Annotated in this window: 246 protein-coding genes, 10 tRNA genes and 2 riboswitches (2 of these 258 only partly in view); of the genes, 102 read left to right on the top strand and 154 right to left on the bottom strand. The window is 61.4% G+C overall.

Going from position 1 to position 221736, the window contains the following annotated elements; genetic code table 11:
• The 3 genes in view from prfA to abc-f are tightly spaced (at most 12 nt apart) and all read right to left on the bottom strand, a layout consistent with a single transcriptional unit that may run on beyond the window.
• On the bottom strand, positions 1 to 505 hold the 5' end (the start) of the coding sequence (gene prfA, locus J9789_RS04800) for a peptide chain release factor 1 (protein ID WP_209342961.1). Its footprint begins 560 nt before the window's first position; 505 of the gene's 1065 nt are visible here — the first part of the coding sequence; the start codon lies at positions 503 to 505; its stop codon lies off the left edge, out of view.
• 12 nt (positions 506 to 517) lie between these two features.
• Positions 518 to 1156: a YdcF family protein gene (locus J9789_RS04795; RefSeq protein ID WP_209342959.1), complete on the bottom strand. Its 639-nt coding sequence runs from the start codon at positions 1154 to 1156 to the stop codon at positions 518 to 520.
• Positions 1153 to 3054: a ribosomal protection-like ABC-F family protein gene (gene abc-f / locus J9789_RS04790; protein ID WP_209342957.1), complete on the bottom strand. Its 1902-nt coding sequence runs from the start codon at positions 3052 to 3054 to the stop codon at positions 1153 to 1155. Before abc-f ends, J9789_RS04795 begins: the two co-directional genes overlap by 4 nt.
• Before the next feature lie 88 nt (positions 3055 to 3142).
• Between abc-f and mtnA the strand changes: the two genes are divergently transcribed.
• Positions 3143 to 4132, top strand: coding sequence for an S-methyl-5-thioribose-1-phosphate isomerase (gene mtnA, locus J9789_RS04785; RefSeq protein WP_209342955.1), 990 nt, complete (start codon positions 3143 to 3145; stop codon positions 4130 to 4132).
• A gap of 44 nt (positions 4133 to 4176) precedes the next feature.
• Here mtnA and murF read toward each other — a convergent pair whose 3' ends face one another.
• Both murF and J9789_RS04775 read right to left on the bottom strand, forming a co-directional pair.
• Positions 4177 to 5568 (bottom strand): UDP-N-acetylmuramoyl-tripeptide--D-alanyl-D-alanine ligase, encoded by a 1392-nt coding sequence (murF, locus tag J9789_RS04780; RefSeq protein ID WP_209342946.1) that lies wholly within the window; start codon positions 5566 to 5568, stop codon positions 4177 to 4179.
• Positions 5569 to 5610: 42 nt separating this feature from the next.
• Positions 5611 to 6660, bottom strand: coding sequence for a D-alanine--D-alanine ligase (locus J9789_RS04775; RefSeq protein WP_209342944.1), 1050 nt, complete (start codon positions 6658 to 6660; stop codon positions 5611 to 5613).
• A gap of 296 nt (positions 6661 to 6956) precedes the next feature.
• Between J9789_RS04775 and J9789_RS04770 the strand changes: the two genes are divergently transcribed.
• On the top strand, positions 6957 to 8099 hold the full coding sequence (locus J9789_RS04770) for an MFS transporter (protein WP_209342942.1): 1143 nt from the start codon (positions 6957 to 6959) through the stop codon (positions 8097 to 8099).
• A gap of 37 nt (positions 8100 to 8136) precedes the next feature.
• Here J9789_RS04770 and J9789_RS04765 read toward each other — a convergent pair whose 3' ends face one another.
• Positions 8137 to 9399 (bottom strand): Ig-like domain-containing protein, encoded by a 1263-nt coding sequence (locus J9789_RS04765; RefSeq protein WP_348633630.1) that lies wholly within the window; start codon positions 9397 to 9399, stop codon positions 8137 to 8139.
• A gap of 168 nt (positions 9400 to 9567) precedes the next feature.
• Here J9789_RS04765 and J9789_RS04760 point away from each other — a divergent pair, with 168 nt between their 5' ends.
• The 10 genes from J9789_RS04760 (at position 9568) to J9789_RS04715 (ending at position 17020) form a co-directional block, all read left to right on the top strand.
• Positions 9568 to 10332, top strand: a complete 765-nt coding sequence (locus tag J9789_RS04760) for a formate/nitrite transporter family protein (protein ID WP_209342938.1) — start codon at positions 9568 to 9570, stop codon at positions 10330 to 10332.
• A 111-nt stretch (positions 10333 to 10443) separates the two neighbouring features.
• The gene (gene ylxM / locus J9789_RS04755; RefSeq protein ID WP_087338355.1) at positions 10444 to 10812 is read left to right on the top strand and encodes a YlxM family DNA-binding protein; all 369 of its coding nucleotides are present in this window, start codon (positions 10444 to 10446) and stop codon (positions 10810 to 10812) included.
• A 3-nt stretch (positions 10813 to 10815) separates the two neighbouring features.
• Positions 10816 to 12174 (top strand): signal recognition particle protein, encoded by a 1359-nt coding sequence (gene ffh, locus J9789_RS04750; protein WP_209342936.1) that lies wholly within the window; start codon positions 10816 to 10818, stop codon positions 12172 to 12174.
• Positions 12175 to 12243: 69 nt separating this feature from the next.
• Positions 12244 to 12483, top strand: coding sequence for a 30S ribosomal protein S16 (gene rpsP / locus J9789_RS04745; protein WP_007489428.1), 240 nt, complete (start codon positions 12244 to 12246; stop codon positions 12481 to 12483).
• Between the two features lie 18 nt (positions 12484 to 12501).
• Positions 12502 to 12732, top strand: coding sequence for a KH domain-containing protein (locus tag J9789_RS04740; RefSeq protein ID WP_087338349.1), 231 nt, complete (start codon positions 12502 to 12504; stop codon positions 12730 to 12732).
• A 101-nt stretch (positions 12733 to 12833) separates the two neighbouring features.
• The gene (rimM, locus tag J9789_RS04735; RefSeq protein ID WP_209342934.1) at positions 12834 to 13334 is read left to right on the top strand and encodes a ribosome maturation factor RimM; all 501 of its coding nucleotides are present in this window, start codon (positions 12834 to 12836) and stop codon (positions 13332 to 13334) included.
• Positions 13327 to 14067, top strand: a complete 741-nt coding sequence (gene trmD, locus J9789_RS04730) for a tRNA (guanosine(37)-N1)-methyltransferase TrmD (RefSeq protein WP_209342925.1) — start codon at positions 13327 to 13329, stop codon at positions 14065 to 14067. The genes rimM and trmD overlap by 8 nt, the downstream gene beginning before the upstream one ends.
• A 32-nt stretch (positions 14068 to 14099) precedes the next feature.
• Positions 14100 to 15458: an alpha-amylase family glycosyl hydrolase gene (locus J9789_RS04725; protein WP_209342924.1), complete on the top strand. Its 1359-nt coding sequence runs from the start codon at positions 14100 to 14102 to the stop codon at positions 15456 to 15458.
• 126 nt (positions 15459 to 15584) lie between these two features.
• Positions 15585 to 16421, top strand: coding sequence for a DegV family protein (locus tag J9789_RS04720; RefSeq protein ID WP_209342922.1), 837 nt, complete (start codon positions 15585 to 15587; stop codon positions 16419 to 16421).
• 95 nt (positions 16422 to 16516) lie between these two features.
• The gene (locus J9789_RS04715; RefSeq protein ID WP_209342920.1) at positions 16517 to 17020 is read left to right on the top strand and encodes a GNAT family N-acetyltransferase; all 504 of its coding nucleotides are present in this window, start codon (positions 16517 to 16519) and stop codon (positions 17018 to 17020) included.
• Between the two features lie 47 nt (positions 17021 to 17067).
• Here J9789_RS04715 and rbr read toward each other — a convergent pair whose 3' ends face one another.
• The 7 genes from rbr to J9789_RS04680 form a co-directional block, all read right to left on the bottom strand.
• Entirely contained in the window at positions 17068 to 17601 is a 534-nt protein-coding gene (gene rbr, locus J9789_RS04710; RefSeq protein ID WP_087187094.1) for a rubrerythrin, read from the bottom strand.
• A 42-nt stretch (positions 17602 to 17643) separates the two neighbouring features.
• Positions 17644 to 18030, bottom strand: coding sequence for a desulfoferrodoxin family protein (locus tag J9789_RS04705; protein WP_209342918.1), 387 nt, complete (start codon positions 18028 to 18030; stop codon positions 17644 to 17646).
• A 73-nt stretch (positions 18031 to 18103) separates the two neighbouring features.
• On the bottom strand, positions 18104 to 18487 hold the full coding sequence (locus tag J9789_RS04700; protein WP_209342917.1) for a transcriptional repressor: 384 nt from the start codon (positions 18485 to 18487) through the stop codon (positions 18104 to 18106).
• Between the two features lie 152 nt (positions 18488 to 18639).
• Entirely contained in the window at positions 18640 to 19878 is a 1239-nt protein-coding gene (locus J9789_RS04695; protein WP_209342914.1) for a PepSY domain-containing protein, read from the bottom strand.
• The gene (locus J9789_RS04690) at positions 19875 to 20456 is read right to left on the bottom strand and encodes an RNA polymerase sigma factor (protein WP_209342905.1); all 582 of its coding nucleotides are present in this window, start codon (positions 20454 to 20456) and stop codon (positions 19875 to 19877) included. Before J9789_RS04690 ends, J9789_RS04695 begins: the two co-directional genes overlap by 4 nt.
• Positions 20457 to 20567: 111 nt before the next feature.
• Positions 20568 to 21263 (bottom strand): RNA polymerase sporulation sigma factor SigK, encoded by a 696-nt coding sequence (gene sigK / locus J9789_RS04685; RefSeq protein WP_209342902.1) that lies wholly within the window; start codon positions 21261 to 21263, stop codon positions 20568 to 20570.
• 45 nt (positions 21264 to 21308) lie between these two features.
• On the bottom strand, positions 21309 to 22118 hold the full coding sequence (locus J9789_RS04680; RefSeq protein WP_209342896.1) for a MerR family transcriptional regulator: 810 nt from the start codon (positions 22116 to 22118) through the stop codon (positions 21309 to 21311).
• Between the two features lie 75 nt (positions 22119 to 22193).
• Here J9789_RS04680 and J9789_RS04675 point away from each other — a divergent pair, with 75 nt between their 5' ends.
• Entirely contained in the window at positions 22194 to 23525 is a 1332-nt protein-coding gene (locus tag J9789_RS04675) for an MATE family efflux transporter (protein ID WP_348633629.1), read from the top strand.
• A 35-nt stretch (positions 23526 to 23560) separates the two neighbouring features.
• Here the strand turns inward: J9789_RS04675 and J9789_RS04670 are convergent, their stop codons facing one another.
• The 16 genes from J9789_RS04670 to J9789_RS04595 form a co-directional block, all read right to left on the bottom strand.
• On the bottom strand, positions 23561 to 24388 hold the full coding sequence (locus tag J9789_RS04670; protein ID WP_209342884.1) for a Cof-type HAD-IIB family hydrolase: 828 nt from the start codon (positions 24386 to 24388) through the stop codon (positions 23561 to 23563).
• Positions 24385 to 25332: a transketolase family protein gene (locus J9789_RS04665; RefSeq protein ID WP_209342882.1), complete on the bottom strand. Its 948-nt coding sequence runs from the start codon at positions 25330 to 25332 to the stop codon at positions 24385 to 24387. The genes J9789_RS04670 and J9789_RS04665 overlap by 4 nt, the downstream gene beginning before the upstream one ends.
• A gap of 3 nt (positions 25333 to 25335) precedes the next feature.
• A complete protein-coding gene (locus tag J9789_RS04660) occupies positions 25336 to 26181 on the bottom strand; it encodes a transketolase (RefSeq protein ID WP_209342880.1) in 846 nt (281 codons plus the stop codon).
• 129 nt (positions 26182 to 26310) lie between these two features.
• On the bottom strand, positions 26311 to 27648 hold the full coding sequence (locus J9789_RS04655; protein ID WP_209342875.1) for an MATE family efflux transporter: 1338 nt from the start codon (positions 27646 to 27648) through the stop codon (positions 26311 to 26313).
• Positions 27649 to 27802: 154 nt separating this feature from the next.
• Positions 27803 to 29200, bottom strand: a complete 1398-nt coding sequence (gltA, locus tag J9789_RS04650; protein WP_209342873.1) for an NADPH-dependent glutamate synthase — start codon at positions 29198 to 29200, stop codon at positions 27803 to 27805.
• Between the two features lie 14 nt (positions 29201 to 29214).
• Positions 29215 to 30072, bottom strand: a complete 858-nt coding sequence (locus J9789_RS04645) for a sulfide/dihydroorotate dehydrogenase-like FAD/NAD-binding protein (protein WP_209342871.1) — start codon at positions 30070 to 30072, stop codon at positions 29215 to 29217.
• A 211-nt stretch (positions 30073 to 30283) separates the two neighbouring features.
• A complete protein-coding gene (locus J9789_RS04640) occupies positions 30284 to 31186 on the bottom strand; it encodes a HAMP domain-containing sensor histidine kinase (RefSeq protein WP_245185071.1) in 903 nt (300 codons plus the stop codon).
• A 64-nt stretch (positions 31187 to 31250) separates the two neighbouring features.
• On the bottom strand, positions 31251 to 31994 hold the full coding sequence (locus J9789_RS04635) for a hypothetical protein (RefSeq protein ID WP_209342870.1): 744 nt from the start codon (positions 31992 to 31994) through the stop codon (positions 31251 to 31253).
• A 23-nt stretch (positions 31995 to 32017) separates the two neighbouring features.
• Positions 32018 to 32773 carry an ABC transporter permease gene (locus J9789_RS04630; RefSeq protein ID WP_209342868.1) on the bottom strand — a complete coding sequence of 252 codons (756 nt, stop codon included), beginning with the start codon at positions 32771 to 32773 and terminating at the stop codon, positions 32018 to 32020.
• Complete coding sequence (locus J9789_RS04625) at positions 32766 to 33686, bottom strand: ABC transporter ATP-binding protein (protein ID WP_209342866.1); 921 nt, start codon at positions 33684 to 33686, stop codon at positions 32766 to 32768. Before J9789_RS04625 ends, J9789_RS04630 begins: the two co-directional genes overlap by 8 nt.
• 82 nt (positions 33687 to 33768) lie before the next feature.
• On the bottom strand, positions 33769 to 34458 hold the full coding sequence (locus tag J9789_RS04620) for a response regulator transcription factor (RefSeq protein WP_209342864.1): 690 nt from the start codon (positions 34456 to 34458) through the stop codon (positions 33769 to 33771).
• Between the two features lie 23 nt (positions 34459 to 34481).
• Positions 34482 to 36206 carry an NFACT RNA binding domain-containing protein gene (locus tag J9789_RS04615; RefSeq protein WP_209342863.1) on the bottom strand — a complete coding sequence of 575 codons (1725 nt, stop codon included), beginning with the start codon at positions 36204 to 36206 and terminating at the stop codon, positions 34482 to 34484.
• Entirely contained in the window at positions 36197 to 36610 is a 414-nt protein-coding gene (locus J9789_RS04610; RefSeq protein ID WP_209342862.1) for a ribonuclease III domain-containing protein, read from the bottom strand. Before J9789_RS04610 ends, J9789_RS04615 begins: the two co-directional genes overlap by 10 nt.
• A gap of 61 nt (positions 36611 to 36671) precedes the next feature.
• Positions 36672 to 37214: a hypothetical protein gene (locus tag J9789_RS04605; protein WP_209342861.1), complete on the bottom strand. Its 543-nt coding sequence runs from the start codon at positions 37212 to 37214 to the stop codon at positions 36672 to 36674.
• 90 nt (positions 37215 to 37304) lie between these two features.
• The gene (locus J9789_RS04600) at positions 37305 to 38009 is read right to left on the bottom strand and encodes a DUF6320 domain-containing protein (RefSeq protein ID WP_209342859.1); all 705 of its coding nucleotides are present in this window, start codon (positions 38007 to 38009) and stop codon (positions 37305 to 37307) included.
• Positions 38010 to 38024: 15 nt separating this feature from the next.
• Entirely contained in the window at positions 38025 to 39317 is a 1293-nt protein-coding gene (locus tag J9789_RS04595) for a hypothetical protein (RefSeq protein WP_209342857.1), read from the bottom strand.
• A gap of 142 nt (positions 39318 to 39459) precedes the next feature.
• On the opposite strand from J9789_RS04595, the gene J9789_RS04590 reads away from it, so the two are divergent.
• On the top strand, positions 39460 to 40404 hold the full coding sequence (locus J9789_RS04590; protein ID WP_209342855.1) for an alpha/beta hydrolase: 945 nt from the start codon (positions 39460 to 39462) through the stop codon (positions 40402 to 40404).
• A gap of 48 nt (positions 40405 to 40452) precedes the next feature.
• On the opposite strand, the gene J9789_RS04585 is transcribed toward J9789_RS04590, so the two are convergent.
• From J9789_RS04585 to glgB, 12 genes are all read right to left on the bottom strand, one after another.
• Positions 40453 to 41301 carry a bifunctional 5,10-methylenetetrahydrofolate dehydrogenase/5,10-methenyltetrahydrofolate cyclohydrolase gene (locus J9789_RS04585; protein ID WP_209342847.1) on the bottom strand — a complete coding sequence of 283 codons (849 nt, stop codon included), beginning with the start codon at positions 41299 to 41301 and terminating at the stop codon, positions 40453 to 40455.
• Positions 41301 to 41918 (bottom strand): cyclodeaminase/cyclohydrolase family protein, encoded by a 618-nt coding sequence (locus J9789_RS04580; RefSeq protein WP_209342834.1) that lies wholly within the window; start codon positions 41916 to 41918, stop codon positions 41301 to 41303. Before J9789_RS04580 ends, J9789_RS04585 begins: the two co-directional genes overlap by 1 nt.
• Before the next feature lie 94 nt (positions 41919 to 42012).
• Positions 42013 to 43683 (bottom strand): formate--tetrahydrofolate ligase, encoded by a 1671-nt coding sequence (locus J9789_RS04575; RefSeq protein WP_209342832.1) that lies wholly within the window; start codon positions 43681 to 43683, stop codon positions 42013 to 42015.
• Positions 43684 to 43881: 198 nt separating this feature from the next.
• Positions 43882 to 44094 (bottom strand): cold-shock protein, encoded by a 213-nt coding sequence (locus J9789_RS04570; protein ID WP_009259878.1) that lies wholly within the window; start codon positions 44092 to 44094, stop codon positions 43882 to 43884.
• Positions 44095 to 44320: 226 nt separating this feature from the next.
• On the bottom strand, positions 44321 to 45241 hold the full coding sequence (gene argF, locus J9789_RS04565) for an ornithine carbamoyltransferase (RefSeq protein ID WP_209342830.1): 921 nt from the start codon (positions 45239 to 45241) through the stop codon (positions 44321 to 44323).
• A 27-nt stretch (positions 45242 to 45268) separates the two neighbouring features.
• Positions 45269 to 46447, bottom strand: coding sequence for an aspartate aminotransferase family protein (locus J9789_RS04560; RefSeq protein ID WP_209343722.1), 1179 nt, complete (start codon positions 46445 to 46447; stop codon positions 45269 to 45271).
• Between the two features lie 9 nt (positions 46448 to 46456).
• Positions 46457 to 47311, bottom strand: coding sequence for an acetylglutamate kinase (gene argB / locus J9789_RS04555; RefSeq protein WP_209342828.1), 855 nt, complete (start codon positions 47309 to 47311; stop codon positions 46457 to 46459).
• A gap of 38 nt (positions 47312 to 47349) precedes the next feature.
• A complete protein-coding gene (gene argJ / locus J9789_RS04550) occupies positions 47350 to 48612 on the bottom strand; it encodes a bifunctional glutamate N-acetyltransferase/amino-acid acetyltransferase ArgJ (RefSeq protein WP_209342826.1) in 1263 nt (420 codons plus the stop codon).
• Positions 48613 to 48631: 19 nt separating this feature from the next.
• Positions 48632 to 49573 carry an N-acetyl-gamma-glutamyl-phosphate reductase gene (argC, locus tag J9789_RS04545; RefSeq protein WP_209342823.1) on the bottom strand — a complete coding sequence of 314 codons (942 nt, stop codon included), beginning with the start codon at positions 49571 to 49573 and terminating at the stop codon, positions 48632 to 48634.
• Positions 49566 to 50951 carry an argininosuccinate lyase gene (gene argH / locus J9789_RS04540; RefSeq protein WP_209342822.1) on the bottom strand — a complete coding sequence of 462 codons (1386 nt, stop codon included), beginning with the start codon at positions 50949 to 50951 and terminating at the stop codon, positions 49566 to 49568. The genes argC and argH overlap by 8 nt, the downstream gene beginning before the upstream one ends.
• Positions 50952 to 51044: 93 nt before the next feature.
• Positions 51045 to 52265 carry an argininosuccinate synthase gene (locus J9789_RS04535; protein ID WP_209342820.1) on the bottom strand — a complete coding sequence of 407 codons (1221 nt, stop codon included), beginning with the start codon at positions 52263 to 52265 and terminating at the stop codon, positions 51045 to 51047.
• A 156-nt stretch (positions 52266 to 52421) separates the two neighbouring features.
• Entirely contained in the window at positions 52422 to 54182 is a 1761-nt protein-coding gene (glgB, locus tag J9789_RS04530; RefSeq protein WP_209342819.1) for a 1,4-alpha-glucan branching protein GlgB, read from the bottom strand.
• A 175-nt stretch (positions 54183 to 54357) separates the two neighbouring features.
• Here glgB and J9789_RS04525 point away from each other — a divergent pair, with 175 nt between their 5' ends.
• The 6 genes from J9789_RS04525 (at position 54358) to J9789_RS04500 (ending at position 59240) form a co-directional block, all read left to right on the top strand.
• Entirely contained in the window at positions 54358 to 55254 is an 897-nt protein-coding gene (locus J9789_RS04525) for a metal ABC transporter substrate-binding protein (protein WP_209342818.1), read from the top strand.
• Positions 55251 to 56021 (top strand): metal ABC transporter ATP-binding protein, encoded by a 771-nt coding sequence (locus J9789_RS04520; protein WP_209342812.1) that lies wholly within the window; start codon positions 55251 to 55253, stop codon positions 56019 to 56021. The genes J9789_RS04525 and J9789_RS04520 overlap by 4 nt, the downstream gene beginning before the upstream one ends.
• The gene (locus J9789_RS04515; protein ID WP_209342810.1) at positions 56021 to 56869 is read left to right on the top strand and encodes a metal ABC transporter permease; all 849 of its coding nucleotides are present in this window, start codon (positions 56021 to 56023) and stop codon (positions 56867 to 56869) included. Before J9789_RS04520 ends, J9789_RS04515 begins: the two co-directional genes overlap by 1 nt.
• A gap of 385 nt (positions 56870 to 57254) precedes the next feature.
• Complete coding sequence (locus J9789_RS04510; protein WP_245185070.1) at positions 57255 to 57935, top strand: VTT domain-containing protein; 681 nt, start codon at positions 57255 to 57257, stop codon at positions 57933 to 57935.
• Positions 57932 to 58582: a lysoplasmalogenase family protein gene (locus tag J9789_RS04505; RefSeq protein WP_209342807.1), complete on the top strand. Its 651-nt coding sequence runs from the start codon at positions 57932 to 57934 to the stop codon at positions 58580 to 58582. Before J9789_RS04510 ends, J9789_RS04505 begins: the two co-directional genes overlap by 4 nt.
• A 4-nt stretch (positions 58583 to 58586) precedes the next feature.
• Positions 58587 to 59240, top strand: a complete 654-nt coding sequence (locus J9789_RS04500; protein WP_209342805.1) for a TIGR01906 family membrane protein — start codon at positions 58587 to 58589, stop codon at positions 59238 to 59240.
• Positions 59241 to 59505: 265 nt separating this feature from the next.
• Here J9789_RS04500 and J9789_RS04495 read toward each other — a convergent pair whose 3' ends face one another.
• The 38 genes from J9789_RS04495 to J9789_RS04310 form a co-directional block, all read right to left on the bottom strand.
• Positions 59506 to 59946: a selenium binding protein gene (locus J9789_RS04495; protein WP_209342799.1), complete on the bottom strand. Its 441-nt coding sequence runs from the start codon at positions 59944 to 59946 to the stop codon at positions 59506 to 59508.
• 184 nt (positions 59947 to 60130) lie between these two features.
• Complete coding sequence (locus tag J9789_RS04490; RefSeq protein WP_209342796.1) at positions 60131 to 60601, bottom strand: phage holin family protein; 471 nt, start codon at positions 60599 to 60601, stop codon at positions 60131 to 60133.
• A 1-nt stretch (position 60602) separates the two neighbouring features.
• The gene (locus J9789_RS04485; protein ID WP_209342794.1) at positions 60603 to 61343 is read right to left on the bottom strand and encodes a peptidoglycan recognition family protein; all 741 of its coding nucleotides are present in this window, start codon (positions 61341 to 61343) and stop codon (positions 60603 to 60605) included.
• Positions 61336 to 61797: a hypothetical protein gene (locus J9789_RS04480; RefSeq protein WP_209342792.1), complete on the bottom strand. Its 462-nt coding sequence runs from the start codon at positions 61795 to 61797 to the stop codon at positions 61336 to 61338. Before J9789_RS04480 ends, J9789_RS04485 begins: the two co-directional genes overlap by 8 nt.
• 24 nt (positions 61798 to 61821) lie before the next feature.
• Positions 61822 to 61965 (bottom strand): XkdX family protein, encoded by a 144-nt coding sequence (locus tag J9789_RS04475; RefSeq protein ID WP_209342790.1) that lies wholly within the window; start codon positions 61963 to 61965, stop codon positions 61822 to 61824.
• Positions 61962 to 62258 (bottom strand): toxin-antitoxin system toxin subunit, encoded by a 297-nt coding sequence (locus J9789_RS04470; RefSeq protein WP_245185069.1) that lies wholly within the window; start codon positions 62256 to 62258, stop codon positions 61962 to 61964. Before J9789_RS04470 ends, J9789_RS04475 begins: the two co-directional genes overlap by 4 nt.
• Complete coding sequence (locus tag J9789_RS04465) at positions 62242 to 63336, bottom strand: sigma factor-like helix-turn-helix DNA-binding protein (RefSeq protein WP_209342789.1); 1095 nt, start codon at positions 63334 to 63336, stop codon at positions 62242 to 62244. The genes J9789_RS04470 and J9789_RS04465 overlap by 17 nt, the downstream gene beginning before the upstream one ends.
• Positions 63333 to 63587, bottom strand: a complete 255-nt coding sequence (locus tag J9789_RS04460; RefSeq protein WP_209342787.1) for a hypothetical protein — start codon at positions 63585 to 63587, stop codon at positions 63333 to 63335. The genes J9789_RS04465 and J9789_RS04460 overlap by 4 nt, the downstream gene beginning before the upstream one ends.
• Before the next feature lie 4 nt (positions 63588 to 63591).
• A complete protein-coding gene (locus J9789_RS04455; RefSeq protein ID WP_209342786.1) occupies positions 63592 to 64239 on the bottom strand; it encodes a hypothetical protein in 648 nt (215 codons plus the stop codon).
• The gene (locus J9789_RS04450; RefSeq protein WP_209342784.1) at positions 64236 to 64544 is read right to left on the bottom strand and encodes a hypothetical protein; all 309 of its coding nucleotides are present in this window, start codon (positions 64542 to 64544) and stop codon (positions 64236 to 64238) included. Before J9789_RS04450 ends, J9789_RS04455 begins: the two co-directional genes overlap by 4 nt.
• A gap of 10 nt (positions 64545 to 64554) precedes the next feature.
• Positions 64555 to 64821 (bottom strand): hypothetical protein, encoded by a 267-nt coding sequence (locus J9789_RS04445; protein WP_209342783.1) that lies wholly within the window; start codon positions 64819 to 64821, stop codon positions 64555 to 64557.
• Between the two features lie 6 nt (positions 64822 to 64827).
• Positions 64828 to 65193, bottom strand: a complete 366-nt coding sequence (locus tag J9789_RS04440; RefSeq protein WP_209342781.1) for a PF13754 domain-containing protein — start codon at positions 65191 to 65193, stop codon at positions 64828 to 64830.
• Positions 65186 to 66070, bottom strand: coding sequence for an Ig-like domain-containing protein (locus J9789_RS04435; RefSeq protein WP_209342777.1), 885 nt, complete (start codon positions 66068 to 66070; stop codon positions 65186 to 65188). The genes J9789_RS04440 and J9789_RS04435 overlap by 8 nt, the downstream gene beginning before the upstream one ends.
• 18 nt (positions 66071 to 66088) lie before the next feature.
• Positions 66089 to 66664, bottom strand: coding sequence for a putative phage tail protein (locus J9789_RS04430; RefSeq protein WP_209342775.1), 576 nt, complete (start codon positions 66662 to 66664; stop codon positions 66089 to 66091).
• A gap of 10 nt (positions 66665 to 66674) precedes the next feature.
• Entirely contained in the window at positions 66675 to 67757 is a 1083-nt protein-coding gene (locus J9789_RS04425) for a baseplate J/gp47 family protein (RefSeq protein WP_209342773.1), read from the bottom strand.
• On the bottom strand, positions 67744 to 68172 hold the full coding sequence (locus tag J9789_RS04420; protein WP_209342771.1) for a DUF2634 domain-containing protein: 429 nt from the start codon (positions 68170 to 68172) through the stop codon (positions 67744 to 67746). Before J9789_RS04420 ends, J9789_RS04425 begins: the two co-directional genes overlap by 14 nt.
• Positions 68169 to 68654 (bottom strand): DUF2577 family protein, encoded by a 486-nt coding sequence (locus J9789_RS04415; protein ID WP_209342769.1) that lies wholly within the window; start codon positions 68652 to 68654, stop codon positions 68169 to 68171. The genes J9789_RS04420 and J9789_RS04415 overlap by 4 nt, the downstream gene beginning before the upstream one ends.
• A complete protein-coding gene (locus J9789_RS04410) occupies positions 68651 to 69637 on the bottom strand; it encodes a hypothetical protein (protein ID WP_209342767.1) in 987 nt (328 codons plus the stop codon). Before J9789_RS04410 ends, J9789_RS04415 begins: the two co-directional genes overlap by 4 nt.
• The gene (locus J9789_RS04405) at positions 69634 to 70278 is read right to left on the bottom strand and encodes a LysM peptidoglycan-binding domain-containing protein (RefSeq protein WP_209342765.1); all 645 of its coding nucleotides are present in this window, start codon (positions 70276 to 70278) and stop codon (positions 69634 to 69636) included. Before J9789_RS04405 ends, J9789_RS04410 begins: the two co-directional genes overlap by 4 nt.
• Positions 70279 to 70288: 10 nt before the next feature.
• Positions 70289 to 72385 carry a tape measure protein gene (locus tag J9789_RS04400; RefSeq protein ID WP_209342763.1) on the bottom strand — a complete coding sequence of 699 codons (2097 nt, stop codon included), beginning with the start codon at positions 72383 to 72385 and terminating at the stop codon, positions 70289 to 70291.
• A gap of 33 nt (positions 72386 to 72418) precedes the next feature.
• Complete coding sequence (locus J9789_RS17250; RefSeq protein ID WP_280842589.1) at positions 72419 to 72550, bottom strand: hypothetical protein; 132 nt, start codon at positions 72548 to 72550, stop codon at positions 72419 to 72421.
• A 29-nt stretch (positions 72551 to 72579) separates the two neighbouring features.
• Positions 72580 to 72999: a hypothetical protein gene (locus J9789_RS04395; protein WP_209342761.1), complete on the bottom strand. Its 420-nt coding sequence runs from the start codon at positions 72997 to 72999 to the stop codon at positions 72580 to 72582.
• Between the two features lie 12 nt (positions 73000 to 73011).
• Positions 73012 to 73440, bottom strand: a complete 429-nt coding sequence (locus tag J9789_RS04390) for a phage tail tube protein (protein WP_245185068.1) — start codon at positions 73438 to 73440, stop codon at positions 73012 to 73014.
• Positions 73437 to 74519: a phage tail sheath C-terminal domain-containing protein gene (locus tag J9789_RS04385; RefSeq protein ID WP_209342759.1), complete on the bottom strand. Its 1083-nt coding sequence runs from the start codon at positions 74517 to 74519 to the stop codon at positions 73437 to 73439. The genes J9789_RS04390 and J9789_RS04385 overlap by 4 nt, the downstream gene beginning before the upstream one ends.
• The gene (locus tag J9789_RS04380) at positions 74520 to 74978 is read right to left on the bottom strand and encodes a DUF6838 family protein (RefSeq protein WP_209342758.1); all 459 of its coding nucleotides are present in this window, start codon (positions 74976 to 74978) and stop codon (positions 74520 to 74522) included.
• Between the two features lie 4 nt (positions 74979 to 74982).
• Positions 74983 to 75429 (bottom strand): hypothetical protein, encoded by a 447-nt coding sequence (locus J9789_RS04375; protein WP_209342757.1) that lies wholly within the window; start codon positions 75427 to 75429, stop codon positions 74983 to 74985.
• The gene (locus J9789_RS04370) at positions 75429 to 75992 is read right to left on the bottom strand and encodes a hypothetical protein (protein WP_209342756.1); all 564 of its coding nucleotides are present in this window, start codon (positions 75990 to 75992) and stop codon (positions 75429 to 75431) included. The genes J9789_RS04375 and J9789_RS04370 overlap by 1 nt, the downstream gene beginning before the upstream one ends.
• A gap of 3 nt (positions 75993 to 75995) precedes the next feature.
• Complete coding sequence (locus J9789_RS04365) at positions 75996 to 76304, bottom strand: head-tail connector protein (protein WP_209342754.1); 309 nt, start codon at positions 76302 to 76304, stop codon at positions 75996 to 75998.
• A 2-nt stretch (positions 76305 to 76306) separates the two neighbouring features.
• Positions 76307 to 77500, bottom strand: coding sequence for a phage major capsid protein (locus J9789_RS04360; protein WP_209342752.1), 1194 nt, complete (start codon positions 77498 to 77500; stop codon positions 76307 to 76309).
• 16 nt (positions 77501 to 77516) lie between these two features.
• Positions 77517 to 78206 carry a head maturation protease, ClpP-related gene (locus J9789_RS04355; protein WP_209342750.1) on the bottom strand — a complete coding sequence of 230 codons (690 nt, stop codon included), beginning with the start codon at positions 78204 to 78206 and terminating at the stop codon, positions 77517 to 77519.
• Positions 78203 to 79483: a phage portal protein gene (locus J9789_RS04350; protein WP_209342747.1), complete on the bottom strand. Its 1281-nt coding sequence runs from the start codon at positions 79481 to 79483 to the stop codon at positions 78203 to 78205. Before J9789_RS04350 ends, J9789_RS04355 begins: the two co-directional genes overlap by 4 nt.
• Positions 79480 to 79647, bottom strand: a complete 168-nt coding sequence (locus tag J9789_RS04345; protein ID WP_209342745.1) for a hypothetical protein — start codon at positions 79645 to 79647, stop codon at positions 79480 to 79482. The genes J9789_RS04350 and J9789_RS04345 overlap by 4 nt, the downstream gene beginning before the upstream one ends.
• Before the next feature lie 9 nt (positions 79648 to 79656).
• Positions 79657 to 81402 (bottom strand): terminase TerL endonuclease subunit, encoded by a 1746-nt coding sequence (locus J9789_RS04340; RefSeq protein WP_209342743.1) that lies wholly within the window; start codon positions 81400 to 81402, stop codon positions 79657 to 79659.
• Positions 81395 to 81880 carry a phage terminase small subunit P27 family gene (locus tag J9789_RS04335; RefSeq protein WP_209342741.1) on the bottom strand — a complete coding sequence of 162 codons (486 nt, stop codon included), beginning with the start codon at positions 81878 to 81880 and terminating at the stop codon, positions 81395 to 81397. Before J9789_RS04335 ends, J9789_RS04340 begins: the two co-directional genes overlap by 8 nt.
• Positions 81881 to 82085: 205 nt before the next feature.
• On the bottom strand, positions 82086 to 82451 hold the full coding sequence (locus J9789_RS04330; protein WP_245185105.1) for an HNH endonuclease signature motif containing protein: 366 nt from the start codon (positions 82449 to 82451) through the stop codon (positions 82086 to 82088).
• Between the two features lie 320 nt (positions 82452 to 82771).
• Entirely contained in the window at positions 82772 to 83593 is an 822-nt protein-coding gene (locus tag J9789_RS04320) for a hypothetical protein (protein WP_209342736.1), read from the bottom strand.
• Positions 83593 to 83793, bottom strand: a complete 201-nt coding sequence (locus J9789_RS04315; RefSeq protein WP_209342730.1) for a hypothetical protein — start codon at positions 83791 to 83793, stop codon at positions 83593 to 83595. The genes J9789_RS04320 and J9789_RS04315 overlap by 1 nt, the downstream gene beginning before the upstream one ends.
• Positions 83790 to 84014: a hypothetical protein gene (locus J9789_RS04310; protein WP_209342728.1), complete on the bottom strand. Its 225-nt coding sequence runs from the start codon at positions 84012 to 84014 to the stop codon at positions 83790 to 83792. The genes J9789_RS04315 and J9789_RS04310 overlap by 4 nt, the downstream gene beginning before the upstream one ends.
• A 67-nt stretch (positions 84015 to 84081) precedes the next feature.
• On the opposite strand from J9789_RS04310, the gene J9789_RS04305 reads away from it, so the two are divergent.
• Positions 84082 to 84255, top strand: coding sequence for a hypothetical protein (locus tag J9789_RS04305; RefSeq protein ID WP_209342726.1), 174 nt, complete (start codon positions 84082 to 84084; stop codon positions 84253 to 84255).
• 18 nt (positions 84256 to 84273) lie between these two features.
• Positions 84274 to 84468, top strand: coding sequence for a hypothetical protein (locus tag J9789_RS04300; RefSeq protein WP_245185067.1), 195 nt, complete (start codon positions 84274 to 84276; stop codon positions 84466 to 84468).
• A gap of 198 nt (positions 84469 to 84666) precedes the next feature.
• Here J9789_RS04300 and J9789_RS04295 read toward each other — a convergent pair whose 3' ends face one another.
• The 10 genes from J9789_RS04295 to J9789_RS04255 form a co-directional block, all read right to left on the bottom strand.
• Positions 84667 to 84819, bottom strand: a complete 153-nt coding sequence (locus J9789_RS04295; protein WP_209342724.1) for a hypothetical protein — start codon at positions 84817 to 84819, stop codon at positions 84667 to 84669.
• 7 nt (positions 84820 to 84826) lie between these two features.
• Positions 84827 to 85033, bottom strand: coding sequence for a hypothetical protein (locus tag J9789_RS16970; RefSeq protein ID WP_245185066.1), 207 nt, complete (start codon positions 85031 to 85033; stop codon positions 84827 to 84829).
• An 84-nt stretch (positions 85034 to 85117) separates the two neighbouring features.
• Positions 85118 to 85243, bottom strand: coding sequence for a hypothetical protein (locus tag J9789_RS17245; protein ID WP_280842586.1), 126 nt, complete (start codon positions 85241 to 85243; stop codon positions 85118 to 85120).
• The gene (locus tag J9789_RS04285; protein WP_209342721.1) at positions 85240 to 86214 is read right to left on the bottom strand and encodes a DUF3102 domain-containing protein; all 975 of its coding nucleotides are present in this window, start codon (positions 86212 to 86214) and stop codon (positions 85240 to 85242) included. The genes J9789_RS17245 and J9789_RS04285 overlap by 4 nt, the downstream gene beginning before the upstream one ends.
• Positions 86201 to 86986 carry a ParA family protein gene (locus J9789_RS04280; protein ID WP_209342719.1) on the bottom strand — a complete coding sequence of 262 codons (786 nt, stop codon included), beginning with the start codon at positions 86984 to 86986 and terminating at the stop codon, positions 86201 to 86203. Before J9789_RS04280 ends, J9789_RS04285 begins: the two co-directional genes overlap by 14 nt.
• A 13-nt stretch (positions 86987 to 86999) precedes the next feature.
• Positions 87000 to 87200, bottom strand: a complete 201-nt coding sequence (locus J9789_RS04275) for a hypothetical protein (protein ID WP_209342718.1) — start codon at positions 87198 to 87200, stop codon at positions 87000 to 87002.
• Positions 87197 to 88678, bottom strand: coding sequence for a DnaB-like helicase C-terminal domain-containing protein (locus J9789_RS04270; protein WP_209342717.1), 1482 nt, complete (start codon positions 88676 to 88678; stop codon positions 87197 to 87199). The genes J9789_RS04275 and J9789_RS04270 overlap by 4 nt, the downstream gene beginning before the upstream one ends.
• Positions 88672 to 88902, bottom strand: a complete 231-nt coding sequence (locus J9789_RS16965) for a hypothetical protein (protein ID WP_245185064.1) — start codon at positions 88900 to 88902, stop codon at positions 88672 to 88674. The genes J9789_RS04270 and J9789_RS16965 overlap by 7 nt, the downstream gene beginning before the upstream one ends.
• Before the next feature lie 544 nt (positions 88903 to 89446).
• Positions 89447 to 89758 carry a hypothetical protein gene (locus J9789_RS04260; RefSeq protein WP_209342714.1) on the bottom strand — a complete coding sequence of 104 codons (312 nt, stop codon included), beginning with the start codon at positions 89756 to 89758 and terminating at the stop codon, positions 89447 to 89449.
• On the bottom strand, positions 89755 to 90015 hold the full coding sequence (locus tag J9789_RS04255) for a hypothetical protein (RefSeq protein ID WP_209342712.1): 261 nt from the start codon (positions 90013 to 90015) through the stop codon (positions 89755 to 89757). The genes J9789_RS04260 and J9789_RS04255 overlap by 4 nt, the downstream gene beginning before the upstream one ends.
• 99 nt (positions 90016 to 90114) lie before the next feature.
• Between J9789_RS04255 and J9789_RS04250 the strand changes: the two genes are divergently transcribed.
• On the top strand, positions 90115 to 90390 hold the full coding sequence (locus J9789_RS04250) for a helix-turn-helix transcriptional regulator (RefSeq protein WP_209342710.1): 276 nt from the start codon (positions 90115 to 90117) through the stop codon (positions 90388 to 90390).
• Positions 90391 to 90649: 259 nt separating this feature from the next.
• Here the strand turns inward: J9789_RS04250 and J9789_RS04240 are convergent, their stop codons facing one another.
• From J9789_RS04240 to J9789_RS04225, 4 genes are all read right to left on the bottom strand, one after another.
• Entirely contained in the window at positions 90650 to 90958 is a 309-nt protein-coding gene (locus J9789_RS04240; protein ID WP_209342706.1) for a hypothetical protein, read from the bottom strand.
• Between the two features lie 44 nt (positions 90959 to 91002).
• Entirely contained in the window at positions 91003 to 91452 is a 450-nt protein-coding gene (locus tag J9789_RS04235; RefSeq protein ID WP_209342694.1) for a helix-turn-helix transcriptional regulator, read from the bottom strand.
• A 39-nt stretch (positions 91453 to 91491) separates the two neighbouring features.
• A complete protein-coding gene (locus tag J9789_RS04230) occupies positions 91492 to 91707 on the bottom strand; it encodes a helix-turn-helix transcriptional regulator (RefSeq protein WP_209342692.1) in 216 nt (71 codons plus the stop codon).
• A gap of 314 nt (positions 91708 to 92021) precedes the next feature.
• Positions 92022 to 92444, bottom strand: a complete 423-nt coding sequence (locus tag J9789_RS04225; RefSeq protein WP_209342691.1) for a hypothetical protein — start codon at positions 92442 to 92444, stop codon at positions 92022 to 92024.
• A 131-nt stretch (positions 92445 to 92575) separates the two neighbouring features.
• On the opposite strand from J9789_RS04225, the gene J9789_RS04220 reads away from it, so the two are divergent.
• The 5 genes from J9789_RS04220 (at position 92576) to J9789_RS04200 (ending at position 97303) form a co-directional block, all read left to right on the top strand.
• Positions 92576 to 92908 carry a helix-turn-helix transcriptional regulator gene (locus J9789_RS04220; RefSeq protein WP_209342689.1) on the top strand — a complete coding sequence of 111 codons (333 nt, stop codon included), beginning with the start codon at positions 92576 to 92578 and terminating at the stop codon, positions 92906 to 92908.
• 358 nt (positions 92909 to 93266) lie between these two features.
• Positions 93267 to 94256, top strand: coding sequence for a DUF4236 domain-containing protein (locus J9789_RS16960; RefSeq protein WP_245185063.1), 990 nt, complete (start codon positions 93267 to 93269; stop codon positions 94254 to 94256).
• Positions 94257 to 94372: 116 nt separating this feature from the next.
• On the top strand, positions 94373 to 94945 hold the full coding sequence (locus J9789_RS04210) for a Uma2 family endonuclease (protein ID WP_209342687.1): 573 nt from the start codon (positions 94373 to 94375) through the stop codon (positions 94943 to 94945).
• Positions 94946 to 95025: 80 nt separating this feature from the next.
• Entirely contained in the window at positions 95026 to 96510 is a 1485-nt protein-coding gene (locus J9789_RS04205; RefSeq protein ID WP_209342685.1) for a recombinase family protein, read from the top strand.
• A gap of 172 nt (positions 96511 to 96682) precedes the next feature.
• On the top strand, positions 96683 to 97303 hold the full coding sequence (locus tag J9789_RS04200; protein WP_297232647.1) for a hypothetical protein: 621 nt from the start codon (positions 96683 to 96685) through the stop codon (positions 97301 to 97303).
• Between the two features lie 50 nt (positions 97304 to 97353).
• Here the strand turns inward: J9789_RS04200 and J9789_RS04195 are convergent, their stop codons facing one another.
• From J9789_RS04195 to J9789_RS04185, 3 genes are all read right to left on the bottom strand, one after another.
• Entirely contained in the window at positions 97354 to 98586 is a 1233-nt protein-coding gene (locus tag J9789_RS04195; protein WP_209342683.1) for an MFS transporter, read from the bottom strand.
• On the bottom strand, positions 98573 to 99052 hold the full coding sequence (locus J9789_RS04190; RefSeq protein WP_209342681.1) for a helix-turn-helix domain-containing protein: 480 nt from the start codon (positions 99050 to 99052) through the stop codon (positions 98573 to 98575). The genes J9789_RS04195 and J9789_RS04190 overlap by 14 nt, the downstream gene beginning before the upstream one ends.
• A gap of 192 nt (positions 99053 to 99244) precedes the next feature.
• Positions 99245 to 99332, bottom strand: a tRNA-Leu gene (locus J9789_RS04185).
• A 169-nt stretch (positions 99333 to 99501) separates the two neighbouring features.
• On the opposite strand from J9789_RS04185, the gene J9789_RS04180 reads away from it, so the two are divergent.
• From J9789_RS04180 to J9789_RS04155, 6 genes are read left to right on the top strand one after another with little or no spacing between them, the layout of a single operon-like run.
• Positions 99502 to 99825 carry a PadR family transcriptional regulator gene (locus J9789_RS04180; protein WP_209342679.1) on the top strand — a complete coding sequence of 108 codons (324 nt, stop codon included), beginning with the start codon at positions 99502 to 99504 and terminating at the stop codon, positions 99823 to 99825.
• Complete coding sequence (locus tag J9789_RS04175) at positions 99822 to 101078, top strand: DUF2812 domain-containing protein (protein WP_209342677.1); 1257 nt, start codon at positions 99822 to 99824, stop codon at positions 101076 to 101078. Before J9789_RS04180 ends, J9789_RS04175 begins: the two co-directional genes overlap by 4 nt.
• Before the next feature lie 27 nt (positions 101079 to 101105).
• Positions 101106 to 102410, top strand: a complete 1305-nt coding sequence (locus tag J9789_RS04170) for a DUF2812 domain-containing protein (protein WP_209342675.1) — start codon at positions 101106 to 101108, stop codon at positions 102408 to 102410.
• Positions 102407 to 103534 (top strand): DUF2812 domain-containing protein, encoded by a 1128-nt coding sequence (locus J9789_RS04165; protein ID WP_209342667.1) that lies wholly within the window; start codon positions 102407 to 102409, stop codon positions 103532 to 103534. Before J9789_RS04170 ends, J9789_RS04165 begins: the two co-directional genes overlap by 4 nt.
• 31 nt (positions 103535 to 103565) lie before the next feature.
• Positions 103566 to 104171, top strand: coding sequence for an NAD(P)H-dependent oxidoreductase (locus tag J9789_RS04160; RefSeq protein WP_209342664.1), 606 nt, complete (start codon positions 103566 to 103568; stop codon positions 104169 to 104171).
• Positions 104172 to 105167 carry an asparaginase gene (locus tag J9789_RS04155; protein ID WP_209342658.1) on the top strand — a complete coding sequence of 332 codons (996 nt, stop codon included), beginning with the start codon at positions 104172 to 104174 and terminating at the stop codon, positions 105165 to 105167. It abuts the gene before it with no gap.
• 50 nt (positions 105168 to 105217) lie between these two features.
• Here the strand turns inward: J9789_RS04155 and J9789_RS04150 are convergent, their stop codons facing one another.
• Both J9789_RS04150 and J9789_RS04145 read right to left on the bottom strand, forming a co-directional pair.
• Entirely contained in the window at positions 105218 to 105643 is a 426-nt protein-coding gene (locus tag J9789_RS04150; RefSeq protein ID WP_209342657.1) for a flavodoxin, read from the bottom strand.
• Positions 105644 to 105690: 47 nt separating this feature from the next.
• Positions 105691 to 106254: a DUF3793 family protein gene (locus J9789_RS04145; RefSeq protein WP_209342656.1), complete on the bottom strand. Its 564-nt coding sequence runs from the start codon at positions 106252 to 106254 to the stop codon at positions 105691 to 105693.
• 193 nt (positions 106255 to 106447) lie between these two features.
• Between J9789_RS04145 and J9789_RS04140 the strand changes: the two genes are divergently transcribed.
• Positions 106448 to 107401 carry a tRNA-dihydrouridine synthase family protein gene (locus J9789_RS04140; protein ID WP_245185102.1) on the top strand — a complete coding sequence of 318 codons (954 nt, stop codon included), beginning with the start codon at positions 106448 to 106450 and terminating at the stop codon, positions 107399 to 107401.
• Positions 107402 to 107405: 4 nt separating this feature from the next.
• The gene (proC, locus tag J9789_RS04135; protein WP_209342655.1) at positions 107406 to 108476 is read left to right on the top strand and encodes a pyrroline-5-carboxylate reductase; all 1071 of its coding nucleotides are present in this window, start codon (positions 107406 to 107408) and stop codon (positions 108474 to 108476) included.
• A gap of 195 nt (positions 108477 to 108671) precedes the next feature.
• Here proC and J9789_RS04130 read toward each other — a convergent pair.
• A tRNA-Gly gene (locus J9789_RS04130) sits at positions 108672 to 108745 on the bottom strand.
• 192 nt (positions 108746 to 108937) lie between these two features.
• Between J9789_RS04130 and J9789_RS04125 the strand changes: the two genes are divergently transcribed.
• Positions 108938 to 109573, top strand: coding sequence for a TetR/AcrR family transcriptional regulator (locus J9789_RS04125; RefSeq protein WP_209342654.1), 636 nt, complete (start codon positions 108938 to 108940; stop codon positions 109571 to 109573).
• 60 nt (positions 109574 to 109633) lie between these two features.
• On the opposite strand, the gene J9789_RS04120 is transcribed toward J9789_RS04125, so the two are convergent.
• Entirely contained in the window at positions 109634 to 110137 is a 504-nt protein-coding gene (locus tag J9789_RS04120) for a GreA/GreB family elongation factor (RefSeq protein WP_209343715.1), read from the bottom strand.
• A gap of 1 nt (position 110138) precedes the next feature.
• Positions 110139 to 110537, bottom strand: coding sequence for a DUF3783 domain-containing protein (locus J9789_RS04115; protein ID WP_209342653.1), 399 nt, complete (start codon positions 110535 to 110537; stop codon positions 110139 to 110141).
• Between the two features lie 92 nt (positions 110538 to 110629).
• Here J9789_RS04115 and J9789_RS04110 point away from each other — a divergent pair, with 92 nt between their 5' ends.
• The 3 genes from J9789_RS04110 to ppk1 are packed head-to-tail and all read left to right on the top strand — an operon-like array spanning position 110630 to position 113976.
• Positions 110630 to 110854, top strand: coding sequence for a DUF6774 domain-containing protein (locus J9789_RS04110; protein ID WP_209342652.1), 225 nt, complete (start codon positions 110630 to 110632; stop codon positions 110852 to 110854).
• Positions 110855 to 110891: 37 nt separating this feature from the next.
• Positions 110892 to 111845 carry a phosphatase gene (locus tag J9789_RS04105; protein ID WP_209342651.1) on the top strand — a complete coding sequence of 318 codons (954 nt, stop codon included), beginning with the start codon at positions 110892 to 110894 and terminating at the stop codon, positions 111843 to 111845.
• A complete protein-coding gene (ppk1, locus tag J9789_RS04100) occupies positions 111835 to 113976 on the top strand; it encodes a polyphosphate kinase 1 (protein WP_245185061.1) in 2142 nt (713 codons plus the stop codon). The genes J9789_RS04105 and ppk1 overlap by 11 nt, the downstream gene beginning before the upstream one ends.
• 54 nt (positions 113977 to 114030) lie before the next feature.
• On the opposite strand, the gene J9789_RS04095 is transcribed toward ppk1, so the two are convergent.
• Entirely contained in the window at positions 114031 to 115305 is a 1275-nt protein-coding gene (locus J9789_RS04095; RefSeq protein WP_209342649.1) for an adenylosuccinate synthase, read from the bottom strand.
• A gap of 293 nt (positions 115306 to 115598) precedes the next feature.
• On the opposite strand from J9789_RS04095, the gene J9789_RS04090 reads away from it, so the two are divergent.
• From J9789_RS04090 to J9789_RS04055, 8 genes are all read left to right on the top strand, one after another.
• Positions 115599 to 115907: a YerC/YecD family TrpR-related protein gene (locus J9789_RS04090; protein WP_209342647.1), complete on the top strand. Its 309-nt coding sequence runs from the start codon at positions 115599 to 115601 to the stop codon at positions 115905 to 115907.
• Entirely contained in the window at positions 115897 to 116643 is a 747-nt protein-coding gene (locus tag J9789_RS04085) for a class I SAM-dependent methyltransferase (RefSeq protein ID WP_209342645.1), read from the top strand. The genes J9789_RS04090 and J9789_RS04085 overlap by 11 nt, the downstream gene beginning before the upstream one ends.
• A gap of 4 nt (positions 116644 to 116647) precedes the next feature.
• The gene (hslO, locus tag J9789_RS04080; protein ID WP_209342643.1) at positions 116648 to 117526 is read left to right on the top strand and encodes an Hsp33 family molecular chaperone HslO; all 879 of its coding nucleotides are present in this window, start codon (positions 116648 to 116650) and stop codon (positions 117524 to 117526) included.
• Positions 117527 to 117633: 107 nt separating this feature from the next.
• Positions 117634 to 117709, top strand: a tRNA-Val gene (locus J9789_RS04075).
• Positions 117710 to 117745: 36 nt separating this feature from the next.
• A tRNA-Asp gene (locus J9789_RS04070) sits at positions 117746 to 117822 on the top strand.
• 3 nt (positions 117823 to 117825) lie between these two features.
• Positions 117826 to 117901 (top strand) — tRNA-Phe (locus J9789_RS04065).
• Positions 117902 to 117995: 94 nt separating this feature from the next.
• Positions 117996 to 118071, top strand: a tRNA-Gly gene (locus tag J9789_RS04060).
• Positions 118072 to 118113: 42 nt separating this feature from the next.
• Positions 118114 to 118187, top strand: a tRNA-Cys gene (locus J9789_RS04055).
• Positions 118188 to 118467: 280 nt separating this feature from the next.
• On the opposite strand, the gene J9789_RS04050 is transcribed toward J9789_RS04055, so the two are convergent.
• Positions 118468 to 118671 (bottom strand): hypothetical protein, encoded by a 204-nt coding sequence (locus tag J9789_RS04050; RefSeq protein WP_209342641.1) that lies wholly within the window; start codon positions 118669 to 118671, stop codon positions 118468 to 118470.
• A gap of 568 nt (positions 118672 to 119239) precedes the next feature.
• Here J9789_RS04050 and J9789_RS04045 point away from each other — a divergent pair.
• Together J9789_RS04045 and J9789_RS04040 are read left to right on the top strand one after the other, a co-directional pair.
• Complete coding sequence (locus tag J9789_RS04045) at positions 119240 to 119785, top strand: RNA polymerase sigma factor (protein ID WP_209342639.1); 546 nt, start codon at positions 119240 to 119242, stop codon at positions 119783 to 119785.
• A complete protein-coding gene (locus J9789_RS04040) occupies positions 119782 to 120999 on the top strand; it encodes a hypothetical protein (protein WP_209342637.1) in 1218 nt (405 codons plus the stop codon). The genes J9789_RS04045 and J9789_RS04040 overlap by 4 nt, the downstream gene beginning before the upstream one ends.
• 73 nt (positions 121000 to 121072) lie before the next feature.
• On the opposite strand, the gene J9789_RS04035 is transcribed toward J9789_RS04040, so the two are convergent.
• The gene (locus J9789_RS04035; RefSeq protein ID WP_209342635.1) at positions 121073 to 121222 is read right to left on the bottom strand and encodes a hypothetical protein; all 150 of its coding nucleotides are present in this window, start codon (positions 121220 to 121222) and stop codon (positions 121073 to 121075) included.
• Between the two features lie 121 nt (positions 121223 to 121343).
• Between J9789_RS04035 and J9789_RS04030 the strand changes: the two genes are divergently transcribed.
• Both J9789_RS04030 and J9789_RS04025 read left to right on the top strand, forming a co-directional pair.
• Positions 121344 to 122219, top strand: coding sequence for a LysR family transcriptional regulator (locus tag J9789_RS04030; protein ID WP_245185060.1), 876 nt, complete (start codon positions 121344 to 121346; stop codon positions 122217 to 122219).
• Positions 122220 to 122321: 102 nt separating this feature from the next.
• On the top strand, positions 122322 to 123515 hold the full coding sequence (locus J9789_RS04025; RefSeq protein WP_087333382.1) for a coenzyme F420-0:L-glutamate ligase: 1194 nt from the start codon (positions 122322 to 122324) through the stop codon (positions 123513 to 123515).
• A 46-nt stretch (positions 123516 to 123561) separates the two neighbouring features.
• Here the strand turns inward: J9789_RS04025 and J9789_RS04020 are convergent, their stop codons facing one another.
• The 3 genes from J9789_RS04020 to J9789_RS04010 form a co-directional block, all read right to left on the bottom strand.
• Positions 123562 to 124107, bottom strand: coding sequence for a GNAT family N-acetyltransferase (locus J9789_RS04020; RefSeq protein ID WP_209342632.1), 546 nt, complete (start codon positions 124105 to 124107; stop codon positions 123562 to 123564).
• A gap of 1 nt (position 124108) precedes the next feature.
• The gene (locus J9789_RS04015; RefSeq protein WP_209342631.1) at positions 124109 to 124663 is read right to left on the bottom strand and encodes a phosphatase PAP2 family protein; all 555 of its coding nucleotides are present in this window, start codon (positions 124661 to 124663) and stop codon (positions 124109 to 124111) included.
• Positions 124664 to 124738: 75 nt separating this feature from the next.
• Positions 124739 to 125257, bottom strand: a complete 519-nt coding sequence (locus J9789_RS04010) for a DUF4330 domain-containing protein (protein WP_209342630.1) — start codon at positions 125255 to 125257, stop codon at positions 124739 to 124741.
• A 115-nt stretch (positions 125258 to 125372) separates the two neighbouring features.
• On the opposite strand from J9789_RS04010, the gene csaB reads away from it, so the two are divergent.
• The 6 genes from csaB to rpoD all read left to right on the top strand — a co-directional run bounded on the left by csaB (position 125373) and on the right by rpoD (position 133827).
• A complete protein-coding gene (gene csaB, locus J9789_RS04005; protein ID WP_209342629.1) occupies positions 125373 to 127595 on the top strand; it encodes a polysaccharide pyruvyl transferase CsaB in 2223 nt (740 codons plus the stop codon).
• 5 nt (positions 127596 to 127600) lie between these two features.
• Positions 127601 to 128677: a glycosyltransferase gene (locus J9789_RS04000; RefSeq protein ID WP_245185059.1), complete on the top strand. Its 1077-nt coding sequence runs from the start codon at positions 127601 to 127603 to the stop codon at positions 128675 to 128677.
• A gap of 65 nt (positions 128678 to 128742) precedes the next feature.
• The gene (locus J9789_RS03995) at positions 128743 to 129405 is read left to right on the top strand and encodes an HAD-IA family hydrolase (RefSeq protein WP_209342627.1); all 663 of its coding nucleotides are present in this window, start codon (positions 128743 to 128745) and stop codon (positions 129403 to 129405) included.
• 130 nt (positions 129406 to 129535) lie between these two features.
• A complete protein-coding gene (locus tag J9789_RS03990; RefSeq protein WP_209342625.1) occupies positions 129536 to 130540 on the top strand; it encodes a deoxyguanosinetriphosphate triphosphohydrolase in 1005 nt (334 codons plus the stop codon).
• A 157-nt stretch (positions 130541 to 130697) separates the two neighbouring features.
• Positions 130698 to 132488 (top strand): DNA primase, encoded by a 1791-nt coding sequence (dnaG, locus tag J9789_RS03985; RefSeq protein ID WP_209342623.1) that lies wholly within the window; start codon positions 130698 to 130700, stop codon positions 132486 to 132488.
• On the top strand, positions 132481 to 133827 hold the full coding sequence (gene rpoD / locus J9789_RS03980; RefSeq protein WP_245185058.1) for an RNA polymerase sigma factor RpoD: 1347 nt from the start codon (positions 132481 to 132483) through the stop codon (positions 133825 to 133827). The genes dnaG and rpoD overlap by 8 nt, the downstream gene beginning before the upstream one ends.
• A gap of 47 nt (positions 133828 to 133874) precedes the next feature.
• Here the strand turns inward: rpoD and J9789_RS03975 are convergent, their stop codons facing one another.
• Positions 133875 to 134588, bottom strand: a complete 714-nt coding sequence (locus J9789_RS03975; protein WP_245185057.1) for a Crp/Fnr family transcriptional regulator — start codon at positions 134586 to 134588, stop codon at positions 133875 to 133877.
• Between the two features lie 108 nt (positions 134589 to 134696).
• On the opposite strand from J9789_RS03975, the gene J9789_RS03970 reads away from it, so the two are divergent.
• From J9789_RS03970 to ptsP, 6 genes are all read left to right on the top strand, one after another.
• Complete coding sequence (locus J9789_RS03970) at positions 134697 to 134879, top strand: hypothetical protein (protein WP_209342619.1); 183 nt, start codon at positions 134697 to 134699, stop codon at positions 134877 to 134879.
• Between the two features lie 253 nt (positions 134880 to 135132).
• Positions 135133 to 135876, top strand: a complete 744-nt coding sequence (locus J9789_RS03965) for a DeoR/GlpR family DNA-binding transcription regulator (RefSeq protein ID WP_209342613.1) — start codon at positions 135133 to 135135, stop codon at positions 135874 to 135876.
• Positions 135877 to 135879: 3 nt separating this feature from the next.
• A complete protein-coding gene (gene pfkB, locus J9789_RS03960) occupies positions 135880 to 136782 on the top strand; it encodes a 1-phosphofructokinase (RefSeq protein WP_209342611.1) in 903 nt (300 codons plus the stop codon).
• 42 nt (positions 136783 to 136824) lie between these two features.
• On the top strand, positions 136825 to 138726 hold the full coding sequence (locus J9789_RS03955) for a fructose-specific PTS transporter subunit EIIC (protein ID WP_209342608.1): 1902 nt from the start codon (positions 136825 to 136827) through the stop codon (positions 138724 to 138726).
• Between the two features lie 42 nt (positions 138727 to 138768).
• The gene (locus J9789_RS03950; RefSeq protein WP_209342606.1) at positions 138769 to 139032 is read left to right on the top strand and encodes an HPr family phosphocarrier protein; all 264 of its coding nucleotides are present in this window, start codon (positions 138769 to 138771) and stop codon (positions 139030 to 139032) included.
• Between the two features lie 33 nt (positions 139033 to 139065).
• A complete protein-coding gene (gene ptsP, locus J9789_RS03945) occupies positions 139066 to 140778 on the top strand; it encodes a phosphoenolpyruvate--protein phosphotransferase (protein ID WP_209342604.1) in 1713 nt (570 codons plus the stop codon).
• Between the two features lie 105 nt (positions 140779 to 140883).
• Here the strand turns inward: ptsP and deoC are convergent, their stop codons facing one another.
• Together deoC and J9789_RS03935 are read right to left on the bottom strand one after the other, a co-directional pair.
• Positions 140884 to 141549, bottom strand: a complete 666-nt coding sequence (gene deoC / locus J9789_RS03940; RefSeq protein WP_209342603.1) for a deoxyribose-phosphate aldolase — start codon at positions 141547 to 141549, stop codon at positions 140884 to 140886.
• A 24-nt stretch (positions 141550 to 141573) separates the two neighbouring features.
• Entirely contained in the window at positions 141574 to 142701 is a 1128-nt protein-coding gene (locus tag J9789_RS03935) for a DUF362 domain-containing protein (RefSeq protein WP_209342595.1), read from the bottom strand.
• Between the two features lie 630 nt (positions 142702 to 143331).
• On the opposite strand from J9789_RS03935, the gene J9789_RS03930 reads away from it, so the two are divergent.
• A tRNA-Thr gene (locus tag J9789_RS03930) sits at positions 143332 to 143406 on the top strand.
• Positions 143407 to 143460: 54 nt separating this feature from the next.
• On the opposite strand, the gene J9789_RS16950 is transcribed toward J9789_RS03930, so the two are convergent.
• The 10 genes from J9789_RS16950 to J9789_RS03880 all read right to left on the bottom strand — a co-directional run bounded on the left by J9789_RS16950 (position 143461) and on the right by J9789_RS03880 (position 154210).
• Complete coding sequence (locus tag J9789_RS16950) at positions 143461 to 143856, bottom strand: hypothetical protein (protein ID WP_245185056.1); 396 nt, start codon at positions 143854 to 143856, stop codon at positions 143461 to 143463.
• A gap of 698 nt (positions 143857 to 144554) precedes the next feature.
• Positions 144555 to 145676, bottom strand: a complete 1122-nt coding sequence (ugpC, locus tag J9789_RS03920) for a sn-glycerol-3-phosphate ABC transporter ATP-binding protein UgpC (protein ID WP_209342591.1) — start codon at positions 145674 to 145676, stop codon at positions 144555 to 144557.
• A gap of 192 nt (positions 145677 to 145868) precedes the next feature.
• Positions 145869 to 146990: an N-acetylglucosamine-6-phosphate deacetylase gene (nagA, locus tag J9789_RS03915; RefSeq protein WP_209342589.1), complete on the bottom strand. Its 1122-nt coding sequence runs from the start codon at positions 146988 to 146990 to the stop codon at positions 145869 to 145871.
• Positions 146981 to 147733 carry a glucosamine-6-phosphate deaminase gene (gene nagB, locus J9789_RS03910; protein ID WP_209342583.1) on the bottom strand — a complete coding sequence of 251 codons (753 nt, stop codon included), beginning with the start codon at positions 147731 to 147733 and terminating at the stop codon, positions 146981 to 146983. The genes nagA and nagB overlap by 10 nt, the downstream gene beginning before the upstream one ends.
• Positions 147734 to 147805: 72 nt before the next feature.
• Positions 147806 to 148711, bottom strand: a complete 906-nt coding sequence (locus J9789_RS03905; protein WP_209342581.1) for a dihydrodipicolinate synthase family protein — start codon at positions 148709 to 148711, stop codon at positions 147806 to 147808.
• 63 nt (positions 148712 to 148774) lie between these two features.
• Complete coding sequence (locus J9789_RS03900) at positions 148775 to 149656, bottom strand: carbohydrate ABC transporter permease (protein ID WP_209342579.1); 882 nt, start codon at positions 149654 to 149656, stop codon at positions 148775 to 148777.
• A gap of 13 nt (positions 149657 to 149669) precedes the next feature.
• Positions 149670 to 150584, bottom strand: coding sequence for a sugar ABC transporter permease (locus tag J9789_RS03895; protein WP_209342576.1), 915 nt, complete (start codon positions 150582 to 150584; stop codon positions 149670 to 149672).
• Positions 150585 to 150670: 86 nt separating this feature from the next.
• Complete coding sequence (locus tag J9789_RS03890) at positions 150671 to 151975, bottom strand: ABC transporter substrate-binding protein (RefSeq protein WP_209342574.1); 1305 nt, start codon at positions 151973 to 151975, stop codon at positions 150671 to 150673.
• Between the two features lie 158 nt (positions 151976 to 152133).
• Positions 152134 to 152988 carry a MurR/RpiR family transcriptional regulator gene (locus J9789_RS03885; protein ID WP_209342573.1) on the bottom strand — a complete coding sequence of 285 codons (855 nt, stop codon included), beginning with the start codon at positions 152986 to 152988 and terminating at the stop codon, positions 152134 to 152136.
• 10 nt (positions 152989 to 152998) lie between these two features.
• A complete protein-coding gene (locus J9789_RS03880) occupies positions 152999 to 154210 on the bottom strand; it encodes an AGE family epimerase/isomerase (RefSeq protein WP_209342572.1) in 1212 nt (403 codons plus the stop codon).
• A gap of 194 nt (positions 154211 to 154404) precedes the next feature.
• Here J9789_RS03880 and J9789_RS03875 point away from each other — a divergent pair, with 194 nt between their 5' ends.
• Together J9789_RS03875 and J9789_RS03870 are read left to right on the top strand one after the other, a co-directional pair.
• The gene (locus tag J9789_RS03875; protein ID WP_209342571.1) at positions 154405 to 155784 is read left to right on the top strand and encodes an ROK family protein; all 1380 of its coding nucleotides are present in this window, start codon (positions 154405 to 154407) and stop codon (positions 155782 to 155784) included.
• Positions 155785 to 156447: a GDSL-type esterase/lipase family protein gene (locus J9789_RS03870; protein ID WP_209342569.1), complete on the top strand. Its 663-nt coding sequence runs from the start codon at positions 155785 to 155787 to the stop codon at positions 156445 to 156447.
• Between the two features lie 47 nt (positions 156448 to 156494).
• Here the strand turns inward: J9789_RS03870 and J9789_RS03865 are convergent, their stop codons facing one another.
• The 3 genes from J9789_RS03865 to alr form a co-directional block, all read right to left on the bottom strand.
• Entirely contained in the window at positions 156495 to 157040 is a 546-nt protein-coding gene (locus J9789_RS03865; protein WP_209342567.1) for a hypothetical protein, read from the bottom strand.
• A gap of 53 nt (positions 157041 to 157093) precedes the next feature.
• On the bottom strand, positions 157094 to 157459 hold the full coding sequence (locus J9789_RS03860; RefSeq protein WP_209342561.1) for a type II toxin-antitoxin system PemK/MazF family toxin: 366 nt from the start codon (positions 157457 to 157459) through the stop codon (positions 157094 to 157096).
• Between the two features lie 200 nt (positions 157460 to 157659).
• Positions 157660 to 158787: an alanine racemase gene (gene alr / locus J9789_RS03855; protein ID WP_209342560.1), complete on the bottom strand. Its 1128-nt coding sequence runs from the start codon at positions 158785 to 158787 to the stop codon at positions 157660 to 157662.
• A 269-nt stretch (positions 158788 to 159056) separates the two neighbouring features.
• Here alr and J9789_RS03850 point away from each other — a divergent pair, with 269 nt between their 5' ends.
• Entirely contained in the window at positions 159057 to 159398 is a 342-nt protein-coding gene (locus J9789_RS03850) for a hypothetical protein (protein WP_209342559.1), read from the top strand.
• A gap of 37 nt (positions 159399 to 159435) precedes the next feature.
• Here the strand turns inward: J9789_RS03850 and J9789_RS03845 are convergent, their stop codons facing one another.
• Together J9789_RS03845 and J9789_RS03840 are read right to left on the bottom strand one after the other, a co-directional pair.
• Positions 159436 to 160038, bottom strand: a complete 603-nt coding sequence (locus J9789_RS03845; RefSeq protein WP_348633628.1) for a hypothetical protein — start codon at positions 160036 to 160038, stop codon at positions 159436 to 159438.
• A gap of 13 nt (positions 160039 to 160051) precedes the next feature.
• Positions 160052 to 161581 carry an NAD(P)H-hydrate dehydratase gene (locus J9789_RS03840; protein ID WP_209342557.1) on the bottom strand — a complete coding sequence of 510 codons (1530 nt, stop codon included), beginning with the start codon at positions 161579 to 161581 and terminating at the stop codon, positions 160052 to 160054.
• Positions 161582 to 161990: 409 nt separating this feature from the next.
• Here J9789_RS03840 and pheS point away from each other — a divergent pair, with 409 nt between their 5' ends.
• Together pheS and pheT are read left to right on the top strand one after the other, a co-directional pair.
• Positions 161991 to 163016, top strand: a complete 1026-nt coding sequence (pheS, locus tag J9789_RS03835) for a phenylalanine--tRNA ligase subunit alpha (protein ID WP_209342555.1) — start codon at positions 161991 to 161993, stop codon at positions 163014 to 163016.
• A gap of 18 nt (positions 163017 to 163034) precedes the next feature.
• A complete protein-coding gene (gene pheT, locus J9789_RS03830) occupies positions 163035 to 165728 on the top strand; it encodes a phenylalanine--tRNA ligase subunit beta (protein ID WP_209342553.1) in 2694 nt (897 codons plus the stop codon).
• 61 nt (positions 165729 to 165789) lie between these two features.
• On the opposite strand, the gene J9789_RS03825 is transcribed toward pheT, so the two are convergent.
• The 5 genes from J9789_RS03825 to J9789_RS03805 form a co-directional block, all read right to left on the bottom strand.
• The gene (locus tag J9789_RS03825) at positions 165790 to 166422 is read right to left on the bottom strand and encodes a DUF624 domain-containing protein (RefSeq protein WP_209342551.1); all 633 of its coding nucleotides are present in this window, start codon (positions 166420 to 166422) and stop codon (positions 165790 to 165792) included.
• Between the two features lie 80 nt (positions 166423 to 166502).
• A complete protein-coding gene (locus J9789_RS03820; protein WP_209342549.1) occupies positions 166503 to 167636 on the bottom strand; it encodes a DUF4317 domain-containing protein in 1134 nt (377 codons plus the stop codon).
• 227 nt (positions 167637 to 167863) lie between these two features.
• A tRNA-Leu gene (locus J9789_RS03815) sits at positions 167864 to 167951 on the bottom strand.
• A gap of 3 nt (positions 167952 to 167954) precedes the next feature.
• Positions 167955 to 168040 (bottom strand) — tRNA-Leu (locus tag J9789_RS03810).
• Between the two features lie 89 nt (positions 168041 to 168129).
• Positions 168130 to 168663, bottom strand: coding sequence for a DUF4364 family protein (locus J9789_RS03805; RefSeq protein WP_209342547.1), 534 nt, complete (start codon positions 168661 to 168663; stop codon positions 168130 to 168132).
• A gap of 178 nt (positions 168664 to 168841) precedes the next feature.
• Between J9789_RS03805 and J9789_RS03800 the strand changes: the two genes are divergently transcribed.
• A complete protein-coding gene (locus J9789_RS03800) occupies positions 168842 to 169927 on the top strand; it encodes a DUF3048 domain-containing protein (RefSeq protein WP_209342545.1) in 1086 nt (361 codons plus the stop codon).
• Positions 169928 to 169987: 60 nt separating this feature from the next.
• Here J9789_RS03800 and J9789_RS03795 read toward each other — a convergent pair whose 3' ends face one another.
• On the bottom strand, positions 169988 to 170620 hold the full coding sequence (locus J9789_RS03795) for a hypothetical protein (RefSeq protein WP_209342543.1): 633 nt from the start codon (positions 170618 to 170620) through the stop codon (positions 169988 to 169990).
• Between the two features lie 16 nt (positions 170621 to 170636).
• Positions 170637 to 171581, bottom strand: a complete 945-nt coding sequence (gene gluQRS, locus J9789_RS03790) for a tRNA glutamyl-Q(34) synthetase GluQRS (protein ID WP_209342541.1) — start codon at positions 171579 to 171581, stop codon at positions 170637 to 170639.
• A 102-nt stretch (positions 171582 to 171683) separates the two neighbouring features.
• A riboswitch (molybdenum cofactor riboswitch) is annotated at positions 171684 to 171799 on the top strand.
• A 69-nt stretch (positions 171800 to 171868) separates the two neighbouring features.
• Here gluQRS and J9789_RS03785 point away from each other — a divergent pair.
• The 10 genes from J9789_RS03785 to J9789_RS03740 all read left to right on the top strand — a co-directional run bounded on the left by J9789_RS03785 (position 171869) and on the right by J9789_RS03740 (position 179783).
• The gene (locus J9789_RS03785) at positions 171869 to 172894 is read left to right on the top strand and encodes a molybdopterin-binding protein (protein ID WP_209342540.1); all 1026 of its coding nucleotides are present in this window, start codon (positions 171869 to 171871) and stop codon (positions 172892 to 172894) included.
• 2 nt (positions 172895 to 172896) lie between these two features.
• On the top strand, positions 172897 to 174093 hold the full coding sequence (gene glp, locus J9789_RS03780) for a gephyrin-like molybdotransferase Glp (RefSeq protein WP_209342538.1): 1197 nt from the start codon (positions 172897 to 172899) through the stop codon (positions 174091 to 174093).
• A 30-nt stretch (positions 174094 to 174123) separates the two neighbouring features.
• Complete coding sequence (moaC, locus tag J9789_RS03775; protein WP_209342537.1) at positions 174124 to 174603, top strand: cyclic pyranopterin monophosphate synthase MoaC; 480 nt, start codon at positions 174124 to 174126, stop codon at positions 174601 to 174603.
• Positions 174596 to 175099 (top strand): molybdopterin-guanine dinucleotide biosynthesis protein B, encoded by a 504-nt coding sequence (gene mobB, locus J9789_RS03770; protein ID WP_209342536.1) that lies wholly within the window; start codon positions 174596 to 174598, stop codon positions 175097 to 175099. Before moaC ends, mobB begins: the two co-directional genes overlap by 8 nt.
• A complete protein-coding gene (gene moaA, locus J9789_RS03765; RefSeq protein WP_209342533.1) occupies positions 175092 to 176066 on the top strand; it encodes a GTP 3',8-cyclase MoaA in 975 nt (324 codons plus the stop codon). The genes mobB and moaA overlap by 8 nt, the downstream gene beginning before the upstream one ends.
• Before the next feature lie 4 nt (positions 176067 to 176070).
• Complete coding sequence (locus J9789_RS03760; protein ID WP_209342530.1) at positions 176071 to 176508, top strand: MOSC domain-containing protein; 438 nt, start codon at positions 176071 to 176073, stop codon at positions 176506 to 176508.
• 2 nt (positions 176509 to 176510) lie between these two features.
• Positions 176511 to 176996 carry a MogA/MoaB family molybdenum cofactor biosynthesis protein gene (locus J9789_RS03755; RefSeq protein ID WP_209342528.1) on the top strand — a complete coding sequence of 162 codons (486 nt, stop codon included), beginning with the start codon at positions 176511 to 176513 and terminating at the stop codon, positions 176994 to 176996.
• A 3-nt stretch (positions 176997 to 176999) separates the two neighbouring features.
• Positions 177000 to 177117, top strand: a riboswitch (molybdenum cofactor riboswitch).
• A complete protein-coding gene (modA, locus tag J9789_RS03750; RefSeq protein WP_209342526.1) occupies positions 177110 to 177973 on the top strand; it encodes a molybdate ABC transporter substrate-binding protein in 864 nt (287 codons plus the stop codon). It overlaps the preceding riboswitch by 8 nt.
• 56 nt (positions 177974 to 178029) lie before the next feature.
• Complete coding sequence (modB, locus tag J9789_RS03745) at positions 178030 to 178728, top strand: molybdate ABC transporter permease subunit (RefSeq protein ID WP_209343706.1); 699 nt, start codon at positions 178030 to 178032, stop codon at positions 178726 to 178728.
• Positions 178728 to 179783: a sulfate/molybdate ABC transporter ATP-binding protein gene (locus J9789_RS03740; RefSeq protein ID WP_209342524.1), complete on the top strand. Its 1056-nt coding sequence runs from the start codon at positions 178728 to 178730 to the stop codon at positions 179781 to 179783. The genes modB and J9789_RS03740 overlap by 1 nt, the downstream gene beginning before the upstream one ends.
• 40 nt (positions 179784 to 179823) lie before the next feature.
• Here the strand turns inward: J9789_RS03740 and J9789_RS03735 are convergent, their stop codons facing one another.
• The 8 genes from J9789_RS03735 to J9789_RS03700 form a co-directional block, all read right to left on the bottom strand.
• Complete coding sequence (locus J9789_RS03735; protein WP_209342522.1) at positions 179824 to 180453, bottom strand: YigZ family protein; 630 nt, start codon at positions 180451 to 180453, stop codon at positions 179824 to 179826.
• Entirely contained in the window at positions 180450 to 180983 is a 534-nt protein-coding gene (locus tag J9789_RS03730) for a GNAT family N-acetyltransferase (RefSeq protein ID WP_209342520.1), read from the bottom strand. Before J9789_RS03730 ends, J9789_RS03735 begins: the two co-directional genes overlap by 4 nt.
• Positions 180984 to 180996: 13 nt before the next feature.
• Entirely contained in the window at positions 180997 to 182289 is a 1293-nt protein-coding gene (hflX, locus tag J9789_RS03725) for a GTPase HflX (RefSeq protein ID WP_209342518.1), read from the bottom strand.
• Between the two features lie 34 nt (positions 182290 to 182323).
• A complete protein-coding gene (locus tag J9789_RS03720) occupies positions 182324 to 182827 on the bottom strand; it encodes a flavin reductase family protein (RefSeq protein WP_209342506.1) in 504 nt (167 codons plus the stop codon).
• 116 nt (positions 182828 to 182943) lie between these two features.
• On the bottom strand, positions 182944 to 183147 hold the full coding sequence (rpmE, locus tag J9789_RS03715) for a 50S ribosomal protein L31 (protein WP_087328273.1): 204 nt from the start codon (positions 183145 to 183147) through the stop codon (positions 182944 to 182946).
• Positions 183148 to 183275: 128 nt separating this feature from the next.
• On the bottom strand, positions 183276 to 186842 hold the full coding sequence (gene addA, locus J9789_RS03710) for a helicase-exonuclease AddAB subunit AddA (protein WP_209342504.1): 3567 nt from the start codon (positions 186840 to 186842) through the stop codon (positions 183276 to 183278).
• Between the two features lie 31 nt (positions 186843 to 186873).
• The gene (locus J9789_RS03705) at positions 186874 to 188313 is read right to left on the bottom strand and encodes an alanine/glycine:cation symporter family protein (protein ID WP_209342502.1); all 1440 of its coding nucleotides are present in this window, start codon (positions 188311 to 188313) and stop codon (positions 186874 to 186876) included.
• Between the two features lie 75 nt (positions 188314 to 188388).
• Positions 188389 to 191712: a PD-(D/E)XK nuclease family protein gene (locus J9789_RS03700; RefSeq protein ID WP_209342500.1), complete on the bottom strand. Its 3324-nt coding sequence runs from the start codon at positions 191710 to 191712 to the stop codon at positions 188389 to 188391.
• Positions 191713 to 191855: 143 nt separating this feature from the next.
• On the opposite strand from J9789_RS03700, the gene J9789_RS03695 reads away from it, so the two are divergent.
• Positions 191856 to 192116: a glutaredoxin gene (locus J9789_RS03695; protein ID WP_348633627.1), complete on the top strand. Its 261-nt coding sequence runs from the start codon at positions 191856 to 191858 to the stop codon at positions 192114 to 192116.
• A 51-nt stretch (positions 192117 to 192167) separates the two neighbouring features.
• Here J9789_RS03695 and J9789_RS03690 read toward each other — a convergent pair whose 3' ends face one another.
• The 8 genes from J9789_RS03690 to spoVAC all read right to left on the bottom strand — a co-directional run bounded on the left by J9789_RS03690 (position 192168) and on the right by spoVAC (position 196827).
• Positions 192168 to 192620 carry a phage holin family protein gene (locus J9789_RS03690; protein ID WP_209342499.1) on the bottom strand — a complete coding sequence of 151 codons (453 nt, stop codon included), beginning with the start codon at positions 192618 to 192620 and terminating at the stop codon, positions 192168 to 192170.
• Between the two features lies 1 nt (position 192621).
• Complete coding sequence (locus tag J9789_RS03685) at positions 192622 to 193362, bottom strand: peptidoglycan recognition family protein (RefSeq protein WP_209342498.1); 741 nt, start codon at positions 193360 to 193362, stop codon at positions 192622 to 192624.
• A complete protein-coding gene (locus J9789_RS03680) occupies positions 193355 to 193795 on the bottom strand; it encodes a hypothetical protein (RefSeq protein WP_209342497.1) in 441 nt (146 codons plus the stop codon). Before J9789_RS03680 ends, J9789_RS03685 begins: the two co-directional genes overlap by 8 nt.
• Before the next feature lie 33 nt (positions 193796 to 193828).
• Positions 193829 to 193963, bottom strand: coding sequence for an XkdX family protein (locus tag J9789_RS03675; protein WP_209342496.1), 135 nt, complete (start codon positions 193961 to 193963; stop codon positions 193829 to 193831).
• Complete coding sequence (locus tag J9789_RS03670) at positions 193960 to 194256, bottom strand: toxin-antitoxin system toxin subunit (protein ID WP_245185054.1); 297 nt, start codon at positions 194254 to 194256, stop codon at positions 193960 to 193962. Before J9789_RS03670 ends, J9789_RS03675 begins: the two co-directional genes overlap by 4 nt.
• Positions 194240 to 195334, bottom strand: coding sequence for a sigma factor-like helix-turn-helix DNA-binding protein (locus J9789_RS03665; RefSeq protein ID WP_209342494.1), 1095 nt, complete (start codon positions 195332 to 195334; stop codon positions 194240 to 194242). The genes J9789_RS03670 and J9789_RS03665 overlap by 17 nt, the downstream gene beginning before the upstream one ends.
• A complete protein-coding gene (locus tag J9789_RS03660) occupies positions 195331 to 195585 on the bottom strand; it encodes a hypothetical protein (RefSeq protein ID WP_209342492.1) in 255 nt (84 codons plus the stop codon). The genes J9789_RS03665 and J9789_RS03660 overlap by 4 nt, the downstream gene beginning before the upstream one ends.
• 798 nt (positions 195586 to 196383) lie before the next feature.
• Positions 196384 to 196827 (bottom strand): stage V sporulation protein AC, encoded by a 444-nt coding sequence (gene spoVAC, locus J9789_RS03655; RefSeq protein WP_209342491.1) that lies wholly within the window; start codon positions 196825 to 196827, stop codon positions 196384 to 196386.
• Positions 196828 to 196948: 121 nt separating this feature from the next.
• Here spoVAC and J9789_RS03650 point away from each other — a divergent pair, with 121 nt between their 5' ends.
• The 9 genes from J9789_RS03650 to J9789_RS03610 all read left to right on the top strand — a co-directional run bounded on the left by J9789_RS03650 (position 196949) and on the right by J9789_RS03610 (position 204877).
• Positions 196949 to 197599, top strand: coding sequence for a MerR family transcriptional regulator (locus J9789_RS03650; protein ID WP_209342489.1), 651 nt, complete (start codon positions 196949 to 196951; stop codon positions 197597 to 197599).
• Positions 197580 to 197897 (top strand): YbjQ family protein, encoded by a 318-nt coding sequence (locus J9789_RS03645; protein ID WP_087338966.1) that lies wholly within the window; start codon positions 197580 to 197582, stop codon positions 197895 to 197897. The genes J9789_RS03650 and J9789_RS03645 overlap by 20 nt, the downstream gene beginning before the upstream one ends.
• 3 nt (positions 197898 to 197900) lie before the next feature.
• Positions 197901 to 198620 carry an ABC transporter ATP-binding protein gene (locus tag J9789_RS03640; RefSeq protein ID WP_209342487.1) on the top strand — a complete coding sequence of 240 codons (720 nt, stop codon included), beginning with the start codon at positions 197901 to 197903 and terminating at the stop codon, positions 198618 to 198620.
• Positions 198613 to 200199, top strand: coding sequence for a hypothetical protein (locus J9789_RS03635; RefSeq protein WP_209342478.1), 1587 nt, complete (start codon positions 198613 to 198615; stop codon positions 200197 to 200199). Before J9789_RS03640 ends, J9789_RS03635 begins: the two co-directional genes overlap by 8 nt.
• A 91-nt stretch (positions 200200 to 200290) precedes the next feature.
• Positions 200291 to 202180: a S41 family peptidase gene (locus J9789_RS03630; protein ID WP_209342477.1), complete on the top strand. Its 1890-nt coding sequence runs from the start codon at positions 200291 to 200293 to the stop codon at positions 202178 to 202180.
• A gap of 163 nt (positions 202181 to 202343) precedes the next feature.
• Positions 202344 to 203066, top strand: coding sequence for a WecB/TagA/CpsF family glycosyltransferase (locus J9789_RS03625; RefSeq protein WP_209342472.1), 723 nt, complete (start codon positions 202344 to 202346; stop codon positions 203064 to 203066).
• Between the two features lies 1 nt (position 203067).
• Complete coding sequence (locus J9789_RS03620) at positions 203068 to 203739, top strand: deoxynucleoside kinase (protein WP_209342470.1); 672 nt, start codon at positions 203068 to 203070, stop codon at positions 203737 to 203739.
• A gap of 12 nt (positions 203740 to 203751) precedes the next feature.
• Positions 203752 to 204297, top strand: a complete 546-nt coding sequence (locus J9789_RS03615; RefSeq protein ID WP_209342461.1) for a DJ-1 family glyoxalase III — start codon at positions 203752 to 203754, stop codon at positions 204295 to 204297.
• Positions 204287 to 204877 carry a 5-formyltetrahydrofolate cyclo-ligase gene (locus tag J9789_RS03610; RefSeq protein WP_209343702.1) on the top strand — a complete coding sequence of 197 codons (591 nt, stop codon included), beginning with the start codon at positions 204287 to 204289 and terminating at the stop codon, positions 204875 to 204877. Before J9789_RS03615 ends, J9789_RS03610 begins: the two co-directional genes overlap by 11 nt.
• A gap of 27 nt (positions 204878 to 204904) precedes the next feature.
• Here J9789_RS03610 and J9789_RS03605 read toward each other — a convergent pair whose 3' ends face one another.
• Positions 204905 to 205057 carry a hypothetical protein gene (locus tag J9789_RS03605; protein ID WP_209342459.1) on the bottom strand — a complete coding sequence of 51 codons (153 nt, stop codon included), beginning with the start codon at positions 205055 to 205057 and terminating at the stop codon, positions 204905 to 204907.
• Between the two features lie 102 nt (positions 205058 to 205159).
• Here J9789_RS03605 and mltG point away from each other — a divergent pair, with 102 nt between their 5' ends.
• The 6 genes from mltG (at position 205160) to J9789_RS03575 (ending at position 211690) form a co-directional block, all read left to right on the top strand.
• Positions 205160 to 206380 (top strand): endolytic transglycosylase MltG, encoded by a 1221-nt coding sequence (gene mltG / locus J9789_RS03600; protein WP_209342457.1) that lies wholly within the window; start codon positions 205160 to 205162, stop codon positions 206378 to 206380.
• The gene (locus J9789_RS03595) at positions 206373 to 207587 is read left to right on the top strand and encodes a U32 family peptidase (protein ID WP_209342455.1); all 1215 of its coding nucleotides are present in this window, start codon (positions 206373 to 206375) and stop codon (positions 207585 to 207587) included. The genes mltG and J9789_RS03595 overlap by 8 nt, the downstream gene beginning before the upstream one ends.
• Before the next feature lie 87 nt (positions 207588 to 207674).
• Positions 207675 to 208166 carry an RNA polymerase sigma factor gene (locus tag J9789_RS03590; RefSeq protein ID WP_209342453.1) on the top strand — a complete coding sequence of 164 codons (492 nt, stop codon included), beginning with the start codon at positions 207675 to 207677 and terminating at the stop codon, positions 208164 to 208166.
• Positions 208163 to 209572: a hypothetical protein gene (locus J9789_RS03585; protein WP_209342452.1), complete on the top strand. Its 1410-nt coding sequence runs from the start codon at positions 208163 to 208165 to the stop codon at positions 209570 to 209572. The genes J9789_RS03590 and J9789_RS03585 overlap by 4 nt, the downstream gene beginning before the upstream one ends.
• A gap of 305 nt (positions 209573 to 209877) precedes the next feature.
• Positions 209878 to 211035 (top strand): iron-containing alcohol dehydrogenase, encoded by a 1158-nt coding sequence (locus J9789_RS03580; RefSeq protein ID WP_209342451.1) that lies wholly within the window; start codon positions 209878 to 209880, stop codon positions 211033 to 211035.
• 130 nt (positions 211036 to 211165) lie between these two features.
• A complete protein-coding gene (locus J9789_RS03575; protein ID WP_209342450.1) occupies positions 211166 to 211690 on the top strand; it encodes a hypothetical protein in 525 nt (174 codons plus the stop codon).
• A 52-nt stretch (positions 211691 to 211742) separates the two neighbouring features.
• Here J9789_RS03575 and J9789_RS03570 read toward each other — a convergent pair whose 3' ends face one another.
• Positions 211743 to 212264: a hypothetical protein gene (locus J9789_RS03570; RefSeq protein WP_209342449.1), complete on the bottom strand. Its 522-nt coding sequence runs from the start codon at positions 212262 to 212264 to the stop codon at positions 211743 to 211745.
• A 479-nt stretch (positions 212265 to 212743) separates the two neighbouring features.
• Here J9789_RS03570 and alaS point away from each other — a divergent pair, with 479 nt between their 5' ends.
• Positions 212744 to 215416 (top strand): alanine--tRNA ligase, encoded by a 2673-nt coding sequence (alaS, locus tag J9789_RS03565; RefSeq protein WP_209342448.1) that lies wholly within the window; start codon positions 212744 to 212746, stop codon positions 215414 to 215416.
• Between the two features lie 48 nt (positions 215417 to 215464).
• Positions 215465 to 215644, top strand: coding sequence for a DUF4250 domain-containing protein (locus J9789_RS03560; RefSeq protein WP_209342446.1), 180 nt, complete (start codon positions 215465 to 215467; stop codon positions 215642 to 215644).
• A gap of 106 nt (positions 215645 to 215750) precedes the next feature.
• Here J9789_RS03560 and J9789_RS03555 read toward each other — a convergent pair whose 3' ends face one another.
• From J9789_RS03555 to J9789_RS03540, 4 genes are read right to left on the bottom strand one after another with little or no spacing between them, the layout of a single operon-like run.
• Entirely contained in the window at positions 215751 to 216008 is a 258-nt protein-coding gene (locus tag J9789_RS03555; protein ID WP_209342444.1) for a hypothetical protein, read from the bottom strand.
• Between the two features lie 3 nt (positions 216009 to 216011).
• Positions 216012 to 217487 (bottom strand): IMP dehydrogenase, encoded by a 1476-nt coding sequence (gene guaB, locus J9789_RS03550; RefSeq protein WP_209342443.1) that lies wholly within the window; start codon positions 217485 to 217487, stop codon positions 216012 to 216014.
• A gap of 44 nt (positions 217488 to 217531) precedes the next feature.
• On the bottom strand, positions 217532 to 218284 hold the full coding sequence (locus J9789_RS03545; protein WP_209342433.1) for an acyl-ACP thioesterase domain-containing protein: 753 nt from the start codon (positions 218282 to 218284) through the stop codon (positions 217532 to 217534).
• A gap of 3 nt (positions 218285 to 218287) precedes the next feature.
• A complete protein-coding gene (locus tag J9789_RS03540; RefSeq protein WP_209342432.1) occupies positions 218288 to 218905 on the bottom strand; it encodes a hypothetical protein in 618 nt (205 codons plus the stop codon).
• Between the two features lie 197 nt (positions 218906 to 219102).
• On the opposite strand from J9789_RS03540, the gene spoVAD reads away from it, so the two are divergent.
• The 3 genes from spoVAD to J9789_RS03525 all read left to right on the top strand — a co-directional run.
• Positions 219103 to 220116 (top strand): stage V sporulation protein AD, encoded by a 1014-nt coding sequence (gene spoVAD, locus J9789_RS03535; protein ID WP_209342430.1) that lies wholly within the window; start codon positions 219103 to 219105, stop codon positions 220114 to 220116.
• Between the two features lie 10 nt (positions 220117 to 220126).
• Positions 220127 to 220495, top strand: coding sequence for a stage V sporulation protein AE (gene spoVAE, locus J9789_RS03530; RefSeq protein WP_209342428.1), 369 nt, complete (start codon positions 220127 to 220129; stop codon positions 220493 to 220495).
• A 144-nt stretch (positions 220496 to 220639) separates the two neighbouring features.
• Positions 220640 to 221736, top strand: partial view of a CTP synthase gene (locus J9789_RS03525; RefSeq protein ID WP_209342423.1) — the 5' portion only. Its footprint extends 511 nt past the window's final position; 1097 of the gene's 1608 nt are visible here — the first part of the coding sequence; its start codon is at positions 220640 to 220642; its stop codon lies off the right edge, out of view.

Raw genomic sequence — 221736 nt, 5'->3', positions numbered from 1 at the left:
AGTAGGCCCCGTCTCCTTCAATGGTAAAGCAGATCTCCTTCACGCCGCCCAACTCGGTCTCGCTGATGGAGTCCACCTCCACCTTCCAGCGGCGGCTGTCGGCGTACATGGAGTACATGCGGTACAGGGAGTGGGCAAACAGGGCCGCCTCCTCCCCGCCTACGCCCGCCCGGATCTCTACGATGACATTTTTGTCGTCGTTGGGGTCCCGGGGCAGCAGCAGAATACGGATCTCGTCCTCCAGCCGGGCGATGTCCTCCTTGGCCTGCTGGTACTCCTCCTGGGCCAGCTCCTTCATGTCGGGGTCGCCCATCAGCTCCTCCGCGTCCTTCAGGTCCTGCTGACGGCGGGTATAGGCCCGGTAGGCGGTGACCAGCGGCTCCAGCTCCCGCTGCTCCTTGTTCAGCTTGGCCACCAGGGCCGGGTCGTTGTAGGTCTCCCCCGCCCCCAGCTGGGCCTCGATGCTGGCAAAGCGCAGGTCCAGGGCGTTCAGTTTTTGCAGCATATCCAAATTATATCACCTGTCAAAGAAATAGGACTTGACCAGCGCCAGAGGCTCCCGGATGTACATCTTCAGGCGGGAAGGCACATGGGAGCTGGGGGCCGCCAGGGTGGATAGATTATAGTCTCCCCCGCATACCCGGCTCCACAGCATCCGCACCCGGGTCAGGTGGAAGCCGTTGGACACCACCACCATATCGGCGGTGGTATCGTACCCCTCTTCCGCCAGCAAGTCCACGGTATAGCGCAGGTTTTGTACGGTATTGTGGGACTGGTCCTCCAGCAGGATCTGGTCGCCGTCCACCCCGTGGTCCGTCAGATAGTCGTACATGCACTGGGCCTCGCTGATGTGCTCGTCGGGCCCCTGGCCGCCGGACACCACGATGGTCAGGTCCGGGTGGTCCTCCAGATAATCCAGGGCCTTGTCCAGTCGGTCCTGGAGCAAAACGGACGGTCCCCAGGACTCCACCTTGCAGCCCAGAATGACCATGACCTTGGGCTCCCCGGTAATGCTGTCCCGGGCGCCGGTGAGCACCAGGCCCAACAGCACCACAAAGCCCAGGGCCAGCACCAGGATCGCGGCCAGCAGGGCCAGCAGCCACGCCGGCTTTCTGCGCCCCTCGTAAGGGCGGTAATACTGTTTCTTTCGTCTCATCCCTTGGCCTCTTCCAGCTCGGCCGCCAAGGTCTCCCACTTGGTGTACAGGGCGGCGATCTCGTCCTCCAGAGCCTTCTGCTCCTCGTAGACCTTCTGGAGCTCCAGATAGTTGGAGGCCACTTCCTCGGCTTTCAGGGACAGCTCATACTGCCGCTCCTCCGCCTTGGCTACCGCCCGCTCCGCCGCGGCCACCTGCTTCTCCAGCTCCTTGGTGCCGCCGGGGCGCTTGGGCTTCTCCTTTTTGGGCTTCTCCGGCTCCACCTTCACCGGGGCGGCGGCCTGGTTCTTGGCTCGCTCCCGGGCGGCCCGGAACTCCTCAAAGGTGCCCCGGAAGTCGGTGATGTGGCCGTCCTCCAGCATCCAGATGCGGGTGGCAAACTGCTTGATAAAGTAGCGGTCATGGGACACGAAGAGCAGGTTGCCCTCGTAGTCGGCCACCGCGTCCTCGATCCACTCCCGGCTGGCAATGTCCAGGTGGTTGGTGGGCTCGTCCAGGATGAGCAGGTTGATCTTCTCATCCATCAGCATGCACAGCCGCAGACGGCTCTGCTCGCCGCCGGACAGAGCGGACACCGGCTTGAATACGTCCTCTCCCCGGAAGTTGAAGGCGGCCAGCCGGTTACGGGCGGTCTGGGTGGAACAGTCCTGATCGTAGATCATGGTGTCCACCAGGTTGCGCTCCGGGTGGGAGAAGTGGATGATCTGAGGCAGGTAACCCACCTTTACAGTGGGCCCCATCTTTAGCTTTCCGGAGTCGGGCTCCTCCTCCTTCAGCAGAATCTTCAGCAGGGTGGATTTGCCGGTGCCGTTGTCGCCCAGCAGGGCGATGCGCTCCCCTCCCACCACCTCCAGATTGACGTGGTCAAAGAGGGTGCGCCCGTCAAAGGACTTCTTCAGCTCCTTGATGGTGAGCACCTCGTCCCCCCGGAACTCCCGCTCCCCGAACTTGATGTCCAGGCGGCGCTCCTTGGTGGGCTTGTCGGTGGTACGCAGGCGCTCGATGCGCTTCTCCATGGACTGGGCCCGCTTGAAGGTCTTGTCGTTACCCGAATAGGCCCACACCCGCAGCTGCTCGGCAGCCTTCTCCAGCTGCTCGATCTTGGCCTGCTCCTTCTCGTACTGCTTCAGCTTCTCCTGATAGCGGTGCTCCTTCTCCACCACGTAGAAGGAGTAGTTGCCCTCGTAGAACTCCGCCTTGCCGTCCTGGATCTCGATGACCCGCTTGACCACCCGGTCCAGAAACCAGCGGTCATGGGAGATGGCAAGGACGGTTCCTTTATAGCGGTCCAGGTACTCCTCCAGCCATTCGGTGGCGTGGAGGTCCAGGTGGTTGGTGGGCTCGTCCAGCAGGAGGACGTCGGTGTCCTCCAGGATGAGCCGGGCCAGGTTGACCCGGGTCTTCTCGCCGCCGGACAGGGAGGAAAAGAGCTGTTTGCGCATGTCCTGGGAAATTTCCAGGCCGTTGCACACCTTGTTCAGGGGGGTGACGGTGTCGTAGCCGCCCCCCGCCTCAAAGGCGGCGGTGAGGGCATCGTACCGCCGCAGCAGGGCCGGGTCACTGTCCTGACCCATGCGGACGGTCAGCTCCTCCATCTCCTTCTCCATGTCGTGGAGCCGCTGGAAGGCGGTCTGGAGCACGTCCTCCACCGTGTACTCCGGCGGATAGACGGGGATCTGGGAGATGAGTCCCACCCCCTTGCCGGGGGCGATGTGAACCTCACCGTCGTCCCAGTCCAGCTCGCCGGTGAGGATCTTGAACAGGGTGGTCTTGCCGGCGCCGTTCTTGCCCAGCAGGCCCACCCGCTCCCCCTGGTCGATCTGGAAGGTGAGGCCGTCCAATATTTTTTTGCCTACCTCGAACTCTTTGCTCAGGTTCGAGACGGAGATATCGATCATTGCTTGCCTCCAAATGGTGTGTGTGATACAATCGGTTGGAACAAAGCGCCCCGGTCTGCCGGGGCCGCATCACAAGGAGGAGTTCTCTATGGACGCGATCCGCTGGGAAGGAAATACCCTTTACCTGCTTGACCAGACAAAGCTTCCGGTAGAGGAGACCTGGATCCCCTATACCGATTATCGCCCGGTGGCCGATGCCATCCGCACCATGGTGGTGCGGGGCGCACCCGCCATCGGCGTCACCGCCGCCTATGCCTATTGCCTGGCCGCTCTGGCCGGGGACAACCTGGATGAGGCCAAGGCCGTCCTGGCCGCCAGCCGCCCCACGGCGGTCAATCTGTTCTGGGCCCTGGACCGGATGGCCAGAAAGGCCGCCGATTGCGGCGGAGACCCGGAAACCCTGATTGCCGAGGCGGTGGTCATCCATCAGGAGGATGTGTCCATGTGTAAGGCTATGGGCCTTTACGGCGCTGCCGTGGTGCCCGATCACGCCCACATCCTCACCCACTGCAACGCGGGTGCCCTGGCCACCGGCGGCTACGGTACCGCCCTGGGAGTCATTCGGGCTGCCCACGAACAGGGTAAAGTGGATATGGTTTACGCTGATGAGACCCGTCCCCTGCTCCAGGGCGCCCGGCTCACCGCCTACGAGCTGGTCACCGACCACATTCCCGCCACCCTCATTGCCGACAACATGGCCGCCAGCCTGATGGCCAAGGGCAAGATCGACATGGTGGTGGTGGGCTGCGACCGGATGGCGGCCAACGGAGACTTCGCCAACAAGATCGGCACCTATTCGGTGGCGGTAAATGCCCACCACCACGGGGTACCCTTCTATGTGGCTCTCCCCTGCTCCACCATCGACCTGACCATTCCCGACGGCAGCGGCATCCCCATCGAGGAGCGGGACATGAACGAGGTGCGCACCCTGTACGGGGTCCAGACCGCGCCGGCCACGGTGGAGGTGTACAACCCCGCCTTTGACGTGACCCCTCACAGTCTGGTCACCGGCATCATCACCGAGAAGGGTGTCATCTATCCGCCCTTCAAAGAGAATTTACAGAAGCTGTTTGGATAACAGAGGGCCAAACGGGCCGCCGGACAGATGTCCGGCGGCCTCTTTTATGCTTCTTTGGTGATGGAGATCAGATACTCCACCAGCTCCTCCATGGCCATGCCCCGGGAGGCCTTTACCAGAATAGTGGCATGGGGCCGCACCACGCTATCCAGCACCGGCTTGGCCTCCTCCTTGGTGGCGCAGTGCCAGCACACCGACACCCCCGCCGCCTTGGCGGCGTCATAGATATGCTGGGACAGCTCACCCACCGCCACCAGGCAGTGGATGCCCGCCTTGCCCAGGTACTCGCCGATACCGGCGTGGAGGGCGGGGGCCAGGGGGCCCAGCTCAAACATGTCGCCCAGCACCGCCACCTTGTACTCCCCCTTGGCGTTGGAGAGCACCTGCACCGCCGCCCGCATGGACTGGGGGTTGGCGTTGTAGGTGTCGTTGAGGATGGTGATGTCGTCGGCCCGGGACAGGATGTTCATCCGCATCTTGGTGGGGGCAAAATGGAGCACGCCGTCGGCGATCTCCTGCTCGGTGAGGCCGAAATGCCGGCCCACCGCCGTGGCCATCAGGGTGGGATAGATCATGTGGTCGCCCAGGGCGGGGATCTCCACCTGGAAATCACCGTCAGGCGTTTCCACCTTACAGGTAATGCGGCTCTTGCCGTCGCTGGCCAGGTCCACCGCCCGGTAGTCCAGGCCCTCGGCGGAGCCCACCCGGATGAAGGGGTGATCCAGCTTGCCGGGCAGGGTATTGAGCAGCGGGTCGTCGCCGTTGATGATGGCGGGAGCGCCCGGTTTGGCGTAGTGGAAGATCTCGCTCTTGGCCTCCAGGATCTTCTCCCGGGAGCCGAAGTGCTCGATATGGGAGTCGCCGATGTTGGTCATCAGGATCATATCGGGCTCCACAATGGCGGAGAGGTAGTCGATCTCCCCGGCGTGGTTCATACCCAGCTCCAGCACGGCGATCTGGTGCTCCGGCTTGAGCCGCAGCAGGGTCAGGGGCACGCCAATGTCGTTGTTCAGGTTGCCCTCGGTCTTGAGGACGTTGAACTTCTCCCCCAGCACCGCCGCCACCATGTCCTTGGTAGTGGTCTTGCCCACCGAGCCGGTGATAGCTACCACGGGGACGGCAAACTTCTGCTTGTAGTACTTGGCCAGATCCCGCAGGGCCCGATGGGTGGACTTCACCTTAATATAGAACTTGCCGGGCAGGTAGCTGTCCCGCTCCCGCTGGGTAAAGCAGCCCGCCGCGCCCCCCTCCAGGGCGGCGTTGATGTAGGCGTGGCCGTCAAAGCGCTCCCCCACCAGGGGGATAAACAGAGAACCGGGGTGGATCGTACGGCTGTCGGTCTCCACCCGGCCCACCGTACGGTTCAGATCCCCGAAGTCTCCCAGCAGGCTGCCGCCTACCGCTTCCATGATCTCTCGTATGGTCATCGGCTCCATGATGCTTTCTCCTTTGATCTCTCTCGTTCCAGATCCGCCGGATTAGCGGCCCTGTTTTCTGGCCTCCAGAGAGGCGTTGACAATGCGGTGACACAGCTCGTTGTAGTTGATGCCCACCGCGGCGGCCTCCTGGGGCAGCAGGCTGGTGGGGGTCATGCCGGGCAGGGTGTTGATCTCCAGGAACCAGGGCTCCCCGTCGGAGGTGACAATGAAGTCAGCCCGGGAATAGACGGACAGGCCCAGGGTCTCATACACCCGCAGGGCGGAAGCGCGGAGCTTCTCCTCCCACTCCGCCGGGATCTCGGAGGGGCACACCTCCAGAGCCGCGCCGGGCTGATACTTGTTGGCGTAGTCGTAGAAGCCCTCCTTGGGGATGATCTCGATGGAGGGCAGGGCCTTCCCTTCCAGGATGCCCACCTGGATCTCGCGGCCCTTGATGTACTCCTCCAGCACGGTACGGCCACCCAGCTCCAGCCCGTCGGTGAGGGCCTTGCGCAGCTCGTCGGCGGTGTGGGCGATAGACACGCCGATGGAGGAGCCGCTGGCCACCGGCTTCACCACCAGGGGCAGCCGGGCATGCTCCACCAGGCCGTCGATGTCCTCGGCCTTATACTCCACGGTCTTCCAGCCGGGGGTGTTCACCACGTCGGCCACCATCCGCTTGGTCAGGTCCTTATCCATGGCGATGGCGCTGGACAGGTAGCCCGCACCGGTGTAGGGGATGCCCATCAGGTCAAAGGCAGCCTGCACCTTGCCGTCCTCGCCGCAGGTGCCGTGGAGGGCCAGGAACACCATGTCGGCCATCTGGCACAGCTCCAGCACGCCGGGGCCGAACACACTCTTGCTGTCGCCGGGACGGCTGGCCCGGACCTGCTCCAGGTCGGGAGCCTCACGGCTGATCTTTTTAAAGGAATCGGGCACCGGCGCGTCAAAAAAAGACTCGTCCGCCCGGCCCTGCTCCAGGCCGAAAAACATATCAATGAGTCCCGCCCGATGGCCCAGGGCCCGCAGGGCTTCGGTCACCATGGTGCCGGTGGAAAGGGACACGTTCCGCTCCGGGGAGAGACCCCCGGCCAAAACTACGATCTTCATAACACACCTCAGTTGCCAGTTTGATACAGTATGATACGCGCTAGTGGTATATTATAGCACGCTTTACCGCTATACTCAACCATCTTTCCGCCATAGGATGACGAAATCTTCCCTTTTTCCAGGCGCTCTCCCGGCTTTCTTGACAGGAGCCCTCCTGTCTGATACAGTAGTCCTATCCTGAAAGACAGGAGTTTTTGTGATGCGGTACGATCCCACCTGAGGTGCACAGTCATAATCCGGTGCTGCGCAGCAGCGCCTTGTTGTTGTGCATTTAAACAGGAAGGATCGGATTTTTTATGTCCAAACGCAACTTGCGATGCATGTATGCCATCGCCCTGCTCCAGGGCATGGTCTTTTACGGCCCCATCGCCACCCTCTATCGGGAGGCACAGGGGGTATCCATCGCCCAGATCACCTTGATTGAGAGCATTTCCCTGGCCCTGTGCATCCTGCTGGAGGTACCCTGGGGGATTCTGGCCGACAAGCTGGGCTACAAAAACACCATGGTGGCCTGCTGCTTTCTCTATTTTGTCTCCAAGCTGGTGTTCTGGCAGGCCACCGGTTTCGGCGGCTTCCTGCTGGAGCGCATCCTGCTCAGCGTGGTGACCGCCGGTCTGTCCGGCGTAGATACCAGCATTTTGTATCTCTCCTGCGGCGGGCAGGACAGCCAGAAGGTCTTTGGGCGGTACAATAGCCTCCAGACCGCCGGATTGCTGGCGGCCGCCCTCATTTTCTCCCTCTTTGTGGGGGACAACTACGCTCTGGCCGGTCTGCTGACCGTATTCAGCTACGGCGCTGCCGCCCTGTGTGCCCTGGGGCTTACCGAGGTGAAGGCCCCCGCCCCCTTCTCCGCCAGGCTGACCCTGGATGTGCTGCGCCAGACCCTGTGCGACCGACGGCTGCTGCTCTTCCTCTTGGCCGGCGTGCTGCTCACCGAGGCCCACCAGACCATCACCACCTTTTTGAATCAGCTGCAATATGCCCGGTGCGGTCTGTCCGATGAGGCCATCGGCCTGCTCTACATCGCCGCCACGGTGGCGGGCATGGCGGGGATCTGGTCCGCCCGGCTCACCCGCCGGATGGGAAAGCGCGGGGCTGCCCTTCTGTTCTACGGCGGCGGAATGCTGGCCTGTGTGGTACTGGCCCTCACCATTTCCCCCCTGCCCTCCGTCTGCGCCATTCTGGGCCTGCGGCTGTGCAATACCCTGTTCCAGCCCTTTTTCATGGAGCTGCAGAACCAGCAGGTCACCACCCCACACCGGGCCACCGCCCTCAGCGTCCACGCCATGCTGATGGATGGAGTGGGTGTAGGCACCAACCTGGCCTTCGGCGCTCTGGCGGAAATCAATTTGGCCTATGCCTTTTGGCTGGGCGGCGGGCTCTGCCTGGCCGGTCTGGTTCTCTTTTTCAAATGGTATGCATCCCGTCCCCGGGTTTAAACGGAAAACGGCCGCTTTTCAGCGGCCGTTTCCTGTTTTAAAACCAGCCCGTGTCCCGGCTGTCCATCAGATCCAGGGCGGCACACAGCAGCTCCGCCGCCTCTCCCCGGGTCAGAGTCTCGCTGAGACCGGCATCCGCCGGCAGCACCCCACAGGTGGACAGGTTGGCCGCCGACTGGGCCGCCCAGGCGGGGGCGTCAGCTGCAAAGGTCTGGGCGTCCACGTCGGTAACCGAGAGCACCCGGTCCAGCAGCACCGCCGCCTCGGCGGTGGTGATGGAGTCATCGGCTCGGAACACCACCCGGCCCTCCTCGTCGGTGGTGCCCTGAACCAGGCCACACTTCAGGGCGGAGGACACATAGGGCTTGGCCCAGGTGGGGATGCTCTCGTCATCGGCAAAGCCGGTGCGGGACACCCCCTCCAGAGACTCCACCCCGGCGGCGTTCATGGCCATGGCCACAAACTCGCTGCGGGTGACGGCGGCATCAGGCTGGAAGAAGTAGGCTCCTCCCATGCACTCCCCCACAAAGACCCCCTCCTCCGCCAGGCGGATGGCCGCCTTATGGGCGGGGTGGCCGTCCAGGTCGGCATAGGTCACCTTGGTGTCCGGCTTTTCGATCTTCACCTTGACGGTGGCCGGATCGGAGGCGTTGCCCACCGTGTCCATGGCGATATAGGTGAAGGAATCCTTGCCGGTCTTGTTTTCATAGGGGGTGTAGACGAAGTGTCCGTCCTCCCCGATGGTCACCGACCCTCGGGCGGGTTTTTTCACCAGCCGGTAGGTGAGCAGGTCGCCCTCCGGGTCCACAGCGGAGAAGCGGTCGGTAACCGCTACATCCTTATAAGTGGTAAGCTCCAGATTTTCGGCCACCGGGGCCCCGTTGGCCTCATGCAGCAGGTGGAGTTCCACACCGGCCTCCTCCCCCTGTCCCCCGTCGGCAAACAGGGGCTGGAACCGGAACCCGGCTTCGGTGGCCTCCGACCCGGAGGCAGGGGTAAAGCGCAGGCCGTTCACCGCGCTCATGGCGATCACGTCCCCCTCACCCACCATCTGGCCGCCTACGGTGAGCACCCCTTCTTCGGACAGCTGGGTGATTACAATGGCGTCCAGGGCGCCCTCCCCCTCCACCACAAAGTCAGAGGACTGAAAGTCGATGCTCTGGGCCGCCATGCCGTTTTTGACCACGTCCAGCACCGCCGGATTGCTCTCCTCCCGGTCGGAAACCAACGCCGAGGCGGACACAGCGGCGGTCAGAGCTGCCGCCGCCAGGGCCGCGGCGATCAGGATACGGATTCTCACTGGTATGACCTCCTTGTCTGATGTACCTATAGTCTTTGCCAGTCCGGGGGAAATATGCAAATCCGCACCTGCCTCTTGTGCGGCGGGACGATCTCCGTTACAATAACCCTGTAGCATTTATACCCGCCGGTTTGGCTGCGCCGCCGGCAAACTGGAGGAATGAAACCCATGAACCGAACCGTTGTGGAACAGATCGCCCGGGCGGGAGCCGACAAGCTGACCCTGGCCCGCTCCGCCCCCCTGCGCTACCTGACCCGGGCCGCCCTGGCGGGTGCCTTCATCTTTGTGGGGGCGCTGCTGTCCTCCCTGTGTGCCGCCTGGTTTTACACTGACGCCCTGCCTGTGGCCAAGCTGCTTGGGGCCATTACCTTCTCCGCTGCCCTCACCTTAATTGTTCTGCTGGGGGGTGAGCTCTTCACCGGCTGCAACCTGGTGATGGGGGTCTCTTTATATGAAGGAAGTGTCTCCCTTCCCGGCGCGCTGAAGATCTGGGTGCTGTCCTACCTGGGCAATCTGGTGGGTATCGTCCTGCTCTGTCTGGTGCTGGTGGGCTCCGGAGCCAGCGCTGACCTGCTGGGGGCCTATCTGGCCGTCATTGTGCCCGGCAAGCTGTCCCTGCCCTGGTACGTATTGCTGCTGCGGGGCGTGCTGTGCAACTTCCTGGTATGCATCGGGGTGTTTGCCGGCTTCCGCCTTCACAGCGAGACCGGTAAGGCCCTGGTCATTGCCCTGGCCATCACCACCTTTGTGCTCACCGGCCTGGAGCATTCCATCGCCAACATGGCCTATTTTGCCCTGTACGCGCTGTATACCCATACCGCCGACTGGGCCATGGGCTGGAACCTGCTGTGGGTCACCCTGGGCAACCTGTTGGGCGGCGCGGTAGTGCTGGGCTATCCCCTGTGGTACGCCGCCGAAGAAAAAGAAAAATAAAGCGTCGTTTCCCCCTTGACAAACGGAGGAAAATCGTGTATCATCACCTCTGTTGTAAAGCTTTGAAACTTTACTTCCTTTACAGAACGACTTCCTGAAGGAGGGTGTACCATGAAGAACCAGGCCTACCGCATGGCTCTGCTCTATGATTTCTATGGAGACATGCTCACCGACCGTCAGAAGGAATTCTATGACCTCTACTACAATGAGGACCTCTCTCTGGCTGAGATTGCCGAAAACTACGGCATCACCCGCCAGGGCGTCCGGGACGTGATCGTCCGGGCCGAGGCCATCCTCACCGAGCTGGAGGACAAGACCGGCATCATCAAGCGCTTCCACAAGATGCAGCAGCAGTTCCTGGAGGTGGAAGAAGCGGTGAATGCCATCGCCCAGCGCAACGAGCAGCGCTGGCAGGACGACGAGGTTGAGATCCAGTGCGGCCGCATCCGCGGCATTCTGGATCAGCTGAAACAGGAGTAACCCATGGCATTTGAAGGACTGACCGAAAAGCTGTCCGCCGCCTTCAAGCGGCTGCGGGGCAAGGGCCGTCTCACCGAGGCCGACGTCAAGGAGGCCATGAAGGAGATCCGGATGGCCCTGCTGGAGGCCGACGTAAACTTCAAGGTGGTCAAGCAGTTTGTGGCCTCTGTCACCGAGCGGGCTGTGGGCTCCGACGTACTGGAGAGCCTGACCCCCGCTCAGATGATCGTCAAGATCGTCAACGAAGAGCTGACCAATCTGATGGGCGGCGAGAGCACCAAGCTGACCATCTCCCCCAAGCCCCCCACGGTTGTCATGCTGTGCGGCCTCAACGGCGCCGGCAAGACCACCAACGGCGCCAAGCTGGCGGGCTTTCTGAAAAAACAGGGCAAGCGGCCCCTCCTGGTGGCCTGCGACACCTTCCGCCCCGCCGCCATCACCCAGTTGGAGGTGGTTGGCTCCCAGGTGGATGTGCCCGTGTTCCAGATGGGCCAGATCGATCCCATCGACATTGCCAAGGCGGGCATCGAGCACGCCAAGAAACACGGCAATGACATCGTATTCATTGATACTGCCGGCCGTCTCCACGTGGACGAGGAGCTGATGGAACAGCTCAAGGACATGAAGGCGGCCATCAATCCCACCGAGATCCTGCTCATCGTGGACGCCATGATCGGTCAGGACGCGGTAAACGCCGCCAAGGCCTTTGATGAGGCTCTGGATATCACCGGCGTCATGCTCACCAAGCTGGACGGCGACGCCCGAGGCGGCGCGGCCCTCTCCATCAAGGCGGTCACCGGCAAGCCCATCAAGTTCGTGGGCCAGGGCGAGAAGCTGGACCAGGTGGACGTGTTCTACCCCGACCGTATGGCCTCCCGTATCCTGGGCATGGGCGATGTGCTCACCCTGATCGAGAAGGCCCAGCAGACCTTCGACGCCAAGAAGGCCGCCGAGCTGGAGCAGAAGCTGCGCAAGAACAAGTTCACCCTCTCTGATTTCTATGACCAGCTGGTGCAGCTCAAGAGCATGGGCTCCCTCTCCGACATCGCCGGGATGCTTCCCGGACTCAACGGCAAGGCCCTGGAGGGCGCTGCTGTGGATGAGGGCGCGCTGGCCCGCACCGAGGCCATTATCCTGTCCATGACCCCTGCCGAGCGGGAAGATCCTTCCCTGCTGAACAACAGCCGGAAAAAGCGCATTGCCGCCGGCTCCGGCACCCAGGTGGTGGACATCAACCGTCTGCTCAAGCAGTTCGACATGATGCAGCAGATGAGCAAGCAGTTCTCCGGCAAACAGATGAAGCGTCTGGGCAAGCTGGGGAAAATGGGCAAGTTCGGCAAGATGTCCGGCCTGCCCTTCTAACTTGGTGGTAAACGCGCCACGCCGCGTTTCCATAGATATGCTTTACGATTACATGGAGGTGAAGATACAATGGTTAAGATCAGACTGCGTCGTATGGGCGCCAAGAAGGCTCCCTTCTACCGCATCGTGGTGGCTGACTCCCGCTATCCCCGTGACGGCCGTTTCATCGAGGAGATCGGCACTTACAATCCTCTGACCCAGCCCGCCGAGATCAAGGTGGACGCCGAGCGCGCCCAGGCCTGGATCAAGACCGGCGCTCAGCCCACTGAGACCGTGAAGGCTCTGCTGAAAAAAGCTGGCGCCATCTGATAGGAGGGCACAGCTGGCATGAAGGAATTGCTCACCTATATCGCCCGCAACCTGGTGGACCACCCCGATTCCGTGGAGGTCACCGAGCACGCGGGTGAGAGCGAGACCGTCCTGGAGCTTCGGGTCGCCCCCGAGGACATGGGCAAGGTGATCGGCCGCCAGGGCCGCATTGCCAAGGAGATCCGCACCCTGATGCGCTCCGTTGCTCAGCGCCAGGGCACCAAGGTTTCCGTCGAGATCGTCGACTAACTCCGGGGGCCACTCCCCCGGATATGAAAAAGCCGACCGACCCTGTGGTCGGTCGGCTTTTTCATATCCTGCAGATTTTATATGATTCAGGGTGATAACCGATGAAAAATCAATTTTTAGAGGCCGGGCAGATTGTCAATACTCATGGCATCCAGGGTGAGGTCAAGATTGTCCCCTGGTGCGATTCCCCGGAATTTCTGTGCCAGTTTGATGTGTTGTATGTGGACGGCAAGCCCGTCAAGGTCCGCTCCACCCGCATCCACAAGGGCAACGTGCTGGCCTTCCTGGAGGGCGTGGACAACGTGAACGCCGCCATGGCCATGAAGGGCAAAACGGTGTTCATCGACCGCACCGGCGTGGAGCTGCCCGACGGCCGCCACTTCATCGCCGACCTGATGGGTCTGGAGGTCATGGACGCCGCCACCGGTGAGAAGCTGGGCGTGGTGGCCGACGTGCTCACGCCCCCCGCCCACGAGGTCTACGTGGTCAAGGGCGAGCATGAGTATATGATCCCCGCCGTGGACGAGTTCCTGGTGGAGACCAATGTGGAGGGCGGCTACATCAAGGTCCGCCTCATTGAGGGGATGCGCACCGATGTATAGCATTGACATTATGACCCTCTTCGATCTGACCGTGGGTGACATGATGAACGAGTCCATCCTGGGCCGGGCCCAGGAGCGGGACATCATCCGCATTGAGGCCCACCAGATCCGGGATTACACCCTCAACAAGCAGAAGCAGGTAGACGACTACCCCTACGGCGGCGGCCGGGGGGCGGTGATGCAGGCCGATCCCCTCTATCAGTGCTGGAAGCATATCGTGGATACCTACGGCCCCGGCCACACCATCTATATGTCCCCCTGCGGCAAGACCTTTACCGAGTCCGACGCCCGCCGCCTGCGGGACGACTACGACCACCTGATCCTGGTGTGCGGCCACTACGAGGGCATCGACCAGCGCTTCATCGACGAGTGCGTGGACGAGGAGATCTCCATCGGCGACTTCGTGCTCACCGGCGGCGAGCTGGCTGCCATGGTGGTGGCCGATGCGGTGGCCCGGCTGGTACCCGGCGTGCTGGCCGACCCCGAGTGCTTTGAAAACGAGAGCCACTGGAACGGAATGCTGGAATATCCCCAGTACTCCCGTCCGGAGGAGTGGCACGGCCGCAAGGTCCCCCCGATCCTCCGCTCCGGCGATCATAAGAAGATCGCCCAGTGGCGGCGTAAGCAGTCCATTCTCCGCACCCGCCAGCGGCGGCCCGACCTGTATGAAAAGCTGGACCTGTCCTCCAAGGAGGACCAGAAGCTGCTGCGGGAGCTGGAAGAAGAGGCATAATTGAATTTCATTTGAGACTGGAGGAGTCAGCCATGAGTCATTGGGTCAATCAGTCCGTGTTCTACCACATCTACCCTCTGGGGTTCTGCGGCGCGCCGGAGTACAATCCCGGCGGTGCCCCCGTGCCCCGGCTGGACAAGCTGAAGGACTGGATCCCCCACCTGAAGGAGCTGGGGATCAGCGCCCTCTACCTGGGTCCCGTGTTTCAGTCGGTGAAGCACGGTTACGACACCACCGACTACTTCCAGATCGACTGCCGCCTGGGAGACAACGACTCCTTCGCCGCTCTGTGTGACGCCCTCCACGAAAACGGCATCAAGGTGGTGCTGGACGGCGTCTTCAACCACGTGGGCCGGGGCTTCTGGGCCTTCCGGGACGTGCAGGAGCACGGCCAGGGCTCTCCCTACTGCGGCTGGTTCCACGACCTGAACTTCGGTGGCCCCTCCCCCATGGGCGATCCCTTCTGGTACACCGCTTGGCAGGGCCACTATGAGCTGGTGAAGCTCAACCTGCGCAACCCTGACGTGGTGCGCCACCTGCTGGACGCGGTGGCCATGTGGATGGACAAATTCCACATCGACGGCCTGCGGCTGGACGCCGCCGACTGCGTGGATTTTGACTTCTTCCGCACCCTCAAGGGCTTTGTGAAGGAGAAAAATCCGGACTTCTGGCTGATGGGCGAGATCATCCACGGGGACTACGCCCGCTGGGCCAATCCCGATATGCTGGATTCCGTCACCAACTACGAATGCTGGAAGGGCCTGTGGTCCTCCCACAACGACAAGAACTATTTTGAGATCGCCCACTCCCTCCACCGCCAGTGCGGCCCCGGCGGCATTTACCGCAACATCACCCTGTACAACTTCGCCGACAACCACGACGTGGACCGGCTGGCCTCCAAGCTACGAGACCCAGCCCACATCAACAACCTGTACACCCTGCTGTACACCATGCCCGGCGTACCCTCCATCTATTACGGCAGCGAGTGGGCCATCAAAGGAGAGCGCACCAAGTTCTCCGACGCCCCCCTGCGCCCCTGCCTGGACCTGAAGGACATGATGGAGCTGGATCAGAGCCTGTGCGCTCACCTGGCCAAGCTGGCCAAGATCCGCGCCGCCTTCCCTGCCATTCAGGAGGGCCAGTACGAGAACGTGGTCATCAAAAACCAGCAGCTGGTCTTCCGCCGGGCCACCGACAGCCAGCGGGTGTATGTGGTACTCAACCTGGAGCCCCAGGAGGTCCACGTGGAGTTTCCCCATCAGGAGCCGGTGCTTCAGGACGTGCTCAACGACAACGCCATCTTCAACAATGACGGCGGCCGCACCTGGCTGCCCGTACCTCCCTGCTCCGCCCGTATCCTGGTGGGCGCCCCCGACCGTTTTGCCTGGTAAGGTTGCGGATTTCTCCCACCGGTTCCAGATTATTCACACTTTCTCCCTTTACTTTTTTTCCAAATGGTGTTACAATAGCGCCAATAAGCAATATCATCTTTGAAATTATATTCGAGGGTTTTTGTTATGAGTTTTAAGATCATTGTTGACAGCTGTTGTGACCTCACCTCCGCTCAGCTGCGGGAGGACTGCTTCCTCAAGGTCCCCCTGACCATCCGGGTGGGGAGCGATACCATCGTAGACGATGAGACCTTTGACCAGGGTGCTCTGCTTCAGAAGATGCGGGACTGCCCCACCGCGCCCCAGTCCTCCTGCCCCTCCCCCGCTCAGTATCTGGATGCCTTTGACTGCGGCGCGGACGACATCTATGTGGTCACCCTATCCGCCCTGCTGTCCGGCTCCCACAATGCGGCCGCCCAGGCCCGCAATCTGTGGCTGGAGGACCACCCCGGCACCAATATCCACATCTTCAACTCCTGCTCCGCCTCCGCCGGTGAAGTGCTGGTGGCCCTGAAAATCCAGGAGCTGGCGGAAGCCGGCCTGGACTTCACCACCGTGGTCAGCCGTGCCTCCACCTATATCGGTGAGATGAATACCCTGTTCGTCCTGGAGACCCTGGACAACCTGCGGAAAAACGGACGGCTTACCCGCACCCAGGCCCTGGTGACCAGCACCCTGCACATCAAGCTGCTGATGGGCTCCACACCTGAGGGCGAGATCTGCAAGAAGGGCCAGGCCCTGTCCATCAAGCAGGCCCTGTCCAAGATGGCAGGCATGATGGCCGCTGACCCCAACCACACCGGACGGCGGCTGTGCATCGTCCACTGCAACTGTCTGGACCGTGCCTTCCATCTGAAGGAGCTGGTACAGAAGCAGTGCAAGTTCTCCGAGGTTATTATCGGCGAGACCGGCGGCATCTCTACGGTGTACGCCAACGACGGCGGCGTCATTGCCGCATACTGAGCCAAAAAACTGCAACCGCCTGGGCGCTGCCCGGGCGGTTGCTTTTTTCTCTTAAACGTGCTAATATAATCCAAATTTCTTTGGGAGGCGATTTTGTGAAGTATACCATCCGACCCACCGAGCCGGGAGACGCTGCCGGCACCGCCGCCCTGCGCCGGATGCCCGGAGTCTTTGAGACCACCCTGGGGCTCCCCTCCTATCGCAGCGCTGACAGTGTACCTTTCCTGTCCAATCTGGGGCCTAACGACCACCACTTCGTAGCGGTGCTGGAGGACGGTACGGTCATCGGCGCGGCCACCCTCCAGGTCCTCGGCAATCCCCGCATGCGCCACGTGGGTGATGTAGCCCTGATGGTCCATGCCGACTATCAGAATGCGGGTGTGGGGACCGCCCTTTTAAAGACGCTGCTGAATCTGGCGGACAACTGGCTCATGCTGGTGCGGGTGGAGCTCACCGTCTTTGCGGACAACGAGCGAGCTATTCACCTCTATGAGAAATTGGGCTTTGAAAAAGAGGGTCTGAAGCGCATGACCACCGTCCGGGACGGTAAGTATGCAGATGAGTACATGATGGCCCGGCTCCGCCCCGGGCTGGCGTAAAAAAAGAGACCGCAGAATCTTCGGATCCTGCGGTCTCTTTTCGATTCTTAGTAATTGACGGCGCGGATTTCGAAGTAAGCCTGGGGATGAGCGCACACGGGGCACACCTGGGGAGCCTCTTTGCCGAAGTGGATATGGCCGCAGTTACGGCACTTCCACATATACTCGTCGCCGCGCTTGAAGACCACGCCCTCCTCCAGGTTCTTCAGGAGGGTCAAGTAGCGCTCCTCGTGCTCCTTCTCGATCTTGAGGACGCCCTCGAACAGGAAGGCCAGCTTCTCAAAGCCCTCCTCGCGAGCGGTCTCGGCCATCTCCTTGTACATCTCGGTCCACTCTTCGTGCTCACCAGCGGCGGCGGACTTCAGGTTGGCCATGGTGTCGCCGATGCCGCCCAGCTCCTTGAACCACAGCTTGGCGTGCTCCTTCTCGTTGCCGGCGGTCTCCTCAAAGATGGCTGCGATCTGCTCATAGCCTTCCTTCTTGGCCTTGCTGGCAAAATAGGTGTACTTATTGCGAGCCATGCTCTCTCCGGCAAACGCTTTCCACAGATTAGCTTCGGTCTTGCTACCCTTCAGTTCCATTACAGTCATCCTTTCTAATTTTTAAATATATGAAGTATGAAATCAGCCTTCGCCCTTCCAGAAGCCGTGGAGATTGCAGATCTCATAGGCCTCCACCTTGTCGCTCCGGCAGAAGGTCTTCAGCTCGGGAGCGTCGCCGGGCTTGGGGAACTTCATGATCACGGTGTCGCCGTCCACAACAGCGATCAGGGAGATATAGTGCTCCGGCAGCATGGGATGCTCCACGCCGCCCACCTTGACGGTCACGGAGTTTCCGCTGCCGTGAGGGGTCTTCTCCACCACAGGCACGTGCTTCTCCTGAGCGGCGTCGGTGGTGTTGGGCACGATCTCTTCCATCTTCTGGCCGCAGCACATCACGGGAACACCCTTGTCAACAACCTTGAAAACGACATTACCGCAGTGCGCGCAGCGATACAGCTTGAACTCCATGTCAATACATCCTTTCTAAGATCAGTATAGGCACTTTCGTGCAAATTAAACTTACCATATCCGTGTTAAAAACTCAATGCTTAGGCTTGCAGTTGACGCAGATTCCATGAAACAGCAGTTCATGGCTCTTGATATCGTGGCCGCTGGCCATCAGCGCCTGCTCATCCAACTGCTTGTCATAGGGCAGATCCAGGTCAAACACCCCGCCGCAGACCTCACAGCGGAAGTGGGAATGGGGTTCGACGTTGGCGTCATACCGTTCCACCGGGAAGGCCATCCTCACCGCGGCGCCCTCATCCACCAGCACGTTCAGGTTGCGGTATACTGTCCCCAGACTCAGGTTGGGGTTGGTCGGCTTCAGCCACTGATACACCATCTCAGCGGTGGGATGCTGGTCGGTGTTCATCAGCGCCTGATAAATCAGTTCCCGCTGACGGGAGTACCGTTTTCCGTTCATAGGTCACCTCGCTCTCGCAGAGTGTAAACAGTAACTATTACTGTTATTGATATAATAGCAGAACTTTCCCGTTTGCGCAAGTCCTTTTTTCAAATTTTCTCATTTTTACAAAGAACGAGCGGACAGCCTGTGTGGCTGTCCGCTCATTTGGCTCAGTCGTCCCGCTCCGCGGTGAGAATCGACCCATCCGCGGCGCTGATTTCATATTCATATTCGTAACGGCCCGCCTTGAACTCCACCTGGTAGCAGCCGTCGTCCAGCTCTACCTCCAGTTCCCTCACCTGATCCTGGGTCACACCGGCGTGCGCCAGCGCGATATCACGGGCGGCCTGGCCGTTGATGCTGGTACCGGAGCTTCCTGCCGACGTCTGTCCCTGCTGCCAGCTCTCCTCCCCGTCCCGCTCGTACTTGAGGATGTCTCCTGTGGCGGCGTCAATGTCATACTCATACTCCACGCCACCGACGGCAAACTCCACCTCATACACCATCCGGCCATCCTCATAGTCGTAGTCGGCCTCCAGATAATCCAGCTGGTCCTGGGTGACTCCGGCGTGGCTTAGGGCGGCCTGCTTGGCGGTCTCCACTCCGATGTAGCCGTCCTGGCTGGCGGTACCGGTGGAGCGGATGCCGTCGGTCTCCACGCTCTGGTCCGTCCGGTCTGTAGCAGCCTCCGAGTTGGCCAGCAGATTCAGCTCGTTGATGGACAGCCCCGTCAGAGACTCAAAGGTCAGGTGGGTGCTGCTGTCCACCAGAGTCTGGATCAGCGTCGCCTTACCCAGGGAGATACCGTACTCCTCCGCCTTCTGCTGCAAGGCTTCATCCCCGGTGAAGGTCTGGGACAAGATGGCCCCGTTGATGGAGGCCGACTCCAGCACCTGGGAGATCTCCCCGGTCAGCTTTTCCTCCAGGGCGGCGCCCCGGGTCAGATCATCGTCCTCCACCGACACCAGCACGGAGTTGGCCAACTCGTCCACGTATCCATGCTTCAGCAGAGAACCGATGATGGCGTTGACCGCCACATCCAGATCGGTACCGGTCAGGTCCATGCCGTCCAGGATCTGGTTTGCATCGTCATTGAGCGGCGTGGCGGAGAGCACCTTCTCCGCCCGGTTGACCTCCAGCCGCACACTGGGGTTCACGTCCAGCGACACCACCGAGGCTACCGCATTGGTCTGCTGATAGCGCACGCCCAGCGTGCCTCCGCCGATGGCCAGCACCAGGCAGGCGGCGGCCAGCCAGGGCACGATGCGTTTTTTCCGCTTCTTGGCAGCGGTGATGGGCACGATCTTGTCATTCTGGGGCCCGCAGCGGGAGAGGATGGCGTCGATGTCATTGGGCGCGGCATGCTCCAGCGCCTGGCGGAGTTTCTGTTCCAGTTCTCGGTCGTTCACGGCTTCTCCCCTCCTTCCAGAATGTCACGCAGCTTTTGCAGGGCCCTGCGGTACTTGGACAGCACCGTGGACAGCGGCAGGTCCAGCAGGGCCGCGATCTCCTTGTGCTTCCAGCCGGTGACGGCGTGGAGCGTCACTACCTGCCGCTCCTCATCGCTCAGCCCCGCCAAGGCGGCCTGGAGCACCTGCCGGTCCTCCGCCGTCACCAGCGGGCTGTCGGCGGCCAGACGCTCCCACGCCTCCGGCTCCATGTCCTCGGTCTTGCCCCGGTCCCGCAGATTCATCAGAGACAGGTTGCGGGCAATGGTCAGCACCCAGGCCAGGGGTGTGCCCCTGGCCTGATACTGGTGGACATTTTCCCACACCCGAACAAAGGTGTCCTGGGTCACGTCCTCCGCGTCATGGGTGTGCTTGAGGTAGGAGAGCGCAAGGCCGTATACCGCGGTTCTGGCCCGATGATAGAGCTCCGCCAGAGCCTCCTGTTCCCCGGCCTGCATGCGGACCAGCAGCGGTTCCAGGATGCCCGGGGCAGTCGCCTGGCGGCTCTCCTCCGCCATGGTCTCCAGCAGGATCAGCATCGTATTCTCTCTCCCCTCATGGATGTAATGCACAGCACCGGCCTTTTATTGCATCCCATCCGCAATTTTGTTTTTGTTATTATACCTCATATCCCGGCACAGCGTAAAGCCCTATGTCCGCCCCTCCATGGCGGCCTCCAGCTTTTTCAGGGCCTTTTTTTCGATTCTGGAAATGTAGGACCGGCTGATGCCGCACTTGGCCGCCACCTCCCGCTGGGTCAGGGGCTGGCACTCGTTGAGTCCATACCGCAGGGTAATGATCATGGCTTCCCGGGGGTCCAGGCACTGCTTGACGCACTGGCGCACCCGGACACAGGCGTCCCTGGCGTCCAGTTCCTCCAGCATATTATCATCCACGCTGATGGTATCCATCAGGGAGAGGGCGTTGCCGTCCCCATCGCCGTCAATGGCGTCAGACAGGGAGACCTCCCCCTGGGTTTTGCGCTGGGCCCGGAAGTGCATTAGAATCTCATTTTCGATGCACCGGGAGGCATAGGTGGCCAGCCGCACCTTTTTATCCGGCTTGAAGGTACTGATCCCCTTGATCAGTCCAATGGTGCCGATGGAAATCAAATCGTCCTGGTCTCCGTTGGGGGTATAGTACTTTTTAACGATATGTGCCACCAGGCGCAGGTTGTGCTCAATCAGCTTGTTGCGGGCCTCCAGGTCGCCCTGGGCGGCCAGCTCCAGGCATTGCCGCTCCTCCTCCGCCTTCAGGGGCCTGGGAAATGAGCCGTTTCCCCCGCCGGACAGGCGCAGCGTAAAGAAAAACTGGTTGAGCAGCAGCAGGATCCATGCAGGAATCATTTGTCACACCTCCATGGTCCCACTGTATTCCGACAATGTTTGTCCCTATACGGCGGGGACCACCTTCACCTGCAGCTCCGTGACATACTCCTCGGAACGGTTGGTATCGTGGGCGTCGATGCGGTAGAGTTCCAGAGGCGCTCCCTCCGGTACACGTCCTGCCGCCCGAATACCGGCCAGCAGCGTGCCCATATGCTCCTCCATCCGGTCATACTCCCCCCGGTAGTACAGCCGGGCATACTCACCTCCGGGCAGCACATCGTCGTAGGGCAGGCCGGGACTGGTCAGGAAAAACACCCGGGAGAAGTGGTTGAAGATGCCCTTTTTCAGGCTCTCCTCATCCACCTGGGCCCCCATGCACTGGCTGCCGATGACCTGGATGTAGTCCTGGTGGCGCTGCTCCAGCCGCTTGAGCTGGAAGTCCACCTCTTTCTCCAGAATAAAGTCCTTTTCCAGAAATACATAGGGCCGCTCCGGCTCCTGGATCAGCTCCACCTGTCCGGCCTCCACCTCCCGGTACTGCCCCAGCCGCCGGCGGCGGTCCTCCGCCTCCTTGCGGGCGGCCTCCAGCTCGGCCATCCGGCGCTTCAGCAGCTCCTCCTCCCGGGCCAGCAGCTCCAGAGTCTCCCCCACCGACCGGCGCTCCAGATAGGCTCCGATCTCTTTGGTGGGCAGGTCCAGCTCCCGTAGGGCACGGATGATATTCAGGGTACACACATCCTGGATGCCGTACAGCCGGTACCGATTCTCCCCCCGCACCGGGTGAAGGAGGCCCTTTTCCTCATAATACCGCAGGGTATCCGGACATAAGTCAAACAATTTGGCCAATTCATGGATCTGATAAAACTCTTTCAACTTTTTTGCCTCCCGCTCTTGACTCTCGGATGGTACGAGGGTTTATCATATTCCCAACAAGAGGAGGTTTTACCCGTGAATCTGGTCTCGAAATTTTTCAAATTCACCATTCCGTCCATCGTCTCCATGTGGATCTTCTCCCTGTACACCATGGTGGACGGCATCTTCGTGGCACACGGCGTGGGCAGCCACGCCCTGGGGGCGGTCAATCTGTCCATGCCCTTCGTGTCCCTCATCTTCACCATCGGCATCCTGCTGGCCACCGGTACCTCCACCGTCCTCTCCCTGGCTCTGGGACAGGGGGATGAGGACCGGGCCCGCAACTACTTCAATCAGAATCTGGCGGTGGTCATCGTCCTCTCCCTGGCGCTGACAGCGGCGGTGCTCCTGAATCTGGACCGGGTGGCCATTTTCCTGGGAGCCACCGGGGACCTGCTGCCCCTGGTGAAAGAGTACGTAGCCATCATCGCCTGCTTCTCCGTCTTCTTCACCGTGTCCTACAACTTGGAGGTCCAGGTAAAGGCGGACGGCGCACCCCATGTCAGCACCATTGGCGTGCTCTCCTGCGCCATCATGAACGTGGTGCTGGACTATGTGTTCGTCATGCACTTCCACTGGGGCGTGTGGGGCGCGGCCCTGGCCACCGGCCTGGCCCAGGTCACCTCCACGGTGGTCTTTGTGATCTACTTCATTCGCCATCCCGCTCCCCTGCGTTTCGGGAAGTTCAAGCCGGACTTTGGCGCCTACCGGCGGATCATCCCCCTGGGCACCTCCGACGGCCTCAGCGAGTTCTCCAACGGTCTGGTTATTTTCCTGTTTAACCACACCATTCTCCAGGTGGTGGGCAACGACGCCCTTACCTCCTACACCATCATCAGTTATGTCAACACTCTGGTGCTCATGACCATGATCGGCACGGCCCACGGCATCCAGCCTCTGTCCAGCTTCCATCTGGGGGCGGGCGAGCGGCACCTGTGCCACAAGTTCCTGTCCTACGGCGTCAAGCTGGTGGCGGCGGCCGGTGTGTTCTTCTTCGCGGTGTGCCAGCTGTTTGCCGGGCCCATCGTGGGGCTGTTCCTGGAAGCCGGCGACCCTCTCTTCGCTTACACCGTTACCGCCCTGCGGCTCTACTCCACCTGCTTCCTGCTGATGGGCTTCAATGTGGTGATCTCCGGCTTCTTCACTGCCATGGAGCACCCCTTCCCCGCCCTCACCATCTCCTTTGGCCGGGGCCTGGTGCTCATCTCCGGCTGTCTGATGGTGCTGTCCGTGGTGCTGGGAGATGTGGGCATCTGGCTCTCTCCCCTGGTCTCCGAGGGCATCTGTCTGGTCATCACCCTGTTTTTCCTGCTGCGGTACTTCCAGAAGCTGCGGCGGGGCAAGCAGGAACAGCCCGCAGAGGTTTAAAAAACGGCGCATGACAAAGGTCATGCGCCGTTTAATTATGCGTTCAGCAGATATTGTTCCACCGCCATGCCTACGCCGCCCTCCCGGTTGGTTCCAGTCAGGTAGCGTGCGGCGGCCTTGGCCTCGTCGCTGGCGTTACCCATGGCGAAGGACCAGCCCGCCCAGCGCAGCAGCTCCAGGTCGTTGCCCGCGTCGCCGAAGGCCATGACCTGCTCGGGAGCCAGACCCAGCTTGGCGCACAGAGCCTGCACCGCTGAACCCTTGTTGACGCCGGGAGCGGTGAGCTCCATGTTCTCCCCGAAAGAGGTGGTCACCGCCAGAGGGCCGCAGGCCTCCACCGCGTCCAGCAGCTCCTGCCGACGCTCGGGAGGCACATGGAAGATGTGGATCTTCTCCACGTCCTTCCCCTCCAGTGCGGCGTTCAGGTCCTCCGGGAAGTGGGAGCAGGTCCGCAGCACCTGGGCAAACTCCGGGGACAGGGCGCTGCCCACTACCTGCTCGGTCCGGTCAAGCTGGATATAGTTCTCCCCCTCACAGTAGACCTCAAAGGGCAGGCCCCAGTCCAGCAGCAGAGTGAGGATGGTACGGCGGGCAGCCGGGTCCATGGGGCGGCGGTAGATCCACTCCCCCGTGGCCACGTCCAGCACCGCCGCACCGTTGGAGAGCACGGCATACCGGGTAACTCCGATCTGGGCGTGTACCCCCTGGAGAAGGGACCAGGCCCGGCCGCTGGCGATGGCCACCGCCGCACCCCGCTCCGACGCCGCCCGCAGGGCGGTCACATTGCGGGTCGGTACGGTGACATGGTCGTCGTCCAGCAGGGTGCCGTCCATGTCCAGACAGATCAGACGGATATCACTCATTTCTTCAGCTTCAGCGCCTGGCGCACCTTCTCGATGATGCCCTCGGTGGTGAGGCCGTAGGCCTCCAGCACCGCCTTGGCAGCGCCGGAACGGCCGAACTCGTCATTGACGCCGTGGCGCACCACGGGCACGGGGCAGTGCTCAGCCACAAACTCAGCCACAGCGGAGCCCAGGCCGTTGATGACGCTGTGCTCCTCGGAGGTGACGATGCAGCGGGTCTCCAGGGCGGCCTTCAGCACGATCTCGCCGTCCAGGGGCTTGATGGTGTGCATGTCAATAACACGGACGGAGATGCCCTCCTCCGCCAGCTTCTGGGCGGCGGCGTAGGCCATCTGGACCATCATGCCGGTGGCGATGACGGTGACGTCGGTACCATCCCGCAGCAGGGAGCCCTTGCCCAGTTGGAAGGTGTAGCCGGGCACCTCGTCGGTGATGCTGTCCACAGCCAGGCGGCCCAGACGCATGTAGGCGGGGCCGTCATACTCCAGCAGAGCCTTCACCGCCAGACGCATCTCGGGGCCGTCGCAGGGAGAAACCACCATCATGTTGGGGATGGTGCGCATGAGGGCGTAGTCCTCGATGCACTGGTGGGTGGCGCCGTCCTCACCCACGGACAGGCCGCCGTGGGAACCCACGATCTTCACGTTGAGACGGGGATAAGCCACGGAGTTGCGCACCTGCTCATAGGCACGGCCGGTGGCGAACATAGCAAAGGTATTGGTGAAGGGCTTCTTGCCGCAGGTGGCCAGACCGGCGGCCACGCCGGTCATGTTGGCCTCGGCAATGCCCATATTGTAAAAGCGCTCAGGGAAGGCCTTGGCAAAAAACGCGCTCTGGGTGGAGCCGGACAGGTCGGCGTCCAGCACAACCAGGTCGGGATACTGCTCGCCCAGCTCGGCCAGGGCCTTTCCGTATGCCACGCGGGTGGCGATCTTCTCACTCATGGCTTACTTTCCCTCCAGTTCCGCCAGCATCGCGGCCAGCTCCGCATGGGCCTTTTCATACTGCTCATCGTTGGGGGCCTTGCCGTGCCAGCCGTAGTCGCCCTCCATGAAGGAGACGCCCTTGCCCTTGACGGTCTTGGCCAGCAGCACGGTGGGCTTGTCCTTGCAGGCGGCGGCCGCCTGGAAGGCCTGATCCAGAGCCTCAAAGTCGTGGCCATCCACGTGGATCACATTCCAGTTGAAGGCCTCAAACTTCTTGTCCAGGGGCTCGGAGGGCATAACGTCGGCGGTGGCGCCGTCGATCTGGAGGCCGTTGACGTCCACAATGGCGCACAGGTTATCCAGGTGGTACTTGGCGGCAGCCATAGCGGCCTCCCACACCTGGCCCTCTTCGATCTCGCCGTCGCCCAGCAGGACGTACACGCGGTAGTCCTTCTGGTCGGCCTTGCCCGCCAGGGCCATGCCCACGGCGGCGGAGATGCCCTGGCCCAGGGAGCCGGTGGACATGTCCACGCCCTTGACGTGGCGCATCTCAGCGTGGCCGGACATCTCGCCCTTGATGGAGCGGAAGAGCTTCAGGTCCTCCACAGGGAAATAGCCCTTCAAAGCCAGATTGGGGTAGAGCGCGGGGGTACAGTGTCCCTTGGACAGCACGAAGCGGTCCCGGTCAGGGTCCTGGGGATTGGCGGGGTTTACCCGCATCACATGACCGTACAGGGTGGTAATGATGTCCATGGAGGACAGGGAGCCGCCGATGTGGCCGGAAGCCGCATCGTGGACCATGTCTATCGCCAGCAGGCGGGCACGAGCGGCTGTGACAGCCAGTGCGTGGACCTTTGACTGTTCCATTCGATTCACCTTTCCATTCTGTGGGCCCGGAGGGCCAATATTCTCTGACTCTTAGTATACCTTAGAAAACTGCACGTTTCAACCATCGGCTTACAAAAAAACGCGGGTTTTCCACCCGCGTTTTTTGTCTTACTGAACATGCTTGGGCTTCATCCAGCGCTTGGAGCGGTAGAACCACCAGCCCACCGGCACCGAGCTGGACACGGCAATGCCGCAGGCCAGGTAGACGCCGTAGATGCCGATGAAGTGCTCCAGCACCACCGCCAGCACCAGCCGCACCACGATGCAGTTAAGGAAGGAGTTCCACATGATGAACACCGTGTGGCCCGAGCCGGTGGCCAGGGTGTTGTAGGTGAACATACCGGCGTAGAACAGCTGGCAGATGATCTCAATGCGCAGGTTGATGACCGCCCAGTGCTGCACCTCCGGATCGGGGGTGAAGATCATCACCAGCCAGGGAGCCAGCAGCTCGGCCAGCAGGATGATGACGGCCGCCATGCCCAGGGACAGCTTCATGCAGGTCTTCATCACCTGCTCGGCCCGGTCATACAGCTTGGCGCCCAGGCACTGAGCGCACATGGTACCAGCGCCGGTGGTGAGGGCGGACAGGAAGAGCTGACAAAAATCACGGATCTTGTTGGAGGCGCCGTTGGCGGCGGACACCACAACACCATACTTGTTCACCAGAGTGAGCACCACCAGCCAGGAGATGCTGGCGATGGTCCACTGGAGAGCCACCGGCAGGCCCAGCTTCAGGGTGGCACTGACCACCTGGCGTTCCGGCTTCAGGTAGCGCAGCTGCAGGCCCAGGCTCTCCCGGTGGAGCAGGCTGAACACCAGGGCGGTGGCAAAGGACACCGCCTGTCCGATGATGGTGGCCAGGGCGGCACCCGCCACGCCCATCCGCCACACCGCTACGAAGAGGATGTCCAGGATCACGTTCAGGCTCACCGACGCGATGATGCAGTACAGGGGGATGCGGGAGTTGCCCACGCCCCGCAGGATAGCCGACAATGCGTTATAGCCGAAGATAAAGAGCAGACCGATGCCGCAGATCCCCAGATAGGCCACCGATTCCTCCATGGCCGGGGCCTTCAGCAGCACCAGGAAGGGCCGGGCCAGCAGCAGGACCAGGGCGGTGAACAGGATACCGGCAATGACGCCCACCGTCAGGGTGTTGCCCGCCGCCTTCTTCCGCTCCTCCTCCGCACCGCTGCCAAAGTAGCGGCCCACCAGGATGTTGCCGCCTACCGTCAGGCCAATGGCCAACTGGGTGAGCATATTCATGATGACGCTGGAGGTGTTGATGGCCGAGATGCCGGTATCACCGATAAAGTGACCGGCGATGATGATGTCCGTAATGCTGTAAATGGCCTGCAGCAAGCTGGAGGCCACCAGAGGCATGGCGTACCGGATCAGCTTCCGGCTGACGCTGCCCTGGGTCAGGTCGTTTTGAAGGGCGGGCATTCCACTCTCTCCTTTTCTCTGTCTTATACAGAGTATAGTGTACCTCTCCCCTGCCCGGCCCGCAACCCCCACCTTTTGCACAGCAGCTTCCCTTTTGGTAACTATTTTGCACATAAAAAGGGACCTGCCGCTGTGCGGCAGGTCCCTAAAAACCTTACTTGCTGTGCTTTTTGGTCAGGTACTCATGCATGGAGGCGGCAGCCTTCTTGCCGGCGCCCATGGCCAGGATAACGGTGGCAGCACCGGTAACGGCGTCGCCGCCGGCGTATACGCCCTCGCGGCTGGTAGCCATGGTCTCCTCGTCCACCTGCAGGCAGCCCTTCTTGTTGGTCTCCAGGCCGGGAGTGGTGGAACGGATCAGGGGGTTGGGGCTGGTGCCCAGGCTCATGACCACGGTGTCCACTTCCAGGTTGAAGTTGGAGCCCTCCACCACCTTGGGGGCACGGCGGCCGCTCTCGTCAGGAGCGGTCAGGCGCATCTTCACGCACTCCAGGCCACCCACCTTGCCGGTGCCGTCGTCCAGCACCCGCACGGGGTTGGTGAGGAGCATGAACTCAATGCCCTCCTCCTTGGCGTGGTGGACCTCCTCCTTACGGGCGGGCATCTCCTCCTCGTCACGGCGATAGAGGACATACACGTGCTTGGCACCCATGCGCTTGGCGCAGCGGGCGGCGTCCATGGCCACGTTGCCGCCGCCGATGATGGCAGCGGAGCCGGAGATCTTCAGGGGGGTGTCATAGCCCTCCCGGTAGGCCTTCATCAGGTTGATACGGGTCAGGTACTCGTTGGCGGAGTACACGCCCGCAAGGGTCTCGCCCTCGATGCCCATGAACATGGGCAGACCGGCACCGGAGCCGATGAATACGGCCTCGTAGCCCTCCTCGAACATCTCGTCGATGTCGAAGGTCTTGCCGATGACCATGTCGGTCTCCAGGTCCACGCCCAGAGCGGTCAGCTTGTCGACCTCGTTCTGCACGATGGACTTGGGCAGACGGAACTCGGGGATGCCGTACACCAGCACGCCGCCGGCGGTATGGAAGGCTTCGAAAATAGTGACCTCATAGCCGTGCTTGGCCAGGTCGCTGGCGCAGGTCAGGCTGGCAGGGCCGGAGCCCACCACCGCCACCTTGATGCCGTTGGTCTGGGGCTTCTCAGGCATGGCGTTGATGTTCTCACGGTACCAGTCGGCCACAAAGCGCTCCAGACGGCCGATGGCCACAGGCTCGCCCTTGATGGCACGGACACAGCGGGCCTCGCACTGGCTCTCCTGGGGGCACACGCGGCCGCTGACGCTGGGCAGGGCGTTGGTGTCGGAGATGATCTCATAGGCAGCCTTGAAGTCGCCCTCGGCCACCTTGGCGATAAACTCGGGGATGCGGATGTTCACCGGACAGCCGCCCACGCAGGGCTTATGCTTACAGTTGAGGCAGCGGGTAGCCTCCTCCATGGCCATCTCGGCGGTGTAACCCAGGGAAACCTCCTGGAAGTTGTGGTTGCGTACATTGGGGTCCTGCTCCGGCATGGGGACCTTCTTCAGACTCATATTCGGCATGCTTTCAGTCCTCCTTACTGGATCATTTCCTTGGCAAGCTGGTCCATACGGCAGGCGTGGCGCTCTTTCTCCTCCGCCTCCTGGGCACGGTACACAGCGTTGCGGTTCATCAGCTCATCAAAGTCCACCTCGTGGCCGTCAAAGTCGGGGCCGTCCACGCAGGCAAACTTCATCTTGCCGCCCACGGTGACGCGGCAGCCGCCGCACATGCCGGTGCCGTCGATCATGATGGGGTTCAGGGACACGATGGTCTTGATGCCATAGGGCTCGGTGGTCTTGGACACGAACTTCATCATGGGGATGGGGCCGATGGCGATGACGGCGTCATAGTGGACGCCGGAATCGATGAGCTCCTTCAGCTTCACGGTGACGAAGCCCTGCTCGCCGTAGGAACCGTCGTCGGTCATGATATAGCAGTGGTCGCTCACCGCCTTGAACTCGTCCTCCAGGATCACGATGTCCTTGGAGCGGAAGCCGGCGATGACGTCCACCTCCAGGCCCTCGCCGTGGCAGGTCTTGGCCTGGGGATAGGCGATGGCGCAGCCCACGCCGCCGCCAACCACGCACACGCGCTTGGCGCCCTCGGGCAGCTCGGTGGGCAGGCCCAGGGGGCCCACGAAGTCCTGAATGTGGTCGCCCTCGTTCAGGTCGGCCAGCAGCTCGGTGGTCAGGCCCGCCTTCTGGAAGATAATAGTAATGGTGCCCTTCTCCCGGTCATAGTCGGCGATGGTCAGGGGGATACGCTCACCCTGCTCATCCAGGCGCAGGATGATGAACTGCCCGGCCCGGGCCTTCTTGGCAATGAGAGGGGCCTCTACCTCCAGCAGGGTGACGCTGGGGTTGAGCACCTTTTTCCGTACGATCTTTACCATGTTGATTCAACCTCTTCTTCTCTGCGGTCTGTAGTGCGGCCCTTCCTGGGACGCCGCTTCCAGCCATTCCATTTCTGACTGACCAGTTTAAAATCCTACAGCCCCAACGGTTTGCGGCTTTCCAGTCATACGGATAAACGATATCAGCTTTCCCTTACTTTGTCAAGCGGCAATCACAGGCTTTGGAGGTTATGACAAACAAACCCACCCCTTACAGAGGCCAGGTCACCCGGATGGCAAACATGCCGTCCTCCAGGGTCGCAGTCACCCCGCAGCCCATCTGCTGGGTCAGGGTCCGGACGATAGCAAGGCCCAGACCGGTGTTGCGGCCGGTGCGCATTTTATCCGAGGTAAAGAACCGATCGAACACCCGGGGCAGGTCCTCCTCGGTCAGCTCGTCGGTCTCGTTGGCGAAGAGGGTCACCACCTGCTCCCCCTCCCGGTAGAGTTTGATGGTCATGCGTCCCTTGCCGTGGTCCAAGGCGTTGCGGATCAGGTTGGTGAACACCCGCAGCACCCCGCCGCTGTCGGCCAGCACCGGGGGCAGGTTCTCCTCCAGCTCCACCGTCATGTCAAAGCCCCGGTCGGTGAAGTCGTTGTAGAAGGCGGCCAGCAGGCCAGACAGGCTGGTGTAGAGATTCACCGGCTCCCGCTCCAGGGGATATTCGCCCCCCTCCAGTCGGGACAGGTCATAAAAGCCGGCGATGAGGCTCTGCAATGCCTTGGCCCGGCTCTCCACCACCGCCAGATACTCCCGCCGCTCCTCCTCCGGCAGGTTCTCCCCCTCCATCAGCTGGAGGTAGCCCAGAATGGAGGTCAGAGGGGTACGCAGATCGTGGGACACGTTGGCGATCTGCTGGCGGAGGGAGCGCTCCCGCTCCAGCCAGAGGGACTGGTCCTCCCGCCGCTGCTCCAGCAGGCGGTTGACCTGCTCCAGCAGCTCCTCCGCCGCCCGGTTGGGCACCACCATCCGCAGACGGGTGGTACTGTCCCCCCGGACCAACTCCTCCAGCTGCTCCGCCGCCCCCTTTAGGGCCCGGTGCTGGGTCCACACCCACAGGCTCAGGCCGGCGCAGACCACCGCCAGCAGGATGCATAACAGGATGATCGCCATGGTCCCCTCTCCTTTCCAGCTCAAGCGGGCGTGCCGCGGTGGCGGCACGCCCGTTGGTTTCTTCTTATTTGATTTCCCTTTTCTCCAAGCAGAACAGGCCCAACGCCGTGGTGCCCACCAGCCATCCCAAGCCGATGGCCCAGCACCACACCTGATACTCCCAGGTGATCCAGCCTGATAGGTAGTTGGGCATGAGCAGCGAAAAGGGCATCAGGATGGCCTGAAGCAAGCTGCTCATCCCGCCGTTGGTGAAGGTGGCGATGAGGGACACCAGAATGGGCTGGCCAAAAAAGGTGAACACATAGTAGATGGACAGCCACCCTGCCGTACTGGGGATGAGCATGGCCATCATATGGCACAGGCTGTACACCCCACACCAGATGGGGATGGCTCCCAGCACGGTGAAGCCCACCACACCCATGGCAGTCAGGTCCTCCTCCGGACTGTGTGGCAGCACCAGCCAGCCCGTCAGCAGATAACCCCCCAACAGGAGCAGACTCAGCCCAAGCCCCAGCAGCAGGCCGGCCATCAGCTTGCCCAGGTAGATCCGCCTCCGGTCCACGCCGAAGGAGACCTCGTTCTTCAGGGTACTCAGGGACCCGCCGTCCACCAGTTGGGTGAGCAGCGGAGCCACCAGCAGGCCCAGCAGCATAGTGGTGGTCGCGGCAGAAGCCATCTGGTAAAAAGTCGTTGCCGGCAGCATCATTGCCGTGAATAGGCCGGTGAGGATCACCAGAGTGAGGACCAACACATAGGTCCCCTTGTGCCGGAAGGCCTTCCACAGCTCGGCCTTGATATAATTGAGCACGGTCTTCCCTCCCGGCTCCGCCCTCAGCGGATCTCTTTTTTCTGGAACACGATCATGCCTACCGCGGTGGAGCCCACCAGCAGCACCAGACCCACGATCCAGCACTGGCCCACATAATCCCACTGGAAGGCGTAATTGCGCAGAGACTCCAGCATCACGGCGGGCATGAACTGCCGGATGGTCTCAAAGACGGGATTGATGAGCAGGCCGCACAGCTGAAGGACGGGCGGCAGCACACCCAGCAGGGCCACCGCCACAAAGGCGGCCAGCGTGGTGTTGCGCACCAGGAAGTAGCAGGCCAGCACCAGACCCTGGGCACCCAGCCACAGGGGCAGAGACCCGGCCAGGGTGTAGCCGATGGCATTCAGAGCCTCCCCATCGCTCTCGCTGTGAGGCAGCAGCAGCCAGCAGCCGCCGATGTAAAACACCGCCATCACCACGGCAGCCACCAGAGCCACCAGGGTGGCCACCGCCAGCTTGCCCAGGTAGATGCGCCATCGGGGCACCCCGTAGGCCACCTCATTTTTCATGGTGTTGTACTTGTACTGCTCGGAAAACACCATATCGCCGGTGATAATGGTGGCATACAGGCCGATACTCATCAGCATGACCATGGTAACGGCAGCGGAGTAGAAATCCATAGTGGTATTGCCGTTGGACCAGGTAAACCAGCAGCCCCACACAATGAGCCCCTCCAGGGCCAGCACCACCAGCATGGCCAGGTAAAAATACTTTCTGTGAAAAACCTTATAGCATTCAGCAGCCAGATAGTTACGCATGGCGGACACCTCCGATCATGGACAGGAAGTAGTCCTCCAGGTTGGCTCCCCGGCTCTCGATGGAGAGCAGGGCCGCGCCCCCCTCCACCAGCACACGGGACACCGTCTGGGGCTGATCCAGGAAGCTGTACAGCCGCAGGATATTGCCGGGCAGCACCTCGTAGTCCCGGGTGCCCAGCTTCTGCTCCAGCACCAGGGCGGCAGAAGCGGCGTCCTCCACCTGGACCTCGATGCAGGCCCGGCACTTCTCCTGAAGGTCCCGGGCGGAGATCTGCTCCAGCATGACGCCCTTGTCGATGAAGCCGTAGCAGGTAGCCAGATTGGCCAGCTCGGGCAGGATGTGGCTGGAGATGAGGATGGTGGTCTGCCGCTCCTGATTGAGCTTGAGCAGCAGGTTACGGAACTCCACGATGCCCTCCGGGTCCAGGCCGTTGATGGGCTCGTCCAGCAGCAGGAAGTCGGGCCGGTTCATCAGGGCCAAGGCCAGACCCAGCCGCTGCTTCATGCCCAGAGAGAAGTTCTTAAAGACCTTCTTCCCGGTGTCCGCCAGGTCGGTCTCCTCCAGCACCTGGTCCACGGTCCCCTTGCCGGGGATGCCCCGCTGAATGCGGTAGTACTCCAGGTTCTGCCGGGCGGTGAGGTAGGGATAGAAGCTGGGGGTCTCCACCATGACGCCGGTCCGGGCCCGCAGCTTCAGCAGGTCCTTTCCCGTGGCCCCGAAGAGGGAGATCTCCCCCGCCGTGGGCGTGGTCTGTCCGGTGATCATGCGGATAATGGTGGTCTTGCCTGCGCCGTTGCGGCCCACCAGGCCGTAGATCTGGCCCTTCTCCACTTGCAGCTCCGCCCGGTCTACCGCCAGGTGGGAGCCGTATCGTTTGGTCAGGCCTTTGGTGGCCAATACGGTATCTGTCATTGGGCATCAGCCTTTCTCTTGGTTTGTGATGCCAGTATACAGGCAAGTCAATAATCCGTCTTTAAGCAAAGGTGAAGAATGTTTAAAGATCACTCAGCTTGAAGCCGATGCCCCACACCGTCTTGATGTACTCGGTGGGGCTGGCCTTGGCCAGCTTGGAGCGCAGGTTGGAGATGTGGACGTTCACCGTGTTGTCGTCCCCCATATATTCCCCGCCCCACACCTGCTGGTAGAGCTTCTCCCGGGTGAACACCTTCTTGGGGTGCTCCATCAGCAGGGCCAGGATGCGGAACTCCCGGGCGGTGACGGCTACCGGCTTGCCGCCGGCAGTCACCGTTACCCCCTCCTTGTCCAGAGTCAGGTCCCCGTGGGTGAGCACCGCGCCGCCGGTCCCCCGGTCGAACTGCTTGTACCGGCGCAGCTGGGCCTCCACCCGGGCCAGCACCTCCATATTATCAAAGGGCTTGGGGATGAAGTCGTCCGCTCCCAGCTTGAGCACGTTGACCCGGTCCTCCAGCCCTGCCTTGGCAGAGAGGACGATAATGGGCATGGTCTTGCGCTGGCGGAGCTTGGCAATGAACTCCTCCCCGGTGAGGCCGGGGAGCATCAGGTCCAGCAGCACCAGGTCATAGTCGTACTGCTCCGCCCACAGGGCGGCCTCACTGCCCGAGTAGGCGGGGCGGCAGTCGTAGCCCGCCCCGGTCAAGATCTTGCACAGCAGGTTGTTGATGTCCTGGTCGTCTTCCACCACCAGGATGTGACAGGTATCCATATATGATTCCTCCTGGTCCCCGGTTATTTGACCCGCAGGCGCTTGGCCAGCTCGTGGTCCGGGTCCACCACGGCAGTCTGATAGGTGGTATACACCACCATGCCCGGCCGGGCTCCGGCGGGCTTCTTCACATATTTCACCGGGGTGTAGTCCACCGGCACCCGGGTGCTGTCTCCCGCCTGGGAGAAGGTGGCCGCCAGAATGGCCGCCTCAGTGAGGCTCTGGGCGTCGGCCTCTCCCCCCTCCAGCCACAGGATCACGTGGGAGCCGTGAATCTTCTGAGTGTGGAGCCAGATGTCGCTCTTGTAGGCCAGCTTGGTGGTGAGCTGATCGTTCTGGCTATTGTTCTTGCCCACAGTGATGCGCAGGCCGGTGGTGGAGCGGAACTCCATGGGTTTGCCCGTCACCCGCTTCTCCCGCTTGGCAGCGGTCTTGGCACGGCGGAGATAGCCGGTGTCGGTGAGCTCCTGCCGGATCTCGCCCAAATCCCGTTCACCTTCGGCAAGGTGGATGTTCTCCAGCACGCTGTTCAGATACTCCAGCTCCTTCTCACCCTTCTCGATCTGGATGGTGAGCATCTCCTCCGCCTTCTTGGCCTTGTTGTAGTCCTTATAATATTTGGCGGCATTCTGCTGGGGGGTGAGCAGGGGATCCAGCTTGATGTCGATCTCACCGTAATCCGGGTCATAGAAGTTCTGGGCGTGGAGCACCGCCATTCCCTTCTCCATCCGATGGAGATTGGAGGTGATGATGTCCCCCTGCTCCCGCAGCTTCTCCCGGTCAAAGGTGGCGTTCAATTCCTTCTCCTGGTTAGCCAGCTTACGGGCGGTGCGGTCCCGGGCATTGGTCACCGCCTTCACCAGATCCTGGCCCCGCTGCTTGACCCGCTCCGCCGCCTCCCGGCGCTCATAGAAGCCGTCCAGCAGGGCGGAAAAGCTGTCCTGACGGACGCTCTCGGTCTCCGGGCCATACTGAAGGATGGGCAGGAAGGAGAAATCCACCGGCTTACCCTCCCGGGCCAGCAGATAAGCTGTAACGTTATTTTGCTGTACAGTGTTTTGCAGCTTGAGCAGCTCCCGGACCAGGCCCTCCTCTCCACCGGCCCGGAAGACCATTTCCCGGGCAATCAGGGGCGAAAAGCCAGTAAAGGTGTCCATTAGCAGCTTTTCCGGCTCTTTGTTCATAGGGTTGTCCAGGGCAGTCTTCAGCTCGTCCTCATCCAGCGTAAAGGTATTTAGCTTGTCAGGAGCAGCAGGAGGACGGTAGAACAAACCGGGCAGCACCTGCCGCTGTCCCCGGGACAGATCTCCGTCGATGCGGCGGATGCAGTCGATGATGCGCCCCTCCCCGTCCAGCAGGATCAGGTTGGCGGAGCGGCCCATGGCCTCCAGCACCAGGCGGCGCTCCACCCGGTCCCCCAGCTCGTCGATGGTCTCCAGCTTGAAGTCCAGGATACGCTCCAGCGGGGGCTGGTTCAGCTCCAGGATGCGGCCGCCCAGCAGGTGCTTGCGCAGCAGCATACAGAACATGGGGGGCTTGTCCGGGTTCTCCCGATTCAGGGTGGTGAGGTGAGCCCGGGGGTGGCCGGGATTGGCAGAGAGCAGCAGCTTCAGATTCTCTCCCTGGCCCCGGAGGAAGAGCACGATCTCATCCCGGGTGGGCTGGTAGATCTTGTCGATCTTACCCCCCACCACGGACCGGCGGAGCTCCTCCGCCACGGCGGTCAGGCACAGTGCGTCTAACGGCATTCCTCTTCCTCCATCATCACGGCAAACAGTTCATTGAGCCGATCGGTGCGGCCCTGGAGCCACAGCCAGCCGAACAGGGCCTCCAGGCCGGTGGCGGCCTGATAGTCCGCCCGGCTGGCGTTCTGGGGCACGCTGTGGGGGCTGGTGTTGCGGCCCCGGCGGAACACGTCGTGCTCCTCCTCCTCCAGCAGGGGGAGGATCTTCTCCACCGCCCTGGCCTGAGCGGGGGCAGCCACATAGCGGACGGTGGCCCGGTGGAGGCCCTTGGAGGTGGCCTTGCCGTGGAGACACAGCCAGGAGCGCACCATCAGCTCAAAGACGCCGTCCCCCAGATGGGCCAGGCCCAGGCTGCTGATCCCCCGGATCAGTTCCGGTTCCGCATTCAGATGAAAATAGTCGGTCATAGTCCATTCCTCATTTGTATATGGGATTTCATTGTGCCAGTATACCGCAAATAAAGGGAAATTACAACTGATCTTCCAGCCGGGGACACCCGCCGGGCTTGAAAGGAAAGCGCAGATAGGGCCTTCCCTCCAGCTCCTCCAGCCGGGCAAAGCAGAACAGAGGCGTCAGCGGGAAGGGCCGGTCGGGCCGGTAGGGGTAGGCCAGGGAGAATCCCTCCGCCTCCCGCCGCAGCAGGGCAGGCCCTCCGGCAGCCTGGGCCAGCAGAGGCTCCCCCAGCAACTGGCCGGGTGCGTTCTCCCGCATCCATCCCCGGGGCGGCGGTTGCTCTCTTCCGAAGGAGAAGGCCAGCACCGCCTGCCCCCCTTCCGGCGGCCAGGCCCCCTGCCGTTTCAGTTCATCCACAGACAGAGTGCGCTCCAATCCAAGTCCATTCCCCTGGGGCACAAAGGTGCCCAGCAGAGCCATCCCGCCGGAGCCGGTGAGCCAGCACTTGTACAGTCCCTTGCCGTCGTTGGGCAGCTGAGCCGTACACTTGACCCGTCCCTTCTCCTCCCGGACGGCAAGCCAGCCCCGTCCCTCCGCCAGCGGAAACCGCCCCTCCATATGCTCTCCCCCCTTTCTGCCATTGTATGCGCCGCCGTTGGGAAGCAGAAGAAAAGGGCGGCGCATAAGCGCCGCCCTTACAGAGCCGTTTCAGGTGTGGAACCGGCGGCGTACCTCCTCCCGGAAGGCCGGGATATGCCGGATGACCACCAGAGGAATGACGGTACACACGCAGATGGTGAGCACCACCAGGGACCAGGACAGGTCCACCTTACCGGTGAGCCATCGGTCGATGAAAAACTCTACCCCCACCAGGAACACGCCCAGACTGCCGATGATAATGGCGGCGGCGCTGATCACCGAGCGGCGGTACACCCGCAGCATCAGGGCCAGCAGCAGCCACAGAGCTCCGCCCCACAGGATAATGGGTACCGCCAGTCCGATGTACCAATTCCAGCCGTTGAGCTCCACCGACATGAGGTAGACGTACAGGACCACCGCCGCCACGTTGATGACGCTGCGCAGCAGCAGCGGGATTTTCCGGAACAGCAGGGGGAGCACGATCCACAGCCACAGCATGATGGTGGCTCCGATGACATAGAGGGACCAGGCCCGTCCCGGCTTGAGAAAGAGGTTCAGCAGACCGCAGCCCACTGCCACACAGGCCAGCATGGCGGTGATCACCGCCGCCACAGCCCCCTTGGGGATGGGGGGCACCTCTCCCCGCTCGGTGGGAAAGGGCTTGGGAGACTCGGTGTCGACCGGCCGTCCCGGGTCCATCACCTTGGTATGGCACAGGGGGCAAAATGCGGCGGTGGCATCCAGCTCCACTCCGCAGTGAACACAATATGACATTGCAGCGTTCCCTCCTTACTGGGCGCGGTTGCTCTCCACTTTTACGTGGATGCCGTCCCGCACCAGAAAGCGGAAAAACTCCCGCTCGGTATCCGATTCCTTCTGGGTCCCGGCAAAGGTGATCTCCATCAAATCCCCATAGCTGATGGAGGCGCAGTGGACCCGGGGCATGGTGGCCTGGCCCAGGATGACCTCCATCCGCTGGATATGGGGGCGCATCTCCTCCGGCACCTGGAAGGGGCCTGGATTGGTATAGGTTCCGGAGAAGGGCCGCACGCCCGCCATCCAGTAGCCGAAGGCCACCAGGGGGTTTTTCAAAACCACCGGAAAAACCTGAATCAGCTTGTTGCGGGCAAATTTCACGTTGCCCGCCAGCTCCGCCTGCATCTGCTGCCGGTTGATGTTCAGGCGCAGATAGTGGTGGACCTGACTGATGATCTCGTCAAAGGTGTACTCCCCCAGACTTGGGTCGATGCTGGGCCGCACCGTAAGAATGAAATTGCGCAGGCTCTCGCTGGGGAACCAGGAGCGCAGATTGATGGGGATGGCCAGGGCCACCGGCAGTTCCTTCTTGGGCCGCTCCCGGTGCTGCTTGTCGATCAGTACCTTCAGCAGCACCGCCGTCAGATATTCGGTGATGGAGGCCCCGTGCTCCTTGGCCCTCTCCTTCAGCTGCAGCACCGAGCAGAAGCCCATAGTCACATTCAGCGTATAGAAGGGCTCCGCCGTACCCTTGTTCTGATAGGCCTTCTTCAAAGTTGTAAAGCGCCGTGCCTTGACCGTCGCATACCGGGCGTAGGCGTCCTCCAGCTCTCCCGGCTTGGGGGGCTGGTCCACATCCAGCACACCGCAGGTATTGGGAATCTGGTAGCCCAGCTCCCGCAGGTAGACCGCCAGCAGGGTACGCAGCAGATAGACCGCGCCGCCGCCGTCGCTGATGGCGTGGAAGACCTCCATGGAGATCCGCCGGTCATAGTAATAAAAGCGCACAAGCCAGCCGTCGTCCTGATCGAAGCGCACCGGCTGGCAGGGGTTGGCGATGTCCTTCTTCACAAAGGGACCAGGGGCATCGTTGAACTCCGAATAGTACCAGAACAAGCCCTGCTTGATGCGCACCCGGAAGCCCGGGAACCGGGGCATGGTTTTGTCCACCGCCCGCTGGAGGGCCTCCGGGTCCACCGGCTGGTCCATCACGGCGGAAAAGCGATATACCGCCGAGTAGTTTTCCTTCTGGATGGCGGCATACACCACGGCTGCATTGTCCAGACGGTACCATTCCTTATGTTTCTTCTCCCGTTTCTGGGCCATGGCGCTCCCCCCTTTCCTGTAAAAAAGGATACCACATTCCGCTGTCGCCCACAAGAGAAAGAGGGAATCCGCAACTCTGCTTTTCTTTTTCTCCTGGCTATGCTATAATGGGGCCAATATACCTCAAAAAAGGAGTGGCCCCATGAAACATCACAGCAGACGAGAGGAACTGGCCGGACAGCGGGCGGAAAAACAGCGCCTGGCCCCCTTTATGCGGGCACTGAAGGCCATCCACAGCGCCGCCACTCCCGAGGTCATGAACGTGGAGGACCTGGAGAAGCAGCGGAAGAATCAGGAGCTGCTGGGGCGGCTGGTGGCCCCCATGAGCGGTATGAGCTGGGAGACCTTCTCTCTGGACGGGATGGACTGCGCCTGGATTCGGCCTCAGCGTGGGTACGACCACCGGAAGGCCATCCTCTACTGCCACGGCGGCGGCTACACCAGCGGCACCCTGGGCTACTCCCGCATCCTGGGGTCCAAGCTGGCCATGGTCACCGGACTGCAGGTCATGAGCTTTGAATATCGCCTGGCCCCTGAGTCCCCCTACCCCGCTGCGGTGGAGGATGCCCTGCGGGCCTGGGATCATTTGATGCATCTGGGCCTGGGCGCCCGGGACGTGGTGGTGGCCGGCGACTCCGCCGGGGGCAATCTGGCCCTGGTGCTCACCCACAAGCTGAAGGAGGCCGGGCGGCTGCTGCCCCGGAACCTGCTTCTCTTCTCCCCTTGGACCGACATGACGGCCAGTGGTCGCTCCTACCAGGAGCGGGAGGCCATCGACCCGGTGCTCACTCTCAACTATATCTACGCCACCCGGGACGCCTACGCTCGGGGACAGGACCTGTCCGATCCCTGCCTGTCCCCTCTCTTTGCCGACCTCACCGGCTTCCCCCCCACCCTGATCCAGGCGGGCACCAACGAGCTGCTGCTCTCCGACTCGGTGCGCCTGCGCAACCGGATGCTCAAGGCCTCGGTGCCCTGCAAGCTGGAGGTGTGGGACAAGATGTGGCATGTCTTCCAGACCTTCCCCATGAAGAAGGCTAACGAGGCCATGGAGCACGTAGCATCCTTCCTCATGGGCACCATGTAAGTTGATATGAAAAAGGCGCTGCCGCTGGCAGCGCCTTTTTTCTGTTCTTTAACCGATCTGTTCCGCAGCCTGAAGCACATGGGCCGCCAGCACCGAGGTGGTCACGGCTCCTACTCCGCCGGGGACCGGGGTCACTGCTCCGGCGATCTCGTCGGCGGCGGTAAAGTCCACGTCGCCCACCAGATTGCCGTCCTGGTCCACATTGATGCCCACGTCCAGCACCAGCTGGCCGGGGGTCAGGTGGTCCCGGCCAATCATGTTGGCCACACCGGCGGCGGCAATGAGCACCTCCGCCCGGCGGCACTCGGCGGGCAGGTCGGCGGTACGGGTGTGGCACACGGTGACAGTGGCGTTCTTCCGCAGCAGCAGCATGGCCAGCGGCCGCCCCACCACCAGGCTGCGGCCCACCACCACCGCCCGCTTGCCGGTGAGGTCGCAGCCGTAGTGCTCTAAAATCTCCATGCAGGCCTGGGCCGTACAGGGCGGATAGCCTGCGCCGCTGCCGGTGAACACCGATGCCAGGGAACCGGCGGTAATACCGTCCACATCCTTGGCCGGGTCCAGGGCAGCACAGATGGCATCCTCGTCCATGTGGGCGGGCAGGGGTCGGAAGAGCAGGCAGCCGTGGATCTCCCGGTCGACATTGATCTGCTGGATGACCTCCATCAGGTCTCCATGGCTGGCTTCCTTTGTTAAGGTAAACTGCTTAACACGGATACCCACCTTCTCACACCGCTTCAGAGCGCCCCGCTCATAGGACAGGTCCTCGGGCCGCTCCCCCACCCTCACAATGGCCAGGGTGGGGACGATGCCCTGTACCTTCAGCTGGTTGGCCTTGACGATCAGCCGCTCCGTCAGGGCCTGGGCCACCGGGGCCCCTTTCCAATGCTCCGCCATCAGGCAAACCTCCCCAATACCGATTCATAAACACGTTCCGCGATCTTCCAGTACCGCTCCACCAGGGTGTCCGCCTCGTCGTTCATGGCCTTGGCATAAGCCCGGTCGGCCATGCTCTTGGTGTTGACCTTCACGTTGAGGGCGGCGCCGTACAGGGCGCTCCAGCAGAAGATCACCCCGGTGCCCACGTCGGAGAGCATCATGACGCTCCCCTTCTCCAGCATCTCACTGTGAAGGTTAATCGCTTCACAGCTCAACCGCAGGATCTCCATGGGAGTAGCGGCGGCATCCCGCAGGCAGGCCTCCATTACCTCCGCCCGGCTGGGGTCGTCCTTGGGAATGGCGTAGGCCTTGGACAGGGGCTCAAAGGCGGCGGCGTCGGCATCCACCAGGGCCAGCAGGCGGGCACGCAGGTCCTCCGCTTTGGCCATCAGATTCTTGACGTCCTCCTCTACCTCGGCGTACTTCTTCTTGCCCACAGTGTAGTTGCCCACCATGGTACACAGGGCGGCACCCAGGGCGCCCACCAGAGCGGAGGCACCGCCGCCGCCGGGGACCGGGGCCTTGGAGGCCAGGGCGTCCAGGAAGCCGCCGCAGGTCTGCTGTGCGGTATGCATTGAGATCACTCCTTATTGAAAGGGGCGGCCACAGACCGCCCCTACCCACGTTGCGCAGGGGCGGCCTGCGGTCGCCCGATTTAAAATTGATGGCTTAGAACAGGCCGGAAATCTTGCCGTTCTCGTCCACGTCCACCTTCTCGGCGGCGGGAACCTTGGGCAGACCAGGCATGGTCATGATATCGCCGGTGAGGGCCACCAGGAAGCCGGCGCCGGCGGACACCTTGATGTTGCGCACCGTGACGGTGAAGCCGTCGGGGGCGCCCAGCAGGTTCTGGTCGTCGGAGAAGGAATACTGGGTCTTGGCCATGCAGATGGGCAGGCCGCCGAAGCCCAGGGCGGTGAGCTCCGCCGCCTGCTTCTTGGCGGCGGGGGTGAGCACCACACCGTCGCCGTGGTACACCTTCTTCACGATGTCGGCCAGCTTGGCCTCGATGGGCTGGTCCAGCTCATAGGCGAAGGAGAAGTGGTTGGGCTCCTCGCACAGGCGGATGACCTCCTTGGCCAGGGCGATGCCGCCCTCGCCGCCCTTGGCCCACACCTCGCTGAGGGCCACATTGACACCCAGGGCCTTGCACTTGTCCTCCACCAGCTTGAGCTCGGCCTCGGTATCGCTGGGGAACCGGTTGATGGCCACCACACAGGGCAGACCGTACACGGTGGTGATGTTCTCCACGTGGCGGAGCAGGTTGGGCAGGCCCTTCTCCAGGGCCTCCAGGTTTTCGTTGTTCAGGTCGGCCTTGGCCACGCCGCCGTGATGCTTCAGAGCGCGGACGGTGGCCACCACCACCACGGCGGAGGGCTTCAGCCCCGCCAGGCGGCACTTGATGTCCAGGAACTTCTCCGCGCCCAGGTCGGCACCGAAGCCGGCCTCAGTGATGGCGTAGTCGCCCATCTTCATGGCCACTCGGGTAGCCATGACGGAGTTGCAGCCGTGGGCGATGTTGGCGAAGGGACCGCCGTGGATGAAGGCGGGGGTGCCCTCCAGGGTCTGGACCAGGTTGGGCTTGATGGCATCCTTCAGCAGGGCGGCCATGGCGCCCTCGGCCTTCAGGTCGTGGGCGGTGATGGGAGCGCCGGCGCGGGAATAGGCCACCACCATGCGGCCCAGGCGGGCCTTCAGGTCGGACAGTCCGGTGGCCAGGCAGAGCACCGCCATGATCTCGGAGGCCACGGTGATATCGAAGCCGTCCTCACGGGGCACGCCCTGCATCCGGCCGCCCAGGCCGCACACGATGTTGCGCAGCTGGCGGTCGTTCATGTCCACACAGCGCTTCCAGGTGATGTGCTTGACGTCGATGTCCAGCGCATTGCCCTGCTGGATGTGGTTGTCCAGCATCGCAGCCAGCAGGTTGTTGGCCGCGCCGATGGCGTGGAAATCGCCGGTGAAATGGAGGTTGATGTCCTCCATGGGCACCACCTGGGCGTAGCCGCCGCCGGCAGCGCCGCCTTTGACGCCGAACACGGGGCCCAGAGAGGGCTCCCGCAGGGCCACCACGGTGTTCTTGCCCAGCCGCCGCATGCCGTCGGCCAGACCCACGGTGGTGGTGGTTTTACCCTCGCCCGCGGGGGTGGGGTTGATGGCGGTGACCAGCACCAGCTTGCCGTCGGGCCTGCCTTCCCGGTCGGCCAGCAGCTTCAGGTCGATCTTGGCCTTGTACTTGCCGTAGTACTCCAGGTAGTCCTCGTCCACCCCGGCCAGGGCGGCGATGTCCCGGATGTGCTTCATTTCACAGGCCTGAGCGATCTCGATATCCGTTTTCATCGTCCTTCACTCCTTCATCCTTCCGCTTAGCAACGAAAACGCGCCGGCTCGGCCATGCTGGCAAACCGGCGTTTTAGTTCATTTCCGCTGTTTCATCTTTTAAAATGTACCATTCTTTCCCTCGCTTGTCAACGGAAATGAAAAAAGCAGACCGACAGGTTTTGTCGGTCTGCTCTGTGTGGCTTTATATCTTTACGATCAAGCGGCCACCACGTTGACAGCGCGCAGCTTGTCAGCGTTCTTGGGATCGGGCTCCACGTCGTAGGTCACCTTCTGACCCTCCTGAAGGGTCTTGAAGCCGTCGCACACGATGGCGGAGAAGTGCACGAACACGTCGTCGCCGCCCTCGTCGTTGGAGATGAAGCCGAAGCCCTTGGTCTCGTTGAACCACTTGACAGTACCGTGATACATAATGATGGTACCTCCTGCAAAAAATTTCGCGCTAAATGACAAGAAAACCCACATTTTAGGACACCGTCTGAAGAAGCGACGATGACTACAAAAATGTGAGTTCAGGCCGTACATTTAGACTACCCGAATACTATAACACCGAACTGTGCTCCCGTCAAGAAAAACATACTGATGCGTAAAAAAACAGAAACCGGCCCCTGTCGCAGGGCCGGTCTGCTCAGACATTTTAGTCTTCGCCCTTCATCAGCAGGTACATGACCGCCTTCTGCGCGTGGAGGCGGTTCTCCGCCTCGTCAAAGATCTCACCGGCGTGGGCCTCAAAGACCTCAGCGGTGATCTCCTCGCCCCGGTGGGCGGGCAGGCAGTGCTGCACCATAGCGCCGGGATTGGCCACGGCCATCAGCTCGTCGTTGATCTGATAGACGCCCTCAAAGACGGCGCGGCGCTTCTGGGCCTCGCCCTCCTGGCCCATGGAGGCCCACACGTCGGTGAACAAGGCGTCGGCACCGGCGGCAGCCTCCTTAGGATCGCGGCACAGGGCGAACTTGTCCCCGTAGGTCTTGGCAAACTCCAGCACCTGAGGATCGGGATCATAGCCCTCGGGGCAGGCTACGGACACCTTCATGCCCACCTTCAGGCCGCCCACGATGAGGGAGTTGGCCATGTTGTTGCCGTCGCCGATGTAGCACATCTTCAGGCCGTCCAGCCGAGACTTGTGCTCCCGGATGGTCATGAGGTCGGCCAGCACCTGGCAGGGGTGGGCAAAGTCAGTGAGGCCGTTGATGACAGGGATGTCGGCGTACTTGGCCAGGGTCTCCACCTCAGCCTGGCCGAAGGTGCGGATCATGATACCGTCGCAGTAGCGGCTGAGCACCCGGGCGGTGTCCTCGATGGGCTCGCCCCGGCCGATCTGGCTCTCCTTGCCGGAGAGGAAGAGGGCGTGGCCGCCCAGCTGGAACATACCGGTCTCAAAGGAGACGCGGGTACGGGTGGAATTCTTCTCAAAGATCATGGCCAGGGTCTTGCCCTCCAGATAGTGGTGGGTCAGGCCATGCTTCTGATTATACTTCATCTGGTCGGCGGTATCCAGGATCTTGATGATGTCCGCGCCGGTCAGATCCAGCAGCTTGAGCAGATCTTTTTTCATTGTATTCACCTCATTGTTGGGTTTCAGTTACAGCAGGGTCTCCTGCATGATGGCAAGGCCCTTGTCGATCTCCTGCATGGAGATAGTCAGCGGGGGCAGCAGACGCAGGGCGGAGCCGGCGGTGAGCACCAGCAGACCGTTCTGGATCAGCCGGGCGGCCAGCACCTTGTTGCTCTCCTCCCCCTTTACCTCCACGCCGATCATCATGCCCAGGCCACGGGTCTCTCCCAGGCTGGACAGGCCCATGTTCTCGATGCGGGTGCGGATGTAGTTGCCCTTTTCGGTCACCTTGGCCAGGGCATCCTCGTCCAGGGTATCCAGCACCACCTGAGCTGCGGCAGCACAGATGGGGTTGCCGCCGAAGGTGGAGGCGTGGGTGCCGGGGCCCAGCACGTCCCGGCAGCGCTCATTGGCCAGCACGCCGCCCATGGGCAGACCGCCGGCGATGCCCTTGGCAAAGGACACCGCATCGGGGATGATGCCGTACTGCTGGAAGGCAAACAGGGTGCCGGTGCGGCCCACGCCGGTCTGCACCTCGTCCACCAGCAGCAGCCAGTCCCGCTCGGCACACAGCACCGCCAGGTCGTGGACGTACTCCGGGTCCATGGGGAGCACGCCGCCTTCGCCCTGCACCAGCTCCAGCATAACGGCACACACGTCGTGGCCCGCCACTTCCTGAATGGAGTCGATGCTGCCCGCCTGGGCATACCGGAAGCCTTCGGTGAAGGGGAAGAAATACTGGTGGAACACATCCTGGCCGGTGGCGTTCAGGGTGGTGATGGTACGGCCGTGGAAGGAGTTCTTCAGGGTGATGATGGTGCCCCGTCCCTTGCCGTACTTATCAAAGGAATATTTCCGGGCCAGCTTGATCATGCCCTCGTTGGCCTCGGCGCCCGAGTTGCCGAAGAAGGCGGCCGCCATGCCGGAGCGCTCACACAGCTTTTGCGCCAGCTTGGCGTAGGGCTGGGAGTAGAACAGGTTGGAGATGTGGCCCAGCTTCATAGCCTGGCCGGTGATGGCTTCCACCCATTTGGGGTTGGCGTAGCCAATGGAGTTGACGCCGATGCCGGAGGAGAAGTCGATGTACTCCTTCCCTGCCAGATCGTACAGGGTAGCCCCCTGGCCGTGGTCGATATCCACGTCGAACCGGCCATAGGTCTGCATCATATACTGGTGGTCCAGTTCCACCAATTCTTTATGGTCCATCATATCACCTCACATCAGCATGGTGCCGATGCCCTCATCGGACAGCAGCTCGATCAGAATGGAATGGGGGATGCGGCCATCCAGGATGATGGCGTTCTCCACGCCGGAGCGCACCGCCTCCACGCAGCACTCTACCTTGGGGATCATGCCCCCCTTGATGACCCCGTCCTGTACCAGACCGGGCACCTGGGACAGCTTGACCACCGGCAGCAGGGTGTTGTCGTTCTTGGGGTCCATCATCAGGCCCCGCACGTCGGTGAGCAGGATCAGTTTCTCCGCCTTCAGGGCGGTAGCCAGCTTGGCGGCGGCGGTGTCGGCGTTGATGTTGTAAGAGTTCTCGCCGTCAATGCCCTGGGCCACGGTGGACACCACCGGGATGTAGCCGTCCTTCAGGGCGTCCTCCACCATCTGAGGCTCCACAGCGGTGATCTCGCCCACCAGGCCGTACTTCTCGTCCAGCTTCTTGGCCTGGAACATCCCGGCGTCCATACCGCACAGGCCCACGGCCTTGCCGCCCATCCGGTTCAGGGTGGCCACCAGGTTCTTGTTCACCTTGCCGCACAGCACCTGCTGGACCACGTCCATGGTCTCCTCATCGGTGTAGCGCAGGCCGTCCACAAACTTGGACTCTTTGCCGATCTTGTTCAGCATCTCGGTGATCTCCGGCCCGCCGCCGTGGACCACCACCACCCGGATGCCCACCAGATGGAGCAGGATGATGTCGGATATGACGGCCTGACGCAGCTCGTCGGAGATCATGGCGTTGCCACCGTATTTCACCACCACGGTTTTGCCGTAGTACTTCTGAATGTAGGGCAGGGCTTCGGCCAGTACCTTGGCCCGGTCCACCTCGCTGAATGACATTGGGAATCCCCCCAGATAAAATCAAAGATATGGTCTGATCAGGTGCGATAGTCGCCGTTGATCTTCACGTAGTCGTAGGTCAGGTCGCAGCCCCAGCAGGTGGCCTCGTGCTCGCCCTCGTGGAGGTCCACGTGGATGATCACCTCGTCCTGGGACAGGATGCTCTTGGCGGAGTCCTCATCGAAGTCCACCCCGGCGCCCTGGTGGCACACCAGGATCTCGCCCACGGCGGAGGAGAACTTCACGTCCACGTACTCGGGACGGAAAGGAGCCTTGGAGTAGCCCATGGCGCACAGCACCCGGCCCCAGTTGGCATCGGAGCCAAACATGGCGGCCTTCACCAGGGAGGAGCCAACCACCGCCTTGGCCAGGCGCTCGGCGCTCTCCTCGCTGCGGGCGTTGGCGACGGTGCAGGTGATGAGCTTGCTGGCGCCCTCGCCATCGGCGGCGATGGAGCGGGCCAGCTGCTCAAAGACGTAGTAGAGGGTCTTGTAGAAGACGGTGTAGTTGTCGTCCTTCCACTCCACCAGCTCGTTGCCCGCCATACCATTGGCCAGCACCACGCACATATCGTTGGTGGAGGTGTCGCCGTCCACCGTCACCCGGTTGAAGGTGCGGGGCACGATCTCGTGGAGGGCATCGGTGAGCATCTCGTGGGTGATGGCGCAGTCGGTGGTAACGAAGCACAGCATGGTGCCCATGTTGGGATGGATCATGCCGGAGCCCTTGGCGATGGCGCCGATGGTCACCGTCTTGCCGCCCACGGAGCAGGTCACCGACAGCTCCTTCTTCACGGTGTCGGTGGTCATGATGGCGTTGGCCGCGGCGTCGGAGCCGTCCTTGGACAGGGCGGCGGCAGCGGCGGGCATACCCTTGGCAATGGCGTCAATGTTCAGCTCCTGGCCAATGACGCCGGTGGAGGCCACCACAAAGTCGGAGGCCTTCAGGCCGGTGGCCTGGGCGGCCAGCTGGCACATGGTCTCGGCGTGCTCGTGGCTGTTGGGGGCGCAGGCGTTGGCGTTGCCCGAGTTGGCCACGATGGCCTGGGCCTCGCCGTTCTCCAGGTGGTCCATGGTGACGTACAGAGGCGCCGCCTTCACCCGATTCATGGTGTACACGGCCGCCGCCACGCAGGGCTGCTCGGACACGATAAGGGCCAGGTCCTTCTTGCCCTCCAGCACCTCTGGCATCTTGCTCATGGGGGGCTGATTGCCGTCCCCCTTACCCTTCTTCACGCCGCAGTGGACGCCGGACGCGGTAAAACCCTTAGGGGCGGTCACGCCGCCGGGGATCTGTTTCATATCGTTCACTCCTCTTTGCTTACAGCGCCAGGCCGCAGGTCATATCAAAGCCCAGCATCAGATTCATGTTCTGCACCGCCGCACCGGAAGCGCCCTTGCCCAGGTTGTCAAACCGGGCGGTAACGATGGACTGGCCCTCGTGACCGCTGACGGTAAGCTCCAGCTTATCGGTGCCCGCCAGAGCGTTGGCTGCCAGATAGGCGGGCTCCTCGGAATAGGGGGCCACCGTCACCAGAGGCTGGCCGGCATAGTAGGCCATCAGAATCAGGCTCAGCTCCTTGGCGGTGGGCTGACCCACCAGGTAGCGGTTGTGGAGGAAGATGGTGGTGGCCATCCCCTTGTAGTAGTCGTCCACCACAGGGGTAAACACCGGCGGGGTATCCAGGCCGGAGATTTTCTGCATTTCGGGCAGGTGCTTGTGCCGGAGGGTGGTTCCGTACACTCTTGGGCTGTAAAGCTCCTTCCCTTTCCCCTCTTCCTCATACTGAGCGATCATCTTCTTGCCGCCGCCGGAGTAGCCAGTGAGGGAGAAGCAGGTCAGAGGGTAATCCTTGGGCAGGATGCGCATGGACACCAGGGGTGCCGCCGCGGACAGGAAACCAGTGGCGTGGCAGCCGGGATTGGCCACAAACCGGGCCTTTCCAATCACCTCCCGGGGATTTTTGTACAGCTCCGGGAAGCCGTACACCCAGCCGGGAGCGGTGCGGTGGGCGGTGGATGCGTCGATGACCCGGGTGCGGGAGTTCTCGATGAGGCTAACCGCCTCCACCGCCGCCGCATCGGGCAGACAGAGGAACACCAGGTCCGCCTCGTTGATGAGGCGCTTTCTCTCTGTCAAGTCTTTTCGCTTGTCAGCATCAATCACCAACAATTCGATGTCGTCCCGGTCCGCCAGCCGCTGATGGATCTGGAGACCGGTGGTGCCCTCCTGGCCGTCGATAAATACCTTGGGCTTACTCATGCACTCTCTCCTCCACAAAGGCCTTGATGTTGGAGATCTGCTGCTCCACGGCCTCCTTGGCGGGGCCGCCGTAGACCTTTCGGCCGTTGACGCAGGTCTTGAGCTCCAGGGCCTGGTACACGTCGGCTTCAAACAGGTTGGAGATGGAGCGGAAGTCCTTCAGGGGCAGAGTGTCCAGCGTCTCGCCGGCCTTGATGCACAGGTTGACCAGCCGACCCACGATCATGTAGGCCTCCCGGAAGGGCATGCCCTTCTTGGTCAGGTAGTCGGCGCAGTCGGTGGCGTTGATGAAGCCGCCGGAGGCCGCCTTTCTCATGTTCTTGGGCAGAACGGTGAGGGTATCCAGCATGGAGGTAAAGACAGGCAGGCACATCTCCACGGTGTCGATGGCGTCAAACACCGGCTCCTTGTCCTCCTGCATGTCCTTATTGTAAGCCAGGGGCAGGCCCTTCATGACAGTAAGCAGGGTGATGAGGGAGCCGTACACACGGCCGGTCTTGCCCCGGACCAGCTCGGCCACGTCGGGGTTCTTCTTCTGGGGCATGATGGAGGAGCCGGTGGAGTAGGCGTCATCCAGCTCCACATATTTGAACTCCCAGGAGCACCACAGAATAATCTCCTCGGAGAACCGGGACAGGTGCATCATCATGATGGAGCAGGCGGACAGGAACTCAATGGCAAAATCCCGGTCGGACACGGAATCCATGGAGTTGTCGGTAGGCTTTTTGAAGCCCAGAGCGGCAGCGGTCTGGAACCGGTCCACGGGGTAGGTGGAGGTGGCCAGGGCGCCGGCGCCCAGGGGGCACTCGTCCATCCGCTCCAGGCAGTCCTCCAGCCGGGTCACGTCCCGGCGGAGCATATTGGCGTAGGCCATCATGTAGTGGGCGAAGGTGGTGGGCTGGGCACGCTGCAGGTGAGTGTAGCCCGGCATGACGGTCTCCAGGTTGGCCTCCGCCTTTTTGATGAGAACCTTCTCCAGGTCCAGCACCATGTTGATGATCTTGGGGATCTCCTGCTTGACATACAGCCGGAAGTCCACCGCCACCTGGTCGTTACGGGACCGGCCGGTGTGGAGCCGCTTGCCGGTGTCCCCGATGCGCTGGGTGAGCATGGTCTCGATGTTCATGTGGATGTCCTCGTTCTCCAGCGAGAACTCCACCTGCCCGGCGTCGATGTCCGCCAGGATGACCTTCAGGCCCTCGATGATCTTTTCCGCCTCGTGCTCCTCGATGATGCCCTGCTTGCCCAGCATGGTGGCGTGGGCAATGGAGCCGGCGATATCCTCTTTGTACATCCGGGCGTCAAAGGCGATGGAAGAGTTAAAATCGTTGACCAGTGTATCGGTCTCTTTCTGGAACCGTCCGGCCCATAATTTCATAATTGATCGCTCCCTATCTGGATTGCGGGCGACCACAGGTCGCCCCTACGGAATGGTAGGAACGGCCTGCGGCCGCCCGCAGAAAATGTCGAATTACTTATTCAGCTTACCCTGGTCCCGCAGCGCCAGCACGGTGTCAGGCAGGCCCCACAGGTTGATGAAGCCGGTGGCGTCGTTCTGGTTGTAGTCGCTCTCCTGGAAGGTGACGATGTCCTCGGAGTAGAGGGTCTCGGGAGAGGTGACGCCGGAGGTGATGATGTTGCCCTTGTACAGCTTCAGCTTCACCTGGCCGGTGACGTGCTTCTGGGTCTCGGTGGCAAAGGCGGACAGAGCCTCCCGCAGGGGGGTGAACCACTTGCCGTTGTACACCAGGTCGGCGAAGTCCACCGCCAGCTTGCTCTTCATGTGGGCGGTATCCTTGTCGATGGTGATCATCTCCAGCACCTCGTGGGCCCGGTACAGGATAGCGCCGCCGGGGGTCTCGTACACGCCGCGGTCCTTCATGCCGGTCATCCGGTTCTCCACGATGTCCAGCAGGCCGATGCCGTTCTCGCCGCCCAGCTTGTTCAGTTTGCGGATGATGTCGGAGGCCTTCATCTTCTCGCCGTCCACAGCCACGGGCCAGCCCTTCTCAAAGTCGATGGTCACATAGGTGGGGGCGTCGGGAGCCATAGCGGGAGACACGCCCATCTCCAGGAAGCCGGGCTTGTCGTACTGAGGCTCGCTGGCGGGATCCTCCAGATCCAGGCCCTCGTGGGACAGGTGCCACAGGTTCTTATCCTTGGAGTAGCTGGTCTCACGGTTGATCTTCAGAGGCACGTTGTGGGCCTCGGCGTAGTCGATCTCCTCGTTCCGGCTCTTGATGTCCCACTCACGCCAGGGGGCGATGATCTTCATCTCAGGAGCGAAGCGCTTGATGGCCAGCTCGAAGCGGATCTGGTCGTTGCCCTTGCCGGTGCAGCCGTGGGCAATGGCGTCGGCCCCTTCCTTCTTGGCGATGTCCACCAGGCCCTTGGCAATGACGGGACGGGCAAAGGCGGTGCCCAGCAGATAGTCCTCATACTTGGCGCCCATCTGCATGGAGGGGATGATGACGTCGTCCACCATCTCGTCCACCAGGTCCATGACGTACAGCTTGGAGGCGCCGGTCTTGATGGCCTTCTCCTCCAGACCCTCCAGCTCGTCGTTCTGTCCCACGTCGCCGGCCACAGCGATGATCTCGGGGTTGTTGTAGTTCTCCTTCAGCCAGGGGATGATGATGGATGTATCCAGACCGCCGGAATAGGCGAGTACCACTTTTTTAATGTCAGCCATGGTAAAAACCTCCGTTTGTTTTTGTTGGAGCTAGTGTACCACAGCCTGCTGGAAAATGCAAGGGTAATATCGCATAATTATGCGTATTTTTCGCCGGCTCCTCCGGCGTAATTTTGGGTATTCTGTATAATATGCATTTTACTATGAATATTCATCTCATTTCATGCGGTACAGCTGGCCGGAATAGGGCGGCAGGCACACCGTCAGAATGCCCCCGGCAGGCTGCGGGCACTCCTCTTCCGGGGTACGTCCGCCGAAGCGCTGCCAGTCGGTGTGGAGGAGCAGCTCCACACCCTCTGTGGCGGGCAGCTCGTATTGCCGGGCCTGGTCGCTGAGATTGAGGAGGGCCACCAGCCGCTCCCCGCCTCCCTGCCGCTGGATGACGTAGACGCAGGCCTCCTCCCGGCGGCAGTCCAGCCAGGCAAAGCCCTCCGGCCGGTAGTCCCACTGGGACAGGGCGGGATGATTGAGATAGATGTGATTCAGCTCTGCCATGTAGTGATAAAAGGCGTCGTGGATGGGAAAGTCCCGCAGCAACCAGTCCTGCTCCCGCTTCTCGTCCCACTCCCGGAAGTGGCCGATCTCATTGCCCATGAAGTTGAGCTTTTTGCCCGGGTGGACCATCATATAGAGGTAGAGACTGCGGGCCTGGGGGAACTTCCCGTCGTAGTCCCCGTGCATCTTCTGCAAAATGGTGGCCTTGCCGTGGACCACCTCATCGTGGGACAGGGGCAGCAGGTAGCGCTCCTGGTGGAAGTAGTGCATGGAGAAGGTGAGCTGATGATACCGCTGGGGCCGCTCCTCCGGGGGTGTCTGGAAGTAGGACAGGGTGTCGTGCATCCAACCCATGTCCCACTTGTAGTCAAAGCCCAGTCCCCCCTGCTCCGCCGGGGCTGTGACCTTGGGGAAGTTGGTGGAATCCTCTGCCGCCAGGATGCAGCCGGGGCACAGGCTCTTGAGCCCCCGGTTCATGGTGCGCAGGAAGGCCGCGCCGTCCCCGTTGACTCCCCGTGCCTCATCCCCCTGCCAGTAGAGGATGCGGCTGATGGCGTCCATCCGCAGACCGTCGAAGTGGAACACCTCCAGCCAGTACCGGGCGCAGGACTGGAGGAAGGAGCGCACCTCCCCCCGAGAGTGCATGAAGTTGTGGCTCCCCCACTCGCTGACCTCCACGTCCCGATGGGGGTACTCGTAGAGGGCGGTGCCGTCGTATCGGGCCAGGCCGTAGTCGTCTACGGCAAAGTGGGCGGGCACGAAGTCCAGAATCACCCCGATCCCCGCCTGGTGGAGCCGGTCAATGAGCATCATCAATTCCTTGGCCGTGCCGTACCGGCTGGTGGGGGCGTAAAAGCCGGTGATCTGGTAGCCCCAGCTCTCATCGCAGGGGTGCTCGCTGAGGGGGAGAAACTCCACATAGTTGTAGCCGCTCTCCTTTATATAGGTAATGAGCGGTTGGGCCAGCTCGTCATAGCGGTACCAGCCGCCATCCGGCTTTCGCCGCCAGGAGCCCAGGTGGAGCTCATAGATGTTCAGCGGCTCCTCCCTACGGTCGCTCCGTCCCGCCATCCAGGCCTCGTCCTGGAAGGTGTGCTCCCCCAGGTCCCGCACCACCGAGCAGTGGCCGGGCCGCAGTTCCATGCCGAAGCCGTAGGGGTCGCAGTGGTCGGTATAGCCCCCGTCCCGGCGGTAGATCCGGTACTGGTAGCAGTCCCCCGGCTTGACGCCGTCGGTCCGTATCTCGTAAAAATTGCCGTCGTGGATCCGCTCCATGGGCAGCTCCCGGCCCCCGTGAAGGAGCACCACCCCCGCCGCTCCCGGCGCGAAGGTGCGGAAGACCCACGCTTCCCCCTCTCGATGGGCCCCCAGCCAGGTGTATGCGTCAAAGCACTGCCCGGTATAAAATGCGTAGTAGTCCATAGCTTGGCTCCTTTTCTCTCTGATGCTTCGGCCAACATTACTTAACACTGTAATTTTATCATTTTTTTGTGGCTTAATCCAGTGCGCCGGTCAAATATTTTGTTTTACAGCGGGCGAAAAAAGCGTTATAATATAAAGTTGTCATCGATTCATTTTTTCTGATAAGGGGAACCATATGAAAAAGCTCTTTGCGCCCCTGTGCGCCCTTGTCCTGCTGCTCTCCGCCTGCGGACAGCCTGCCGCTTCCCAGCCCCAGGGCGAAGATACTCTCCATATCGTGGCCACCACCTATCCGGTCTACCTCTTCACCACCGCGGTGACCGAGGGTGCGGAAGGTGTGGAGGTGAGCCTGCTGGTAAATCAGCAGACCTCCTGTCTCCACGACTACACCCTCACTGTTAGCGACATGAAGGCCATCGAGGGGGCTGATGTGATCGTCATGAACGGCGCCGGGCTGGAGGAGTTCATGGACGATGCTCTGTCCGCCTCGGACGCTCAGGTCATCGACTGCTCTGAGGGCATTGATCTGCTGCCCGCCCAGGGCCACGAGGGCCACGACCACGACGCCGAGTACGATCCCCACATCTGGATGGACCCCGCCAACGCTCAGGTCATGCTGGGCACCATTGCCGATCAGCTGGGCCAGATCACCGGCCAGGATCTCCAGGCCCGCTGTACCGAGGTACAGCAGCAGGTGGAGCAGGCCAACCAGCAGTGGAAGGAGCAGGTGTCTACCCTGTCCGCTCCCAAGCTGATCACCTTCCACGACGGCTTCCAGTACTTCTCCCGCACTTTTGGCCTGGAACTGCTGAAGGCCATTGAGGAGGAAGAGGGCAGCGAGGCCAGCGCCCAGGAGATCAAGGAAATCGTCTCCCTGGTGGAGCAGTATCAGCTGCCCGCTATCTTTACCGAGGTCAACGGTTCTGAGTCCACCGCTCAGGCCATCTCCCGAGAGAGCGGCTGCGGTGTGTATCAGCTGAACATGATTATGAGCGGCGACGGCACGGGCATCCAGCCCTACCTGGATGCCATGCAGAACAACATTGACACGATTGTGGAGGCGTTTGGATGAGCGTACACAAACACGGCGATTCCGGTCCTGGCTGCGCCAGTTCCTGCTGCCTGAAGGTGGCGGACCTGGGGGTCAACTTCGGCAATGAAGAGGTCCTCCACGACGTATCCTTCCACCTCCACTGCGGGGAGATCGTGGCCCTTATCGGCCCCAACGGAGCGGGCAAAAGCTCCCTCTTCCGCACCATTCTGGGTCAGGTCCCCCACACCGGAGTGATTGAATTCCAGCGTGCGGGGGGCGACAAGACTCGACCCCTCATCGGCTATGTGCCCCAGTCCCCCAGCTTCGACCGGGGGGACCCGGTGAGCGTATTCGACTTTTTCTCCGCCGCCATCTCCAAATGGCCGGTGTTTCTCCCCTCCCCTAAGAAGCTGCGGGCCCGGGTAGCCGACTGTCTGGCCCGGGTCCACGGGGAGAACCTGATGGACAAGCGGATGGGCGCCCTATCCGGCGGCGAGCTCCAGCGGGTGCTGCTGGCCCTGGCTCTGGAGCCCCTGCCCCACATCCTGATTCTGGACGAGCCTCTGTCCGGCGTGGACATTGACGGCGAGAAGCAGCTGCTGGACATGCTGGATGAGATCCGTACCCGGTTTGACCTGTCCATCCTGCTGTCCACCCACGACTTTGCCACCCTGGACCAGTACGCCGACAAGGTGATCCTGCTGAAGAGCCAGGTGCTCAAGGTGGGACCGCCTCAGGAGGTCCTGTCCTCCCCCGAATTTCAGGAGGTCTTTCACCTGGCCCTGGGGAAAGGAGGGCAGAAGTAATGGAACTGTGGTATTCCCTGGTGGAGCTGCTTCCCTTTGAATGGGCAGCTCCCGGCACCATGTACTTCATGAAAAACGCCCTGCTGGCGGTGCTGGTCATCTCCCCCCTGTTCGGTATTCTGTCTACCATGGTGGTCACCAACCGGATGAGCTTCTTCTCCGATGCTCTGGGCCACTCCGCCTTTACCGGCATTGCCATTGGCACCCTGTGCGGCATGGCCGACCCCATGTGGGCCGCCATCCTGCTGGCCGCCGCTTTTGCCTTGCTCTTTACCTACGTCCAGCGCCGGTCCAACATGGCCAGCGACACGGTGATCGGCGTATTTTCCTCCACCGCTGTGGCTCTGGGCATCTTCATCGCCACCTTTGACAGCGGCAGCTTCACCAAGTTCAACAGCCTGCTCATCGGCGATATCCTCAGCGTGGAGCCCGGTAAGATCGCCCTGCTGGCCGTCATCCTGCTGGTGGTAGTGATCCTGTGGCTGTGCTCCTTCAACGGGCTGATGCTCTCCTCCGTCCATCCTGCTCTGGCCGACAGCCGGGGCATCCAGGTGTTCTGGCAGGAGGCCGTCTTCTCCATGGCCATCGCCGTGGTGGTCACTGTGTCCATGACCTGGGTTGGCCTTATGGTGATCAACTCCCTGCTGGTCCTCCCTGCCGCCGCTGCCCGCAACCTGGCTCGCAATATGCGTCAGTTCCATCTGATCTCCATTGTGGCCGCTGTGGTGGCCGGTATCGCCGGACTGATGACCTCCTACGAGTTGGGGTCCTCCGCCGGTGCCTCCATTACCCTCTATCTGGCGCTGTGGTTCGCCATCACCTTCCTGCTGCGGAAAAAGCGCATGTAATCATTGGAAAAGCCGTTCGGGTCCTTTGCAGGCCCGAACGGCTTTTTGACCATTCATAAGTGCAAACTTTATGTGAACTTTACCAAAGTCCTCTTGTTCTTTACCTGGTTCCGGCGTATACTTGCTACAGTCGAACAAGACAGGAGGTGATTGCAACATGATGGAATACAACTACAACGCCAAGGACGTGGACGAGCTGATCTTTGACGGCGACCAGCAGGTGGTCTCCAGCGAGCGCTGAGTCCCTCTCATTTACGGACAAGAAGCCACACCTTCGGGTGTGGATTTTTGCGTTTTACGGCAAAATTTAAGAAATTTTAATGGCAGTTTGCCCTGACATATGGTAGCCTATAGAGCAGAACACAGAAAGGCGAGGCGACTCAGCTTGAAAAAACAGCACAACTGGCTTCCGGCGCTGCTGCTGGCTCTCCTGTTGGTGGGTGGCAGCGGACTGTTGCTGTGGAGGACCGGCTTCTTTTCCTCCCTGGGCTCTTTGGAGGATATGCGGGCCTATATTGCCCGCTTTGCCCCCTTCTCCCACCTCTTTTACTTCTTGATCCAGCTGCTGGGTGTGGTGGTGGCACCTATCCCCAGCAACGTTACCGCTCTGGCCGGAGCCCTGCTCTTTGGCACCTGGCCCGCCTTTCTCCTTACTTGGGCTGCGGTAGTGGTCGGCTCAATTCTGGTCTTTGGGCTGGCCCGGGTGCTGGGCCAGCAGTTTGTGGATCGGCTGGTCAGCCAGAAGGTGTCGGAAAAATATCTGGACATCATCCGCCGCAAGCGGGATGTCTTTCTCTTTCTGGCGCTTCTCTTTCCCTTCTTCCCTGATGATCTGCTGTGTATCCTGGCCGGTCTCACCGACATCCCGCTGAAGCGTTTCTGCGTGCTGGTCTTGGTGGCCCGCCCCTGGGGCCTGCTGGTGTCCTGCCTGGTGGGCGGCTCGGTGCTGAACATTCCCTACTGGGCCATGGGCCTGCTTGGGGCGGCGGGGCTGGCCGTCTTCCTGGTGTGCATGAAGTACGGCGACCGCTGGGAGCAGAAGCTGCTGGAGCACTTCAAGAAATGAAGCGTGTTCTGTGGTTTCCCGCTCTGGAGGCCTGCCTCTACCTCGCCTTTCTGGCTTTAGACCTGTTCTGGCCGGGCAGCCGCTGGGATATCCCCCTGAAATATCTCTCCATCCTGCTGTGCTTTCTCTTTGTCCTGTGGGCGGGACGGGACCGGGATGGCCGCCTGATGAAAATAGCTTTGGGTTTTACCCTGCTGGCCGACCTGTTCCTGCTGGTGCTGGACCGATGGTACCTGGCGGGGGTAGCCTGCTTCTGCGTGGTGCAGCTGCTCTACCTCACCCGCATTGCCAGCATGCGCCGGGAGCACCTCCTCCTCCGGCTGGCCCTGCGGGGGCTGCTGGTACTGCTGGCTCTGGCCGTGGCGGGTAAACTGGGCGTGCTGGACCCCCTCACCGGCCTGTCCCTCTTCTATTTCTCCCAGCTGGTGGTCAATGTCCTGGAGAGCTTTGCCCTGGGTCTCCCCTATGGGACCTTTGGGGTGGGTCTGCTCCTCTTTCTGTGCTGTGATCTGTGTGTGGGCCTACAAAATCTGTCCGCCTGGTTTCCGGCGGCGGGCGGCCCGCTTTTGGAATTTGCCCGGGTGGGCATGTGGCTGTTTTATCTGCCCTCCCAGGTGCTGATCTCTCTGTCTGTCAAAAGGAAGTGATCCCATGCGACTGCCCAAAGCAGCCTCTGTCCTGTGCGCCGTTATTCTGGCTCTGCTGGTACTCAGTTTCTCCATTGCCGTACCCATCCTGTTCCGCCCCTTCTACTATCTTCAGATCAAAACCTTGAATTTACCGGAACGGACCGGCTGGTCGGAGGAGGTCATCCGGGAGGCCTATGATGAAGTACTGGACTACTGCGTGCTGGGCAAGCCCTTCGGCACCGGCCAGCTGGCCTGGTCGGAGTCGGGCTACAGCCACTTCGCCGACGTGCGGGGGCTCTTTCTGGTGGATTTCTGGGTGCTGGGCATCACCGCCGCCCTGTGCGCCGTCATGCTGGTCCTGCGGCTGTGGAAGAAGTGGGTCTTCCGTCCCCTGCTGGGCCACGGCCCCGGCTTCTGGGCCGGGGTGTGCGCCGGCGGGCTGATTCTGGTAGTGGCCGGGCTGGCGGCGCTGGACTTTAACCGGGCCTTTGTGATTTTCCACGCCATCTTCTTCCCCGGCAAGGACAACTGGCTCTTTGATCCCAACACCGACCAGATCATTCAGGTGATGCCGGAGGAATTCTTCTGCAACTGTGCCATTCTCATCGGTGTGGTGCTGCTCACCTGCTGCACCGTGCTCATCCTCACCGACCTGCTCCGCCGGAAAAAAGCATAGCCTGTCAATAAGGCCCGCCGCGTCTGTCCGCGGCGGGCCTCTTTCTGTCCGCACCAAACCGCCGGGCACACATAGAATGGAGCGGAAGGGAACGCCCCTTCAATATCTGCTAGGAGGTATTGCAATGCCCGACAAGATGATGCCCGGTCCGGTCCAGGATGCGGCCTGCATCCGGGAGGCCGTATGCATACACACGAAAAAGATCTACGATTCCTGTAAGGAGAAAGATATAGCGTCTTATAATAATCAAAATAGACCTATAGATTTAATACCCTCGCACACCATGCAGCATATTTGATAGCGTATCATTCATGCGGATAAAACCAAGTAAAAAATCCTCCGATATCTCAAACTGTCGATTACCCTTTTCGCTTTGAGCTCTATTTTTGGTTCTGAGAACTTGCTCTCCCCCTTGGTTTGTAACTGGGAAACTATGTACAATTCGATTTCTTTTTTCGATTATGTCATCAAATAGCAAAAATATTTCTTTTCCCAATTTCTCTTCAATTATATGTTTTGCTCTTTCCTTTACCTTTCCAGCCTGCCAGTCGGTCAGCATATACCAATCAAAGTCACCTGCTTCATCGCATCTTAATACATTCTCGATTATAAAAGAATTGTTAGAATTGAATACATATATTGCGGTTCCTAATAACTCACGATAGTTTTTTGATGGTAGCGCTTGTTTAGAATATTTTTCATACATTATCTTTTACCTATCCTCTCTAAAACCAAATAATTGGATGTTTTATTTTAGTATAATATATATTTTCACTCGGTACAGCAAATTTTTAAAAAAATCAATTTAACCACCCAGATAAAATACATTAGAAAATTTACGCACTAAAAAGGCACAGCCAACGCTGTGCCTTTTGTCGTTCCTACATATTCTATTGACCCGGTCCATCCAACTGCTCCCCAGCCTGATCCACCTTGGCCCCCAAGGCCGCGATCATCTTTGTCAGCCAGGCCGGAATAGGCGCCCCCAGGGCGCCGGCGTTCTCGATAATGCTGCCGGCTTCGGTGAGGATGTACCAGATGACCACCAGGGGGCAGAGGAGCACCGTGTAGGTGAAGGGCAGATCCACCCCAGGCACATTACCCAGCAGATGGCCGATGACCGTGTCCAGAATGGCCGCCACAATGACGGCCACCACGCTGCCCAGCTTGTGCCAGATCCCGTCCCGGGCCGATTTGCTGGACCACTCCCCTGCCCGCAGAGCTGCGGCGGAGCCGGTAGCGTAGTCGATGATCATAAAGCCGATCCAGGCCACCACCACCCAGCCAAACCAGCCCCACAGGGCAGTGAGGGCGGCACACACGGCGGCCACCGCTGCCTTGAAAGTATTGATGTGCTCCATGTCAGCCTCCCTCCGGCAGCAGACCCAGCCGGTCCAGCACCAGGGAGGCCTGCTCCCGGGACAGCGGGGCCTGGGGCGCACTACCGTCAAATACTCCGGCGGTCTCCGCCTTTTTCCAGGCCTCTTTGGACCAGGTGCTGGTCTCCTTCTCCCGCTGCTGGGTGAGGTAGACCTCCATCATGGCATTGAACTGCTCCTGTGTCACTTCTTTCCCCTCCTCCAATCGCTTGTTGACCGCTGACGCGATGTCCCCCTCCAGGGCATACAGATAATCCCCGGGGCAGGCCTTGGCGGCAAAGTCCCGGTGACAGGTCATGTTGCACCCGCCACGGTGCTTGACCCGGTCCTTTTTGTTGTTGCTCCAAACCAGCTTTTTAATCCCGTTGCGCTGGCAGATGTCCACCAGCAGGTCGATGAGGACGGCCAGGGCTTTTTCGGTCACCTTATAGGGGCTTACGCTATCGCTAGCGACCTCTATAGTCACTGCCCTGTGATCGTTGTCTGGATTCGAGCTGGCCCATGATCGATCGCCCTCGTCCACATACAGAGCCACCCGGCCATCACTGTCGATACCGTAATTGGAAGAGGCCCCCGTGGAGGCCCGGGCGAACATAGCGCCACAGGCCTCCACGGAGAGGTTACCTGCCATGCAATGGATGGTTACGGTATCAATGATGTGATTCCTGGGGCTGTTACGGTTTGGCGACCGCATGGTGTATGACACCAGCGGGCTATTACTCATCTCCGCTGGCCTCTTCACCCTCATCGGGGGCATCGGGGTCAACCCAGCCCTCCTCGCTCTTGGCAGGCCGCACGCCGTCCCAGTCGTCAGGCCACTTCTTCAGAGCCGCATCGGTGGGGGGATTGTCCATGATCTTCACCATCTCGTCAAACTTCTTCAGCTGGAACAGCTGATAGAGAGGCTCCCACAGCTTGCGGCGCAGCTCGTTCATCTCGGCCCATTCCTTCCAGAACACGTCAGCGCCCACCTGGTTCAGGGCGGCGTTCCAGTCGCGGTAGTTGGGCACATACTCCAGCGGGATGCCGCCTACGGGGTTCAGAGGCAGGGCCTGGACGATGTTGTTCTTGATCTTGGAAGCCGCCACGCTCAGATCCGAGGTGCCAGTCTCCTCCCGGTCCATGGCAGCCCGGGCATAGATGGGTACGACCAGATGATTCATGGTTTCAACAGACATAGTTCATTCTCCTTTTTTATGTATTTACCACGCCGATTCGGCGTTGGTCTCCTGAGTGATCTCCCTGGCCTGGTCCTCCGTCAGCTTGCCGGCGGCCGCCAGGACCTGGATGCGCTCCTTGTCCCACAGCTTGGGGTAATACTTCTTGGCCAGCTCGTATGCGTTCACAGTTCCACCCCCGTCATAATGGCCAGATAGTCCACATCCGCCCGCAGCCGTTCCGCCTCCGTGGGCTCCGGCTCCGGGGCAGGCTCCGGCTCAGGGATCTGACCGGGGGTCAGGTCCACCAGTACGCCGTCCTTGATGGTCAGATCACAGTAGCCGCAGCAGTCCCAGGCAGCCTTCTCCAGCTGGGGCGGCACCACGATCCACCCCTCCAGCCAGCACTCGGTCCGGTGGCTCTGGCTCTGCAGGCCGTGGCCGCCGTCCTCTCTGGCCGCGATCTCAATGATGGTCAACATCCAAATCCCTCCTGATCCATGCAAATAAGTGATACAACAGCCTGCGGATCCAGGACGCCCGCTTCCGGCGGCCTCCCCCCTGCCCCTCCAGCCAGGCCAGCAGCTTCCCGGAACTCCAGCCCTCCGGCTGCACCTGCAACTCCGGCCCACCGGCCCCAACCGTCCGCACCTGGCCGCCCCGCACGAAGCGCAGCAGCAGGTCTTTCAGATGGATGGGCACAGGCTTGGGGGTGGGGTTGCTCCGTTTTTGGTAGGTCCGCTTCTCCCGGGGCTCTTCTTCCGGGGGCAGGTCGTTGAAGTGGGCCATAAGCCGCTCCTCCAGCTGGTCCAGGCCCCGCACCTCCACCTGTTCCCCCAGGGCCAGGCTCTCCAGCCGCTTCAGGCCACACCGGATGGAACGGAGCACCGAGGCGTGATCCACACCCAGCAGGGTACCGATCTCCCGCAGGGAGAGCCACTCGCCATAGTAGAGATACAGATAGGTCTGCTGGCGGGGGGTGAGCCGGTCTAAGACGGCTTTCAGCACTTCCGGCTCCCCCAGGTCCACCACCAGGGGGCCGCCCTCCTGGCTGCCCAGCAGCTGATAGAGGACTCTGGCGTCCGCCTCGATGCGGCGCTGCCCCCGCTGGAGGGTACGGCACACGGTGGAACGGTTTCTCCCAGCAGCCCGGGCCACCTGGGCAGGACGGACGCCCCCATCGGTGCCGGCCAGGTAGGTTTCCTGGGTGGGGCTGATGCCCATCCGGGCCGCCCGAACCGCCAGGCGCATCTTGTCCTGCTCCGTGTTCACCTCCGGAGGATCCTCAGCACCCTCCAGCTCTACCCAGGTCTGGTACTGTAGTTTATCCCACTGCCAGCCCTCCAGACCGGACCAGGTCCTGCCCCGGCTGATTTTGTGCCGGGGCATCAACTCCCGCAACTGCCGGGAACAGTCCACCAGATCCTCCCCGATCCGGGCCAGTTCCAGGCGAATCGCCCGTGCCTCCCGCCCCTGCACCCCCTCCAGTTTAGCTTGAAGAGCGGCCCGCTCCTCCCGCAGTGCCTTGGCTCTTGCTTTTACCTGCTGGGCCTCATTCATCCCTTTTCCCCATTCCTGCGGGGCGCCGTCAACCCTGCGGTGGTATAAAGGCGGCTCCGGGGTTTGGAGTAATAGCACTCCGTCAGCCGCCGCAGGTCCCGCATTTCCGCCAACATCTGCCGCAGGAGCTGGAGATCCCGGATGGCACCGGAGTCTCCTTGCGCTGCTCTCTCTTGCCGGTCCTCAATGGCCAGCCGCAGCCGCACAGCGGCCTCCCGATATTCCTCTGCCAAATCTGTCAGCTTGGCCATCGTCTCACCCCGCGTCCGGTTTTCCGATATGTTCGATCTCGTACCAGGTCTTTCCGTCCAGGCCGCCCCAGGTATAGCCCATTGCCTCCAGCACGTCCCAGGTCGCTCCATACTTGAACACCAGGTCGGTAGTGCCGGTGGCCGACAGGGTCAGCCCCTCCTCTCCCACGGCGATCACCCGGATGGTGGCGGTAACCGATGTAGCCCCGTCTCCGTGGATGCGGATGCCGTCCAGGGCATCCTGGCCGTCAAAGCGGGTCATACCTCCGGCAGGCTGATAGACCGCAGTCACCCCGGCATCTTTCTGCACCGTCCATCCGGGAGCCTCCACGGTCAGTGTGGCAGCCCCCTCCCCGGTGATCTCCACACGCAGCGCCCGGATCCTGCACAGGGCTGTGATGCTGCACATACCGGTAAACTCGGCCACCTCACCGGCCCCAAAGAAGCCATAGGAGACGTCAAATTCCGGTGTTAGAGCCGCCTGGAAGACCTGCAGGGATGTGTCGCCCTGGGCGATGCGCAGCACTTTTGGTATCAGCGTCTGGAGGGATTCATCGGCGGTGGCCGGTACTCCCATCCGGGTCAGATTCTCGGCCAGGTCATCCCGGAGCCCGCACAGCAACGAGATATACGGCGTCAGGTTCGCACTCACGACGGCACCCCCACCACCTGCTCCAGCAGCTCAGCCAGGCCATCCAGGGCCTCGACGCAGCTGGCCGCATTGGCCACAGCCTCGTCCAGCTCAGCCCCCGTACAGGTCAGCTCATATTCGGTTGCCATACTATCCCTCCTCACCGCCAGGCGTTTTCCATCCCGCAGCCGGGCAAAGGTGCCGCCCGGCAGGATCACCCTGGCGCTGTCCGTTGCCTGGACACGCACCGCGATCCGACCACCCACTTCCACCGGGTTGGGCAGAATGGAGACCGCCAGGATCACCGGGGGAAACCTGTCCGCCATACCGCTCACCTCACTTGCCTACCTGGATGGAGACCCGCTTTTTGATGACCTCGGTACCCACCGAGAAGGTCACTGTCAGCTGATACAGGCCGGTGGTTTTGGGCTCCACCTCCACCCGGAGGTCGTGATCCACGATCTCCGCCACACCCTCCTCCGAGGTGCCGCCGCCTTCCAGGCGCCAGGTCCCATCCCGGATGGTAAAGGCGTCACTGTCCCGGATGGTAACCTGCAGCGTCAGCCGCCGGCGTTCCCCCAGCAGCATCCTGATCTCCTGCACCGAAACTCACCTCCCACACAGCTGGCAGCGGATCAGCTCCACCGCGATCTCATGGAGATCCACCGTGATCCCCACCGGATCCGGCAGCAGCCGGGCGGAGATCTCACGCCGGGACAGCACTGCCGCCACCTGGTCCGTGGACCAGTCCGCGCCCACCTCCAACAGCTGCACCCTGCAGCACAGCTGGGTGATGTCGTAGGTCATGAGGATGGAACAGAAATAGCTGCGGTTGCCCGCGTCATCCTCTGCCCACAGGGCTACGGTGTATTCCCCGGTTGGCCTGGAGGGCACTGTGGTTTCCCACAGACCCTCCTGACCCTGCCGGAGCAGGATCTCCGCGCCGTCACAGCTGCCCCAGATCCGCTTAATCATCGGTAGCCTTGACCCGCAGGACGAAGGTGGCGCCGCAGTCCACGGGGTTGGGCGTCATGGATACGCTGACGAACACAGGGGCATTGGTATCCAGATAGACGGTGCGGGTGACGACGGTCTGCTTGCCCGCCGCATCGGTGGCCTTGATGGTGATCTGATTCTCGCCCTCGGTCAGAGTGACCTCTGTGGAGAAGGTACCGCCCTCGTCCACTACCACCGGGCTGTCGTTGACCGTAAGGGTAACAGGGCCAGATGTAATGTCGTTGGTCTCGCCACTTACCACCAGTTTGCTGCTGTTGGTCTTGAAGCCCTCCACAGGCGCGGTGACATTCAGGGTCGGCGGCACAGTATCCGTGGTGAAGGTGACGGAAGCCTGCTGGGCCGCGTTGCCGTCGTGGTCTGTAGCGTCCACCGTAATGGTGTGGGGGCCGTCCTCCAGACCGGATGCCACAGCGGTGAACAGATACCCGCCGTCTGTGGCCTCGCTGGAGATCTGATCCAGGGGCTTGCCGTCCACTTTGACCACTACCGTGGCGGTATCCACGCCGGAGTCGTTGTCCGTCACCTTGAAGGTGATCGTGGGGGCCGCCGTTCCCAGGTAGGCGTCCGCGGTGGGCGAGGTGATGGCAATGACTGGGGCTACCCGCTCCTTGGCCTGCAGGCGCAGCTGCGTGCCAAACGTCGAATGGTCATCGTCGATGGTGGTGGCATTTCCACCCTCGTCAGTAGCCGTAATCTCAACGGGATAATAGTGCCCCTCCTGGTTATAGCTGGACAGCAGCGGAGCCTGGATCTGTACCACCCAGTCGCCGCTGCCCTCTTCCTGGGTCAGCTGATAGGTCTGGCCATTGATCCTGGCCGTCATGGTTTTGATCATGTGTTTCCCTCCCAAATATCAGGTTGTTTTCGGGTGACAGTAGAAAAGCAATTCAAAATGCCCCCAGGTGGGGAACTGCTCCTCCATCCCGGCCCAGGTTAGCTCCGCTTCCTCCAGGTCCCCCCAGGTGATGGGGCTGATGATAAATTCCAGGTGGGCGGGCTTCACCAGCTCCACCGAATCCCGGAGCAGTTTGGCATCGATGCGGATAAATCCCCCCTCATCCCCATAAAAGGCCAGAGAAAAGGTGTATTCAGAGAAATGTTCTGTGACCTTTACGTCGTACCCCGTCAAAGCCTTGGCCATGGACTCGATGAGGGCCGCATTGGCGGTACCGCCGGCGCACAGCTGGGCCACTACCGCCTGCCGCCGCTCCTCCAGGGTGGCACCCGGGGCGGGGGTGCGGCCGGTGAGCCGTTCCCACTCCGTCAGCCCGGCCTCATTGGCCGTGTGGGCGTAGAACTCCAGATAGAGCTGCCTGGCCCCCTCCAGCAGTTCCTGGGACAGGTCCGCCATGGGGTCGGACACCCCGGCGGTATAGGGGCTGTCCAGCAGCCGCTTGGGCAGCCGCTCCAGCTTGTCGCGCGGTTCCATGGGATCCCTCCTAACCCTGGGTGATGGTCACAGTATGGAGCACCGGTACCTGCTCCACCGTCTTGGACAGGTTTGACGCCTGCCCATTGAGCTGCAGATTGGTATAGTCCACCACGCCGTCACAGGACAACAGCCGCAGCGCCACCTGGTTGAACCGGACGGGATCATCCGTGCCGAACTCCATGGCCTCAAACATCTCCCGCAGCAAGCCGGACAGCTGGGTCTCCACCGCGTCCGCCTGGACGCCGCCGTCCAGCGTGCAGGTGGCGGTGACCGTGATCTCCAGAGCTTGGGCGGAGACCGCCGTCACATCCGCCCCGATGACCCGCCCCTCGTCCAGGATCTGCTGAGCCTGGGTGACGATAAGCTCGTCCACCGGCTGCTTGTCCGCGCTGGCCAGCACCACCTTGACCGTACCAGGACCATCCCATAGGGGGATTGTCTTGGCTTGGCCCACACCAGGGGTCTGACGGGCCAGCTGTTCGTAGTAGTACACGTTGCCGCTGGCCACCGGTTTGGACAGCCGGGTAAAGATCCGCTCATAGAACGAGGAATCACTCTCGGCGTCGGCTCCTCCCTCGCCTGGGCCGGCATTGGTGACACCCTCCACCCCCGGAATGGTCACCAGAAAGCGGGTCACACTGCCGGCGTCCACGTTGTACACCTCACCGGCAGCCTCTGCCGTGGCTGATACTGTCGCGGTACCGTCCGCTATCGTGGCCTCCAGATCAGTGCTGAAGCGCAGGCCGGAGGCGGTGAGGCACACCGTCCCCGCCGGGATGACCGCCCCGTCCTGGCCGGTAAAGGTGAGTGTCACATGGGCGGTGGAGGCGGGGGTACGCTCCATGCCATACTGCCCGGCAAACAGGTCCAGATAGGGCCCGGAGTCCGGCCCAGGGACCGCGGCCGCCAGCAGCACCCGGAATTGCTGCCAGGCCTTGTAGATCTGATAAGCCGCCTCTGAATAGATGAGATCGGTATAGGAACCCTCCCGGGTGTCAATGTCGAGCCCAGCAGCCGTCAGGCGGTTCACCAGCTCGGCCTTAATGGTCTCCGGCGTGACTTCTGTATGAAAGACGCTAAAGTCCAACATCCACGCTCACCTCCCCATAAATGGTGCTGACGACACACCGTAGACTGAGGGTAGAGCCGGAGAAGCTCACCTGGATCTGCTGCACGTCGTTGATGTAGGGATTGACCGTCAGGCACTCCCGCACATAGCGCACCGCCTCCGCCTCCTTGACCTCGGCAGTGTATGGCCGTCCGGTCAGCTCCTGGAGCTCGCAGCCGTAGTCCCTGGTGAAGAGCACCAGGTGGCCCCGGACGGCGTGGAGGGCGTTCCACGCCCAGGTGGCCACCGCCTGGGCCCCGGTGACCCACACCGGATTCCCGCCCCGCCAGCGGGGCCTGTCCGTCTCAAAATCCCAGGCGATCTCCCGGTACAGGGGCAGCACGCCCGTCCCCTGCCCCGCCTGATCGGGGGCGCTGATCAATGGAAAGAGTGTCACGGGCTCACCACCTTGAAGAGTACATAGTAGGTCTGGCCATCGGCGTCGGGCAGCAGCAGCACCTGGTCTCCCACCGCCAGCCGCTCGCTCTCCAGGGTCACCGTTCCGGTGACGGTGCCGGTCAGGGTGCCGGGCAGCTCCCACAGGGGGATGGAGGTGATGATGGTATCCCCCGTGTTGATGTAGGTGCGCACATCCTTGCCGCCCACATCCAGGGTGACGGAGGACTGGAGGACCTCCTCCCCCTCCTTCTGCTCTCCGGGTACCTGGATGGTGATGCGGAAGGGCACCTCCTTCCTGGCCAGCAGGTGGGCATCCACCATCAGATCCTGCTCATCCAGTGTCATACCGCCGGCGCGGATCACCAGTCTCCCCTCACCTACATCCAGGACGGTACCCAGGAGCATACCGGGAGGCTGCTGACTTTGGGCCCGCTTGTCCACCTCCAGCAGCAGGCCGGTATAGGGATCTTCTGGACTCATTTCACTTCACCTCCCGATTCTGTGGTATACATCACATTGCGCAGATTGAGGGTCAGCTGCACGGTGTAGCCGTTCTCGTCCCAGATGTGCTTGTCGGCATCGATCCACATCACTCCGGACAGGCCGGTGGTGGGCTGCCGCACGATCACGGTCCGTCCGGTGGTGAGCCGGATATCCCCCAGACAGGTCACCGTCACCTTTTGATCCAGGCCGTTGTCCTCCAGCAGCTGCTTGGCCTCAGCCTGGGCATCCTCCCCCTCCCGCTGGGTAATATGCCGCTCCAGCAGGCCGTACAGATCTACCGCTGACTGATCCCGCACCGTGGTCAGCCTCACCCCGTCCGAGTTGTAGACGCCCACGCTGTTGACCATGTCCTCAATGGACTCGGTGGTGGTGGAGGTCAGCAGATTGGACTTGGGGCGGATCACCAGGCTCTCCCCCGTCTCGCTGCGCTCCCGGACGGTGAGCTTGTCCCACTCGAACCGGGCCAGATACTGCTTCCCCGTCTGCCGGGAGGCCAGGGTATACAGGGTAATGATGATGCGCCATAAATCGGTACCGGAGAATTTACGGCTCACCGCCACCCCGGTGGCCGCCAGCTCCCCTACCGGGATGCCGTAGCTCTGGCACAGTCGGCGCACCGCGGACTCCGGCGTCTCCCCACGCACCTGCAGGGTGCCCTGGTTGCCCGCCAGATACAGGCCCCGATCCATGGCGGTGACCGCCACGGTGGGCTTGGTGTCGCTGAGGGTACGGGTCACCACGATCCCCTGGAAGAGCTGGGCCCCGCTGTCGTCCCAGAAGCCCGCCATGGCCCCTACCGGACACTCCACCGCCGGCAAATTGGGATCTGCCTGGCTCACCGCCAGATCAAAGCTGAGGGTGCGGGCGGCCCGCTGCTTGTCGCCGCTCCACTCCACTCCGTTTACCAGGCGCCAGGCATTTTCCACCGTTCTGCCGCCGGAGGTGAACTTCAAGATCATCCGCTCACCTCCAGTTGGCTGGCAGGAGGCAGAGTGAGCACCTGACCCGGGAAGATCAGATGTGGGTTCTTGATGCCGTTGTAGGCTGCCAGGGCGTTGTAATACTTGGCGGTACCGTTGCCGTAGAACCGGCGGCAGATCACCGACAGACAATCCCCGGCCACCACCGTATAGGTCTGGCTCTGCCCGGTCTGCTCCGCCTCGCTGCGGCTGCCCGAGCTGCCGGACTCGGAGGTCACCGCCTCCAGAGCCTGAGAATCCTTCAGGTAGATCTTTGCATACACATCCCCGGTGCCGTCCCGTTCCTCATAGGAGATCTCCTCGATGAGGACCCGGGTGTTGATGACGCCTGGCACCACATAACGCACAGTCTTTTTTCCCCGCGCCCAGGCTATGAACTTGTTGACGTAGTGATAGGGGTCGGCCACTGCGCCTGGGGCGCTGTAGGGCCGCTCCCCCGCCGGGAAGAGACACTCCAGGGCCCCGCTGTAGGCAGATGGATCACCGGGCAGATAGACGGTACCTGTACCGTTGACGGTAAGCTCCCGTACATTCTGGCCGGCGTTCCACCCAAAGGGCAGGGGCGGAACTGGGAGCCGGAGCTCCTCACCGTCCGCCAAAAAAGAAAAGGTCAGTGACATGGTCTTCCCCCTATCCATAGGCTCCGGCCAGGCTGGCCTGCCTGAGCTTGGTCAGCAGGTTGGTGGCGATGGCGTCAATGTCCGACTCCTGCCGCACCACAAAGGTGTTGCCGGAGATTACAAACCCTCCCGAGCCGCCGTTTTTGTTGTAGGTTCGGGCCTCCGTCGCAGTCAGAACCCGCTCTCCCTCATGGAGCAGGGCAGGAAAATCGTTGTAAGGCACCCGACCAAGGCCGGTGGCATAGCGATGCGCATTGATTTTCCGGATCTTGTTTTCTTCGCCGTCTGATCCAAAAGCTGACAAAACAGCTCCCGCAAGTCCTTTGGTAAAGGCCTGCTGCAGATCGTACTCCGCCCGCCACCCATCGAAGGACGCCGCCAGCTCCCGGATTGAGTCAATCAGATCCAGCTCACTCTCGTGGACCATCAGATAGGCATCACTGGACTCATAGGCCGCTGTACCCAGCGCCTCAGCCTGCTGGCGAAGGTTATCCATCGTGATGCCTGCCTCATAGCTGCCGTTTTCATAGTCGGCCGAAGCCTGGACAAATTCCCCCCGCATATCCTGGAGGGCCTGGACTTGGTCGTCGGTAAAGAGTCCTCTGGAGGTGTCCTCCCCCAGCAGCACCGCCGACAGGGCTTCTCGCGTATACTGTTCGGAGAGGTTTTCCATGTAGGCCGCATTATTTCCGGAGATGCGATTCAACTCGGCCACGGCATCTCCCAAGGCCCCGTCGTAAGCCTTCTGTTCCGCCTGAATACCGTATTTTCGGGTCTCGTTATAGCCGTTGCCTCGGGCGGCATCGATCTCGGTCATGGTATCCTCCAGGGTAGAGGTCAGGCCCTCGAAGGTCTGGGCCATGGTCTCCATGGCGCCGCCGTACATGGACTCCATGCCTGCCTGGATGATGTTTACCGCGTCTCCGCCTTTGATCTTCCCCTTGGAGATCATGTCGTAGATCTCACTCTGGGTCTTGCCGTAAGCGTCCGCAAGCATTCCGATGACATTGACGCCCCGCTCCTGGAGGATATTCAGGTACTCCAGGCTGGCCTTTCCGGAGCCCTGCATACGGCTCATGGCCTGGGCCATCATGGTCATATCCTGGGCAGTGACACCCACGGCGCTGCCGGCGTCTCCGATGGCCTCCATCAGTTCCAGCATCCGCTCCGGGCTGTCGCCGAAACCGGTGGCCAGGGCCCGGCTCATGCCGGTCAGGTCGCTGTATTCCATGGGGGTAGAGGCCGCCATCACTCGCAGGTCAGACAGATACTGACTACCCGTACCTTCCCCCAGCAGGCGGTTGAAGGCGATCCTGTCCAGCTCCCGCTGAGACGCAGTGGACGAACCGTTGGTCAAGCTCTCCTCTGCGGCCTGCTCGCCCTTCTCATAGAGCTCCTGGTAATACGCTTTAAAGGCATCATCCTGCTGCTCGTAGATCTGTGTGCCTCCGCCGATCAGTCCCACCAGACCACCCAGAGCTGCTCCAACAGCGGTACCAATGCCCGGGGCGATCATGGTCCCGATGGCGGCGCCGCTGCCGGCGCCGCCCAGAGCACTGGAGAACAGGCTGCCCGCGTCACTGCCAAAGGCAGAGCCCACCAGTGTATTAGCCAACTGGCTGGCCACATCCCCCAGCATGCTCCAGGCGCCCGCCTGTCCCAAGGCCCTCAGAATACCGCCGGATGACCCTCCTGCGGCACCTGTATTGAGGCTGCCTGAGTCCTGACGCGCCAGCCGGTCAGCCTGATTCTCCAGCTCTCGCATTGCGTTCTGGGTATCTCGGGATGCCTCTGTGGTCTCCCGCAGCACTGTACGGAGTGATTCATAGCGTTCCGTCGCTCTGGACAGCGCTTCCGCATCTGCCGCAGATCCGGTATCCCGATAGGCCTTTTCGGCCTCCTTCAGTGCTCTTTTCGCGTCAGCCAGCTCAACCTGGAGCCGCCCCTGCTGTTGAATCAGCCCGGACAGCCGAGTCTCATAGGCTTGGGCTCTCTGCCGCAGCGTCTCAAACTCCCGCCCAAGGTCGGCATTTGCGCTGCGCAGCTGCTGCAGCCGCGGGCTGTACTGGTCCCGTAAGGTTAACAGGATACTGGCTTCTCTGGACATTGGGCCCTCCTTCGTTCTTCCCCTGGGCGTGGGTCACTGGCGTACCGCTTCCATACGCTGCCGTATCTCACGGGACAGAAAGGCCCGCACCAGTGCCTTCTCCCCAGCGGACAGGGACCAGTACTGTCCGGGAGACCAATTTTTCTCCCGGAACAGCAGGTACATCACCGCCAGATCCCGGTCCCCGCCCTCGGTTAGTTTTTTTCCAATTCCTCCGCCACGGCACTTTCGGCGTCCGTGACCTCACCCTTACCCCAGGGCAATACCACCGTTTTGCGGTAGCCGCTGAGCCGTTCCACCTCGATGGATACCGCCCGGATCTCACCGGGCAGCAGCAGGGACTTGACCGCCTCTGCTGGGGTGGGGCCGTGGGCCGCCAGCAGCTCCGGTGACTTCCAGATACCGGCGGCATCCCCCGCCAGTACCGTCTGAAGCTCAGCATCCGCCATGTCCTTCAGTTCCAGGGCCTTACCATAGGGCAGGCCCTTCAGCTCCAGCACAAAGGGCTCACCATAGAGCTGGCTCAGCCGCAGCACCTCATAATTGCTCCGGGGCAGATCCTTCTGCACATCCGGCGTCTCCGGCCGAAGCAGCAGGTCCAAAATCTTACTCATCTCAGATCCTCCTTACGCAGATTCCAGGTATTTGTGGCTGGTGAAGGTGAAGGGCACCTCATCCTTCTGGACGGTCTTGCGCTCCCAGTTCACAATGGGCACCTCATCCAGACTGACCCCGTAGAGGGCCACCCGCTCGGCGCCATAGGCATCCGGGTCGTCCAGCTTGCTCACCACGGTCACCCGCTCATCCTTGCCATCCCGGATCGCGTCGGCCATCTCCCGGAACCGGCTGTACACCTTGTACAGGCCCATGGAGCCGGTGCCCTTAGAGCCCATGACCTTGCTGTCCTCCACCATCTGCCGGGGCAGATTGATGGCCTCCTTGCTGTTGGTATACTTGGCGGTGAACTTGTAGCACTCGGCCACCAGGTCGCCGTCCCACCAGAGCTCACCGAAGGTACCGGACATCACTCTCTTGGCGCTGTCGATGGTGCTCATACACCCTCACCTCCCATGTAGTAGTCCAGATCGAAGTCCTCCATGGCGTCCAGCACCACGCCGCCCATTTTGATGAAGACCCAGGAGCCGGTGTCGGCCTTCAGGATCTCCTGGTCGGTCATGCCGGAGACATCCACGCCGTTGTCCTTCAGCCACTGCTTCTGCTTGTCCAGGTTGAGCTCCACATAGCTGGAGCCGGCCTGGATGACCCCCTCCCCCTCCAGGGTCTGGAGGAAGGCGTGGATCTCACTGACCAGCAGCATCTTGTTGTCGTAGCTGTTGGCCATGCGGATGTACTTGTCCTCAATGACCGTGCGGCACTGGCTTCGGATCAGATCCAGGGCCTCCACGATCTTGATCTTCTTCAGGCTCTCGCTCATGTCTCCCGACACGGTAGTCAGGGAGTTCACCGCCCGGCCCAGCTTCACCTTCCGGCCGTCATGGATCAGGATGAGCTGGCCGCTGTCGGCGGCGGTGTCCGGATCGGCGATCTCGTCCACTGCGGTGACTTCTGCCAGAGGAGTGGAGGTGGCGGAGGACTCGATGGGGGTACCCGCCAGCACGCCGGCAATTCGGCTGCAGTAGTCTCCGCCGGTATAGCTCTTCTCTCCCACCTTGATGCCGGTAGCCACAAAGTTGACCACCGCCATGTTGTCCGCCTTGTGGTTGGGCAGCACCAGCTTGCCGATGCAATACTTCTTCCGGGCGCCATCCAGCCAGGTGACGACGGCGGTCATCTGCTCGGCCTCTACATCTGCCGGACAAGCCAGATAGTCAAAGTCACTGGAGGCCAGGGCGGCACACCCCACCTCCACCAGGTCGTCCTCGGCGCCGATCACCGACAGCAGCACCTTCTGGGGCTTGCCGTCGCCCCCCAGAAAGGCCCGGGTGATGTAGGCCTGCACCTCTGCTCCCAGGCCGCTGGGCATGTCCTCCGGGTCGGCCAGGGAATACAATCCCGCCTCCGCCCCCGTATCCCGCACGATGGCGGCCACGATGCCGTTTTTCAGCCGGTTTACTACCTCTTCCGCCGCCTTGTGGAAGGCGATGGTCAGGTTAGGCTGTCCCATACCAGCCATTTATGTCTCCTCCTTTGCTCTGATTTCAAAATCAAACTTGGCCATCAGGGCCCCCTCCGTCTCTGACAGATCCCGGTCATCATGCCAGGACAGCGTGAAGGTCAGCTCGGCGTAGTCGTTAAATACCTCGCCGGCGGCGGCGGAGATATCCAAAAACCGGTCCTCCACCTGGATAGCTCCACCGCTGTACAGCACCATGGCTTTGGTCAGCAAGTCGCTGAGCACCTCGATCTGACTGTCGTGGTAGTCGTCCACCGTCTCGAAAAAGGTCACCTTCACCTGGGCGGTGCGTTCCACGATGCGCCGGGTGGCATCCTCCATGGTCTGCTTGCCAACCTCCACCAGGAAAGAGGGCCGCTCAAAATTCTTGTGTACCAGGTTGCGGTAGCCCTTCAGCTTGGGGAAGGTCTCCCCTGTCAGCGCCTCCACCGCGTCCAGAATGGCATTGATTCTCAGCATGGTCTTATCCCTCCAGATTCTGTGCCAGCCGGAGGGCCAGATTGGCCGCCGCCTGGTCCACCACCGCTCCCATATCCGTGCCGGCATACATCCGCTTGGCGGGGACCTTGGACTTGTGGATACGAGGTGTATACCGCTTTGCTCTTCCACTGGGCGGTCTGATCTTGTGGCCCGATTCAATGGCGTTGGTAATTGCCCCAACCGCCCGACCGTGTTCATCCGCCATGTTTTCCGCCGCGTGGACCGCCACATAACCACCGCCGGATCCAAGATGGACGTGCTGCCACCGCTGCACCTTACCGGTGCCGCCGATCCTGCTCTTTACCCCTGCCAGCAGCTGTTGGCCCAGCTCAGCCAGGGCCTCCCGCTTGATCTCAGGCGTCTGGTTCATCGCCTGGGCCAGTTCCTGATCCAGCTGCTCCAGTTCTCTGATATCGATCTGCAGCGCCATCACAGATCCTCCGTCCGCACGATCTCATATTCGTTCTTGTACCGGTCCAGGGTGTGGGCCACCTGCACCTCGTAGTTGACGCCATCTACCGCCACCAGGCCGCCCCGCTGGAGCACGATCCCCTTTGGAGTCACCAGCACATAAGTCAGATGGTTGACGGAGTAGGGCTCCGGCTGGTCCCATTTGGCATACTTCTCGGTGAGCACGCCGGGGAACCTCACCCCGTCCTCTCCCTCGTCGGCATCCGCTCGGCACTCCACCAGCTCCACCAGGGCCGCCGCCACATCCAGGTGGTTGCGGTCCCGGCTGGTGATGGCGGTGAGGAACAGGTGCTGTCCCTTCCAGCGCAGGGCGTTGTGGAGGGTGAGACGCTGCCGCCGGAGCACGATGGCGGTATCCCTGGCCCCCACGCCCACCTTGCTGAAGAGGTTGGTCTTGGCGGTCTGCTCCACCTGGCCCCAGGCCCGACGGATGGCGGACCACTCCCACACTCCAGCGGAAGTCTCCCGCAGCTCCAACACCTCCAGGGGCTGGTCCAGCTTGCCTGCTCCGATGTAGGCCATGGGTCAGGCCTCCTCTCTCGGCTCGGTCAGCTTGAGCTGGGTGATAAGCCGCCGGAAAGCGGGGTTGTCCTGGATGGTCCCCGTTACCTCGGCGTCCCGCAGGTCGAAGTCCCGCAGCACCATGAAGTTGACCGCCAGATCGTACTGAGCGGCCCTGGGGGTACCCGGGGCCGGCTGGGAGATCCCAGCGCCCTCCAGGTAACCCACAGCGGCATCATACAGGGTCTCCAGGGTGAGCAGCTCCTCGGTGGTGGGCTCTTCAATGCGGCAATAGGCCAACAGCCCGGCCCGCCGCTCCTCCGTCATGGCCATAATCAGCCACCGATGGTGCCCACCACGAAGCCCTTGTCCACCACCAGGTTGCCGCCCACAAAGGCGTCACCCAGAATGGCATACATCCGCTCCACCGCCTTGACGGATTCATCCACCCGGATGGTGTAGTCACCGAACAGGCCCACCTCAAAGTTCATGGGGTCGCCATAAAGCAGCTTGGTATCCCCCACCGCCTTCACCAGGTCATAGGGCAGCACCAGGCCGCCGTCCACGATGGTACCGGAATTGGGATTGGTGGGATCGGGCGTGATCGTCAGCAGCCGACGCTTCTCGTTGGTACCCCGGAGCTGGCCCAGGGCCTTCAGGCTGGTTTTGGTCAGCAGCAGCCGGGCACCCGCACCCATGGCCTCGTCGGAGCCGTAGGCAAAATACAGGGTGTCCAGGGTATTCACATCGATAGCCGACCCCAGAGCGGCCTCAGCAAAAATATTGGACGCAGCCTTGTTCTTGGCGTTGGTAATACCGAAGAAAGTGGGGGTGCTGGGATCGTCGCCGTTGACGATGAGGTCGGCCAGCTTGCGCCGCAGCGCACGCATGGCCATGCCGAAGATCTTGTTGTAGTAGTTGGCAGGAGACAGGCGGGCGATGTTCCGGTCCACATAGCTGGTGACGCTCAGCTCATAGGGCTTGATCTCAGCCACACCGAAGGTGGGGTCGGTGGAGGTTGCCCGGGCAGTCCCGGCAGTTTCATCTACCTTTCCGCCCTTGGCGTCCAGCTCAGTGATCACATAGGGCTCCATGAAGCTGCCCATCCCGGTCATATCCACCACACGAACCCGGTCCACGATGGAGGGAACCACGTTGCCCACGGGGTCCCGGATCTCCGCCCCGGCGCCGGTGGGCTGGACGATGGTGCCGGTGGCCAGGGTGGTCTGATTGTTCAGGGCGCGGCGCACCTCATTGGCGGTGAAAGTCACATCGTCACCCCGCTGGAGTGCGGCGGCCCTCTCCTGGATCATGTCCATGGCCTCGCTGCCAGTGGGCGCGGGCGCGGTCAGCATCTGCCGGTCCTGCTCTGCCACCAGATCCTGCACCTGCTGGATCTCACTGTTTAGGTTGGTGATCTGCTCCATCAGAGACTGGTACTCGGTCTTGTTGTCCGCCTTCAGGGCGTCCTCAGCCTGCTGGAGCAGGCCGGCTCTTTTGTTGATGAGGTCGTAGAGCTTCTGCTTCATTATTCTGATCCTCCAATCAAATTCTGTGTTTTTCCAGCTCCAGACGGGCGGACAGCCGCCAATCCGGTTCAGGACGATTCTGAGACTGCTGTGCCTGCTGATAGGCCGCCCGAAGGGCATCGATGTCAGGCAGGCCAAATGCGTTGACCAAGCTACCGGGACTCATGCCCTGGGTATCCTGGCCCATGATCTCGTCCACCAACCCCCGGTCCAGGGCCTCCTGGGCGGTGAGCCAGGTCTCCGCGCTCATCATCCGCCTCAGCTGGGCCCGGTCGCTCTTACCTCCGGCCTTCAGCTCGTAGGCATTGAGGATAGCCTCCCGGGTGCTGTCCAGCATATTGAGGGAGCGCTGGTGGGCCACCCGGTCCCCGTCCGTACTGGTGCTGGGCAGATGGATCATCATCTGGGCCACCGGCGAGATGGCCACCGTGCCGCAGCCCAGGCACAGATAACTGGCCGCGCTGGCCGCCAGGCTCTGAATCTCTGCACGGGTGGGCAGGCTGCAGGCCTTCAGCACGGAATACATCTCGCTGCCGGCAAAGACCGAGCCGCCGGGGCTGTTGATCTCCAGCACCAGTTCCTCCCCATCCGGATTGTTAGCGATGGCGTCCCGCACCTGCTGGGGGGAGAATGCGGAATAGCCAAACCACTCATAGATCCACTTGTCCTCGTCTGCCGACACGATCCCGTTTAATGTCACTCTCATTGGGTCTCACCTCCTGCATTTGCGGAATTTCGGTTGACGCTGAGCTCCACCCACTTGGACAGCGGCACATAGTTGAGGGAAGCCATCCGCTCCTCTCCGCCCTCCACATCCGGCATATCTTCCAGTGCCATGATGTCGTTGACGGAAAAGGCGCCGATCTCCCGCATGGTCTTATACCAGGTGCCGCGGGCGGCATTGTCGCCCCGCAGCTCGGCCATCATGTTGATGCGCAGTTCCAGGCCTTGGCTCACCTGGGATGGAAAGAGCAACTTATAGGTCTGCTCTTCCTCATACTGGGTCACAATGGGATGGAGGGTACCTACCACATACTCGATGCCGTTCTGCTCATTGGAGTTATAGGACTGCTTACCCTCCTGGAGCTTATAAAGGGGCACACCGAAATACCTGGCAATGTCCCGGATCGCCACCTCCTGGCTCTCAATAAACTGAGCATCCCTGTTGGTCACCGAGATGGCCTTGTAGTCCAAGCCGTAGTCCAGAATGGCCAGCCGGTTGGCGTTGGTGGGGCCGGAGTGAACCCGCTCCCACTCTCGGCGCAGCAAGTCCTTCTTGCTGATCTTCTGATCCGGGTTCTTTGGGTCTTTCACCAGGCCACCCAGATCGGTATCGGTGCGCAGCACACCGGAGGGCTGCCCGCCGTTTTCGTAGTAGCTCAGATCGTGCTGCTGCCGAGCTCTGGCTGCGGCGATCACCTCTGCTGCCCGCTGAAGCACCGAGATTCCGTGAATTCCATCCCTGGATGCACCTTTGTACTGGGCCACATCGGCGTGGGATAGCGTAAACATACTGCCGGAGGCCGGATCCTGGACATTGTGCCACACATGGCCGTCAGTATCCCGCCAGGTGTAGACCAGCTCTCCCGGCAGGGGGATCAACTCGATGATCTCAGCCGTGTAGGGGTTCCGCCGGATCCAATCGTAACTGTTGCCCCGGGCCAGACGGCTGGACTCCAGCAGCTTTTTCCGCACGGATGGCGCCATGGCCTCGTTAGGCCTCACATTCAGCAGCCGCAGCAGCGGCAAGTCCACCCGCTTGCGGCTCACCCGGTCCACACAGTAGGTGGGCAGCTTGGCCATGGAATCGCTGAGTATCTCAATACACCGGTCCACGGCGGATAGTTTACGGGCATAGGTCTCGCTGGTCTCCCCTCCGCCGGACGGGTATCCGGCGGCTGTCAGAGTATCTACCGTTACCGCACCCCGCACCTGGCGGGAAGGTGACCGCGCCACGGCCCGGATGCCTTTGACAATGCTCATCCATCCTCACCTCCTCCCAGGATATCCAGCACACCGGCCGCCAGGAAGAACGCACCAGCGGCAATGCAGCCAGCAGGCAGATAGATAAGCCCCGCTCCCAGCGACACCAGCACGCCGCCCGCAGCCAAGCAGGCCCGTCCAAAACAATTCTTGATGTGTTTCAAATTTGCCTCCTACAAAGTAAAATCTGGCGATTCCAGCGCCTGGGCCAGATTCGGCTTGGTCGCTTCCCGCACCATTGCCGTGGCCATGGCGATGATCCAAGCTACCGTCATATCAATGCGGCCAATGCTGCGGTTTTTCATGGGCTTCAGATTCTCGTTGCCATCCACATGGCATCGCACATTGCCGAAGCACCACCGGGCGGCCGTGTTATGCTCATGGAACAGCTCACGGGAGCGCAGCAGCCGCTCCACCTCCTTCATGGCCGGAGACAGCTCCTTGATGGTCTGGGGGATCTCCACTACATTGACGCCCCGGTCCATGAGCCGCTGGGTGAGCGTGCGGCTGAGATAGGGGTCCACCCCCAGAGTGTCCAGGTCAAACACGCTGGCGCACCAGGCCACCGTCTCCTCGATCATAGAGAAGTCCACCATATCCCCGGGGCACAGGGTGAGAAACTCCGCCCTGGCCCAGTCTCGGTATGGTACATGGTCCCGCTGCTCGGCCTCCACAGCCCCGTCCTCCGGCCGCCAGGCCCAGAACAGAGTCACCCAGGCATCCAGCCCCTCCTGGGGCGGGAACAGCAGGGTAAGCGCCGTCAGGTCGGTTGTGGTAGACAGGTCCAGCCCGCCGAAGCACCGCTTGCCCATGAGACAGTCCCGGACGGCCTGCCGCCGATCCGTGACCTTCAGGCCCTGCCACTCCTCCCGGTTCCACTGGGTCTTGTCGTACAGTCCCAGAGGCAGCCAGCCCACTGTATGGGTGGCGATCCACTGGTTGAGCCGCAGCCACCGGAAGAGCCGCTCGGCGCTCTCACTCTGTTTGGCCGCTCTGGCTTCCCGCCGGAAGTCCCGCAGCTTCAGATTGTGCCCAAGGCCCGGGTTGCAGGCGTACCACACCGCCTCATCGTAGATGTCCAGTTCCGCGATCTTGTCCGGATCGTCACCGGTGAGGACGGAGATGCCGTACATGATGGGGCACCAGGCCGGGTCGTCGGTATCCAGCTCCCGCTCGGGCTCTCCCCGCCTCCAGGCCAGGATCCGCCGGCATTTCTCATGGATCTCCCAGCCGATGCTCTTCCGGTCCGGGTCATCGCCGGCGGTGGTGAGGACGATAACCGCCTGCTGCCGCCGGGCGGCATTGGAGCCTGCGGTGAGCACGTCCCACAGCCGTCGGTTGGGCTGGGCATGCAGCTCATCAAAGATGATGGCGCTGAAGGAGTAGCCGTGCTTGGTCTCGGCGTCGGAGGAGTACACCTTCAGTACGCCTCCATATTTGGTGTGGATCTCCCGCTTGGAGTCCACCGCCCAGGCGATGGGGTCGTGCTCCGGCTGACCCAGACAGGTGTGCTCCACCATGTACTTGGCGGCGTCATAAACCTGGGCGGCATTATCCTTGTCGGAGGAGAAGATGCCCACCTTGGGCCGCTTCTCCCCGTCCCACAGCAGGTGGTACAGCCCCAGGCCGGCGGAAAACTCCGTCTTGCCGTTTTTCTTGGGCAGCTCATCATAGAGGAAACGCCGGTACCGGCTCCAGCTGCCGTCCTCGTCCTGCTCCTGGACACCATAAAAGCTCCGAATGGCGTCCAGCTCCCAGTCCAGCAGTTGGAAGGGCTCCCCCGCCCACTCATTGGAGCCGAAGCAAAGCAGGGAGAAGAAGTCCAGCACATCCTGCACCGCCTGCTCGCTGTACCGCAGCACAGCGCCGTCGTCTGGAACGCACACCGTCACCGGCCCCAGTTGGAGCAGCTCAGGCACGGCGCATCCGCTCCTCCATCATCTGCTCAAAGGGGTTTTTCTCCTTTTTCTTGGCCCCCTCAGGCAGCACCAAACGGCACCGGCTGGTAATGGTCATGCCCATATCGTTGGCGCAGGCCCTGGCCTGCTTGAAGCAGGTGTTCTGGATCTTGGTCCACTTCTCCGCCAGGGCAGCATTCTCGGCCGCCAAGGCCTCCCCCGCCATCTTGCAGGCCTGGGCATACTGGGCCTGAGCCACTACATAGCGGCCCAGAGTATCCCGGTCCAGCTGGGCCGCCCCCATATCGGCGGCCAACAGCTCCTTGGCCAAGGCCCGGAACTCCTTCCGGTGTTCCTCCGGCAGCCACTTGGGCACCCGTATGGTCTTGGGCTTGGGCAGGTTGACTTCCTGGTCTGCCCGCCGGGCTTTTTCGTTTTTGCTCAGGTGCTTCCGGCCGTTTCCCTCCAGCACGCTCAGTTTTTGCCTGGGTCCCGGCATCTGACCGCCTCCTTTCCTCCACCGCCGGCCTAATTTCCCCGTGGGGAGAAAATCCCACACGAAGGGGGCCACACGGTCTTGCACACTTGGCCTCAAAACTTTTCCAGGGCGGGGGCGGGTCCTGGCAAGCCAGAGGCTTGCCGCGGGCGCGGGCAGGCATGACAGGCCCGCGGGCGGGCGCCCAAGTCTGCCCACTGTCTCGAGCTCAGCGCCCGGCCTTTCCCCGTCGTTTCCCCGCCTGTTCCTGGGCTGTTTTTCGATCGTGGCAGCGCTTGCACAGGCTCTGGAGATTGGCCCGGTCGATGAACCTGGCCCAGTCCCCCCGGTGGGGCTCCACATGGTCCACCACCGTGGCCCGGGTGCGGATGCCACGCTTGGCACACTCCCGGCACCATGGCTCCCGCATGAGCTGGGCGGGCCGCAGATCGTCGGTCCAGACGGACAAGCTGTACCAGCCGTGCCACTCCTCCGACGCCTTTCTGGCCGCCGGCTTGGGCTTATGCCTGTCACAGTACCCCTCCCGGGTGAGGGCGGAGCACCCAGGGTGCCTGCATGGTCGGAGCGGCTTCATGGCCACGGGCTATCACCTCCGGGCAAAACAAAAGCGCCCAAGCCACGACCCCCATATGGGCGATCATAGGCTCAGGCGCTGGTCTCTGTGGACGCTGGCTCAGGCGCTTCGATATTCACGATACTCTCCTGCCGGCAGTGCTTACACCAGATGGGCCAGTTCCTTGCCTGGCTGTCCGGCCGCACGCGGTACTGGGTTGGCCTGCCGCAGACGGGGCAGATAATACGTCTGTCCTTGTTGATCAGTTTACTCGTTTCCGGGATCCTTTTCAAGATACCTTCCTCCTTTTCTACGGCTCTGTCCGATTATTAACACTGGTTTCAAGGTTGAAAATGACTAAGCGGCGGCCGTTGCCTTCCCGCGGTATAAGACAGGCCTGGATCCGCTTCCTGATATAAGAGGTAACGAGCACCCACGAACATGGCGTACCCATATGGATTGGATTCCCCAAAGGATTCGTAGTCGACCGCACCAAATGGCGGGGCAAGAGTCATAGAGTCAGACGGGATATCCGTATATTCTACCTCATAGCTTTTGATGTTCCTGGATGCACGCCATGTGCGTTCCCCTACTTTCGGTTTGCCGAACTCTCTGGCCTCCTTGGTCATGTACTTGGCCAGTTCCCGATAATAGTGGACATCCAGCGGCTCGATACGGATATAGCCTCCTCCGTGCCAGAGGGATCTCAACTCGTCATAATCACCTGGCCCCGTCCAGTTGATCACCGCATGATGATGTAGGCGACGATCCTCCAGGTGACCATCTTCTATCAGAAAAGGGTATGCTGCCTTGCTATGAAATCCTTCGGTGACATACACATATCGCAGGTCATCAAGCCGCCTTCGCCGTACCCCGCGAAACCTGCGGATAAACTTCTGGAACTCTTTCCCCGCTGCATCCTTGTCTGCGGGCAAATGTTCGTCATCATAGGTAAAGGTAACCACGTGATCCTTTGTGCCAAAGTTGGCAGCCAGCTTGAGTTCCAACTCTCTCCAGCTGTTCTTGAGGTTCATAAATTGCTGAGCCGCGGTGGAGGCAGCCCGTTTAGCTGCCCTCACCCGCGGGCTGTCTCCTTTGGCCGGCATCGCAACCAGATAATCATAATGCACCAGCCCGGCCCGGATATGTTTCAGCCGCTTCATCAGCGCACCTCTTGGAACCGTCCCATATAGTGAGCCTTCCAGATGGACTCAGGCTGGCGAAGTGAGAGCATCTTTTCCCGCACCAGCTTGTCCATCACCCGGCCGATGCTGGGCTGGCCGTCCATCTGTGCCAGCTTCTCCAGGTTGGCAGCAGTCTGGGCCGTTACCAGTACTGATATCCGCCGCAAATTTTTTTTCATTTTCCTTCTCCCTCCTGCGTGTCCCGCTGATCAAGCAGGGCATTCAAATGATCGATGTTTGCCAGGGCCGCCTCCATATGCTCTGATGCATTGCGCAGGATGGCACAGCCATGCACGGAGCAGTTATGTTCAAATCCACAGCCCAGGCAGACCATAGATCCTGTTTCCACCTTCATGCGCTTTACCGCCCTGAGCGTTGTCAAATAGTCCATCGTGGTCAATCTTTCCACCCCCTTTTCTGCGGATATCCACATGGTCTTGGGTAAGCTATCGTTGGAGGTGATTCGTATGGAATCCACTTACAGCGATCGATACGCCAACCTGATGGAGGACCCGGCCATGGAGGCCTATTTCGTCCAACTGCCCGGCTATATCCAGGCTCAGATACGGGCCCGCAAGCATCAGCCTGCCACTCTGGAAGACCTGAAACGCATGGCCGAAGAGGTCAAGCAGCTCTTTTAACACAAAGATTGAGGTGATATGATGGCCAAGCAAGGCATGGCACGTCCTGATGTGACCCACACCCAGCCCCGCAATACGGAACCTCCCGTGCCCGAGATCCAAGGCAAAGCCAAGCACGGGAAGGAACATGCAAAGCCAATCATCCCCGGTACCTCCGGCCCCAACCTGAAGGTGTACCACCAGAAACCCTCTGCCGACCAGGAAGATCTGTAATACTGTGTGTCAAAGTACCGCCCACAACGGGGCGGTACTTTGACGCTCCGGCTCTCTGCCGGGCGCCCCACTTCTCCTACCAATACCCCGCGCAGGAACGCAGGCCTTCGGATCAGTAGGGTCCCCGGCTCACGGATGTGAAACAGAGAGAGGTCCGGGTGAGGAGCGCTCCCACCCGGCAGAGAGCCGGAGCAAATGTTACATACGGTCCAGAATCTTCATTGCCTCCTGCAGACCGCACAATATGCAATAGGCATCCCGAGCATCATCATTGGAAAAGTCATCGTCTTGGGATGCTTCCGCATCCTGATATTCGGCAATCGCCTCATCGATGCGCTCTTGCAGTTTCACCCGATATTCACTTAATCTGTCCAAGTGTAGCCCCCGCTTCCCGTCTCATTTCTGCCAGTATGCCCAGCTGGTCCTCCAGGTAATGGACCTCCATACCGGTCACCTTGGATGCCTTCTGTCGGAGCTTCTCAAAGGCGTACTCCTCATCCACCTCGGTGCGCATCTGCTCCAGCTCGTCGGTGTTCTCCTGAAGCGCCGCAAAAAACTTCTGCATCCCCTTCGGTCCGTATCCATAGGCATCCGCGATGGAGCACACCATCAGCCACATGGCCCGCTGGGTGTGGGCGTCAGCCTCGGCCTACACGGTGGCATCCCGGGCAGCCTTTTCGATCCCGGCCCGGATGGCCGCCTGCCGTGCCAGCACCTGGGCGTAGTTCATGCCCTGGGGCTTGCCCGGACGGCCTCGCTTCCCCTTTCCACTCATTCAGCGCACCTCCCGATGGCCTCAGCCAGGGCCCGCATGTCATTCTCAACGCCCTTGGCGGCAGTCTGATCGCTCCGGCCCCTCAGCTTCAACAGAATTCCTCGCATCTTGTTCGCATTTTCTTGAGCCTGCTGAAATAGAACCTTGAACAAGGCTATATCCTCATCCGAAGAAAGCACCGCATTTTTCCGTGCCCGCTCCGAATCCCGGAGCTGTTCCTGAACCGTTGCCAGCATCGCCTGTGCGCTCTTCCATTCATTGTCTGCCCGGGCCTTGGCCTCCAGAGCCTTATCCAGCTTCTCCTGCATCTCGGCGATGGCATCGGCCCGGGCCTTGTCAATGGCGGCCTGATCGACCACGGTCTCCACCGCCACATCCACCGGGCGGGCCTTCAGTTCAGCCAATTCGCTTTCCAAGCGGGCAACATCCTGCATGGCCTGCTCCCGATCTTCCTTGGCTCCAGCCAAACGGACATTGAGAAACTTCATGTCCTCCGCCATCTTATCCCGGGCCTGCTCCGCTGCCCGCTGCTCCACCGCGGCCTGTTCGGCAGACGCTTTGGCCTCATCCCGCTCCTTGATGGCCTGCTCCAGTTGGCGGGCGCTCATGTCGATGACCTTGTGGTCCTCCATGAACTGCTCCCGCTCCTCCGGCGGCAATGCCAGGAGCGCCAAGGCTTTGGAGGCTCCCAAATCCGCAAGCGTCTGCGTATTTGACCACTCTCGGGCCAGGCGCATGAAGTTCTGGGCAGTACGAGGGGAGAATTCCACCTGCTCCGTCAGCCAGGGCAACCACTCCCCATGGGACAGCATGTCCTTTGCTTCGATGAGACACCGGCCGATGGTTAGGATCGCCTCTCCTCCAGCCCGCTTGGCATCCAGAATCTCTCCGGTGATGACCTCGATGGTCCTGTCCTCGGCAGGCGGGGCCATAGTCCGCGCAATGAGAGTCCCCAGGTCAGGCTTGCCCATACTGAATGCCCTCCTTTGCTGCCAGCTCCGCCACCCAGGCCCGGTAGTCCCGTGCCGCCGAGCAGAAGGGGCTCCACTGCTGCACCGCCATCCGGGCCCAGCTGGACTCGGGCACCTTGTCGGTGCGGCGGATCACCGTGTCGTACACCGGCACCATACCCTCCTCCCGGAGGTAGTCTACCGAGTCCTCCACCACCGGGGAGCGGTGCCACTGGTTGACCAGCACCCCGGCCACCCGAATCTCCTGTCTGATGTACCGCAGGCTGTCGATCTGCTCCACCAGGTCGGCCACGCCGGTGGAGGAGCAGGCATCGGACAGCACCGGGATGATAACGGCGTCGCTGGCCAGGATGGCCGACACACAGGCGGCCGACAGATTGGGCGGGCAGTCAATGACCATCACATCATAGGCCTCATCCTCCTCCAGAGCCTCTCGCATGTCCCGCAGCGCCCGGTAGCTCCGGCCCCGGTCTCCGCCGGCGGCCTCCAGATCCAATGCCCACAGATCTTCCGCCGCCGGCAGCACATCCAGGCCGGGCACGTCGGTCTGCTCCACCAGCTCGTCGTAGCAGATGCTCAGCCCTCGCAGCAGGGCGCCCAGGCCAGCATACTCACCGGGCGGCAGCAGGGTCTGAGTGGCGTTTGCCTGCCCATCGGCATCCACCAACAGCACCCGCAGCCGGCAGCTGGTTGCCAGCACATAAGCCAGATTGACGGCGGTGGTGGTCTTCCCTACCCCGCCCTTTCGATTGACAATAGCGAAGGTTTTCATGCACAAAACACTCCTATCTTTCGTTGATCGGGAAACACTCCCGGATGGTCTCATTGCCCACTTTGGCTTCCGCCATGTAATACCGCCGGGCCGGATGGATGTAGACGATCCGTCCGGTGACCGATCGCAGCTTGCGCTGCCTGTTGGCCCGCTCCCCACTGAGCTCATGCTCAAAGGCCGACGGGGTCCAGGTGATCTTCTGGCCTTTTCTCATGCTGTTCCTCCTCCAGAGCCTGGACCGCCAGAGTCAGCGCCTGGGCCACCTGCAGGTGATCCACCGGGAAGCTGCTGGCCCGTGCCAGGGCCTCCCGGCGCAGGATCTCCAGCCGCAGCAGCTCGGCCGCTCTGGGCTTGTCCATGCTGGTCTCCTTTCTCTGCAAATGGATCGTCCGGATCCTCCAGGATCTCTGTGAACTGTACCTGCCTGTACTCCGGCTCCCGCCGTTTCCTGGGGGCTGGAGCGTCCACCACCGACTCATACAGCCGCTGATGGGCGCCGTCAAAGGCCAGATAGATCTTGCCGGTCTCGCCCTCCTTGTTCTTGGCGATGTGCAGGATCCGTCGGCTGTTGGGGGTATCCTCCTCCTTGTAGAGCAGCATGGCCACATCAGCGTCCTGCTCGATCTGCCCGGACTCCCGCAGGGAGGCCAGTGTGGGGGCCTTCACCCCGTCCCCGCCTTTCTCCGGCCGGGACAGCTGGGACAGGGCCACCACCGTGATACCGGTGCTCTGGGACAGCTGGTGCAGCCCGATGCTGATCCCAGCCACCTCTTCGGTCCGGCTGCGCCGCTTGTCCCCCTGGATGAGCTGTAAGTAGTCGATGAAAATGGCGTCATACCCCCGGCTGAGGGCGGAGGAGCGGATCTCGTCCACCGTCATGCCGCTGGCCGGCACCCACTCCAGGGCGGGCTGGATGAGCCGCTTGGAGGCCATCGCCAGGGCCTTGTAGTCCTCCTCGGTCAGCTCGGAGCGCTTGATCCTGCCGAAGTCCAGCCGCATGTTGTATGCGATGAGGCGGTCCTCCAGCTTGGCCTCGCCGGTCTCCAGGCTATAGAAGCCCACTTTCTTCCCAAGCCTGGCCCAGTGCCAGGCGAACTGGATGGCCAGCAGGGTCTTGCCTGCGGAGGCGTACCCGCCCAGCACCACCATGTCCCCGCGGTCCACAAAGAGCCGGTCGTTGAGCTTGTCCAGCCCCCAGGTGAGGTACTCCTTCCTGGTCTTGTGCCGGTCGTAGAAGTCCAGCAGGGCCTGCTCCATGGTGACGTAGCGCAGCCCCGGCTTGTCCACCATCAGGGCGTTACCGTCAGCCAGGCATTTGGCTGCGTCCTCCAGGCTGCCCGCCTGGGCCAGCCGCTCCCCTAGCATGCACAGCTGATAGAGCCGAGCCTGTTCCTTGAGTACGGCCACATATTCCCAGATGTTGGACGCCGTCGGGGTCTTGTCCATCAGGTTGATGAGGTACTCCCGCCAGGGCTGCTGCTCTGACGCTCCCAGCAGGGGGAGCAGCAGGATAGGGTCTACCGTCTGCCCCGTCACAAACAACTGGCGGATGGCCTGGTAGGTCATGCGGTGCCTGGGGTTAACGAAGTCCCGGTCCTGTACCTGGGCCAGCACCTCCCCCACCAGCTCCGGCGAGATGAGCAGGGAGCCAAGCACCGCCTCCTGGGCGGCCTCCATGTCCTGGATCACCATACCGGCACACCGTCCCTCTCAACCACTCGCTGGGGCGGCGTCTGCGCCTGAGGCTGAGCCGGTACGTCCTCCCACCGGCGCTTGCGCAGCCACCGGCAGGCATAGGGGATCCCGATGCCCCGCTGCCACTCCTCGCTGGCCTTCTGCCGGGCCAGCGCCCTGGCCATCCGGTCGATGAGGGTGTCATCCGGCTGGAGCTTGTCCCACTCTTCCACGGCCCCCATCCGGTCCTCTCCTCTGGGGTAGTAGTCCCAGAAGGCCTCAAACCGCTCCGGCTTCCAGGTGGGGACCGACTTGGACCTCCGCTGCCGCTTTTGCCGCGGGGGCTTGTCCCCCTCTGGGGGACTATAGGGGGTATTTATATTTATTATTTCTTCTTTATATTTCTCCTCCTCATTTTCGGGGATACCCTCACCGCACTCTTGGGGGGAGGTATCCTTATTTTTGGGGATACCCCTCCCGCTTTTAACAATAGGGTATATGTACCGCCGGATGATTTGTCCCGTCTCCGGATCACAGACAATCTCAACTTCAATGTGGCCCTGGGACTCCAGTAGTGACAGCAGGCTTGAAATGCGTTTGGGGGATAATCCGAGATCCTCTCCTAACGCCCGGTTTGTAGGCCAGCATCTTGACTCAGCATTGCACCGCCATGTGATAATCCCATACAACATCCTGGCTGACATAGAAAGCGCACTGTCACGCATAACTACAGCTGGAATTACCGCAAACATACCGCCATCCGCTTTGGATGCACCAGCGATTTCCTCACGTGTCATATCCAACTCCCCTTCGGATGGCATACCACCCTCTTCTACGTCGCTCATCCCCATCATAATGACGTTGGATGACTATTCCCTTAAACATACAGTTTTTCACAATGCGGTCAACCTGACGTGCTGTCCAGAACGGGAATTTCCCCTCCCATTCATGAATGGCACACGGGTACCACCACATACCATCCTCACAAATGCACAAATCCCGGCTTTCTTTGATTAGTTCCACCAATACTGCTACAAAAATAGCCTCATTCACCCCATACTTTTCTGCAATATCCTGCCGAAATAAAAATGTCCTCATGTGTATTCTCCTTTTCCTGACCTATACTCTTTCGTGACCGCAGCTTTCAGCTCATCTGTGATACGGTCCAGCTCCCGAACAATGATGGAGAACCCACAGCACCGTTCCAAGATCCACTCTGGGATAGGACGAAAGTCATTTCTCTGAGCCGCCAACATTTCGCACTCCAGCGCCTCCGTCATGATTCGGAGAGTCTTTACTGCATCATCTAAGTACACCGTCGCACCATCCATTTCAAACTTAAGATCTACACTCATACCTTCCCCTCCAATTACGCCAATAATTGGCGTTTAATTTGTCCATAATATACGCCATTATTAGGCGTATGTCAAGAGCGTTTTAGAGGAGGATCACTCATGCTCAACGATAGACTTCGCTCAGCCAGGATATTTCGTGGCTACACACTTCAAAAAACGGCAGACACGCTCAATATTTCTTTACGGGCCCTTCAAAAGTATGAAAGCGGAGATGTAGATCCAAGTTATGACCTTTTGGTACAAATTGCAGATCTTTTTGATGTCCCTACAGATTTTCTTTTGGGCCGGGATGACTACTTGAGATCTCTCGGAGTATCCGTTGATGTACCCCCAGAAGGTCCTCCAAGGCATCCCAGACCTCAAAAGCGCCGTTGATGTCTGCGTATTCGATTTTCTGGTAATGCCGTAGGGTGAGTCCCAACTTGTCCGCAATCGCTTGTTGAGTCAGACCGACAGCTTTCCTAGCAGTTTGGAGATTATTTCGGAGCACCTACTCCCCACCCCCCTTGTAAGATTCGGCTATTTGTGGTATCATAATAGTGGTTTTCATGCACGAAACCATTGTTTGGCCTCTCTGTCTGCGCCCACAGACAGGGGGGCCTTTCTTTATGTCTTTTCACGGGACTCCCCTCCCCTACCAGATTCCCATGTCGATCATCACTTTGGTGGCCACCTGCTTGATCCGCTCCCGGTTGGCCGCCCGCTCCTCCTCGCTGACCTCCACGTCGCTGTGGGGTGTGAAGCACAACGTAGTCCCCAGTTTGGGCCCTGAGTCCATGGTGGCGCTCTCGTCCACCAGCACCCGCGTCCCCGACATGTCGGTAAGCCAGTGCAGACCCTTCCGGCGGGTCATAAGGGTATCCACCTCATACCTGCCGATCTTCTCATGGATGACCTTGGTGGTGACCACCAGCTCCTCCAGGGGCTCAATGTTGAGATCCATATGTAAACACCTCCTCTTCCCTCTTATGCTGCCGCCGGGTTGTCCTATGAGGACTCCCGGGCGCACCGCAGCTCCAGCGCAGCCTCCACGATCTCCTGCAGATCCTCCATGATGGCGTTGAACTCGGGGCGCTCCCCTTCATCGATGACGTTGTCCTCCGCGATGCGCAGCAGCCGCCGGTCGGCGTGGGACTCCGCAAAGCTGAAGATCCGGTTGGTCAGTTTGGCGCTGGCCTCCAGGACGGACTTGGGCCGGACCTCCGGCACTACGCTGCTGTACAGGGCGTTGGTCTCCCGCAGATGCTGGTAGGCCAGGTGCTGGGCGTTGTACAGGATCACCATCAGCTCTACCACCTCGTTGGGTGGGATCCTCTGGCCGGTCTCGTAGGCCCGCAGGCTCTCCACGCTGATGCCCAGCCGCTCCGCTGCCGCTTCCTGGGTCAACCCGGCAGACTTGCGGCAAATTTTGTAGATATTCCGGCAATCGCCCGGCATGGTTATCTCCTCCTCTTCGGGGTAAAATGGATGTGGGGATCAGCTGGCCTCCCGATCTGGCTTTCCGGGTCCAGCCCGGCCAAACAGCTCGTCGATGGTGCAGTGCAGCACATCAGCCAGAATCCTCAGCCGCCCGGTAACAGGTACGGATTCGCCAGTCTCCCAACGGGAAACCGTGGCAACTGAGACGCCCATCTTCTCAGCCAACTCATACATGGACATCCCCAGGCGCTCTCGCAGTTGACGAATTGGCATACTTATCCCCCCTTTAAATATTTTCTTGATTGCGTATAACGTAAATGGTATGATAGGTAAAACATGGTTTATCCCGTCCTTGAAAGGATTCAAAAATGTTTTCACCAGAACAAATTGCCCTTATGACTTGGCTGATACAGCAGCCGGAATCCGTGTCCAAAGCGCAGATGGAAGAGGTTAACGCTCCCGGTTACACAAGCAGCCGAGTGGAAGAAATGCGTACAGATGGGTGGCTCAAGCGAACCCTGGATGTGGATATTCACGGGGACATTATCGGGAGATACGAGGTCAGTGACAAAGGGAAAGCTGCTTTATTAGAGCTTGAGCAGAAACGAAACCAGCAGGCCCAGGAGGAACGGCGCTATGAGGTTCAGCACCAGCAGACCGAAACTCAGATTAGGCTTTCTCGACAGCAGACCCGGCTTACGCTGATCCAGACGATTATCGCTCTTATTTCGTTCATCACCGGTCTCGTCGTGGAGCATTATGTCGGCCTGTTTAGTCTCCTGACTGGATTGTTCGACGGATGATTTCTTTTTCCGGGCAATCTCGAGATCTCCCCAGGCTTCTTCTTCCGGGCTCACATATCGGTTTATGACCACGCAAGGGATTCCAGTGCGCTTTGTCAGTTCGGCTTCTAGAATCTGGGTGCAAATCTCTGCTGCATGGTCATCTGCAAAAGGCAGGATAAACACCAGCAGTTGGGTATCCTTTGGAACAGCAAACATCTTTTTCACGCCCCTTGCTCTGCCTATGATTTACTCCGTAGGTAAATCATAAATCCTTAATCAAGGATTGTCAATTACATAATTCCTTGTTTAAGCACTTTTTACATACTGTACAATTCTTAATTAAGGAGTGATGCCGCTTGGATGCCCAAGTTTTTGTGCAAAACATCAAATATTACTGCAATCTAAAAGGGATTAAACCCACAGTCGCATGTCGAGAAAGCGGTGTCGGGAGTAGTTTTATCAATAACCTTGAACGTGGCCAAACTCCTTCCGTAGCCAAAGTTCAGATGCTGGCCGACTACCTTGGGGTGACTACCAGCGAACTGCTGGGCGAGAAAAAAAAGCCCACCGCACAAGACGATGGGCTCTCTGAGGGGGAGCTGGCGCTTATCACTCTGTTCCGGCAGCTGACGCCGGATCAGCAGGAGATGGTGATCCGCATGGTTCAGGCTGCTGCAGACAAGCTGTGACCGCCTCCATGGCGGCGGCCAGTACAGCCGCCGGGTCTTTGCTCTCCCGGATGATTGACAATAGCCTGAGTTCATTCTCGCTCATAGGCACCGACCCCTTTTCGCCATTATAGAACATATGTTTCATTATAGCAATACACCGAAGGAATTTTCTTAAATTCGTCTGTATTGCCCTTCATATATCCTTATATGTATTGAATCGACATTTTTCAACAAGCATCCAGTGGCAAAATATAAGTGCCCTTCACTTACGAGTGAAACAGGCATACTTGTTGCATGTTTTTGTACACCGAACAGAGAAATTTACCAAAACAAAAATTATGTGACAGCTAACTACATCAAGGAAGAAGGAAAAGCTATGGGTTTCCGTTTTCGTAAAAGCGTAAACTTTGGCCCGCTGCGCGTGAATTTCAGTAAATCTGGAGTTGGGTACAGCGTAGGCGGAAAGGGTTTCCGGGTTACCAAGAAAGCCAACGGAGGTACTCGAATGACCGCTTCTATCCCGGGCACCGGGATCAGCTATGTAGAGGACTTCTCCTCTTCCAGCAAGAAAAAGACGTCTGGGTCAACCCCGCCCCCCTCTGGAGCATCCCAGCCGACCCCGCCCACATCCGGCGGAAAGAAACGTCGAAAATGGCCCTATATTGTAGGCGCCATTTTGTTTGCCGGTGTGATGGGCTCCTGTATGCAGAATGGAGGGGTCGATCAAGTTCCAGGCGGTGAGGTTACCCCACCGGTCGCCTCTATGTCGCCTGCCGCTGTCTCTGAGACGGAAACCCCCGCGATTACCTCTCTCTCCTTGGACTATGATCAGGCGGATCTGGAGCTGGACATCAAGGACACCATCTCTATCCCTGTGGAGGTGCTGGAGGAGGGCGCGGATACCGCGGACGTGAAGTTCAGCACCACCGACCCGGCCGTGCTCACCTTTGCGCCTCAGGAGGACAGTGATACCCTGGTGGGGGTGGTAACCCCCAAGGCCGAGGGCACCGCAGAGATCTCGGTTTTTACCGACCAGGTCCAGAGCCAGGTCATCACAGTCACCGTAATTGACTCTGAGCGCATCGCCGCCGAAGAGGCCGCAGCCCAAAAAGCAGCGGAGGAGGAAGCTGCCCGTAAGGCTGCTGAGGAAGCCGCGGCACAGAAAGCCGCGGAAGAGGCTGCAGCTCAGCAGGCGGCACAACAGCAGCAACAGAGCCAGACAAATAGTCGCACCGTGTACATCACCCCCACTGGCAAGCGGTATCACTACAATGGCAACTGCAACGGCGGCACTTACATTCGCTCCACTCTGTCTGAGGCCCAGGCTATGGGCCTTACTCCCTGCAAGAAGTGCGCCGGGGGCTAATAGACTATAGATGCGGCTATCATAAAAGAGACGGTTGATAGGATTTACAACTTCATGTACACTATAGAATAAGCTCTCGACCCCTGATCCTGTACTACCTACGAAAGGAGCCTGTTATGCCGCTTCCCAAAGAAAACCGCTACACCCTGGCCGATGCGCTGACCTGGGACGAACAGGAGCACATCGAGCTGATCGAAGGGACTCCTGTAATGATGGCTCCCCCCTCCCGGATCCATCAGGAGGTGGCCGCTGAACTCACCCGCCAGATCGGGAACTACCTGGACGGAAAGAAGTGCAGGGTCTACCCCGCCCCCTTCGCCGTCCGGCTCTTTGAGAAGGCCGAGGACCGGCCGGAGGATGTGGACACCCTGGTAGAGCCCGACCTCTCCGTGGTCTGCGATCCCGGCAAGCTGGACGATATGGGCTGTAGGGGTGCCCCCGATCTGGTGATCGAGATCCTCTCCCCCTCCACACAGCGGCACGACCGGCTCACCAAGTACAACCTGTATGAGCGGGCAGGCGTGGCCGAGTACTGGATCGTAAGCCCGGAGGAGCGCACCGTCCAGGTGAGCCTGCTCTCCGGCGGCCGCTACCGCATGGCGGAGCTTTACACCGCCCAGGACATTGCCAAGGTCCATGTGCTGGAGGGCTGTTTTGTGGAGCTGTCCAAGGTATTCCCATCTGAATAACAAAAAGAGCCGGGGCTCACGCCCCGGCCTCTTAAAACGCCAAGAATCGAACATTTGTGCCACGAAAGCAGGTGAATCTGATGGACGCAGCCCAATATCTCCGCAAGTCCCGCATGGAGGAAGGCATGGACACCGAGGAGGTGCTGGCCAAGCATCGCAAGGCTCTGGCCGACTTTGCCGCCTCTCACGACATCTACATCATCGAGACTTACTATGAGGTGGTCAGCGGCGAGAGCCTGTACGCCCGCCCGGAGATGCTCCGGCTGCTGGAGGACGTGGAGGAGGGCCGCTACGACGCCGTGCTGGTGATGGATCTGGACCGGCTATCCCGCGGCCGCATGAAGGACCAGGGCATCATTCTGGACGCATTCCGGGACTCCGGCACCCTCATCGTCACCCCGGAAAAGACCTATGACCTATCCGACGATCTGGACGATGAGATGGCGGAGTTCAAGACCTTCATGAGCCGCCGGGAGTACAAGATCATCAACAAGCGGCTGCGGCGGGGTCTGAAGCAGACCATCCGGGACGGCTGTTATGTGGCCAATGCCCCCTACGGCTACCGGAAGGTCACGGTGGACCGGAAGCCCACCCTGGAGATCTACGAGCCGGAGGCCAAGTTCGTGCGCATGATGTACGACCTCTACCTCCAGGGCTACGGCTGCGTCTCCATCGCCCGGTATATCAATTCCCTTGGCGCCAAGCCCCACCGTTCAGCGGAGTTCACCCGCAACAGCGTGGCCCATATCCTGCGCAACCCCACCTTTGCCGGCAAGATTGTTTGGGACCAGAAGACCCACATCCGCAAGGGAGCCAAGGGCAACCCCAAGCACATCACCATCTACAATCCCCGGGACCAGTGGACCATCGTGGACGGAATGCACCCGGCTATCGTCTCTCAAGAGACTTACGACCAGGTCCAAGCCGTCCTGGCCGGCCGGTATATTCCCTCCAAGCGGGACGGCACGGTGCGCAGCTCCCTGGCCGGGCTGGTGAAGTGCGCCAACTGCGGCCAGAATATGCAGCGCATGACCATGAAGAACCAGCCCTATCTGCTCTGCACCCGGGCCGGCTGCTGTGCCAGCACCAAGTTCGAGCTGGTGGAGGAGCGGGTGCTGGCCTACCTGGAGGAGACGCTGACCCGCCTGGAGCTTCAGCAGCAGGCTGGTGTCAGCCGGGACACCTCCGTGCAGGAGGCAGCGCTGGAGGCCGTCAAGAAGGAGCTGGCCGCCGCCCAGCGGCAGAAGAGCCGTCTGTATGAGCTGCTGGAGATGGAGGAGTATGACCTGCCCACCTTCCGGGAGCGGATGGCTGCGGTGAAGGAGAAGATCTCCGGTCTGGAGCGCCGCCAGCGGGAGGCCCAGCAGGCCATTGAGGTCGCCAGGACAGCGGATCCCGCTTCCCTGGCCAAGAAGATCCGGGCCGTCCTGGATGCCTATGACGCCGCCGATCCCGCCGGCCGCAACGCCATGCTGAAGGGCGTCATCTCCAGCATCCGGTACCAAAAAGAGAAGAAAACCAGGCCCACAGAGTTCCAACTGGCTTTTGAACTGAAACCCTTCTGATTGCAACCCCTTGGGGCGCAATGGTTTCAGCGGTATATAAGACGCTATATCTTCCGATAAGGATTGTATCGAAGATCTGCGCTTCTATCCCACCCAGAGTTCCCAGGCGGCCATCGAGCGGGCCGTCAGCATCAAGGCCGGCAAGGCCGAGCTGCTGTATGTCTACATCGACGTGGAGCCAGTCGGCTTCAACCGCGGTTTCTATACCGTTGACGTGCGCTACTTCTATCGGGTCACCGCCGACGCCTTTGTGGGCGCCGCCCGGCCCGTGGAAGTCAGCGGCCTGTGCGTCTTTGACAAGCGAGTGATCCTGTTCGGCAGCGAGGGCACCGCCAAGATCTTCTCCTCCCAGACCTCTCTGGATGGTCTGGATGAGCAGCACATCCGCCAGAGCAACCTGCCCACCGCTGTGGTGGAGGTGGTGGACCCCATCGTCCTGAACATGAAGCTGGTGGATGTGTGCGAGTGCCACCACTGCGACTGCGAGCTGTCCGACATTCCGCCCTGCATCTGCGGCTGCTTCAACAGCGAGCTGTGCTGCGGCAGCGAGAGCAAGCGGATCTACGTTACTCTGGGCCAGTTCTCCATCATCCGGCTGGAGCGGGACTCCCAGTTGCTCATGCCGGTGTACGACTACTGTATGCCCGAGAAGGAGTGCGCCTGCGGCAACTGCGAGGAGGACCCCTGTGAGATCTTCCGCCATGTGAAGTTCCCCGTTAACGAGTTCTTCCCCCCCAGCGCCCCCTCCGCCGGCCCTGACTGTCATCCCCAGCTGAAGGGCTGCTGCTCCTGAATCACCCATAAAAAAAGACCGGCGCGGCATTTCTGCCGCGCCGGTCCTTTTTATCCCATACGCTTTGCCGCTCCGATATACAGCGGGATCGCCGCAAGCTGCGCCGCCACAGAGACAGCAATCATAGCCGGAATGCTGATATCGTACAACACACCCAAAAGCCAACTGCCCAAAAACCAGAACACGCCAAAGGCGCATTCAAAGATGCCGTACCCGGTGGCACGGCTGGTCTTGGGGACCATGCTGGTAACGGCCGCCTTCAAAATAGATTCCTGGGCTCCCATCCCAACGCCCCACAGCGCAATTCCCAAAAGCAGCATAGGTACGCTGTGGGTACCAAAGACAAAAACAGCAAAGGGCGCTGAGAGCAGCGTAGACCAGACCAGCGCCCGAATCCCCTTTTTGTCAAAAAGCATCCCGAAGAAAAGGGCAGAAACTGCATCCACCAGCATGGCGCCGGCATACAGAAGCGGCAAAGTACCGCTGTTGACCAGCGCGGAGGTCTCCGCAAGTCCGGCTGCAATCCCCGTGTAGGTGCGAGAAACGTGCATGAGCACGATGGAATAATCAATAAACCCAAAGGCAAACAAGCTGATTCCCCCGATATACAGGAGAAACTCTTTTTTCATCCGAAACGGTACATATTCCTTGGGTGTCGGCTCAAACTGCTCCGGATTGGGAAACTTCCGCCTGGTAAGGAGCAGAAGCAGAATCGTAATCCCTCCCGGGATCGCCAGGACCGCAAAGCATGCGGCATAGGTTTCAAACACAGTTCCTTCCGTCCGAAACAGCATTACCAGATACAAAAGCACCGGTCCCAAGAAGGCGCCAATCTGGTCCAGTACCTCCTGGATCCCAAAGCTCTTTCCAACCCCCTCCTGCGAGGCGGCAAAGGACATGATGGTATCCTTGGCGGGCTTTTTGATGGCCTTTCCCATGCGCTGGATTACCAGCAGAATACACGCCGCGATCCAGCCATGCTCTCCCACAAGGGCAAGGGCGGGGACCGCCAGCACATCCAGAATATATCCCACCACGGTCATGGGCCAGTATTGCTTTGTCTTATCCGCCCATCTGCCAAACACATAGCGCATGGAGTAGCCAATCAGCTCACCCAACCCGGAAATAAAGCCGATGGCGCCTGCCGACGCCCCCAGCAAATCCAAATAGGCCCCCCGGATGCTGGATGCGCCCTCATGGGTCATATCGGAAAACAAACTGACAACGCCAAACATCAAAATAAACAGCATGGCCTGAGAGAGTCTCTTGTTACGCGTCTTCATCTTCCCTCTCCTCCGCCATCTTCTGCTTCATCTCCGGAAACCCTGCTTTGCTTTCCGCTTTGCACCGCTGATAGATCAGATCCAGCAGACGGGCAAACTCCTGCCGGTCCTCCTCCGTCAGCGGCTCCAAAAGCCACTCATAAAAGGCCGCTTCAATCCGTGCCTTTGAATTCTTCAGGTTGTCCGCTTTGGCGGTTGCAAAGAGAAGCTGGCTGCGCCCATCCGCCGGATTTTCCGTCCTCTGTAAATATCCCTTGGCCTCCAGATTCACCGTCTGTCTGGCCGCAGCCCCCTTATCAATCCCTAAGATCCGGTAGACACCGGCCTGCGTAATACCGGGATTTTTGCGGATCACATGCAGAACGTCAAATTCTCCGGTGCCGATTCCATCCTTCCGCATGGTACGCACCGTAAATTTGCTGACCTCCCGCGCAATCTTTGTGATCTTCCTCCTTGTGATATCCATAGCCGCCCTTCCTTCCGTCCAGAAAGATGTAGCATCAACTTTTTAGATGATACTACATCCTTTTTTCTTTGTCAAGAAAGCTGCCGGGGATCAGGCAGGGAGAGCCGCACTCTTCAAAAAAAGAACCCCCCGGCTGAGCCGGGGGGTTGATAGATAGAAAAAGCCGGAGCAAAGCGAACTTTGCTCCGGCTTTGGTGCGCGAGGCGGGACTTGAACCCGCACGTGCGTAATGCACACTAGAACCTGAATCTAGCGAGTCTTCCAATTCCACCACTCGCGCATTTGGCGTTGCGCTGTCGTTCAGCGCGAGATATATATTACCACGTCGAATCCAGGTTGTCAACACTCTTTTTCACTTTTTTTACATTTCTTTTTTATATCGATTATCGCTATTGACTTTGTATCGATTATCGTTATAGAATGGGCTTACAGAAAGGGGGCGGTATGAATTGGCTCGCAAGAAGCTGGAGACGCTGACGGAGCAGATGTTCTATGTTCTGCTGGCACTGCGGCAGGAGCGGCACGGCTACGGCATCATGCAGACCATCACCGCCCTCACCAACGGGCGGGTGAACGTGGGAGCCGGTACCCTGTATGCCCTGCTGGAGCGGTTTGAAAAGGACGGACTGATCCAGTTGACCCGGATGGAACTCAACCGGAAATACTATCAGCTTACCCCTCAGGGAGACAAAGTACTCCAGGACGAATATCAACGCATCCGCCAGCAGGCGGCAGACATGGAACAGGTATTGCGCGAGGAGGGAGACGCATGAAGCGGAAGTGGAGTCTGTTTACCTATCCCGTCATGGATATCAAGGCAGCGGAGGACGCGCTCAACCGCCGGGCAGCGGAAGGCTGGCGGCTGGAGAAGATTCATCTGGGCGCATTCGCCTCTTTCCTTCCGGCGGAAAAACCGGTCTGCTACTGCATCGACTGGTACGACCCCAACCAGGAGGACGGGCTGGATTACCGCCGTCTGCTGGCCGACGCGGGCTGGCGGCAGGTGGGGCAGCTCAGCTACTGGAACCTCTATGAGGCCCCGGCGGGCACCCCGCCCATCCAGACCGATGGGGAGCTGGAATATCAGCGGTTCCGAAAAAAGGCCCTGCGGCGGATGGTCATCGGCTGGGGTTTTTTCCTGGCCATGCTGCTCCTGCTGGCCGTTCTCGCCCCTGTGATGGCATGGCTCGGGCTGGGCTCGGTATGGCAATATTGGCTGGAACTGCCGGCCAAATACAACACCGCTGCCCTGCTCTTCCTGTTCCTTCCCTTCCTGCTCTTCGGCGGTCTGGTCTGGTCGGTACGGCTGCTGATCCGGCTTGGCCAATGGAAGGCACAGGGCGAGCCCTTCCCTGTCCCTGGCCGGGGCAGCGCTCTGGCCGCCCGCCTTTTGGTCCTTGCAGAAGATATCCTGCTGGTGCTTTGCCTACCCTGCTTCGTGCTGGATGCCATAACAGGCGGACTAGGCCGCCCCTGGATGATCGGCACCATCATCGGTGCGTTGATCGTGCTCGGAACCAAGGAAGGAATCGAATACCAGCGTGTTCGTCGCTATAAAGCGGGTATGGTCATTGGAGCAGCGATCCTTCTGATCATCAGTTTTCTGCCTCTGTCCTGGTTCACTGGCCGGCTGCAGGTACCTTCTCCCCTCACCGGCTCCAACCTGTTCCCGGCGGCTGAGGTGGAAAAGCGGGAAGACACCGCCACCTTCCTGGCTGCTTATACCAAATGGACAGAATGGTGGTATCCCAAAAACTTGCCGGAAAAACTCTATACCGTAACAGCCCAGGCCGAGTGCTGGGTACTGCCTTGGTCCTGGCTGGCCGACTGGGTGACCGAACAGTATCTGACCGATATGGGCACCCCCCGCCCGGAAGAACTGTCTGGCTACGATGACGTGTGGACTTCCGGGGATCTCTGCCTCATCCGCCGGGGAAACACCGTTTTCTGGATGGATGGCGACATGAGTACACTGGACACTCAGTGGCTGGACGGTATTCTGGCTCGCCTGGAAGAACAATCATAAAAGGTCAACGGAAACGGAGGTATCGTTATGAAAACGCGATGGAATCTGTTTACATACCCCTTGATGGATGGAAAGGCTGCTGAGGCCATGCTCAACCGCCAGGCGGCCCAGGGCTGGCAGCTGAAAAAGATCTGGTTCCGGCTGCTGGCCTGCTTTGAACCGGCCCGGACGCCGGTCACCTACTTTATCGACTGGGCCGACCCCATCGGCGATGAGTACGAGGATTACGTGGACCTGTGCGCCCAGGCGGGCTGGACCCTGAAGCAGCAGGCCGACCACTGGAACATCTACGAGGCTCCGACGGGCACCCCGCCCATCCAGACCGACAGCCAGTTGGAATATCAGCGCTTCCAGGACAAAGTGATGCGCTGGCTGAAGCTGAGCGCCGGTGCGGAGCTCATCGCGCTGGTCCTGCTGGGCATCATCTGCCTGGGGCAGCCGGAGGGGATGGCCTTCCCCCTGACCATCATCAGCAGCTCCACCACCCTGGGTATGCTGCTCTTCGTCTTCCCGCTGTTTCTCATCGGCGACCTGCTGTGGATGGGCCGTCTGGTGCTGCGGCTGCTCCAGTGGCGTGCCGCCGCTCAGGAGGGCTCCCCTATGCCCACGCCGGGACCGGTCAGCGCCAATATCGCCAAACTGCTCTGCCTGCTGCCGCCCATCTGGTGCGTCCTGGCGGAGCTCTTTATGGCTGTGGACTGTATGGATGGGCGAAAGATCCCTGCTCAGTTGGCCATTTCCGTTCTGGGTGCGGCGCTGATCCTGCTCTTCTACAAGCGGGCGCTGGGACAGAGGAAGCGAGTCCGTTTGGCCTGCTTCCTGATGCTGATCGTCATGGCGTTCGCCTTTGTGATACAAGCGGTCTGGGGCCCGGTTACGGCTCCCCTGATGATAACGCCGCCTCTGTCCGAAGCCGAGGTACTGCCCATGTCCGAAAGCAGCGTGGAGGAAACCGACGGCCTGGCAGAGATGATCCGATCCGAGTCGGTGGTATACCGCTCCGCCAACCGCTCCTTCTTCCTGGGCCATACCGGCTGGAAGGAGGAGGAGTTTGACTCGGCGGACCTGATCCCTCAGATGGCCCCCCAAACGCCGGAGGTCTATCAGCGGTGGGACGCCTGGACCGCCCGGTGGAACTGGCTGGCTGATGGCGCCCAGCGGCTCCTTACCCAGGCGGACATGGCCCCCCTGCCCGGCTATGACGGCGTCTGGGTCTCCGAAGATCTCTATCTGATCCGTCGGGACAACACCATCCTGCGGGTGGAAACCCATATGCCGGCGGAACAATGGCTGGACCACACCCTGGAACAACTGGAGGCTGAACATTCATGAAGGACAAAGACACCCGCCTGCGGTGGTTCCGCTACACCGCCGAGGACGCCAAGGCCGCCCAGGCGGAGTTGGATGAGCTGGCGGACCAGGGGTGGGAGCTGGCGGAGCTGGGCATCTTCACCGCCACCTTCCGCCGGTCGGAGCAGCCCCGCCGCTGCTGGGTGGAACCTGCCCGGTGGAAAAGCATCCGCCGAAAGGACGAGCAGGCCAGAACGGACTATCTGGAGCTGTGCAGCGACGCGGGATGGGACCTGCTGGATGAAGAGGCCGGTCTGTTCTACTTCCAGGCCCAGCCCGGTACCCAGCCCGTTCCCATCCAGACCGACGGCAGCATGGAATGGGAAGAGATTCTGAAAAAGAGTCTGTGGAATCAGGCCTACACCTTTTTCTATCTGGTGATCTACTGGGTCGCCTGGACGGCAGGCCGTTATTTCTGGGATCAGCCACGGGTATGGGAGCTGTTTTTCTCCAACGGAGCTATGACGGCCCAGCTGCTGCTCCTGATATGGGTGGTACTGGAGCTCTTTCTGGGGCTGCGGGTGGTGCGCTATCGTCGCAAGTGCCGGAAGGCGGCAGAAAGCGGTGCTCCCATACCGGTCCCCAGCCGCAGATCCGCCCGGTTCCGGGGCGCGGCTCCCCTGTGCTATGTGGTTCTGGCTCTGGGCGTGGGTCTCAGCCTTTTGATGAGCTTTTCCGACAGCCATACCTCCGTTGAGGGTAACGTCATAGTGACCGCCGGTGGCTCCGTACTGGGACAGACGGCGGAATACCGCCGGTTCTCCCAGGAAGAGGGGGATCTGTGGATAGAATCCTACGACTGCAACACCGGCTGGCTGGCCGGTATCGTCTGCCATGACCTGCGGGCCACCGAGGAGGACGAGGGCCGTCTGGAACGCTATTTGCATCGGCACAACCCTGTGGAGCTGACCCAGGCGGAGCTGGGCTACGACCAGGCCTGGGCCTACCGCTGGAATGACGGCAGCGGCCTCATCTTCCGGCAGGGGGACCGGGTGGTCCGCATCGAGTCTGCGGCGCTGGACCTCACCGACCGGAGCGCGGTGTCCGCCCTGCTGACCGATTTGGACGGGGCCGCTTGCGCCCTTCGGGGATCTGTGATAGCATAGACGGGAAAACAGACGCGGGAGCGTGAATCAAATGGAAGAACTTCTCTTTATCAATGCCTGCGTGCGGGGAGACCGGTCCCGCTCGCTGAAGCTGGCCCGCCGGTTCCTGGAGGGCTGGCAGAAGGCCCATGGGGACGGCGTGATCACCGAGGTGGACCTGTGCAAGGACCGTCTGGTCCCTCAGTACCCTGAGGTACTGGCGGAGCGGGACGCGCTGTGGAGCGCGGGCAAGCTGGACGATCCCATGTTTGCCCCGGCCCGGCAGTTTGCCGCCGCCGACAAGATCGTCATGGCCGCCCCCTTCTGGGAGCTGTCCTTCCCCGCTATCCTGAAAATCTATCTGGAGCGGATCACCGTCACCAACATCACCTTCGGCTATGACGCCGACGGCAAGAGCGTGGGCCTGTGCAAGGCCAAGAAGCTGCTGCTGGTCACCACCCGGGGCGGGGATTTCTCCAAGCCGGAGACCGCCTGGATGGAGATGGGCGCCCGGCAGCTGGAGGCCCTGTGCGCCATGTACGGCATCCCCCAGTTCCAGTGCCTGGCCGCCGAGGGTCTGGACGACGTGACCCGGGACAAGGAGGCCATTCTGGCCGAGGCCACGGGCCGGGCGGACGCCCTGGCGGAGGTGTTTTAAGTGAAGAGCCGTATCCTGCTCCTCACCACCGGCGGCACCATCGCCTCCCTGCCCACCGATGAAGGTCTGGCCCCCGGCCTGGACGGGGAGGATCTGGCGGAACTGCTCCCCCGTGGCGTCACCGACTCCTACGACATCACCATCCGGGACATCCTCCATCTGGACTCCTCCAACATCCAGCCAGAGGAGTGGCAGACCATTGCCCGCCGGGTCTTTGAACAGCGGAACGCTTATGACGGCATCGTCATCACCCATGGCACCGACACCATGGCCTACACCGCCTCCATCCTGTCCTTCATGCTGCGGGGCATTTCCATTCCGGTGGTGCTCACCGGGGCTCAGCTGCCCATGACCCACCCCCTCAGCGACGGCATGGAGAATCTGCGCACCGCCCTGGCCATGGCGGCCTCCGGCGTGGCGGGGGTCTTCCTGGCCTTTGACCGGAAGGTGATTTTAGGCTGCCGGGCCGTGAAAACCCGCACCACCGACTTTGACGCCTTCGAGAGCGTCAACTGGCCTCTGGCCGCCTCGGTGGACGGCAAGGGTCTTCAGATCCACCGGGAGGCCATCCCCACCACCGCCGGAGCCTGCGCCCTGCGGGACCGGTTGTGCGACAAGGTCTTCCTCATCAAGCTGACCCCCGGCCTGGACCCGGAGATTTTTGATATGCTGCTACAGATGCACTACCGTGGCATCGTCATTGAAGCCTTCGGGGCGGGCGGACTTCACTTTGTCCGCCGGGATCTGATCGCCAAGCTGCAAACCGCCGCCCAGGCGGGCATGACTGTGGTGGTATGCAGTCAGTGTCTCTACGAGCCCAGTGACTTCTCCGTCTACGAGGTGGGACAGAAGGTGCTGGCCCAGGGGGTCATCCAGGGCCGGGACATGACCACCGAGGCGGCTGTCACCAAGCTGATGTGGGTGCTGGGCCAGACTGACGACCCGGAGATCATCCGGGACTACATGGAGCGCTCCCTGGCGGGCGAAATGGCATAAACAAAAAAAGAGCGTGCTGCCCAACGGCAGCACGCTCTTCTGCTTTTTACTCAACTCACCAGGGCCTTGCCCAGCGCCAGGCAGGCGTCGGCGGCATCGGCATCAGGGACCTCATGGGCAATGACCGGCTCATCGGCCAGCTTGCAGCCTAGGTCCTCGCACTCCTCCGCCCAGGTGCGCATCCACTCGCCGTCACCCCAGCCGTAGGAACCGAAGAGGCCGATGGTCTTGCCGCTTAGGCTCCCCTTCACGGCGTCAAACATGGGCTGGAACTCCCCTTCCTCCAACTGCTCGGCGCCCATGGAGGGGCAGCCAAAGGCAATGGCGTCGTAGCTGCTCACCAGGTCGGGGGTGAAGATGGTAGGAGGCAGCAGGTCGGCCTGGCCGCCGGCGGCCACAATGCCCTCCTCTACCAGCTTGGCCATAGCTTCCGTGTTACCGGTGCCGCTCCAATAAACTACTGCGATCTTGCTCATGTAGGATCATCCTTTCATAGTCTATATAAATAATAGAAATGTACCAATCAGGCCGCCACCGTCAGCTGCTTCAAGGTGGCCCCGCCGGCAAAGCGGCGGCGGTAGTCGCTGGTGCAGTCTTTGAATCGCCGGAACTGCCGGGCCGCCTCCCGGGGATCTCCGTAGCACTTCCAGCAGCCGCAGAGGGTGAAGTTCTTGCCCTTGTGGCGGATAAAGCCCTTCACGTCCGCCAGCGGATAGCCCAGAAACACACCGATCTCATGGGGAAACTCCCCCTCCAGGCACAGCCGGGCAGCCAGCTGCCGCAGACAGCCCCGACTGTCCTCCCATGGCTCATAGCCCATTTCCCGGAGAAAGTCGGCGTGCTCCGCCTGGCCCAGCAGGGCTTCCAGCTCCGCCTTCCGATAGAGGTAAACCAGATAGGCCCCTGTCTTCCGACAGCCCTTCAGCAGGGTGAGCACCAGCCCATGTCCCTCCAGCTCCTGCCGGCAGGCCTGAAACTGGTCCACAAAGTCAGCCTCATCCTCGGGCTGGATGCGGAACAGACTGGCAGGCTTCAGTCCCGTCAAGGTGGGGGAACCATGCTCGATCAAGGCGGCTTGCAGGGACATAGTTGGTGCTCCTTTCATTGTTAGCTATAACTAACCAACTCGCATTTTATATGGTTAGCTATCGCTAACCTCGTCATTAAAATAGCATACATCCCCTCCTCTGTCAACCCCTTTTTTGCCTATTGGGCCGCTTGACGGCGGCGGCCCGCCCTGCTACAATTTTCTACAGCAAGTTAAAGGAGCGAGTTGTTTGATGGTATCCCTTGCCCCCATGGAGGGGCTGACTACCGTGTACTACCGGCGGGCTCTGGCCCGCTGGTTTGGCGGGGTGGACCGGTATTTCACCCCCTTTCTCACCCCCACCCAGGACCACCGCTTTACCAAGCGGGAGCTGCGGGAGGTCCTGCCGGAGCAGAATGGGGACCTGCCCACCGTGCCTCAGCTGCTCACCCGCAGCGCCGACGACTTTCTCTGGGCGGCGGGAGAGCTGGCCGCCATGGGCTATCCGGAGGTCAACCTGAATCTGGGCTGTCCCTCGGGGACCGTGGTGGCCAAGGGGAAGGGCTCCGGCTTTCTGGCACACCCGGAGGAGCTGGATTCCTTTCTGGATAAGATTTTTTCCAATGCCCCCTGTGCCATCTCGGTAAAAACCCGGATCGGCCTGAAGGACCCGGCGGAGTTCCCCGCCCTGCTGGCCATGTTCCGCAAGTACCCCCTGGCGGAGCTCATCGTCCATCCCCGGGTGCGCACCGACATGTACAAAAACACCCCCAGATGGGACTGCTTCGGGGCCGCACTGGAGGGCTCCCCTTTCCCGGTGTGCTACAACGGAGACATCTACACCCCCGATGACGCCGCCCGGCTCCAGGCTACCTTTCCGGCGGCGGAGCGGCTCATGCTGGGCCGTGGTCTGGCAGGAGATCCCGCTCTGGCCCGTCGGCTCAAGGGCGGCCCTTCCGCCAATAAAGAGGAACTGGCCGGGTTTGTGGACCAGGTGTATGAGAGCTACGCCGAGGCCTTCGGTAGCCGCCGCAACGCCATGCTGCGGATGAAGGAGGTCTGGTTCTACCTGATCCGCCTGTTCCTGGACGGGGATAAGCTGTCCAAGGCCATTAAGAAGGCCCGGGACCCCCTGGACTATGAGAGTGCGGTGCGGTCGGTGTTTGCCGACCTGGAGCTCTCCCCCGTCCTCCGGCCGGACTGGTAAGGCCATGGCGTACTGGGTCTATATCCTGCGGTGCGCCGACGGCACCCTGTACACCGGCACCGCCGCCGACATTGACAAGCGGGCGGCGGTCCACAACCGCGGCAAGGGGGCCAAGTATACCCGCTCCCGCCTGCCGGTGGAGGTGGTCTACCGGGAGGCCTGCCCCGACAAGGGAGCAGCCCTGCGGCGGGAGTATGCCATCAAACAACTGAGCCGGCGGGACAAGCTGGCGCTCATTGCATCTTATGAAGGAAAGCTGGGATCTCATATGAAAAAATCGGCATTCATCGGCACCGGCAATATGGGCGGCGCCCTCATTCAGGCGGCCTGTCAGGCCATCGGAGCCGATCAGGTCATCATCACCAACCGCTCCACTGCCAAGGCCCAGGCCCTGGCAGATTCCTGCGGCTGCACCGTGGCAGCGGACAATATTGCCGCCGTCCAGGAGGCAAAGTACGTCTTCCTGTGCGTCAAGCCCCAGGTGATGGAGGGCGTGGTGAAGGAACTGGCCCCCGTGCTGCAGGGCAAGCCGGACACCGTGCTGGTCTCTATCGCCGCCGGTCTTCAGATTGCCACCCTGCGTCAGTGGCTGGGCCTGCCCAACCCCATCCTGCGGGTGATGCCCAACACCCCCGCCTCCATCGGCATGGGCATGCTGGCCCTCACCGGTGAGGCGGATACCAAAGAGGAGCACTATCAGGCGGTGGAGACCATCCTGTCCAAGGCGGGCCGGGTGGATCGGATCACCGAAAACCAGATGGACGCCTTCTCCGCCGTGGCAGGCTGCGGCCCCGCCTTTGTCTATCCCTTCATTGAAGCTCTGGCCGACGGCGGCGTAAAGGTGGGCCTGCCCCGCAAGCAGGCTATGGCCTATGCCGCTCAGATGGTGCTGGGCTCCGCTGCTCTGGTGCTGGAGAGCGGCAAGCATCCCGGCCAACTGAAGGACGAGGTATGTTCCCCCGGCGGCTCCACCATCGCCGGTGTGGCTGCCCTGGAGGCCCATGCCTTCCGCTCCGCCGCCATCGAGGCGGTAGAAGCTGCCTACCACCGGAACGTAGAGCTGGGCAAGGTTTGATTGGAGTAAAAAAGAAGGACATCCTTTCGGATGTCCTTCTTCTCTATCGGCCTTCCGGCCGACGGCGCTTTTGCGCCGTACGAGCGTTTTGCCTTCGGCAAAACCTCGGCGCAGGGGCAATTCATTTGCCCCGAGCATTTTAATTTCCCACGGTATCCATAAAAATAACCACACCTTTCGGTGTGGCTATTTTTATGGAGCAGGTAAAGGGAATCGAACCCTCATATTCAGCTTGGGAAGCTGACGTTCTGCCACTGAACTATACCTGCAATTCAATTGACTTTGGTATTATAGCATGCACTCCCAGGTTTGGCAAGGTCTTTTTTGTCGACCCCTTCAAAACCATTCGCCTTCTTCCCCAAAAATTCACGAAAAACCTTGCAATCGTTTTCAAAGCATGATATCATTTCTTAAACCACAAGTATAATTACTGAAAGGGTAATGGAAAGGTTGGAAGTACGATGAGCAAAAAACAGGCGCTGACTGAATTCCATCGGGGCTCCATCCTGGCCGCCGCCGAGCGGCTTTTCGCGGAGAAGGGCACCGAAAAGACCACCATGGACGACATCGCCCGGGAAGCGGAGTACAGCAAGGCTACGCTGTATGTCTACTTCCAGAGCAAGGAGGAGATCATCAACGCCATCCTCCTCAGCGGCATGGTGCTCCTGAAGAAGAAGCTGCACGAGGCCATTGAGAGTCACACCGACTGGTTCCAGGCCTACGACGCGGTATGCCAGGCCATTGTCCGCTTCTATGACGAAAATCCCACCGCCTATGATGCGGCTACCGGTGCCATTCCCCTGTCTCAGGGCGGCGAAACGGTTCAGAAGGGAATGGCGGACATTCTGCGGGTCAGCGATGAGATCGAGCAGGAGCTGGCCGATTTCCTGGTCCGCGGCGCGGCGGACGGCGCGGTCCGTTCCCAGCTGCCCCCTATGGAGACCGTGCTGCTCTTCTGGTCCGCTCTGTCCGGCATGGTCCACACCGCCGAGAAGCGGGAAGCCTACATCCAGCGCACCCTGGGCCTGACCCGGGAGGAGTACCTGCAGCACGGCGCCCGCCTGCTGCTTGCCTCTCTCACCAAGGCCAACATGTAAATAATGGCTCCAAAAACGCCGTCCCCTGCCTATGCAGGGGGCGGCGTTTTGCATGTTCCGTTAAAATCCGGTCAGCGGGGCGGAGCCGTCGTCCTCCCCCTTTTCAATGGCCAGCACCTTGGCGTCATAGCCGTAGTTGTCTTTGACCTGAATGTGGAAGGTCTCCCCCACCTTGCGGCCCAGCAGGGCCTTGCCCATAGGGGACTCCTTGCTGATCAGGCCGTGGAGGGCGTCCTGCCGCATGGTGGTGACGATCTGATAGGTCTCGGTATCCCCCTCGTCCTCCAGAAAGACGGTCACCTTATCATAGAGGCCCACACCGTCGGTCACCGGTTCGTCGGGCAGCACCTTGGCGGTGCGGATCATGTTCTCCAGATAACGGATTCGGCCCTCATTGCGGTTTTTCTCCTGCTTGGCGGCCTTATACTCAAAGTTCTCGCTCAGGTCGCCGAAGGCCCGGGCCTCCTTGACGGCCTCCAGCAGCTGGGGACGCAGCTGGATCCGGCGGTAGTCCAGCTCCTCCCGCATCATTTGGATGTCCTTTTTGGTCAGTTCATTGTGCACGTCAGTTTCCCTCTTTTCCAGCATGGGCGGCCTGGCCCTCCTGAATGGCCTGCCGCTCCCGCAGCAGCTCACCATGCAGGGCGGCGGAATCCCAGGTCCGGTTGGTGGGGGTCAGCACCGCCTTGAGGGCCACCGGCGGGATCTTATTGCGGCGGAAGCCCTGGAGGAACCGGTCCAGCAGCGGCCCGGTGCAGTTGACCAGCACCAGCATCTCATCGGAAAAAGGCTCCCCGGTCCAGGGCGTCTCGGGGACAGTCCCCTCCACCAGCTCGCCCAGCGGCAGGCCGTACTCCTCCGGCTTCACCAGCCGGGTACGCAGCCCCAGCGGCAGGCACATCCGCCGGATCTTCGCGCCCTTGGGGGTATCCAGATTATAAAGTAAAATCAGAGGCATATTCATGGTGTTCTTCCCCTTTCGTCTCTCCATTGTACCCACATCGGCCGCCGCCGTCAACCCGCATCTCCTGCCGCCATACATTGGAAGGAAGGGAGATGAGGCCTGTGTACACGCCGCCCTCCGGCGAAACCCTGCTAGCCGCCGCCGCCCTGGCCGGGGCACAGCTGGCCAAAAACCGCTCCGCCGAGGAGCTCGCCGTCTTATCCGCCTTTTTCTGCACCCTGGGAGACGGGCTTGCCCTCATCGCCGCCCGGCGGACTATGGATGAGGCATGTAAAGCTTCTGTAAATCCCATTGATAATGGGCCAGAAATCGCGTAAACTTAAAAGAAGAGTCTAAAGAGAGGTGCATCCGACCATGAAATGCGGAATCGTGGATGTTGGCTCCAACACCATCCGTCTGTCCCTCTACCAGTGGGAGGGCAGAACGTTCAAACTGTTAATGAATAAAAAAGAAATGGCCGGCCTGGCCGGTTATATCAAAAACGGAGTACTGTCCGACAGCGGCATCCTGGTGGCCTGCCGGGTGCTGGCCGGCTTCAAGGAGCTGCTGCACAACTTTGATATTGCCGATCTGTATGTGTTCGGCACCGCGTCCCTGCGCAACATCGTCAACACCGAGGAGGCCCTGGAGACCATCCAGGCAGTCACCGGCATTAAGGTAGAGGTACTCTCCGGCGCCGATGAGGCTGCCTTCTCCTTCCTGGGGGCCACGGTGGGCGGCGGCGCCCCGGGCACCGGCCTGCTGGCCGACGTGGGCGGCGGCGCCCCGGGCACCGGCCTGCTGGCCGACGTGGGCGGCGGCTCCACCGAGCTGGTGGCCTATCAGAACGGGGCCATCACCTCGGGCTGTTCCCTGCCCATGGGCTCCCTGTCCCTCTTCACCAAGTATGTCTCCGGCCTCTTCCCCACCCGGGAGGAGCGCAAGGCCATCCGGGCCGAGGTAAGCACCGAGCTGGAAAAGGCCCGCAACGCCGGTCTGCAGTGTGACCACCTCACCGGCGTGGGCGGCACCTTCCGGGCCGCCGCCAAGCTGTGCAACGACCTGTCCGGCGCCGACCCGGACAACAAGGTCATTCCGGCGGAAGAGATCCGCTCCCTTTATAAAGGGCTGAAAAAGGGGGACCAGGACACTCTGAAGCAGATCCTCCGCTCGGTGCCCGACCGGGTCCACACCATTCTGCCCGGTTTGGCCATTCTCAAATCCATTCTGGACGCCTATCAGGTATCCACCGTCACCGTCAGCACCTGCGGCGTGCGGGAGGGTTACCTGCTTCATCGCGTTATGGGGGTAACCAGTCATGATGCATAAAGAGATCGACACCCGCTACACCCAGGAGCGGGAACTGTCCTGGCTGCGCTTCAACGAGCGGGTGCTGGAGGAGGCCCGGGACGAGCACGTCCCCCTGTTTGAGCGGCTGAAGTTTGCCGCCATTTTCACCAGCAACCTGGACGAGTTCTTCATGATCCGGGTGGGGTCCATCTACGACATGACTCTGTCCAAGCAGACCCATGTTGATAGCAAGAGCGGCCTGACCCCCACCGAGCAGCTCCAGGCCATCTTCAAAGCGGTGCCCGCCCTCTACAAGCAGCGAGACAAGATCATCTCCCAGCTGGAAAAGCGCCTGCGCACCTGCAACATCTGCAACCTGACCCCGGCGGAGCTGGACGGCAAGGAGCGCAAGCAGACGGAGCGGTGGTTCAAGGACTATGTCCTGCCCATCCTGTCCCCTATCGTGGTGGACAGCCACCACCCCTTCCCTCACCTTCCCTCCAACAGTCTGACCATCGCCCTCACCCTGCGGCTGGGCGGCGAGCGCTGCTTCGGCCTAGTGCCCATCCCCAAGGCGCTGCCCCTCTACTACCAGCTGGAGGAGCAGGGTCTGCGCTACCTGCTCACCGAGCAGATCGTGCTCCACTACGCCGACCAGCTCTTTGAGACCTACCAGGTGGAGGAGAAGTGTGTCATCTCGGTGACCCGCAACGCCGACATCAGCCCCGAGGACGAGGATTACGACGTGGGCGAGGATTTTAGGGCCCACATGCAGAAGGTGCTGAAGAAGCGGGCCCGTCTGGCCCCCGTGCGCCTGGAGATCCAGGGAGAGGCCTCCGCCGAGCTCCAGCAGTTTTTGTGCCAGCGGCTCAATCTGACTGCCGATCAGGTATTCAAGTCCAAGAGCCCCCTCATCATGGGCTACGTCTACTCTCTGGAGGGCAAGCTGCCCAAGGAGAGCGCCGCCGCCCTGTGCTACCCGCCCTATACCCCCCAGTGGCCCGCCGGGCTGGTGAAGGGGGAAAAGCTCATTCCTCAGATTTTGCGGCGGGACACCCTGCTGTTCTATCCCTTCCACTCCATGGAGCCCTTCCTCCAGCTGGTGCGTGAGGCCGCCAACGACCCGGCGGTGCTCTCCATCAAGATCACCATCTACCGTCTGGCCTCCACCGCCAAGCTGGTGGAGTATCTGGCCGCCGCCGCGGAAAACGGCAAGGATGTGACGGTGCTCATGGAGCTGCGGGCCCGGTTCGACGAGCAGAACAACATCGCCTGGGCCCAGCGGCTAGAGGAGGCTGGCTGTACCATTCTCTATGGCTTTGAGCACTTCAAGGTCCACTCCAAGATCTGCCTCATCACCCGCCGGGAAAAGGGCCACATCCAGTACATCACCCAGATCGGCACCGGCAACTACAACGAAAAGACCGCCAAGCTGTACACCGACTTCTGCCTGATGACCGCCAGCCCGGCCATTGGCGGCGACGGAGCGGCCTTTTTCCAGAACATGGCCACCTCCAACCTCCACGGCGACTACCACCAGCTGCTGGTGGCACCCTACAGCCTGAAAAACCGTCTTCTGGAGCTGATGGACCGGGAGATCGAAAAGGCCCGTCAGGGCCAGCCCGCCCGCATTTTTGTCAAAGTCAACTCGGTCACCGACCGGGACCTCATCGACAAGCTGGCCGCGGCCAGCCAGGCCGGCGTGCCCGTCACCCTCAACGTGCGGGGTATCTGCTGCCTGCGTCCCGGCGTACCCGGCCTCACCGACCGCATCCGGGTCTTCTCCATCGTGGGCCGCTACCTGGAGCATCCCCGGATCTACGCCTTTGGCGTGGGCGAGGGCACCCGGCTCTACATCGGCTCCGCCGACCTGATGACCCGCAACACCGAGCGGCGGGTGGAGATCGCCTGCCCAGTGGTGGACCCGGACGTCCGCCGCCAGATCCGCTCCTATGTGGAGCTCTTCTGCTCCGACAACGTGAAGGCCCGCAACATGGGTCCCGACGGCGGTTACTCCCCCGTCTCCCGGGAGGATGGCGCCCCCGCCATCGACGCCCAGGCAGCTCTGATGGAGCGGGCTGTACAGGAGGCCCACGCCGCCGCCAGCGCCCCCGCCCCCCAGGAAAAGAAGGGCGGCTTCTTCCACCGTCTGTTCCGCAAACGCTCCTGAAACCATAAAAACGGCCGCCGTCCATCTGGACGGCGGCCGTTTCTGTCTATTTGCTCAGCGATAGCAGATCTCGTGGCGCTTGGGGCCGGTGGAGACGATGGTGATGGGGCACTCGATCTCCTTCTCCAGGAAGGCCACATAGTCCTTGGCCTGCTGGGGCAGGGCATTGAAGTCGGTGATGCCCCGGATGTCGCACTTCCAGCCCGGCAGGGTGGTGTAGACCGGCTTGGCCTGATCCAGCATGGCGGGCACCGGGAAGTCCCGGGTCACCTTACCGTCGATCTCGTAGCCGGTGCACACCTTGATCTCGTCCAGGTAGCCCAGGCAGTCAATGGCGGTAAGGGCCACCTGAGTGGTACCCTGCACCATGCAGCCATAGCGGGTAGCCACGGCGTCGAACCAGCCCACCCGGCGGGGACGACCGGTGGTGGCGCCGTACTCGCCGGCGTCGCCGCCACGGCGGCGCAGCTCCTCCGCCTCATCGCCGAAGAGCTCGCTGACAAAGGCGCCCGCGCCCACGGCGGAAGAATAGGCCTTGGTGACCGTCACCACATCCTTGATGGCCGTGGGAGGCACAGCGCCGCCCACCGTGCCGAAGCCGGCCAGGGTGTGGGAGGAGGTGGTCATGGGGCAGATACCCAGGTTGGGGTCCTTCATGGAGCCCAGCTGGCCCTCCAGCAGCACCTGCTTGCCCTCCTTCAGGGCCTGGTGCACAAAGGTCACCGCGTCGCCCACGTAGGGCTCCAGGATCTTCTTGTAGCCCATCAGCTCCTCAAACAGAGCGTCGGGGTCCAGGGCAGGCTTGTGGTACAGGTGCTCCAGCAGCACGTTCTTCAGGTCACAGATGTGCTTGATCTGGTTTCTCAGCCGGTCCTCATGCCACAGATCGGCCACTTGGATGCCGATTTTGGCGTATTTATCGGAATAGAAGGGGGCAATGCCGGACTTGGTGGAGCCGAAGGCGGCGCCGGCCAGGCGCTCCTCCTCACAGCTGTCCAGCAGCACATGATAGCTCATCAGCAGCTGGGTACGCTGGTCCACAATGATGTGGGGGGCGGGCACGCCGCCGTCCTCCAGATGCTTCAGCTCGGCGGCAAACTTGTTGACGTCCAGCGCCACACCGTTGCCGATGATGTTGGTGGTATGGGTGTAGAACACACCGGAAGGCAGCTGATGCAGGGCAAACTTACCATAATCACAGATAATGGTATGGCCTGCATTGGCGCCGCCCTGGAAGCGGATGACCACATCGGACTTTTCCGCCAGCAGATCGGTGATCTTACCCTTTCCCTCGTCGCCCCAGTTGGCGCCTACGATCGCTTTCACCATATTTGGTTCCTCCTGCCGCGGGGATTCGCACATTGGCCTTTTCCCGTCGGCAAACCATGGGGATGGCTTTCCCCAGGCGGTATTATATTACGCTTTACTCTGTGAAGCAAGGCAAAAAAAGAGAAAAAATGTCACAAATTCTCTCCCAACCCTTTCCAGACGGTCATGTATTGTTGGAAAAGTAAAAAAAGAGGTTTACTTCCACACTTCACTTTGATAAAATAAGAGAAACGGGCGGTGGCATCACTGCCCGACGGTTTCCGAAAGAGAATCATCAGGAGGTCAAACACTCTATGACGAAAAACGAAAAACGGGAACACAGCGACCTGCTCTATCAGGCCATCCTCACCCTGAAGGATCTGGACGAGTGCCGCAAGTTCTTTTCCGACCTGTGCACCGTGGCGGAGCTGCGGGCCATGGAGCAGCGTTTCGAGGTAGCCATGCTGCTGTCTGACGGCATGATCTACAACGACATCCTGGAGCGCACCGGCGCCTCCAGCGCCACCATCAGCCGGGTGAACCGCTCCCTGCAGTACGGCGCCGACGGCTATCAGGCCGTTCTCCCCCGGGTAAAGGAGAAGCAGAACAGCAATGGCGTATGAGTATCTGGCGGGCTGCTACGACCGGTTCACCGCCGACGTTCCCTACGCCGCCTGGGCGGACTATCTGGAGAAGCACTTTGCCCGCAGCAAGCTGCCCATCCACACCGTGCTGGACCTGGCCTGCGGTACCGGCTCCCTGACCTGTGAGCTGGCAGAGCGGGGGTATGAGATGATCGGCGCCGACCTGTCGGAGGAAATGCTGGCACAGGCCGCCGAGAAGGCCCGGAATGTCTCCGGTATCCCCCCCATCTTCCTCCACCAGGCCATGGAGGAGTTGGACCTGTACGGCACCATCGACGCCTGCGTCTGCTGCCTGGACAGCGTGAACTACGTGACCCGGCCCAAAAAGCTGGCCCGGGCCTTCCAGCGGGTCCACACCTTTCTGATGCCGGGAGGACTCTTCCTCTTCGACATCAACACTCCGGACAAGCTGCGGGGGCTGGACGGCCAGCTCTTCATGGATGAGGACGAGGACGCCTGCTGCATCTGGCGGGCGGAGTACTCCCCTCGCCGGCGGATCTGCACCTATGGCTTTGACCTCTTTTTCCAGATGGAAAACGGGCTGTGGGACCGCATGGAGGAGGTCCATGAGGAATACGCCTACGAGCCTGTGGAACTGGAGGATATGCTGCGGCAGGCCGGCTTCCGGCAGATCAAGCAATATGGCGAGCTGAAGATGCGCAGACCCGCTCCGGGGGAAGAGCGCATCTTTTTCGCCGCACGAAAGGAATTTTAATCGTATGTCAGATTCGATCATTCGCGTTCTGGCCAAGGACGCTCCTGTTAAGGCCTCCGCCATCTCGGCCCGGGCCATGGTGGAGCGGGCCAGACAGATCCACAAGACCCTGCCTGTGGCTACCGCCGCTCTGGGCCGCTCCCTGATGGCTGCCTCCATGATGGGCAACCAGCTGAAGGAGGAAAACGGCTCTGTCACCCTGCGCATCAAGGGCGACGGCCCTCTGGGCGGCATCACCGTGGTGTCCGACAGCAGCGGCAACGCCCGTGGCTATGTGGTCAACCCCATGGTGGACCTGCCCCTGAAGGGGCCCGCCAAGCTGGACGTGGGCTCCGCCGTGGGCAAGGACGGCTCCCTGACCGTCATCAAGGACCTGAATATGAAGGAGCCCTACGTAGGTACCATCCCCCTGGTGTCCGGCGAGATCGCCGAGGACATCACTTCCTATTTCGCCGAGAGCGAGCAGATCCCCTCTGCCTGCGCCCTGGGCGTGCTGGTGGATGTGGACCAGAGCGTGCTGTGTGCCGGCGGCTACCTGATCCAGCTGCTGCCCGGTGCCGACGACAGCGTCATCACCGCTATTGAAGAGGGTATTGCCAAGGTGGGCCCCGTAACCGAGGCCATGCGCAACGGCGAGAGCGCCCGCAGCCTGGTGGAGCGTGTCCTGTCCGCTTTCGATCTGGAGGTCCTCAGCGAGGAGCCCGTGGAGTACCGTTGCTACTGCAGCCGGGAGCGGGTGAGCCGCGCCCTCATCAGCATGGGCCGTGAAGAACTGGAGTCTCTCATCAAAGAACAAGGCAAAGCAGAGCTCACCTGCCAATTCTGCGACAAGGTTTACAACTTTACAGGCGAGGAATTGCAAGGGCTTCTGAACTCGATTTAATCTTTTTGAAAAAATCGAAAAAAGTTGTTGACAACTGGGGGTCGTTCTTGTATAATAACTTTTGTCGCTTGGCCCGACAGCCAAACGAAAGCGAATGACAAGAACGAGGGAGCATAGCTCAGCTGGGAGAGCGCATGCCTTACAAGCATGATGTCACAGGTTCGAGCCCTGTTGTTCCCACCACTTCCTTCCTGGGAGCTCCCGTACCCCCTACCGTCTGGCGCGGTAGTTCAGTTGGTTAGAACGCCGGCCTGTCACGCCGGAGGTCGAGGGTTCAAGTCCCTTCCGCGTCGCCATTTGCCTCTGTAGCTCAGTTGGTAGAGCAGGGGACTGAAAATCCCCGTGTCGCTGGTTCGATTCCGGCCGGAGGCACCACCGTTCCCGGTGGATACCACAAGGTATCCACCGGGGGCACCTCTAAAAATCAAGCATACTCCTCTCCCCTTCTGCATAAGATGGGAACGGATATGCAGGTGTAGCTCATCTGGTAGAGCGCCACCTTGCCAAGGTGGAGGTAGCGAGTTCGAGCCTCGTCACCTGCTCCAAAAAATGATAAAAGGAAGGTCCACCCTTCCTTTTATCCATATGGCGACATAGCCAAGTGGTAAGGCAGAGCTCTGCAAAAGCTCCACCCCCAGTTCGAATCTGGGTGTCGCCTCCAAAAAACCGACGATCGAAAGATCGTCGGTTTTCTTTTGTAGCCATTGTGTCGCAATGGTTTCAGGCACTTCAGGTTGTTAAATCAGGCCGAAAACTACATACTTCCTCTCTGTCCCATTCAAGCAACACTTTACTGTTTTTTCTGTTTTCTACTGTATGAATTGGTGCAGTAATTGGTGCAGTAAATCAAGGAAAATGGTGCAGTTGTATTCGGCCGGAAATAGTCATACCTAACGTCTATAAAAATAGCCCGCCTTTTTGGCAGACTTACAAGGATAGAGTTATTCTTTTATCTCTACTGGCGACTTCAAATCAAGGCGGTAGGACTTCCAGAGTGCTTCTAATATTAAATCTCGCATTGATTTGTCGTGTAATTGAGCATACTCTTTTAGTTCTGAATCCCTTCCTTTTGGAAGTCTAATTGACACAGTATCATATTTTTCTCTTGTGAACGCTGCGTCATATTTCTTCTTATCAAAGGCCATAATACGCCCCTCCAATACATGGTTATATATGGATTATAGTGTATTCTGGCCACAGCTTCAAGGCCTTATGTGTAAACAATCCAGCCTTCACTCCAACCGACCATAAGCTGGCCAGCCGGGCCTAGGGCAGATTGACCGGCTGCTTGTATGACATAGTGTTCGTCTAATAAACGGTTGATTATCGGATGGATCTGCGCTACAATATAAAAAAGTCGGGTTTGATGCTATCGCCCCCGGCCTTGTGGTTAGTCTAACTGGGCACCGATTCAATCCCAAGCGGCGGAATAGGATTCAAACACAACCAGCTAACCACCACATGGACGCCCCACAGGGCACCCATACGGAAGGGTTCCATCGTTCACCCCCTTCCTAGCTCCACCGCCTTACCAGCCTGATTGGGCAGACTGGTAGGGCGGTTTTGCTATATCAGGCGCAAAGAACCGACGATCGAAAGATCGTCGGTTTTCTTTTTCGCCCGCACCAAAAAATCTCGGCACAGACGCAACCCGTCCTCCCTCTCCTGTGATATGATTGGTGAAAGCAGCTTTCAATGAGTTGGGGGCCGGTTATGAGAGACGCGACCATACTGCAAAAACTGAAAAGGGGCGATCCCAAGGGGCTGGAGCTTCTGATGAAGTCCTACCTCCCCTATGTGTCGGTCATCGTGTGGAACATCCTGCAGGGCTCCATGGCCCCGGAGGACGCGGAGGAGGTGGTCTCCGACGTGTTTCTGGCCGCCTGGAACCAGGCAGACGACCTGGATGCCGGTCACATCAAAAGCTGGCTGGGCGCAGTGGCCCGGAACAAGGCCAAAAACAAGCTGCGCCGGCGGGGCCGCAGTCTGCCCCTGGAGGAGGACCTCCTGGATCTGCCCGACCTCAGCGATCCTACCACGGACCTGGAGCAGGCCGAGGAGCAGGAACTGGTCCGCCGGGCGGTGGACGCCCTGCCAGAGGAGGAACGGGAAATTTTTCTCCGCCACTACTACTACACCCAGCCCGTCAAAGAGATCGCTCTCACCATGGCCCTCAACGAATCCACCGTAAAATCTAAACTGAGACGGGGACGCATGAAATTGAAAGAAGCATTGATGAAAGGGGGCGCCATGGAATGAAGCGCAGCATCTCCGATCTGCTGGATCACTATATGGATGAGCGTGTGGACCTGCACGGCGGCACTCCCCTCTCCCCTGTCCGAATCAAGGAGCTGACTATGAAAAACATCGTTCAGAAAAACGGCAGGAACAGGGACCAGTCCCCTCGCCGTTTCAAGCGATCCTTCTCCCGCGGCCTGCTGGTGGCCGCCGTACTGCTCTCCCTCTGTTGTCTCACCGCGTTTGCGGTGGTGTTCACCCTGCGGGACGCCGCCCGGGCGGACATGGGGGTGTCCCAGGATGACCCTATCCAGGAATGGACGGAATATGATACCCCATTGCAAACCGGAACCCAGACAGAGCCCCAGGCAACCCTGGTCGCCACTATGTGCAGCGGCAGCCAGCTCTACGCCTATATTGCGGTCTCTCCCGTACCCGAAGAGGCCGCCACAGGCACTTCCCCGGAATGGGAGTGGGGCCCCCGGGGCGGCTTCGACGGATACACCGCACTCAATCTGGAACAGGCCAGCTATGACCCCAATACCCTGACCTCCCTGGTCAAGGTATCCATGACCCTGGAGGACCGGTCTCTGGAGCAGGTGGAAGTGAGCATGAATCTCTACCATAACTTCAAACCCATCGCCACCTATGGCCCGGTGACCGTCCCGGTGACCGAAAGCCAGGCCCTCACCTGTCCGGCGGATATTACGGTGGTCAACACCACCCGGCAGATGGAAGAAGCCTGGGGTCTGCGGCCCGACATGCCGGAGTTTTCCGAATACACCCAGGAGGGCACCATTTACCAGATTTCCATCTGCGCAGGCTATATCCAGCTGGAGATGACTACTCCCACTCTGGAGGAGTGGACCGCCGTTTCCGGGGCGGAGGTACTGCTGGAGTTGGAGCAGCAGTCCGACACACCGGTGCCTCCCCAGCTGGAGGGCTACCTGGTCCGAAAGATGTTCGGCGGCAGCTGGTCAGTCAGTGTAGAGCAGACGCTGGAAGACGCCCGGCTGAACTACCGGAACGGCACCTCAGAGCTCATCAGCCAGATCCCCAGCCCCTATGCCGGGACCTGGCTCTCCGCCGAGGAGCCCTATCCGGACGCCAACGAGGATGGAATTCGCCTCTACCGCTTTACGCCTACCCAAGCCTTTGACCTGAGCCAGGTGGAATCCATCACCATAGCCGGCAAGACCTACGTCTTCCCTCAGCTGGAAGACCTGTCATCCTAAAAAACCGCCCGGGGGGCCTGCCGCAATGGCAGGCCCCCCGGGCCTTATCGGTTCTCCCCAACCGAAGCAGAAATCAGATTCCTGCGTCACGGACACAGACCTGGAGCGCTTTCCAGGGGCTTCCCTTCCAATAGGTCCGCATGACGTTTACCGACATGCCCTTCCCCATCAGCTCATAGCCGTTGTGCTTCCGATCCATTACCATCATGTTGTTCTTCTTCATGGAAATCGCTCCTTTCTGTCGTAACGCTCTTGCCTTCCTTCTGGCTATAGTATACAATAGAGTCCACTATGATGCAAACGAATCTTTTTCATATAATATATGACTAAAAGGAATGTTATCTATGAGCCTCATCAAGTATCAGATCCTGCTGAAAACCGTGGAGCTGGGGGGCATCACCAAGGCGGCAGAGGCCCTGGGCTACACCCAGTCGGCAGCCAGCCGGATGATCGCCGCCCTGGAGCAGGAGTGGGACATGGAGCTGCTGGTCCGGGGCCGAGGCGGCATCCGCCTCAGCCCGGCGGGGGAAACCCTCCTCCCCTATCTGCGGTCGGTCTGCACCGCCCACAAGGAGCTGGAGGAGCAGGTGGCCGACCTCCATGGCCTGACCCGGGGCACTCTGCGGGTGGGCACCTTCACCAGTGTATCCATCCACTGGCTCCCCGCCATTATGAAGGAGTTTCTTCAGCGCTACCCCGGCATCCACTTTGAGCTGGTGAGCAGCTGGGAGTTTGCCGAAATCGAGGACATGGTGCGCCAGGGCGCGGTGGACTGCGGCTTCCTGGGTCTCCCTGCCGGAGAGGGGCTGGACACCATCGCCCTGCGGCAGGACCGGCTGATGGCGGTGCTCCCTCCCGACCATCCCCTGGCACACGCCCCCTGCTACCCCATGGAACGCTTCACCCAGGACCCCTACATCCGCATCAACGAGGAGCGGGACGTGGAGATCGACCATATTTTTCAGGAGGAGGGGCTCCACCCCAACCTCCAATACACGGTCAACGACGACTTCGCTATCCTGTCCATGGTGGAGCAGGGGCTGGGGGTAAGCATCATGCCCGAGCTGGTGCTCCAGAGCTCCGGCCGGTCCTTTGCCGCCATCCCCCTGGAGCACCCCCGCAGCCGTCAGATCGGCGTGGCGGTGCGCAGCGGCAAGCCCCTCTCCCCTCTCACCGCCCGGTTCCTGGAGACCATCCAGTGGTGGAACGCCTGCCAATAAATGACACAATTCTTGAAAAATGTTTTACATCCATATAAAACTATAGTATAATTGGAATGCTGCAAAGAAGCAGTGAATTGAAATATCTAGGAGTGTTGTTCTATGAGCCGGATGGTCGGCACCGTATCCATGGGTATCCGCGCCCCCATTATCCGCAGCGGAGATGACCTGGCCGAAATCGTCACCGGGTCTGTCCTGGAGGCGGTCAAAGACGGCGCGTTCTCCGTACGTGACCGTGACGTGGTCGCTATGACCGAAGCCATCGTGGCCCGCGCCCAGGGTAACTATGCCTCGGTGGACGATATTGCCGCTGATGTGAAGGCCAAGCTGGGCGGAGAGACCATTGGCGTCATCTTCCCCATTCTCAGCCGCAACCGCTTTGCTATCTGCCTGCGCGGCATCGCCAAGGGCGCCAAGAAGATCGTTCTGATGCTGTCCTACCCCTCTGACGAGGTGGGCAACCACCTGATCGACGAGGACGTGATGGACGAGAAGGGCGTCGACCCCTATAAGGACGTGCTCTCCCTGGAGCGCTACCGGGAGCTGTTCGGCTACACCACCCACCCCTTCACCGGCGTGGACTATGTGGACTACTATTCCAACCTGATCCGGGAGTCCGGCGCCGAGGTGGAGGTCATCTTCGCCAACGATCCCCGGGCCATCCTGTCCTACACCAAGAATGTGCTGGCCTGCGACATCCACACCCGCGCCCGCACCAAGCGTCGCCTGGTGGCTGCCGGCGCCGAGAAGGTGTTCTGCCTGGACGAGATCATGACCGCTCCTGTGAACGGCAGCGGCTACAACGAGAAGTACGGCCTGCTGGGCTCCAACAAGTCCACCGAGGACAAGGTGAAGCTCTTCCCCCGCCCCTGCCAGGACCTGGTGGAGGACGTGCAGGCCCGCCTGCTGAAGGCCACCGGCAAGCACGTGGAGGTCATGGTCTACGGCGACGGCGCCTTCAAGGACCCCGTGGGCAAGATCTGGGAGCTGGCCGACCCGGTGGTCTCCCCCGCCTACACCGCCGGCCTGGAGGGCACCCCCAACGAGCTGAAGCTGAAGTATCTGGCCGACAACGACTTTGCCGCTCTGTCCGGCGAGGCTCTGCGTGAGGCCATCAAGGGCGAGATCAAGAAGAAGGACGGCTCCCTGGTGGGCAAGATGGCCGCTCAGGGCACCACCCCCCGCCGCCTCACCGATCTGATCGGCTCTCTGTGCGATCTGACCTCCGGCTCCGGCGACAAGGGTACCCCCATCGTCTACATCCAGGGCTACTTCGACAACTACACCACGGAATAAGCAATAAAAAACAGAGGCCGGTCCCCTGAGGGGACCGGCCTCTGTTTTATAATCCTTTGCTCATGAGAACGGCAGCCTGACTGTTCCCATCCGTCCGGTAGGCGTCGGGCAGCAGACCGCAGCGAGCAAAACCGCAGCCCTCATAGAGGGCGATGGCCCGCTCGTTATCCTCCATGACCTGCAGCTCCATCCGCACATAGCCCATGCGGTGTGCCTCCCGGCACAGCTGCTCCACCAGCGTCCGGCCCAGGCCCAGACCCCACCAGCGGCGGCGGATGGTAACGCCCATCTCCGCTCGGTGGCGGCACTTGCGGTTGGTGGCCGCCGGACCCAATCCACCCAGGCCGATGAGCCGCTCGCCCACAAAGCACCCCAGCATCAGGCGGTCGGTGCTGGCCAACTGCCGTTTGAGAAAGGCCTGCTCCTCCCGCAGGGTGCCGGTCAGTTCCTCCGGCAGAAAGGCGGTAAAGGGGCTTTCCGCCGCTACCCGGCGCAGATGGCGGAGCACCGCCTCCCCGTCCTCAGCCCGGGGACTGCGCAGCAGGCAGCGGGTGCCATCCCGCAGCACCGCTTCCCTTTCTTCCCCTCTCATACTACGCCTCCCAGCCCCGCCAGGCGGCCAGCCGCTTCCAGATCAGCCAGGCCAGCCAGCCGCAGAAGAGGCCCACCGCCATGCCGGCCAGTACATCCGTGGGGAAATGGACCCCTACATAAAGCCGGGAGAAGCCCATCAGGGCAGCCATGACTACCGCCACGATCTTCATCCAGCGGCGGGGCAGGGTGCGGCACCAGGCGGAGGCCGCCGCAAAGGCGGCGCAGGTGTGTCCCGAGGGGAAGGAGTTGGGGTCGTGCTCCGCCACCAGGGCCGTCAATCCCTCCACCACCAGCCAGGGCCGGGTGCGGCCCACCAGGTGCTTGAGCACCACATTGGTGCACAGCAGACCCAGCAACATGGCGATCAGGCTGACAAAACCCGCCTTCCAGGTCTTGGGGAAGCACAGCATCAGCAGGGAAAGGGCAATCCACAGCAGGCCGGCATTGCCCAGCTGGGTATAGACTTGAAAAAAGGGGTCCAGGATCCCGTTGCGCACCACATCCTGGAGCCACAGCAGGAATCCGCCGTCCAGATTTAACAGCCATTGAGGCATGATCAATTCCTCCGATTGGAAAAAGGACGGCGGTACGAGACCGCCGCCCTCCTGTTTGATTACTGTTATGTCCGATTACTGAGCATCGCTCCAGGTGCAGTTGGTCACCACACCGGTCAGCTCAAACCGGTCGGTCTTGACGATGTGGTTCTTGCCCACACGCACCTCCTGGGTGCCGATCTCGGTGGTGATGGCGTTGGACACGTTGCACTCCACCGTGAAGGTCAGGTCCAGCAGGTCCTTGGCAGCAGGCAGCTCCACAGTGCCGTCGGTGGTGTCCACGCTGACGGTGTCCTCATGGGGCACGGCAGTGACGGAGGTCACCTGGCCGTCCAGCAGCTCGCCGGAGGCCATCAGGGTGGCGTCTCCCGCATCCACGAAGGCCTTGACGCTCTCATAAACTTCCGGCTGCACATTCTCCACCAGCACGGTATACTCCACATGGGTACCGGTGCTGCCGCCGCCGATAGCGCTGCCGCCGCCGGGCTTAAGGAACTTCACGCCCAGCACCGCCGCCGCAATGACGATCACCAGGATCACCAGCAGGTCCACGATGTTGATTTTACCAAACAGTCTTCCCTTTTCGTCTATCATCTTTTTGTAGCCTCCGAGGTTGTAAATTCATGTCGCGCTTGGTACAATGGTACCGGGTTATTGTATCATAGATCCCCACAAAGACACAAGTACTTTCTTTGGAGGTTTTGCTTTCATGAAGGTCATGCACCTCATTTCCGGCGGTGACAGCGGCGGAGCCAAGACCCATGTCCACATGCTGCTTCAGAACTTATCCCGCACCATCGATGTGACGATGGTGTGCTTTATGGAAGGCCCCTTCTCTCAGGAGGCCCGGGAACTGGGTATCCACACGGTGGTACTGCCCGGACACAACCTGCTGAAGGTCCGCAATCAGCTGAAAAAGATGATCATAGAGGGCGGTTACCAGATCATTCACTGCCACGGCGCCCGGGGCAACCTGATGGGTTCCCTGCTGCGGAAGGCCACCGGCCTGCCCGTGGTCACCACCGTCCACTCCGACTACCGGCTGGACTATCTGGGCCGCCCCTTCTCCCGCATCACCTACGGCACCATCAACACCATCGCCCTGCACAGGCTGGACTACCGTATCGGCGTGTCCGACGCCATGACCGACCTGCTCATCTCCCGGGGCTTTGATCCGGACAAGCTGTTTACCATCTACAACGGCATTGACTTTACCCCCCGCACCCCCGCCCTGGACCGGGAGGCCTACTGGAAGAGCGTTGGGCTGAAGGCGGATGAGAACTCGGTAGTGGTGGGCATCGCCGCCCGTCTCAACCCGGTAAAGGACATCGCCACCCTGGTGCGGGGCTTTGCCCTGGCCCACCAGGAGTGCCCCAATCTGCGGCTGCTCATTGCCGGTGACGGCGAGCAGATGGGCATGCTGAAGGACCTGGTGAAGCAGCTGGGCGTCACCGAGCAGGTGTGCTTCGCCGGCTGGATCTCCGACACCGACAGCTTCTACAACGCCATCGACATCAACACCCTCACCTCCCTGTCCGAGACCTTCCCCTACTCCCTCACCGAGGGCGCCCGGGCCGCGCTGCCCACGGTGGCCAGCCGGGTGGGCGGCGTACCCTACCTGATCGACCACGGCATCCACGGCTTCCTCTTTGAGGCCGGAGACGCCGAGGGGCTCTCCCGCCACCTGATCACCCTGGCCAAGGACGCCGAACTGCGCCAGCACATGGGCCAGCGGCTCTATCAGCGGGCCAAGGAGGACTATTCCCTGGAGAGCACCCTCCAGCGGCAGCTCACCATCTATGAGACCATCCTCCGTCGCCAGAGCAGACAGGTCGGCCCCCGGGACGGCGCCCTGGTATGCGGCGCCTATGGCCGCGGCAACGCCGGTGACGACGCCATTCTGGAGGCCATCGTGGCTGAGCTGCGGCAGATCGATCCCGACCTGCCCATCTGGGTCCTGTCCCGCAGCCCGTCGGACACCCGCCGCACCTATCGGGTCAACTCCATCTACACCTTCGCCTTCCCCAAGTTCCTGTGGCGGATGCGCAAGACCAAGCTGTATATCAACGGCGGCGGCTCCCTGATGCAGGACGTGACCAGCCACCGCTCCCTGTGGTTCTATCTGTTCACCATCTCCTGGGCCAAGCGCCTGGGCAACAAGGTGATGATGTACGGCTGCGGCATCGGGCCCATCCACTCCCCCGCCAACCGCCGCCGGGCCTCCAAGGTGCTGCAGAAGAGTGTGGACGCCATCACTCTGCGGGACACCCACTCCAAGGCCGAGCTGGACGATATGGGGGTGACCAATCCCGAGATCATCCTCTCCGCCGACCCCACGGTCATCCTGCCCGCCGCCCCCGCTCCGGTGGTGGACGGCATTCTGGAGAGCCAGGGCATCGATCCCAACGGCAAGTATATCGGCTTCTCCCTGCGGCCCTGGCCCGGCTTTGAGGCCAAGGCCCCCATCTTCGCCGCTGCCGCCGACTACGCCTATGAGAAATACGGTCTGACCCCCGTGTTCCTCCCCATCGAGCGTCGGCTGGACGTGGACGCCGCCAGACTGGCCGCCAAGCACATGAAGGCTCCCCACCACATCCTGACCTACACCGGCAGTTCCGACCACACCATCGGCCTGTTTGCCCGGATGCAGGCGGTGCTCTCCATGCGCCTCCACGCCCTGGTGTTCTCCGCCGGGCAGGGGGTCCCCCTGGTGGGCGTGGTGTATGACCAGAAGATCAGCTCCTTCCTCTCCTATATCGGCCAGGACCTCTACACCGACCTAGATCAGGTCACGACAGAGATCCTGTGCGGCTATATCGACGCCGTTTACGCCCGCATCGGCGACTCCGCCTTCCTGTCCGGCGGCGTGGAGCGCCTGCGCCAGGTGGAGGAGCGCAATCAGGAGACTGCGCGCCGCCTTTTGAAGGAGTAATCCCATTGAAACAGATCCTATGTCTCTCCTCCCAGCCCTGGAGCACCATTCCCACCCGCACCCAGCAGCTGATGACCCGGCTGAAGGACGCCAAGATTTTGTTCGTGGAGCCCCCCTCCCGGGACTACCGCAAGCCGGGCCGCAAGGTCCGGCCCGGCCTGACGGTCCACGCCCTGCCTCCCGTTCCGGAAGCGGCAGAGGACCAGCGGCTGCTCCGTCTGATCCGCGATCGGCGGCAGGCCCGCCACATTCTCAAGCTGATGGACATCTATCGCTTCCGGGAACCACTGCTGTGGTGCACTTCGCCGGAGCAAGTCCATCTGCTGGACGCCATTCCCCACCAGGGCCTCGTATATGACTGCAGTCAGGACTGGATGGACACGCCCCCCGAGTGGGAGAGCGATCTGGCCCTGGCCGCCGACGTGGTATTTGCCGCCTCGGAAGGGCTGGCGGATCACCTCTCCCCCTGCAGCGACAACATCGCCCTTCTCCCCAACGGCGTCAGCTATCCCATGTTCTCCCGCACCAGCACCGAGTGTCCTCCCCCTCTGGCCGACCTGACCGGCCCGGTGCTGGGCTATGTGGGCACCATCTGGGAGGATACAGACCTGGCCCCCGTCATCCAGGCCGCCCGTGCCCTGCCCCGGTGTACCTTCGTCTTTGTGGGGCGGCGGGACCGGTACAATCCGCAGCTGCGTACCCTGGAGGCCCTGCCCAACGTGCGCCTGCTGAGCCGCCAGCTGCCGGTGGACATTCCCGACTATCTGGCCCGGTTTGACGTGTGTCTCCACCTGCTGCGCCGCTCCGACTACGGCGCCGATGTGGTGCCCTGCCGGATCTATGAGTATCTCGCCTCCGGCAAACCCATTGTGGCCATGTTCTTCCCCGACCACGTGGAGCACTTCCCCGACGTGATCTACGCCGCCCACAGCCCCGGCGAATTTGTGCGGCTGTGTATCCGTGCCCTGGAGGAGCCGGCAGGCCGGCCTGCCGCCCGCCGTCGGGAGCACGGAGCGGCCGCCGCCTGGTCCAACCGAGCCAAGCAGGTGGTCCAGATCCTCTCTGCCAACGGACTTTACTGACCCACAATGCGGGCGGTCCCACAGACCGCCCGCATTTCCTGCCATTGCTGATAAGGAGGCTTATTATGTTCCCCTATTCCACCGTGATTTTTGACCTGGACGGTACCCTGCTGGACACCCTTCAGGATCTCTGCGACAGTGCCAATTACGCCCTGTCCCTCCATCAGATGCCTACCCGCTCCCTGGATGAGATCCGCCGCTTCGTGGGCAACGGCGTGGGGCTGCTCATCCACCGGGCGGTGCCCGCCGGCACCCCCGAGGAGGTGGAGGCCCAGTGCCTGGCCGATTTCCGGGCCCACTACCTGCTGAACATGGAGAACCGCACCGCCCCCTACGCCGGGGTGCTGGAGCTGCTGGACGGCCTGAATCAGGCGGGCATCCGGCTGGCAGTGGTATCCAACAAGTTTGACGGCGCGGTGAAGGGTCTGTGCCAGGACTACTTCGGCGACCGGGTAAAGGTGGCCATCGGTGAGTCCCAGGGTGTAGCCCGCAAGCCCGCCCCCGACACCGTGTTCCGGGCCCTGAAGGAGCTGGGGGCCGACGCCCAGGGGGCGGTCTATGTGGGCGATTCCGAGGTGGACATCGAGACCGCTCGCAATGCCGGCCTGCCCTGCCTGTCAGTGAGCTGGGGCTTCCGGGACGCCGATTTTCTTCTCCAGCGGGGCGCCCAGCGCATCGTCCCCTCTCCCGCCGACCTGCTGGCCCTCCTGACCGGTGCAGCAAACTGACGAATCCAGCCGCCCTTCTCAGGGGCATTTGTGAGCACAATAGAAAATTTGCAAAAAAAGAAGGGTTTTTCCCATCCGGCGGCGTATATAGGGTAAAGGCTGAAATTTGCTGAGAGGCTGGTGAGCGCCCATGGTACTGCGTGAACAGACCGAGGCCGCTGAGGCGGCTCTGCTCTCCCCCTATGCCTGCCTGTCCGCCCACTCCCGGGGCCGTCAGGTTCCCCTGGAGCCCTGCCCCACCCGGACCTGCTTTCAGCGGGACATCGACCGGATCGTCCACTCCAAGGCCTTCCGGCGGCTCAAGCACAAGACCCAGGTCTTTCTGGAGCCGGAGGGGGACCACTACCGCACCCGGATGACCCACACCATTGAGGTCAGCCGCATCGCCCGCACCATTGCCCGTGGCCTGCGCCTCAATGAGGATCTTGCCGAGGCGGCCGCCTATGGCCACGACCTGGGCCACACCCCCTTCGGCCACGCCGGAGAGCGGGTGCTCAACGAGATCATGCCCGGCGGCTTTGCCCATAACGAGCAGTCCCTGCGGGTGGTGGACCGACTGGAGCGGGACGGCGAGGGCCTCAACCTGACCTATGAGGTCCGCCGGGGTATTCTCTGCCACACCGGCCCCGATCAGGCCGAAACTTTGGAGGGACGCCTGCTGCGGCTGGCCGACAAGATCGCCTACATCAACCACGACATTGACGACGCCATGCGGGGCAAGATCATCTACCCCATGGACCTGCCCCTCTCGGTCTCCCAAGTGCTGGGCTTCACCCACTCGGAGCGGATCAACACCCTGACGGTGGACATCATCACCCAGTCCGCCGGGAAGAATGACATCGTCCAGTCCCCCGCCTGCCGGGACGCCATGCACGAACTGCGGGAGTTCATGTTCGAGTACGTCTACCGCAGCCCGGTGGCCAAGAGCGAGGAGGGCAAGGCCCAGGACATGATCCGCCGCCTGTTTGAGTTCTATGTGAAGGACCCGGACAAGCTGCCCCCCGAGTACCAGGATATCCGGGTGGAGGAGGGCGTGGAGCGCGCCGTCTGCGACTACATCTCCGGCATGACCGACAAATATGCCGTGGATCAGTTCAGCGACGCTTTCATCCCCAAGTCCTGGAGCGTAAAGTAAACCCACTTTATTCACCTTGAAATACAAGGATTTTAAGCAAGGTCCCGTTTTCGTTTCCCTCATACCGAGAAGCAAATTCGTAAGGCAGTATAGCTTTACAGTTATCCTTGTATGAAAATGGCATTGATTGGAAAACATAGTCGGAAGGAGGACCTCAGTGGCTATACCAGAACAATTCATCGACGATCTGGTGTCCCGCAGCGACATTGCCGACGTGGTCTCCTCCTATGTCTCCCTCAATAAAAAGGGAAACAATCTGTGGGGGCTGTGCCCCTTCCACAACGAAAAGACCCCCTCCTTCTCCGTCTCCCCCGACAAGCAGATCTACCACTGCTTCGGCTGCGGCAAGGGGGGCGGCGTGATCTCCTTTATTATGGAGATCGAGAACCTGCCCTTTGTGGACGCGGTGAAGCTGCTGGCCAAGCGGGCAGGTCTGGAGGTACCAGAGAGCGGCGAGAACGAGGCCTACCGCAAAAAGCGGACCCGGCTGCTGGAGCTGTCCAGGGACGCCGCCCGGTTTTACCACGACTACCTCACCAGTCCAGGCGGCCAGCGGGTGCGGGACTACATCGCTCAGCGGCAGATCTCTCCCCGTACCGCCACCCGGTTCGGCCTGGGGGCCGCTCCCGACCAGTGGGACGCCCTCACCAAGGCTATGACCGCCAAGGGTTACACCAAGATGGACCTGATCGACGCCGGTCTGGCGGTGGCGGGCAAAAACGGAGGCATCTACGACAAGTTCCGCTCCCGGCTGATGCTCCCTGTCATTGACGTGCGGGGCGAGGTGGTGGGCTTCACCAGCCGTCTACTGCCCGGTGAGGAGGGCGCCAAGTACCTGAACACTCCGGAGACGGTGCTGTTCAAGAAGGGGCGGCTGATCTACGCCCTGAACTTTGCCAAGAACACCAAGCGGCCCAATCTGGTGCTGGTAGAGGGCAACATCGACGTGATCACCCTGCACCAGGCGGGCTTTGACAATGTGGTGGCCACCATGGGCACCGCCCTCACTGAGGAACACGCCCGTATTCTGGCCCGGTACACCAAGGAGCTGGTGCTGTGCTACGATAATGACGCCGCCGGCAAGCAGTCCACCGACCGGGTGCTCAACATCCTGAAAAACGCCAATCTCACCGTCCGGGTGCTCCAGCTGCCCAACGCATTCGATGCCGAGGGCAAGCCCATCAAGCAGGACCCGGATGATTTCGTCAAACGGTTCGGCCCCGCCGCCTTTGAGAAGTGCCTCAACGGCAGCGCCGGTCAGAACGACTACCGGCTGGACAGCCTGCAATCCAAGCACGACCTGTCCACCGAGGAGGGGCGGCTGGCCTATCTGAAGGACGCGGTGGCCACGGTGGCCGCCCTGCAAAGTCCCATTGAGCGGGAGATTTATGGCAACAAGGCCGCCGCCGCCGGGGGCATCTCCGCCGCCGCCATGGCGCAGGAGGTGGCCCGCTACCGGAAGGACAAGGCCTGGCGGGCCAAGAAGCTCCAGGCCAAGAAGGACCTGACCCCCGCCGCCCAGCTCCAGCCCAAGGCCAGGGAGCTGCGCTACGAAAACATCCGCTCCGCCCGGGCGGAGGAGGGCGTCATCCGGCTGCTGCTGCTGGACCCCGATCTATTGGATCAGACCGCGTCCCTGGGGCCCGACCAGTTCTCCTCTCCCCTGCTGGCCAAGCTCTACGTGCTGCTCAAGCAGCGGCACAGCCAGGGGCTGAGTTTACAGCTGGGCGCGCTGTCCGGCGTACTGACGCCGGAGGAGATGAGCCACATCTCCGGCATTCTGGAGCAGCCGGAATCCCGTTCCAACAGCAGCCAGGCGCTGCGTGACTACATAGAGATCATCGAGACAGAAGCCGCCAAGCGCGGTGGTTCCGATCTGGACCCGCTGCTGGCGGCCCGAGACAAATTCAGAGAGAAAAAATCATATGGAGGACAACCGCATGAGTGAAAAGAAGACCACCGGTAAAAAGGAACTCACCCTGACCCTGGAGGATCAGGCCAAGCTGGCCCGCGACAACGCCAAGAAGATGGAGCAGGGCAAGATCGAGGTCATGAAGGTGGTAGAGGGCGTCCAGGGCGCCGAGAAGCTGGCCGAGCTCATTGAGCGCGGCAAGAAGAACGGCAAGCTCTCCTCCAGCGAGCTGATGGACGTGCTGGAGAACATGGATCTGGAAAGCGAGCAGATGGACAAGATCTACGATACCCTGGAGAACCTGGGTATCGACACTGTAGGCGACGACTATCTGCCTGAACTGGCCGACGATATCATGCCTCCCCTGGAGGAGCTCAACGAGATTGAGGATCTGCCCGAAGAGGAGATCGTGGACCCCAACACCCTGGTGGATTCCTTCGGCATCGACGACCCCGTGCGGATGTACCTGAAGGAGATCGGCAAGGTCAACCTGCTCACCCCCGACGAGGAGGTGCAGCTGGCCCAGGACATGGGCGCCGGTGATGCCGCCAAGGAGCAGCTGGATGAGATGGAGCGGGCCAAGGAGGCCGGCGAAGAGGTCATGCTGTCCGAGGATGACATCAAGGAGCTGCGCCGCCTGGTGAAGCGGGGCGAGGCCGCCAAGCAGCGTCTGGCCGAGGCCAACCTCCGTCTGGTGGTGTCCATCGCCAAGCGCTATGTGGGCCGCGGCATGCTGTTCCTGGACCTGATTCAGGAGGGCAACCTGGGCCTCATCAAGGCCGTGGAGAAGTTCGACTACACCAAGGGCTACAAGTTCTCCACCTACGCCACCTGGTGGATCCGGCAGGCCATCACCCGCGCCATCGCCGACCAGGCCCGTACCATCCGTATCCCCGTCCATATGGTGGAGACTATCAACAAGGTCATCCGCGTCTCCCGTCAGCTGCTCCAGGAGCTGGGCCACGATCCCACCCCCGAGGAGATCTCTGAGGAGATGAATATGCCGGTGGATAAGGTCCGCGAAATCCTGAAGATCGCCCAGGAGCCCGTCAGCCTGGAGACCCCCATCGGTGAGGAGGAGGACTCCCACCTGGGCGACTTTATCCCCGACGAGGACGCCTCCGAGCCCTCTGAGGCCGCTTCCTTTACCCTTCTGAAGGAGCAGCTGGTGTCCGTGCTGGGCACCCTCACCGAGCGTGAGGAGAAGGTGCTCAAGCTGCGCTTCGGCATCGAGGACGGCCGCACCCGCACCCTGGAAGAGGTGGGCAAGGAGTTCAAGGTCACCCGCGAGCGTATCCGCCAGATCGAGGCCAAGGCTCTGCGCAAACTGCGTCATCCTTCTCGCTCCAAGAAGCTGAAGGACTTCCTCAACTAAATAGTAAAACCGGGCGTACCGCAATGACTGCGATACGCCCGGTCTTTTTAATTCATGGACTCCGGCAGCACCTTCAGGTGGAACCGCCGACGGTCGGCTTCCAGGACTCCCTCCCGCTGCAGCTGTCCGATGGTACGGGACAGGGCGCTGCGGTCCACACACAGATAGTCCGCCAGCGCCTGCCGGTCGAAGGGAATCACCACTGTGGCCCGCCCGGCCCGGGCGGTCTCCTCCTCCAGATAGGACAGCAGCCGCTCCCGGATGGTCCGGCCGGACAAATGGTTCAGCTTTCGATTTAAAAAGAGATTCTTTTCCGCCAGCACCGACATCAAGTTCTGAATCAGCTTGCCGTGGGCGGGACAGGCGGCGGCACAGGGCAGGGACAAACGCCGGCAGTCCAGCAGCAAAACCACCGTATCCGCCGAGGCAGTCACCGTCACCGGCAGGCTCTCCGCCCCGGCGCAGGCATAGGACTCGGCAAAGAGCCGTCCCGGCCCCATCTCGCCCATGACGATCCGCTGTCCGTCCGGTCGGATGCGGCTCACCTGCACCTTCCCTGCCAGCACCACCCCCAGATGGGTTGCCGGGTCTCCCGCGCGCAGCACCGCAGTACCCTTGGGATAGCGGCGCACCGCGCCTCCCATACAGTCCAGCAGCCTCAGCAGCTCTTCATCCTCCATACCGCGAAAGAGCGCCGCCCGCCGCAGCGCCCCCAGATAGTCCCGCATACGCACCTCCGGCCTGTCATTTTTCCGAATCATCCTTGCCGCTATCCTATCAGATATTCTTCGGAAAGACAAGCGCCTCTTGCAATACCTGGCCGAAACTGGTAAGATGAAAGCACCTTATAAGAAATGGTGGGTAACGTCATGACTGCTTACTTTTCACTGGGCATCCTCTTTCTGATCCTGGGCCTGGTCTTTCTGCTGGTCCCCTTCGAGAAGCTGAAGACCGTCTTCCGGCGTATGCGTTCCAGCATCACCACCAAGGTGGGCGGAGCCATCTTCCTGGCCGCAGGGATCGTGTCCATCCTTCTGGGCCTGGGCCAGTGAACCACCCGGCCGGCAGCATCTGCTGCCGGCCGTTTTTTTGATTGGTTTTGCTTGTTTTGAATTTTAGAATTTCCTATTTGACCTGTTTTATCCAGATTACTCCTGTTGATATTAGGCAGACTGTCCAAAAAGCAGCCCACTTTTTTTGTGCGATAACTTGATTGTTTTTGATTGACTGTGATTTTATTTGGTGCTATATTAGTGTCACAATAAAGATCAGTCAATTTCAATCAAAACTGAAAGGAGGGATCCCATGCTGGCAGAACAGCGATTTGAAGCCATCCTCCAGGAATTGGCCGACAATCGGGCGGCCAGCGTGACCCGGCTGTGTGAGCTCACCGGCGCATCCGAGGCCACTATTCGCCGGGATCTGACCATTCTGTCCCGTCAGGGACGGCTGAATAAGGTCCACGGAGGAGCGGTATTGGCCAGCGGCACCTTCCAGGGTGAGGAGCCCGACGTGAGCACCAAGACCCTGCTCCACCGGGACGAGAAGGACCGTATCGCCCACTATGCCGCCGGGCTCATCAGCGACGACGACGTGGTTTACCTGGACGCCGGCACCACCACCATACGGATGATAGAGTATTTAAAGGGTTCCGGCGCCACCTTCGTCACCAACGGCATCGGCTGCGCCCAGCGGCTCATGGAGCTGGGCCTGCGGAGTTATGTGCTGGGCGGTCTTCTCAAGCCCGGTACCTGGGCGGTGGTCGGCACCGGCGCCCTGAAGGAGCTGAGCCGCTACAACTTTACCAAGGCTTTTCTGGGCATCAACGGCATCTCCATCCGACAGGGGTTCACCACCCCCGACCCGGAGGAGGCCGCCATCAAGACCAAAGCCTCCGAGCAGTCCTATCTCACCTTTGTACTGGCGGACAGCAGCAAGTTTGAGCTGGTCTCTGCCGTGACCGTGCTCCCGCTGGAGAAGGCCACCATCATCACCGAGCACCTGCCCGACCCCAGCTACCTGGAACACACGGTCATTAAGGAGGTATAAGCCATGATCTACACAGTAACCTTTAATCCCGCCCTGGACTACGTGGTGTGGATCGACGCCTTGCGTCCCGGCGAGATCAACCGCACCCAGAGCGAGGCCATCCAGTACGGCGGCAAGGGCATCAACGTCTCCACCGTACTTTCCGCCCTTGGGGTGGAAAATGTGGCTCTGGGCTTCCTGGCCGGCTTCACCGGCCGGGCTCTGGAGGAGGGCCTGCACAATCTGGGCATCCGCACCGACTTCATCTGGCTGCCCGAGGGCCTCACCCGCATCAATGTAAAGGTCAAAGGAGGCGCTGAGACCGAAATCAACGGCCAGGGCCCCACGGTGGGCCCCACCGCCCTGCGGACCCTCCAGGACAAGCTGGACCGGCTGGAGCCGGGCGACATTCTGGTGATCTCCGGCTCCGTGCCCGCTGCCCTGTCCCACGACGTCTACGAGCAGATCCTGGCCCGTCTGGAAGATCGGGGCATCCAGTTCGTGGTGGACACCACCCGGAACCTGCTGTGCAGCGCCCTGCCCTACCATCCCTTCCTCATCAAGCCCAACAACCTAGAGCTGGGTGAGATCTTTGGAAAGGCCCCCGTTACCGACACCGAGATCCGCCACTGCGCCGCCCAGCTGCAGGAAAAGGGTGCCCGCAACGTGCTGGTATCCATGGCGGGAGACGGCTCCCTTCTGGTGGACGAGCGGGGCGGCTGCCACCGTCTGGGCGTGCCCAAGGGCAAGGTCCGCAACTCGGTGGGCGCCGGCGACTCCATGGTGGCCGGCTTCCTGGCCGGCTGGCTGGAGACTGGCGACTATTCCTACGCCCATCGCCTGGGCACCGCCGCCGGGTCCGCCACCGCCTTTTCCGACGGCCTGGCTGACCGGGAGAAGATCATGGCCCTGCTGAAAACCCTCTGATTCATACGCTACCCTACTCTGATCTGAAAGGAGCCCGTTGTTATGCGTATCGTCGATCTGCTGAGCACAGACAAAATCGCACTGGGCGCTTCCGCTGCCGACAAGGACGGGGCCATCGACCTGCTGGTGGACCTGCAGGACAAGAGCGGATGCCTCACCGACCGCAAGACCTACAAGGAGGCCATTCTGGCCCGTGAGGCCCAGACCAGTACCGCCATTGAAATGGGCATTGCCGTTCCCCACGCCAAGAGCGGCTGCGTCACCTCCCCCAGCCTGGCCGCCTGCATCCTGAAAGAGGGTGTGGACTACGGCGCCATGGATGGCCAGCCCTCCGACCTCTTCTTCATGATCGCCGCTCCTCTGGACGGTGACCTGCACCTGGAGATCCTGTCCCACCTGATGGTCCTGCTGATGGACTTCAACTTCGTCAGCGAGCTGCGGGCCGCCCCTGACGCCAAGACCTTCATGGAGGTCATTGATAAGTACGAGGCCGCCAAGTTCCCCGAGGAGGTTCCCGCGGAAGCACCCGCTTCCACCGGCCCCCGCATCCTGGCAATCACTGCCTGCCCCACCGGCATCGCCCACACCTACATGGCCGCCGAGGCCCTGGAGAAGATGGGCAAGGAGATCGGCATTCCGGTTAAGGTGGAGACCCAGGGCTCCGGCGGCGCCAAGAACATCCTGACCCAGGCTGAGATCGACGCCTGCGACGGCATCATCATTGCCGCCGACAAGGAGGTAGACCTGGCCCGGTTTGACGGCAAGCACGTGCTGCGGGTGCCGGTATCCGACGGCATTCACAAGCCGGAGGAGCTGATCCGCCAGGCCCCCAACGCCCCCATCTACCACCACACCGGCGAGGTGGCCCATGAGGTCACCAATGAGAGCATCGGCCGCAAGCTGTACAAGCAGCTGATGAACGGCGTCAGCCACATGCTCCCCTTCGTCATCGGCGGCGGCATTCTCATCGCTCTGGCCTTCCTGCTGGACGACGCCTCCATCGACTACGCCAACTTCGGCACCAACACCCCCATCGCCGCCTGGTTCAAGAACATCGGCGGCGTGGCCTTCAACTTCATGCTGCCCATCCTGGCCGGCTATATCGCCATGTCCATTGCCGACCGGCCCGGCCTGATGGTGGGCTTTGTAGGCGGCGCGCTGGCCGTGTCCGGCGCCACCTTCGCCTCCCCCTCCGGCACCTCCGTCTCCGCCGGCTTCCTGGGCGCCCTCATCGCCGGTTTTGCCGCCGGCTACCTGATGCTGGGCATGCGCAAGCTCTGCGACAAGCTGCCCCGGGCTCTGGAAGGCCTCAAGCCCATCCTGATCTACCCGGTGGTGGGTCTGCTCATCATCGGCCTGTTCATGTGCCTCATCAACCCCATTGTGGGTGCCATCAACACCGCCCTGTACTCCGGCTTGGAGGCCATGGGCGAGGGCAGCAAGATCGTACTGGGCATCGTGCTGGCCGGTATGATGGCTGTGGATATGGGCGGTCCCTTCAATAAGGCTGCCTACGTGTTCGGCACCTCCACCCTGGCCACTATGGCTGCCGGGCAGGGCTCCGACATCATGGCCGCCGTCATGATCGGCGGCATGGTCCCCCCCATCGCCATCGCTCTGGCCACCACCTTCTTTAAGAACCGCTTTACCGAGGACGAGCGCAAGTCCGGCGTGGTCAACTACATCATGGGCCTGTGCTTCATCACCGAGGGCGCCATTCCCTTCGCCGCCAGCGACCCTCTCCACGTCCTCCCCTCCTGCATTGTGGGCTCCGCCGTGGCCGGCGCCCTGTCCATGGCCTTTGGCTGCGCCCTCCCCGCGCCCCACGGCGGCATCTTTGTCTTCCCCGTTATGACCAACGTGCTGGGCTATGTCATCGCCCTGGCTGTGGGCTCTCTGGTGGGCATGGTCCTGCTGGGTGTGCTGAAGAAGAAAAAAGTATAAGATAGATTGAGTAACAGTTCGATTCAGAAAGGAAGTATCATTATGGTCACCGCTACCACGAAAATCGTCAATCCTCAGGGCATGCACATGCGTCCCGCTCAGCTCTTCGTCAACACCATGGCCAAGTATAAGAGCGATGTCACCATCGTTTTCAACGGCAAGAACATCAACGCCAAGAGCATCATGCATCTGATGGCCGCCTGCATCAAGCAGGGCAGCGAGATCGAGATCCAGTGCTGCGGCGAGCAGGAAGCCGAGGCCCTCAAGGCCGCGGTGGAGCTGGTGGAATCCGGCCTGGGCGAGTAATCGTCCAAGCCGTCCAAAACAGGAGGAACCGCTATGATCTTACGTGGCATCGCCGCTTCCGACGGCATCGGCATCGGCAAGGCCGTCTGTGTCCGGGAACAGAGCCTGGACTACTCCGCCGTGAAATACAGTGGCAAAGAGGTGGAAAAGGACCGCCTGCAGAGTGCCATCACCCAGTTCAATGAGAAGACCACCGCCATGGCCGAGCGCATCCGCGCCCAGGTGGGCGAAAAGGAGTCGGAGATCCTCACCGGCCAGATCATGATGCTCAGCGATCCCTTCATGCAGAGCCAGATGGGCGAGGTCATCGACGCCGGTCAGTGCGCCGAGGCGGCGGTGGATCAGGTCTGTACCATGTACGCCGAGATGTTCGCCGGGGTGGACGATGAGCTGATGCGTCAGCGTGCCACCGACGTGCGGGATATCCGCAGCCGGATGCTGGCCATCCTGCTGGGCGTCACCGGCGTGGACGTCAGTTCCCTGCCCGCCGGCAGCGTGCTGGTGGCCCACGATCTGACTCCCTCCATGACGGTGGGCCTGGACAAGGAGCACGTGGCCGCCATCCTCACCGAGGTGGGCGGACGCACCAGCCATTCCGCCATTCTGGCCCGGGCCCTGGAGCTGCCCGCGGTGCTCAGCGTGCCCCGGGCCATGGAGCAGCTGAAGGACGGCGACAGCGTCATTGTGGACGGCGGCGACGGCGTAGCCCTGGTCAATCCCGACCAGCGGACCCTGGCCGAGTACCTGACCAAGCAGGAGGCCTTCCGCAAGCAGAAGGCTCTGCTGGCGGTCTACCGGGACAAAGCCACCGTGGACGCCGAGGGCAACCGCTACGCCCTGTACGCCAACATCGGCTCCCCCGCCGAGGCGGAGGCCGCCGCGGCCTCCGGTGCCGAGGGTATCGGCCTGTTCCGCACCGAGTTCCTGTTTATGGATCGGGCCAATGTCCCCTCCGAGACCGAGCAGTACGAGGCCTATCTGGCCGTCTCCCGCACCATGGCGGGCAAAGAGGTCATCATCCGCACCCTGGATGTGGGCGGTGACAAGGCGGTGGACTACCTGGGCATGGCCCACGAGGAAAACCCCTTCCTGGGCCACCGGGCCATCCGCTACTGCCTGGACAATCCGGACCTGTACAAGGTTCAGCTTCGGGCCCTGCTGCGGGCAGGCGCCGAGGAGAAAAACATCAAGATCATGCTGCCGCTGGTCACCTCCCTGGAGGAGATCCGGGGGGCCCGCGCCCTGCTGGAGACCTGCAAGGCGGAGCTGGAAGCCGAGGGTCTTCCCTACCACAAGGACATCCCTCTGGGCATTATGGTGGAGACCCCTGCCGCCGCCCTCATTGCCGACCTGCTGGCCCGGGAATGTGACTTCTTCTCCATCGGCACCAACGATCTGACGCAATATACCATGGCGGTGGACCGGGGCAACGCTCAGGTGGAAAACCTGTATACCACCTTCCACCCCGCTGTGCTCCGTTCCATCCGCAATGTGATCACCGCCGCCAAGGAGGCGGGCATTCAGGTCGGTATGTGCGGCGAGGCCGCCGCCGATCCCCGGCTCATCCCCCTGCTTATGACCTGGGGCCTGGACGAGTTCTCGGTCAGTGCCTCCGCTGTGCTGGCCACCCGGGCCCAGATCCATCACTGGCACGCCGCTCAGGCTGCCCAGGTGACCCTGGAGGCCATGGGCCTCTCTACTGCCGCCGGCGTGGAGGGTTACCTCCAGTCCGCGGTGAATGACTAAGCTTACTCCCTTTTTCCTTTTTCCTTATTAGACTGAGAGGCCCCCGGCGTAAGCCGGAGGCCTCTCAGTCATTTATGCTGTTTTTCTAAACCGGCTTGGAGCGGCTCAATAGCCCTGAGGCTCCTGGCCCTTCACCAGCTTGACGATGGCGGAGGTCCCCAGTCGGTCAGCGCCCAGGTTGATGAAGTCCTCGGCATCCTGCAGGGTACGGATGCCGCCGGCGGCCTTGATGCGCACCTCGGGGCCTACGTTGGCCTTAAAGAGGGCCACGTCCTCCCGGGTGGCGCCCCCGGTGGAGAAGCCTGTGGAGGTCTTGATATAGTCCGCACCGGACTCGGTGACGATCTGACACATCTTGACCTTCTCCTCCTGGGTCAGCAGGCAGGCCTCTACGATGACCTTCAGGATCCGGCCCTGGCAGGAGCGCTTGATGGCGCGGATCTCCTCCAGCAGGTCGTCCCACCGCTGGTCCTTGACCCAGCCGATGTTGATGACCATATCGATCTCGTCCGCACCGTTGCGGATAGCGTCCTCCGTCTCAAAGACCTTGACGGCGGTGGTGGAGTAGCCATTGGGGAAGCCGATAACGGTGCAGATCTTCAGATCGTTGCCCACATAATCGGCGGCCTGCTTCACAAAAGAGGCAGGGATGCAGACGGAGGCACAGTTATACTTGATACCATCGTCACAAACGGCCTTGATCTGGCCCCAGGTGGACTCCTGCTTCAGCAGGGTGTGGTCGCAGCGGCTCAGGATCTCCTTTACATCCATGTCGAATCTTCCTTTCTGAAGGGATTATTTTACCTCGATCAGCTCATAGGAGCGGGTGCCCACGCCGATCTTCTCACAGTGGGCCAGGCACACCTTCCAGTCGGTGTTGGGCATACTGTTGATAAAGTGGTCGTGATGGTCGCAGAAACCCTCAGCGTGCATCTGCTCGTCCAGAGAGGACCCGGGAATGGGCGGCTGGCGCAGGCAGGCGTCAGCACAGGCCTGGTCCAGGGCCACCGGATCGAAGGAGGCAAACATGCCCACGTCGGGCACGATGGGCAGGTCGTTCTCCCCGTGGCAGTCGCAGTAGGGAGAGACGTCGATGACCAGGCTGATGTGGAACTGGGGACGGCCGTCCACCACCGCCTTGGTGTACTCCGCCATACGGCAGCTCAGCTCCTCCATAGCGGCATCATAGCCGGCATGAATGGCATCCGCGTTGCACACGGCAATGCAGCGGCCGCAGCCCACGCACTTGTCCTGGTCAATGGAGGCCTTCCGGTCGTCGCCGTAGGAGATGGCACCGTGGGCGCACTGGGTATCGCACTTGCGGCAGCCCACGCACCGGTCCTGCTCCACCACCGGCTTGCCCTGTGCGTGCTGCTCCATCTTGCCCCGGCGGGAACCGCAGCCCATGCCCAGGTTCTTGATGGCGCCGCCAAAGCCGGTCTGCTCATGGCCCTTGAAGTGGGACAGGGAGATGATCACATCGGCCTCCATGATGGCCTTGCCGATCTTGGCAGTGGTGATGTGCTCGGCGCCGGCCACCGGCACCTCCACATCGTCGTTGCCCCGAAGTCCGTCGCCGATGATGATCTGGCAGCCGGTGGACAGGGGGGAAAAGCCGTTTTCATAGGCGGCGTCCAGGTGCTCCAGGGCGTTCTTCCGCCGTCCGGGATAGAGGGTATTGCAGTCGGTGAGGAAGGGCACGCCGCCCAGGCTCTTCACCACGTCTGCCACCGTCTTGGCATAGTTGGGCCGCAGGAAGGCCAGGTTGCCGGGCTCGCCAAAGTGCATCTTGATGGCGACCAGCTTATGGTCAAAGTCGATCTCTCCGATCCCCGCCTTACGAATCAGCTTCTCCAGCTTGTTCAGCAGGTTCTTACCGGGACGGCAGCGCAGGTCGGAATAATATACCTTTGCCTGTTCCATGGGTTCAACATTCCTCCTAGTGTAACACTGTAATGTTTAAGCATCCTTATTTTATACCGGTTCCTTCCTGTCTGCAAGTGCTTTTCCCGGGAAAGGATGTTCTTCCTGCATACCCTTTGACGGAATCCCCCTCTTCTGCTGCATACCCCCAGCAATTCCGCGTTATGTTACCGAAAACTATCTAGTTTTGTCTCAATTTGTCCCATTGGAGCGTGTGGAAATCTTTGTGCAAAAGTGGAGAAATCGCCGCTATCATCCGCAATTAAACGGTGGACAAACCTGTGGACAATGTGAATAACAGCGGGTAGAACCTCTTTTTCTTTATTTTTATGTAAACTATTTTCTCATTTTCATCAATCTGAATCAATACCCTTTTCCCTGATATACAGCGTAAATTTCCTCACTTTTTCTTCCCATCTCTTTTCCGGATTATACTGCAAAAATTTCTTTCGGTAAATTCACCGGTAAAACGATCCTTTCTTTTGCATTTTCTCCTTCATGTAAGACCTGCTCTATACGTTTTGTATTCCTTCTGTGCAGAAAAGATATGGTTGACTACGATGCGAAAATGTGGTATCATTACAAACTGCAAATGTACTATTTTCCCCATTTGCAGCAGTCATCTGCTTCGCTAGTGTGGCTCAGAGGTAGAGCAGCTCACTCGTAATGAGCAGGCCGTGGGTTCGATTCCCACCACTAGCTCCAAAAAGAAAGACATCTGCTAAAAGCAGATGTCTTTCTTTTTCTTTTCCCATCCTATCACAGTGCGCGGCGCAGCTTCACAATGGTCACATTGATCTCTCCGTCATTGGCGTTGGCGGAACCGCTGTAGGTCAGGCTGAAGGTGGTGGCGGAAGGTGCACGCAGGATCAGGAAGGAGGAGCCACAGGCGCTGGAGCCGTCGGTACTGGTGGCGAAATAGACGCCATACTCCAGATGGGCCGTTCCGTTATAGCTAGGGGTCACCTGCAAGTAGTTGGCCCGCTGGAAGATGGCCGATACCTTATAGGAGATCAGATAGTAACCCGGCTCCAAGGCGATCTGTGTCAGAGAGGATTGGGTGATGGCTCCGGTAGGGTCGGTCACATCAGGAAGCAGCGCCAGCTGACTGCCCCGTACCAGCGGGTACTGGAAGTTAAAGAAGGACGCAAACACATCGTCCGGTACCGGTCCCTCCGCACCGGTGGGCCCGGTGGGGCCCTCTCCCCCGCTTGGTCCGGTTGGTCCTATGGGGCCGGTTGCGCCTGTGGGCCCCGTCGCTCCGGCTGCTCCTGCAGGACCCGTGGGGCCAGCTGCTCCAGCAGGCCCTGTGGCGCCTGTCGGGCCGACTGGCCCGGTCACTCCAGCGGCTCCCGCCTCTCCCGCAGGTCCGGTTGGCCCGATGGCGCCTGTGGGACCGGTAGGTCCGGTAGGCCCGGTGGTGCTGCCTCCACCTGCTGGGCCGGTGGGACCTGTTGCCCCTGTGGGGCCGGTAGGACCGGCCACACCGTTGGCTCCGGCAGGGCCTACCGCACCGGTGGGTCCTGTAGGGCCGGTCATGCCCGGGGCTCCCGCTGCTCCAGTCGGACCGGCCATGCCCGTGGGACCGGTAGGACCGGTCGGGCCTGTTGGCCCCGTAGGACCAGTAGAACCCGGGCAGATGCAGACCGGCCTGCACACCCTGCCCATCGGGTCGCTGTTATAGTACCTGTATGACTCGTGATCATTCCGCGACATTGACTGCTTCACGCCCTTCCTTCCGGTGCTCCGCCGCTCCCCTACAGTCTATGCCTCCCTCCCCTGTCCGGACCCTGCAGACGTAAAAAAGGCCCCTGCCGCTGATGCGGCAGGGGCCTTTTGGACTGCTGGAACAATCAATACAGCAGGTTCTTCTCGGTCTGGGGATCAAACAGGTGAATGAGCTCGGGACGGAAGGTGAAGTTGATCTCGGTGCCGTAAGGAATACCGGCGCGATGCTCCTCAGGCAGCTCGGTGGTGGGGATGCGCAGCACCACGTCCTTGCCGGCGGCGGTCACATGCAGGTAGACCTCGCTGCCCATCATCTCGGACACGTCCACCTTGCTGGCCACGGTGTGAGGACCAGCCACAGAGGCGAAGGAGATGTGCTCGGGACGGATGCCCACGACCACGTCCATATCGCCGGTGCCCTTCTCATTCAGGATCTTCTGAGCCTTGTCGGCCAGCTCCACCACGGCGTCAGCCACAGCGATCTGATACTTGCCGTCCTTCTTCATCAGCTTGCCGTCGAAGAAGTTCATCTGGGGAGAGCCGATGAAGCCAGCCACGAACAGGTTGGCGGGACGGTCGAACACCTCCTGAGGAGTGCCGATCTGCTGAATGAAGCCGTCCTTCATGATGACGATACGATCGCCCAGGGTCATAGCCTCGGTCTGGTCGTGGGTCACGTAGATGAAGGTGGTGTTGATGCGCTGACGCAGCTTGATGATCTCGGCGCGCATCTGGTTACGCAGCTTGGCGTCCAGGTTGGACAGAGGCTCATCCATCAGGAACACCTGAGGATCACGGACGATGGCGCGGCCGATGGCCACACGCTGCCGCTGGCCGCCGGACAGAGCCTTGGGCTTACGATCCAGGTACTGGGTGATGTCCAGGATGGCGGCAGCCTCCCGCACCTTCTTGTCGATCTCCTCCTTGGGCACCTTGCGCAGCTTCAGAGCAAAGGCCATGTTCTCATAGACCGTCATGTGGGGATAGAGCGCGTAGCTCTGGAACACCATGGCGATATCACGATCCTTGGGCTCCACGTCGTTCATCCGCTTGCCGCCGATGAGCAGATCGCCCTCGGAGATGTCCTCCAGGCCGGCCACCATCCGCAGGGTGGTGGACTTACCGCAGCCGGAAGGACCGACCAGAACGATAAACTCCTTGTCCGCGATCTCCAGGTTGAAGTCGTGAACAGCGGTCACCTTGTTGTCATAGATCTTCTTGATGCCTTTCAGAACCACAGTTGCCATATGCATGGACCGTAAGGGCAATGCCTCCGCAAATACCCTCTTGCTCCGGGAGAGCGAAACTCCCGGAACGTTACGACAGGTCTCCACACTGCCGCACCGCCGGTCCGGCGGATTTTCCTCCTTTTTTTCGACTCTTCCGGCCTATGAGAATGGAGTAGGACCGGAAGGCCTGTATTTGGGGGTGCGCTCTATTCAGCCGCGGACCTGTTCGCCGCGGAAGAATACATCTTTGAGTTCCAGGTTCTCGTCCAGGATCACTACGTTGGCCCGCTTGCCGGGTTCCAGGCTGCCCACCCGGCTGAAGATACCGATGGCCTTGGCCGGATTGACGGCGGCGGCGCGGACGGCGTCTGCCAGCGGGATACCGAAGGACACGGCAGTCTTCATGCAGCTCATCAGGTCGGTGACAGAGCCGGCCAGAGTGCCGTCCTCCAGGGTGGCGTACTTGCCCTTTACCTTGACGGCCTGGCCGCCCAGGGTGTAGTCGCCGTCGGGCATACCGGCGGCACGCATGGTGTCGGAGATCAGGATGACCCGCTTAGCGCCGAACATCTTGAAGACCGCCCGCACCACAGCGGGGTGGATATGGACGCCGTCGCAGATAAGCTCCACGTTGCACAGCGGAGTATCCAGAGCCGCGCCCACCACACCGGGAGCCCGGTGGGTAAAGGCAGGCATGGCGTTGAACAGGTGGGTCACCTGACGGGCGCCCAGCCGGAAGGCCTCCATAGCGGTGTCATAGTCGGCGGTGGTATGAGCCAGGGAGATGGTGACCTCGCTCTCCATCTCCTCAATGAACTTCATAGCGCCGGGCTCCTCGGGAGCCAGGGACACCAGCTTCACCAGGCCGTGAGAAGCGGCGATGAGGCGGCGGAGCATATCCACGTCAGGGGCGTGGAGCCAGTCGCCGTTCTGGGCGCCCTTCTTGGCCATGGAGAGGAAGGGGCCTTCCAGGTTGATGCCGCACAGGGCGGCGCCGGGTTTGTCGGCCTCCTTGTGGGCGGCGGCCACCTGGCACACCTTGGTGAGCTGCTCCTCCAGCAGGGTCATGCCGGCGGGGCAGATCTGAGTCACGCCCCGGGACAGCTCATACTGAGCCATGATCTCCAGGCCCTCGGGATCGGCGTCGGAAAAGTCGTGGCCCTTGCAGCCGTGGAAGTGGACGTCAGTCAGGCCGGGAATCACATAGCAGCCGCTGGCGTCATAGGTCTTGCCGTCGGCGCTGGAGTTGGACAGCAGGCGGCCATCAAAGCACACGTCGCGCTGGACAAAGCCCTCCTGCAGATCAAATACCTGTCCGCCGGTTATCCGCATACGGGAACACCTGCTTCCACCAGCTTATGGAGGGCAGCCTTATCGCCCACCAGGGTCACGTCGGGATGGAGCTGCAGCACAGAGGCGGGCACTTCCTTGGTGACGGGGCCGCTGAAGGCCTCCTTCACGATGTCGGCCTTCTCCTCGCCGCTGACAATGATGAGGATGCGGCGGGCATTCATGATGTTCTTGATGCCCATGCTCAGAGCGTGACGGGGCACCTCGTCGCGGCTCTCAAAGAAGCGCTTGTTGGCCTCGATGGTGCTCTCGGTCAGATCCACCAGGTGGGTCTCCAGGCCGAAGTCGTCACCGGGCTCGTTGAAGGCGATGTGGCCGTTGTGGCCCATGCCCAGCAGCTGCAGATCAATGCCGCCCAGATCCTGGATCAGCTTGTTGTAGGCAGCGCACTCGGCCTCGGGATTCTTGGCCAGACCGTTGAGCACGTGGGTGTTCTCGGGCTTGATGTCGATGTGGTTGAACAGATTGTCCTGCATGAAGTAGCGGTAGCTCTGCTCATGATGGGGAGACAGGCCCAGATACTCGTCCAGGTTGACGGAACGGACCTCGGCGAAGGACAGATCGCCCTTCTTGTACCACTCCACCAGCTGCTTGTAAGTACCCACGGGGGTGCCGCCGGTGGCGAGACCCAGCACGCAGTCGGGCTTGTAGATGACCTGGGCGGAGATGATGTTGGCCGCCCGGCGGCTCATGGCCTGGTAGTCTTCAGACTGATAAATACGCATAATGACCTTTCTCCTAGCCTTTCATTTCAAGGATGGGGCGGGCGGATGCCCGCCCCGAATATTGAGATGGAATCAGCAGTACTTGGCGATGGCGTCGGTGATCATGGCATAGGCCTCGTCCACCACGGCGGCGTCGCTGTCGATCAGGCCGGGCATGGGCTTACGGACGGAACCGCAGTTCACACCGTTCTTGGCCAGGATGGCCTTCATCACGGCGTACAGGTTGCCGTGAGCGGAGCACATCTTATAGATGATGCGGCAGATGTCGTTCTGGATCTGACGGGCGGGCTCCATCTCACCCTTCTGGAAGTGCTCATACACCTTCAGGAAGAGTTCGGGCATGACGGCATAGGTGCCGCCGATGCCGGCGCAGGCGCCCATGGCCAGACCGGACACATACTGCTCGTCGGGACCGTTGAACACGATGACACCGGCGTCCTTCCACATCTGGATGTCCTGAACAGGCATGGAGGAGTTCTTCACACCGATAACCTTGGGGTTCTTCTGCATCTCCGCCAGCAGAGAGGGGGTCAGGGCCACGCCGGCCAGCTGGGGGATGTTGTAGATGATGAAGTCGGTGTTGGGCGCGGCGGAGGAGATGTCGTTCCAGTAGCCGGCGATGCCGTACTCAGGCAGGTGGAAGTAGATGGGGGGGATGGCGGCGATGGCGTCCACGCCCAGGCTCTCGGCGTGGGCGGCCAGCTCCATGCTGTCGGCGGTGTTGTTGCAGGCCACGTGGGCGATGACGACCACCTTGCCCTTGGCCTCAGTCATCACGTTCTCCAGCACCACCTTGCGCTCGGCCACGCTCTGGTAGATGCACTCGCCGGAGGAGCCGCCCACATACAGGCCGTTGACGCCCTTGCCGATGAGGTAGCGGGTCAGCGCCCGCACGCCCTCGGGGGAGATCTCCCCCTTCTCGTCATAGCAGGCGTAGAATGCAGGGATCACGCCCTGGTACTTTTTCAAATCGCTCATGTTTATATTCCTTCTCTCAATTCACGAAAATTGACGATTCACAAATACAGCTGAGGGGACAGATCAGCCCTTGACCGCGCCCATGGTGATGCCCTGGGTGAAGTACTTCTGGAAGCAGAGGAACACGATGATGATGGGGACGGCGGCCAGCGCGGCGCCGGCCATGATGAGGCCGAAGTCGTTGGACATCTCCGACTGCAGGCCGGCGATACCCAGGGCGATGGTCTTGGCCTCGCTGCTGGTCAGCATGACCAGCTGGAGAGGGTACTCGTTCCAGGAGTTGACGAAGGTGAAGATGGCCAGCGCGCCGAAGCCGGGCTTGATCAGCGGGAACGCCACGTTAAAGAAGGTGCGCAGCTCACCGGCGCCGTCGATGCGGGCCGCCTCCAGGATCTCGTTGGGGATGCTCTCGGAGAACTGCTTCATCATGAACACGCCGAAGGGCCAGCCCACGATGGGGAAAATGACCGCAAACAGGGAGCCCCAGGTGGTCTGGGTCATGCCGAGGACGTTCATCTCGGAGAGCAGGGGCACCAGGATGACCTGCTTGGGCAGGGCCATGGCGCACACAAACAGGGAGAAAATGAAGTTCCGGCCCCAGAAGCGCTTTTTGGCCAGGGCATAGCCCGCCAGCGAAGCGGTGATACAAGTCAGCAGCATGGAGATCACGGAAATGAACACGCTGTTGAACAGCCAGCGGATGGCCAGCGGCATTTTGACGATGAAGTCTGTCTGCGTCTTGAACAGACGGGCAAAGTTATCCCAGGAGATGGTGGTGGGGAACCACTTAATGGCCTCCCCGGCCTTGATGATGATGTCGCTCTTCTCCTTCACAGATCCGGTCACGATCCAGTACAGCGGGAAGATGAAGAAGATGGCGAGGGCGATCAGCAGCACGATGCATACCACCGCATAAGGGGTTACCCTTTTTTTCTTATCAGCCATTGTTTCCTCCCCCTTACTCTGTGGTGCCGCCGTTCATCACCTTGAACTGCAGCGCGCTGAACAAGGCGATAACGATGGCCAGGATAACACCCATGGCGTCGGCGTAACCGAATTCCTTGGTGGTGCGGAAGGCGATCTCATACAGATAGTACATGATCGTACTTGTACTGTAGTTTGGACCGCCGGAGGTGAGCAGCTGGATCAGGGCGAAGCACTGGAAGGAATTGATGGTGGTGATGACCGCCACGTACAGGGTGGTGGGCATGATCTGGGGCCACTTGATCTTCCAGAACACCTGGAGCTTGGTGGCGCCGTCCACCTGGGCCGCCTCCACCAGAGACTGGTCCACGTTGCCCAGCGCGGCCACATAGAGCACGATGGGCTGGCCGATGGAGGTGGTGAACAGGATCAGAATGATACACCACAGGGCCAGCTTCGCGTCGCCGGTCCAGGCCAGGCCCTTGCCGCCGAAGGCGTTGATGATGTAGTTGAACAGTCCGTCGTACTTGTCGAACATCCACTTCCACACCACCACCACGGCCACCGAGCCGGTGACCACAGGCAGGTAGAACACACAGCGGAAGAAGGATCTGGCGCCGGAGCGCATCTTATAGATGGCGGAGCCCACCCACAGGGAGAAGGCGGTGACCGTGGGGACCGCCACTACCACGATGACAACCGTATTCCAGGCGGACTTCCAGAACACGGGGTCCTTGAACAGCCGGGCATAGTTGCCCAGGCCGATAAAGGTCCCCTGGTTGCCGTTTGCCAGACTTGCGTCTGTAAAGCTCGTCAGGATGCCCATTACCATGGGCGTGATCACGAAGCCCACAAAGAAGAACAGCGCAGGCAGGAGAAACAGATAGGAGACCACCGTTTCCCTGCGCTGGAGGACAAGGCTTCGCTTTGAACCTTTTGTCTTTCCCATACAATCTTCTCTCCGTTCCATGGAAAATTCCTTGCAAGAAGACGCTCCCTCCCCCCGCTTAGGCAGAGGGAGGGAGCAAACTGTTTTTAGGCGTTGGCGTTGGTGTTGAAGATATCCACCTGAGCCTGAACATCACCCTCCTGGAACACGCGCTGCAGCATGTTCCACCACTCGGTACGCATGGTAGCGAAACCGGCGCGGGTGTTGTAGTAAGGACCGTAGTAGCCGATCCAGGAAGCCAGCAGGCTCATCTCCTTGTCACCCTCGTAGAGGTTGCCGAAAGAGGTGCGCACGGGGAAGGCGCCGCTCTGCTTCACGCTCTTGGGGCCCCACTCGGCGTCGTCGCAGATGAAGGCGACCAGGCGCTTGGCAGCGTCGATCTTGGCGTCGTCCTTGTTGTTGAACACGCAGAAGCCGTTGACCAGGTACTCCAGCTCGGGCTTGCCGTCGTCAGAGGGGAAGGGCACGGAGATCTGGGTGAAGTCCTCGCTGGCGTAGCTCTTGGCGTTGGAGGTGCCCCAGCAGAAGGTCATGGCGGCAGTCTCCTGCTGGAACTTCTGCAGCTCGTCGGCAGCGGCCATGTCGAAGCCGGCGTCCAGAGCGCCGGAGTCGTACATCGCCTTCAGCTGCTCCAGAGCCTTCACGCCGTTGGCGTCGATGTTCCACTTGCCGTCCTCGCCCACGATGGAGGAGCTGAACAGGTTGTTGACGAGAGCACGGGTGCCCTGGTCGCCGCCCTGGCCGCCGCAGTAGACGATGCCGGGCACGGTGGTGGCGCCGGCAGCAGACAGAGCCTCGCACATCTTCACGAAGTTCTCGGTGGTCCAGGCGCGGTCACCCTCCAGGTTGACATACTGCAGAGCGTCAGCCTTCTCCAGAGCCTCCTTGTTCAGGCCCATGTAGAAGGGGGAGGAGGAGATGGGATACATGTACGCGGTGCCGTCGGCGCCCACGCAGGTCTCCACCAGGTTCTCGTTGGCCAGGTCGCCCTTGAGGGCTTCCATCATGTCGTCCAGAGAGACCAGGTAGCCGGCGTTGCCGTACTCAATGATACGGCCGGGGGCGTCAAACAGAACGTCGGGAGCGGTACCGGCGCTGATCGCAGCGGTCAGCTTGTCGGGGCCGGCGGTGAAGTCGATGGTCTCGATGTTCACCTTCACGTCGGGGTTGGCCGCCATAAAGGCATTGGCAACTTCCTGCTCATAGCCGCTGTCCACGCCGAAGGTGGGGAACGCCCACCAGGTGATCTCGGTCTGAGCCGCGGTGGAACCACCGGGAGTCTCAGTGCCGCCGGCGGGGGTGTCGCTGGGCTTGTCGCCGCCGCCGCAGGCGGCCAGGCTCAGAGACATGGAGGCGGCCAGCAGGAGCGCAAGAATACGTTTCTTCTTCATCATTTGTCCTCCTCATTTTCGATAATTTTCGTGATTACACAGCGGTAACCCGTTGTATAGATTGTACAGTTCACCGTGTGATTTGTCAATAGAGAATTGCAATTTTTTTCTTTTCGCGGAAATCTTGCAAATTTTTTTCACGCCCCCGCGGCCGGCGGTCAGATGTGCTTGCCGGAGAGCACCTCCGCCACCATCTCCTGCCGGGCCAGGTTCCCCTCCCGGTCCCGGCGGCACACCTCATGGAAGAGGACGTCCAGCAGGTAGAGCTGGGCGATCCGGGCGGGCACGGACCCCCCCTGCAGGGGGCCCTCCCGGGAGCCGCACTGGAGCACCACGTCGGCATACGCCGCGCCGGGCGACTTGGGGAAGCGGGTGATCAGGATGAGCCTGGCCCGCCGGTCCCGGATGATGCGCACGTTGTTGATGAGCTCCTTGGTGGAGCCGGAGTAGGAGAAATAGATCACCAGGTCCTTCGGCGTGAGCTGGGAGGCGGCGATGGCCTGGAGATGGGAGTCCACCACGGCGGTAAAGTTGCACTGGATGGTCGTGAACAGGTGGGCGCACTCCTGGGCCATGATCATGGAGCCGCCCTGGCCCATGCAGAGCACCCGGCCGGCGGAGACGATCATATCCGCCGCCCGGCGCACCGTGTCGGGCTGGATCAGGTCCATGGTCTGGGTCAGGGCCTCGCTGTCGGCCCGGTAGGCCGCGCTGCACACCCCCTCCACGCTGTCCTCCTCCGGCGGGCAGGCGTCGGGGTCGCCCCGGTCCATCCGCCCCGCGGTGGCGTTGGCGATGGCCAGCTTGAAGGCGCTGTACCCCTTATAGCCCAGCCGCTTGCAGAAGCGGGAGATGGTGGCCTCGGCCACCCCCGCCTCCTCCGCCAGTTCGGAGATGGACATGAACTGGGTCTGCTGCTGGTGGATGACCGCGTAGTCGGCCACCTTTTTCTCCGCGCTGGTCAGCTGGTAGTACTCGCTGTTGATCCGTTCAAATACATTTACTAACGGCATAGCCGCCCTCTCAATTCCGCTCCAGGATCTGGCCGATCATCTGATCGCACATGATGAGCATACGGGGCAGGTGGAAGGGGCCCTTGAAGGTGGAGCCCTTGCAGGGAGGCTCGGTGGGCTTGCCGTCCCGGCGCAGGTAGCCGTACCAGTCGCCGAACTCAGGATCGGAGAAGTACTTCTTGCAGTAGTCCAGAGTCTTCTCGAACCACTCCAAGTACTTCTCGTCGCCGGTGTCGCGGTAGATCATCATAGAGGCGATGAGGATCTCATCATGGGGCCACCACAGCTTCATGTCGTGCTCATAAGCCTCGGGGGGACGGCCCAGGCAGTCGATAAAGTAGAGCAGTCCGCCGTACTCCTTGTCCCAGCCGGCGTTGATGGCCTGGTCGAAGATCTTCACGGCAGTTGCGTGCTGCTCCTTGTCGTCCCGCAGGTTGGCGTCCTCCATGAGGAACCAGGAGCACTCGATGTCGTGGCCGGGGTTGACCACGCGGCCCTCGGTGACGTCGCCCCGGAACTCGCCGTTGGGGCCCACGCTCTCCAGGGTGCAGCCCAGCTCGGGCTTATAGTGATAGCGGAAGATCTCGTCCACGCACTGAGCGGCCCGCTGGTTGTACAGCTCGGTCTTCTCAGGATCCACCCGGCGCAGCACAGAGGTGATGTTCAGGTAGATCATGGGGTTGGCCAGGGCGCGGCCAGTGCGGGTCTCGGGAATGGTCTTGGGGCCCATGCCGGTGGGATCCTTGATGAGGCCCTGGTTCAGGTTCCAGATCAGGTCATAGGCGGCGCGGGCGCGCTCCAGGCACTCCTTGTCCCCAGTCACACCATAATATTCCGCGTTGGCAATGGCGTAGAACCCTTCGGAGAAGCAGTAGCGGCGCTGACGCAGGGGCTTGCCGTCGCCGGTGACGGTGAAGTACATGCGGTTGCCCGCCTCGCGGTTGATGCAGCAGCGCTCCATGAAGTCCAGGCAGCTCTTGCTGGCGGCCAGCCACTCGTCCTTCACCCCGTAGGTGTGGCACAGGTAGGCAAACATCCAGGCGCAGCGGCCCTGCATCCACACGCTCTTGTCGGTGGAGAAGATCTTACCCTCCCGGTCCAGGCAGGTATAAACGCCCCCGTTGACCGGGTCCATACCGTTCTTCAGCCAGAAGTTGACGCTCCGTTCCAGCTCTTCCTTGATCCATTTCTGATGGTCCTGCAGACGTGCAGTGATATCCATAGTTGCAATTCCCACCTTTCCAATGTTGGGAGAGGTCCCCCATTGGTTCCATCATACCCGTCGGTACATCCCCAGTCAAGCCCTGAAAGAAAATAATTTTCAGAATCCCGAAAATATGCTTGACAGATTTAAAAAAGCTGGTAGCCTATACATATAACAGTCTGTTTGTTCCGACATATGAAGGAGGACGTCTCATGAAACATCTGGGTATCGAAGTCCCTGTCAAAAACGTACCGGAGCTGGACCCCGGCTTTCTCCCCCTGGGCAAATTCTGCACTTCCTTTCTGAAGGACGCCAAGAAGCCTCTGGACCTGGCTGTGGAGCGGGCCGGCGGCGAGGTTGCCGTTTATAAGACCTTTATCCACGGCACTCCCGACATGGCCGAGGCCGACCGCTACTATGTGGACCGTCTCATCAAGACCATGCTGTGGTACATGGGCGGCTTCAAGGTGTACATCAGCGGCGACAAGGACATCTTTGAGGCCATGAAGGCCACCTACTGTGTGGGCGGCGCCCGTTCCTTCGACGCCGACTTCATGTCCAACGTATACGAGAAGCCCTTCGAGGTGGTGTACTGCGACCAGGTGCCCGCTGAGAAGAGCAATCCCCAGGCCGTGGGCCGCCACCTGGGCGGCTGCCGCATCGGCTTCGACGCCGGCGGCTCCGACCGCAAGGTGTCCGCCGTCATCGACGGCGAGCCCGTCTTCTCTGAAGAGGTGGTGTGGTTCCCCAAGACCACTGCCGATCCCGACTACCACTATGAGGGCATCGTGTCCGCCCTCAAGTCCGCTGCCGCCCATATGCCCCGGGTGGACGCGGTGGGCGTGTCCTCCGCCGGTATCTACATTGAGAACCGTACCATGGTGGCCTCCCTGTTCCTGAAGGTCCCCAAGGAGGACTTTGACGCCAAGGTGAAGGACATCTATATCCGCGCCATCAAGGACACCTTCGGCGATGTGCCCTACGTGGTGGCCAACGACGGCGATGTGTCCGCCCTGGCCGGCGCCATGAGCCTGGAGGAGAACAACATCCTGGGCATCGCCATGGGCACCAGCGAAGCCGTGGGCTTCGTGGACCAGAGCGGCAACATCACCGGCTGGCTCAACGAGCTGGCCTTCGCTCCTGTGGACGTCAATCCCGACGCCATGGAGGACGAGTGGTCCGGCGACATCGGCTGCGGTGTGAAGTACTTCTCCCAGGACGGCGTCATCAAGCTGGCCCCCCGCGCCGGCATCCAGCTGGACGAGAGCCTCTCCCCCGCCGAGAAGCTGAAGGTTGTCCAGAAGGCCATGGAGGAGGGCAATCCTGCCGCCGCCGCGGTGTACCGCTCCATCGGCGTGTACCTGGCCCACTCTCTGGCTCTCTATCATCACTTCTACGGCTTCAAGCACGTGCTGCTGCTGGGCCGCGTCATGTCCGGCAAGGGCGGCGACCTGCTGCTGGAGACCTGCCTGAAGGTGCTGGCCGACGAGTATCCCGAGATCGCCGACAAGATCAATCCCACCATGCCCGACGAGAAGGCCCGCCGCGTGGGCCAGTCCGTGGCTGCCGCTTCCCTGCCCGAGATCAAGTAAGTGCGCCGTCATATCGTCTGTTTAGGGGACTCCAACACCCACGGCTACTGCCCTGATCCGGCAGACTGCGCCGACGGCTCTCAGTTCCGCTTCAACGAGGAGGAGCGCTGGACCTGTCTGCTCCAAAAGGCCCTGGGGGAGCCCTATCTGGTGATTGAGGAAGGATTATCCGGTCGAACCACCGTCTTTGACGACCCGGTGGAGGAATGGCTGTCCGCCCTTCCCTACCTGCGGCCCTGCCTCAAGACCCACAAGCCGGTGAGTCTGCTGGTCATCATGCTGGGCACCAACGACACCAAGTCCCGGCTGAGCGCCAACGCCTATTCCATCGGCCGGGGGATGGAGCGGCTGATTCAGGCCGCCCAAAGCGTGGACTGCTGGGGGCCGGACGGCCGGCCCAACATCCTCATCGTCGCTCCCAAAGCCATCGAGGAGGGCGTCTATACCTCCCCGGTAGCCGACGAGATGGGGCCCGGCTGCGTGGAAAAGACCCGTCAGCTGGCGGCGGAATATCAGGAAGTGGCCCGGCGAAACAGCTGCGCCTTTCTGGACGCCAACACCCTGGGGCTCTCCTGCAACTCCATTGATTTTATGCATCTGACCCGGGAGAGCCACGCCAAGCTGGCGGCGGCACTGGCCCAGATCATCCCAACTCTGATGTAAAGAAAAAACGTGGACGGCAATGCCGTCCACGTTTTTTGTCTTTCTTATTATTTAATGGTATAGCCGCCCCGCACCATGATGGTGACGTCGGTGGAGGCCTTCACCCCCCGGCCGTCGATGGTAGCCAGATAGAGGTGGTTGGCCGTCAGGGCGCTTCCGCCGGACAGGGTGGAACCCGCCGTGGTGTCGATAAGGCCGGGGGCGGAGTCAGAGACGCACACCGCCGAGCCGGAACGGAGCAAAAACTCGCAGGCCGCGGTGCCCACCACCGTCTGCCCCGCCTTCAGGTTGACGATCTGGAACACGCCGCCGGAGGAAGAGGAACCGGAGGAGCCGCTCAGCTTGCTCTCCACTTCCTTCACATAGCCATCCACCACCGCGTCCAGCTTTTTCTCCAGCTCGGTCTGCTTGTCCGCCACCTTGTCGTCCACCTGCTCCAAAATGGCGGGGAGGGCCTGATCATTCAGGTAGCTGAGGGTGACCAGGGGGTCGTTCTTGCTGCCCTGTTGTCCGGCGGCCACCGCCACCCCTACCAGAGCAAGCGTCATCAGACCGCCGGAAATCAGTCGGACCGGCCACTTCTTCTGTTTCATATGTACCTCCTGTCTGACGGGGAGCCGCCCGTCGGGCGACTCCCCTCTTGTGTTCAAACCATGGTTCCTGTGTGCAGGCCAAAGCTGACCGCGATGGCGTTATCCACACGCTGCATCTGCGTTTCATCCAGCCGACCCATATGCTCTCTCAGCCGCCTTTTGTCCAGCGTCCGGATCTGTTCCAGCAGCACCACCGACTCCTTGGGGAGGCCGTAGGTGTTGGCTGAGAGCTCGATGTGGGTGGGCAGACGGGCCTTGCCGGTCTGGGACGTGATGGCCGCCGCGATCACTGTGGGGCTGTGCCGGTTGCCGGTGTCGTTCTGCACGATGAGTACCGGCCGCACGCCCCCCTGCTCGCTGCCCACCACGGGGCTCAGATCGGCATAAAAAATGTCTCCGCGTTTTACGCTGTTATCCACAAAAGCTCACACTCCGCCGGAAAATAGTCACCAGCGTCACACGACCGGAGGCCTATGTAACGCGGTCACTATGATTTTCCCACGGGGCGGCGGGAATTATACCCGCCCTGCAAAATTTCGCGGGGCAGGTCGGTCCCCCGCCGTCTGGCCGGGCCTTTCTCCCCCGGCTCATTGTATGCCCGAGCGCAGCAGCCGGTGCCTCAGTCCAGATAGGCCCGGTGGACCCGGGGGGACACGGCGCACAGCAGTTCGTACTGGATGGTGCCCGCCATGGCCGCCATAGCCTCGATGGGCAGGTGCTCGCCGAACACCTCCACCTCGTCTCCCGGCGCCACATCCAGGCCGGTGACGTCCGCCATGCACATATCCATGCAGATGCGGCCCACCACTTTGGCCCGCTGACCCTTGATGAGTACCTCCAGCTGGTCGGAGCACAGCCGGGGCAGGCCGTCGGCATAGCCGATGGTGAGGGCGGCCAGCTTGGTCTCATGATCCAGCACGTGGGTGCAGCCGTAGCTTACCGGGGTCCCGGCAGGCACCGTCTTCACCGAGGCCACCCGGGTCTTGAGGGTCATCACCGGCCGCAGGCCGGGGCCGTCCAGTCCCTCGCAGGAGGGGTCGGGGTAATGGCCGTACAGGGCAATGCCTGGCCGCACCATGTCCAGATGGGTGCAGGGGAAGTTGAGGGCCGCGGCGCTGGCGGCACAGTGGCGGATGGCAAAGGTGATCCCCCTGCCCTTCAGCTCCTCCAGCAGATCCAGGAAACGGGTGAACTGAAGCATGGTATAGTCCTCGTCCCCGTCGGCGTTGGCAAAGTGAGTATAAATTCCCTCCGCCTCCAGGCCGGGCAGGGCACACACCTGAGCAATGGCGTCCGCCGCCTCTCCCAGATGGTCCCCGCCGCACAGCCAGCCCAGCCGGGACATGCCGGTATCGGCCTTGACGTGGATTTTCAGGGTCTTACCCGCGGCCACCGCCGCGGCGGACAGGGCCTTGGCCATGTCCAGATCGTACACGGTCTGGGTAATGCCGCCCTCCAGCAGGGTATTGGCCCGCTCGACGGGGGTATAGCCCAAAATCAGGATGGGGGTGGTGATCCCCGCCTGCCGCAGCTCCATAGCCTCGTCCAGGCAGGCCACCGCCAGATATTCCGCCCCCAGCTGTTCCAGCCGTTGGGCCACCGGCACGGCGCCGTGGCCGTAGGCGTCAGCCTTCACCACACCCAGGAAGCGGCAGCCCTGGGGCAGCATGGCCCGCAGGGCCCGGTAATTATGTTCCAGATTGGACAGATCGATCTCCGTCCAGGTCCTTGTCTGCGTCTGTTTCATCGGTCATCCTCTTAAGCCATAAGATACGCGGTATCTGCATCCGATACCAAAATGGCGTGGCCGCCCATGGGCAGACTGCGCCGCCCCCATTATACTACGCCGCCGCCCCGGCCACAAGTCCGAACCTAATCCCACTTTCATCTATTTTTCATCGAATGTTCATAGATTCCTCAAGACATTTTGGCCGCTTTCGGATATACTATGGGTACACAGCATAAATCAGCCTATCAATCGATCCCCCAGCGGGTATCATAAAGGAGGTTATTCCTATGGTGGAAAACGTAGGTAAGGTATTGGCCGACGTGGGTCTGGCCAGCGTGGGTCTGGTGGCTCTGGCTGCCGAGCAGGCTGGCAAGGCCGGCAAGGTTCTGGTGGAAAAGGGCGCCGTGGCCCTGGAGGAGGGCCGCAAGCACGGCGTGGAGCTCCAGCGCAAGTACCAGGAGGAGGCCCAGCGCCGCCGGGAGGAGCAGTTCGACCGGCACATCAACGAGATGACCGCTCAGCAGCGGGAGGAGCTGCGCCGCCGTCTGGCCGAGCTGGACGACCTGGAGCAGGAAGTGGCTCAGGCCGCTCCCGGCGAGGACGACGACAACGGTCCCACCGCATTTTAAGCAAAAAGCAGGAGGCGCTTGCGCGCCTCCTGTTTTTTTAATCTTCCACAGCCTGAAAGTCGGAAAAGACACACTGGATCACGGTATAGCCGTCCTGGGACAGCTCGCCCCGCAGCAGGGCGTGGCTGTCCGGATCAAACCAGAGGGAGCACTCCTGCCCCTCCCCCGCCTGATGGTCCGGGTCCCGGCAGATCACCCGCAGCACCTGCCCCTGGTCCCCTTCCTCCATCACACACTCGGCGATAAAACCCTCGGCGGCATAGCGCATCAGGGCGGGCACCGCATCCATGGGACTCATACCGCTCTCGTCCAGGGGGCCGGTCTCCACCCGCACCCCGTCATACTCCAGGCTGCCGCTGCCGTTTTCCAGCCGGGCGGTCACCCCCGCCACAGCCTCCGGACTGGTGATGGTGAGCACACTCTCACCCTCCCGCCGGTACGCCAGGTCCATGCCGTACTCATAGACTCGCTGGCCATAGTCGGCAGTAACGGTCAACGACGCCGTACAGCCCTCCATGGCCAGATATTCCCCCCGGATGTCCAGGGCCAACTGCTCCGCTCCGGTGGCTCCGCCGCCGCAGGCGGTCAGGGCCAGGCAGAGGATCATCGTCAGTACGCACACACACCCTCGGCGGCGCACGGCCGTTCCCCCTTTATTTCACGTGTTCCTTCAGGATTCGGGGCAGGGTGGCCACCACATCGGTGGGGGTCATGCCGTATTCCCCGATCTCCTCCGCGCACAGGTCGCCTGCCGCTCCGTGGAGCCACACCGCCATGGGCACCGCCTGCCGGGCGGGCAGGCCCTGGCCCAGCAGGGAGAGGATTACCCCTGCCAGCACATCACCGCTGCCACCCTTGGCCATGCCAGGGTTGCCGGTGGTGTTGATGTAGGCGGTACCGTCGGGGAAGGCGGTAATGGTGCGGTGGCCCTTGAGCACCAGACAGCAGCAGTGTTCCATGGCAAAGTTCCGGGCCGCACCCAGCCGGTCCCCATCGGACAGGTCGCCGCCCAGCCGGGCAAACTCCCCGTCGTGGGGGGTGAGCACCGTATGGAGGCCCTGCCGCGCGTCCAGAATATCTATATGTCCCTCCAGCGCATTTATGCCGTCGGCGTCCAGGATCACCGGGATATGGATCTCACTGAGCAGGTGACGCACCACGGCGGACACGCCGTTGCCCCGGCCCAGGCCCGGACCGATGAGGCACACGCCGCAGCCCGCCAGCTTGTGGTGGATGGCCTCCCCCGCCTCCAGGGAGAGCTGGCCCTCCTTCCCTGCCGGCAGAGGGTAGGGCATGGCCTCGTCCAGCTTGGCGGCGGCCACCGCCCAGATGGGCGTGGGCACACCCAGCGACACCAGACCGGCGCCGGTACGCACCGCCGCCTGGGCCGCCAGCACCGGGGCGCCGGTATAGCCCACGCTGCCTCCCACAATGGCACAGCGGCCGAAATCACCCTTATGGGCGTCCAGCGGACGGCGGGGCAGGACCACGTCACTGCCCTCCACGCTCTGGACTGGGCAATCCAGAGCGTCCACCAGATCCTTGGGGATGCCGATGTCCGCCACCGTCAGGGTACCGGTACACAGGCCGCCCTTGCCCACATAGTGACCCACCTTGGGCAGGGTGAAGGTCACAGTGCTCCGGGCATGCACCGCCGCGCCCAGCACCCGGCCGGTGTCAGTCTCCACTCCGCTGGGGATATCAGCGGACACCACCGGGATATCACAGGTATTCATCATATGGATGGCGGTGAGGGCGTCCCCCCGCACATCGCTGTTCAGGCCGATGCCGAAGATGGCGTCCACCATGGCGTCCGCCTTCAGGCACCAGGCCGCAAAATCGGCGTCATCGGGCTGGAAGGGCTCCAGCTTTCCCCCTGCCGCCGCCAGCTTTACCTCCATAGCCCGGGTGTCCTGGGTCATCTTCTCATGGCTGCCCACCAGAACACACCGCACCTCAAAGCCCGCTTCCAGCAGCTGCCGGGCGCAGGCCACGCCGTCGCCGCCGTTGTTGCCCGGCCCGCAAAAACAAACCACCCGGCCGGCACAGTCGCCGGTCAGGGACATGACCTCATCGGCTACCGCCGCGGCCGCCCGCTCCATCAGCTGGGTGGACGGTACCCCCCGCTCCTGAATCGTGATCCGGTCGATCTCGCGCATCTGCTGCGCTGTGGCGATCCGCATGTTTATCCACGCTCCTGTTCCATGGTATCTCTCTATTCCTTGGCGGGCTTATCCGACCCGCCAGACCGTCCCCATTATATGCTGTCCGCCCCGCTCCGTCAATTTTAATCTTGCGCTTTTTGTAAATCTGTGCTATAAATAGGTTTACATGCGAAGAAGGGAAAAAGAGCGGTCCCCGGCCCAGCAGAGAGCGTCCGTCACCGGCTGAAAGCGGATGTGGGGTTGGCCCGTTCGGTTCGTCCTGGAGCGGCCCTGGAGACAGGGACGGATTCGCCTCACGTTATCGGGGCCAGAGTGCCCGCCGTGTGCGGGAAATGCGGGTGGTACCGCGGAAGGTTTGCCTTTCGTCCCAGTGGATTGGGATGGAAGGCTTTTTTCATTTGTAATTACTGCAAAAGGAGCTGCGAATATGAAGGAAACACTGGAAACCATACGCCAGGAGGCGCTGGCTGCCTTTGACGGCGCCGACACCGCTCAGGATCTGGACGCGCTGCGGGTCAAATACCTGGGCAAGAAGGGCGAGCTCACCGCGGTGCTCAAGATGATGGGCAAGCTGTCCGCCGAGGAGCGCCCCGCCATGGGCCAGCTGGCCAACGAGGTCCGTACCGCCCTGGAGAACGCCCTGGAGGCCAAGGGCAAGGAGCTGGAGGCCAAGGCCCTGGAGGACCGGCTGAAGGCGGAGGCCCTGGACGTCACCGTCCCCGGCAAGGCCGTCAAGACCGGCCACCGTCATCCCATGTATATCGCCCTGGATGAGATCAAGGAGATCTTCATCGGCATGGGCTTCACCGTGCTGGACGGCCCCGAGGTGGAGCTGGCCAAACTGAACTTTGACCGCCTCAATGCCGAGGAGGGCCATCCCTCCCGCGACTGGTCCGACACCTTCTACTTTGACGAGGACAGCCGCGTGATGCTTCGCTCCCAGACCTCCCCCATGCAGGTCCGGGCCATGGACTCCATGGAGCTGCCCATCCGCATCATCGCCCCCGGCCGTGTGTACCGCAAGGACGAGGTGGATGCCACCCACTCCCCCATGTTCCACCAGGTGGAGGGCATGGTCATCGACAAGGGCGTCACCATGGCCGACCTGAAGGGCACCCTGAACACCGTGGTGGAGAAGCTGTACGGCAAGGGCACCAAGACCCGCTTCCGTCCCCACCACTTCCCCTTCACCGAGCCCTCCTGCGAGATGGACGTGCAGTGCCACAAGTGCGGCGGCGTGGGCTGCCCCACCTGTAAGGGCGAGGGCTGGATCGAGCTGCTGGGCGCGGGCATGATTCACCCCCGGGTGCTGGAGATGAGCGGCATCGACCCCAACGTGTACTCCGGCTGGGCCTTCGGCATCGGCCTGGAGCGTACCGCCATGCGCCGCTTCAAGATCGCTGACCTGCGTCTCATCTTCGAGAACGACGTCCGGTTCCTGGAGCAATTCTGAGAAAGGAGTGTAGAAACAATGAATCTGAGCAGAAAATGGCTGAATGAATTTGTCACTGTGACTGCCTCCGACAAGGAATTTGCTGAGGCTATGACCCTGTCCGGCTCCAAGGTGGAGCTGACCCACGACCTGGGCGAGGAAATCTCCAATGTGGTGGTGGGCAAGCTGCTGTCCATGGAGCGGCATCCCGACTCCGACCACATGTGGATCTGCCAGGTGGATGTGGCTCAGGAGGAGCCCATCCAGATCGTCACCGGTGCCTGGAACATCCACCCCGGCGATCTGATGCCGGTGGCCCTCCACAAGTCCACCCTGCCCGGCGGCGTGAAGATCCAGAAGGGCAAGCTGCGTGGCGCTGTGTCCAACGGTATGTTCTGCGGCCTCAGTGAGCTGGGCCTGGACACCCGCGACTTTCCCTATGCCACCATCGTCCCCGCCGCCATTCTGGGCGACTATCACCCCCTGGACAAGGACAAGCCCTCCATCCCCGCCGACATCCAGCCCGGCCACAAGATCTACGGTCCCGTGGCGGCTGCCCAGGTGACCGGCGTCACCACCACCGGCTACTCCGCCTATGAGGTGGCCCTGAACACCGGCGATGGCACCGCTACTGTCTCCACCACCTGCCCCAACCTCCACGAAGGCGACCTGGTGGCCTACAATACCAAGTCCAACTCCATCTGCACCCTGGAGGATCTTCACGCCCAGCAGGCTGAGTTCCCCCACTGCATCCCCGACGGCATTTTCGTCCTCAACGAGGAGGGTGTAAAGCCCGGCGACGACATCAAGCCCATTATTGGTGCTGACGACCACGTGGTGGAGTTTGAGATCACTCCCAACCGCCCCGACTGCCTCTCCGTCATCGGTCTGGCCCGGGAGGCTGCTGCCACCTTTGACGCCCCCCTCACCCTCCACAAGCCTGTGGTCAAGGGCGGCGGAAACGGCAACCTCATGGAGCTGCTGGACGTAGAGACCGCTGCCGCCGACCTGTGCCCCCGGTACACCGCCCGCATGGTGCGCAACGTGAAGATCGGCCCCTCCCCCAAGTGGATGCGGGAGCGGCTGCGCTCCATGGGCGTGCGTCCCATCAACAACATCGTGGACATCACCAACTACGTCATGCTGGAGTACGGCCAGCCCATGCACGCCTTTGACTACCGCTATGTGAAGGGCGGCAAGATCATCGTCCGCCGGGCTGCCGAGGGCGAGGAGCTTACCACCCTGGACGGCCAGGTGCGCAAGCTCAACGCCAACCACCTGGTCATCGCCGACGAGACCCGGGCCGTGGGCCTAGCGGGCATCATGGGCGGCGAGAACAGCGAGATCGTGGACGACACTGTGGACGTGGTCTTCGAGTCCGCCTGCTTCGATGGCACCTGCATCCGCAAGGGCGCCCTGGCCCTGGGCATGCGCACCGAGGCTTCCGCCAAGTTCGAGAAGGGCCTGGACCCCCTGAACACCCTGCCCGCCGTCAACCGGGCCTGCGAGCTGGTGGAGCTGCTGGGCGCCGGTGAGGTGCTGGACGGCACCATCGACATCCTCAACTACGTGCCCCAGCCCCGTGTCCTCAAGCTGGAGCCTGAGAAGATCAACGGCCTGCTGGGCACCGACGTGCCTGAGGCCGAGATGGTGTCCATCCTGAAGAAGCTGGACTTCCAGGTGGACGGCGACCAGGTGACCGTACCCTCCTGGCGCGGCGACGTCATCGGCATGGCCGACCTGGCGGAAGAGGTGGCCCGTTTCCACGGCTACAACAACATCCCCACCACCCTCATGCGGGGCCAGACCACTCTGGGCGGCTACGGCGAGGAGGAGCTGCTGGAGCGTCAGCTGGGCTCCATGTGCCGCTCCATGGGTTATGATGAGATCATCACCTACTCCTTCATCTCCCCCACCTGCTACGACAAGATCCGCTGGGACGAGAACGACGCCCGTCGTGAGTCCTTCAAGATCCTCAACCCCCTGGGTGAGGACACCTCTATCATGCGCACCACTGTGCTGCCCTCCATGCTGGAGATCCTGACCCGCAACTACAACTACCGCAACCAGAACGTGCGCCTGTACGAGGTGGGCCGCATCTACCTGCCCGGCGGCGAAGACGGCCTGGCTGTGGAGAACAAGGTCCTGTCCATGGGCGCCTATGGCGACGATATGGACTTCTACACCCTGAAGGGCTGCGTGGAGGCCATTCTCAAGGACCTGCGGGCTGCTGACATCCACTTTGAGGTGCCCGCCGAGGCCAATCCCTCCTATCACCCCGGCCGTGTGGCCGACGTTTATGCCGGTGACCGCCGCATCGGCGTGATGGGTCAGATCCATCCCCTGGTGGCTCAGAACTACGGCGTGGATGCCCAGTTCTACTGCGCTGAGCTGGAGCTCAACGCCCTCATGGCCGCCAAGGGCGCCGATCCTGAGTACGTCCCCCTGCCCAAGTTCCCCGCCGTCACCCGCGACATTGCCGTGGTGTGCGACGAGGCGGTCACCGTGGGCGCTCTGGAGTCCTGCATCCGCAAGGGCGCCAAGGGCCTGCTGAAGGACTGCAAGCTCTTCGACATCTATCGCGGCAAGGGCGTGGATGAGGGCAAGAAGTCCGTGGCCTTCAGCCTGGTGCTCCGTGCCGACGACCGCTCCCTCACCAGCGAGGAGGCCGATGAGGATGTGAAGAGCATCCTGGCTGCTCTGGAGAAGGACCTGGGCGCTGTGCTGCGCTGATCCTCCGCAAGAAAGCAAAAAAGTACCTGCTGCATACGCAGCAGGCACTTTTTTCATGGGTTTATTCCTCTTCCTCCGGCGTCCCTCTCTGGGCGTCGATGTAAGGCTTGAAGATACGCTCCAGCAGGAAGGAGTGGAGCAGCGCCACAATGGTGGGCAGCAGGAACAGGAACAGGATCAGATTGGAGCACAGGGTCACCGCGGCGAAGAAGATGACCGCCAGCAGGATGGTGCTGGGCAGATGGGCGATGGCCAGCTTGGCGCAGGTGCCGATCAGCCCGCCCACCTGGAAGGTAAACCGGGAGAGGACGGGAAAGAGGTAACAGGCCGCTCCCACCGGCAGCAGCAGGAAGATCTGATAGGCATAGAAGAGCACATACCCCGTGCTGTTGAGCTGCGCAGACTGGTAGAGCAAATCATAGAGGAAGATCAAAATGACTGCTACCGGGATCACCACCAGACTGGTGAGGACTCCTACCTTCAGGTTGTTCTTGAAGGTAGTAAAGAACATCCCCCAGCTGTTGCGCTCATTGTGGCGGATGCAGCGGACCACGGTGTTATACAGTGCGGCTGTAGCCGGTCCCAGCGTCACCAGGGGCAGCGAACAAGCCACCCAGAAGATGCTGAGGAGGATCAGATCCACCAGTTTCTCGGTATAGCGGTAGATGCCATTCTCCGGATTGAATATGCCCATTGATGCAGGCCTCCCTGGAACAGTGATTAGGTTGATTGTACCCTATTTTGCCGAAAGATGCAATTCCCTGTTCCAGGCTGTCAGTCCTCAATATGGATGGGTACGCCGTTGACCTCCACCTCGCCCTCCGCCGGGATGAGGATGTACTTCTTACCGTTGATGGTACGGGTCTCCACCAGGGCGCTGTACTCGGGAGAGACCTTGATGGTCACGTCGGGCATGGACAGCTGGACCTGCTTGGCGTCCACCAGGTTGCGGGGACTCAGGCGGGTATCCTCACCAAAGCTGTCGTCATAGCGGCTGTCAAAGGCGTTGATATGGCTTTCGGACACGCCGCAGGACTGGAGCACGCACTTTACCGCCCCCTTGGACACCATCAGGGGCTCTTCCTCCTTGTTCTCCTTGTGCTCCTCCACCAACTCCCGCAGCTGGTCATGGACCGCCTGGACCACCTCGTAGCTGCACTCCTCCCCCAGGGTCTCTCCCAGGATGGCCTGGAAGGTCTCCTTCTGGGCCTGGGCGGGCATGGGGATCTGGGTGCAGAAAATGGCCTGGGCAAAGTCCTGGTGGTTCTCACCCACGTCCTTATTATAGTAGAGGGCGTCGTACAGGTTGGTGCTGCGGTTGTCAAAGGCAGGGAACAGGAAGCCCAGCTCCGGCGGAGACACCAGCCAGTCCGCCTGCCGGTTGTAGAAGCGGTTCTCCCGCACATAGAAGCTGAGGGCGGGCTTGGTCTGCTTCACCGGGCAGATGCTGCACAGGATGTAGGAATAGACCTCCTCGGAGGCGTCCTTCTGGGTCTCGCCGTCCTTGGCCCGGTAGGGCACGTCGTAGCGGTCGTGGGCCAGCAGGATGAGATAGCTGCCCTCCAGGTCCAGGCTTTCAATGGCCTTCTGGAAAAAGTTCTGAACCGCCTCCTCATTCTGGAGGCCGGAGTCCCGCAGGGCCATGAGCAGCTTGTGCTCCTCCCCCTCCGCCACCTGGCGGGTGGCAAAGCTGACGTCAATGAGGTTGCGGTCGATGCCGCCGGAGAGGGTCCGGCGGAGGATGGCCAGCAGCTTCTCGCTCTCCTCCTCGCTCATCAGGGCCAGAGACTGATCAAACTGGGAGACGATCTCCCGCTTCTCATTGACATAACACCCGCGCACATGGGTGATGGCACTTTTATCGCCCTTGAACCTGCGGCGCAGCTCGCCTACTTCCTTCTCATTCATGGTCCTGTTCCTCCATTCCTGGGATGATAGCGGCCCTAGGCCAGGGCCGTACAAGCGTTTAATCGCTTTTTAAAAACCGGCCCTTCGGGCCGTCGGCGCTTTTGCGCCGTACGAGTGTTTTGCCCCAGGCAAAACCTCGGCGCAGGGGCAATTCACTTGCCCCGAGCATGTTAATTTCTTGCGGTATCCAAAAAAGAAGGACATCCTTTACGGATGTCCTTCTTTTTTGGTGCGCGAGGCGGGACTTGAACCCGCACGTGCGTAATGCACACTAGAACCTGAATCTAGCGAGTCTGCCAATTCCACCACTCGCGCATATGGTGCGGATGACGGGACTCGAACCCGTACGGCCGTGGGCCACTAGCACCTCAAGCTAGCCAGTCTACCAGTTCCAGCACATCCGCAGAACACAGCCCCGTCAAAAGACTGCTTGATTATTATAGCGGGCCGGGCCTGGTTTGTCAACCATTATTTTTCCTATTCCGCGAAAAATTTATCGGTTCTTCTCCCAGTCCAGCAGAGCGGCGATCACGTCGTGATAGACCCGCTCCGGCTCCTCCTGAAAACCCTGGGCCATCCGCTGGGCCTGCTCCCGGGTGCCGCAGAACAGCTGGAGGGTAAACAGGTTGCCCTTATCGTCGTCCAGCTCCATCTTGACCACGCTGCCACCCTCGGGCCGGTCCTCCACACTGGAGCGCACCTGGGCGTTGCGGCGGAGGATGCCGTTGACCTTGGCCAGGCGGACGGTGCACTTCTGCTTGACAGTGTAGGGCAGGCTGCTCTCGCAGGCAGCGCCGTTGGCCCGGCCCTTATCCGTAATGGCGTACAGCCCGTCCTCCAGGGTCAGGTGACCGGTCTCCACCAGCTCGGAGACCGCCTCGGCAAACTCAAAGTAGTCCACGCCGTCGTCACACATGGTCAGGTCGGTCAGCGCGTGAAAGTCGATGGGAGCCGCCACCCGTGCCATGATATAGAGGATGAGAAACTTGATATCCAGTTTATCGTGGATGAAACCGTGACGTGCCATGGAGCTCTCCTTTCCGACGCGTTTGCCGCTTACCATTCATTATACCCAAGCCGGGCTCAAATCACAAGTGCAATTTCCAATTGCCCCACCGCTTGACGGAGGCTTGTCCCACAGGGTATGATAGGATTAGATTTCCGGTCCGACGCCGGGCATTCAGTGAAAATTGGAGGATACCGTCATGGGAAAAAAATTACTGCCCCTGCTGCTCACCCTTCCGCTGCTGCTGTCTGCCTGCGGCGGTACGCCGGGACCGGAGGAATCCACCGCTCCCTCTCCCTCGCCTACCCCTGTGGTGGAGGCCACTCCCTCCCCTACCCCCTATGACGGCCCGGTCAATCCCCTCACCGGCCTGCCCATCGGCGAGGAGTGGGTCAACCGCCGCCCGGTGGCCATCATGCTCAACAACCTGAAGCAGGCCCTGCCCCAGCTGGGCCAGTCGCAGGCCGATATCATCTATGAGATCCCCGCTGAGGGAGGCATCACCCGCATGGTGGGCGTCTATCAGTCCCTGGACGGTGTGGGCACCATCGGCTCCATCCGCTCCGCCCGCCCCTACTATCTGGAGGTGGCTCTGGGCCACGACGCCATCTTCCTGCACGCCGGCGGCAGCGAGGACGCCTACAGCAAGATCAGCCAGTGGGGCGTCACCGCTCTGGATGCGGTGCGGGGTCCCTACCTGGGCAAGACAGAGGGCAGCAACCTGATGTGGCGGGACCCGGTGCGCCGGCAGACCTACAGCCTGGAGCACACCGTGGTCACCACGGGACAGACCATCATTGACCTGCTGCCCACCTATAACATCCGCCTGGACCACAAGGACGGCTACACCTATGAGATGGAGTTTGCCGAAGACGGTACCCCAGCTGACGGCGTGTCCGCCGGGGAGATCACCGTCCCCGTCTCCAGCTACAAGACCGGCCGCTTTGTCTACAACGAGGACACCGGCAAATACGGCGTGGAGGAGTACGGCGCGGCCTACATAGACGGCAACACCCAGGAGCAGGTGGAGGTGACCAATGTGGTCATCCTCAAGACCGCCTGCCGCAACACCGGCGACTATCTGGGCCACATCACGGTGGACCTGTCCAGCGGCGGCACCGGCTACTTTGCCTGCGGCGGCAAGATCACCGACCTGACCTGGAGCAAGCAGTACCCCAGCGGCCAGTTCCACTATACGGACTCCAACGGCAACCCCATCACCTTCGGCGTGGGCACCACCTATGTGTGCGTGGTCCCCACCGACTGCCAGGTGAGCTTCTCCTGATCAAAAGCGGGAGCGCTGCAGACAACCCTCTGCAGCGCTCCCGTTTTTTACGATACAACGTCAATCCATATTATAGTATGTAATCTCATCCTGGGCCTTTGCAAACAGATCCGCAACGTAGGCTTCCCGTGCTTCCAACATTTCCGCCGGCGGATTGACCCTGGTATAGGTTAGGCCGTGCTCCTCACAGTACGCCTCTCCCACCGCGTTGAGCAGCTTCTGCCGGGCAATGTTCCTTGGCGCCTGCTCCTCCAGGAGGGCAAAATATTCCTCCGCCGTGATGCCGACCTTCTGGCAGTACTGGTCGATCATTTCTTTGCCTTCCGGTATGGCGTAAGAAAGCTCCGCATTCTCCACCAAGGCGTCGATCTCGGCCTGGGTGGCCTCATACCCAAGCCGCTGGGCTTCCTCCAGCAAAACCATGCTCCGCAGAATTTCATTCAGAGCCTCTTCCGTTGTCGGCAGATCCGCTGCCCCACCGGAAGAAATCGCATCCACATTTTGCTGATAGCGCTCCACATCGGCCTGATAGACCTTTTCTCCATGATATTCCGCCAGCAGGCCCGGTTCCGCTGAAGGCTCCGGGGTGTTCGGTTGACCAGGGTTACTGCACCCGGACAAGCCCATTCCCAGGAGCATACCAAGCAGACACACACAACTCACGATCACAGGGGGGCAACGTTTCGGTTTCATCGTTCATGTCCTCCTTTTAAAGACACTGTGGATCGATCGTAATATCTCCTCCGGGCACCTTGGCCCAGTCAAAGCGCTTAGCCAGCTCCGCCGGACGGACCGGCTCCGGCCTGTCCAGCTGCCCCGCCCAGAAGGCCAGCAGTCCGGTGAGCGCCTCCGGCGTAAACCGCTGCCGCAGGGCGCCCATGTCCAGATCCCGTTCCCGCTTGGACAACCGCCGCCCGTCCGGAGCCAGCAGCAGGGGGACGTGACAGAACTCCGGAGGCCGGAATCCCAGCAGGGTATGGAGATAGATCTGCCGGGGTGTGGAGTCCAGCAGGTCCCTCCCCCGCACCACCTGGTTGATCTCCATGGCGCCGTCGTCATACACCACCGCCAGCTGGTAGGCATACACCCCGTCGGACCGGCGAATGATGAAGTCTCCGCAGTCCTCCTGCAGGTTTTCCCGGTACTCCCCCTGCAGCTTATCTGTAAAGGATATTTCCTTGTTGTCTACCGTCAAACGCCATGCGGGGCAACGGTTTGCGGACAATTCCTGTTTCTCTTTTTCTGTCAAGTGTTTGCACCTGCCAGAGTAGATGATCTGTCCGTCCGACCGGTGGGGTGCGGAGGCGGCCAGCCGCTCGGCCCGGGTGCAGAAACAGGGGTAGACCAGGCCCATCTCCTCCAGTTTTCGGAAGGCTCCGGCGTACAATTCCGTGCGTTCACTCTGGGAGTATGGCCCGTTGGGGCCGCCCACCTGGTACCCCTCGTCCCAGTCCAGGCCCAGCCAGCGCAGATCGTCGGCCAGCTGGCGGGCGTACTCCTCCCGGCACCGGTCCGGGTCCAGGTCCTCCATCCGCAGCACCATGGTGCCCCCGGCGGAGCGCACCGACAGCCAGGCCAGCAGGCCGGAAAACAGATTGCCCAGGTGCATCCGCCCGCTGGGACTGGGGGCAAAGCGTCCCCGCAGCTTGCTCATATCCATCTCTCCTTTGCCCCTATTCTACCACATCCCCGGATAAATGGAACCCGTCAGTTTGGGTTGCATTTTCAGGAAACTGTGTTATACTCATTTTATCATCTGAATCTTTCACTCCGAGCGGGACCGCCTAAGGGCATGCCTATGGCGCACCGCCAGGGTCGGGCTGGAAACGGCACGGCCTTCCGTCTTTGAAAAGGAGTCTCTTTTACAGGGGGGTATTGTACCCTTCTGTCCGGAGGTACCGTAAAAAGACGGTACCTCTTTTTTGTTTGGAGGAACACAACATGAAACTGATCGATACCCGCGACGCGGTGGGCCATGTGCTCTGCCACGACCTGACTCAGATCATCCGGGGCGTCACCAAGGACGCCCGGTTCCGCAAGGGCCATGTGGTGACCGAGGAGGACATCCCGGTGCTGCTGAGCATGGGCAAGGAGCACCTCTATGTGTGGGAGCGCCAGCCCGGCATGCTCCACGAGGACGAGGCCGCCCTCCGGCTTCAGGCCCTGTGTCAGAATGAGCATATGCACGGCACCGCCGTGAAGGAGGGCAAGATCGAGCTCATCGCCGACATGGACGGCCTGTTCCAGGTGGATGTGGACCGGCTCAATGCCCTCAACGGCGAGGATGAGATCATGATCGCCACCCGCCACACCAACACCGCCGTCCACAAGGGGGACAAGCTGGCGGGTACCCGCATCATCCCCCTGGTCATTGCCGAGGACAAGCTGAAAGCGGTGGAGGAGCGTGCAGGAACCGGCCCCATTCTCTCCCTCACCCCCTGGAAGCTGAAGACCTGCGGCCTCATCACCACCGGCAGCGAGGTGGCCAAGGGCCTCATTGAGGATACCTTCACCCCCGTCATCATCGACAAGCTGGCCGCCTACGGCATCAAGGTGACCGAACACTGCCTGCCCGGCGACGACATGGCCGCCATCACCACCGCCGCCCTGGACTACAAGGCCAAGGGCGTGGACCTGATCCTGTGCACCGGCGGCATGAGCGTGGACCCCGACGACAAGACTCCCAAGGCCATCAAGGACACCGGCGCGGACATCGTATCCTACGGTGCCCCGGTGCTGCCCGGCGCCATGTTCCTGCTGGGCTACTTCGCCGACGGCACCCCCATCATGGGCCTGCCCGGCTGCGTCATGTACGCCAAGGCTACTGTGTTTGACCTGGTGCTTCCCCGCATTGCCGCCGGAGTCAAGGTGAGCCGGGCCGATCTGAAGGCCCTGGGCCATGGCGGCCTGTGCCTGGGCTGCCCGGAGTGCCACTACCCCATCTGCCCCTTCGGCAAGGGGTGCTGACCATGGACACCGATCTCTCTCTGGAGCAGGCGATAGAGCGGATGACTCAGGGGCTGTCCCCCCTGGGCACCGAAGTGTTGCCCGCTTTTCAGGCCCTGGGTCGCACCTTGGCGGCCGATATAACCGCCCCCATGGACCAGCCGCCCTTTGATCGCTCTCCTCTGGACGGCTACGCCCTCCGCTCCGCGGACATCGCCGGAGCAGAGCGGGAGCACCCCGTCCGTCTGCCTGTGGTGGACACCCTCTACGCCGGAGACGCGCCCCGGTGTCCTCTGGGGCCCGGCCAGGCCATCCGCATCATGACGGGAGCCATGCTGCCGGAAGGGTGTGACTGTGTGCTCCGTCAGGAGGACACCGACCGGGGCGACCCGGTGAGCATCTACGCCTCTCTCCCCCCGCATAAAAATTATGTCTACCAAGGTGAGGACTACCGGGCGGGCAGCCTGCTGCTTCCGGCAGGCGCACGGCTGGACGCCGCCGCCCTGGGGGTGCTGGCCAGCGCCGGCATCACGGAGGTGCCCGTGTGCCGCCGCCCCAAGGTGGGACTGCTCACCACCGGGGATGAGGTGGTGGAGGCTGGACAGCCCCTGCCCCCCGGCAAGATCTACGGCTCCAACCAGGTCCTGCTTCTGGCCCGGCTGACAGAGCTGGGTATCCCCGCTGTGGGCCGCCACGCCGCCGACTCCCCTACCGCGGTGGCGGAAACCATGGGCGAGCTGCTGGCTGACTGCGACCTGCTTATTACCACCGGCGGCGTGTCGGTGGGCGACAAGGATATTTTCCACCAGGCCCTCCCCCTGCTGGGGGCGGAGCGGGTGTTCTGGAAGGTAAACCTGAAGCCGGGCACTCCGGCCATGTTCTCCCGGTTCGGCGGCAAGCCCATCCTGTCCCTGTCGGGCAACCCCTTTGCCGCCTTCACCACCTTTGAATTGCTGGCCCGGCCCCTGCTGGCCGCCCTGGCCTGGGAGCCCCATCTGCTTCCCCGGCAGAAGCAGGCCGTCCTCACCACTCCCTATGATAAATCCAGCCCCCGGCGGCGTTTTCTCCGGGGCATCTACCTAGATGATGAGGTTACCCTCCCCCAGGGCCATTCCTCCGGCCAGCTAGCCTCTCTGGTGGGATGCAGCTGTCTGGTGGAGCTTCCGGCGGGCTCGCCCCCGGCGGAGGCCGGACAGACCGTCCAGGTCTGGCTGCTGTGACCATCCATATCGATGCTACAGGAGGTTAGTATGGAACCTGCTTTCAATCATTTTGACGAGGCCGGCAACGCCATCATGGTGGACGTGACCGGCAAGGAGCCCACCTACCGCACGGCGGTGGCCGAGGGCACCATTAAGGTCACCCGCCCCATTCTGGATGCCATTACCGGCCGCACCGCCGCCAAGGGCGACGTGCTGGGGGTGGCTCGGGTGGCGGGCATTATGGCCGCCAAGCGCACCTGGGAGCTGATCCCCCTGTGCCATCCCCTGCTGCTCAGCCACCTGTCGGTGGATTTTGAGATCCTGGAGGAGGCCTGCGCCGTGCGGGCCACCTGCACCGTCAGGCTCTCCGGCAAGACCGGCGTGGAGATGGAGGCCCTCACCGGCGTCTCGGTGGCACTGCTCACCATCTACGACATGTGCAAGGCCATCGATAAGGGCATGGAGCTGGGCGACATCCATCTGGTCCACAAGGAGGGCGGCAAATCGGGGGTGTACGACCGTGTCTGAACCCCTGGTGGTGGCAGTGTCCGGCGTAAAAAACTCCGGCAAGACCACCCTCATCGAATCGGTCCTCCCCCTTCTGGCGGAGGCCGGGCTGAACGTGGCGGTCATCAAGCACGACGGCCACTCCTTCATCCCCGACCCGCCCGGCACCGATACCGGCCGCTTTATGGCTGCCGGTGCGGCAGGCACCGCCATCTTTGACGGAGAGAAATTCAAGGTGGTCAAGCGCCATCCGGTAACGGAGGATTTTTTGATCACCCAGTTCCCCGAGGCCGACCTGCTCCTGCTGGAGGGCTTCAAATACACTGCCTGGCCCAAGCTGGAGGTGGTACGCAAGGGCAATTCGGAGGCCCCGGTATCCGATCCGGCCACCCTGCTGGCCCTGGTTACCGACCTGCCGCTGGAGTGCCCCGGCGCGCCGGTGCTCCCCCTCAACGATCCCCAGGGCGTGGCCCGTTTTCTGCTCCGTCTGGTAAAGGAGGGCCTGCCCCATGTATGATCAATTTGGCCGCAACATCCGCTACCTGCGGGTATCCGTCACCGACCGGTGCAACCTGCGGTGCCGCTACTGTATGCCCGAGGAGGGCGTGGAGTGGGTGGACCACAGTGCCATCCTCTCCTATGAACAGATCGTGCGCCTGGTCCGTCTGGCCGCCGGGCTGGGAGTGGAAAAGGTGCGCCTCACCGGCGGCGAGCCCCTGGTGCGCAAGGGACTGGCCGGGCTGGTGAAGGAGCTGAAATCTATTGACGGCATCCGCACCGTCAGCCTCACCACCAACGGAGTGCTGCTGGCCGAGCAGCTGCCCGGCCTGCTGGAGGCCGGACTGGACGGCGTGAACCTCAGCCTGGACACCCTGGACCGGGCCCAGTTTGCCTCCCTTACCCGGCGAGACGAGCTGCCCCGGGCCCTGGAAGGCCTGGAGGCCGCCCTGGCCGCGCCGGGACTCACCGTCAAGGTCAACTGCGTCCCCTCGGGAGGCAACGACGCCCAGCTGGTGCCTCTGACCGCCCTGGCCAGGGACCGGGACCTGACCGTCCGCTTCATTGAGCTGATGCCTATCGGCCTGGGGGACACCCTCACCCGCCGCACCGAGGAGGAGGTCCTCGCCCGGCTGGAGGAGGCCTTCGGCCCCTCCCTCCCCTGCGAACCCGATCGCCTGGGCGGCCCCAGCCGCAACGTGACCTTCCAGGGTTTCCGGGGCAAGGTGGGCTTCATCAGCGCGGTGTCCCACCAGTTCTGCCAGAGCTGCAACCGGGTCCGGCTCACCGCCACCGGTTTTCTCAAGACCTGTCTGCAATACGACCACGGGGTGGATCTGAAGGCCCTGCTGGATGCTGGTGCCGACGACACCGCCCTGCAAACCGCCATGGCAGACGCCATCAACCACAAACCCGCCAGCCACCACTTCGGCAGACAGCGGGAGGCGGCTGACGAGGGCCGCAACATGAATCAAATTGGAGGATAAGAACATGGGCAAAGTAATCGCTGTCTGTGTCAGTGAACAGAAGGGCACCCAGAAGAAAAATGTGGGCTCCGCCCAGTTCGTGGAGGACTGGGGCATCCAGGGAGACGCCCACGCGGGCAAGTGGCACCGGCAGGTGTCCCTCCTCTCCCATGAGCAGGTGGAGGCCTTCCGGGCCAGAGGCGCCGTGGTGGACGACGGCGCGTTTGGCGAAAACCTGGTGGTGGAGGGCTATGACTTCAAGGCTCTGCCCATCGGCACCAAATTCAAGTGCAACGATGTGCTGCTGGAGCTGACCCAGGTGGGCAAACAGTGCCACGCCCACTGTGAGATCTACAAGGTCATGGGTGACTGCATCATGCCCCGGGAGGGCGTATTCACCAAGGTGCTCCACGGGGGCACCATCTCGGTGGGAGACAACCTCACCATCGTGGAGGAGGGCTGAACATGCGGGTAGCCATCATCACCCTCAGCGACTCCGGCTACGCCGGACAGCGGGAGGACAAGAGCGGCCCGGTGATCCGGGAACTGGTGGAGGCGGCAGGCTATGAGGTGGTCTATACCACCCTGCTGCCCGATGGGCTGGAGCCCCTGTCCTCGGAATTGAAGCGGCTGTGCGACAATGACCTGGCCGACCTGGTCCTCACCACCGGCGGCACCGGCTTCTCCCCCACCGACCTGACCCCGGAGGCCACTCTGGCGGTCACCGAGCGCCCCGCCCCCGGCATTGCCGAGGCCATGCGGTGGCAGTCTCTCCAGATCACCCCCCGGGCCATGCTGAGCCGGGCGGCGGCGGGTATCCGCAAGCAGACCCTTATGGTCAACCTGCCCGGCAGCCCCAAGGCGGTGCGGGAGTGCCTGGAGTTTATCCTCCCCGCCCTGGGCCACGGCCTGGAGATTTTAAGGGGGACTACGGGTAACTGTGCCCGTTAAAATAAGTCCTGAATTCTTCGAGCCCGTATCGCCTAAAGCCCTTGCGCCATGGCAACGGGCCGGGGCGCCCCCGGAAACAGGGTCGCCTACCAGTTTGTAAAGGAGAATGCAGCATGAAAAAAATCGTATCCCTGATCCTGTCCCTGTCGTTGATCCTGGCGCTGGCCGCCTGCGGAGGCAACAATTCCGGCGCCGCCAATACCCCCGCCCAGAACAGCGAGACTCCCGCTCAGGCGGAAACGGTGGACGTGGTGGTGTTCGCCGCCGCCTCCATGGAGGCCACCCTCACTCAGATCGCCGAGCAGTACAAAGAGGTTGCCCCCAACGTCAACCTGATCTTTACCTTTGACTCCTCCGGCACCCTGAAGACTCAGATCGAGGAGGGCGCCGTGTGCGACCTGTTTATCTCCGCCGCCCAGAAGCAGATGAACCAGCTGGACGCCGCCGACACCACCGGCACCAACGAGGGCCTGGACTTTGTGCTGTCTGACACCCGCATCAACTTTGTGGAGAACAAGGTGGTGCTGGCGGTGCCCGACGACAACCCCAAGGACATCCAGTCCTTCTCCGATCTGGCCACCGACAAGCTGTCCCTGCTCTGCCTGGGCAATGACGACGTGCCCGTGGGAGCCTACTCTCTCCAGATCCTGGACACCCTGGGCATTGACATCACCGCCCTGGAGGACGCCGGTAAGGTAACCTACGCTTCCAACGTGTCCGAGGTAGCCAACCAGGTGAAGGAGGGCGCCGTGGACTGCGGCATCATCTATGCCACCGACGCCTTTACCTACGAGCTCAACGTGGTGGATCAGGCCACTGCCGACATGTGCGACCAGGTCATCTACCCTGCCGCCGTCATGAAGTGCGGCACCGATGAGACCAGTCAGGCCGCCGCCCAGGCCTTCCTGGACTATCTGCACACCGACGAGAGCGCCATCTCCGTGCTGGAGGGCGTTGGCTTTACCGTCATCCAGTAAACACAAGGGCCTGCCGCCAGGGCGGCAGGCCCATTTTCTAAGGCAGGTGATCGGTTCTGGACCTCTATCCCCTTTTTAATTCCCTGCGCATCGCCGCCATTTCCACCGTACTCATCTTCTTCCTGGGTATCCTGGCGGCCTACTATGTGGCCAAGCTGCCCCGGCTGGTAAAGGGTGTGCTGGACGTGGTACTCACCCTCCCTCTGGTCCTCCCTCCCACCGTGGTGGGCTATTTCCTGCTACGGCTGCTGGGCCCCAAGCGGACCATTGGGCTATGGTTTCTGGAGGTCTTCGACCTGCGGCTGACCATGGTGTGGTACTCCGCCATCTTCGCCTCGGCGGTGGTGGCCTTCCCCCTGATGTACCGCACCGCCCGTGGCGCCTTCGAGTCCTTCGACGTCACCCTGGCCCACGCCGCCCGTACTCTGGGCAAATCCAACACCTGGATCTTTTGGCGGGTCATGATGCCCTACTGCAAGCAGGGCATTATCGCCGGTACCGTACTGGCTTTCGCCCGGGCTCTGGGCGAGTATGGCGCTACCGCCATGATCGCCGGATACACCCCCGGCAAGACCGCCACTATCTCCACCACGGTGTACCAGCTGTGGCGCACTGGAGATGACGCGGGAGCCATGCGGTGGGTACTCATCAACCTGGCCATCTCCGCCGTGGTGCTGCTGGCCGTGAATATGCTGGAGAAAAAGGACCGCCGCACCCGCCGCCGGGCCGTTCCTGTCTCCCAGGAGGTGGACTGATGCGGTTACAGGTGAATATTCATAAGGATTTCGGCAAATTTCAGCTGGATTGCTCCTTTGAGACCGAGAGCGGCCAGATCACCGGTCTGCTGGGGGGCTCGGGCTGCGGCAAAAGCCTCACCCTCAAGTGCATTGCCGGCATCGAGAAACCCGACCGGGGCCGCATCGTGCTGGACGACAAGGTACTCTTTGACTCGGAGTGCCACATCAATCTGCCGCCCCAGAAGCGGAAGGTGGGCTATCTCTTTCAGAACTACGCCCTCTTTCCCAACATGACGGTAGCCCAGAACATCGCCGTGGGTGTGGCCGACAAGGCCGCCCGGAAGGAGACGGTGAGCCGCCTCATCTCCTCCTTCTATCTGGAGGGGCAGGATCACAAATACCCCCGGCAGCTGTCCGGCGGTCAGCAGCAGCGGGTGGCCCTGGCCCGCATCCTTTCCAGTCAACCGGAGGTACTGCTGCTGGACGAGCCCTTCTCCGCTCTGGACAGCTATCTGAAGTGGCAGGTAGAGCTGGAGCTGGCTGACATTCTCTCCGCCTTCTCCGGTCCTGTGCTCTTTGTCACCCACAATCAGGACGAGGTGCAGCGGCTGTGCCAGCAGGTGTGCGTACTGGACCATGGCCGCTCCCAGGCTACGAGGCCGGTACAGGAACTTTTTAAGGCTCCCCGCACCCTGTCCGCCTGCCTGCTGTCCGGCTGCAAAAACGTGTCCCGGGCACGGCCCACAGCGGACGGCATGGTGGAGGCCCTGGACTGGGGCGTGGTCCTGGACCCGGGCCGTCCCCTTCCGGCCAATCTCTCCCATATCGGCCTGTGGTCCCACTGCATCCAGCCCGTAGATGGACCGGGACCCAACCGCCTGCCCTGCCAGGTGGAACGGGTGGTGGAAAATGTCTTTTCCACCGTCGTTATGCTCTCCACGCCCGGGGGAACGCGGGAATTTTCCCGTCTGCGTCTCAAGCTGGAGAAAGAAAGCTGGGCTGCTCTGGCAGGCCGCAACCCTCTATGGCTGGAGCTGCCCTCCAAAGATCTGTTGTTACTGACCAGCAATTAAAAAGCGTCCCCGCGGCAATGCCGTGGGGACGCTTTTGCTTTTACTTGATGGGCACTGCCCGGAACGCTTCTCCCAGAGTGACGGGAGCCACACCTCCGGCGGTCAGTTCGGTGAGCCGGGCCGCGAAGGCCTCGGTGTTCTCCTCGGGCAGCAGCACATGGACAGTGACGTCGGCGGCATACTCGCTCTCCCCCAGCACGCCTCCCTGGGCCTCCGCCTCCTGGCGCACCCGCTCGAAGAAGGAGTAGGGGCAGGTCACGGCCGTCTCCACCCACCGGCGTACCACCGAGATCCCGGCGGTGTCCAGGGCGTCCTTGGCGCTCTGGGTATAGGCTCGCACCAGACCCCCAGCCCCCAGCAGCACTCCGCCGAAGTAGCGGGTCACCACGCAGCACACGTTGGTGACCTCCTCCCGCTGGAACACGTTGAGCATGGGCTGTCCGGCGGTGCCCTGGGGTTCTCCGTCGTCGGAGTACCGCTCCACGCCGCCCTCCTTGATGCGGTAGCACCAGCAGTTGTGGCGGGCATCGTAGTACTTCTTCTTCATGGCCTCGATGTAACCTCGGGCCTCCTCCTCGCTCTCCACCGGCCAGACATGGCCGATGAACCGGGAGCGCTTCTCCACAAACTCCGTCTCGGAGGGCGCGGTGGGGATGTAGTATTCCGTCATCTGGCCTCCCACTCCCTTCTGGTGATGGCAAAATAGTGGGCCAGCCGGGTCTCATTCAGCTGCTCCACCGGCTCCACCCGGGACAGGCGGTAAGTCATGCCGCACTTCTGCATCACCCGCTTGGACTTGCGGTTGCCGTCGTAGTAGGCGGCCCAGATAGCGGCATAGCCCAGATCCAGAAAGGCGTGGTGCAGAATGGCCTCCACCGCCTCAGGGATCAGGCCCTGGCCCCAGCAGTCCCTGGCCAGAGAGTAGCCCACCTCCTCGCTGGGGGTACCCAGCTCGGTGCGGTGCTTGCCCACAAATCCGGCGGAGCCGATGAGCCGTCCGTCGGACTTCTGGACCACCGCCAGGGTGTCGGAGGGCTGAAAGATCTCCCGGATCACCCGCAGGCTCTCCTCCACATCGGCGTGGGGCTTCCACCCCGCCCAGGGGCCCACCTCCGGGTGGCTGGCATAGGCATACAAACCGGCCGCGTCCTCCTCGGTAAAGGGACGCAGCAGCAGGCGCTCGGTCTCCAGTGGTTTCATGGTGTTGCCCTCCTCAATCCTCCCAAAATTCCTTGGGGGGCGTCCAACCGGACACGATATAGTCCTTCAGCCGACCCAGCTGGATGGGGGTACACACGGCTTCCACCTCGATGGTCTCGCCATAGTCCACCCGCTCCACCTTGGCCTCCCGGTGGAGCAGATCCAGAACGCCGCCCTTGTCGTAGGGCAGGTGGAGCACCACCCGGTGGGCGCCGGTATCCAGCCGGTCGCCGATTTTAGCCAGCAGCTCGTCCAGGCCCTGACCGGTCTTAGCGGAAATGGATACAATGTCCTCGCCGTGGGGCAAAATCTCGCTGGGGCAGCGGTCGATCTTATTGAAGACGTCAATGCGGGGAGTCTGCTCCGCCCCCAGCTCCACGATCAGCTTCTCCACTACCTCGGCCTGCTCCCGCCACTCCGGGTTGGAGGTATCGATGACGTGGAGCAGCAGGTCGGCATAGGAAAGCTCCTCCAGGGTGGCCTTGAAGGCCTCCACCAGATGGTGGGGCAGCTTGCGGATAAAGCCTACCGTATCGCTGAGGAGCACTGTGCAGGTATCGGAGATCTCCAGGGTACGGGTGGTGGTGTCCAGTGTATCGAAGAGCCGGTTGTTGGCGGGAATGTCCGCACCGGTCAGCTTGTTGAGCAGGGTGGACTTACCGGCGTTGGTGTAGCCCACGATGGCCACCACCGGTACCTCGTTCTTCTCCCGGCGGGAACGCTGGGTGGCACGCACCCGGCGCACCTGATCCAGCTCCTCCCGCAGCTTCTGGATCTTTCGGCGGATGTGCCGCCGGTCGGTCTCCAGCTGGGTCTCACCGGGGCCGCGGGTGCCGATGGCACCCTCCTGCCGCTCCAGGTGGGTCCACATACCCAGCAGACGGGGCAGCAGGTACTGATACTGGGCCAGCTCCACCTGGAGGCGGCCCTCCTTGGTGCGGGCCCGCTGAGCGAAGATGTCCAGAATAAGGGCCGCCCGGTCCAGCACCTGGACCTTCAGATCCTCAGACAGGGCGCGCTGCTGGGAGGGAGACAGGGGGTTGTCCACGATGACCATGTCCGCCCCCATGGCATCCACCAGCTCCTTCACCTCCGCCACCTTGCCCTCGCCAATGAAGGTACGGGGATCGGGGGTGTCCTTGTTCTGAAACACAGTGCCCACGCACTGGCCGCCCGCCGTCTCCAGCAGGTCGGCCAGCTCCTCCATGGAGGAGTCGTCGGCATTTTCCGCCTCGGACAGGCAGTGGGCGTTGAGGCCCACCAGTACTGCCCGGTTGATGGCTTTTTTCTCTTGGTTTTCTGTCATGTGTCCTCCGATGGGCGCAGGGTGCGCCCCTATATTATGCTTTCTTTAAAACCTCCAGGATCTCACCGATGAAGATGCGGTGATAATCCTTCTCGGGGTACCACTTGCCGTCGATCTCCCCGTCCAGGAAGTGGGTGGGGTCCATGTCCTGCCAGTAGGCCTTTTTACACACCAGCACCAGGTCGGCCTCCTCAAAGTAGGGGGCCCCCTCCGCCGTGGCAACCGTGAAGCCGCACTCCTTCACCTTATCCACATCCCGGCCGCTCTTGGAGCCGCACAGAGCCAGGGCCTTCCGGTATGCTTCCCCAAAGAAGCACAGGGTGAAGGTATCCTCCCGCTCCATAAATTCCAGGGTGTACCGCTGGGGCCGGATGTATACGGTGGCCACCGGCTTACCCCACAGCACGCCCAGGCCGCCCCAACTGGCGGTCATGGTATTGCATTCTTCCTTGGTTCCGGCGGTAATGAGCATCCACTGATCGCCGATCAGGGAAAAGACGTTCTGGTCCAGAGCCTTGGGCTCGATCTTTTCAAACATGGCGTGCACCTCCTGTTGTCTCTCACCTATTATATGTGTCTTTCCGAAAAAAAGAAAGGTGCTGTACAAATGAAAAAGGCTCGTACCGAAACCGGTACGAGCCCTTACATACGAACTTACTTGTCCAGGCCGAACTTCTTGTTGAAGCGGCTGACACGTCCGCCAGTATCCACCATCTTCTGCTTACCAGTGAAGAAGGGGTGACACTTGGAGCAAACTTCCACGCGGATGTCCTTCTTGGTAGAGCCGGTCTCGATCACATTACCGCAGGCACACTTGATGGTGGTCTGCTCGTAGTTAGGATGGATGCCTTCCTTCATTGTTGTGTTCACCTCTTTCTCGTTCCGGATGAAGCGGCGCAGCAAACCTCCACGCCTTATAAACGCTAGAATATAGTAGCACAAAGGCTGGTGGATTGCAACAGTTTTTTTCAGAAATTTTCAAATTGCTACAGATCCACACTCTGGTTCAGCGCAAAGAACCACAGCACCTGACGGATCACCTTTTTGCCGGTGATCTCCTCCAGGGCCCGACTGTAGGCCTCCAGCTGTGGGCGGTAGTGCTCCGCCCGCTCCGCCACGGAGCGCTTGGTCACCCGGTCGGTCTTAAAGTCCACCACCGTGATGCCCTCCAGGGTCTCATAGTAGCAGTCCACCACGCCCTGGAAAAGCACCTGCTCCCCCTCCCCGGCCTGGGGATAGTAGCGGCTGGCGGGCTCCAGAATGGAGAACTTGAACTCCCGCCGCAGGGAGACGGAGGAGAGCAGCTCCTGCCCCAGATCCGACTGGAAGAAGGCGGCAACGGGGGCCGGGTCCACGGCCTCTCCCTGCTGGGGGGTGATGTACTGCCCCTCCACCAGTCGGTCAATTTCAGCCTGCACCCCTTCCACCGTTTCGGCCTTTTCAAAGTCGATATACTGCAATACCTGATGGAGGGCAGTGCCCTGCTGGGCGGCGGTGAGGCCCATCTCCTCGGCGGCAAACCAGGGCCGGCCGAAGCTGAGGGGCCGGGCAGGCCGTGGGGCTTCCTCCGCCGCCTCCTCGTCCAAAGCTCTGCCCTTCAGCTGGGTGGCGGTGAGCTTGGAGGGGATGGCCACCTCCTCCTGATGGGGATAGGTCCAGCGCAGCAGGTCGACCAAGGCTTCCCCGTCCTCTGTCTCCTGCTCCGCTGCCTGGGCGGGAGCCATCCAGCGATGGGGCGGGGTCTGGGCCAGAGGGGCCCCGTCCACAAACCGAATATCCCACTCGGGACCAAAGGGAGCGGTGGGCACCGCCACCTCCTGACCGGCCGCCCGCCGAAGGGCACCTCCGTCGGGGCGGCACAGAGCAGCCAGCAGCACCCACTGGCCCACGCTCTGGCAGCCCAGCAGCACCTGGGGATCCACCGGATATCCGCTGTCCCCCGCCAGCTTCTCCAAATCTTTTCCGCCGCCGGTGAGGGCCACCGACAGAATCAGTTTCTCCTTGGCGCGGGTCATGGCCACGTAGAGCAGCCGCAGCTCCTCCGCCATCATCTCCCGCTCCAGCTGGCGGGCTACCGCCATCCGGGCCAGGGTTGGATACTCGATGCCCCGGTCCACGTCCAGGCCCTTGGGACCCACACCCAGCTTTGGGTGGAAGAGGATGGGGCGGCTCATGTCCTCCCGGTTGAGACGGCGGGCCAGCCCGCACAGCAGCACCACCGGGAACTCCAAACCCTTGGACTTGTGGATGCTCATGATGCGCACCCCACCGCCGGTGCGGCCCGCCGTGGGGGGAGCCAGCTTGGCCCCGTTCTCCCGCAAACGGGTCAGGTAGGTGAGGAAGCGGAACAGGCCCTTGTGGCCCGCTCCCTCAAACTGCCGGGCCAGCTCAGCCAGGGCCAGCAGGTTGCCCTGCCGGGTCTCTCCCTCCCCCATGGTGCCAAAGATGCCCAGCAGGTTGGTACGGTCGTAAATGTGCCACAGCAGCTGGTGGCTGCTCATATCCCCTGACCCAAACCGCAGGTCGTCCAGCTCAGCCAGGAAGGCCCTGCTGTCCTCCCCGTCGTCGGCAGCCAGGGCGGCATAAAAGTCAGCGTCCGGACTGGCCGCCCGGATCTGGGCCAGCCGGTCGGCGGAGAAGCCATACACCGGGGAGCGCAGCACCGAGATAAGGGCCACGTCCTGCCGTGGATTGTCCACAATCTGGAGCAGGGACAGGGCCACTGAGATCTCGGTGGAGCCGAAGAAGTCCCCGCCTCCCTCGGCCTCCCACAGAATATCCCGCTCACCCAGGGCACGGGCATAGTGGCGGAGCACCGTATTGGGAGAGCGGAGCAAAATCACGATATCGGAGGGGCGCACTGGGCGGGTGCCGCCCTGCCCGTCTGAGACGGGGAAAGAACCATCCAGCAGTTCCCGGATGCGGCGGGCGGCAAACCGGGCCTCCAACAGGTCCCGGCTCACCTTCTCCGCCCCCTCTTCCCCGTCGATGTCCCCATCCAGGGCGTCCAATTCCACACAATAGGCGGGGTCTGGCTGGAACGGGGCTCCGGGATAGAGGGCCTGATCATCGGAGTACTCCATCTCGCCGAAGGGCACCGACATGATGGCCCGGAACAGGTAGTTGCTTCCCTCCAGCACCTCGGGCCGGGAACGGAAGTTGCGGGACAGGATGACCCGCCGCTCCTCCCCCTCCCCAGCCTGGGTATAGGGCTTGAAGGTGCGGTATTTGCTCAGGAAAATGGTGGGGTCGGCCAGACGGAAGCGGTAGATGGACTGCTTCACGTCGCCCACCATGAAGAGGTTGGTGCCATCTTTGGACAGAGCGGAGAAAATGGCGTTCTGTACCTCGTTGGTGTCCTGGTACTCGTCCACCATGATCTCGTCATATCGCCCGCTCCACTGGCGGGCCAGCTCGGTGGGCTGACCGTCCTCACCCACCAGCAGTTTTACCGCCATGTGCTCCAGGTCGGAGAAGTCCAATAATCCCCGCCGGGCCTTCTCGGCGGCATAGGCCGCTTCAAAATCCTTCACCAGGGCGAACAGCCCCCGCATGGCTGGGTACACCGTCCGCAGATCGGCCAGCAGATCCTCCCCGCTGTCGGCAAACCAGTCCCCCAGTTTCTCCAGCCGCTTTTTGCAGGCGGTACGGATGGCCTTCACCCGCTCTACGGCGGCAAGGTCGTCCACCATCTTTTTCCGCCCCACGGTGGGGAATGGGATGGGCAGCAGGTCCCGGGCCTCATCCCAGCCCCGGCCCGCTGCCACCTCAAATTGTTGTAAGGCCTGGGCAGTCTGGGTCACACTGTCCCCGTAGTTGGCCAGCAGGTTGGCGTCCCGCTCGCACAGGTCCCGGGCCTCCTCCATCCGCCGCCGCCAGTAGGCCGCCTGCCCGGCGGCGGCGGAGAGCAGCAGCTCCCCCCAGGGGGTCTGGACCGGATCGGTCACCCCCTCCAGGGCAAAGGTACGCTCCTGCTCCTCCAACCAGGCGGCGGGGTTGGGGTGGGCCTGGACCCGTCCCCGGATGTCCAGCACGATCTGCACCAGACGCTGGTCGTCCCGCCCGGCGGACATGGTGTCCACCAGCTGGGCAAAGTCCCCCTCCGGGTCCATGGACTCGTAGCGCTCATCCAGCACATCGTTGAGAGCGCGGAGCATGAGAATGCCCGCCTCCCCCTCGTCGCATAGACGGAAATCCGGGTCGATGTCCAGCAAATGGCCGCACTCCCGCAGCAGTTGGGCGCAGAAGGCGTGGACGGTGGAGATGCCCGCCTTATAAACCAAGGTAGCCTGGCAGCGCAGGTGGGTGTCGGTGGGGCGCAGGGCCAGCCGGTCGGACAACTCCTCCACAATGCGGCCCCGCAGCTCGGCAGCGGCGGCCTTGGTGTAGGTGATGACCAGGAAGCGGTCCACGTCGGCCCCCTCCTCCACCCGGGCCAGCAGACGCTCCACCAGCACCCGGGTCTTGCCGGAGCCCGCCGCAGCGGAGACCAGAAGGCCACCGCCCCGGTTATCTACCGCCGCCTGTTGTTCTTCTATCAGGGAAAAGGCCATCTGGTTTCCTCCTTTCGCTTAGCCTATTGGATCATTCCCGCTCCCACTTGCGGGCGTGCTCCTCGTTCCAGATCTCGGGATCACCGATGCCCACTTCCTCATAGCGGTACACCGGGTTCTTGCCCGCCTTCTTCTGGTCCACATAGTCCTTCAGCACCTTCAGGGCCTTGCCGCCCAGCAGCAGGATGGCCACCAGGTTCACCAGAGCCATCAGGCCCATGAGCACGTCGGCCAGATCCCACACCATGGAGAAGCTCATCTGAGCACCGATGAAGATGGCCGCCACACAGGTCAGCCGGAACACCAGCAGCCCCACCTTGGAATCCCGGATAAACCGGAAGTTGGACTCGGTGTAGTAGTAGTTGCCCACCAGGGAGCTAAAGGCAAAGAGGAAGATGGACACAGTGATGAAGATGGGGCCGAAGGGACCCACCTGGGCGTGGACCGCCGCCTGGACGAAATTCATGCCCTCGCTGTAGGCGTCGATAGGCACGCCGGACAGCAGCAGCATGAAGGCGGTGGTGGAACAGATCACGATGGTGTCAATGAACACGGAGAGCATCTGCACCAGGCCCTGCTTCACCGGATGGGACACGTCGGCGGCAGCCGCCGCGTTCGGGGCGGAGCCCATGCCTGCCTCGTTGGAGTAGAGGCCCCGCTTGATGCCCTGCATGATGCAGGAGGCGCCGATGCCGGCAAACATGGCCTTGGGATCAAAGGCCTGGGAGACAATGAGGGAGATCATGTGGGGCACCTGGCCAATGTTCTTGAGGGTGATGAACAGACCCAGGGCGATATAGATGGCAGCCATCACAGGCACGATGCCGGAGGTGATGGCGCTGATGCGCCGCACGCCGCCGAAAATGCACACGCCGGTGAGGATGGCCAGCACCGCGCCCACCACGGCGGGCCAGATGCTGGTGGAGTAGTCAGGCAGGTAGTACTGGAGGGCGGAACCAGCATTATAGGCCTGCAGGGCGTTGAAGCCATAGGCAAAGCAGGCAATGAGCAGCACGGAGAACACCACGCCCCAGGTTCGGCTGCCCAAGGCCTTCTGGATATAGTAGGCCGGGCCGCCCACCCAGTTCTCCCCGTGCTTCCCCTTGTAACACTGGGCCAGGGTGCTCTCAATAAAAGCAGAGGCGGCGCCGATGAGGGCCAGCAGCCACATCCAGAACACCGCGCCGTAGCCGCCGATGAGGGTGGCAGCGATGATGGCGTTGGCCACACCAGCGATGTTGCCGGTGCCCACCCGGGAGGCGGTGGAAATCATCAGGGCCTGGAAGGAGGAAATGTCCTTGCCGTCCTTCTTCTTTTCCCCCAGTACCCGGATGGCCTCCGGGAACAGGCGGAACTGAACGCCCTTGGTGCGGATGGTGAAGTAGAGCCCCGAGAAGATAAGCAGGGCAATGAGGATATAGGTGTAGAGGAAGTTGCTGGTGTTGCTCAATAAGCTTCCAAAAAACTCCATGCGGTTGTAATTCCTTTCTTTTGTTCTTTCATTAAATTGATACTGCTAATTGCCTGGGAAATACCTAAAGGGGGCTTAGTCTTTTTCCTGCTCCACAGCCGCCCAGAAGTCCTCGCCTTTGACGGTGGGCAGCCACCGCTTTTTATCGCTCCCTCTGCCCTCCTCAAAGTGGCAGGCGGCGGCGTAGTCACACCACTGGCAGGCGTTCTGTTCCGGGCCCCGCCAGAAGGGGTCAGCGTTGATGTTGCCCGCCGCCAGCTCCTGGCCGATCTCCCGCAGGATGTGGTCGGTGTGGCGGGACAGCTTGCCCAGCCGCTCGGCGGACACCAGGGCGTCACCGCTGATCTGGCCGCTCTTGTTCACCCGGACGGGCAAGAAGCGGATGGGGCCCTCCTCCGGGTCCTCCATGGCGGTGAGCACAGCGGGGTCATCCAGCACCACACCGCGGCGGCGCAGCTCGGCATCCACCTTCTTTTGCCGGGCCTCATCGCTCATGGCCCGGCTGCCCGCCACCACCGCGTCTCTGGCAGGCAGATAGAGGACGCCAGCACCTGTCACATCTTGCTTGTAAAGTTCTTTTCCCTCACGTTCCAGGGTGAACAGATAGAGCAGCATCTGAAGGCCCATTCCATGCCAGATATCTGTCAAGTCAAACGACTTGCGTCCCGTCTTGTAGTCTACGATGCGCAGGTAGAGCCGCCCGTCATGTTCCCATCCGTCCACCCGGTCCACGAAGCCGGAGATGCTGACGGTGACGCCGTCCACACTGAGCTCCACCGGGGGCAGATCCTTGCCGCTTCCGAAGCCCAATTCAAAGGAGATGGGCTGGAACTGGGATGAGCGCAGCTCCTCCGCCACGTTTTCCACCACAGCATACACCGACTTGCGCAGGCGGCGGAACAAATACTGGAACCGGGCATTCTCGTGCTCCAGTCCACCCAACTCTTCCGTCACGTAGCGCTCCACAGCCTGGTCGGTGAGGGTACGCAGCTCCTCGGCCGAGACCTCCTTCACCCCGCCTCTGTCCTTGCAGGCCTTCAGCACATGCTCCAGCACGTCGTGAATAAAGGTGCCGTACTCAGGGGCCTGGAATCCGGCGGCCCGCCGGGGCTCCGCCCGCAGGCCGTACTGCATGAAGTAGGAGAAGTGACAGGCCTTGTACTTGTCCATGCGGGAGGCCGACATGGGCACCCGCCGTCCGTAGAGCACATCCACCGCCGGGCGGGACAGCCGTCCCCGCTCCCGGTTGGCGGCGGTGGTCATCCGTTCCACCAAAGGAGCATACTCCGGCAGGGCGGTGAGAGCGGCAGCCGCCTGGGGAAACCACCCCGCCAGCTCCAGAGCAGGCCGGGGGGCCGCCAGACGGAAGGTACCGTCCAGTCCCCCCTCCTCCACCTGGCGCAGGTGGGGCAGAAGAGCCTTTATCTTTGCCACCAGGAAGGAGGGGCGGTGCTCCTCCCCCTCGGCGCCGGCAGCGGACCAGCTGACATAAAACTTTTCCCGTGGCAGGGTGCAGGTCTCGTAGACAATGGTCATCTCCCGGTACAGCTTGTCCCCTGTCCGCGGGGCGGGCTCCAGACCGTAGGAGGCCAGCAGGCTGCGGTCGTCGTCGCTGAGCAGACCCGGCGACGGAGCCACCGCCGGGATGGCGCCGTCGTCCGCTCCCAGCAAAAACACCGCACGGTAGCCCTTGTGGGCCAAGCGGGGCATCTCGCCGGCGTTCACCCGGTCCAGGGACACGGGAATGGCGCCCACATCGTACTGGGAGAGCACCAGGGAGAAGAGCCGTGCAAACTCCTCCAGCTCCATGGGGGTGTCCCCCAAGATCTGAGCGCACTGCTCCAGACCGCCGCACAGGATCTCCCACAGCTGGGCATATTCCTCCGCCAGGGCGGCCTGATCCCGCTGCCGCAGCTCCTCCGTCCGCCGGGCCAGCTGTTCGGGCACCCCCATGGTCTCCAGGAAGCGGTAGAGAGCCATAGCCTGGCCCTTCCCCGTCTTGTCCGGCTGCTTGCGCAGCTCCTCCAGGGGGGCGGTGACCTGCCGCCGCAGCAGGTTGAGCCGGGCCAGCAGGGCGGTGTCCTCCTCGGTGAACTTGCGGCCATAGCCCTTGGGGTGGTTGGTCCAGTCCTTTTTGCCGGTCCAGGCGCTCCCCTCCAGGCTCCAGGTAAGGGCGTAATTCTCCAGCAGGTCCACGTCCTCCTGGCCCAAGCCGGTAAGGCCGGTCTTGAGGCAGCGGAACAGATCGTCATACCGATAGCCCCCGGACACAGTGTCCAGGGCGGCGGTGATGAGAGTAAGGATGGGCTTTTCCAGAATGTCGCTCATGCGGCTGAGGAAGACCGGCACCCCGTAGCGGGCGAATACCGTCTCGATGGTGGGGCCGTACCCCTCCAGGCTGCGGGCACACACCGCAATGTCCCGGAAGCGGTAGCCCTCCTCCCGCACCAGGCGGAGGATCTCCGCCGCCGCCCACTCCACCTCGGAGTAGGGGGTGTTGGCGGTAAAGAGGGTAATTTCCTCCCCGCCCTCCTCCAGGGGGACGGGCCGGGGAGCAAACAGCTGCCCCTCCAGATGGGCCAGGGCGGCTGTCCGACCGGTCTGATCTCCGGTCAGCACCTCCACCTGGGCCGGCACACCCCGGTCCTTGGCCAGCCGCAGCAGCTGCCGGGCGGTGCGCCGGGCAGGAGAAAAGATGCCGGTGCCTCCCTCGTCCTCCTCCAGCTTGTCGCAGGTGAGAGCCACTGTTACCGAAGCCCCCTTGCTCAGCAGGGCGGAGAGCACCTGCCGCTCCTGGGGAGTGAAGTCGGTGAAGGCATCCACATAGAAGTCCTTCCCCGCCGCCCAGCTAGTCTCGGTCAACACCTGAGCCAACCGGGTCAGCTTGTCCCTGGGATCGGCCCACCGCTGGGCGGTCATTGCCTCGTAGGCCCCGTAGATAAGGGACAGGTCGGTCAGCTTATCCCCCTCCCCGCCGCCGGTCTCGCTGCCTGCCGTCCAAAGTTGCTCAGGGCTGATGCAGCAACTTTTCAGCTCGTCCACCGTGGCCAGCAGGCTACTGAGAAAGGCGGGCTTGCGGGAGGGCCGCTGGTATACCTTCAGCTGGTCGGCTACCGACTTGAGGGCAGTACACAGCAGCAGCAGCCGTCCGCCCCCGTCCAGAGTGGGGGCCGCCAAGCCGCCGTGGGTGGAAAATACCCGGTTGGCCAGCCGGGTGAAGGACAGCACCTCGGCATGGAGGGAAACAGCATTTCCGCCGATGGCGCACAGCTGCCGCTCCATGTCGTGGGAATGCTGCTCCGGCACAATGAGGATCTGAGGCCGGGTCGCCTGCCCCATGGCGGTAAGCATGGTATAGGTCTTGCCGGTGCCTGCCCGGCCCAGCAGCAGCTTGAGCATATGGTTCCCTCCTTTCTGGTCAGTGGTGAGATTATAGCATATTTGCCGCCCCGGCACAATGGACCTTTCTCCGCCCCCTTTGCACTTGACAGAACCGCTTCCATCCTATATCTTAATCTGTAACATTTGACTGGGAGAAATGCATGATGAAAGTAACGATGTACGGCAGCCACCTCTGCCCGGATACTCTGTACGCCATCAATGAACTGGCCGCCCGCAAGGTGAAGATCGAGTTCAAGAACCTGTCCGGCAGCATGGCCGATCTGAAAGCCTTCCTGCCCCTGCGGGAGGGCAACCCTATGTTTGACGAGCCCAGAGCCAACGGCTCCATCGGCATCCCCTACTTTATTATGGAGGACGGCTTTACCACTCTGGAGCTGGACGACGTTCTGGCCCGCCTTTAAACAGAAAAAAGGAGCCCTTCGACCAGGTCGAAGGGCTCCTTTTGGGTTTATTCATGCATCGGCTGTCTCATCCACCTTGCTCTGTAATGCGGCAATGGTTTTGGCCAGCCAGGCCGGGATAGGCGCACCCAGAGCGCCGGCGTTCTCGATAATGCTGCCCGCCTCAGTGAGAATGTACCAGATGACCACCAACGGACACAGTAGCACCGTGTAAGTGAAGGGCAGCTCCACCCCAGGCACGTTGCCCAGCAAATGGCCGATGACTGTGTCGAGAATGGCCGCCACGATGACGGCCACCACGCTGCCCAGTTTGTGCCAGATCCCGTCCCGGGCCGATTTGCTGGACCACTCCCCTGCCCGCAGAGCCGCGGCAGAGCCGGTGGCGTAGTCGATGATCATAAAGCCGATCCAGGCCACCACCACCCAACCAAACCAGCCCCACAGGGCAGTCAGGGCGGCACACACGGCGGCCACCGCCGCCTTAAAAGTATTGATGTGCTCCATGTCAGACGCCTCCCTCCGGCAGCAGGCCCAGCCGGTCCAGCACCAGGGAGGCCTGCTCCCGGGACAGCGGGGCCTGGGGCGCGGTGCCGTCAAACACCCCGGCAGTCTCCGCCTTCTCCCAAGCCTCCTGGGACCAGCTGCTGCTCTCCTTGCTGCGCTGCTGGGTGAGGTAGACCTCCATCATTTCATTAAACTGTTCCTGCGTCACATGTTCTTCCTCCAATCTCTCGTTGACCCTGGCGGCAATGTCACCAAACCGGCTGTACAAGTATTCTCCCGGGCAGGCCTTGGCGGCAAACCAGCGGTGGGCGGTCATATTCTGCTTGTCCACCTGGCCTACCAGGGACTTGTCTCCCTGCCACAGCAGCTTCTGGATGCCATTGCGCCGGCAGATATCCACGCACAGGTCGATGAGCGCCGCATAGGCCTGGTCACTCACCGGCCAATCCGGTTCGCCGCCGCAGTTGGCCACCTCGATAGTCACCGCACGATGATCGTTGGCCCCGTTGGAACTGGCCCAGGAGCGATCCCCTTCGTCCACATACAGCGCCACCCGGCCATCGCTGCCAATGCCGTAGTTGGAGGAGGCCTCGGTGGAGGCCCGGGCGAACAATGCGCCGCAGGACTCCACCGAGGCGTTACCCGCCATACAGTGGATGGTGATGGTATCAATGGCGTGGTTCCGGGGACTGGTGCGGTTGGGCGACAGCCTGCTGTAAGTCACCAGAGGGCTGTTACTCATTGCCGTCTCCACCGGGGGCAACATAGCCCTCCTCGCTCTTGGCGGGCCGCACGCCGTCCCAGTCGTCAGGCCACTTCTTCAGGGCCGCGTCGGTGGGGGGATTGTCCATGATCTCCACCATCTCGTCAAACTTCTTCAGCTGGAACAGCTGATAGAGAGGCTCCCACAGCTTGCGGCGCAGCTCGTTCATCTCGGCCCATTCCTTCCAGAACACGTCAGCGCCCACCTGGTTCAGAGCGGCGTTCCAGTCGCGGTAGTTGGGCACATACTCCAGAGGGATGCCGCCCACGGGGTCCAGAGGCAGGCCCTGGACAATGTTGTTGCGGATCTTGGAAGCCGCCACACTCAGATCCGAGGTGCCGGTCTCCTCCCGGTCCATGGCAGCCCGGGCATAGATGGGTACGACCAGATGGTTCATGGTTTCAACAGACATAGTTCATTCTCCTTTTTTATGTATGTACCACGCCTATTCGGCGTTGGTCTCCTGAGTGATCTCCCTGGCCTGATCCTCCGTCAGCTTACCGGCGGCCGCCAAGGCCTGGATGCGCTCCTTATCCCACAGCTTGGGATAATACTTTTGGGCCAGTTCATACACGTTCACAGCTCCACCCCCGTCATAATGGCCAGATAGTCCACGTCCGCCCGCAGCCGTTCCGCCTCCGTGGGCTCCGGCTCCGGGGCGGGCTCCGGCTCGGGGATCTGACCAGGGGTCAGGTCCACCAGTACGCCGTCCTCGATGGTCAGATCACAGTAGCCGCAACAGTCCCAGGCGGCCTTCTCCAGCTGGGGCGGTACCACGATCCACCCCTCCAGCCAGCACTCGGTCCGGTGGCTCTGGCTCTGCAGGCCGTGGCCGCCGTCCTCTCTGGCCGCGATCTCAATGATGGTCAACATCCAAATCCCTCCTGATCCATGCAAATAAGTGATACAACAGCCTGCGGATCCAGGAAGCCCGCTTCCGGCGGCCTCCCCCCTGTCTCTCCAGCCAGGCCAGCAGCTTTCCGCTGCTCCAGCCCACCGTCCGGATTTCAGGTCCATCTGTTCCCGCCCCCACCGTCCGCGCCTGGCCGCCCCGTACAAAGCGCAGCAGCAGGTTTTTCAGATGGATGGGCGCAGGCTTTTGGGTGGGTTTGCTCCGTTTCCGGTAAGTTCGCTTCTCCCTGGGCTCCTCCTCCGGGGGCAGGTCGTTGAAGTGGGCCATGAGCCGCTCCTCCAGTTGATCCAGCCCCCGCACCTCCACCTGCTCTCCCAGGGCCAGGCTCTCCAGCCGCTTCAACCCGCACCGGATGGACCGAAGTACCGAGGCGTGATCCACCCCCAGCAGGGTACCGATCTCCCGCAGGGAGAGCCACTCGCCATAGTAGAGATACAAATAGGTCTGCTGCCGGGTGGTAAGCCGGTCCAGCACCGCTTTCAGCACCGACCGTTCCCCCAGGTCGATCACCAGAGGACCGCCCTCCTGGCAGCCCAGCAGCTGATAGATGGCCCTGGCATCCGCCTCAATACGGCGCTGCCCCCGCTTGAGGGTACGGCACACAGTAGAGCGGGCCTTTCCCTCCTTCCTGGCCACCTGGGCGGGACGGACGCCCCCATCAGTGCCAGCCAGATAGGTTTCCTGGATCGTACTAATCCCGCTCCGGGCCGCCCGCACCGCCAGGCGCATCTTGTCCCGCTCCGTGTTAACCGCTGGAGGATCCTCTGCACCCTCCAACTCCGTCCAGGTCTGGTATTGGAGCTTATCCCACTGCCAGCCCTCCAGACCGGACCAGGTCCTTCCCCGGCTGATCTTGTGGCGGGGCATCAACTCCCGCAGCTGCCGGGAACAGTCCACCAGATCCTCCCCGATCCGGGCCAGTTCCAGGCGAATCGCCCGTGCCTCCCGGCCCTGCGCCCCCTCCAGTTTAGCTTGAAGAGCGGCCCGCTCCTCCCGCAGAGCCTTGGCTCTTGCTTTTACCTGCTGGGCGTCCTTCATCCCTTCTCCCCATTCCTGCGGGGTGCCGTCAACCCTACGGTAGTATAAAGGCGGCTCCGGGGTCTGGAATAATAGCTCTCCGTCAGCCGCCGCAGGTCCCGCATTTCCGCTAACATCTGCCGCAGAAGCGTCAATTCCCAGGCCGCACCGGAGTCTCCCTGGGCCGCCAACCCCTGCCGGTCCTCTATGGCCAGCCGCAGCCGCACCGCAGCCTCCCGGTATTGGGTGGACAACTCTGACAATCGGGCCATATGGCTCACCTCCCTTCTTTTTGGCAGCCCCTGGCATTGCCTTCCGCCCGCTGTTGTGAAAGAGACCGTATTGTCTCTTCACTTATGGGATTCCCACCACTCAGAGTTGCACACTTGCGTACACCCAAGGCCGGAAAAAATTTTTTGCCGGCATTTTTGTAAAAATGGGCATAAAAAAAGCAGGCCTTCGCCTGCACTTCAAAGTCCTATAAACAGCACAACCCCCCGGCCATCCAACGTGACCGGGGGGCTACTTTTCGACCTGGGGTTCAATCACTAGACTTACCTCGACTTTCTACAGATTTGCCACGCAGTCAGAAAAATCAGATCTTGAGGTTTTCTCTGCTCACTGTCTCCTGCAACGCACTACCCCGATTTCCGTCTTCAGCGAACTTCGCATCTGAGGTGTCCGGGTACTCTCGCTTCAATGAGTCTGTTGGGAACACGTGTTGCCTGAAATTGCTCTTCCAAATTCGCCTGACCTTGCAGTACCCAGAGTACTTCAGTCCTCCCAAATCCTTTGATCCATTTACCGAATTCCTAAACCTTCCTGGAATCTGCTGATCGTTCAGAACTTGTGGACTCTGCTGCGCTGTCTGATCGCTTGAATTTTTCCGAAACCTCTGATCTTTTTGTTCTGTCTGCGATTAAGCTTTGGCTAGCTGAGCTTTTATCAGCCCATTGGGTTCACCTCTTTCTTTTCTGGCTTTATTATACTTCCCGGTCCAGCGTTTGTCAAGCTCTTTTTGTTCGTTTTATACTATTTTTCAAAATAAGCCGATATCCCCTTATGGCACATTAGCCATAACCAAGGAAGACCAGCACAACGCCGTACACCACCGAAGCGCTGATGCCATAGACCAGCACCGGCCCCGCGATGGCGAACATCCGGGCGCCCACGCCCAGCACCAGGCCTTCGCTTTTGAACTCCAGCGCGGGGGAAGCCACTGCGTTGGCAAAGCCGGTAATGGGCACCAGGGTACCTGCCCCGGCGTGCTGCGCCAGCTTGTCAAACCAGCCCAGGGCGGTAAAGAGGGCGGAGAGGAAAATCAGGGTCACAGAGGTGGCCGTCCCCGCGTCGGTCTTATCCATGCCCCAGCTCTGGTACAGATCCCCCAGTCCCTGGCCCAGGGTGCAGATCAGTCCCCCCACCAGAAAAGCCCAGATCAGGTCCTTCCACAGCGGGGAAGGCTTGGCCATTCCCGCCACATAGCGGCCATATTCTTCGTTGGTCATGTCCATGGTACGCGCCTCCTTTCCCTCTAGTATGTCCGTCAGTGAAAGGAATATGTACGGTATTCGAATTTTCTCTTGACTTTCCACCTTGTAGAAGGTATACCCTGTTACCACGGAGGTGAGTTCTGTGAAGATCAATGAGGTGGAGCAGCTGGTGGGCATTACCAAGCGCAACATCCGCTTCTATGAAAAGGAAGGACTGCTGAACCCCGGCCGCAACGCGGACAACGGCTATAGGAACTACACCGACGAGGATGTGGAGGCTCTGCGTAAGATCAAACTGCTGCGGAAGCTGGACGTGCCCATGGATGAGATCCGGAAGATGCAGCAGGGCGTGCTGACTCTGGACGACGGTCTGCGCCGGCACATCATCCAGCTGGAGCGGGAGCAGGCCAATCTGGCCACCATCCGCTCCCTGTGTCAGACCCTGGCCGATGCCGGCGAGCAGCTGACCAACCTGGACGCCAACCATTGGCTGGAGGAGATAGACCGTATGGAGGAGGAGGGGACCCGATTTGTGAATATCCGCAAGCACGACACCGTTACCCGGTACGCCGGGCCCATCATTGCCGCCCTGGTGTTCATCGCCCTGATGGCGGGACTGATGGTGTTGATGATCTGGGGCGTGACCGTGGACCCGGAGGAGGCCCCGCCCATCGGCCTGACCATTTTCCTGGTTGCCATCCCGGTGGTAGTCATTCTGGGCGTGCTGCTGGCCCTTTGGCAACGCATCAAGCAAATTAGAGGAGGAGAAGAAGATGCTGCTTCTAAATATTGAATACATTCCCGACAAAAAGATCCGCGCCCTGGGCATCGCCAAGGGCAGCGTGGTCCAGTCTAAAAACTTCGGCAAGGACTTTATGGCCGGCATGAAGACCCTGGTGGGCGGTGAGATCGAAAGTTACACCCAGATGCTCACCGAGGCCCGCCAAATTGCTACCAAACGGATGGTGGATGACGCGGAGGCCATGGGGGCCGACGCCGTCATCGGCGTGCGCTACGCCTCCGCCTCTGTCATGCAGGGCGCGGCGGAGATCACCGCCTACGGCACTGCCGTTCAGATCCTGGAGGAGTAAACCATGCTGAAGATCGAGCATTTTTCCAAGACCTATCCCGGCGGAAACCGTGCGGTGGACGACCTGTCCCTCCACGTTGCACCGGGTGAAATCTTTGGGTTCATCGGCCACAACGGCGCCGGCAAGACCACCACGCTGCGGGCGGTCTCCGGTGTAATGGACTTTACGGAGGGCACCATCACCATCGACGGCCACAATGTGCGCACCGACGCCCTGGCCGCCAAAAAGGTCACCGCCTTCCTGCCGGACAACCCAGACCTGTACGACTTTCTCACCGGCATCCAGTTTCTCAACTTCATTGCCGATCTCTACGAGATCCCCGGCGACGCCCGGCATAAGCTGATCGGCAAATACGCCGACGCCTTCCAGCTCACCGGCAGCCTGGGCAGCCCCATCGGCAGCTATTCCCACGGTATGAAGCAGAAGCTGGCCCTCATCTCCGCCCTCATCCGGCAGCCCAAGCTGCTCATTCTGGATGAGCCCTTCGTAGGTCTGGACCCATCGGCCGCCCATCTGCTCAAGCAGTTCTGGGCGGAGCTGTGCGCCAGCGGCAGTTCCGTGTTTTTCTCCACCCATGTGCTGGAGGTGGCGGAAAAGCTGTGCCATCGGGTGGCCATTATCAAGGGCGGCAAGCTGATCCGTATGGGCGTCACCTCCGAGCTGGTGGGGGATTCCACCCTGGAGGATGTGTTCCTGGAGCTGGAGGGGGATGGCCATGGCTAAATTCCCCGCTCTGCTGTGGCTCAACTTCCGGGCCCTGCTGGCCACCATGCGGGTGGGCCGCAAAAAGCGGTCCTTCTCCGGTATCGGGGCGCTGGCTCTGTTGGCCGGTCTGTCCATCTATATTTCGGGTGTATACAGCTCCCTGCTGGCCGGGCAGCTTGCCACGGTGGGCGCCCTCCCCCTGCTGCTGGTGCTCATGTCCCTGGTGGCGGTGATCCTGGGCTTTTTCTTCTCCCTTTTTGCCGCCCAGGGGGTGGTTTTTGGAGCCAAGGACAACGATTTGATGCTGGCGCTGCCCATCTCCCCCTTTGTCCTCATGCTCTCCCGCACCCTGGCCCTCTATCTGGAGAACCTGGTGTCCACCGTCTTTGTGCTCCTGCCCGCCGGGGTAATCTACCTGTGGTACGGCGGTCCGGGCGGCTGGCCGGTGCTGCCTTTGCTGCTGCTCTCCTCGCTATTTCTTAACCTGCTACCCACCCTGCTCACCCTCATCGTGGGCTTTGTGCTGGCCTGGCTGGCCGGGCGTTTTCCCCGAAAGGCGCTGGCCTCCTCCCTGGCCCAGCTGGTCCTGCTGGCGCTGCTGCTGGCGGGCTCCATCTGGCTGAGCACCTCCATGCACAACGTGGGCACCGCCGTCCCCGCCATCCTGACCTTTTTCCAGGGCTGGGGCCGCCCCTTCCTTATGCTGGCCAACGGCGTCAGCGGCGGGGACCTGCTCCAGCTGCTGGCCCTGTATGCCCTGTGTCTGATCCCCTTCCTGGCGGTGGTGTGGCTGTTCGCCTGGCAGTATAAATCCATCATCACCCGGCTGTCTACCCACCGCACCCGCTCGGACTACAAGTTGGGCAAGCTGTCCGCCTCCGGTCAGCGGGGCGCCCTGCTGCGCAAGGAAGCCCGCCGGTGGTTCGGCACCCCCAGCTACGTATTCAACACCGGCATCGGTCTTCTGATGCTCCCGGGTGCCGGGATCGCCGCCTTGATCTATCGGGAAAGCATTGCCCAGTTCCTGACCATGGCCCGCGGCCTGTCTCTGGCTCCTCTGCTCATGGTGGGCATCGGGTTCTGCCTGTCCACCGTGGCCATCACCGGCTCCTCCATCAGCCTGGAGGGCAAGCAGCTCTGGCTGCTCCAGTGCGCTCCCGTCCCGGTCACCACCATTCTGGGAATGAAGGTGGCCTTCCAGCTTCTGGTGGTCCTGCCCTTTCTGGTCGTCAGCTGGGTCATGCTCTCCCTGGCCTTCGCCCTCTCGCCGGTGGAGTGGGTACTGCTGCTGGCGGACAGCCTCCTCTTTGCCCTCCTGTGCGCCCCCTTCGGTCTGTGGATCAACCTCCACTTCCCCAAGCTGGACGCCGTCAACGACGTCATCGTGGTCAAGCAGTCGGCCTCCGCCATGCTGTCCACCTTCCTGCCCATGGTGTTGGTACTGGCCTTTTTCCTGCTGTGGGTATTCGCGCAGAATCTTTTGGGCAGCCTAGGGATGCTGCTGCTCTATGGCGTTGTGCTGGCTGCCGCCGCTCTGGTCTTTCTCTTGCTGCTCATCCGGCAGGGGGAGCGGCTGTTCCACCAGCTTTCCGATTGATGACAAATTGCTACAAAACGGGGACGGGCCTTGCGCCCGCCCCCGTTTTGCTTTACAATGGGGGTTACATAATATGGAATGGAGGTCCGCCATGAAACTTCGTTTCCGCCTGCCCGCCGCCGCGCTGGCCCTGACCTTGCTTCTCACGCCCATGGCCCAGGCATTGACGCCTGATCAGGCCCTGGTGCTGTTGGATACCTTTTATATTGATCCCCTGCCTCAGTCGGTCACAGAACAGACCACCGTATCCGGCATGCTGGAGGCCCTGGGCGATCCCTATACCCAGTACTTTACCGCCGAGGATCTGGCCGCCTTCAACGCCTCCCTCTCCGATGTTCACCAGGTGGGTGCCGGTATCTCCATGACCATGGGGGAGAGCGGCCCGACGGTGGCCCGTGTGATTGCCGGCTCCGCCGCTGAAAAGGCGGGGCTGCTGCCCGGCGATGTGCTTACCGCCGTGGACGGCCGCACCCTGGAGGGGGCGAGCCTGGAGGACGTCAGCGACCTGCTCTCCGGCCAGGAGGGCACCTCCTTTCAGCTGACCTATCTGCGGGATGGCCAGTCCCACACCGTGACCCTCACCCGCTGCGCCTTTGTGGTGCCCACCGCCTATGCCCAGCTGGTGGACGACCATATCGGCTACCTCACCTGTGACGCCTTCGGGGAGGAGACCACCAACCATGTGGCAGAGGCCCTCACCACCTACGCCAACCAGGCCGACCACTGGATCATGGACCTGCGCAACAACGGCGGCGGCAACATGGAGACCGCCCTCCAGATGATCGGCTGCTTTACCGGCCCTGCCGACCGTTTGTCCTATCTGATGCAGCAGAATGGAGCCGTCTCGGCCGACGGCACCAGAATGCCCCAGCTCAGCGACGAACCCCTTATCGTGCTGACCAATCTCTACTCCGCCAGCGCTTCCGAGCTCTTTGCCGCCGCCATCCGGGATACCGGTTCCGGCCTGCTGGTGGGCGGCCGCACCTACGGCAAGGGGGTCGCCCAGGTGCTGCTGGACGCCAGCCTCTTCCCCGACTGCTTTTCCGAGGGCGACGCTCTGAAGGTCACCACCTACCGCTTCTTCGGCCCCGGCCGCTCCAGCAACGACACCATCGGCGTCATGCCCCACCTGCTGGTGGACCAGGATCTGGCCGATGAGACGGCAGTCCTGCTCTCTGCCCCCGAGCCCCAGGGCAGCACCAGCGGCATGGTGCGCATCGACTGGAACGGCGCCTGGTACATCGACCTGGAGCAGGCCTGCTCCGATGAATGGAAGGCCGTCTTTACCGCCCTGCTGGAGGCTCTGCCGGACGGCGTGCTCATCCGCCAGGGGACCGGCAGCGGATGGGAGGCCACCTCCGCCGGCGCTCTGGCTGCCGCCTGCAGCCTGACCGACTACACGCCCCGGAGATTCAACGACACCGACCAGTCCCCCTATTCCGACGAGATCGACCTGCTAACCACCTACGGTGTGCTGCTGGGCGCCGGGGATGGCTCCTTCCACCCCACCCAGACCCTCACCCGGGCTCAGCTGTGTACCCTGCTGGCCCAGGCGCTCCATTGCAAAATGCCCACCGGAGAGAGCAAGTTCTCCGACGTGTCCATGGATTCCTGGTACGGCCCTGCGGTCAATGCCCTGGCCTCCATGGGGCTGGTAGCCGGTGTAGGCAACGGCCGCTTTGACCCTGACGCGCCGGTCAGCCATGAGCAGTTCATCACCATTCTGGCCCGGCTGGGCCGGCGGCTGGATCTGGATTTTATGCAAACCTGGCGGGACTGCCCCGACACGGCCAGCGCCGAATATGCCGATTACGCCTCCTGGGCCTGGGAATCGGTCTGGCTGCTGGATCAGGATGAGGACGGCCTGCTGTGGGCCGCTCCGGCGGACATTGACCCCACCGGCGCCACCACCCGGGAGGAGGCCGCCGCCCTCACCTGCACCCTTCTGTGCCGCCTGAACCTGCTGCCCTCTCTGCTCTGAAAAAACGCGTCCTTCGCTCCGCGGAGGGCGCGTTTCCGGCTTTCTTCACAGAAACTTTATCTTTTCCGCCCCCCTTTCTCCCTGTTTCCGCATGGACTTTTCCACGCGGCTATGGTAGAATGGTGTGAAATTATGGACTTGATCCAATCGGAGGCAATTTGTTTTGAGGACAGATGTTTTGGGCGTCGGTTTCGACGACCTGACGTTAGAGGAGGCCGTGGAGGCCGGTGCCGGCCTGGTGGAGGCCGAGGGCTTCCACTACGCCGTAACGCCAAACCCCGAGTTTCTCCTGGCCGCCCGGAAGAATCCCGAATTCCGGCAGGCCCTGCTGGGCGCCGACCTGGTGCTGGCCGACGGCATCGGCGTGATCTATTCCGCTAAGATCCTGGGCCGCCCCCTGAAGGGCAAGGTACCCGGCATTGACTTTGCCCAGCGGCTGCTGGCCTGGATGGCCAATCACGGCAAGCGGCTCTTCCTGCTGGGCGCCAAGCCCGGCGTAGCCGAGCTGGCCGCCGCCAACCTGAAGAGCACCTACCCCGGTCTCATCATCTGCGGCACCCATGATGGTTATTTTAAGGAGGACGGCCCCGTGGTGGAGGAGATCCGCGCCGCCTCCGCCGACGTGGTCTTTGTCTGCTTGGGCGCTCCCAAGCAGGAGTTCTGGATGGTAAACAACGGCCCTGCAACCGGCGCCCACCTGATGATCGGACTGGGCGGCTCCCTGGACGTGTTTGCCGGGGTGGTGGAGCGGGCGCCCAAGGCCTTTCAGAAGCTGGGGCTGGAGTGGCTCCACCGACTCATGAAGGAGCCCAAGCGCATCGGCCGCATGGCCAAGCTGCCCCTGGTGCTGTGGTACGCCCTGGGCGCCCGGATCCGGAGGCGCTGACATGGCAGGAAAGCTCATCGTATTTGAGGGTACCGACGGCTCCGGCAAGTCCACCCAGTTCAAGCTGCTGTGCCAGCGGCTGGAGCAGGAGGGCATCTCCTTCCGCCGTCTGGTGTTTCCCCAGTATCAGGAGCCCTCTTCCGCTCTGATCCGTATGTACCTGGGCGGCGAGTTCGGCTCCCACCCCTCCGACGTGAACCCCTATGCCGCCTCCACCTTCTATGCGGTGGACCGGTATGCATCCTGGAAGAAGGTGTGGGGAGACTATTATCAGTCCGGCGGATTGGTGCTGGCCGACCGGTACACCACCTCCAACGCGGTCCATCAGGCCTGCAAGCTGCTGGAGGACCAGTGGGAGGCATTTTTCCACTGGCTGTTTGACTTTGAGTGCTCCAAGCTGGGCCTTCCCTTCCCCGACCAGGTGGTCTACCTGGACATGCCCACCGAGCGGGCAGTGGAGCTGCTGCGCAGCCGGGAGGAGGCCACCCATACCAAGGGCGACATCCACGAGGTGGATACCGAGTATCTGGCCCTGTGCCGCCGCACTGCCCTGCGGGCAGCCCAGTGTCTGAACTGGAAGCGGGTCCCCTGTGTCAATGAAGAAGGCAATCTGCGCTCCATCGAGGAGATTCATCAGGACATCTGGGCTCAGGTAGCCCAAACTATAAAATGAGGTGCTGTTAGTATGGTAGCGATTTTACTGGGAACTGGTTTTGAAGAGAGCGAAGTCATCGTCCCCACCGACCTGCTCCGTCGCGCAGGCGTAGAGGTTGCTCTGGTGGACCTGAATGGCCGCCAGGTGACCAGCAGCCACAACGTCACCATGACCGCCGATCTGGCTCTGGATGAGCTGGACCGGGACCAGGTGGATATGCTCATGCTCCCCGGCGGACTGGGCGGCGTGGAGGCCATCAGCTCCGACATGCGCGCACAGGCTCTGATCCAGTATTGCTATGACCACGGCCGTTGGCTGGCCGCCATCTGCGCCGCTCCCACCATTCTGGCCAACCTGGGTATGCTGGACCGCCGCAACGCGGTGTGCTACCCCGGCATGGAGGACCTGATGGGCTCCGCCGTGGTGCAGAAGGGCTCCCCTGTTGTGGTGGACGGCCACATTGTCACCGGTGAGGCCGCCGGCTCCGCCTTTGCCTTCGGCCTGAAGCTGGTGGAGATCCTCAAGGGCACCGCCGTGGCCGCCCAGGTGAAAGAGAGCGTCCACTATCACGGCTGAGAAAGAAGATCTGCGCCGTCAGGCGCTGGCCTGGCTGGCCGCGCTGTCTTTACAGGACAAAAAATCGGGGGACGACGCTCTGTTCCGCCGCTTTTTGTCCCTGCCCCAGACCAGGGCAGCCCATACGATCCTGCTCTATTGCGGCATGGGCACTGAGCCGGACACTCTCCGGCTGCTGCCCGCCCTCTTTGCCGCCGGCAAACGGATCTGCCTGCCCCGGTGCCTGCCGGGGAACCAAATGGAGGCCCGGCTCGTCCAACCGGACAGCAGTCTGATCTGCCATCCCTACGGCATGCTGGAGCCGGGCACCGATTGCCCCCTGGTATCGCCGGAGGAGATCGACCTGGTCCTGGTGCCCGGTCTGGCCTTTGACCGCTCCGGCGGTCGTCTGGGCCGGGGCGGCGGCTACTATGACCGGTGGCTGGCCCACTTTTCCGGCGTCACTGCCGCACTGTGCCGGGATGGATTGCTGATGGATGCCGTTCCCCGTCTTCCCCATGATCTGGGGGTGGATCTGGTCATTACCGAGACCGGCCTGTACGGCCCGTCCGCTTCAGGGACGGGGAAAAGCGGGGCCTAAGCCCCGCCTCCCCGCGGTACGTACGGCTTAGCAGCAGCCGTCGTTGCAACCGCAATTGTTGTTGCAGCCGCAGTTGTTGCCGCAGCTGTTCCCACCGCCGCAGCAGCAGCACAGCAGGATGATGATCAGGATGATCCACAAGCAGCTGTTGCCGCCAAAACCGTTATTGCCGAAACACATATCGTCTCACCTCACTTGCTTTAACTGACCTATTCTATGCAGTGCGGTGAGCACTGGTTCCGGCAGTCCACTGTTTTTTTGATTCGGTTAGGAGTTGAACCTATGTCTCAGGAAGATTATCGCAGCGAGGGCCGTCGGGAGACTCACTCCCGGGCAAGCCACAGCGGGAAACGTCTGGCTCCTTCCAGCCGCTCCTCCAGTCGCGCCGCCCATCGCACCACGCCGGAGGGCGAGCCCCGTCCCTCCCGTCCCCGCAAAAAGCGCAAACGTCTGGGCTCCTGGGGGATCCTCATCTATGTGATCTGTGTCCTGGGCGCCTCCCTCCTGCTGGCCGGCGTGGGCTGGCTGTGGGCCAATGACGTTCTGGCCCTGAACAAGGACTACCACACCGCCGTCGTGGAGATCCAGGAGGGCGATACGGTATCTCAGGTGGCCGACAAGCTAAAGGAGCAGGGACTCATTGAGTACAAGTCTGTCTTCAAGCTCTTCTGCACCTTCACCCATGTCTCCGGCAAGGCCGGCGACGACGATGCTAAGATTACCCCGGGCAGCTACGAGCTGAACACCGACATGGATTACCGTGCCCTGATCAGCAGCATGGGCTCCAGTTCCGCCAACCGGCTCACCACCACGGTGACCATCCCCGAGGGCACCACCGAGGCCCAGATCTTCGAGATGCTGGAGAAGGCGGGCGTGGCAACGGTGGAGGATCTGACTGAAACGGCTGCCAACTACGACTTTAAGTTCTCCTTCCTCCAGGGCGTGCAGCCCCTGGGCGACGCCAAGCGTCTGGAGGGCTACCTCTTCCCCGACACCTATGAGTTCTATATGGGCGAGGACCCGGTGAGTGTGCTCAATAAGATGATCCTCCGCTTTGACGAGATCTTCACCGACGAGATGCGCCAGACCATGACGGACAAGGGCATGACGGTGAACGACGCCGTCATCATCGCCTCCATGATCGAGAAGGAGACCGACGGCACCGACCAGAGCAAGATCTCTTCGGTCATCTACAACCGTCTCAATAACCCGACCAGCGAGACGGCGGGCTATCTGAACATCGACGCCACTATCCTGTACGCCACCGGCGGGACCAAAGTGGATACCCAGGCGGATACCCCCTATAACACCTATACCCACAAGGGGCTTCCTCCCACGGCTATCTGCTGTCCCGGTGTGGATGCTCTGAAGGCGGCGGTGAACCCCGACTCCAACAATTACTATTACTATGCGCTGGGCGACGATGGGGTGCACCACTTCTTCCGCAGCAGCAGCGAGCATCAATCCTTCCTCAATAGCCAGGAGCTGTACAACAATGACTAAACAAATCGAACTGCTTTCCCCCGCCGGGGACATGGAACGGCTGAAAATGTCCCTGGCCTACGGGGCGGACGCGGTCTACCTGGCGGGCAACGACTTCGGCATGCGGGCCTTCGCGGGCAACTTCACCCCCGATGAGATGCGTCAGGCGGTGGAGCTGTGCCACAGCAAGGGCGTGTCCATCCACGTCACCTGCAACACCATGCCCCGCAATGATGAGGTGGCCCGGCTGCCTGAGTGGCTGGAATACCTCCAGGACCTCGGGGTGGACGCCGCCATCGTGGCCGACGTAGGGGTGCTCTCCCTGCTGAAGAAGCACGCCCCCAAGGTCAAGGCCCACATCTCCACCCAGGCCAGCATCTCCAACTATCAGGCCGCCCGGGCCTGGTACGACCTGGGCGCCAGCCGGGTGATCCTGGCCCGGGAGCTCTCTCTGGATGAGATCCGGGAGATCCGGGCCAAGGCCCCCAAGGAGCTGGAGATCGAGGCCTTTGTCCATGGCGCCATGTGCGTCAGCTATTCCGGCCGCTGCCTGCTCTCCAACTATATGACCGGCCGGGACGCCAACCGGGGCGCCTGCGCCCAGCCCTGCCGCTACAAGTATGCGCTGATGGAGGAGAAACGCCCCGGAGAGTATTTCCCCATCGGCGAGGATGAGGGGGGCGCCTTCATCATGAACTCCCGGGACATGTGCATGATCGACCACATCCCGGAACTGATGGAAGCTGGTCTGACCTCTCTCAAGGTGGAGGGCCGCGCCAAGAGCGCCTACTATGCCGCTGTGGTCACCGCTGCCTACCGCCACGCCATCGACGCGGCAGCCGCCGGCCAGCCCATGGACCCGGTGTGGCGGGAAGAGGTGGATAAGGTAAGCCACCGTCCCTACTCCACCGGCTTCTACTTCGGGCAGCCAGGCCAGTACACCGGCGACGCCCGGTACGTCCGGGAGTGGCAGGTGGTAGCCATCGTCACCGCCTGCGATGCCGACGGCAACGCCACCCTCTCCCTGCGCAACAAGTTTGCCGCAGGGGACGAGCTGGAGCTGGTGGGCCCCGATGTGGCGGCCACGCCCTTCGTAGCCCCCGCCATGGAGGACGAAAACGGCTGGCCTCTCACCGAGCCCCGCACTCCCCAGATGGTATTCCGCATGAAACTGCCCCACCCGGTGCCCCCTCTGTCCATTGTCCGGGCCTGCCGGGAAAATTCCTGATAAAAAAAGTCCAGGCGAAGTTCGCCTGGACTTTTTTGTGACCTGTGGCCCGGTCCAGTCGTTATATGGGTGAAAGGAGGCGGTACAATGAAAGAACAGGACCCATTGCTCCGCCGGTTTGAGACATCCTATTCCGCCCATGGCGCCGCGGTCTACCGACTGGCCATGGTCTATCTGGGCCGCCCGGCAGACGCCGAGGACGTGACTCAGGAGGTCTTTCTCAAACTGCTGTATAAAGCGCCCCCCTTTGCCGACGGGGAGCACGAAAAGCGCTGGCTGCTGCGGGTGACCGCCAATCTGTGCCGGGACCAACTGAAGGGCTTCTGGCGGCGGCACACCGTGGCCCTGGACGAAAGCTGCCCCCTGCGGTCAGAGGAGGACCGGGCCTTGCTGGAGACCATCCTGGCTCTGCCTGAGACCTACAAGGGCCCCATCCATCTCCACTACTACGAGGGCTATTCCGTAGCAGAGGTAGCCGAGATCCTGAAGCTGAGCCAGTCAGCGGTGAAAATGCGGCTGAAGCGGGGCCGGGAACTGCTGAAACTGGAGCTGGACGCCGGATGGGAGGGAAGCGTATGAACACCCGGGATTATCGCAATGTAATGGAGCAGCTGACCCCAGCCCCCGATCTGGAGGGGCGCATCAAAGCAGGGCTGACTCAGCAGCCCAGGCGGCAGGCACACCCCCGCAGGCTGGTTGGAAAGGTGCTGGTGGCAGCTGTGGCCATCGCCTGTACCTTTATGGTGGCTATGGCGGTGAGCCCCCAACTGCGGGCGGCTGTGCTCACCCTCTTCCACCTGGAGGAGACCGAGCAGGTGCCCGGCCCTGTTAGTGAACTGCCAGAAGAGCCGGAGATGACCCAAAATACCATCGCCCAACAGGTGGAGGCCCAGTATATCCGCCTGCCCAACGCCGGGTCGGGCTACAACTACGGCATCGGTACCCTGTTCCAGGTGGAACGGACCGACGACGGCTCCATTCTGTCTTTCCACTACTGGGCAATCGAAGAACATGAGCTGGTTCCTCTGGAGACCCGCACCACCGCGTTTTCCACCACCTGGGAGGGCGTGACCTACACCGACACGGTCTACTGGTGTGAGTATGAGGGGGCAATCTCCTGCTATAACAACGGCACCGCCGGCTATGCCCTGGACTACGACTGTAATACCATCGCCATCCCCGGCTCCACCGACAGCGTCATCCTCCGGCTCAGCCAGGGCAGCCAAATGGACTACCGGGAGTATCCTATGCTGCTGAACCTGGAAACAGGAGCGGTCACCGACCTGCTGGACGGAACCGACTGGGAAAAGGCCGCTCCCCTGACCAATGTGCGGTGGACAAATGATCTGTCCGCCGCCATCTTGTCCAGCGATCGCATGGGCTGGTTCTACTGCGACCGGGCGAACAAAACCACAACCTCTCTGGACGAGCTCACCGGCCTGGAGGTATTCAGCGCCTGGTTTGGACAGGATGGCACATTGATCCTGCTGACCCGTTACGGGGACTGCTACGATGTCTGGACCTGGCAGCCGAACAGCGGTACTCTGAAGCGCACCTTCTCCCAGTTGCCGGTCTACCAGAACAACGAGGAGAACACTCACGGCTTCCAGTTCTTCTTCGGCGGCGGACGAGGGATCTACGTGGCAGAGGATGGTACCGTATCGGTGCTGGACCTGGCCACCGGCGGGACCACCACCGTGGATGGTTTCTCTCTATCCCAGTGGGAGGGCACCACTTCCTTTATTGCCAACCCTTCCGGCACCAAGGTCCTGTTTGCCAGTTATGATGGCACCGCCGATGGGCTGGGGATCTCCAGCCTGGGTGTGATGGATCTGGAGGCAAGCACGTTTATCCTCCTTGACCGGGAAAATTATGACGCCCTGTATGAGGGCAGTCTAGGCTGGTTCGACGGAGACCGGGTAGCCGTAACCGCCCACGGGAAGGATGACTACACGGAAACCTATCTCTACCTCTACCGCTTCTAAACGATCAAACAGCCCGGGCCATGATTGGCCCGGGCTGTTTTTTTACGCTCTTTCGTTCCGGAAATAGATTGTTGTTATGTTCACGACAAGCCAAAACCGGTTCCACAATTTCCCTTGTCCAGCCGGTACATCTGCCCGTTTCCCTTTCAAATATTATAGTTATATTTTTAACTTATACGTCTCAAAAATAACGAAATTATGTTAAAAAATAAACTTTTCAAAACTTATTGGCTTCTTTATCATATTAAACTATACTTGCGTCAATCACTGGGGCGCAACCGCCCGTCATAAGGAGGAAACCGGCAATGTCCACCTACTACTTTCTGCCCACCCGCAATGTGTTCGGCGAGGGAGCCGTCAACGAGATCGGCACGCTCATGGGCTGCCTGAACGTCAGTCACTCCATGATCGTCACCGACAAGTTCCTGGCCCAGTCCGGCATGGCAGCCTCCATCCAGGAGATCCTGTCCGGCTCCAGCATCCGCTCCGTGGTCTTTGACGGCGCGGAACCCAACCCCACCGACAAGAACGTAGAGGCAGGCGTAGCCTTTTTCCAGGAAAACAACTGTGACTCCATCATCTCCCTGGGCGGCGGCTCCTCCCATGACTGTGCCAAGGGTATCGGCCTGGTAGCCAGCAACGGCGGCACCATCCACGACTACGAGGGCGTAGACAAGGCCACCCGCGACGTGGTGCCTCTCATGGCAATCAACACCACCGCCGGTACCGCCTCGGAGATCACCCGCTTCTGCATCATCACCGACACCACACGCAAGGTCAAGATGGCCATTGTGGACTGGCGGGTCACCCCCAAGATCGCCGTCAATGACCCGGTGCTCATGCGCGGCATGCCCGCCTCCCTCACCGCCGCCACCGGCATGGACGCCATGACCCACGCCATTGAGGCCTACGTCTCCACCGCCGCCAACGTGCTCACCGACTCCGCCGCCCTGATGGCGGTCAAGATGATCTACCAGTACCTGCCCAAGGCGGTGGCCAACGGCGACTACATGAAAGCCCGGGACAAGATGGCCTATGCCCAGTATCTGGCGGGCATCGCCTTCAACAACGCCTCCCTGGGCTATGTACACGCCATGGCCCACCAGCTGGGCGGCTACTACAACCTGCCCCACGGCGTGTGCAACGCCATTCTGCTGCCCTATGTGGAGGAGTTCAACCTCATTGGCAACTTGAACCGGTTCCGGGATCTGGCCCAGGCCATGGGAGAGCAGATCGACGGTCTGTCCACCGGGGACGCCGCCGCCAAGGCCATCCAGGCCATCCGCACCATCAGCCGCCAGGTAGGCATCCCCGCCAACCTGAAGATGCTGGGCGTCAAACCGGAGGACTTCGGTGTTATGGCGGAAAACGCCATGAAGGACGTCTGCTGTCTCACCAATCCCCGCAAGGCCACCAAGGAGCAGATCATCGAGATCTACCGCCGGGCCTACGAGGGCGAATAAAAGCTTTCCGCCGGGCGTGCCTCCGAGCACGCCCGGCTTTCTCATCATCTCCAATTTATTGTTTTTCAATAAAATTGCATTGACTTTCCGATTTGCCCATGGTAGGATAGCCCCGAAAGGAGCGATTGCTATGACTCCCTCTCCCGCCTCCCGGTTTGGCGGCTTTGCATCGGGGCACTTCGTGATCACCGCCCTCTGCGCTTGTCTATTATTCTTTAATGCACCGGGGATCTTGTCTCTGCCCGATCCCTTGCCTGCCGTCTTCATGATGGCACTCTACCTTCCGGCTGGCTGGGTGGTATCCTGTCTCCGACGCTGGACCCGACCCATACGAAAGGAAGGCGTAAAGGCCGTCCTCTATCCTGCCCTGGTAGCCTGGGCCTGGGCTTTGGGAGGATGGCTGCTGTTTATCGTGGGCCTGTCCTGGCCGCTGGCAGGGTCTGTCGGCAGTCTGATGCTTCTGTCCAACTACTTCCTGGCCACCCCCTCCTTCATGCTGATGCTGACCGGCCTCCAGAGCGATCTGACCTTTACCACCCTGGCTTTTTCCCTGCACTGGTACGGTCTTATGTTTCTGGCTGGACTGCTGCCGCCGCTGCTCTTCTTCCTGGGGTCTTTGCTCCCCCACCCGGCAAGGAAAAAGGATACGACTTAAAAGAAAAACGGCTCTCAGTCAATACTGAGAGCCGTTTTTGGTAGCAGAATGCTTAAAACATATCTTTATCAAGCCCTGTGACCTCATAAAATTCGTCTGAGTATTTGATCAAGGAATAATCAAATTCAGCTTGAATTTTCTTGACATAAGAAAATGGATCAGGGATAGGCGTTATTTCTAACTCAGTCTGAATCCTTTGGAGCGCAAGTTCCTGCCCATCAAAAAGATTTTTCATATCTTCTTCTAAAAAAGCGGTGAAATCATCCTCGTTGCTCCAATAGATTTGTTCCAGAGGATTTGAATTCTTGCAAGATAGCACCAGACCAAGGAAATCCTCAAAATGGTAAGATAACGGATTGACATACTTGTTGTATAAAGCGTATGGGCTAACAGAAAAAACCATGTCGTCAAAGCCATCAATCATACAAAATTGTACACCATCAACACCGAGTCCCGCAAAGATTTTAGCACCAATAGGGATGCAAAAATCATCATAATCATCAGATTCTTCTAGGCCAATCACACGTTTATCAACATCTAAGGCCATAAATTTTTCAAAACATGATTTTTCCATAGCTTAGCCCTCCTGGAATCATCTACAGATTCGTGAGTAGGAATAGAAGTATGAAAATAGCACCTTTTTCAAATAACAGTCCCCATTTTTGAAACTGTATGCCAATTACATTGTATCATGCAGACGCCAAAAGGCAACAGCTGTTATTGCGGTGGCTGAAGTGATGTTGTCGGAGACGCCGTGAAAAGACGGTTGACAAGTGAGAAAAATATGATAGAATAAGACAGTTAAAGGCTGTGACGAAGCCAAGCAGGCCACGCCGCGACAAGCGAGAGGGGACGGTGAGAGCCCTCCGCGACACGGGTCCGCAAGCCACTTCTGAGCCGCCCGGGAGGACCGGGACGATTCATCCCCGTTACCGGATGCAATGAGATGCGCCCTTCGGGCGTAGATCAGGGTGGTACCGTGGAGTAAACTTGCTCCGCCCCTGACAGTGTCGGGGGCGGGGCTTTATTTTTTGACAGAGGAGATTGAATCATATGCCTAAGAAGTACGGCCTGAACGAGCTGCGCGAGATGTTCCTGTCTTTCTTCGAGACCAAGGGCCATCTGCGCCTGCCCAGCTTTTCCCTCATTCCCCAGAATGACGCCTCCCTGCTGCTCATCAACAGCGGCATGGCGCCCATGAAGCCCTTCTTCACCGGTGAGCAGGAGCCTCCCCGCCACCGTGTAACCACCTGCCAGAAGTGCATCCGCACCGGCGACATCGAGAACATCGGCCACACCGCCCGTCACGGCACCTACTTTGAGATGCTGGGCAACTTCTCCTTCGGCGATTACTTCAAGAAGGAGGCCATTCATTGGGCTTGGGAGTTCCTGACCTCCCCCGAGTGGGTGGGCCTGGACCCCAACCGCCTCTACCCCTCCGTGTTCGCCGGCAATGAGACCACCCCCGCCGACGACGAGGCCTTCCGCATCTGGAACGAGGAGATCGGCATTCCCGCCGAGCGCATTTTCAAGTTCGGCAAGGAGGACAACTTCTGGGAGCACGGCTCCGGTCCCTGCGGCCCCTGCTCCGAGATCTACTATGACCGCGGCGAGAAGTGGGGCTGCGGCAAGCCCGGCTGCACCGTGGGCTGCGACTGCGACCGCTATATCGAGGTGTGGAACGTGGTGTTCTCCCAGTTCGACAACGACGGTGAGAACCACTACACTGAGCTGAAGCAGAAGAACATCGACACCGGCATGGGCCTGGAGCGTCTGGCCTGCGTGTGCCAGGACGTGGCCTCCCTGTTCGACGTGGATACCGTCATGAACATCACCAACAAGGTGAGCGAGATCACCCACGCCCACTACGGCGAGACTGCCGCCAAGGACGTGTCCCTGCGCGTGATCACCGACCACATCCGCTCCGCCACCTTCATGATCTGCGACGGCGTGCTCCCCTCCAACGAGGGCCGCGGCTACGTGCTCCGCCGTCTGCTCCGCCGGGCTGCCCGCCACGGCAAGCTGCTGGGCGTCAACGACCCCTTCCTGTATGAGGTGTGCGACACCGTCATCCACGAGAACGAGGGTCACTACCCCGAGCTGCGGGAGCGCCAGGACTATATCACCAAGGTCATCCGTACCGAGGAGGAGAACTTCGCCCGCACCATCGACGGCGGCATGAAGATCTTCAGCGAGCTGCTGGAGGACCACAAGGCCAAGGGCGAGACCGTGTTCTCCGGCGCCGACGCCTTTAAGCTGTACGACACCTACGGCTTCCCCATCGACCTGACCATCGAGATGGTGCAGGAGCAGGGCATGACCGTGGATCAGGATTCCTTCCAGAAGCTGATGCAGGAACAGAAGGAGCGTGCCCGTAAGGCCCGCGAGGCTCTGGGCGATCTGGGCTGGGCCGGCGCGGAGTTCGGCAAGGACGTGCCCGAGACCCAGTTCGTGGGCTATGACCACACTTCCATCGACGATGGCAAGGTGGTTGCCCTGGTGGTGGAGAACGAGCAGGCCGAGGAGCTGATGCCCGGCGTGGAAGCCATCGTGGTGCTGGACAAGACTCCCTTCTACGCTGAGATGGGCGGCCAGGTGGCTGATCACGGCACCATCACCACCGCCGGCGGTGCCAAGTTCCAGGTCACCGACGTGCAGAAGAACAAGGGCGGAAAGTATATGCACTACGGCAAGCTGGTGGAGGGTTCCCTAAAGCTGGGCGATACCGTCACCGCCTCCATCGACGTGCCCCGCCGCAAGGCCATCATGCGCGCCCACTCCGCCACCCACCTGCTGGACAAGGCTCTGCGCACCGTGCTGGGCGACCACGTCCATCAGTCCGGCTCTCTGGTGGAGCCCGACCGTCTGCGCTTCGACTTCACCCACTTCTCCGCCATGACCGCTGAAGAGCTGGGCCAGGTGTCCGCCATGGTCAACGAGGCCGTGCTGGAGGGCTACAATGTCCACACCGACGTGCTGTCCATCGAGGAGGCCAAGAAGCGCGGCGCCATCGCCCTCTTCGGCGAGAAGTACGGCGACACCGTCCGTGTCGTTGACATGGGCGAGGGCTACTCCGTGGAGTTCTGCGGCGGTACTCACCTGGACAACACCGCCAAGGTGGGCGTGTTCCACATTGAGAGCGAGTTCTCCGTGGCCTCCGGCGTCCGCCGTATTGAGGCTACCACCGGCGCTCAGTCCCTGAAGATCATGAACCAGAACCAGCAGAAGCTGTTTGAGGCCGCCGCGGTCCTGAAGACCAAGCCCAGCGAGCTGCGGGAGAAGGCCGAGCAGACCATCAGCGAGCTGCGTGAGCTCCGCCACATGGTGGAGGGCTTCAAGGCCAGAGAGGCCGTGAACCAGGCCGGTAACTTCCTGATGGGCGCCAAGGACGTGGGCGGCCTGAAGGTGCTCACCGCCACCCTCAATGACGCCGATGCCGACCGTCTGCGCAAGATGGGCGACTTCCTGCGAGACAAGGACTCCAGCGTGGTGGCCGTCCTGTCCAGCGTGAAGGACGACAAAATCACCTTCCTGGCGGTGTGCGGCAAGGACGCCGTCTCCAAGGGCATTAAGGCCGGCGACCTGGTGAAGCAGGTCTGCTGCTGCTGCGGCGGCAAGGGCGGCGGCAAGCCCGACAGCGCTATGGGCGGCGGCTCTGACGTCCTCAAGCTGGACGACGCTCTGGCCAAGGTGGACAACTTTGTTGCCGATAAGCTGGGCCTCTAAGCCCCCCTTCCACAGAAACCCTAGATACAGAAAGTAGGCATTTTCTCCATGCTTCCCCAAGATCCCATTATCCTGCTCAGCTATCTGAATACCAAACTGCGTGATTTCTACTCCTCTCTGGACGCTCTGTGCGACGACCTCCAGGTGGACAAGGACGCCATCACCCGCTCCCTGGCCGCCATCAGCTGCCAGTACGACCCGGAGCTGAACCAGTTTGTCAGAAGCTGAACCCCGGTTATCTGCCCGGAGCGGGACGCCATCCATGCGTCCCGCTCCGGATTCTTTTTGCAATAGAAAAAGCCTGCCGCAAATGCGGCAGGCTTTTATTTTTCTCTTATTTGACACCGTAGGTCTCCCACAGCGTCAGGGTATTCTGATTCATCAGCTTTTCCCCAAAGAGTTCCCGGAACTGGGCTGTCTTCTGCTTTCCCTGGGCCTTCAGGGCCTCCATCCGGGTCACGATCTCCTGCTGACGGGCCATCAAGCGCTCATAGGCATCCTCAAAGGCCGCCAACCGGATGGCCGCGGCTTCCGCCTGCTCTTCTGGAATACTCCAGGCGCCGGCGGAATCCTTTCTGGTAATGCGCTCCATACCTTACTGGGGATTGACGGTGTAGTTGGGCGCTTCCTTGGTGATATAGATGTCGTGGGGATGGGACTCCTTCAGACCGGCAGCGGTGATCTGCATGAACTGAGCCTTGGCGTGCAGCTCCTCAATGTTGTGGCAGCCGGTGTAGCCCATGCCGGCCCGCAGGCCGCCGGTGAGCTGATAGATGGTGTCGCCGGTCAGTCCCTTGTAGGGCACGCGGCCCTCCACGCCTTCGGGAACCAGCTTCTTGTTGTTCTGCTGGAAGTAGCGGTCCTTGGAGCCACAGGCCATGGCGCCCAGAGAGCCCATGCCGCGGTAGACCTTGAACTGACGACCCTGGTAGACCTCGGTGTCCCCGGGGGACTCCTCACAGCCGGCCAGCAGGGAGCCCAGCATGACCACGTTGGCGCCGGCGGCCAGAGCCTTGGCGATGTCTCCGGAATACTTCACGCCGCCGTCGGCGATGATGGGAATGTCGTACTCAGCAGCCACACGAGCGGCGTCATAGACAGCGGTGATCTGGGGCACGCCGATACCGGCCACCACGCGGGTGGTACAGATGGAACCGGGGCCGATACCGATCTTGACGCAGTCAGCGCCCGCCTCAATGAGGGCGCGGGTGCCCTCGGCGGTAGCCACGTTGCCGGCGATCAGCTGCACGTCGGGGTAGACGGCCTTGATGCGGCGGACGCAGTCCAGGATGTTGTGGGAGTGGCCGTGAGCGGAGTCCAGGCACAGCACGTCGGCACCAGCCTCCACCAGAGCGCGCACACGGTCCAGCACGTCGGAGGTAACGCCGATGGCGGCGCCCACCAGCAGGCGGCCCTTCTCGTCGCGGGCGGAGTTGGGATACACAGTGGCCTTCTCGATGTCCTTGATGGTGATGAGGCCCTTCAGGCGGTACTCGTCATCCACGATGGGCAGCTTCTCGATCTTGTGCTTGCGGAGCAGCTCCTTGGCCTCCTCCAGGGTGACACCCTCCTTGGCGGTGACCAGGTTGTCCTTGGTCATCACGTTGTCCACCAGCTGGCTCATGTCGGTCTCGAACTTCATGTCGCGGTTGGTGATGATGCCGATGAGCTTGCCGTCCTTGCAGATGGGCACGCCGGAGATCCGGTACTTGGCCATCAGGGCGTCGGCCTCAGCCAGAGTGTGGCCGGGCGCCAGCCAGAAGGGGTTGGTGATAACGCCGTTCTCACTGCGCTTGACCATGTCCACCTGCTCGGCCTGAGCACCGATGGACATGTTCTTGTGGATGATGCCGATGCCGCCCTCACGGGCAATGGCGATGGCCATGCGGTACTCGGTAACCGTATCCATGGCGGCGCTCATCAGGGGCACGTTCAGACGGATCTTGCGGGTGAGTCTGGTATGCAGGTCGATGTCCGCGGGCAGGACGTCGCTCTCCGCGGGGATGAGCAGTACGTCGTCAAAGGTAAGACCCTGCTTGAGGAACTTCTGGTGCTCGTCAGTGTTGACCATAAGTGCATCTCCTTTTTCTCTATTTTAAAATAATTTTACCTATTCTACTTGATTGCCGCTCCGCTGTCAAGTGGCGTCAAAGTAACCGCGCCTTCAAAACGGCTTTTTCCCGCTTCGTCCGCACCGCGGACGTAGTGCTTTCCATCCTGCTGGCCGGTCAAGAGGGTGATGGTCTCCCCCGCCATGCACTCCGCCAGATAGTCCACCTGGAGGGCGGAGACATAGCAGCTGTCCCCCAGCCGGTCCATCCGGATGGCGTCGCAGATGAAATCGGCATAGCGGACGTTGTTCACATGGCCGTTGATGTCGGTGTCGCTGTAGTGCATGGCCCGGTGATCGGCCGCCGCCATTTCGGCAGGCAGTTTGAAGCGGAACAGCGTCTTGTCCTTGCACAGCGCACCGCCGTCGCTGTCCTGGAACTCTTCGATCTTACTCATCCGGGCCAGCCGGTGGGTGTTGGCATCGGCCAGCACCCATACGGATACCGCTTCTCCTACCTGCTTTCCGTCCACAAACAGGTCGAAATCCCGGTAGGAGGAGGCTCCGCTGCCGCCCCGGTGCCAGGTGCGGATGTCCAATTTCTCGTTCCAGCCCAGGGGCCGGTCCAGCCGGTACCACATCCGGGCCAGCATCCAGAATAGTCCGTACTTGTCCAGCATTTCCTCCCGGGAGGCGTGGAGCTCACAGGCGGCGGCCACCGCCGCCTCCTGCAAAATGCCCATCAGGCCGGAGGGCCGGCAGTGATTCCAGGGGTCCACATCCCGGGAGTCGATGGGATAGCTGCCCTCAAAATACACCGCTTATCCCTCCCCTCTGCCGTGGATCAACAGTTTGGTCTTGCAGCAGATGTCGTCGATGTCGCTGGAGGTGGCCGCCGGGATGCGCATGGCGGCACCGCAGTCGGCACAGAAGAGGTCTATGGAGCTGTAGTTGACCTGGAGCTTCCAACGGTGGGAGCCGCAGGTGCAGGAAATACCGTCCCGCTGGGCGATCTCCTTGAGCTCGGAGAGCACCTCGTGCATCACCAGCTCGTCCAGGAACGCGCCCTTCTCCTGGCCCTCAGGCCGCTCCAGCTTGTCCGCCGCCTCCTCCAGGCGCCGGAGGGCGGCAAATACCGGCCCCTCCTCTCCCACGTAGCAGCAGTCCAGGCCGGACTGGGCACAGGAGAAGGCCAGTACCTTCTGATGGAGAAAGGCGTTGGTGGAACAGGTAACGGTGTGGTCCCTCCCGCAGGAGAGGCAGGGAACCGTCAGCCGCACCCGGTCACCCATCATCTCCACATGGAGGGAGGACTTGCCGCAGGGACAGGGCAGGTCATTGGCCGAGGCCGCCAGCTGGAACACGGTGCGCTCCACCACCACGCTCTGGTGGCAGGCCGGGCACAGATACGCCAGAGTACGCTTGGGTTGTTCTTCCATGGAGGACCTCCCATTTGCCCGCAGGACCGGACAGCCCCGCAGGTTCTTTTGTGTATATGGTACATTATAACGCAAATGCAGCGGGTTGACCAGCCGGACCGCATACAAAATACGCCCTCATATTTTGCATGCTTTTCGTTCAAAATAGTATCAGACGGGCGGACGGTATCCATTCCGTCCCGTGAAGAGGTGAGCTTATGACAAACAAAAAGCTGGGCCGCCATACCGCGGCCCTAGAGCATCCGCCTTCGGTGATCGGCAGCGCCAGCGTGGTGGGCAAAAAGGAGGGGCAAGGCCCCCTGGCCGCCACCTTTGACCACATCAGCCAGGACGACTCCTTTGGGGAGCGGAGCTGGGAAAAGGCGGAGAGCGCCATGCAGAAGCTGGCCCTGGCCGCCGCCCTGGACAAGGCGGGCATCAGCGTGTCCGCCCTGGACTATCTGCTGGCGGGAGACCTGCTCAACCAGTGTATCGGCTCCGGCTTTGCCGTCCGGGGGCAGGACGTGCCCTTTTTCGGGCTGTACGGGGCCTGTTCCACCATGGCGGAGAGTCTGTCCCTGGCAGCCATGCTGCTGGATGGTGGCTTCGGCGTGCGGGCAGCGGCCATGACCTCCTCCCACTTCTGTTCCGCCGAGCGGCAGTACCGCTCCCCCCTGGAGTACGGCGGGCAGCGGACCCCCACCGCTCAATGGACGGTGACCGGTTCGGGCTGCGTCGTCCTGGCCAACCAGGGGCCGGGCCCCTATGTCACCCACATCACCACCGGCAAGATCGTGGACAAGGGCATCAAGGATGCCGCCAATATGGGCGCAGCCATGGCACCCGCCGCCTACTCCACAATCGCTGCCCATTTTCAGGATACGGGTCGCAAGCCCTCCGACTACGACCTGATTATCACCGGCGATCTGGGCAAGCTGGGCCGGGACATTGTGGCCGACTGGTTCCATCGGGACGGGATGGACCTGAAAAACCTGGCTGACTGCGGCACCCTGATCTACGACCTGGAGGGGCAAGACGTCCACTGCGGCGGCTCTGGCTGCGGCTGTTCCGCTGTAGTGCTGGCCGGGATGCTCCTCAACGGAATGGCCGGCGGCCGCTGGAAACGCATCTTGTTCTGCGGCACCGGAGCCCTTCTCTCCCCAACTTCCTCCCAGCAGGGAGAGAGCATCCCCAGCATCTGCCACGCGGTAGCGCTGGACACTGGAAAGTGAGGACGGACCTATGGATGTGATTTTTCCCTATCTGCGGGCCTTTGTATGTGGCGGCGCCCTCTGCCTCATCGGGCAAATTCTCATCGACAAGACCTCCCTCACCCCCGCCCGCATCCTGGTCTCCTACGTGGTGGCCGGGGTGATCCTGGGCGGCCTGGGAGTCTACCCCTGGCTGGTGGAGTGGGGCGGCGCCGGAGCCACCGTGCCCCTCACCGGCTTCGGCTACCTGCTGGCCAAGGGCGTGGCCCAGGCGGTGGCAGAAAAGGGGCCGCTGGGTATCCTGACCGGCGGCATCACCGCCGCGGCAGGCGGCATCACAGCGGCGGTGCTCTTCGGCCTGCTGGGTGCCCTGCTCTTCAAATCCCGCCCAAAATCCTGAAAAATCTCCCCCTTTTCCATTGACAAGCAGCCCGGCAGGTGGTAAAGTATCCGCCGTGAACGAGGGTGTTCCATGAAGGGAGGCAGCAGTGTCTCCCCTTCCTGAAACACCCTCTTTTTTTGATTGAATCAGGAGGGGTTAAGGATGACAAAGTATATTTTTGTGACCGGCGGCGTGGTCTCCGGCCTGGGCAAAGGCATCACCGCAGCTTCCCTGGGCCGGCTGCTGAAGGCCCGTGGGCTGAAGGTGGCCGCCCAGAAGCTGGACCCGTACATCAATGTGGACCCCGGCACCATGAGCCCCTATCAGCACGGCGAGGTCTTTGTGACGGAGGACGGGGCGGAGACCGACCTGGACCTGGGCCACTATGAGCGCTTCATTGACGAGGATCTGAACCAGTTCTCCAACCTGACTACCGGCCGGGTATACTCCAATGTCATTGCCAAGGAGCGCCGGGGAGAGTATCTTGGCAAAACAGTACAGGTCATCCCCCATATCACCGACGAGATCAAGCGCTTCATCTACGCCGTAGGCGACAAGACCGGGGCGGATGTGGTCATCACCGAGATCGGCGGCACCACCGGCGATATGGAGAGCCAGCCCTTCCTGGAGGCCATCCGGCAGGTGGGCCGGGAGGTGGGCCAGGGCAACGCCCTCTACATCCATGTGACCCTGGTCCCCTATCTGAGAGCCTCCGGGGAGCACAAGTCCAAGCCCACCCAGCACTCGGTGAAGGAGCTCCAGGGCATGGGCATCTCGCCGGACATCATCGTGCTGCGGTGCGACGAGCCCATCACCGACCAGAGCATCTTTGAAAAGATTGCCGGCTTCTGTAACGTAAAGCCCGACTGCGTCATTCAGAACGTCACCCTCCCCACCCTCTATGAGGCCCCCCTCATGCTGGAAGCCGCCGGCTTCTCTGCCGTGGTGTGCCGGGAGCTGGGGCTGGACACTCCCGCCCCCGACCTGGCCGAGTGGGAGGCTCTGGTAGACCAGATCAAGGCCCCCCGCTCCACGGTGACCATCGGTCTGGTGGGCAAATATGTCCAGCTCCACGACGCCTATCTGTCGGTGGCTGAGGCCCTCCGCCACGCCGGCTATCCGCTGGAGGCCAGCATCGACATCCGCTGGATCGACTCGGAAACCGTGACTGTGGAGAACTACACCCAGGTGCTGGGGGGTCTGGACGGCATCCTGGTGCCCGGCGGTTTCGGCGCCCGGGGCATTGAGGGTATGATCCT

It is taken from the genome of Flavonifractor sp. AGMB03687 (genome assembly GCF_017811815.1).
In the GTDB taxonomy this organism is placed as follows: domain Bacteria; phylum Bacillota; class Clostridia; order Oscillospirales; family Oscillospiraceae; genus Flavonifractor.
The sequence above is the reverse complement of the archived record's forward strand: the minus strand, read 5'-3'. Positions and strand labels throughout refer to the sequence as shown.

Bases quoted from the DNA above. Each gene is read 5' to 3' on its own strand.
- J9789_RS04085 (WP_209342645.1), top strand. From the start codon at position 115,897: ATGGCGTATGAGTATCTGGCGGGCTGCTACGACCGGTTCACCGCCGAC.
- J9789_RS03680 (WP_209342497.1), bottom strand. From the start codon at position 193,795: ATGTCTGTTGAAACCATGAACCATCTGGTCGTACCCATCTATGCCCGG.
- J9789_RS04395 (WP_209342761.1), bottom strand. From the start codon at position 72,999: ATGAGTAAGATTTTGGACCTGCTGCTTCGGCCGGAGACGCCGGATGTG.
- J9789_RS16965 (WP_245185064.1), bottom strand. From the start codon at position 88,902: ATGGGGGCCGTGGAAGAGTGGGACAAGCTCCAGCCGGATGACACCCTC.
- ylxM (WP_087338355.1), top strand. From the start codon at position 10,444: ATGAAGAACCAGGCCTACCGCATGGCTCTGCTCTATGATTTCTATGGA.
- J9789_RS04165 (WP_209342667.1), top strand. From the start codon at position 102,407: ATGAAGGACAAAGACACCCGCCTGCGGTGGTTCCGCTACACCGCCGAG.
- J9789_RS03695 (WP_348633627.1), top strand. From the start codon at position 191,856: ATGATGAAAGTAACGATGTACGGCAGCCACCTCTGCCCGGATACTCTG.
- J9789_RS04415 (WP_209342769.1), bottom strand. From the start codon at position 68,654: ATGAGTCCAGAAGATCCCTATACCGGCCTGCTGCTGGAGGTGGACAAG.
- J9789_RS04300 (WP_245185067.1), top strand. From the start codon at position 84,274: ATGATGGCCAAGCAAGGCATGGCACGTCCTGATGTGACCCACACCCAG.
- J9789_RS03585 (WP_209342452.1), top strand. From the start codon at position 208,163: ATGAACACCCGGGATTATCGCAATGTAATGGAGCAGCTGACCCCAGCC.
- mtnA (WP_209342955.1), top strand. From the start codon at position 3,143: ATGGACGCGATCCGCTGGGAAGGAAATACCCTTTACCTGCTTGACCAG.
- J9789_RS04405 (WP_209342765.1), bottom strand. From the start codon at position 70,278: ATGTCACTGACCTTTTCTTTTTTGGCGGACGGTGAGGAGCTCCGGCTC.
- J9789_RS04500 (WP_209342805.1), top strand. From the start codon at position 58,587: ATGCGACTGCCCAAAGCAGCCTCTGTCCTGTGCGCCGTTATTCTGGCT.
- J9789_RS03975 (WP_245185057.1), bottom strand. From the start codon at position 134,588: ATGATTCGGAAAAATGACAGGCCGGAGGTGCGTATGCGGGACTATCTG.
- J9789_RS04700 (WP_209342917.1), bottom strand. From the start codon at position 18,487: ATGAACGGAAAACGGTACTCCCGTCAGCGGGAACTGATTTATCAGGCG.
- J9789_RS04175 (WP_209342677.1), top strand. From the start codon at position 99,822: ATGAAGCGGAAGTGGAGTCTGTTTACCTATCCCGTCATGGATATCAAG.
- abc-f (WP_209342957.1), bottom strand. From the start codon at position 3,054: ATGATCGATATCTCCGTCTCGAACCTGAGCAAAGAGTTCGAGGTAGGC.
- addA (WP_209342504.1), bottom strand. From the start codon at position 186,842: ATGGCCTTTTCCCTGATAGAAGAACAACAGGCGGCGGTAGATAACCGG.
- J9789_RS04435 (WP_209342777.1), bottom strand. From the start codon at position 66,070: ATGATCAAAACCATGACGGCCAGGATCAATGGCCAGACCTATCAGCTG.
- pheT (WP_209342553.1), top strand. From the start codon at position 163,035: ATGAATCTGAGCAGAAAATGGCTGAATGAATTTGTCACTGTGACTGCC.
- J9789_RS03665 (WP_209342494.1), bottom strand. From the start codon at position 195,334: ATGAAGGACGCCCAGCAGGTAAAAGCAAGAGCCAAGGCTCTGCGGGAG.
- J9789_RS04520 (WP_209342812.1), top strand. From the start codon at position 55,251: ATGAGCGTACACAAACACGGCGATTCCGGTCCTGGCTGCGCCAGTTCC.
- ffh (WP_209342936.1), top strand. From the start codon at position 10,816: ATGGCATTTGAAGGACTGACCGAAAAGCTGTCCGCCGCCTTCAAGCGG.
- J9789_RS04015 (WP_209342631.1), bottom strand. From the start codon at position 124,663: ATGCCTCAATGGCTGTTAAATCTGGACGGCGGATTCCTGCTGTGGCTC.
- J9789_RS04660 (WP_209342880.1), bottom strand. From the start codon at position 26,181: ATGGAACAGTCAAAGGTCCACGCACTGGCTGTCACAGCCGCTCGTGCC.
- J9789_RS04250 (WP_209342710.1), top strand. From the start codon at position 90,115: ATGCTCAACGATAGACTTCGCTCAGCCAGGATATTTCGTGGCTACACA.
- J9789_RS03735 (WP_209342522.1), bottom strand. From the start codon at position 180,453: ATGACGGAATACTACATCCCCACCGCGCCCTCCGAGACGGAGTTTGTG.
- J9789_RS04370 (WP_209342756.1), bottom strand. From the start codon at position 75,992: ATGGCCTACATCGGAGCAGGCAAGCTGGACCAGCCCCTGGAGGTGTTG.
- rpsP (WP_007489428.1), top strand. From the start codon at position 12,244: ATGGTTAAGATCAGACTGCGTCGTATGGGCGCCAAGAAGGCTCCCTTC.
- J9789_RS04190 (WP_209342681.1), bottom strand. From the start codon at position 99,052: ATGGATATCACAAGGAGGAAGATCACAAAGATTGCGCGGGAGGTCAGC.
- J9789_RS03890 (WP_209342574.1), bottom strand. From the start codon at position 151,975: ATGAAGAAGAAACGTATTCTTGCGCTCCTGCTGGCCGCCTCCATGTCT.
- J9789_RS04600 (WP_209342859.1), bottom strand. From the start codon at position 38,009: ATGTCATATTGTGTTCACTGCGGAGTGGAGCTGGATGCCACCGCCGCA.
- murF (WP_209342946.1), bottom strand. From the start codon at position 5,568: ATGGAGCCGATGACCATACGAGAGATCATGGAAGCGGTAGGCGGCAGC.
- nagB (WP_209342583.1), bottom strand. From the start codon at position 147,733: ATGCGTATTTATCAGTCTGAAGACTACCAGGCCATGAGCCGCCGGGCG.
- J9789_RS04590 (WP_209342855.1), top strand. From the start codon at position 39,460: ATGAAACATCACAGCAGACGAGAGGAACTGGCCGGACAGCGGGCGGAA.
- J9789_RS04760 (WP_209342938.1), top strand. From the start codon at position 9,568: ATGAACCGAACCGTTGTGGAACAGATCGCCCGGGCGGGAGCCGACAAG.
- J9789_RS03785 (WP_209342540.1), top strand. From the start codon at position 171,869: ATGAAACTGATCGATACCCGCGACGCGGTGGGCCATGTGCTCTGCCAC.
- J9789_RS04630 (WP_209342868.1), bottom strand. From the start codon at position 32,773: ATGCGTAACTATCTGGCTGCTGAATGCTATAAGGTTTTTCACAGAAAG.
- J9789_RS16970 (WP_245185066.1), bottom strand. From the start codon at position 85,033: ATGCAGAAGTTTTTTGCGGCGCTTCAGGAGAACACCGACGAGCTGGAG.
- J9789_RS04410 (WP_209342767.1), bottom strand. From the start codon at position 69,637: ATGATCTTGAAGTTCACCTCCGGCGGCAGAACGGTGGAAAATGCCTGG.
- J9789_RS03820 (WP_209342549.1), bottom strand. From the start codon at position 167,636: ATGAATGAGAAGGAAGTAGGCGAGCTGCGCCGCAGGTTCAAGGGCGAT.
- J9789_RS04195 (WP_209342683.1), bottom strand. From the start codon at position 98,586: ATGAAGACGCGTAACAAGAGACTCTCTCAGGCCATGCTGTTTATTTTG.
- J9789_RS04430 (WP_209342775.1), bottom strand. From the start codon at position 66,664: ATGGAACCGCGCGACAAGCTGGAGCGGCTGCCCAAGCGGCTGCTGGAC.
- J9789_RS04240 (WP_209342706.1), bottom strand. From the start codon at position 90,958: ATGGATCTCAACATTGAGCCCCTGGAGGAGCTGGTGGTCACCACCAAG.
- J9789_RS03825 (WP_209342551.1), bottom strand. From the start codon at position 166,422: ATGGGCATATTCAATCCGGAGAATGGCATCTACCGCTATACCGAGAAA.
- alr (WP_209342560.1), bottom strand. From the start codon at position 158,787: ATGAAACAGACGCAGACAAGGACCTGGACGGAGATCGATCTGTCCAAT.
- csaB (WP_209342629.1), top strand. From the start codon at position 125,373: ATGAAGGTCATGCACCTCATTTCCGGCGGTGACAGCGGCGGAGCCAAG.
- J9789_RS04035 (WP_209342635.1), bottom strand. From the start codon at position 121,222: ATGAAGAAGAACAACATGATGGTAATGGATCGGAAGCACAACGGCTAT.
- J9789_RS04525 (WP_209342818.1), top strand. From the start codon at position 54,358: ATGAAAAAGCTCTTTGCGCCCCTGTGCGCCCTTGTCCTGCTGCTCTCC.
- J9789_RS03660 (WP_209342492.1), bottom strand. From the start codon at position 195,585: ATGGCCCGATTGTCAGAGTTGTCCACCCAATACCGGGAGGCTGCGGTG.
- J9789_RS04470 (WP_245185069.1), bottom strand. From the start codon at position 62,258: ATGTTGACCATCATTGAGATCGCGGCCAGAGAGGACGGCGGCCACGGC.
- J9789_RS04460 (WP_209342787.1), bottom strand. From the start codon at position 63,587: ATGGCCAAGCTGACAGATTTGGCAGAGGAATATCGGGAGGCCGCTGTG.
- J9789_RS04255 (WP_209342712.1), bottom strand. From the start codon at position 90,015: ATGAGTGTAGATCTTAAGTTTGAAATGGATGGTGCGACGGTGTACTTA.
- J9789_RS03605 (WP_209342459.1), bottom strand. From the start codon at position 205,057: ATGTGTTTCGGCAATAACGGTTTTGGCGGCAACAGCTGCTTGTGGATC.
- J9789_RS04275 (WP_209342718.1), bottom strand. From the start codon at position 87,200: ATGAGAAAAGGCCAGAAGATCACCTGGACCCCGTCGGCCTTTGAGCAT.
- J9789_RS03900 (WP_209342579.1), bottom strand. From the start codon at position 149,656: ATGGCTGATAAGAAAAAAAGGGTAACCCCTTATGCGGTGGTATGCATC.
- argC (WP_209342823.1), bottom strand. From the start codon at position 49,573: ATGAGTAAGCCCAAGGTATTTATCGACGGCCAGGAGGGCACCACCGGT.
- deoC (WP_209342603.1), bottom strand. From the start codon at position 141,549: ATGGATGTAAAGGAGATCCTGAGCCGCTGCGACCACACCCTGCTGAAG.
- J9789_RS04585 (WP_209342847.1), bottom strand. From the start codon at position 41,301: ATGGCGGAGCATTGGAAAGGGGCCCCGGTGGCCCAGGCCCTGACGGAG.
- J9789_RS03840 (WP_209342557.1), bottom strand. From the start codon at position 161,581: ATGCGGATCGCCACAGCGCAGCAGATGCGCGAGATCGACCGGATCACG.
- J9789_RS03560 (WP_209342446.1), top strand. From the start codon at position 215,465: ATGCTTCCCCAAGATCCCATTATCCTGCTCAGCTATCTGAATACCAAA.
- J9789_RS04230 (WP_209342692.1), bottom strand. From the start codon at position 91,707: ATGCCAATTCGTCAACTGCGAGAGCGCCTGGGGATGTCCATGTATGAG.
- J9789_RS03635 (WP_209342478.1), top strand. From the start codon at position 198,613: ATGGCTAAATTCCCCGCTCTGCTGTGGCTCAACTTCCGGGCCCTGCTG.
- J9789_RS04365 (WP_209342754.1), bottom strand. From the start codon at position 76,304: ATGGCCATGACGGAGGAGCGGCGGGCCGGGCTGTTGGCCTATTGCCGC.
- J9789_RS04105 (WP_209342651.1), top strand. From the start codon at position 110,892: ATGAAATGCGGAATCGTGGATGTTGGCTCCAACACCATCCGTCTGTCC.
- J9789_RS04740 (WP_087338349.1), top strand. From the start codon at position 12,502: ATGAAGGAATTGCTCACCTATATCGCCCGCAACCTGGTGGACCACCCC.
- J9789_RS04535 (WP_209342820.1), bottom strand. From the start codon at position 52,265: ATGGCTGACATTAAAAAAGTGGTACTCGCCTATTCCGGCGGTCTGGAT.
- J9789_RS04490 (WP_209342796.1), bottom strand. From the start codon at position 60,601: ATGGAGCACATCAATACTTTCAAGGCAGCGGTGGCCGCCGTGTGTGCC.
- J9789_RS03755 (WP_209342528.1), top strand. From the start codon at position 176,511: ATGCGGGTAGCCATCATCACCCTCAGCGACTCCGGCTACGCCGGACAG.
- alaS (WP_209342448.1), top strand. From the start codon at position 212,744: ATGCCTAAGAAGTACGGCCTGAACGAGCTGCGCGAGATGTTCCTGTCT.
- J9789_RS03885 (WP_209342573.1), bottom strand. From the start codon at position 152,988: ATGCCGTTAGTAAATGTATTTGAACGGATCAACAGCGAGTACTACCAG.
- hflX (WP_209342518.1), bottom strand. From the start codon at position 182,289: ATGACAGAAAACCAAGAGAAAAAAGCCATCAACCGGGCAGTACTGGTG.
- argH (WP_209342822.1), bottom strand. From the start codon at position 50,951: ATGAAATTATGGGCCGGACGGTTCCAGAAAGAGACCGATACACTGGTC.
- spoVAC (WP_209342491.1), bottom strand. From the start codon at position 196,827: ATGGACATGACCAACGAAGAATATGGCCGCTATGTGGCGGGAATGGCC.
- J9789_RS04160 (WP_209342664.1), top strand. From the start codon at position 103,566: ATGGAAGAACTTCTCTTTATCAATGCCTGCGTGCGGGGAGACCGGTCC.
- J9789_RS17250 (WP_280842589.1), bottom strand. From the start codon at position 72,550: ATGTACCTGCTGTTCCGGGAGAAAAATTGGTCTCCCGGACAGTACTGG.
- J9789_RS04440 (WP_209342781.1), bottom strand. From the start codon at position 65,193: ATGATTAAGCGGATCTGGGGCAGCTGTGACGGCGCGGAGATCCTGCTC.
- J9789_RS04380 (WP_209342758.1), bottom strand. From the start codon at position 74,978: ATGCTGAGAATCAATGCCATTCTGGACGCGGTGGAGGCGCTGACAGGG.
- J9789_RS03950 (WP_209342606.1), top strand. From the start codon at position 138,769: ATGGTCACCGCTACCACGAAAATCGTCAATCCTCAGGGCATGCACATG.
- J9789_RS04205 (WP_209342685.1), top strand. From the start codon at position 95,026: ATGGACGCAGCCCAATATCTCCGCAAGTCCCGCATGGAGGAAGGCATG.
- trmD (WP_209342925.1), top strand. From the start codon at position 13,327: ATGTATAGCATTGACATTATGACCCTCTTCGATCTGACCGTGGGTGAC.
- J9789_RS04400 (WP_209342763.1), bottom strand. From the start codon at position 72,385: ATGTCCAGAGAAGCCAGTATCCTGTTAACCTTACGGGACCAGTACAGC.
- J9789_RS04145 (WP_209342656.1), bottom strand. From the start codon at position 106,254: ATGTCCCTGCAAGCCGCCTTGATCGAGCATGGTTCCCCCACCTTGACG.
- glgB (WP_209342819.1), bottom strand. From the start codon at position 54,182: ATGGACTACTACGCATTTTATACCGGGCAGTGCTTTGACGCATACACC.
- J9789_RS04125 (WP_209342654.1), top strand. From the start codon at position 108,938: ATGAGCAAAAAACAGGCGCTGACTGAATTCCATCGGGGCTCCATCCTG.
- J9789_RS04020 (WP_209342632.1), bottom strand. From the start codon at position 124,107: ATGAGAGGGGAAGAAAGGGAAGCGGTGCTGCGGGATGGCACCCGCTGC.
- J9789_RS04505 (WP_209342807.1), top strand. From the start codon at position 57,932: ATGAAGCGTGTTCTGTGGTTTCCCGCTCTGGAGGCCTGCCTCTACCTC.
- J9789_RS04720 (WP_209342922.1), top strand. From the start codon at position 15,585: ATGAGTTTTAAGATCATTGTTGACAGCTGTTGTGACCTCACCTCCGCT.
- J9789_RS03970 (WP_209342619.1), top strand. From the start codon at position 134,697: ATGACTGCTTACTTTTCACTGGGCATCCTCTTTCTGATCCTGGGCCTG.
- J9789_RS04025 (WP_087333382.1), top strand. From the start codon at position 122,322: ATGAGCCGGATGGTCGGCACCGTATCCATGGGTATCCGCGCCCCCATT.
- J9789_RS03880 (WP_209342572.1), bottom strand. From the start codon at position 154,210: ATGGATATCACTGCACGTCTGCAGGACCATCAGAAATGGATCAAGGAA.
- J9789_RS04390 (WP_245185068.1), bottom strand. From the start codon at position 73,440: ATGAGCACCATCGACAGCGCCAAGAGAGTGATGTCCGGTACCTTCGGT.
- J9789_RS04030 (WP_245185060.1), top strand. From the start codon at position 121,344: ATGAGCCTCATCAAGTATCAGATCCTGCTGAAAACCGTGGAGCTGGGG.
- J9789_RS03865 (WP_209342567.1), bottom strand. From the start codon at position 157,040: ATGAAACAGAAGAAGTGGCCGGTCCGACTGATTTCCGGCGGTCTGATG.
- J9789_RS04050 (WP_209342641.1), bottom strand. From the start codon at position 118,671: ATGGCCTTTGATAAGAAGAAATATGACGCAGCGTTCACAAGAGAAAAA.
- J9789_RS03685 (WP_209342498.1), bottom strand. From the start codon at position 193,362: ATGAGTAACAGCCCTCTGGTGACTTACAGCAGGCTGTCGCCCAACCGC.
- J9789_RS04010 (WP_209342630.1), bottom strand. From the start codon at position 125,257: ATGATAGACGAAAAGGGAAGACTGTTTGGTAAAATCAACATCGTGGAC.
- J9789_RS04775 (WP_209342944.1), bottom strand. From the start codon at position 6,660: ATGAAGATCGTAGTTTTGGCCGGGGGTCTCTCCCCGGAGCGGAACGTG.
- modA (WP_209342526.1), top strand. From the start codon at position 177,110: ATGAAAAAAATCGTATCCCTGATCCTGTCCCTGTCGTTGATCCTGGCG.
- J9789_RS03720 (WP_209342506.1), bottom strand. From the start codon at position 182,827: ATGTTTGAAAAGATCGAGCCCAAGGCTCTGGACCAGAACGTCTTTTCC.
- J9789_RS04725 (WP_209342924.1), top strand. From the start codon at position 14,100: ATGAGTCATTGGGTCAATCAGTCCGTGTTCTACCACATCTACCCTCTG.
- hslO (WP_209342643.1), top strand. From the start codon at position 116,648: ATGTCAGATTCGATCATTCGCGTTCTGGCCAAGGACGCTCCTGTTAAG.
- J9789_RS03935 (WP_209342595.1), bottom strand. From the start codon at position 142,701: ATGGAACAGGCAAAGGTATATTATTCCGACCTGCGCTGCCGTCCCGGT.
- rimM (WP_209342934.1), top strand. From the start codon at position 12,834: ATGAAAAATCAATTTTTAGAGGCCGGGCAGATTGTCAATACTCATGGC.
- sigK (WP_209342902.1), bottom strand. From the start codon at position 21,263: ATGATTCCTGCATGGATCCTGCTGCTGCTCAACCAGTTTTTCTTTACG.
- J9789_RS04150 (WP_209342657.1), bottom strand. From the start codon at position 105,643: ATGAGCAAGATCGCAGTAGTTTATTGGAGCGGCACCGGTAACACGGAA.
- guaB (WP_209342443.1), bottom strand. From the start codon at position 217,487: ATGGTCAACACTGACGAGCACCAGAAGTTCCTCAAGCAGGGTCTTACC.
- J9789_RS04770 (WP_209342942.1), top strand. From the start codon at position 6,957: ATGTCCAAACGCAACTTGCGATGCATGTATGCCATCGCCCTGCTCCAG.
- J9789_RS04355 (WP_209342750.1), bottom strand. From the start codon at position 78,206: ATGAGAGTGACATTAAACGGGATCGTGTCGGCAGACGAGGACAAGTGG.
- ppk1 (WP_245185061.1), top strand. From the start codon at position 111,835: ATGATGCATAAAGAGATCGACACCCGCTACACCCAGGAGCGGGAACTG.
- J9789_RS03895 (WP_209342576.1), bottom strand. From the start codon at position 150,584: ATGGGAAAGACAAAAGGTTCAAAGCGAAGCCTTGTCCTCCAGCGCAGG.
- J9789_RS03805 (WP_209342547.1), bottom strand. From the start codon at position 168,663: ATGGCACGTCACGGTTTCATCCACGATAAACTGGATATCAAGTTTCTC.
- moaA (WP_209342533.1), top strand. From the start codon at position 175,092: ATGTATGATCAATTTGGCCGCAACATCCGCTACCTGCGGGTATCCGTC.
- J9789_RS03990 (WP_209342625.1), top strand. From the start codon at position 129,536: ATGGTACTGCGTGAACAGACCGAGGCCGCTGAGGCGGCTCTGCTCTCC.
- J9789_RS04235 (WP_209342694.1), bottom strand. From the start codon at position 91,452: ATGCCGGGCGATTGCCGGAATATCTACAAAATTTGCCGCAAGTCTGCC.
- J9789_RS04595 (WP_209342857.1), bottom strand. From the start codon at position 39,317: ATGGCCCAGAAACGGGAGAAGAAACATAAGGAATGGTACCGTCTGGAC.
- J9789_RS04110 (WP_209342652.1), top strand. From the start codon at position 110,630: ATGAGGCCTGTGTACACGCCGCCCTCCGGCGAAACCCTGCTAGCCGCC.
- J9789_RS04515 (WP_209342810.1), top strand. From the start codon at position 56,021: ATGGAACTGTGGTATTCCCTGGTGGAGCTGCTTCCCTTTGAATGGGCA.
- rbr (WP_087187094.1), bottom strand. From the start codon at position 17,601: ATGGAACTGAAGGGTAGCAAGACCGAAGCTAATCTGTGGAAAGCGTTT.
- J9789_RS04040 (WP_209342637.1), top strand. From the start codon at position 119,782: ATGAAGCGCAGCATCTCCGATCTGCTGGATCACTATATGGATGAGCGT.
- J9789_RS04170 (WP_209342675.1), top strand. From the start codon at position 101,106: ATGAAAACGCGATGGAATCTGTTTACATACCCCTTGATGGATGGAAAG.
- J9789_RS04450 (WP_209342784.1), bottom strand. From the start codon at position 64,544: ATGGCGGACAGGTTTCCCCCGGTGATCCTGGCGGTCTCCATTCTGCCC.
- J9789_RS17245 (WP_280842586.1), bottom strand. From the start codon at position 85,243: ATGAGTGGAAAGGGGAAGCGAGGCCGTCCGGGCAAGCCCCAGGGCATG.
- ptsP (WP_209342604.1), top strand. From the start codon at position 139,066: ATGATCTTACGTGGCATCGCCGCTTCCGACGGCATCGGCATCGGCAAG.
- J9789_RS03690 (WP_209342499.1), bottom strand. From the start codon at position 192,620: ATGGAGCACATCAATACTTTTAAGGCGGCGGTGGCCGCCGTGTGTGCC.
- J9789_RS03995 (WP_209342627.1), top strand. From the start codon at position 128,743: ATGTTCCCCTATTCCACCGTGATTTTTGACCTGGACGGTACCCTGCTG.
- J9789_RS04330 (WP_245185105.1), bottom strand. From the start codon at position 82,451: ATGAAGCCGCTCCGACCATGCAGGCACCCTGGGTGCTCCGCCCTCACC.
- J9789_RS04620 (WP_209342864.1), bottom strand. From the start codon at position 34,458: ATGGATACCTGTCACATCCTGGTGGTGGAAGACGACCAGGACATCAAC.
- J9789_RS04640 (WP_245185071.1), bottom strand. From the start codon at position 31,186: ATGGCGATCATCCTGTTATGCATCCTGCTGGCGGTGGTCTGCGCCGGC.
- J9789_RS04335 (WP_209342741.1), bottom strand. From the start codon at position 81,880: ATGCCGGGACCCAGGCAAAAACTGAGCGTGCTGGAGGGAAACGGCCGG.
- mltG (WP_209342457.1), top strand. From the start codon at position 205,160: ATGTCTCAGGAAGATTATCGCAGCGAGGGCCGTCGGGAGACTCACTCC.
- argB (WP_209342828.1), bottom strand. From the start codon at position 47,311: ATGTCATTCAGCGAGGTGGACCGGGCCAAGGTACTGGCCGAAGCCCTG.
- J9789_RS04625 (WP_209342866.1), bottom strand. From the start codon at position 33,686: ATGACAGATACCGTATTGGCCACCAAAGGCCTGACCAAACGATACGGC.
- J9789_RS03580 (WP_209342451.1), top strand. From the start codon at position 209,878: ATGTCCACCTACTACTTTCTGCCCACCCGCAATGTGTTCGGCGAGGGA.
- J9789_RS04315 (WP_209342730.1), bottom strand. From the start codon at position 83,793: ATGAAAAAAAATTTGCGGCGGATATCAGTACTGGTAACGGCCCAGACT.
- J9789_RS03645 (WP_087338966.1), top strand. From the start codon at position 197,580: ATGCTGCTTCTAAATATTGAATACATTCCCGACAAAAAGATCCGCGCC.
- J9789_RS03850 (WP_209342559.1), top strand. From the start codon at position 159,057: ATGGTGGAAAACGTAGGTAAGGTATTGGCCGACGTGGGTCTGGCCAGC.
- J9789_RS04465 (WP_209342789.1), bottom strand. From the start codon at position 63,336: ATGAATGAGGCCCAGCAGGTAAAAGCAAGAGCCAAGGCACTGCGGGAG.
- J9789_RS04350 (WP_209342747.1), bottom strand. From the start codon at position 79,483: ATGAGCATTGTCAAAGGCATCCGGGCCGTGGCGCGGTCACCTTCCCGC.
- J9789_RS04095 (WP_209342649.1), bottom strand. From the start codon at position 115,305: ATGGTGAAAGCGATCGTAGGCGCCAACTGGGGCGACGAGGGAAAGGGT.
- J9789_RS03540 (WP_209342432.1), bottom strand. From the start codon at position 218,905: ATGGAAGAACAACCCAAGCGTACTCTGGCGTATCTGTGCCCGGCCTGC.
- J9789_RS04090 (WP_209342647.1), top strand. From the start codon at position 115,599: ATGACGAAAAACGAAAAACGGGAACACAGCGACCTGCTCTATCAGGCC.
- J9789_RS04285 (WP_209342721.1), bottom strand. From the start codon at position 86,214: ATGGGCAAGCCTGACCTGGGGACTCTCATTGCGCGGACTATGGCCCCG.
- moaC (WP_209342537.1), top strand. From the start codon at position 174,124: ATGGAACCTGCTTTCAATCATTTTGACGAGGCCGGCAACGCCATCATG.
- J9789_RS03905 (WP_209342581.1), bottom strand. From the start codon at position 148,711: ATGAGCGATTTGAAAAAGTACCAGGGCGTGATCCCTGCATTCTACGCC.
- J9789_RS04615 (WP_209342863.1), bottom strand. From the start codon at position 36,206: ATGCCGTTAGACGCACTGTGCCTGACCGCCGTGGCGGAGGAGCTCCGC.
- J9789_RS04795 (WP_209342959.1), bottom strand. From the start codon at position 1,156: ATGAGACGAAAGAAACAGTATTACCGCCCTTACGAGGGGCGCAGAAAG.
- J9789_RS04690 (WP_209342905.1), bottom strand. From the start codon at position 20,456: ATGCTGATCCTGCTGGAGACCATGGCGGAGGAGAGCCGCCAGGCGACT.
- J9789_RS04560 (WP_209343722.1), bottom strand. From the start codon at position 46,447: ATGGACCATAAAGAATTGGTGGAACTGGACCACCAGTATATGATGCAG.
- J9789_RS04495 (WP_209342799.1), bottom strand. From the start codon at position 59,946: ATGTATGAAAAATATTCTAAACAAGCGCTACCATCAAAAAACTATCGT.
- J9789_RS04645 (WP_209342871.1), bottom strand. From the start codon at position 30,072: ATGGTAAAGATCGTACGGAAAAAGGTGCTCAACCCCAGCGTCACCCTG.
- proC (WP_209342655.1), top strand. From the start codon at position 107,406: ATGGCGTACTGGGTCTATATCCTGCGGTGCGCCGACGGCACCCTGTAC.
- J9789_RS04210 (WP_209342687.1), top strand. From the start codon at position 94,373: ATGCCGCTTCCCAAAGAAAACCGCTACACCCTGGCCGATGCGCTGACC.
- J9789_RS04045 (WP_209342639.1), top strand. From the start codon at position 119,240: ATGAGAGACGCGACCATACTGCAAAAACTGAAAAGGGGCGATCCCAAG.
- pheS (WP_209342555.1), top strand. From the start codon at position 161,991: ATGAAGGAAACACTGGAAACCATACGCCAGGAGGCGCTGGCTGCCTTT.
- J9789_RS03800 (WP_209342545.1), top strand. From the start codon at position 168,842: ATGGGAAAAAAATTACTGCCCCTGCTGCTCACCCTTCCGCTGCTGCTG.
- J9789_RS03575 (WP_209342450.1), top strand. From the start codon at position 211,166: ATGACTCCCTCTCCCGCCTCCCGGTTTGGCGGCTTTGCATCGGGGCAC.
- rpmE (WP_087328273.1), bottom strand. From the start codon at position 183,147: ATGAAGGAAGGCATCCATCCTAACTACGAGCAGACCACCATCAAGTGT.
- J9789_RS04270 (WP_209342717.1), bottom strand. From the start codon at position 88,678: ATGGTGATCCAGGACATGGAGGCCGCCCAGGAGGCGGTGCTTGGCTCC.
- pfkB (WP_209342611.1), top strand. From the start codon at position 135,880: ATGATCTACACAGTAACCTTTAATCCCGCCCTGGACTACGTGGTGTGG.
- J9789_RS03875 (WP_209342571.1), top strand. From the start codon at position 154,405: ATGAAACATCTGGGTATCGAAGTCCCTGTCAAAAACGTACCGGAGCTG.
- J9789_RS03730 (WP_209342520.1), bottom strand. From the start codon at position 180,983: ATGAAACCACTGGAGACCGAGCGCCTGCTGCTGCGTCCCTTTACCGAG.
- gluQRS (WP_209342541.1), bottom strand. From the start codon at position 171,581: ATGAGCAAGCTGCGGGGACGCTTTGCCCCCAGTCCCAGCGGGCGGATG.
- spoVAD (WP_209342430.1), top strand. From the start codon at position 219,103: ATGACAAACAAAAAGCTGGGCCGCCATACCGCGGCCCTAGAGCATCCG.
- J9789_RS04580 (WP_209342834.1), bottom strand. From the start codon at position 41,918: ATGCATACCGCACAGCAGACCTGCGGCGGCTTCCTGGACGCCCTGGCC.
- rpoD (WP_245185058.1), top strand. From the start codon at position 132,481: ATGAGTGAAAAGAAGACCACCGGTAAAAAGGAACTCACCCTGACCCTG.
- J9789_RS03590 (WP_209342453.1), top strand. From the start codon at position 207,675: ATGAAAGAACAGGACCCATTGCTCCGCCGGTTTGAGACATCCTATTCC.
- J9789_RS04485 (WP_209342794.1), bottom strand. From the start codon at position 61,343: ATGAGTAATAGCCCGCTGGTGTCATACACCATGCGGTCGCCAAACCGT.
- J9789_RS03615 (WP_209342461.1), top strand. From the start codon at position 203,752: ATGGTAGCGATTTTACTGGGAACTGGTTTTGAAGAGAGCGAAGTCATC.
- J9789_RS03630 (WP_209342477.1), top strand. From the start codon at position 200,291: ATGAAACTTCGTTTCCGCCTGCCCGCCGCCGCGCTGGCCCTGACCTTG.
- J9789_RS16960 (WP_245185063.1), top strand. From the start codon at position 93,267: ATGGGTTTCCGTTTTCGTAAAAGCGTAAACTTTGGCCCGCTGCGCGTG.
- J9789_RS03955 (WP_209342608.1), top strand. From the start codon at position 136,825: ATGCGTATCGTCGATCTGCTGAGCACAGACAAAATCGCACTGGGCGCT.
- J9789_RS04575 (WP_209342832.1), bottom strand. From the start codon at position 43,683: ATGAAAACGGATATCGAGATCGCTCAGGCCTGTGAAATGAAGCACATC.
- J9789_RS04425 (WP_209342773.1), bottom strand. From the start codon at position 67,757: ATGTTGGACTTTAGCGTCTTTCATACAGAAGTCACGCCGGAGACCATT.
- J9789_RS04320 (WP_209342736.1), bottom strand. From the start codon at position 83,593: ATGAAGCGGCTGAAACATATCCGGGCCGGGCTGGTGCATTATGATTAT.
- J9789_RS04260 (WP_209342714.1), bottom strand. From the start codon at position 89,758: ATGAGGACATTTTTATTTCGGCAGGATATTGCAGAAAAGTATGGGGTG.
- J9789_RS04360 (WP_209342752.1), bottom strand. From the start codon at position 77,500: ATGAAGCAGAAGCTCTACGACCTCATCAACAAAAGAGCCGGCCTGCTC.
- J9789_RS04610 (WP_209342862.1), bottom strand. From the start codon at position 36,610: ATGACCGACTATTTTCATCTGAATGCGGAACCGGAACTGATCCGGGGG.
- J9789_RS04375 (WP_209342757.1), bottom strand. From the start codon at position 75,429: ATGGCGCTGCAGATCGATATCAGAGAACTGGAGCAGCTGGATCAGGAA.
- argJ (WP_209342826.1), bottom strand. From the start codon at position 48,612: ATGAAACAGATCCCCGGCGGCGTGACCGCCCCTAAGGGTTTTACCGCG.
- J9789_RS03700 (WP_209342500.1), bottom strand. From the start codon at position 191,712: ATGCTCAAGCTGCTGCTGGGCCGGGCAGGCACCGGCAAGACCTATACC.
- J9789_RS04385 (WP_209342759.1), bottom strand. From the start codon at position 74,519: ATGGCTGGTATGGGACAGCCTAACCTGACCATCGCCTTCCACAAGGCG.
- J9789_RS04670 (WP_209342884.1), bottom strand. From the start codon at position 24,388: ATGAGTGATATCCGTCTGATCTGTCTGGACATGGACGGCACCCTGCTG.
- J9789_RS04480 (WP_209342792.1), bottom strand. From the start codon at position 61,797: ATGTCTGTTGAAACCATGAATCATCTGGTCGTACCCATCTATGCCCGG.
- J9789_RS04605 (WP_209342861.1), bottom strand. From the start codon at position 37,214: ATGGAGGGGCGGTTTCCGCTGGCGGAGGGACGGGGCTGGCTTGCCGTC.
- J9789_RS03670 (WP_245185054.1), bottom strand. From the start codon at position 194,256: ATGTTGACCATCATTGAGATCGCGGCCAGAGAGGACGGCGGCCACGGC.
- J9789_RS03760 (WP_209342530.1), top strand. From the start codon at position 176,071: ATGGGCAAAGTAATCGCTGTCTGTGTCAGTGAACAGAAGGGCACCCAG.
- nagA (WP_209342589.1), bottom strand. From the start codon at position 146,990: ATGCGGATAACCGGCGGACAGGTATTTGATCTGCAGGAGGGCTTTGTC.
- gltA (WP_209342873.1), bottom strand. From the start codon at position 29,200: ATGCCGAATATGAGTCTGAAGAAGGTCCCCATGCCGGAGCAGGACCCC.
- J9789_RS03555 (WP_209342444.1), bottom strand. From the start codon at position 216,008: ATGGAGCGCATTACCAGAAAGGATTCCGCCGGCGCCTGGAGTATTCCA.
- J9789_RS04655 (WP_209342875.1), bottom strand. From the start codon at position 27,648: ATGCCCGCCCTTCAAAACGACCTGACCCAGGGCAGCGTCAGCCGGAAG.
- J9789_RS04280 (WP_209342719.1), bottom strand. From the start codon at position 86,986: ATGAAAACCTTCGCTATTGTCAATCGAAAGGGCGGGGTAGGGAAGACC.
- J9789_RS04115 (WP_209342653.1), bottom strand. From the start codon at position 110,537: ATGAATATGCCTCTGATTTTACTTTATAATCTGGATACCCCCAAGGGC.
- ugpC (WP_209342591.1), bottom strand. From the start codon at position 145,676: ATGGCAACTGTGGTTCTGAAAGGCATCAAGAAGATCTATGACAACAAG.
- J9789_RS04570 (WP_009259878.1), bottom strand. From the start codon at position 44,094: ATGTATCACGGTACTGTCAAGTGGTTCAACGAGACCAAGGGCTTCGGC.
- spoVAE (WP_209342428.1), top strand. From the start codon at position 220,127: ATGGATGTGATTTTTCCCTATCTGCGGGCCTTTGTATGTGGCGGCGCC.
- J9789_RS04140 (WP_245185102.1), top strand. From the start codon at position 106,448: ATGGTATCCCTTGCCCCCATGGAGGGGCTGACTACCGTGTACTACCGG.
- argF (WP_209342830.1), bottom strand. From the start codon at position 45,241: ATGAAAAAAGATCTGCTCAAGCTGCTGGATCTGACCGGCGCGGACATC.
- J9789_RS03620 (WP_209342470.1), top strand. From the start codon at position 203,068: ATGGCAGGAAAGCTCATCGTATTTGAGGGTACCGACGGCTCCGGCAAG.
- J9789_RS03705 (WP_209342502.1), bottom strand. From the start codon at position 188,313: ATGGAGTTTTTTGGAAGCTTATTGAGCAACACCAGCAACTTCCTCTAC.
- J9789_RS04705 (WP_209342918.1), bottom strand. From the start codon at position 18,030: ATGGAGTTCAAGCTGTATCGCTGCGCGCACTGCGGTAATGTCGTTTTC.
- J9789_RS04665 (WP_209342882.1), bottom strand. From the start codon at position 25,332: ATGAGTGAGAAGATCGCCACCCGCGTGGCATACGGAAAGGCCCTGGCC.
- J9789_RS03965 (WP_209342613.1), top strand. From the start codon at position 135,133: ATGCTGGCAGAACAGCGATTTGAAGCCATCCTCCAGGAATTGGCCGAC.
- J9789_RS03640 (WP_209342487.1), top strand. From the start codon at position 197,901: ATGCTGAAGATCGAGCATTTTTCCAAGACCTATCCCGGCGGAAACCGT.
- J9789_RS03795 (WP_209342543.1), bottom strand. From the start codon at position 170,620: ATGAAACCGAAACGTTGCCCCCCTGTGATCGTGAGTTGTGTGTGTCTG.
- J9789_RS03740 (WP_209342524.1), top strand. From the start codon at position 178,728: ATGCGGTTACAGGTGAATATTCATAAGGATTTCGGCAAATTTCAGCTG.
- J9789_RS04305 (WP_209342726.1), top strand. From the start codon at position 84,082: ATGGAATCCACTTACAGCGATCGATACGCCAACCTGATGGAGGACCCG.
- J9789_RS03570 (WP_209342449.1), bottom strand. From the start codon at position 212,264: ATGGAAAAATCATGTTTTGAAAAATTTATGGCCTTAGATGTTGATAAA.
- J9789_RS03595 (WP_209342455.1), top strand. From the start codon at position 206,373: ATGACTAAACAAATCGAACTGCTTTCCCCCGCCGGGGACATGGAACGG.
- glp (WP_209342538.1), top strand. From the start codon at position 172,897: ATGGACACCGATCTCTCTCTGGAGCAGGCGATAGAGCGGATGACTCAG.